Here is a 230686-nt window from a genome sequence, read left to right as displayed (position 1 = left end):
TGCCTGCCGTCAGCGCCCGCTGCGATGAGCTATTTGTCGCCCATTTGCGTCGGGCTGTCTTGACTGTGCCTGCCGTGAAACTTGACTGTGGCTGCCATGACGGCGATGTGTCACGGTCAGTCAAGTTTTCGACAGCCACGGACAAGAACTGGCCGGATTTTAGGCACAGATTAGCACTCTCCTCCCCGACGGCGGGTCGCGCTGGCGGGGATATAACAGCAAGAAAATGAGCGTGAGAGGGCATAACTATGAGTAGAGCGAGTGGGGCAGGCGTCGCTATCGACGCTGCCGGTACTCAGGGAGGTAGCCGTGTGACGGGTAACCGGCTGAGCTTTCTGACCATGATTTCCATCTGCATCGGCCTGGTGATCGTCCAGGGCTCGATGGTCTCGGCCACGCAGGGCATCGGTCTGGGCGGCAGTGGCTTTATTGCCGCCATGCTGTGTGCCTTTATGCTGGCGATTTTCAACGCCATGACCTTTGCCGAGCTGTCACTGATGTATCCACAGAGTGGCGGCTCGCTGGCGACCTACACGCAAAAGGCGATGGGGCACTTCCCGGCCATCGTGGCAGTGTTTGCCGGTTACGTGGTGGTGGCGATGTTCTCCATTCCGGTAGAGATGTTACTGGTCAACTCCATCGTCAATGAGCTGTTGCCGGGCATGTTCCCCGACATGCTGATACCCACACTGATTCTGGTACTGCTGGCCATCACCAATATTCTGGGTACTGACGTGTTTGCCCGTATCCAGAACCTGCTGGCGTTCGTCCTGATTCTCTGTCTGGTGGTGGTGGGGCTGGTGGCCTCAACCAGTGCAGCGCCGGTGCTGGCGGAAGGTTCGGCAGTGAACTGGTCGCTGGGGCCGGTCATGGATGGCAGCTTTGTCGGGCTGATCTCACTGGCCATGTGGATGATGGTCGGGGTGGAGTTCATCTGCCCGCTGATTGCTGACGTTAACGAGCCACGGCGCACTATCCCCCGGGCCATGATGCTGTCGCTGGTGCTGATGCTGGCGATCTATCTGCCGTTCGTGTTCGGCGCCTCGCGCTTTATGAGTGTAGAGAGCCTGACCACCTCGGCGATCCCTTATCTTGATTATGTCCATGCGGTCTTTGGCAAGGCCGGTCTGGTGGTGGCCACGGTAATGGGCATTGCCGCTACCTGCAGCACCGTCAACACCGTGCTGGCCAGCGTGCCCCGCATGCTGCAGGGCATGGCCGACAACCGTCAGGCGTTCCCGCAGATGGGCATCGTCAGCCAGCGTTTTGGCACGCCCTGGGTTGCCATCGTATTCATGGTGATCATCATCGCCATCCCCATGTACCTGATGGGCATTGACTCACTGATTACGCTGGTGATCGCCGCCTCCACCAGCTGGCTGCTGGCTTATATCATCGCTCATATCAATGTGCTGGTGCTGCGCCGTCGTCAGCCGGAACTGGCCCGCCCGTACAAGACGCCGTTCTACCCGCTGCCGCAGCTGCTGGGGATTGTCGGCATGGTCTATGTGGCGCTGCATAACTCGCCCTCACCGGAAATGACAGAGCAGGTCTACACCATGGCTGGCGGCGTACTGCTGCTGGTGTGCGTGATCGGCGCGGTCTGGGTGAAAGGTTTTATGAAGAAGGGTCTGTTTACCCCGGAATGAAGCCAGGTTGCCCCTCACCCTGTTGCTGTTCGGCGGGGGAGGGGCTGGCCTGCGTTGCTGCTGGCTAGATGATAAGGGGTAAACCTACCGCTGGTTCAGCAGATGGCTCTGTTGACGGTATTCCCGTGGTGACAGGCTGAACTGCTTCTTGAAGATACGGCTGAAATGCGCCGAGTCATTGAAGCCCCAGCCGTAAGCAATATCGGTGATGGGCTTTTTCATATTGGCCGGATTGGCCAGCTCTGCCGCACAGCGATTGAGGCGGCTTTTCTGAATCAGGCGGCAGATGGTGTCGCCGTGCTCCTCAAAAGCGCGATACAGATGGCGCACGGAAATATTCAGCTGGGTAGCGACCCGCTCCGGGCTCAGCGCCGGGTCTGCCAGCGACTGCATGATCACCTTTTCCGCCCAGCGATAAATATCCTGCACCGTATGTTCGATGCGGTGACCGGGCGCTTCCAGCTGCAGTGCCGGTTTGAGCAGGGCGACGATGGCCTGCTGCAGGGCATCGCTCTGGCTGTCAGCCAGCCCCAGATGACTGTGACTATCCAGCTCCGCCACCATGCCTGACAACAGCAGGCCCGAGGTGCCCGCCCGTGACAGTTTGCCAAAACGCTGACGCTGGTGGGCCAGTGCCCGGTCAACCCGGTGGCGGTCCAGACAGTGCGAGACATGATCAATCACTCCCACCGGCATGATGCTGCAGGAGACTGCGGGGTCGAGCAGCAGCAGGTCGCCCGGCAGCACCTGAAATGAGCAGTCATCCATGGCGACGGTGGAGTAGCCCGAACGCTGGTGAATCAGAAAGTAGTACTGATCATTATCGCGATCGGCACGAATCTTCTTGCAGGAGACGGTGGCGTTGGTCTGGATTTCGGCCATCGACAGACCATCGCAGTCCTTGTTGGCGATGCTGCCAACAAAATGATGTCGCTCAGGTGGCCGGGCAATAAAGCGGCCACAGGCTTCGGTCAGCTGGGATTGCCACTGGTCAAAGGCATCGGTTGTGTGACTTGCACTATTCATGGTTTTTCACCGCCCGATCGGCAGGGTCTCCGTTGCCCGCACGCCGTTTTAAGGTGGCGCAGTGGCTGGCCGGATAGCCCTTGCTCTGCATTGTTCTGGCGCATGGCAGCCTGCTGACAGGCGCTGCCGTTAGTGAGCAGATAAATATGCAGCATCCGTACCACGGCCAGAGAGATATTAGAGTTGTTTGTTTACTAGCCTACGTCGCTCCGGCCAAACCTCAATGGACATTTCAACAGGGCAGGGAAGGGGCTTTTGCGAGACGCGTGGGCGGCGAAAGCGCAAGAGAAAAAGGCACAAGAGAAAAAGAGCAGGAAAAGCGCGATGGCATCTGGCCGTCGCACTTGCTGATCGTGCCGGGCAGGCAGAGCAGGGTTAGCCGGCCCTGTGGCCACCCAGCTCGCGGGAAATGGCTTCGGCGGTCTGCGCCAGTTCCTGCTGGAAATGTTCCCGGCTGACCTCGCCGTCCATGACCGCCTCCGGCCCGGACAGATTGATGGCCGCCACCACTTCGCCCAGATGGTTGTAGATGCCACGGGCAATGGCGGTGGAGTAGTCGGAGCGGTGAATCACCCAGCCGCGTTCACGGTCATCACTGATCATCTGCCGCAGCGCGGGCAGCGTCTTCGGCGCAGGGGGCGGGTGATCATCCAGACGCACTGACTGATAGAGGGCATCCAGTGCGGCCGGGCTCAGGCCCGTCAGCAGCATGCGGCCCATGGCGGTGCAGTGGCAGGGAATGCGGGTGCCGATGGGAATGTTCACCGACAGCCGCTGAGCGGCGAAGGCGCGATAGATATACAGACTGTCGGTCTGCTCACGAATGCTCAGATGGCAGGACAGCGAGGTGCGGTCGCGCAGTGCGTTGAGATGGGGGGCCGCAATATCCACCAGATCACGGCTGGCCAGATAGCTGAAGCCATCGGACACCACCTGCGGCCCCAGCTCGTAGGTATTCTTCGCCAGCTTGCGCAGGTAACCCATCTCGGTGAGGGTGTGGACGATACGGTAGATGGCCGACACCGTGACACCGAGACCCTCGGCCAGCTCGTTCATGCTCAGGGTGCGGGTCTGGGCATTGAACATCTGCAGGATCAGCAGGCCACGGAACAGTGCCGGCACCCGATAGTCATTACGGCCATCGTCGTCCTGCAGGGGCAGTTCGTCTTCTGCGTACATGGTGATCCTCCTTGGCGGTGGGGTGTGAGTCAGCGCCGGCTCATGATCTGGCCGATCATGAGCGGGTTCCTAGCGCAGGGCGTCGATACCGACGGGCATGCCGCCAAACTCCTTCATGGCATCCAGCACGGCATCCCAGAAATAGTTCAGCGAGGCACGGTCACACAGCAGGTGGAAGCAGGGCAGCTGCTCGCTGCCAAGATTGGCGACGATAACATTGATGCGGGCCGCAGAGGTTTGCGCCACGCTGCCGGGTGGGAACGCCTCGGCGCGCAGGTCGACACCACAGAGCTTGGCCATCACCTCGGCCACATGGCTGCCGGTGAGCAGTAGCCAGGCGTGGCTGTCCTGACGGGGCAACAGGTACACCGACTCATCGGACAGGCTCCAGGCGGATTCTTCTTCGCGAATGCGCTGGCCCAGATCACCGAGACTGCCGAGCAGGAAATACTCGGTCTGCGACAGCCGCAGAATGGCGCTGCCATCGCTCTGCCCCAATGCCTGATTGGGTGCCTGTGGCAGCTGATACTGGCGTGCATTCAGATAATCCGCTGCCTGACGGCCGCGCAGGCCAACCCGGGCCAGCGGGGTCAGGTCCAGCAGGGCGCACTGGCCCAGCTGCTGGCGCTCCTGCTGCGGGTCGTCATAGCAGGTAATGATTTCGGTACTGGCAAAGGCCTGCCGTTGTGCCTGCGGGTAACGGTACGCCAGCGGGCTGACATCCATCACCGTGCTGGCGAAGGAGTACGAGGCGAGCGCCGCAGCGCTGGTCATCTGGCTCATGCTTATTGCTCCTGACGCAGGTTGCTGGGGTCGTAGAACGGCAGGCTGACCACCTCGGCATGCACGGTCTGACCGCCTTCGACACGAATGGGAATCTGGCTGCCGGGCTCGCTCTGTCGTACCGAGGCATAGGCCAGACCGATGATGGCATCCACCGTGGCGGAGTATTCACAGGAGGTGACATTGCCGCTGATGTCGCCGCCCTTCAGCACCAGATGGCCTTCCAGCGGTTTGGCGCTGCCACTGGGCAGGCGGAAGCCGACCAGTTTGCGTTTCAGCGGCTGGGCTTCGAGGATGTCGATGGAGCGCTTGCCGACAAAGAACGGTTTCTTGCGGCTGATGGCCCAGCCCATGTCGATCTCTGCCGGATGGGTCATGCCATCGGTATCCTGACTGATAATGACGTGGCCTTTTTCCAGACGCAGCAGACGCTGGGTTTCCACCCCGAACGGGCGGATGCCTTCATCGGCACCGGCGGCCATTAGCGCCTGCCACAGATGGGCGCCGTAACGGGCCGGAACGTGAATCTCATACCCCAGCTCGCCGACAAAGCCGACGCGCAGCAGGCGTGCGGGCACACCGGCCACCGTGCCATTGCGTACCGCCAGATAGGGGAAGCCTTCCGGGCTCAGGTCGATATCGTCACACAGTTTGCTCAGCACCCGGCGGGCATAGGGGCCGGCCAGATTGACCGCGGCCAGCGCAGCGGTGACGTTGGTGATATCCACATCCAGCCGCCACTGGGCATTCCATTTCAGCATCTGTTGATAAATACGGTCGACGCCGCTGGTGGTGGCGGTGACATAGAAGTGGTTGTCGGCAAAACGGGCGCATACCCCGTCATCAATGACGACGCCCTGCTCGTTGGTCATCAGCGCATAGCGCGAGCGTCCTACCGGCTGTTTGGCAAAGTTGAAGGTATACAGCCGCTCCAGCAGTTCTGCCGAGTCAGGGCCGCGCACGTCCAGTCCACCGAGGGTGGACACATCAATCAGGCCGACCTTTTCACGCACATGGCGGGCTTCCTCCTGCATCAGCTGATCGCGGGATGCGGTGGAGGAGGCCGGGGCATAATACGCCGGGCGTTGCCAGATCCCGGCGGGCATCATTTTGGCACCGGCCTGCTGATGCAGACGGTGCATGGCGGTTTGCCGGTACGGGTCAAAGGCACGCCCGGCGACGTGCGCCAGTTTCTCCGCCACAAAGGGCGGGCGGGCAGTGGTGACGCCGGTTTCGCTGACACTGCGCTGTGTTGCTGCGGCCACCAGACGGGCAGTAGGCAGTGCCGAGTGGCGGCCCTGCGACGGGCCCATGCCGACGGTAGAGAAGCGTTTGACCAGCTGCACGTCGCGGTAACCGTGGCGGGTGGCATTGACGATATCGCACACCTGCAGGTCTTCATCGAAGTCGACAAAATCCTTGCCGTCCGGGTGCGGGAAGATCGGCCAGGGGAAGTTATAACCGCTTTCGCTGGCGGGGGGCTGCTGTTCGGTCGGCGCGACCAGACGCAGGGCGGCACAGCTGGCATGGGCGACCTGCTGACTGTCCTCCAGTACCTTGTCGAGCTGCTGATAGCCTTTCACCGAGCCACTGATATACAGGTGAGCGGGCAAGCCACTGATGGTGAAAACGGCCTGATCATCGTCATAGCTGAGCTTGCCGCCGGCCTGACAGAGCAGCTGATAGACCGGCATATAACCGGCTGACATGCACAGCAGATCACAGGCAATGCGCTGGCCGCTACCTGCCACCTGACCCTTGCCACTGATGCGGCGAATATCGGCGGCGACAACACGGCCCTGATCCTTACCGGCAATGGCCTCATAGACGGTGCTGCCCTGATGCAGGGTAATCTGTCGCTGCTGCAGGGCGGCGGCGAGGGCGGCAAAGTCACTGTCGCGGGCGGTCTCGGCTTCGCTGCGCATATCGACCACGGCCATCACCCTGACGCCCTGCTGATGCAGATCGAGGGCGGCCAGATAACCATCGCTGTTGCCGGTCAGCACCACGGCCTGTTGTCCGGGCTTGACGCCATAGAGTTTCATCATGCGCTGGGCGGCACTGGTCAGCACCACGCCGGGCAGGTCGTTATTGCGGAAGATCACCGGCTGGTCGAAGGTGCCGGCGGCGACGATACATTCTCTGGCGCGCACCTTGTACAGGCGTTTGCCCTGAATCACCGGCAGGTAGTTGTCGGTGAACCAGGCGTTGCAGGTGGCGTCGGTCAGTACCTGAATATCCGGGTGCTGTTCCACCGCTTCCACCAGCGCACTGCGCAGGCTGGCTGCACGCTCACCGGCGATGTCAAAGCGGGCCCAGTTGAGGCTGCCCCCGAGCAGGCGCTCCTGTTCCACCAGAATGACGCGGGCGCCGTTGCTGGCGGCGGTCAGTGCCGCCTGCAAGCCGGCGGGTCCGGCACCGATCACGACCACATCAGCAAACAGGTAAGCCTTGTCGTAATAACCGGGCTTGAAGCCCAGATCGAGCACGCCGAGGCCGGCCTTCTTGCGGATCAGCGGTTCCCACAGCTTCCATGCGCCTTTGGGTTTGTAGAACGAGCGGTAGTAGAAGCCTACCGGCATAAACTTCGAGAACTTGCCGAGCAGCGCGTCGCGATCCTTATCGAGGGAACCAGCGTAGTTCTGACCGCTGACCTGCATGTTGGCCTGCAGCTCCTGCAGATCGGCCAGCACGTTGGGCTCATCAGGCAGCTGCACCAGGGTATTGGCGTCCTGCCCGGCCATGGTCAGCGCGGCGCGCGGGCGGTGATACTTGAACGAGCGCGAGATCAGCCAGCGGTCACTGGCCAGCAGGGCGCTGGCGATGCTGTCACCGGCAAAACCCTGATAGGTCTGGCCATCGAAGCTGAAGCTGAGCGGCTGGTTACGGTCAATCAGAATGCCCATGGGCGCTGGCAGGCGGGTACTGCTCATGCTGTGGTCTCCTTGCTGCCATCGGCGCCGAAGTCGATGCGCTGGGTAAAGATTTCCTTGGGATCAAAGGTGCGGATGATCTCGTCAGTGACGGTATGGCGCTCAGCCAGAAACCAGTAGCTGGAGGCATTGTGCATCCACCATTCAGTTACCAGCCCGGCGCGGTTGTCGCTGTTGAAGACATAGTCGGCCCATTCGCTGTCGCTGCAGCGTTGCGGGTCGGGCATGGGTTTGTATTCGCCGCCGTAGGTAAATTCGCTGATATTGCGTGGCCCGTTCAGAGGGCAGTGCATGATTTTCACGTTCGTTCCCCTTGGATCGTGAGCCGGTTGTCAGTGGCTGGCGGCTGTCGCGCCCATTTCATTGACCTGCTGGAAGGTGGAGAAGCGCGCCAGACTGAAGGGCGCAATCAGCTCCGGCACCTTGCCGCCACTGGCGATCAGCTCGGCCATGGTTTTGCCGCAGATGGGCGTGGCCTTGAAGCCCCAGGTGCCCCAGCCTGCGTCGAGGTAATAGTTGTCCAGTGGTGACAGGCCCATGATCGGGCTGTAGTCCGGGGTCATGTCGGTGATACCGGCCCATTGCCGCATCAGTTTGGCATTGGCCATGAAGGGGAACATTTCGATGGCATGGGCCAGCAGGCTTTCCTTGAGATCAAGGGTGGAGCGGGTGTTGTACAGCGGGTAGGGGTCAGAGCCGCCACCGATGACGATTTCACCGCGGCTGGTCTGCTGCACGTAGCAATGCAGGGCCGAGGAGCTGACCAGCGGATCAAGGAAGGGCTTGAATGGCTGGGTCACCATGGCCTGCAGCGGGTAGGTATGGATGGGCGCGCGAATGCCGAGTTTGTTCAGCAGCAGCGAGCTGGAGCCGGCCACCGCCTGCACTGCACAGCCACAGCGGACGGTGCCGCGGTTGGTCCTGATGGCGGTGACGCGGTTGTTCTCCACCACAAAGTCCTGCACTTCGGTCAGCTGATGGATCTCCACGCCGCGTTTGGCCGCCTGCTTGGCATAGCCCCAGGCCACGGCATCATGACGGGCGGTGGCACCGTCGATATGCCACAGCCCGGCCAGCACCGGCAGATGACCGGGGTCGAGATTGAGGGTCGGCACCAGCTCCCTGATCTGCTGACGGTCGATCATCTCGGTACGGCCACCGAAGTGCTTGTTGACCTCGGCCCGCTGGCGGAAGGCCCGCACCGTAGCATCGGTATGGGCCAGCGTGAGCTGACCTCGCTCGGAATACATGATGTTGAAGTCGAACTCGTTGGACAGATCACGGAACAGCTTTACCGACTCGGCGTAGAAGCGCACCCCTTCCGAGGTCAGATAGTTGGAGCGGATAACGGCGGTGTTGCGTGCGGTGTTGCCGCCCCCGAGATAGGCCTTTTCCAGCACCGCGATATTGGTCACCCCGTGGTACTTCGACAGGTAATAGGCGGTCGCCAGCGCATGGCCGCCCCCGCCGATGATGACCACATCGTAACTGGGCTTGAGTTCCTTCGGTGCCGGCAGATCCACTTCTGCCGGATACTCCGAGGACAGGCCGTATTTCAGGAGACTAAAAGGCATCTTGGCATCCTCACGCGCCGGTCTGTCCGGCTGTTGGTGCGGGTGAAAGCGAATGACGGGATAAATGATCAGGCGCCAGCCCCTGTTGCAGCAGGGTGGCGGTGACGGTATTGCGCATCAGCATGGCAATGGTCATCGGCCCGACGCCGCCGGGGACGGGGGTGATGGCAGCGGCAACCTGCACGGCGCTGTCGAAGTCGACATCACCGACCAGCCGTGAACGGCCATCTTCTTCAATGCGGTTGATACCGATATCAATCACCACCGCGCCGGGCTTGAGCCAGTCGGCACCGATCATGCGCGGGCGGCCGACGGCGGCGACGACAATATCAGCCTGACGGCACAGGGCGGCGGCATTGACGCTGCGGGAGTGCAGTACGGTGACGCTGCAGTGGGCCTGCAGCAGCAGAGCGGCCATGGGTTTGCCGACAATATTGGAGCGGCCGACCACCACCGCGTGCCTGCCGGACAGGTCGCCGCAGTGGTCGTGCAGCAGACGCATGCAGCCCGCTGGGGTGCAAGGCGTCAGTACCTCACGGCCCTGACTCAGGCCACCAACGTTTTCGCTGTGAAAACCATCGACATCCTTGCGCGGGTCGATGGCCTGCAGCACTTTGTTTTCGTCGATATGCGCAGGCAGGGGCAGCTGTACCAGAATGCCGTTGACCTGTGCTTCCTGATTGAGCTGCTGCACCAGATCCAGCACCTCCTGCTCACTGCTGTCCGCCAGCAGGCGGTACTCAAAGGAGTTGATGCCGACTTCGTTGGCGCGCAGCACCTTGTTGCGCACATAGACATGGCTGGCCGGATCTTCGCCGACCAGCACCACCGCCAGACCAGGCGTCAGCTGTTGTGCCTGCAGGGCGAGCACATCGGCACGTACTTCTGCCAGCACCTGCGCCGCCGCGGCCTTGCCGTCGATCAGCCGGGCGCCGGGCAGCGTTTGGCTGAGCCCGCTCATCGGAAGATCACCGTTTTGTCCTGATTGAGGAAGACGCGGTGCTCAAGGTGGTATTTGACCGCCTTCGACAGCGCCACGGTTTCGGTATCGCGGCCTACAGCGACCAGATCATCCGGCTGGTAGGAATGGTCAACGCGCTGTACTTCCTGCTCGATGATGGGGCCTTCGTCCAGATCGGAAGTGACATAGTGCGCTGTGGCACCGATCAGTTTTACGCCGCGCTCAAAGGCCTGATGGTAAGGCTTGGCTCCTTTGAAACCGGGCAGGAATGAGTGGTGAATGTTGATGGCGCGTCCTTCCAGCTGCTTGCACAGATCGTCGGACAGAATCTGCATATAGCGCGCCAGTACGATCAGCTCGGCGCCGGTTTCATCGATCAGGCGCAGCAGTTCTGCTTCCTGACGGGCCTTGCTGTCCTTGGTGACGGGCAGATAGATAAAGCGGATGCCTTCGCGCTCGGCCATCGGTCGCAGATCAAGATGGTTGGAGACCACGGCGACGATTTCCATGTCCATCTCGCCCTTGTGGAAGCGGTAGAGCAGATCAGACAAGCAGTGATCGTACTTGCTGACCATGATCAGTACTTTCATGGGTTTGGCGGTGCTGAACAGTTGCCATTCCATATCGAATTTTGCCGCAACATCCTCAAAGCCCTGCTCGACGCTGGCCAGATCGGCGCTGGCATCGCTGTTGAAGCGAAACACTGCCCGCATGAAGAAGCGACCGTTACCCTCGTCATCGTACTGCGCCATCTCACTGATATAGCAACCCTGGTCGGCCAGGTAAGACGCCACAGCGGCGACAATACCGGACGTAGCCGGGCAGCTGATTTTTATAACGTATTGATTCTGTGCGTGTTGCATAACGAGTCCTCGGGTCAGTGGGCAGCTGGCGCAGGGCGGGGTTATGGGGTGATGTTTAACACTGGTAAAAGCACTCTTCAGATATGAAGAATTTTTAACTTCAGGAATATTGTTTTCCTGGTGAGGGATTTTATAAGCGAAGAAGGCGCCAAGCGTCCAGTCTTTTGAGGAATTTATTTTTCCTGATAAGAATTTTTTGTGAGCCAGAGTTAGTGGGTAAAAAGAGTGATTGAGATATGAAAAACGGCTGCAGAGGCAGCGCCTGCAACCGAAACAGCCCGCGGCCGTCCCGGTAAAGTGGTGCTGGTAAGGAAGTCGGTGATGACGGGTGGTGTTCGGTAACGCGAGACGGGTGAACGGCGGCTTAAGGCCGCTCAGGCACTTTCTCTGGCGACCAGCTCAAAGCCGAGGTCAAAGGCGGTCTGCTCGGGTGTTTGCCCTTCGGCCAGCTGCAGGAACAGCTCGGCAGCACGTTTGCCGATGGCATAACGCGGGGTGGCGATGCTGGTCAGCGAGGGCACCGTCCAAGCAGAGGCAGCCAGATCGTTGAAGCCGACAATGGCCAGCTGCTCAGGCACCCGGATGCCGTGGCGCTGGCAGTAAAACAGGGCGCCCTGCGCCAGGTCATCGTTACAGCAGAATACGGCATCCAGATCGGGCGCCTGTTCCAGCATCTGTGCCAGCAGTTCGGCGCCGAGGCCAACACTGGAAGAATCCGGCACGTAATGCTCACGGCGGGGGTCGTAGCGACCAGCCTGCTTGAGACTGTCCTGATAGCCCTGCCAGCGTTTCAGTACGCGCGAGTCACCCTGCACTGCCATAAAACCAATGCGCTGATAGCCGCGCTGCAGCAGGTAGTTGGTCATGGCCAGCCCGCATTCGTACTGGGAGAAGCCGACGCAGGGGCGCTGACCCTGTTCATCCATTTCCATCATGTACACCACCGGGCAGCCAGCGTTGGCCAGCAGGCGCTCGACTTCAGCGGTATGTTCAAAGCCGGTGACCAGAATGCCGTCAGGGTTGTGGGTCAGATAGGCCGACAGCAGGCGTTCTTCCTCTTCCTTTGAGTAGCGCGAGTTGCCGATCAGCACCTGATAACCGCGTGGGTGCAGGGTCTCGTAGATGCCGGTGAGGGTGTCGACAAAGACCTCGTTGGACAGCGACGGCACCAGTACCACTACCGTGTGCGAGCGTGCTGAAGCCAGGGCGCGGGCCGCGTAGTTCGGGCGATAGCCCAGCTCCTGCACGGCTTCATCGATACGCTGACGGAGGACTTCCGAGACCTTTTCCGGTGTGCGCAGGGCGCGGGAGATGGTAATGGCACTGACGCCTACGCGTTCGGCCACATCATTGAGGGTGACTTTGCCAACCGCACTGCGTTTGGCTCTTGCCGGTGTTTTCATGGTTATTGTCCGGTCCTTGCTGGCTTACCCGGCGGCGGCTGCCGTACTGGCAGGTCTGATCAGGCAGGGTGATCAGACGGCAGGGTAGTCATGATTGGCGAGCTGCGCAGATGATAATTTTTCTTGTTGCAGTGCCGTTGCTGAAACACCCGGGGCGTTGTCCTCTGCCGGGCCTGAATATCACGAGCTGTGTCAGGCGACATCTTACCCCGGCGTGCAGCAACGTGCCGGGGAAATGCAAATCCTTCATTCGCTGGCCGTCGTAGCTGCATCATTATTGTGCGAAGAAGGCAGCCCTTGTTGGTATTGCACAAAAAGTAGGCTTGACAGCCGCCATGTTACCGCTAACATTGGCGCCTATCCAACCAAAAACAACTAAGGTGGAAACCCCGGGAAGCGCCCTTGATAAACGCTCCTCAGCGCAGGCTGAGCCGCGTGGTTCGTGGCTTTTATGACACTGGCTTCCCAGTCGCACGGCAATCTAAACCCTTGCCGATTTTTTAGCAAGAAGGATGTTAGCGCTAACATGAAGCACCCTGTGATTGTCGTGATGGGCGTGTCTGGCTGCGGCAAAAGCCTGATTGGGCAACGGCTGGCCGACCGCCTGGGTTTGTCTTTCGTCGAAGGGGATGCCTATCACCCCCAGTGCAACGTCGACAAGATGAGCCAGGGTATCCCCCTGACAGATGAAGACCGCCATGACTGGCTGGCACTGCTGGCTGACAAGCTGGCGGCGGCTGACCGTCAGGGAACGGGGCTGGTGCTGTCATGTTCGTCTCTGAAAGGTATTTATCGCGACCAGTTACGGTCGGGATGTGCATCCCTGCAGTTTGTCTATCTGCAGGGTAGCTACGACACTATCAAGCAACGGATGGCTGCGCGGCAGGGGCATTTCATGCCGACGTCTCTGCTCGACAGTCAGTTTGGCACACTGGAAGAGCCATTGGAGGAGCCGGGTGTGGCCGTCTGTGACGTGCGCCAGAGCCCGGATGACCTGGTGAGTGATGCCATGGCAAAGCTCAGTCTCTGAGTCACTTGTTGTCCTGACGCCCGCACCGGCAAGCGCCGCTGCGGCCGAATGAGTGAATGAATGAGGATAAAGATAAGATGACAGCCCTCATCAACCGTGTTGAAAAGCTGATCGAGTATCTGATGGCTGCCGCGCTGGCAGTGATGTTCGTCGCGGTTTTCGGCAACGTGATCCTGCGTTATGTGTTTGGTTCCGGCATTGCAGCGTCGGAAGAGCTTTCCCGTCTGCTGTTCGTCTGGCTGATTTTCCTCGGCGCGGTGCTGGCCACCGGGCGCCATATTCATATCGGTTTTGATCTGGCCCAGCGGGCACTTCCTGCACCACTGCGCAAGCTGTGCATGATCGTCAGCCACGGGCTGATGCTCTATGCCCTGTGGCTGTTCTGGCAGGGCAGCTGGCATCAGTACCAGATCGGCTGGCGTATCACCTCCACCGTGATGAAGTATCCGCTGGCACTGATGGCTGGTGCAGGTCTGGTCGCTGCGCTGGGCATGGCGCTGTATATCTTCGCCAATCTGGTGCGCGCCCTGACCGGCAGTAGCAAGGCCTATATTCCCGGTGAAAGCCACCCCTTCCATGCTGACGAGGAGACGCATTAATGACTCTGGGTCTGTTCCTTGTCGCCCTGATGGGCTTCATGGCTCTGGGGATGCCCATTGCCTTTGCCCTGATCATGACCGGCGTGGTGCTGATGTGGCATCTGGATTTCTTCGATGCCCAGCTGGTGGCGCAAAACCTGGTCAGTGGTGCTGACAGCTTCCCGCTGATGGCGGTGCCTTTCTTTGTACTGGCCGGTGAGGTGATGAATGCCGGTGGTATTTCCCGCCGCATTATCGATCTGGCGATCAGCTGTGTCGGCCATCGTCGTGGTGGGCTGGGGTTTGTCGCCATTATCGCCTCGGTGATTCTGGCCAGCCTGTCCGGTTCTGCCATTGCCGATACCGCGGCACTGGCCACCCTGCTGCTGCCGATGATGCGTGACAACGGTTATCCGGTAGGCCGCTCGGCCGGTCTGATCGCCTCGGGCGGTATCATCGCGCCGATTATTCCGCCCAGCATGCCCTTCATCATTTTTGGGGTGACCACCAACCAGTCGATCAGTGATCTGTTCATGGCCGGTATCGTGCCCGGCATCATCATGGGGCTGGGTCTGGTACTGGCATGGCGCTGGAGCATGAAGACCATCGACGTGCAGCCACAGCCACGGCAGAGCATGAAGCAGCGTATGGCCACGGCCAAAGACGGCATTCTGGCCCTGCTGATGCCGGTGATCATCATCGGTGGTCTGCGCGGTGGGATCTTTACCCCGACAGAAGCAGCGGTAGTGGCTGCGGCCTATGCCCTGTTTGTCAGCGTGGTGATCTACCGCGAACTGAGTATCAAGGATCTGGTACCGCTGTTTGTACGTGCTGCCAGCACCACCAGCGTGGTGATGTTCCTCTGTGCCGCGGCCATCGTGTCTTCTTATATGGTGACGCTGGCTGACCTGCCGTCCGAGCTGGTGGACCTGCTGGCACCGGTGATGGACAGCCCGCGCCTGCTGATGGCAACCATTGTGCTGGCCATGGTGCTGATCGGCATGGTGATGGACCTGACTCCGACCATCCTGATTCTGGGTCCGGTACTGATGCCGCTGGTGATCAAGGCCGGGATCGATCCGATTTACTTCGGCGTCATGTTTGTGATGGTAGGTTGCGTCGGTCTGATCACGCCGCCTATCGGTACGGTATTGAGCGTGGTTTCCGGTGTGGCCCGTCAGCCCATGGAAGTCATCGTGAAGGGTGTCATGCCTTTCCTGCTCGTCTATCTGGCCATCATTGTGCTGCTCGTAGTGTTCCCGGGCATCGTCACGGTGCCGGCCAGCTTTTTGTAAACGTCAAACCATAACACCGGGGTGGTTACGGCCACTCCCGACCGTCACACGCTGTCAGAACCTGCTTGCGGTTGCGTGATCAGGTTGTATGGATAACCACAACAAAGAGAACAAAAGCCATGAAAAAAACGATGCTGAAAACCCTCACCGCCGCCGCTCTGGGCCTTGCTCTGGGCGTATCTGCTGTCAGCGCCAGCGCGGCTGACATCAGCACCCGTCTGATCCGCTTCGGCTACGGTCTGAATCAGGACAGCAAGCAGGGTCGTGCGGCTGACTACTTCGTTCAGCGCATGAACGAGCTGTCTGGCGGCAAGTTCAAGGTCAAGGCCTTCGGTGGTGCCGCACTGGGTAGCGATATCCAGATGCAGAACGCCCTGATCGGTGGTGCGCAGGAAATGATGGTCGGTTCTACCTCCACGCTGGTGGGTATCGACAAGCGCATGGGCGTATGGGATCTGCCTTTCCTGTTTGACAGTGCTGAGCAGGCTGACAAGGTACTGGATGGCCCCTACGGCCAGAAACTGCTGGACAACCTGCAGGAACAGGGTCTGGTCGGCTTGGTGTACTGGGAGAACGGTTTCCGCAACATGACCAACTCCAAGCGCCCCATCGAGAAGATGAGCGATATGGATGGCGTGAAACTGCGTGTGATGCAGAACCCCATGTATCTGGATCTGTTCAAGAGCATGGGCGCCAACGCCGTTCCCATGTCCTTCTCTGAGCTGTTCACCGCGCTGGAAACCAAAGCGGTTGATGGTCAGGAAAACCCTGTGACTACCATCGAGTCGTCCAAGTTCTATGAAGTGCAGAAGTACCTGAGCCTGACCCAGCACGTTTACAGCCCTTGGATCGTGCTGATGTCGAAAAGCTTCTGGGACAAGCTGAACGATGACGAAAAAGCCATCGTGATGCAGGCAGCCAGGGACTCACGTGACTTCGAGCGTAAGGACAGCCGTGAGCAGTCCGTTAAAGCTATGGCGTTCCTGAAAGAGCACGGCATGGAAATCAACGAAGTGGCACCTGAAGAGCTGGCCAAGATGCGCGAGAAAGCCGCTGCTGTGATCCAGACTCAGGCCAGCGTGCTGGGTCAGGACACCCTGGATGGTCTGAATGCAGCGATTGCAGCGGCCAAGCAGTAAGGTTATCCACGATGTCTGTCTGCACAGGCTGACGCTCCGGCGCCATCCTGTGCGCAAGGCTAAAAATGCCACCTTCGGGTGGCATTTTGCTTTTCTGGGCACAGCAATTGCTGAGGATTGGGTGTGGTTACAGGCGTGGGAGGCACCTGTCGGTACCAGCGTCCCGTAAGGTACGTTCAGTGTGCAAAAAAGTATGCCGGACCGGGTGGTTCTGCGCTTGAAATCTTCGCTTGTTACAACTAATCCTTTCTAACGCGTTCTATTTTTGACTGATTTTCTTCGTTCGCGCCTCTGTAAGGTCAAAAACGCACTCAAATGTTCTTTTTACGACATTCAAATAATGAACGCTTCGTTAATGTGACAGCTTTGTGACATAACTGTATTGGTTGGCGGGTTGCTGTTATTCCGACGTTATTGAGCCAGATTCTGCCGAGGTCCCCTCATGAACGAACTTATCCACCTTGCTGGCGCCATTGCCCTGTTGCTGTGGGGAATTCGCATGGTGCGAACGGGCTTCGAGCGTGCCTATGGCCGGCGTCTGGAAACCGCCGTGCGAGTGCTGACGCGCCGCCGCCCGATGGCCGCCTTACTAGGCGTCGGGGCTGCCGGGGCGTTGCAGTCTTCGACGGCAGTGGTGCTGCTGGCCACGGGCTTTGTTGCGACCGGAGCGCTGGGGCTGATGCCGGCACTGGCGCTGTCTATCGGTGCGGAGATTGGCTCCAGTCTGGTGGCGTTGCTGCTCAGTCTGAATCTGTCGTTACTGTCGCCGCTGTTGTTGCTGGCGGGTTATCTGGCCTTCAACAATGCGACTTCCCGGCTGACCAAATACTGGGGCCGCATCGGCCTTGGCCTTGGCCTGCTGTTGCTGGCGCTAAAGCTGATTGCCCAGACCACGGCAGTCATGCGCAGCGGCGACGGCATGGAATATCTGACCGCCATCCTGGCTCATGACACGGCACTGACGCTGTTCCTGATGGCGCTGTTTACCTGGGTTGTGCATTCCAGTCTGGCGGTGATCCTGATTACCGCCCACCTGACCATGGACGGTGCCATTCCGCCGGAAATGGCCATGATCATGGTACTGGGCGCCAATCTCGGTGGCGCCTTGCCCGCGCTGTCCGCCGGCTGGGCCATGGGGCCACAGGGGCGGGTGGTGATCTGGGGTAATCTGGCCATCCGCCTGTGTGCGGTGCTGATCGGCTTCCTGCTCTACGGCGTCAACAGCCTGCCAAGCCACTGGCTGACCGGCTGGGGACTGACCTCTCCTGTGCTGTTTCACGTACTGATCAATATGCTCAGCGGTCTGCTGCTGCTTTGCCTGCTGCCCAGACTGGTGCCCTTGCTGGTGCGTCTGGTGCCTGCCCAGCAGCCGGTGGTGCTGGATGACGCACAGCCTATGTATCTGTCGCGGGAGGATATCCGTAATCCGGCGCGGGCGATGGCGAACGTGGCCAATGAGGCGCTGCGTATTGCCGATATCGCTTATCGCATGCTGGAAAGTACGCCCCGCGCCTTCGCCGACCAGACGGTGATTGCCCAGATCAAGAGCCTGGATGACGACATCGACCACATTCACCGCGAGGCGACCTATTATCTGGCCGCCATTGATGACAGCGAACGTTCAGACGAAGAGCAGCAGCGCTGGCAGGATACCTTCAACTTCGTCACCAATCTGGAGCATGTAGGCGACATCATTGATGCCAGCCTGATGGTGCTGGCGCGGCAGAAACACAAAGCCAACGTCGAGTTTTCGCCGACCGGGCAGGAAGAACTGGACAGCCTGTTTGAGGATCTGTTCGAGATTTTCCGCCTGTCGCAGGCAGTGTTCCTCAGCCAGAATCCGGTGCTGGCGAAGGAGCTGATCGATGCCAAGCGGCAATACCGCAGCCGCATCTTCAACTGCCGCGAACGCCATGCGGCACGCTTGCGCAGCCGGGTGCCTGCCAGTCTGGGCTCGTCTCGTATTCATATGGACATCCTGCGTGATCTGCAGCGCATCAGTTCACATCTGGTCGCGACGGCCTATCCCATCGTCGAGCGCGCCTGAGTACAGCCGCACAAAACGCAATATCTATGCAGACACCGGGGAAATAGCCCGGTGGGCTGGCGTCTGGGTAATGGCTGACTATGCTGGCTGCTGAACCGATCAATCGTGGAGGGATGGAGAGTGAGCTCAGTACATGATGCGGCACAGAGTGGTTACAGTCAGGCCTCGGCGACCTATCGCCGCGGTCGCCCGGAATATCCTGCAGAAGTTGACAGCTGGCTGACCGCTACCTTGGGGCTGGGGCCTTCCGCCACGGTGGTGGATCTTGGTGCAGGCACCGGCAAGTTTACCCGGCGGCTGGTCGCCACTGGGGCAGAGGTGATAGCGGTGGAGCCGGTGGCTGCCATGCGCGCCGAGCTGCAACAGGCCCTGCCGCAGGTAAAGGCGCTGGAAGGCAATGCCGCAGCTATCCCCTTGCCCGATGCCAGTGTCGATGTGCTGGTCTGTGCCCAGTCCTTTCACTGGTTTGCCACTGAGGCGACGCTTGCAGAAGTGGCCAGGGTTCTCAAACCCGGCGGTCGTTTTGCGCTGATCTGGAATGTCCGTGATGAGCGGGTGGACTGGGTAGCGGCCATCACCGAGATCATCACTCCGTACGAAGGCGATGCCCCCCGATTCTACAAAGGCGACTGGCGCCAGCCACTGCAGTCGGCCCTGTTTCAGCAGACGTTCACGCCGCTGCAGCAGCAACTGTGGCCCCATGCCCATATTGGCAGCAGTGAAGAGGTCATTATCGCCCGCAGCCTGTCGGTCAGCTTTATCGCCGCCCTCCCTCAGGCAGAGCAGGACAAGGTGGAAGCCGACCTGCGAGCGCTGATTGCCCGCTATCCCCAACTGCGTGACCAGCATGAGCTGGCCTTTCCCTATAACACCGAAGCGTACTGGTGCCAGAAGGTCGGCAATTAACTGAGATTATTTTCAGTAAGGCTGACAGCGGTGCGATTCGCGGCGCTTATCGCCCCCGGCCTGAGGTCTGGTGCAGGGGCTGTGAGGAACGAACCGCACCATAGCCAGGAACGTTGTTTTTTCGTTAGATTGCGGCCTTTTTAAACCTGCCAGAGTGTTTTCCATGGATGGACGTAATGCTGCAGTTATTGTGCTGTTGCCGTTGGTAATGACGCCCGTGATGGCATGGTCAGATTGCTCTTGCCTATGGCTTTCACCTGATCTGATGGGCGTCACAAGACCACCAGTACATTTCGCCTCAGGTATCACTGTGTCCAACTGTGAGCAGTATCTGCAGGCTAAACGCACATCGACGCTGGCTGAGGACGTCAATAATATCAGGCAGTCTGCTAACTACCTGACCTGCGACACCTTGGCCTTGCTGCAACACGCGAAGGTCAGCTTGCCTGTCGCGGGGCAGGATTATGGCAAGGCGCTGGCAGAACAGCTGGATCTGCGCAGTTTTCCCTCATCACTGGCGCAGTTGCCGGACGATGACCGTTATACCCTGAGTCGTCTGGATAGCGCCGCACTGCAGCTAAGCAATACCGCCGTACGTTATGGCACGGCTGAGCTGAATTTCAGTTTGCAGCTGATGGCACTGGCAGATGTGGATGGCGATGGCATCGATGACTGGGTTGTCTGGATGAGTGATGAAGCTAAAGAGGGGAACTATGCCGATTACGAGGTACTGCTGATCCACGACCCTCAGCCCGGAAAGGTGATGACGGCGGCGTTGCCGAGTCACTGATGGCAGCAACACAAACGGAGCCTCATTGGGCTCCGTTTGTGTTTGTGCGCGAATAGCAGGCGGCAGTTACTCCGGCACCAGCCAGTCGATGGTGCAATTGGCTTCTGCTCCGCCCAGATGGCGGGCGAGCCAGTCCCCGGCGGGCTGAATACGCTGTTCGATCTGCCACGGCGGGTTGATCATCACCAGACCCGAGCCGGTAAACTCGCCATCGGTGGGGCGCTTCATATTGAGTTCGGCGCGCAGGATGCGACGGATGCCGCTCAGCTCCAGACGGCGGTAGAACTGCTGTACTTCGACACGACTCTTGATCGGATACCAGAGGGTGTAGATGCCGGTAGGCCAGCGCTGATAGGCATTCTTCAGGCCATCCAGCAGCTGGCGGAACTCATCGACCTTCTCGAAAGGCGGGTCGATCAACACCAGCCCGCGCTTTTCCTTGGGCGGCAGGCAGGCAGTCAGGCTCTGGTAGGCATCCTCATTGCGGATGCTGACCTTACGTTGACGGTGGAACAGGTCGCGCAGGGTTTCGACATCAGCAGGGTGCAGTTCATTACAGATCAGTGAGTCATCTTCCCGTCGCAGCAGGTTGGCCAGCCAGGGTGAGCCGGGATAGTAGCGCAGGCTGTTGCCCTCGTTGTCGTCCGCAATCAGCTGGCGGTATTGCTGCAGCAGCTCGGGCAGATCCGTAGCCTGCCACAGGCTGGCGATACCCTTGTCGGCTTCGGCGGTTTTGCGGGCCTCTTCGGCCTGCAGATCGTAACGGCCAATACCGGCATGGGTGTCCAGATAGCAGAACGGTTTGGCTTTTTGCTTGAGGGCATCAAACAGGGCAACCAGCACCGCATGTTTCCATACGTCCGCAAAATTGCCTGCATGATAGATATGGCGGTAGTTCAACGGCGCATCTCAACTGACAGAACGGGAAAGCGGCCATTCTACCACAGCCGGATTCACCCGCATGGTTACGATCTGCCTGTCGGGACCGGGCGCTGGCGCAACAGGCGTATGAGGGTACGATAGGCCCGGCGCAGTCTGGCCGCAGGCACCTGCTGGCCGGGCTGGTAGAGCCGTTGTTGCAGCAGTGCGAAAAAGCCATCTATGGCGAGTTGCTGAGCGGGATAGGCCTCCATCAGCATCTGGGCCAGATGCTGTGGTGTCATACTCATGCTGGCTGTCAGCCCCCGCTGCGCCATGCGTGCACACAGTTGTTCCAGCAGCTGTACTTCCAGTGCTTTGGGCTGGCGCCGCCAGACACCGCTGATGGTGGCGAAGGCGGTAAACAGGCCGAGCAAACCGGCCAGCGGCCAGAGCCAGTGACGCCAGTCGCTGCTGAAGAAGCCCTGCAGTTGCTGCCACAGCTGGAATTGCTGGTTGCTGCCGTAGTTGACCACCGCCCGTTGCCAGGCGTACTGCCAGGCATCCATCTGCTGTCTGGCCAGCTGCAGCCAGGGCAGGGCATGCAGAGTACGGCGCAGCAGGGGCGCGCCTTCCATATCGGCCAGCTGATCGGTGCTGCGTTCGATACGATCCGGTGCCACCATGGCCGTCGGATCGAGCCGCTGCCAGCCTTTGTCACTCACCCAGGCTTCGGCCCAGGCATGAGCTTCTGCCTGACGGACGCTGAGAAAGTTGCCGCGACCATTCCATTCCCCGCCCTGATAGCCGACGACCAGCCGGGTCGGAATGCCAGCAGCGCGCAACAGATATACCAGACTGCCGGCGAAGTGAGCGCAGAAGCCTCGCTGTCCATCGAACATGAAGTCATCAATGCTATTGAGCCCGCTGTAGGTCGGCGGCGTCAGGGTGTAGGTGAACGGCTGCTGACGGTAGAGTGCCATGGCAGCCTGCAGTAACAGTGCGTCGTCGTTGTAACGGTGCCGCAGCTGCTCGGCCAGCGCGCGGGTGCGGGGGTTGCCCATGGCGGGCAGTTGCAGGCTTTGTCGTTTCAGCCAGTCAGGCAGCTGGCGGTCACGCGGGCTGTCAGGGTAGCTGCGCAGCCGCAGTCCGAGGGTGTCGTCCAGACGCTTGCTGGCCTGCAGGGTATCGTCATAGCTGACCGTGGCCTGGCCCTGCAGTATTTCTGCCGGCGCCAGGGCAAACAGCCAGCGCTGGCCACTGGGCTGCATGATGAGTGAATAGCTGACTGCCTGACCGGGGTCGGCATCGGCCAGCGTGCGCAGTTGTGTCTGTGCCAGCTGCTGTTGCTGACTCGGGCCGGGAAAGGGCGCGGGCACCCAGGCGCTGCCGTCGTAGCGGTTCAGTACCAGACCACGCCAGTACAACTGACGCTGGGCAGGGGGAGCTCCATCAAAACTGACCTGAAAGGCCAGTTCGTTGGACTGCGCCAGACTGGCCAGCTCACCGGGTGCCACGCGATCGCTGATGCCCGTCAGACCCTGACCACTTTGCAGGGGCATGGTCCACAGCGGCGGCAGGCGTGGAAATACCAGATACAGCACCACCATCAGTGGCAGACTCTGGGCCATCAGCACGGCTGCTTTGCTGAAGCAGGGCTGCCATGGGGACCGTCGCGCCAGTGGCGGCTGATGCAAATGCAGCAGAGTGGCCAGGAGAATCCACAGGCAGAAAATGACATAGCAGCTGGCCCACAGCGACTGGTCAAACAGAAAACTGCAGGCCAGCACAAAGCTGCCTGCGAAGATCACCACCAGACCATCACGGCGTGAGCCTACCTCCAGGGTTTTCAGGGCAAAGCCACTGGCCAGCAGGGCGACGACCCCTTCAATGGTTCGTAACGACAGATGGGTGAAATAGAACACGGCGATGCAGGCGCCGATCAGCAGCAGCTTGACCGGCAGTGGCGGCATCTGCCAGGCATGGCGCGGGCGTGACAGGCGCCAGCCGGCACAGCTCAGCAGAATTCCCAGCAGCCACAACGGCAGATGGGGAGCGAGGCTCAGCATCACCGCCAGTTGCATCAGGCTGAGGCTATACAGCTGCGGGCGTTGCAGCAGTCCACCGCTGTTCATCGGGGTTCCTCCAGTCCGTACAGGGCCAGCGCTTTTAAACAGGTTGCCTGATGGGCTGTGCCGTGCCGCGGCGCAAATTGCTGATTGGGCAGGCGCAGCCCGTAAGACTGGTGAAGCTGTTCCATCCGCAGGATTTCACTGCACAGTTGTGACAATCGGGCTTCGCTGCCGGGGCCGGGCATAGCCTGCCAGTCCAGCCAGTCATGCTGGCGCAGACTCTGGCTGAAGGTGCGGCTGTAGAGGCGGCCGCTGCGAGCGTAGGCTGGCCAGTGGATGCGGCGCAGACTGTCGCCAGCCTGATAGCTGCGCAAACCATGGAAATCCTGACCGCCGGCACTGAGTGGCTGGCTGTCGCTGTGTTCGCTTTCACTGTCACTGCTGAGGGCGGGCGGCACCGCCAGCGGAGCCGGGTAGACCAGTGCCTGCCAGTCGAAGATCAGGTAGGTCCAGGCTCGAATCAAGCCGCCGGGATAGGTGGTCTGCAGGGTGAGCCGTGGTGGACGCAGCCAGCCGCGTTGGGCTGCCGGGTAGGGCAGATCGACGCTCTGGCTGGCATGGTTGAGCAAATCGACACTGATCGCCGGTCCACCGGGCCAGGATAGCACCAGTACACAGCCACTCTGCTTCGCTTCCCGCTGCAGATGCAGACGGAACAGCGCCGTTTCCCCGGCAAAGCAGGGCTGGCCGGGCAAGGTATGTACCTGCAAACCATGCAGCCCACGGTAGGTGTGCAAGGTCAGGAGCAGCATGATGGTCGCCAGCCAGAAGCACAGACCATAGATCAGCGCATTCTGGAAGTTGATCGCCAGCAATAGCAGCAGCACCAGCAGCGCGATAAAACCCAGCCCGCTGCGGCTGGGCAGAATGAAGATGCGGCGCTGATCGAGCCGCACGCGGTCATGGCTGGCCAGCCGCTGACGGCTCCAGTCCTGCCAGTAGCGGCGCCAGCTGAGGAGCAGGGTCGGTGGATTCTGCAGCCAGGAGCGCATCAGGCGACCACCTGTACCTGTTGCAGGCATAGGTGGGCCAGATGGGCACCGGGCTGATCCCCCGTGCCGTGCAGACGATGTCCGGCCACCGCGATGAATACCGCCTGCACGTCATCGGGCAGTACATAGTCGCGTCCGCTCAGCAGTGCCCAGCTACGGCTGGCCCGCAACAGTGCCTGAGCCGCGCGGGGTGACAGGCCCAGTTCAATCTGTTCATGCTGGCGGGTGTGGCTGACCAGACGCAGGACGTAGTCCAGCAGTCCTTCACTGACAATCACGTGCTGGACATCCTGTTGCAGACGCTGCAAATGTTCGGCTGTCAGTGCGGCCTGCAGGCTGTGCAGCGCTTCGCGGCCAGAGTCTCCACGCAGCAGACGCCGTTCTGCCGCCGGATCGGGATAACCCAGTGACAGGCGCATCAGAAAGCGATCCAGCTGAGACTCGGGCAGGGGGTAGGTGCCGGCATGGTGCTGGGGGTTCTGGGTGGCGATAACGAAGAAGGGCTGTGGCAGTGGCCAGCTTTCGCCTTCGATGCTGACCTGATATTCCTCCATGGCCTCCAGCAGCGCACTCTGTGCCTTGGGCGTCGCCCGGTTGAGCTCATCGGCCAGGACCACCTGACTGAAGATGGGGCCGGGATGAAAGCGAAAATGCTGTTGCTCAGGGTGATAGACCGAGGCGCCCAATATGTCGGCAGGAAGCAGATCGCTGGTGAACTGGATACGGCGATAACTGAGCCCGAATACCTTGGCCAGGGCATGAGAGAGGGTGGTCTTGCCCATCCCCGGCAAGTCTTCCAGTAGCAGATGGCCATTCGCCAGCAGGCAGGTAGCGGCCAGCTTGAGTGTCATCTCCTTGCCAAGAATGATCTGATTCAACGCCGGCAGTATGGTGTCACGCAGGGTGGCGACGGGGACAGAAGAAGAGGCTACGGTCATGGTGCTCTCAGTAGTCGGCATATAAGAACGCTGTCACGATCAGCTTGTTTCGCCTTGTCTGACTCTGGCTTGGGCAATCGTGAACACGTTCAGGGACTGGTCTTGTTTCTTTTATAGAGGCGGACTCTGTGGCCGATCAACCCTCTTTGCGTATATCCGTTGTGCTGTGGCGTATTAGTCCTGCTAATTCGCGCCAATATGTTTCTTGTCATAGGGAAGCACCGGGCAAGGGTCTACAATTCGGCATCACTTTACGGCAATGATCTGGAACCGGCAGGCACGGCAAGCTGACTGCGCTATGTGAACAGTGGCGGTTAATGGGTGGCTTGGCGCTGTTGTGACCAGTCGCCAGCCGCAATGACGGTATTCACCCGGTTTCATGACCCGTGGCGAGGATGAACTATCCTTGCAACTGGCGGCCTCAGGCGTATTCTTGCCGGGCCATGTCATGCTGCTGTCATAATTTTGTCAAAGAATAGAGCCCGTGCGTGTAGGAGGCCTCAAGTGCGTTTTAATTCCAGCCAGCGTTTTTATCCGGAAACCCGTATGCGCCGTAATCGAGCGGATGATTTTTCCCGCCGACTGGTGCGCGAGAACGTGCTGACTACCAACGATCTGATCTACCCGGTATTTATCCTTGATGGTGACAACCAGCGTGAGCCGGTGGCCTCCATGCCCGGCGTTGAACGGATGAGTATCGATCTGCTGGTGCGTGAAGCCAAAGAACTGGTCAGTCTGGGTGTTCCGGCCATGGCACTGTTTCCGGTCACCCCTGCTCATCTGAAAAGCGAGCTGGCCGAAGAGTCCTACAACCCTGACGGGCTGGCTCAGCGTGCCACCCGCGCCATCAAGGACGCCTGCCCTGAGCTGGGCATCATTACTGATGTGGCGCTGGACCCGTTCACCACCCATGGTCTGGACGGCATCATCGACGCCAGCGGCTATGTTCTGAATGACCGTACCGTCGATACGCTGATTCGTCAGGCGCTGTCCCATGCCGAAGCAGGTGCTGACATCGTGGCACCTTCCGACATGATGGACGGACGTATCGGCGGTATCCGTGATGAGCTGGAAGAAAACGGCCACATCAACACCCGCATCATGGCCTATTCCGCCAAGTATGCCTCAGCCTACTACGGCCCCTTCCGCGATGCAGTGGGCTCGGCTGCCAACCTCGGCAAAGGCAACAAATTTACCTTCCAGATGGACCCTGCCAACTCCGACGAAGCGCTGCATGAAGTGGCACTGGATCTGGCGGAAGGCGCTGACATGGTGATGGTCAAACCCGGCATGCCCTATCTGGATATCGTGCGCCGCGTGAAGGATGAGTTTGGTGTGCCCACCTTTGTCTATCAGGTGTCCGGCGAGTACGCCATGCACATGGCCGCCGGTCAGAATGGCTGGATCGACGCTGATGCTTGCCTGATGGAAGCGCTGGTAGGGATGAAGCGAGCAGGCGCGGATGGCATCCTGACCTACTTTGCCAAGCGCGCGGCGCAGCTGATTAACAACTGACGCAGAAAGCCTGGCTACGGGAGGCCGGGCTGCTGTCAACGATAAGAGTTTAAGTGAGGAGCGCTATGAACACGGTCGCACAGGAAATGGTAGCGGAGCAGGTGCCCGCGGCAGTTGAAGAGCCTACTGCTGAACTGGAAACCCAGCCTGCAGTTGAGCCGGAAAACGACACCGTGGTGGAGGAAGTGGTTGAAGAGCCGGTGCCCAGCATTGATCTGTCTTCACCCGAGCTGTATATCAACCGCCACCTCAGCCATCTGCACTTCAACATTCGTGTGCTGGAGCAGGCTCTGGACGAGCGCTACCCGCTGCTTGAGCGTTTGCAGTTCCTGCTGATCTTCTCCAGCAACCTGGATGAGTTCTTTGAAATCAAGGTAGCTGAGCTGCAGCGTCAGGTACGCTTTGGCCGTGAAAAGGTCGGCCCCGACGGCCTGCAGCCACACGAAGTCCTGCGTCGCATTCGTGAAATGTGCCATGAGCAGACCAAGCGTCAGTATGAAATCCTCAATGACACGCTGATCCCGCAGTTGCAGACGGAAAATATTCGTTTTCTGCGCCGCCGTGAATGGACCAAGGCGCAGCGTGAATGGATCCGCGAATATTTCTTCAATACGCTGATGCCGGTCATGACGCCCATCGGGCTGGATCCGGCGCACCCCTTCCCACGTCTGGTCAACAAGAGCCTGAACTTTATCGTAGCACTGGAAGGGAAGGATGCTTTCGGTCGTGATTCAGGCATGGCCATTATTCCTGCTCCGCGCTCCATGCCGCGCCTGATTCGTCTGCCCGATGAACTCTGTCGTGGTGGTGACAATCTGGTGTTCCTGTCATCGGTGATTCACGCCTTTGCTGACGAGCTGTTCCCCGGCATGGAAGTGCTGGGTTGCTATCAGTTCCGTCTGACCCGTAACGCGGACCTCGATTTTGACTCGGAAGAAGTCGACGATCTGGCCCGTGCCCTGAAAGGGGAGTTGCAGCATCGCCAGTTTGGTCAGGCGGTACGTCTGGAAGTGGCGGATAATTGCCCTGAAGACATGATTGCTTTCCTGCTTAAAGAGTTTGGTCTGGGTGAAACCGAGCTGTACAAGGTCAATGGCCCGGTCAACCTGACCCGTATGGGTGCGGTACGTGAGCTGGTGAACCGTTCTGAGCTGAGCTACGCCTCATTCTCACCCGGTCTGCCCAAGCGTCTGCGTGATCGCAAATCCATGTTTGAGACCCTGCGCCAGCGTGACCTGCTGCTGCAGCATCCCTTTGAGTCCTTTACTCCTGTAGTTGATCTGCTGCGTGAAGCCGCCCGTGATCCCAAGGTGCTGGCAGTCAAGCAGACCCTGTACCGCACAGGGAATAATTCGGAAATCGTCGCGGCGCTGATTGAAGCAGCACGTAACGGTAAGGAAGTGACCGCTGTTATCGAGATCCGTGCCCGCTTCGATGAGGAGAACAACCTCAAGCTCGCCAGCCTGTTGCAGGAAGCCGGTGTGGTTGTGGTGTATGGCGTGGTGGGCTACAAGACGCACGCCAAGATCATGATGATTGTCCGTCAGGAAGATAACGAGCTGCGCCGTTATGTGCATCTTGGCACCGGTAACTATCACCAGGGCACCGCCCGTGTGTACACCGACTACAGTCTGCTGACGGCCGATCAGGAAGTCGGTGAAGATGTGCACAAAATCTTCCAGCAGCTGACCGGCATGGGCAAAATTCTGCGTCTGAGCAAGGTGCTGAACGCACCGTTCTCGCTGCATCCCAAGATGGTGGAGTTCATTCTGCGGGAAATGCGCCATGCACAAGCCGGCAAAGATGCGCATATCATCATCAAGGTCAACTCCATGACCGAGCCGCGTTTGATTCGTACCCTCTATCGTGCTTCGCAGGCCGGGGTGAAAATCGATCTGATCGTGCGTGGTATGTGCTCATTGCGCCCTGGTGTGCCTGGGGTGTCAGAGAATATCCGAGTGCGTTCTATCATCGGTCGCTTCCTCGAGCACAGCCGGGTGTGCTACTTCCTCAATGACGGCGCGTCGGAAATCTATGCTGCCAGTGCAGACTGGATGGAGCGCAATATGCTCTACCGTGTGGAAACCTGTTTCCCCATGGAGCCATTGCGTGTTGCTCCGCGTGTGAAGAAAGACCTGGACCTGTATCTGGAAGACAATACTCAGGCATGGGAGCTGCAACAGGATGGTTCCTATGTGAGAGTGCAGATGCAGGAAGGCGAAGAACCCATTTCCGCCCAGCAGATCCTGCTGGAACGTCTGGCTGCCGCTGCTAACTGATTATTGCTGCCAGTCTTTTACCTAAGTAAGCCGGTGCCTCAGGGCACCGGCTTTTTTATGCCTGTTGATGCCGGCGATGTGTGGCGTGTGTGATAAGGTCGGTGGCTGTTATGCCGTCTGTGCTGGCGTATCGTGCCGCATGCAGACGACCAGAAGGTCTTGGAAGGGAGAGTTCAGGTGAAATCATGGCAACTGTCGACGGTCATGCTGACAGCCGTAATGGCGCTGGGAGGCTGCTCGGATAAGAACGAGGTGGGCGATGTCAGCCTCGGGCTGTTCACGACCAAGGACATCAAGCTGGAAATGCTGTCTGATCCCAAAATCGAAGGTGTGACCTGCTATATCAGCCACATCAAGGCCGATCTGGATCTGGCTGATCCATCGGATATGTCCATCGCCTGTCGTCAGACCGGGCCGATCACGCTGCAGATGCTACAGGGCATCGATCGTTCAAAGAGTGGTGAGGTGATTTTCTCGACATCGAAAAGTGTGCTGTTCAAAAGTCTGAAGGTGCGGCGCATCTATGATGAGACTAACCGGACACTGCTCTATGTCAGCTATTCCACCAAGGAAAGCAATGGCAGCCCCAAGCACTCGCTGTCGGCCGTTCCCTTGTGGGGCAACCCGGTGTGGGAACAGCTTGAGCAACAGAAACGCGAAGCTCAGAGCAAAAACTGATTCAGTCTGACGGGCTGATAAAGGGAAGGTGGTGACGTTCGCACATGCGAGCATCACCATTCAGAGGAGCGAGGCGTCGCGCTTCAGGCGATCTCCAGCACCATACCTGCGTCACGCCAGTAGCTGGCTTCTTCGGTCAGTTCGTCACGGGTAAGCGGGCGGCTGTCTAACCAGCCTACCGGGAAGGACACGGTTACCTTGTTGCCATCGACACTGAGCGTGAACGCAGGCTGACGCTGTTTGTTGCGATTACGATGCAGCAGCACTGACAGCCGCAGCAGCAGACAGAGTTTGAAGCAGGCCTCACGGTAGTTGCCCGGTAGCGACTCGAATACGCTCTTGCTGATCTTGCGGCGATGGCAGCGCACCAGACTGGCCAGCGCCATTTGTTCCTGTTTGGTAAAGCCCGCCAGATCGGCATTTTCCAGAATATAGGCACCATGCTTGTGGAAGTTGGAGTGGGCAATGGCCAGTCCCATCTCGTGGACCCGGGCGGCCCAGCTCAGCAGACTGTGGAACTCTTCTTCGTCCAGCAGCTTCCAGTGTTGTTTCACCTGTGCCAGCGCGATCAGGGCTGAGTTTTCCACGCGTGCTGCCTGACGGCGGTCCACATGATAGCGGCGCATCTGCACATCAACGGTCTGCTCACGGATATCCTCATGGTGCATACGGCCGAGCATGTCATACAGCAGGCCTTCACGCAGGGCGCCATCAGACTTGCGCATCACTGTAATATCGAGGCTGAAGAAGGTGGCCCACAGTATGGCCAGACCTGCCGGCAGCAAATGCTGGCGGTCAGGTTTGAGACCTTCGAACTTCAGCTCGCTGATATGCTTGCAGGTCATCACCTTTTTGCGCAGCTTTTGCAGTGCCTCGGGGGTAATGCCCTCGGTGGTCCAGCCTTGCGCAACAGAGATGGCTTCAATGGATTTGATGGTGCCGGAGGAGCCAATCACGCTGTTCCAGCCAACCCGACGGAACTGGTTGCGGATGGTCATCAGCTCACGCTGAGCAGCTGACACGGCACGACGGAAGGCTTTGTCGGAAATGACGCCATCGGCGAAAAAGCGCTGGTTATAGGAAACACAGCCCATATGCAGGCTTTCAAGATGCATCGGTTCAAAATGTTCACCGATGATGAACTCGGTCGAGCCGCCACCAATGTCGATGACCAGACGACGGCCTTTGTCATCGGCCAGCGCATGGGCTGCGCCGAGATAAATCAGGCGTGCTTCCTCACGACCGGCAATGACTTCGATGGGGTGCTGCATGACTTCTTCAGCACGCAGGATGAATTCTTCACGGTTGCGGGCTGCACGCAGGGCATTGGTGCCAACAATCTTGACCGCCGTCTTGGGCATACCAGCAATGCGCTGGGCAAAGCGTGTCATGCACTCCAGACCACGTTGTATGGCCTCTTCTGACAGGTGGTCCTGATCATCCAGGCCAGCAGCAAGCTGCACCTTTTCACCCATCTTGTCGACGATCTGGATGTCATCCTGCACCAGGCGGGCCAATACCATGTGAAAACTGTTGGAGCCTAGATCGATTGCGGCGACGAGAGGTGAATCAGTGGTGTCTTGAGAAAAAAGCGTATCAACTACCATCGTTTCCCTTGAAATAGCTTGGGCAGGCCATATTTAAGGAGTCACTGATTGTAGAGGCATGAGAACTGCTGCCTTTCAGACAGGCTCCTGAATGAGTCGTAGAGTAGCAGAATAGCCTTTAAACCCAAGCAAAAATTATCTTCTGGTCGTCCCATATCATGCTTTTGACCTCTTTGTTGTCGATGCTAAGATGTTGACCAGTCGCCTTTGCTAAGTCCATCCATCTGGAGACAAGATTCATGAGCGAGATTGTTAACGTTTCTGATGCATCCTTCGAAGAAGAAGTGCTGAAGGCCGCTGGTCCTGTGCTGGTTGACTACTGGGCTGAGTGGTGCGGACCCTGCAAAATGATCGCTCCTGTACTGGCAGAAGTGGCCAAGGAGTACGGTGACCGCCTGAAAGTGTGCAAACTGAACATTGATGAAAACCCCGATACCGCGCCCAAGTTCGGTATTCGTGGCATTCCTACTCTGATGATTTTCAAGGATGGCAACGTCGAAGCTACCAAAGTTGGCGCACTGTCCAAGTCCCAGCTGAGCGCTTTCCTTGACGCTAACCTGTAATAGCTCAAGTGTTACAAGGGTTCTGTCTGCGCAGAACCCTTGTTCTTTGTGATGTAGCCCGGATTCCCTGCCATATATCAACATCGGGCAGAAATTAGCGCGGAAATAAGCGCTCATTGAATAGACAGCCTGTTATTTTTTACCTATTATCGCTCAACCAGTCTGGACATCAGTCGTCGATATGTTCCTTTACTCGGCACCAGTACTGATCTCCGTTACTAGCTACACATACTTATCGAGAAACTCGTTCTTTTAACCTCGCCTTGGTTTCTCCGGCGTCTTCTCAGTCATCTAAGACTTTGCTTTTCACCAGTCATTTGACCACGATCTCGTTTCCGGAAGGCCTAAGCTACTCGTTATTCGTAGGCTGCATGGCGATCCCGTCCGTTATTTAACTGCGACCATTCGCGTCTCTGACTGCAAGTTATGAATCTAACCGAGCTCAAACAAAAACCTGTTCAAGAACTGCTGGAAATCGCCAACCAGATGGGCTTGGAAAACATGGCCCGTTCCCGTAAGCAGGATGTGATTTTTGCCATCCTCAAGTCGCACGCCAAGAGTGGCGAAGACATCTACGGTGATGGCGTTCTGGAAATCCTCCAGGATGGCTTTGGTTTCCTCCGCTCTGCCGACAGTTCCTACCTGGCAGGCCCAGACGACATCTACGTCTCGCCCAGCCAGATCCGCAGATTCAACCTGCGCAAGGGTGACAGTATCTCTGGCAAGATTCGCCCACCCAAGGATGGCGAGCGCTATTTCGCCCTCCTCAAGGTCAGCGAAATCAACTATGACCGCCCTGAAGCCTCCAAGAACAAAGTCCTGTTTGAAAACCTTACTCCCCTGTTCCCCAATGAGCGTTTGCTGCTTGAGCAGGGTAACGGCAGCACAGAAGACCTGACCTCCCGTGTAATTGATCTGATCTGCCCCATCGGTAAAGGCCAGCGTGCTCTGATCGTGTCACCTCCCAAAGCGGGTAAGACACTGATGCTGCAGACCATCGCCAACTCCATCTCGCGCAATAACCCTGAATGTTACCTGATCGTTCTGCTGATCGATGAGCGTCCTGAAGAGGTGACCGAGATGCAGCGTACCGTGCGCGGTGAAGTGGTCGCGTCGACTTTCGACGAACCTCCTGCGCGTCACGTTCAGGTCGCAGAGATGGTTATCGAAAAAGCCAAACGTCTGGTTGAGCACAAGAAGGATGTTGTCATCCTGCTGGACTCCATCACGCGTCTGGCCCGTGCCTACAACACCGTTATTCCTTCCTCAGGTAAGGTACTGACTGGTGGTGTGGATGCCCATGCTCTGGAAAAACCCAAGCGCTTCTTTGGTGCTGCCCGTAACATCGAAGAGGGAGGTAGTCTGACCATCATCGCAACCGCGCTGGTGGATACTGGCTCTAAGATGGACGACGTTATCTTTGAAGAGTTCAAAGGTACGGGTAACGCGGAAATCCATCTGGATCGTCGTATTGCTGAGAAGCGTACCTTCCCGGCTATTAACATCCGTCGTTCCGGTACTCGCCGTGAAGACCTGCTGACCAGCGATGAAGAGCTGCAACGCATGTGGATTCTGCGCAAGCTGCTGGATCCGATGGAAGACGCTGCCGCTATCGAGTTTGTGCTCGACAAGCTGAAGGACTTCAAAACGAATGATGAGTTCTTCCTGTCCATGAAGCGGAACTGATCTGCCGGACAGCGAAAGCAACAGGTACCAATGCGTCGACAGGCGTATACAGAGAGGGTAAGCACTGCTTACCCTTTCGCTTATGTGAACCCATCACGTAGCAACCAGGACACTGTCACCCCATGAAATATCAGGACTTGCGCGATTTCATCCGTGAGCTGGAAGCACGCGGACAGCTCAAGCGCATCAAGGTCGAAGTTGACCCCTATCTGGAAATGACCGAAATCTGCGACCGCACATTACGTGCCGGTGGCCCGGCATTGCTGTTCGAGAATCCCAAGGGTTTTGACATCCCGGTACTGGCCAACCTGTTCGGTACGCCCGAGCGCGTGGCCTTGGGAATGGGGGCCGAGAATGTGGAAGCGCTGCGTGAGGTGGGCAAGCTGCTGGCCTTCCTTAAAGAGCCCGAGCCACCCAAAGGCTTCAGGGATGCCTGGGAAAAACTGCCAATATTCAAGCAGGTCCTCAATATGGGGCCCAAGGTTGTGCGCTCCGCCCCCTGTCAGGAGGTGGTGCTGGAAGGGGATGCCGTTGATTTGCACAAGCTGCCCATCCAGACCTGCTGGCCGGGGGATGCGGCGCCGCTGGTCACCTGGCCGCTGGTTATTACTCGTGGCCCGGCCAAGGAGCGACAGAACCTTGGTATCTACCGGCAGCAGCTGATCGGTCGTAACAAGCTGATCATGCGCTGGCTGGCTCACCGAGGTGGCGCACTGGATTTCCGCGAATGGTGTCAGGCTCATCCCGGCGAGCGATTCCCGGTAGCGGTGGCTCTGGGGGCTGATCCTGCCACTATTCTGGGAGCGGTGACACCGGTACCGGATACGCTGTCTGAATATGCCTTTGCTGGCTTGCTGCGCGGTAGCAAGACAGAGGTAGTGAAGTGTATCGGCAATGATCTGAGTGTGCCTGCCAGTGCGGAGTTTGTGCTGGAAGGCTATATCGAGCCCGGCGAAATGGCTGATGAGGGTCCGTTTGGCGACCATACCGGCTATTACAACGAGGTAGATCGCTTCCCGGTCTTTACTGTAGAACGCATCACCCATCGCAAGAAACCCATCTATCACAGTACCTACACTGGCCGTCCGCCAGATGAACCCGCTGTGTTGGGGGTGGCGCTGAATGAAGTATTTGTCCCCATCCTGCAGCGCCAGTTCCCTGAAATCGTCGACTTCTACTTGCCGCCAGAAGGCTGTTCCTACCGGCTGGCCGTGGTCAGCATGAAGAAGCAGTATCCCGGCCATGCCAAGCGGGTCATGCTGGGCGTGTGGTCGTTCCTGCGACAGTTCATGTATACCAAGTTTGTTATCGTGGTCGATGAAGACGTCAATACCCGTGACTGGAAGGACGTCATCTGGGCGATTACTACCCGTATGGACCCAGCCCGGGACACCGTGCTGATTGAAAATACCCCGATTGATTATCTCGACTTTGCCTCGCCGGTATCGGGGCTTGGGTCGAAGATGGGGATGGACGCGACCAACAAATGGCCGGGGGAAACTCAGCGTGAATGGGGCGAGCCGATCAGGATGGACGACGCCGTCAAGCAGCGGGTGGACGATATCTGGCAGGAACTGGGTATCGATTTAACATAGCCTGCACCATGTATTTGCTTGCATGATCTCTGCACAGGCTCGCTGGCTGTGTAGAATCATGCCACTTGTTAGCAGCGACATGCCGCCAGTCCAAGGGAAAAATGAGCGGATGCGACTGCACACCAGAAGCACACTACCCCGTTGGCCGTGACCGAGGGGCGAAAGAGTCAGAGGAATTGAGAGTGATAAAGCTGGAGTGCCAGATCGTCTGTGTAGACGCCATGAGCGATGATGTGTTTCGCGTGCGTTTGCAGGCACCCGATGTAGCGTGCCCCTATCAGGCCGGTCAGTATGTATTGCTGGAGCTGGAAAGCGGCGAAAAGCCTGCCTTTTCGCTGGCCAGCAGCCCCGTTAACTGGCCTCAGCTGGAGCTGCATGTGCGTGTGATGGCAGGCAATGGCCTGTCTGGGCGAGTTGTCGAGCGCATGCAGGAAGGTGGCAGCATAACCCTTCATGTGGCAGCGGGAGATGCTGTCTGGCAGGCACCGCTGGACGCCGATATTCCACTGATCATGCTCGCGGCCTCAACCGGCTTCTCACAAGCCAAGTCGCTGGTCGAGACAGCGCTGGCAGAAGCGGTACCCAACCCCATCTACATCTATTGGGGAGCACGTGAAGCGGCTGATCTGTACTGGAGCGGTCTGCCTGAACTGTGGGCCAGTCAGCATGCTAATGTGCACTTTATTCCCGTGGTCAGCGATGGTCTGGACAGCGATGACTGGCAGGGCCGGACAGGTCTGGTGCATGAAGCCGTACTGGCTGACAAGCATGACCTGTCGCGTGCACTGGTGTGGGCCTGTGGCTCACCGGGCATGGTCTATGCAGCCTTTGATGCATTTACTCTGGAAGGTTTGCACAAGGCACAGATATTTTCTGATGTCTTTGCCTACGCGCCACGTGACTGAGTAAACCGTATCCTGGCCGGGTTAACAAAGGGCATCCATCGGGTGCCCTTTGCTTTTCTGAAAATGTTGTTCTGAAGAGGCTTCTCCGAAGAAACCGGCAGCCGGCGATCTGAGCGGATTGCAGGAGCAAGGCGGTAAAAGCCTGTTCAAATCCACAGTGGTCACTATACAATGGCCCGGTTTGCAATGATTGGGCAGTGAAGGGGCTTATGACAGATAGCACGACTGATAACAGCTCGTTCGACAGCGGCGGGTTCGAGCGTTTACCCCTTAAGGCATATACCGAGAAGGCGTATCTGGACTACTCCATGTATGTCATTCTGGACCGTGCCTTGCCACATATCGGCGACGGCATGAAGCCGGTGCAACGTCGTATCATTTATGCGATGTCTGAACTGGGGCTGAAAAACAGCGCCAAGTACAAGAAGTCGGCCCGTACCATCGGGGACGTGCTGGGTAAGTTCCACCCTCACGGCGATAGCGCCTGCTATGAAGCCATGGTGCTGATGGCGCAGCCTTTCTCCTACCGCTATCCACTGGTCGATGGTCAGGGGAACTGGGGCTCAGCTGATGATCCCAAGTCCTTTGCCGCCATGCGTTATACCGAAGCCCGTCTGGCGGCCTTTGCCGAGCTGTACCTGAGTGAGCTGGGGCAGGGCACGGTCGATTGGGGCCCCAACTTCGATGGTACGCTGGATGAACCGCTGGTGCTGCCAGCCCGCTTGCCCGGTGTGCTGCTCAACGGTACGACCGGTATTGCTGTGGGTATGGCCACCGATATTCCTCCGCATAATGCCCGTGAAGTTGCCTCCGCCTGCATCCGCTTGCTGGATCAGCCGCAGGCGACTCTGGAAGACGTGCTCACTCATATCAAGGGGCCGGACTACCCTACGGAAGCCGAGATCATCACGCCTCGTCGGGACTTGCTGGACATGTACCGACAGGGACGCGGCAGCGTCAAACTGCGTGCCCGCTATATCATCGAAGACGGTGACGTCGTAATTACTGCGTTACCGCATCAGGTCTCCGGTGCCAAGGTACTGGAGCAGATCGCGGCGCAGATGCAGGCCAAGAAGCTGCCGATGGTCGCGGATCTGCGCGATGAGTCAGATCACGAGAACCCCACGCGACTGGTCGTTATTCCGCGCTCCAATCGGGTAGATACCGATGCGCTGATGAATCACCTGTTCGCGACCACCGATCTGGAAAAGAGCTACCGGGTCAACCTCAATATGATCGGTCTGGACGGCCGCCCACAGGTCAAGGATCTGCTTGGTCTGTTGAAAGAGTGGCTGGTGTTCCGTGAAGGCACCGTACGCCGCCGTCTGGAATTCCGTCTGAACAAGGTCAATGATCGCCTGCATATCCTTGCAGGCTTGCTGATTGCCTATCTCAACATCGACGAAGTGATTGCCATCATCCGCCATGAGGATGAGCCCAAGGCCGAGCTGATTCGTCGTTTCGAGCTGTCAGAGATTCAGGCCGAAGCCATTCTGAACCTGCGCCTGCGTCATCTGGCCAAGCTGGAAGAGTTCCAGATCCGTACCGAGCAGGATGAGCTGGAAGCGGAGCGCAAGCATCTGGAGCATCTGCTGTCTGATCAGGCCGCGCTGCGTGGTCTGATCAAGCAGGAGCTGACCGACGATGCCGAAAAATATGGCGATGCCCGCCGCTCACCGATCAAGGAGCGGGAAGAGGCCAAAGCCTTTAGCGAGACGGACCTGCTGAGTAATGAGCCGGTGACCGTGGTGCTGTCCAAGCAGGGCTGGATTCGCTCCGCCAAGGGCCACGACGTTGATGCCGAAGGCTTGAGTTACAAGAGCGGTGATGCCTTCATGCTGGCGGTCAAAGGCCGCAGCAATCAGCCTACGGTGCTGTTCGATAACCATGGTCGGGCTTACACCCTGGCGACCCATTCGCTGCCTTCCGCCAGAGGGCAGGGTGAGCCGCTGACCGGCCATATCAAGCTGGATAGTGGTGGCCAGATCGTGCATGCCTGTCTGGCTGACGATAAGCACAAGGTGTTGCTGGCCAGCGATGCAGGCTATGGATTCGTAACCGAAATGGCCGAGCTGACCGGTAAGAACCGGGCGGGCAAGGCGGTGCTCAGTTTGCCGAGCAACAGCCAGATGCTGGCACCGGCACTGATTCCGTCCGGGGAGGAGTTGCAGGTGGTGGCAGTCAGTAATGAAGGCCGCATGCTGGTGTTTCCGCTGGCTGAGCTGCCGGAACTGGCCAAAGGCAAAGGCAACAAGATGATCAATATTCCCTCGGCCCGTTCTGAGGCCCGTGAGGAGTTTGTTGTTGCCGTTATGGTCATGCCGAGGACGGCAGTACTGATCATCACTAGTGGCAAGCGTGATATGCGTATCAGGGCTGATGACCTTGATCATTATCGCGGAGAACGCGGACGGCGTGGCAGCATGCTGCCCCGTGGCTATCAGCGTGTGGATGCTCTGGGCTGGGAATAATCCCCCAAAGCGTTTGTATGGTTGATATATGCAGCAGAAAGGGCACCTCGGGTGCCCTTTCTGCTGTTCGGTGTCATCACTGGTAACGTCGGTGGATCAGTCCAGGTCACTGGCAATCTGATACTGCGGATCCTCGATCAGGTTGACCTCTACCAGCCCCTGCGCCTTGGCGTTGAGCAGCGCCCGGCACTTGGTGCTGAGGTGGCGCAGCAGCAGGGTTTTTCCTGCCTGACTGTAACGCTCCACCAGTTGCTCGATCGCTTCCAGACCGGAGTGGTCATATACCCGTGAGAAACGGAAATCGATCACCACCCGGTCCGGGTCAGAGACGGGCTGAAACAATCCCTGAAAAGACTGGGCTGAGCCAAAAAACAGCGGGCCATGCAGCACATAAACCCGGGTATCGCCCTCCAGATGGGCAAAAACCCTGACGTGTTTGGCATGTTCCCAGGCAAAGCCGAGTGCTGACAGGATGACGCCCACCAGCATACCCAGGCTCAGGTTGGTGGTCAGGGTGGTCACGGCGACCAGCAGGGTGACCACTTGTTCGCGGCGCGGCACCTTGCGGACGATCCGGATAAACGCCAGCTCGAAGGTGGAGAAGGCGATCATCAGCATGATGCCGACTACAACGCCGACCGGAATATCATCCATCCACTGGCGGCCGGAGGTACTGAAGTAAATGATCAGGGCCACGGCAACCAGTGTCGACAGGCGGCTGCGGCCACCGTTCTGCAGGTTGATCATGGACTGGCCGAAGTGACCACTGCCGGGCATGCCGCCCAGACAGCCGCTGGCCAGATTGGCAATGCCCTGTGCCAGACATTCCTGATTACTGCGGCCACGGGTGTTGGTGGCTTCATCAGTGACGTTGAGGGTAAACAGCGTTTCGCTGAGGCCGACGATGGCCATCAGCAGAGCGTAGGGCATGACGATGGCCAGCGTCGGCATATCCAGTGGCAGGCTGGGCCACTGCAGGTGCGGTGGGGCTCCCGACCAGGCGGTGACTTCTGCCAGCGTCTGCACATCGATATGGAAGCCGATGCAGATCCAGCTCAGCACCACGATGGCGATAAAACCGGGAGACAGATAAGGCACATAGCGTGGCAGGAAGCGGATCAGCAGCATGGTGACCAGACAGATTGACAGCATGCTGACCAGCGTAGTGCCAGTCATCCAGGTGCCGGATGCGGTCGTGGGGGTATGGAAATAGCCCATCTGCTGCCAGAAAATTTCCACTGTCAGGCCGCAGATGCAGCCCAGCACCACAGGTTGTGGCAGGATGCGGATGAACTTACCCAGCCGCAGTACCCAGGCTCCCAGTTGCAGCAGACCCATCATGATGACACTGGCGAACAGGTAGCGCAGGCCGTGGGTGACGGCCAGATCGGCCATGATCAGCACCAGTGCGGGTGTGCTCATTGCCGCCATGGCAGGGCGACCGCCGAGCAGGGAAATCACCAGTAGCATCAGTGCCGCGCTGTAGAGGCCGGTCAGGGGGGCCAGCCCGGCAGCAAAGGCCAGGGTCATGGCTTCGGGGATCATGGTCATGGCCAGGGTTGTGCCGGCCATCAGGTCCGCCCCCAGGCGCTGTACTCCCAGCCGAATCGGCTCAATCATCAGCATGCCTCTTTATGGTTCCAGACCATGGATTCTAGTGTACCCGGTTCATCTGTCTCAAGTTTGCAGCGGTTGCAATCGGCGACAGCGACCGTCAGCTCTGTGTTGTGACACTGATCTGGCGCAAGCAGGACCGCCACGGCAGTGGCCGGGGTTGTGCCCTTTTCAGTAGCATGAAGGCACGGTCGATCTGAAAGTACTTGGCGATCATTAATCGGTGCTGAGCAGGCTCGGCCTGTTCAGGCAGTATCCCGACTTTTTGCGGTAGAGCATAGATGAGTATTGCCGATGGTCTGATTTCGGGCACGGGCGTGTGGCTTGCCCATCTGCTCTACGGGCTGATGCTGCTGGTGGCCCTGTGGCGTGCGCCCTGGGCAATCCTGCACCGTAATAGCACCCTGCAGCATCTGGTACTTGGTGCCACGGTGCTGGTCATGATGATGTGGCTGCTGCGTGCCGGTATTTCCCCCGGCATGAGTGTGCACTTTCTCGGGGTGACGACGCTGACCCTGATGTTCGGCTGGGAGCTTGGCATCCTCTGCTCCTCACTGGCCCTGCTGGGGATGACACTGATCGGCAAGGAAGCGCTGGACGGCATCAGTATCAATGGCCTGTGCGCGTCGGTGATACCGGCCTGCTGGTCCTACTGGGCCTTGCGTCAGGTTGAGCGCTGGCTGCCGCAGAACTTCTTTGTCTATCTGATCATCGGGGTGTTTCTCAATGCCGCCTGTGCTGCGGCCTTGTCGGGTATCGCCATGATGGGCGTGCTGTGGGGTAGCGGTACCTACAGCTTCTACAAAATCTGGCAGGAGTACGTCATCCTGCTGCCGCTGATCATGCCGCCGGAAGGATTGCTTAATGGCATCCTGATGACGGCGATGATGGTCCATCATCCGGACTGGATCAGAACCTTCGATGCCCGCCGCTACATCGACGAGCAGTAGGCTGGGTTACTTCCCCACCACCAGCGAGTGTGTCGGGCACAGCCGCATGATGTCCTGCTTGAGCTGTTCGGCTACCTCCTGCAGATGCGGCGTAGCGGTATGCTGATGACCCTGCACGATAAACAGCGCCGCACTGGTGTTGATGTTCACTGCACTGAATGCCGCCTGCCGATAATCCATGCGACACAGCACCTGCTGGTGCGCATCCAGATAGGCATATTCTCCTGCCGGTAAGGTGGTGGCTCCGTGGCTGCCGATACCGGTGAAGGATTCGTCGCCGCGAGTCAGGCCCAGTCGTACAGGCAGATGCAGATGCAACAGATCGTGAGCGCCGATGGACAGGCCGGTCACCAGCGACCAGTGATTGTAGAGATCGACCAGCGGTGAGATCGGGCGCAGCTTACCGGTGCGCTGATACTGCTCATGCAGGGCGACCGGAGAAGGGGGGAAGCGTTTGGCGGAGCGGTTGATGCGCTGGCGCAGGCTGAGAAATCCCTGATGCTGCATCTGGCTCTGCTCAGGGTCATAGTGCTGGCAAAGCTGCTGGATATGCTGCTTCAGCTCAGCGGAATAATAGTCATTGGCCAGACCATGCAGGGTAAAGGCAACGGCCTTGAGGCCGAAGTGACTGGGTAGATCGAATACAAAGACAGGATTCATCCTTGGAAGCCTCACGTCAAACCGGTGTCACCCCGGTTACGGGCTTTGCCGCTGGTTCAGTACCAGCTGAGAACGTGTTTGTGATCCTGCGCGCAGCCAGAGCGGGCGGAAAGAGCGGAAGAGGCGCTGCTTACGTAACGCATTCCTAATATCCTTTCAGCACCGTTAGACGGCGTGCAGCGGATCGTGCACAGGTTCTGAGCCCTTCCGCATGTTTCCGCCTCTGTGGAAACGCCAGTCAGGGAGCCTGACTGGCGTTTCCTCAATAAGGCGACTGGAGGAGTCGTTGCACTCCTGGCCCCTGTCTGGCCCATCGAACCTGTTCTCGCAACAGCGAGAGCAGGTTGCTGATCGTACGTCAGGTCTTCCCGGACGCTACTTCTTGGCCTTAGGCATAGGGCTGCTATAGCTATGCTTTTCATGGCGCACGGTCGCCCAAATGGCAAATACCGTGACAGCCACTGCCACCAGCAGTATAAAGCCCATGATGGCGGGTTTGTCGGCGTAGGTGAAAACGGTGCTGGCACCGTCCCAGCTGGTAATCGGACTGCTCATCTTACGACTCCTATCTGTACCCGGTGCAGGATGCTTGCCATGTACCGGGTACTTTGATTTCAGTGCATTTCAGCGTTGGTCACGCAGCTTCCATGATTGCCCTGGCGAGCGGATCAGGCAGGCTTGGCATCATGCAGCTTGTCGTAGCTGCCGGTGTCGCTGCTGGTATTGGCCACCGTGGTGCTGGCACCGGTGATAGCCCACTCGGGATAAGCCTGAGCAGGTACTTCGACCAGATCCAGACCGCGCTCTTCTGCATGAGCAGGTACGCGCAGCACACCCATTTTCTTCATGGCCAGAGAGATGGCATAACCGGGAATGAAGCCCAGCAGCGCCAGTACGATGGCACCACCAACCTGACCGAGGAAGTTCACCGCAGGGGCGCCCTCCATCACGTTGGGATAACCGCCGATGAACAGACCGCTCAGCACCAGACCGGCGAAGCCACCGTAACCGTGCACCGCAAAGGCGCCAACGGCGTCATCCAGCCCTTTCTTGACCATGTATTTCTGTACCAGCGGCGCAGTGGCTGCCACACCCATACCGATGACATAGGCAAAGGGTGGGTAGTAAACGTCCAGGCCGGGAGCAACAGAAACGATACCGATCAGACCACCGGACATCATCCAGAAGGGTTCACGGGTGGTCAGATAGGCACCGATCAGACCACCGGCAAAGCCCATCAGGGTGTTGAAGGCAAAGGCCGACAGGGTAGTGTGCTGACCATAGATGTTGGTCCACTGCTCACCCGGAACATAGATGATGCAACCGCCGAGGAAGCCAAAGAAGCCGACGATAACCAGCATCAGACCGACCACGCTCATCGGCATGGAGTGACCGACGATATCGTTGGCACTGCCATCGGCATTGAAGCGGCCGATACGGGCGCCGACGTTGATGACCACACCCAGGGTAAAGAAGCCCGCCACCGTGTGCACACAACCGGCGGCGCCGACGTCATGGAAGCCCCATTCGGTAGTCAGCCAGCCGCTGGGATGCCAGCTCCACGCCGCTGCCAGAATCCACACCACCGAGCCGAGGATGATCGCCAGCACGATAAAGGCACTCATGCGGGTACGCTCGATGATGGCACCGGACATGATGGAAGCGGTGGTGGCCGCGAACATCACAAAGGCACCCCAGAAAATGCCGGTGGCGTTATCGGTGACATCCGGGCCCATGCTCTTGGCCCAGGGCAGGGCACCGGCCGCACCGGCCAGATCAGGCGTAATGCCGCCGTAGAAGGCGTTGTAGATCCACCAGCCGAAGAAGAAAAAGGTCGGCACGATAAAAGCGAAGGCAAGGATGTTTTTCACCCCGGCGGTCAGGGCGTTCTTCAGGCGTGACGCCCCAATCTCATAGGACAGAAAGCCCGCGTGGATCACTACCATCAGGGCGATACACCACCAATAGAAAATTTCCATATTGATGGTGTCGGACATCTGGAGGAGCTTATGCAACTCTTCCAGGGTGGGAGTAGCCTGGTCCATTACTGAATCCTCTTGCGTTTGTCAGAAATTTCACTGCAGAACGTCTCAGAAGCGTTTTGGTTGAACGTGCTTCCGGATGCGTCTGTTGCTCTCGGTGAATCTGGTATTGCTTAAGGGCGCACTCTTGTTGGAACCTGCTCACGATCTGCTGCGCGTCGGCCTCACAGGGTGGAAAAGAGGTCGGAATGCTGATTCAGGACAACGCCCCGTTGTCACCTTTACCAGGCACTTCCCCGGCCTTTTTCGCCTTGTCTGGCTCTCGCTCGTTATATCGTCAACACCTTCCCGCAAAGCGTGCCTTGGTTCAGTCGATTAGGGTGTCTGTTTTTATTGTGGGTTATAAAAAGTTCTTTATATGAAAAGCAAGTCGTGTGCCAGTTAGCTCATCTGCCGTTGTGCCGCGTGCTTTCACACCCGCACTGTCTTCGCGCTCTGCTGTGCGCGGGCCGCACCATGCTGCTCAGATGGCCTGAATGTTCCTTCAGGCCCTGAAGCGCATCTCATCAGATCGTGTCACCCGGTCTGGCGTGGGTGCGTGAGTACGATCCTTTCCGTACCTGAGCACCTGAATGTGCCCCTTTTCTGTTCAACATCATGGCGATGCGCCTGAAAATGGTTCGCCTGTGGTACACCCGCTCAGTCTCTTTTGTTGAGCATGGTCTGGATTTGCTGCACCGAGTCCTGTGTACGTCTGGCCAGATGACGCACCTCATCGGCCACCACCGCAAAACCGCGCCCCTGCTCACCGGCGCGGGCCGCTTCGATGGCGGCGTTGAGGGCCAGCAGATTGGTCTGCTCGGCAATGCCCTTGATGCCGCTGGCCACCTGCGCAATCTGAGCATAGGTCTGCTGAATGCTGGCCTGCTCCTGATGGCGCATGGCCTCGGCTGATTTCTCATCACTGATGTCGCGCACTGCACCGATCACCCGTACCAGCACGCCCTGCGCGTTCTGCAGGGCGCGGCCACGCTCACGGAACCAGATCTCGCGGCCATCCTTGTGGCGCATGCGGTACTCCACGACATAGGCGCTTTTGCTGCGGTTGGGGTCCGCCAGATACTGGTTGAAAACCTGCATGACCCTCTTCACATCCTCGCTGTTGGCCACGGCAAAAAAGCTGTCCCAGCCATCGGGAAAGTCTTTGGCGCTGTAGCCGATCAGCTGGCGGAACTGTTCTGACCAGCGGATCACATTCCTGGCATGGTCTGCGTCACCGTCAACGACAGTCAGATCCCAGCAGCCCTCGGTCAGCGTCTGTTTGGTCAGTTCCCATGCCTGCTGCTCCAGCTGCCAGTGCATCTGTTGCTGCCCGGCTTCAGCCAGGTGTTCCTTCTGGCGCTCAAGCTGATGCTGCAACTGTTGTTGCTGCAGCCTTGCCTGTTGCAGCTCCTGCTGCAGCTGCGCATATTGCTCCGCGCTGCAGGGGGCGGTGGCGGTCATCTGTGCGCTGCGTCGAAACTGCAGCTGTTCCTGCCAGCGTTGTCCCAGCTGCTCGACGAAGCGCTGCAATTCCGGATGGCGCTGCAGCAGGGTCGTGCTGGTCGCTGCCGGACTGTCATTGATCAGCGAGCGCAGTACACCGGTCATTTCACTGGCCAGCTCGGCAGAGGTGTCTTTGAACCACATCAACGGATACTCCCTGAGACTGCTTCGAGATAAAGGGGCCATGAACTGTCATGCTGCTTTGCAGCAACCAAGCAATTCTCTGGCCAGCTCGCCGTTATCCGTTTCCCGGCTGTATACCCATGTGGCCGATGCGCAGCAGATCGTTAACACGTCCTAACTGCGTACCCGGGACTTATCCGGGTCATAAAACACCGTGCCACAGACCTCGGCACTGATACGTTTCTGCTGACCGTCCAGCTTGCCGATCTGTAACCGGGTGCCTGGCCGGGCATAGCCAGCATCAACCCGGCACAGGGCAATATTGCGTTGCAGTACGGGGGAGCGGGTGGCACTGGTGATCACCCCAATCTGGGCGCGCTGATCTTCGGCGTGTACACAGTCACCGTGGGCAGCGGTCTCATTACCTTCCAGCAGCAGACCGATCAGTTTGCGCTGTGGGTGAGCCTGCCGCTGCTCCAGAGCACTGCGGCCGATAAAGTCATCCTGCTTGGATTTGAGCGGTACGCAGAAGCCGATACCGGCCTCGTAGGGATCGGTCTGATCGCAGAATTCATATCCGGCAAAGATCAGCCCGGCTTCGATGCGCAGCATGTCCAGTGCCTGCAATCCCAGCGGCACCAGCCCCAGTGGCGCACCTAGCTGCCACAGCCGCTGCCATACCGTCATGGCATCCTGCGGATGGCACCACAGCTCATAGCCCAGCTCGCCGGTGTAGCCGGTGCGGGTGACCATCAGCGGGCAGCCGTTATAGTCATCAAGGCGGCCCGTCAGCAGGCGGAACCAGCCCAGCTCAGTCAGCGCAGGCTGACTGCCGGGCGTCCACACCAGCTGGCTGAGCAGCTCACGGCTGAGCGGCCCCTGTACTGCGATATTGTGAATCTGCTCGCTGGCCGACTTGATCCATACCTTCATGCCCAGTTGCTGGGCCTGTTCGCGCAGCCAGATTCCGGCGTAGTCTTCACCGCAGACCCAGCGGAAATTGTCCGGGCCAAGGCGCAGCAGGGTGCCGTCATCCAGCATGCCGCCGTGGGGATAGCACATGGCGCTGTAGACCACCTGACCAACAGCCAGCTTGCGCACATCACGGGTCAGGCAGTAATTGAGCAGCGCCTCGGCATCAGGACCGATCACCTCAAACTTGCGCAGGGCGGAGAGGTCCATCACGGCAACTTTCTCGCGGCAGCCGTAGTATTCCTCGATGGCGCCAAAGCCGTTGAAGTGGCTGGGCAGCCACCAGCCGCGATAATCGGCAAAGTGACTGGTGAGGGTGGAGGTGCCGGGGTGGAAACCGCTTTCGCGGGTCAGCACCGGTTCGGCATCGGGGGTTTTGCGATGGGCCATGGCGATACTGAAGCGCTCCTTGGCTGAGTAGATGCGGATATGAATATCAGTGGGCTGCCAGCCGTTGGCCGGATCGATATCGTCGGGGCAGGAGCTGCTGGCGCAGACCAGATCGTTCATGGCCTTGAGCAGCACATAGTCGCCCGGACGTGACCAGGGCTCATCGAGCGTCAGCTGCTGCTCGGCGTTGATCCCGGTATTAAAGAAGAAGTTGATGGCGGGCCAGCCGGGTCGGCCTTCGACACCATGCCGGGCCAGTGTGCGGCTGAGGTTGTCGCTGCAGTTGGCGTGGCCAAAATAGCCCTGGCTTTCGTAGTAGCGTGCGGTGCAGGCGAGGGCAAAGGTGTCGTGGCGGCCAACGGTATCACGCACGACTTCCAGCATCGGCTGCATGCGCCGGTCGTAGAAGCGGCTGTAGAGACCGGGGCCGGGGTAGGCACTGCTGTTGAGGGTGCGGGTGACGGTCGGGTCAAGGTCGATTTCGCGGCCGCGGTCGAGACCGCGCTGATCAAAGGCAACAAAGTCGGAACACTGCCGCCCGGCCACATCCAGCACCTGAATGTACTGCCCGGCCTGCACCTGATAATCCCGTGCCGTGCCGGGGTGAATGGTGAATTCATCCACCACCTCGGCCAGCGGTTCAGGCAGGGAGGGCAGCCACAGTGCAGAGGGATGGGCGCGCTGGATGATCAGCTGCAGCTCGCTGGCGCGTTGCTGCTGGTTGACGTGTTCTGCACTGCCGGGCGCGGCCACCAGCACGGTGACGGGGTGTTCTGCCTGCAGGGTTTGCTGGCTGCCCGCGGTTTGTTCAGCGGGCCACAGTAAGGTGCCCTGTGGCAACTGTGCTGGCTGCAGCTGATGCCGGGCCAGTCGTCGCTGCCAGTCACGGTCGGCCTGCGCCCGCTGCTGCAGCGTTTGGGGGATGTAGGTGGCAGCGGCGTTCGGTGCCAGACCGAGACAGGCCAGCGCCTGCTGCCCCTGTTCATCCACCGCTATCAGCTCCGCTGCCTGCAAGCCTTCGACATCAATGACGGTCAGGCGGTCACCGGCGGCCAGCGCCACGATGGTGACGCCGGCAGGGGCCACCCGGTGGTATTCGACACCGGGAGCGCGGGCAAAGAGGGCAGGCTCCCGTGGCCGGGAGATAACAGGAGGCAGCATCATGGTTCAGCCTGCCTTCTTGATCTGCTGCGGGCCGGGGGCCAGATAGGCTTCGAGGGAATCATCCAGTGCCTCCAGCCACGGCGTGTGGTGAGCCACAGCCAGGGTGCCGGTCATCAGCGAACGATAGCTCTTGTTGCGGTAGCCCATGATGTCTTCGTATTTGTCGTGCTTCCATTCCAGAAAGGTCTGGTTCACGGCGGCGATGTCGAAGCTGGGGTAATCGGTGGCGTCGATCAGCTCCTGAATATAGGCGCCCTGGTATTCAAACATCTGCTGGGCGGTTTCCAGCTGCTCTTCCCGTGCCCGCCATTGCAGGTTTTCACTGTGCATGCTGGTCTGCCCGGGCAGCGCAATCCGCTGCAGAATCACATCGCGGGCATACCAGGCCTGCGCATCAAACATGTTGAATGAGTACCACTGATCCTGCATGCCGAGGTACATCAGCTGCGGATTGCTCTCCCAGAAGATGCCCTTGTACAGGTTCAGCGGCCACAGACGGTTATTGGTCTTAAGACACAGCTCATCAGGCAGGAAGGGGAAGTGATGCTGGTAGCCGGTGCAGAGAATCACCGCGTCAATATGCTTCTGGCTGCCATCAGCGAAGTAGGCGGTATTGCCATCGACCTTCTGCAGCAGCGGCTTTTCTTCCCAGTTGGCAGGCCACTGGTAGCCCATCGGCGCGCTGCGGTAGCAGCTGGTGATGGAGCGCGCGCCGTACTTGTAGCACTGCGAGCCAATGTCTTCGGCGGAATAGCTGCCGCCGACGATCAGCACATCCTTGCCCTTGAACTCCAGCGCATCGCGGAAGTCGTGGGCGTGCAGCACGCGGCCGCCAAAGGTTTCAAAGCCGGGGAAGAACGGTACGTTGGGCGTGGAGAAGTGGCCGCTGGCGACGACCACATAGTCGAAGGTCTCGCTGTACTGGGCGTCCTGGCTGTAGTCCTGCACGGTGACGCTGAACAGCTGGCTGGCGGCGTCATAGCTGATCTGCCGTACCGCGGTATTGAAGCGGATGTAGTCACGTACACCGGCCTTCTCTACCCGTCCCTTGATGTAATCCCACAACACGGCGCGGGGAGGATAAGAGCCGATGGGGCGGCCAAAGTGCTCATCGAAGGTGTAGTCGGCAAACTCCAGACACTCCTTCGGGCCGTTGGACCAGAGGTAGCGATACATGCTGCCGTGCACCGGTTCGCCGTTTTCATCCAGGCCGGTACGCCAGGTGTAGTTCCACATGCCACCCCAGTCTTTCTGCTTCTCGAAACAGACGATGTCGGGGATCTCAGCACCCTTGTCCTTGGCTGACTGGAAGGCTCGCAGCTGTGCCAGACCGGAAGGGCCGGCGCCGATAATGGCCACGCGTTTGCTCATCATCCTCTCCTCTCGTTGTTGTCAGAATCTGTGCTCAACAGGTGTGATATGCCTTTTAACCTATTACAGCCGCGCCGCTGGCGAACTCGGCTGGAGGAGATAGACCATTAGGGGGAGAGCAGGCCTTTGCCTGTTGCCGTCAACATGCACCAGAAGCAGGCCACATCAGCACTGGCGCGTCTGATTTCAGGGCATGGTCGGGAGAAGGAAGGGGATCGTTATTTTTCTTTTCAGGAAAGTTACTTTCTTATCAATAAGATAAAACGCAGTTGAAGCGATCAGCGGGAGCGGCATGGAAGTTGCTGAACAGCTCTATTCAGCCCGGACATAACGCTGCCGCGGAGGGACGATGACCGCTGCCCATTCCAGCCTTTACAGCAAGCCCGTCAGCCATGCCGTACCCACCCGGCAGGCGGAGGAGCATCTGACCGAACGTGAACGCCAGACCCTGTCGCTGATCGCCGAAGGCCTGAGCAACAAGCTGATTGCCCGACGGCTGGGGATCAGTGATGGCACGGTGAAAATCCATGTGCGTCACCTGCTCGGCAAACTCAATCTGGGCTCCCGTCAGGCGCTGGCTGCCTGGGCTTTGCAGGCCGGACTGTCTCGTGCTGCGCGGGTACCGCGTTATCTGGATGCGGTCAGTTTGACTGAGCGTGAAGCTCAGACGCTGTCACTGATTGCCGATGGTCACAGTAATCGCGTCATTGCTGACAGGCTGGGGATCAGTGATGCCACGGTGAAAACCTACGTCAGCCACCTGCTGTTGAAGCTGGAGGTGCATTCCCGCCTGGAACTGGTCAGTGCTGCTCATCAGCTGGGACTGGCAGGCCATCACCCGCGCGACGCGTTCAGCCCGCCACCGTTGGATACCCTGATGCAGGCGCTGCCGGTCATGCTCTATCGCTGTCACAACAACCGGTTGTGGAGCATGGAGTATGTCAGCCCCGGTTGCCTGAACCTGACCGGCTATCAGCCGGAACATCTGGTGGCAGATCAGCGGCTGGCCTATAACTCGCTGATTCATCCTGATGACCGCGAGCTGGTATGGCGAGCGGTGCAGAGTGGCCTGCGGCGGCATCTGCCGATCAGTGTCGCATACCGGGTACGCTGTCTGGACGGTCAGGAAAAAACCGTGCAGGAACATGCCTGCGGAGTCTATTCCGCTAGTGGTGAAGTGCTGGGCATTGAAGGGCTGATTGTGGAGAAACTGCTGCAACCCGTTGCGTCAGCTCAGGCCTTTCCGGCCTAGGCCGCCTGTTTCCGCTGCGCAAAGCCTGACTGACTACTTTAAAAAAACACCCCGGCAACCGCGCAAAGCCGCTGTCGGGGTGGGGTAAACACTTGATTGATGAGAGAGGGACACTGGCGAAAGGGGCGCCCAGTGGCACCTCAACGCTGGCGAAAATCCATCCGCCCCTGATAGACCGGTAGCTCCAGCACCGGATCGCCTTCCCGACGCTGATCCCAGACCCGATTCAGGCCGACGGTGCCGAAGGTGCGCACCCGGCTGACTTCATCGAGATTGAGTACATCGGTCAGAATGCCCTGTCCGGCTCCGGCCATGCTGGCGCGTACCCGACCTTCCGGGTCAACAATCAGGCTCTGGCCCATACCGTGGGGTTCAGCGGTATTGGCGCTGACCACATAGACCTGATTGAAGATGGCGTTGGCACGCACCAGCACCTGTTCCTGAGCTCGGTCGCAGGTGGTGGTCGCGGCCTGATTGATGATCACCTCAGCCCCCATCCATGCCAGCTGCCGCGCCACTTCAGGGAACCAGATGTCGTAGCACACGGCGAGGCCAAGCCGGCCAATCCCGGGAATGTCGAATACCGAGAACTCCTTACCCGGTTGGTAAGGCTCGAACGGCCGCCAGGGGAAACACTTGCGGTAGGCGGCCACCCGCTCGCCGGTCGGTGAATAGACCGGCGCGGTGTTGTACAGATGGCCATCTTCGCCCCGCTCACACAGAGTGCCGGGCAGCAGCCAGATGCCCAGTTTAGCGGCGATCTGTGCCAGCCGCTGGCCACGCGGGCCGTCAATCGGCTCGGCGGCACTTTCCAGCTGTGCTTTGCGTTGCTCGGGGGTACCACTGATAGCGCTGAGGTGGATCTCCGGATAAACCACCATGCGTGGCTGTGTGAACTCCGGCCCGAAATCACTCAGGTAGGTAGCCACTTCATGCTCGAAGGCATCCAGCGCATGGGCATCATCCGCAGCGCGGCAGGGCGACTGCACCAGCAGCAGGGGAAGGTATCTCGACATTCTGCTTCTCGCTTGTTATCAGGCTGTTTCTGCTGCCAGCGGCGCAGGCGCAGGGTGTTCGTCACCGAAGTCCACTTCGGGTGGCTGACGGCTAAACATCTTGGTCAGGAAGGCCAGCTGGACTGCGCCGATGGCCAGCCAGATCAGGCCCAGAATCACGGCATGCTCATCCAGTCGGGTCAGCAGCCACAGGTTGACGAGGGCGCCGGTCAGCGGCACCAGCACGCCTTTGGCAAAGCCACATTCAGTGCGGGTGGTGCTGTCTTTGTAATACATGAAGATCACCGACAGGTTGACCATCACGAAGGCGATAAAGGCACCAAAGTTGATAAAGGACGCGGCGGACAGCACATCGAGGAACAACGCGATGATGCCGATGGCGCCGGTCAGGACAATGCTGAACACCGGTGTCTGAAAGCGCTGGCTGAGGGTGCCGAACAGTTTGCGTGGCAGCACCGCATCACGTCCCATGGCATAGAGCAGACGCGAGGCGCTGGCCTGCGCCGCAATACCTGAGGTGAACTGTGCCAGTACCATACCGGCCAGAAAGAGGGCGCCAAACAGGTCAGAGCCAATGGCTTTGGCGATCTCAAAAGCGGCGGAGTCGGCATCACTGAAGCTGCCGCCCGGATGCACCAGCTGCGTGGTGTAGCCGACCAGTACGTAAATGGCGCCGCCAAGGATGGCTGTCAGCATCACCGCACGGGGGATGGTGCGTTTGGGCTCGATGGTTTCTTCCGTCAGGGTGGTGACCGCATCAAAGCCGAGGAAGGAATAGGCCGCGACGGCGGCACCGGCAGCAATGGTGGAGAAACTGGAGTCGGCATTGAAGAACGGCGCCATGCTGAACAGCGCGGTGGTGCCGCCTGTACCGACGATATGACGCAGCGACAGCAGCACGAAAAACACGATGACCAGCACCTGAAACACCATCAGCAGCGAGTTGATTCTGGCCGCCAGTTTGATGCCGTAGACGTTGAGTACCGTGGTGATCAGGATAAAACCAAGCAGGAAGACCCAGCTGGGGACGGTCGGGAAGCTGGCGCCAAGATAGGCCGCCCCGATCAGCCAGATCACCATGGGCAGGAAGAAGTAATCGAGCAGAATACCCCAGCCGACCATAAAGCCGATGCGTGCATCAATGCTCTTGCGTACGTAGGTGTAGGCCGAGCCTGAGACCTGATAGGTACGGGCCATGACGCCGTAGCTGTAGGCTGTGAACAGCATGGCAATGGTCGTGATGATATAGGCAGTGGGCACGGCACCCTGAGTCGTGCTGGCAACGACCCCGAAGGTACCGAGCACAATCAGTGGGGTCATGTAAGCAAGTCCGAACAGCACCACCGCTTTCAGGGTGAGCGTCCGCTGTAGCTGTATGTCAGGCATAACCTTTCTCCAAAACAATTTCTGATGCGTGGTAAACAGCACCGCGTGGCCGCGGTTTGACTCAGCAAAATTATTTGGAAGGATTTCAGCCCCGATCACAGGGAACGAAAATCATCCGTTTTTATTTGAGGGTCGACGTTTTTCGCTAGCGTTTTCGTTCATCGACTTCACAGGTAGACTGAAACAGTCATGAAACAGTCTTAAAAAACGGTAATTCCTGCGCGCCAAAGCGTATATAACCCCAGAGTGGTATGGAGTACATGCAGCATTCTCCCGTAGGCGGGCCTCATCATGACCAGGCGCTGGCCGCTGCCATCCGGGCACTGGGCCGCCCTGACTTTCCCGCAGCCTTCGCCTGCCTTGCCCGCCAGTTGCTGGCGTTCGATAACCTGATCCTGATCGTCTATCACGGTGAACAGCGCCCGGCGGTGCTCTATCGCGAGTTCACTGACCCGGTGGTGTATCTGCCCATGGACAGTGAATATCTGGGCAGTGCCTATCTGCTGGATCCGTTCTATCACGAGCATCTGCGGGGTGGTGTGGAAGGGGTGCGACGACTGGTCGATGTGGCGCCAGATCACTTCAGCCGCACCCAGTATTTCAAGACCTATTACGAGCAGACCACGCTGCTGGATGAAATTGCGGTATTTGCCGGGTTGGGGGAGGGGATGACTATCACCGCCTGTTTTGGCCGTGATCGTTCCAGCGGCGTGCCTTATAGCGAGGAGGATATTCACGCCATGACTGCCTGTGAGCAGATGCTGACGGCGCTGATCGCCCGGCACTGGCATGACTATCAGCCCGTCGTGGCCAGCCGCCCGTCAGGCTCGCCCCTGAGCGAGCGCCTGCGTGACGAGCTGGAGCTAAAGCACCAGATCAGGCTCAGCCCGCGACAGGCCGAGGTAGCGCTGTTTATCCTGCGTGGCCACTCGTCGGTGTCCATCGGGCTGCATCTGGATGTCAGCCCGCAGACGGTGAAGGTGTTCCGCCGTCAGCTGTATGCCCGCTGTGGTATTTCCACCCAGGCCGAGCTGTTCGCCATGATGATGCCGATTTTCTCGCGGCTGACGGCAGGCGACTGACCCGCTCAGCATCAGAGCGGGCCGATGATGCGTCCCCTGAACAGGCGATTAACCGTGCTGGCTGATAATCGGGTTGAGCCAGGGCCGCAGGCCGCCAAGGGTGTAGCCACCGTCAACGGTCAGACACTGGCCGGTGACAAAGCGGGCATCGTCAGACAACAGCCACAGCACCGCGTCGGCCACCTCTTCCGGCGTACCGATGCGGGCCAGCGGCGTATGGCGGATAAAGGGGCGCTGGCTGGCCTCTGAAGACAACACCCCCTCCGCCATCGGCGTGGCGATAATGCCGGGGCAGACATTGTTGACCCGGATCTGATGGGCTCCAGCCTCCACCGCCACGGTCCGCATCAGGCCATCCAGTGCGCTCTTGCTGGCGGCATAGGCGGCAATGCCGGGCATCGCCCCCTGCGCCGTCCACGATGAGGTATTGACGATAGCACCGGCGACTCCCTGTTTGCGCATGGCGTCGATCTGATACTTCAGACAGCAGAAGACGCCACGCAGATTGGTGGCGATGATGTGGTCAAAATCTTCCAGAGAGAAGGCCTCGATGGGGGCAAAGGTGCCGAGGGTGCCAGCATTGTTCCAGGCCAGATCAAGCTGGCCAAAATGCTGCACCGTCCGCCTGATCATCGTTTTGACCTGAGCTTCGTCACTGACATCAGTGGCAATCGCCAGCGCGCGGCCACCTTCAGCCGTAATGGCACTGACCACCTGTTCCAGCTCGGCAGTGCGTCGCCCGGCGACCACCACCTGAGCCCCTTCCCGCCCAAAGCGTAATGCCGCCGCCTTACCCATACCGCTGCCACCACCGGTGATCAGTACGGTCTTGCCACTGAAGCGTGAAGGAATGTGTGTGGAACTGGAAGTGGATTGCATGGTGTGACCTCGTTAGCTTGTTAGCGTTCGTTAAAGTGAACGTCGTTTCGGGGAGGTCTTATTATTGGCTGACAGTCAGAAGAGATAACGAGGAGGCTGGTTGGTTGATTCTTAACTGGTGGTTTGGAATCGAGTAATTATGGCTGCGTAAAGTAAGTCCGGTAATAAAAAGAGGGAAAAAGGAAAGGAGGTTGTTGAATTATGGATTTTGATTATTTTGCTAATCTTAGGGTATGAAGAGATCTTTCCTGAAAGATAGGTTTTGATGGGCTTTGCATTTCCGTAAGGTAAACATTGTTGCTTTTATTCGGCGTTGTATTCTCCATCAGGTTAGACATCATCGCATAAAGATATATGCGATTTTCTGCTGGGCTGCTTATAACCCCACAATTCGGATCAAAGAAATGCAAAGCATTCTGGCTGTCCCGAAAAAGCGCCGTTGCATGGTGATCCGTTAGAAGTAGTAGGCCTTGTTGTGGTCTTGGTTGCTGAATAGCCTGCTCCAGGCTCTCGGCAAAGTGCGCCATAGGGGTTATAGGAATAGTTTGACTGATCTGTGTTCTGGAAGCAGGAATCAATTGCAAGCCTAGTGCTGGTGCTACGGTTTCACTGATGGCATTAGGAGGTAACTCTGCTGGCACATTACCTTGTTCAACATGTTGTGCAGCGAGTACCTGCAGCAATGCGGCATCGTGCTCAGGGTTGAGAATTGCCTGATGGAATTCGTTATCATTTTTGCCTTGCAGCCGTTGCTTAAGCCAAACCATAGACAGCCCAAGGCATATGCCGGCATCGCGTTCCTCTGAAGGTACTGCGTTCAACACTTCCGGAAATTTCTGATAGATCAGTTTTTGAAAATTATCCTGATCGAATGGCATGCTGTAATTCAGGTTTAGCTCCTGTGCGGCACCTTGAATATGCTGATGTTTTGCTAATGTAGCCTGGGTGTATTGGTGCAATTGTTCCTGATCTATAGCGGAGCGGTGCTGAGGTATCTGAGGTTGCGTATTAGCAGATGAACGAGCTTGCCTTTGCGGATATTCGCCCTGTTGATATTCGTGCTGATGAGCGTGAGTATTGGTGCGGCGATATATATCCATACCGTTTTTTCTCAAACAATGAAGGCGTCTTATGTCATGAAAATATAGTGGCCATTGGAAATGGTAGGTTCCATGCGCCTTGATCGTGGCATGGCAGGACTTCCCGTTCGTTGTCCTGTAGTTGGGAGGTGGCTGGTAGATTCATGCCGTCATTCTGTCGCACGAGACACGCCATGATATGTGTAATCAAACAGATGGTCGCCTGTCGGGGCTACACCTTTCATAGTCCCCAGACTGACGAAATACAGTAAAGCCTGAGTCCGGGCTATCGGCTTGATAATCAAACCGATAGCCCTTTTTATGTCGTATTGTCCCGCTGAAATCAGCCCTGTAGCTCCCTGCGAACAATCTCAGCACCGGCACTCAGGGCATTCAGCTTGGCGTTGGCCACCCGGCGTGACAGTGGCGCCATACCACAGTTGGTGCAGGGGCAGAGTTTGTCGGCATCGACATACTGCAGCGCTTTGCGCAGGGTGTTGGCGACTTCCTCGGGTGTTTCGATGGTGTTGGAGGCCACGTCAATGGCGCCTACCATCACTTTCTTGCCGCGAATCAGCTCCAGCAGCTCCATGGGGACGCGGGAGTTCTGGCATTCCAGCGAGATTATGTCGATGTTGGATTTTTGTAGCTTGGGGAAGATCTCTTCGTATTGCCGCCACTCTGAACCCAGCGTCTTTTTCCAGTCGGTGTTGGCCTTGATGCCGTAGCCATAGCAGATATGGATGGCGGTCTCACACTTCAGCCCTTCAATGGCACGCTCCAGGGTGGCAATACCCCAGTCATTGACCTCATCAAAGAACACGTTAAAGGCGGGTTCATCAAACTGGATGATATCCACACCGGCCGCTTCCAGTTCTCTGGCTTCCTGATTGAGGATCCTGGCGAACTCCCATGCCAGCTTTTCGCGGCTCTTGTAGTGCGCATCATACAGCGTGTCGATCATGGTCATCGGGCCGGGCAGGGCCCATTTGATCGGCTGTTGGGTTTGCTGGCGCAAAAACCTGGCATCTTCAACAAAAACGGATTTCTGGCGACTGACCGGACCAAACACGGTAGGCACGCTGGCATCGTAGCGATTGCGAATTCTGACGGTTTCGCGCTTCTCGAAATCAACCCCGTCGAGGTGTTCGATAAAGGTGGTGACAAAGTGCTGGCGGGTCTGCTCGCCATCACTGACGATATCGATACCAGCCTGTTGCTGCTCCTGCAGCGACAAACGCAGTGCGTCCTGCTTGCCGTCAACCAGCTCCTCATCCTGCAGTTTCCAGGGAGACCACAGGGTTTCTGGCTGCGCCAGCCAGGAGGGTTTGGGCAGGCTGCCTGCGGTAGAGGTGGGTAATAATTTTTTCATTATGAATGACTCTGTGCTTTCAGGTGATCAAAGAACGTAATTGGCAGACCATTGCTCAAGCAGGGCGCGGTAAGGCTTGATGAAATACTCTTCAGTAAATTTGCCCTGCTCAACAGCCAGTTTGCTGCGTTCTTCCCGGTCATAAACAATCTGGGTTAATGAGTGATCCGAATTCTTCAGATTAGGCTGATAACGCTGCCCGGCAGAAGAGTTGGCATTGTAGATTTCAGGCCGGTAAATCTTCTGGAAAGTCTCCATCGTGCTGATGGTGCTGATCAGCTCTAGATTGGTGTAATCGTTCAGCAGATCACCAAAGAAATAGAAGGCCAGCGGTGCTGCACTGTTAGGCGGCATGAAATAACGCACCTGCAATCCCATTTTCCGGAAATACTGTTCGGTCAGTGAGGATTCATTGGGATGATATTCAAAGCCCAATACAGGATGCTGGTTTTCACTGCGATGATAGATCTTGTTATCTGACACACTGAGGCAAATCACCGGCGGCTTGTTAAAGTGCTGCTTATAAACAGCCGAGCTGACAAAACTCTTGAAGAGTTTGCCGTGCAGGTCGCCAAAGTTTTCAGGAATGCTGAATTTGGGCTGGTCCTTATTGTGATCCAGCAGCAGTACGCTGAAATCATAATCACGAACATAGGAAGAGAAGTTATTGCCCACAATACCTTCAATACGTTTGCTGGTGGTGTGATCAATAATATTGGTTTTCAGCACTTCAATAGTCGGGAACGTCTGATCCTGACCTTCCCTGTCGATATTCATATCAACCGACACTATTTCCAGTTCCACGGAATAGCGATCACCAGTGGGGTTATCCCAGTTCGCCAGCGCATTAAAGCGATTGTTGATCATCCTTAAAGCATTGCGCAGGTTCTCCTGGCGGCTGCTGCCTCTGGCCAGATTCGCGAAATTGGTCGTTATCCGTGTACTATCCGAGGGATGATAATTCTCATCGAAATTAATGCTTTTGATGCTGAAGCTAAAGTCCGTATTCATGATGATCTGCTACCCAAATTCCTAAAATAAATTCTGATCATTGTCCTTGCTCATGCCGGGAACATTATTTTTGTTCTGATCTTCCCGGTCAGAATTTTTCACAGTCGATGTGAGCGCTTCATTCACTGATGTAACTAAGCTGAACCGTGACGTTATCTGAAGTGGAGCGGTATAGCGTTAGTTATACTAGGAACCTAACATGAGCAAAACTGGTATTGTCTCATGCTCTTCGTGAGGTTTGTTCATGATGGCCGTGCGCAGAGGGCGACATACGGCGTTTCGGCACAGCAGGCAGGGCCAGACTTACCCTGCCGGTGTCATCACTGGGTCAGTTGTGCAGGGAGAACGATTCCCTCTCAAGGCTGTCCAGCAGGCAGCGCTGCAAGCACTGCACGGCCAGACTGGGCGTGGCCTCCAGCCGGTGCAGCACCAGTTCAAGCGAGGGCAAGTCCGGCAACCCCTGTGCTTTGCCCAGCAACTGCAGACCTGCCGGCATGCCTGCCCGGGTTCGTACCGTCACCCCCAGACCGGCCTGCACGGCCGCCCAGATGCCCGCCAGACTGTGACTGGTCATGACAATGCGCCAGGGAATGCCAGCCTGATCCAGTGCTGCCAGTGCCCGCTGCCGCAGCAGGCAGGGCGCCTCAAACAGAATCAGCGGCAAGGGCTGTAGCGAAGTGGTCAGGCTGTCATCGTTGCCAATCCACTGCATGGCGAAAGGCTGCAAGGTCTGGCTGTGGGGCAGTGGCTGGCCGTCGCCCCAGGCCAGCACCAGATCCAGCCGGCCGCTGCGCATGCCTGCCACCAGCCCGGCGTTACGCGCCACCTGCACTTCAATCTGTACGCCCGGATAAGCGCGGCTGAAGCGGCCCAGCGCCTGCGTCAGCAACTGCTCACCAAAGTCCTCCTGCAGACCCAGCCGCACCTGACCCTGCAGCTGCACCTGTTGCAGGGCCATCACCGCTTCGTCATTGGTGGCCAGTAGCTGGCGTGCATACGACAGCAGCACCTCGCCAGCAGGGAGTAACTCCAGGCCCCGGCCATTGCGGCGCAGCAGTGGCTGGCCCAGTTGCTCCTCCAGTTTTTTCAGCTGGGCACTGACGGCGGAGGTGGAGCGGTGCAGGGCATCGGCAGCACTGGCAAAGCTGCCCAGATCAATACCGGTGACCAGACTTCGCAGGGCGTCGAGATCCAGGGTGACTTTGCGCATGAGTGCTTACCTGATGATGGTCCTGAAAATCAGGATTATCTATTTTAAATATTCTGATTTTTTAAATTATCTTTCGGCGCTAGCCTGCTGTTGTCAACGCTGTCATCACCATTGAGAACAGGAGTGCCCCATGGAGCCGTTATCCACAGAGTCATCATCCGCCCGCAGTCAGGCAGGGCAGCAGGCCTTTGGTCAGATTGCCCCTTACTTTGCTGAACTGACTGACCGTGTGCTGTTCGATGACAACTGGCAGCGCCCGCAGCTCTGCCCGCGGGATCGCAGTCTGATTACTGTTGCGGCACTGGTGGCGATGAACCGCACGGCACAACTGCCATTTCATCTGCACCGGGCGCTGGATAACGGCGTGACCCGGCAGGAGCTGGCCGAGCTGGTCAGCCATCTGGCGTTCTATGCGGGCTGGCCCTGTGCTGCCTCTGCCGCCGTGCTGCTCGGTGAGCTGCCAGCCAGTGCCTGTCAGGGAGGGCAGTGATCATGCCGCTGAGTCGCATCACCCTGCAGGCCGGTAAGCCCGAAGCCTATCTGCAGCAGGTCTCCGACGCCCTGCATCTGGCTCTGGTGGAGTGTTTCGAGGTGCCTGCCACCGATCGCTTCCAGATCATTGAGGAGTTACCCACAGGCCGGCTGATCTTTGATCCGCACTATCTGGCCGGGGGTGAGCGTTCTGCGGATGTGCTGGTATTTCAGATCATCGCCGGTCGAGAACGCAGCGATGCCTGCCGTGAGGCGTTTTTCGCCCGTTTGTGTCGCGAGTTACAGCTGCGGCTGGGGCAACGTCCGGAGGATGTCATGGTCATCATCACCACTAACCGCGGCAGTGAATGGTCTTTCAGCCACGGGCTGTCGCTGCCTGCCATGCAGGCCCGTCAGAGCAGGGAGCATGCGTCATGATCGCCATGAACTACCGTTTCGTGCTGCCTGCCGACTACGACATGGCGGTGATCCGTCAGCGTATTGCCAGTAAAGGGCATCTGCTCGATGGTTTCCCCGAGCTGGTGTTCAAGGCCTGGCTGTATGCCGATATCCACAGTCAGACATGGCCTGCCACACAGAATGTTTATGCGCCCTTTTACCTGTGGCGGGGCAGTGGTGGCATGCGCCAGTTTCTCTGCAGCCCGGGCTTCGCTGCGTTGCAGGGCGACTTCGGGCGACCCGATGTACTGAGCTGGATTCCCCTGTATCAGCATGTCGGCACTTCAGTACAACAGGCACGCTTTGCCGTACGCGAGCTGTCGGCGATCCCGTCGTCACTGGCACTGGCCGGGCTTGAACAGCAACAGCAGCAGTGGCTCGATACGCAGCAGCAACGGGGAGCGCTGGCGAGCATCAGCGCGTTTGACCCGCAGCACTGGCAGCTGCTGCGCTTTACCCTGTGGGCTGCACCGGTGGAGCTGCAGCCGCAGCAGGAAGGGTACGAGCTGGGTTATCTGGCTCAGGGGCAGGCAGTCTCTGGGGCTGCCTGAGTGTGGGTTCCCTGTGTTCTGGCTGTTCTGATCAGCCCGGACTTTTCAGCCACAGTGAACCGCCGGCCAGTGTTTTCAGTAGCGCGGGACGATAGCTGAGCAGCAGGCCGATACAAAACACTGCCAGACTCATCCAGCCGCACCAGGCGACGGGGCCGATCACGTTGCCGTAGTGCAGGCAGCAGACGGGCAGACTGGCGGCGATCAGCAGTGCGCCAAGCCAGCGGTTGAGGGGCTGCTGGCGGGGTTGCAGGGGAGTCAGACCGATCAGTCTGGCGTTGCGGCTCATGCTGATGCACAGCAGGTTAAAGCCCAGCAGGCACAGGGCAAAGGCAAGCAGGGTAGTCATGGATTATTTCCTTTACTGCTGTGGATCAGCCGGCTGAATTCTGCGGCTGCTCTGCGTTCGTGATGCGGCTTGCCTGAGGTCTGGCAGTGGCGGGTCTGGGCTGATAGCCATGGGTTTTCTGTGCCGCATACAGATACATCCCGCCCAGCAGCAGGGCGCACAGGTCAAAGCTGGCCACCTGCCACTGCCCGGCGCTCAGGCTGTGCAGCAGCGACATGCCGCCGGTCATGCCATTCAGCACGGGCAGGGTCAGGGTCAGGGCACCGGCCAGGCTCAGCTGTTCAACCCAGGCCTGTTGGTGGGTGCGCAGCAGGGCATGCAGGTAGGTCAACCCCCAGCTGATCAGGAACAGGTTGATCTCCCAGCTTCGACGGTTTTCCAGCGTAACCGGCAGCAACCGATTGGCCCAGAAATACACCGCCAGCCCGATCAGGATGCCGGCGATGGAGCCAACGTTAAGGACTTCCAGCAGACGCAGGGCAAAAGGCTTACGCTGACCCGGGCGCAGTTTCTGGTGGTCGGTAGCCACCCACAGCACCAGCCCGCTGGCAATCACCACGCAGCCGAACAGGCCGGAAACAAACAGCAGCCAGCGCAGCACCGGCATGGCATAGACACCCAGATGCAGCCCTTCAAAGGAGAAAAACAGCTTGCTGACCCAGCTGCGGTCATCGGCTTCATCCTCGTTCAGCGGCTCACCGGTCACGCCGTTAAAGCGCAGGCGATTGGGCATGCCGCGGTTAGACAGACTGGTGCTGCCGCCCTGTGCGATTTCCACTTCTGCCTGCGCGGTATTGGGATTGCTGATACTGATGCTCTGCACACCGTTGACCGGCCACGCCGCCTGGGCTGCTGCCACCAGCTGATGCAGATCAGTCATGGGCACTACGTCGCTGCTGACGGGCTCCGGGCCGCCGCTTTCGCCACGATGACGGTGCATGGCGCCGTGCATACCGCGTTCACTGTCGCCGAACATGGCCTTCTCCACGGCGGGCAGCAGTTCGGTACCAAGCAGCAGCAGGCCGGAAAAGGTGATCATCAGGAAGAACGGCAGAATCAGCACGCCGGTGGCATTGTGGCCATCCTGCCAGGAGCGGGCGCCCTTGTTGGCGCGGAAAGTGAAGAAGTCCTTGAAGATCTGGCGGTGGATGATGATGCCGGTGATCAGTGCGACAAACATGAACAGAGTGGCGATACCGACGATCCAGTTACCGGCACGCGGCGAGAGGCCATACAACTCATAGTGGAAGCGCACAAAGAAGTTGCCACCTGCAGTCTGGCGCGGGAACAGCTCTTCGCCGGTGGCCGGGTTGAGCGCCACCCGCTGCATATCGTGGCGGCGTTCGCCATTGCCCCAGGTCAGCTGCAGGGTATCGCCCCGGCTGTCAGGCAGGTCGATGGACCAGCGCTTGGCAGCGGCAGCATGCTGTTGCAGATAGGCCAGCGCGGTGTCGATACCGTCGCTGCCCTGACTGTCGACCTGCAGTTCAGGCTGCATCCACAAGGTGATTTCACGCTGGAAGAACGACAGGGTGCCGGTGACAAACACCGCAAACAGCACCCAGCCGAGCAGCAGGCCGGTCCAGGAGTGCAGCCATGACATGGCGCGGCGGAAGTTTTGTGGCTGGTAGGCTCTCACTGTCCCGGCCCTCCCTGTACGGCCAGCAGCCACAGCGCCGAAGCGGCCGCCGCCAGCAGCATGCCGGTGGTGGCGCGGCGCAGGCGGGTGCAGCCGAAGACCCACAGCACGCAGAGTAAATGCAGCACAAAGGCCACCATGATGCCTGCCACAGCGGCGTCCAGTTGCGGCAGCGGCAGACTCAGGGCCAGTGCCGAGGCTGCCAGGGATGCCACGCCATAGCCACCCGGCAGGGCCAGTACAATGCGCAGAGCCAGGGACGGCGAGAACCGGTTTCTCAATGGGGGAGTCGCCGCTGGCGGCAGTGAGGCGGTGGTGTCAGACATAGAGCTACTCGTCACACGGTCAGGGAATACGTATCCGCCTGTGAGGTTCAGTCAGGTGGCGGACTCTTGAAAGTGAGAAGGATACGCATTTACTTGTGCGGAAGTTTGTCTAGAATTTGCGGAATTATTGCAGCCGACCCCAGACTTCCTTCCATGCATGACCCAACCCATATCCTGGTGGTGGATGACCACGCCGATATCCGTGATCCGCTGGCGGCCTACCTGCGTCGCTATGGCATGCAGGTCAGCACCGCTGCCAATGGCGAAGAGATGCGCACGCAGCTGGCCGCCCGGCGGGCTGATCTGATCATTCTCGATGTGATGATGCCTGGTGAAGATGGCCTGACCCTGTGCCGCCATGTCTATGAGCATCTGGGGATTCCGGTGATTCTACTGACGGCGGTGGCTGACAGTGCCGACCGCATTGTTGGGCTGGAGATGGGCGCCGATGACTATATCGTCAAACCCTTTGAGCCTCGTGAGCTGCTGGCCCGCATCCGGGTGATCCTGCGCCGGGTGCAGGAGCCGCGCAGCCGTCGCGGTCGGGAGCAGGCTTATACCTTCGAGCAGTGGTGCCTGAATGCCAGTCGCCACGAATTGCAGGCGCAGGATGGCGACCGGGTGGAGCTGAGCCCGGTGGAGTTCCGCCTGCTGCTGGCCTTTGTCGAACACCCCAACCGGGTGCTGAGCCGTGACCAGCTGCTGGCGCTGATCGACCGCGATAACGATCAGGTGTTTGACCGCAGCGTCGACAGCCATATCAGCCGCCTGCGCAAGAAACTGGGTGATGACAGCCGTCAGCTGCTGCGTACTGCCTGGGGCAACGGCTATTTGTTTACTGCCGCCGTGGAGCAGCGCTACCTGTGAAGCTGTTCCCGCTGCTGCGCCGCTGTCTGCCGCACACCCTGGCCAGCCAGCTGATTGCCATCCTGCTGCTGGGGGTACTGGCGGCCCATCTGCTGGCCCTGCAGCTCACGGGTAAGCAGAACGGCAGCATTCATCAGCTCGCCCTCGACACGCTGTTTGCCCGTTACACCACCACCTTTCAGGCGCTGCAGCAGTGCACTCAGGGCTGCGACCGTCAGGCGTTGCTGCAGGCTGTGAGCCGTGATGATGCCTCCTTCACCCTGCAAAGCCAGCCACCGCAGATCACCATGAGCAGTGATGAACAGGCGCTGGCGGCTGAGCTGGCAGAAGATCTGCCAGCACAAGCGGCGGTGATGGTACAGCTCGAACGGCAGCCGCGACGCACCGTGGCGACAGACCGGGAGCGTCAGCGGGTAGCGCTGGAGGTCTTTGTGGCACTGGCGGATGGTCAGTGGCTACAGGCGACGTTATGGCCTTTTGTGCGTAATTCCTGGCTGCATCACTTCCTGCCCACTCTGCTGGCCAGCGGCTTGCCGATTCTGATTCTGGTGACGCTGTTTGCCCGTCGGCTGCTGCGGCCACTGCGCGAGCTGAGCCGGGCTGCCGAGCAGCTCAGCCGGGGTGAGCCGATGGCGCTACTGGCGCAGAGCGGGCCACGCGAACTGCGCGAGCTGGCGCAGGCGTTCAACACCATGCAGGAGCGCCTGCGACGTTTTGTCTCCGACCGTACGCAGATGCTGGCGGCTATCAGCCATGACTTTCGCACGCCGATTACCTCGCTGCGGTTGCGTACCGAACTGATCGACGATGATGCGCTGCGCAGCAGTATGACGCGCACCCTCAGGGAAATGGGGCAGATGATGGATGAAACTCTGCGTTTTGCCCGTGACGACGGTGCCGGTGAAGCCACCTCGACCATCGACCTTGCGCAGCTGCTGCAGCAACTGGCAGAGGAGCGGCAGCTGCTCGGGCAGCCCATTCACTGCCTGATACCGGCTGGCCTCCGCTATCGCTGCCGGCCGCTGGTGCTGAAGCGGGCCCTGGGCAATCTGCTGGATAATGCCCGGCGCTACGGTCAGCACATCGAGCTGGCTGTGCAGCAGGAGGCTGACAGCCTGATGATCACGGTAGCCGATGATGGCCCCGGCATTGCCGCTGACTGGCTGGAGCGGGTGTTTGAGCCATTCGCCCGGCCCGATGCTGATCGTAATCGTGACAGCGGTGGCGTGGGCCTCGGGTTAGCCATAGCGCGCTCCAATATTGAAGCGCACGGCGGCACCCTGAGTCTGAGTAATCGTCCACAGGGCGGGTTGCTGGCGACGGTGATCCTGCCCGGCTGACAGCGCGTGCTCCTCTGATTAGCACGGCTGCAGGCCTCACCATTACTGGCTTTTGCGTTTTGCGCAAAGCTCATTTGTGCCGCTGGCGGATTCTGCCTGCGGCGCTGTCTCCGTACTTTATCCACAAGCCAGAGCAGCACGCTGTTCTGAACTGCATTCCTCTTGTGGAGTAAGACTATGAGCTCACTACTATTCAATCCCATCACCCTTGGCCATCTGTCGTTGCCACACCGTATCGCCATGGCACCGCTGACCCGTTCCCGTGCCGGTCAGCCCGGCAATGTGCCAACGGCCCTGAATGTGGAGTATTACCGCCAGCGTGCCAGTGCGGCGCTGATCATCAGCGAGGCCACACAGATTTCTCAGCAGGGGCAGGGCTATGCCTGGACGCCCGGCATTCACAGTGCTGAGCAGATTGCTGGCTGGCGGCAGGTGGCGGATGCCGTGCACCAGGAAGGGGGCCGCATGTTCCTGCAGCTGTGGCACACCGGCCGGGTGTCGCATCCGCAGTTCCAGCCGGAAGGGGCGCTGCCGGTAGCACCCAGTGCCCAGGCGGCGCCGGGCAAGACCTTCATTGTCGATGCGCAGGGCCGGGGGATATGGAGTGATGTGCCGGTGCCTCAGGCGCTGACCCTGGCGGGTATCGCGTCCATCATCAAGGATTATCGTCAGGCGGCGCGAAATGCGGTCGATGCCGGCATGGATGGGGTTGAGATTCACGCCGGTAATGGTTATTTGCTGGATCAGTTCATCAACTCCCGCTCCAACCTGCGTGATGACCGTTACGGCGGCAGCGTGGAGAACCGCAGCCGCCTGCTGCTGGAGGTGGTGGATGCCATTGCGGATGAGATCGGTGCCGCGCGGGTCGGCGTGCGTCTGACACCGATGGGGCGCTTTATGGGCATGGGTGACCGCTCGCCGCTGACCACCTTTGGCGTTATTGCCGATCAGCTGAGTGAGCGCGGGCTGGCCTATCTGCATCTGGTTGAGCCGGCCATGGTGGGGGTGGAGAAAGACCCGCAGCATGATCCGGCGTGGGACTACCTTATCCTCACGATGCGCACCCGCTATCGGGGCGTGCTGATACTGGCCGGTGGCTATGATCAGGCCAGTGCGGAGAAGGCGCTGGCTGAGGGGCGGGCGGATATCATCGCCTTTGGCCGGCCCTTTATCAGTAACCCGGATTTACCGCTGCGCTTTCGTCTCGGCGCAGCGCTCAACAGCAGTGATGCCAGTCTGTATTTCGGCGGCGGCGCGCAGGGCTATACCGATTACCCGCCCTTGCCGGTGGATGCCATCTGCTAAAGTCCGCTGACGTGTCTGACTGAACCTTTTATTGAATGAAGTATTTGCAGTGCTCGGGGTCTGTTGCTGCCGGTGTGGTCACGTCGACGCCAGCTGCTGCAGGTACCCCCAGCCAGGGAACGACCATGAGCAATACACCTTCCAGCCTGTCGCAGACTGCGCCAGTGACTCCCGCCCACGCGCCTCTTACTCAGGGGCTGGTGTGGCTGTTCGCCTTTTGTTGCGGCGCCATTGTCGCCAACCTTTATTATTCACAGCCCATCATCGCCCTGATTGCACCGTCGGTGGGGCTGTCTGCCGATGCCGCCAGTCTGATTGTCTCCCTGACCCAGATTGGCTATGCCCTTGGCCTGCTGTTGCTGGTGCCGCTGGGCGACCTGATCGAAAACCGCAAACTGATGATCGGCACTGCGGTGGTGTCCAGTATCAGCCTGCTGGCGGCGGCACTGACGTCACAGCCGCAGTGGTTTCTGGCCATTTCTCTGCTGGTAGGGATCAGCTCGGTCGCGGTGCAGATGCTGATCCCGATGGCCGCCCATATGGCCCCAGAGCAGAGTCGCGGGCGCATCGTCGGCAATATCATGAGTGGTCTGCTGCTGGGGATTCTGCTGGCCCGGCCGGTGTCCAGCCTGATTGCTGACCATTTTGGCTGGCGCACGGTGTATTTCACTGCGACGGCACTGATGCTGCTGATCATCGTGGTGATGGCCACGACGCTGCCACGCCATGAGCCAAGCCACCGCTCCAGCTATGGGCAGCTGCTGGGCTCACTGGGTGTGCTGCTGCGCAGTCAGCCGATTCTGCGTCAGCGCTCGCTGTATCAGGGGCTGATGTTTGCCACCTTCAGTCTGTTCTGGACCGCCGTACCGCTGGAGCTGGCGCAGAGCCACGGCCTGAGCCAGAGTGCCATCGCCGTGTTTGCCCTGATTGGTGCGGTAGGTGCTGCGTCAGCTCCCATTGCCGGACGGCTGGCCGATGCCGGGCATACCGGCAAGGCCACGACGGTGGCACTGGTGCTGGCGGTGCTGGCCATGGCGGTCGGTCTGTTGCCTCTGGGTGTATCGGTGGTAGCGCTGGCGATCACGGGCGTGCTGCTCGACTTCGCGGTGCAGATGAACATGGTGCTCGGTCAGCGTGCGATCTACGCACTGGACCCGAAAAGCCGTGCCCGTCTCAATGCTATCTACATGACCAGCATCTTTGTGGGCGGGGCGCTGGGCTCGGTATTTGCTGCTACCCTCTATCACAGTGGTGGCTGGCACACCGTAGCCATGGCAGGCACCGCGGTACCGGCACTGGCCCTGCTGGCGTTTTGCTGGCATGGTCGGCAGGCTCGTTCGTAACGCTACAGGTGGCCTGTGCATGGATAAGTTACTGGCATTGAAGATGTTTCTGGCGACGGTCGAGGCCGGGGGCTTTTCGGCCGCGGCACGCCGGCTGGATCTGGCTACCTCGTCGGTGACCCGCATGGTCAGCGCACTGGAGCAGGAGCTGGGCACGGTGCTGCTCAATCGCTCCACCCGTCAGGTGACCGTCACCGAAGCCGGTGAGGTGTATTACCAGCAGGCCCGGCGCATTCTTGATGAGCTGGCCGATGCGGATGAGCAGGTGCGAGACAGTGGCAGCGAGCCGTCCGGGCCGTTGCGGGTGTCACTGCCGACCACCCTTGGCCGCGATGTGATTGCTCCCCATCTGGGCGAGTTTATCCGGCGTTATCCGCGGCTGGAGCTGGATATCACCGTCTCCGACAGCATCAGCGATCTGCTCGGCGACAGTATTGATCTGGCCATCCGGCTGGGTGCCCCGGCGCCCATGGACGGCGTTGTCAGCCGCACCATCAGTGGCTATCAGCGCTGGGTGGTGGCCAGCCCCGCTTATCTGGCTGCCCACGGTGAGCCGCGACTGCCGGCAGATCTGCCGGATCACCGTTGCCTGCGTTTCAACTACGTGAATGCCAACAGCCGCGACCTGCGTCAGGTGTGGACCTTCCGCCGCCAGCAGGAAGAGCAGCGCATTGCCGTCAATGGCAGTTATCGCAGCAACAATGCCGAGATACTGCGGGCGGCAGTGCTGGCCGATGCCGGCATCGTACTGATATCAGACTGGCTGGTCAGTGCCGATGTGGCGGCAGGGCGCCTGCAGCGGCTGTTTGCCGACTATGAGGTCAATCCCAACAATGCCCGCTCGCAGGTGTCGGCGCTCTATCTGCCCAACCAGCGTGGCTCACTGCGTATCAACGCCTTTATCGATTTCTTTATTACGGCCCTGCAGCGCCTGCGTCAGCAGGTGGAGCCGTATCAGGCCGCTGACCCGTATCAGATAGCTGACCCGTATCAGGTAGCTGAAAAGTAGCGGCGAACACTGGCCCGCAGAGGTGTGGCCGAGGTCCAGCAGAGTGAGATGTACTCCCGATAATATGGCCCAGTGCGGAAGGCTGTTCTTGGTCCTTAAGCACTGAGCCATATCGCAGGATGATGGGCGCAACAGCAGGCGAGGCCATAAGCCGGACCTGAACGCTTCCCCCATCACTCAGAGCGAGTTACACCATGAGCCAGCGCATTGATTACATTCAGGCCACTCCCGCACTGTTCAAAACCTATCTGGACGCCAACAACGCCGTCAAACAGCATCCTGCCATTCAGCAGCTGGGCGACCTGATCACCATCCGTGCCTCACAGCTGAACGGCTGCGGATTCTGCCTCGACATGCACGTCAAGGAAGCCAGGATTCACGGCGAGCGTGAGTTGCGTGTGCACCATATCGCCATCTGGCGCGAGTCGGCACTGTTCAGTGCCCGTGAGCGTGCCGCCCTGCTGTGGACGGAGGTGCTGACCCGCCTGCCGGAGCACGGTGTCGATGATGCCACCTATGCCATTGTGCGTGAGCAGCTGTCGGAAGAAGAGCTGTCTGCCATTACCTTCCTGATCGCCATCATCAACGGCTGGAACCGCATCAGCATTGGCTTCAAGGCCGTGCCGGGGTCAGCGGATGCGGCCTATGGGCTGGATAAGGCAGGTCTGGTGTAACGATACAGGCGCGTTCTGTACCCGGTGCGATGGCTGTTGACCAGGGCTGCTATCGCACCACTAAGATCACCGCGTTGCATGCCTTTACTGGTCCGGCTTAACAGCCTGTTAAAGCAGCGCCAGCAGGTGCCTGCCATAGGTCTCCGCCTGCTGCGCCGAGCTGATATTGGTAAAGCTCAGCAGCAGGGTGTCACTGACCGGCCCCTCCACCCTGAAGGTCGACAGCGGCTGGGCGCTGAGACCCTGTTCACGCATACGCTGGGCCAGCTCACGGTCATTGCAGCCCGGAATGCGTGCCAGCAAATGCATTCCTCCCGGCTGCGGAATAAAGTTCACCCGCTCACCCAGTGCCTGTTGCAGGCCTTGCAGGGTATGGCTGCGGCGTTCGCTGTAGAGCCTGCGCATGCGCTGGATATGGCGGGCGAAGTGGCCTTCCTCCATAAAGCTGCTGACGATGCTTTGCGTCATCATCGGCGCGTGGCCGGCGAAAATCTGACAGTTGCGGCGGAAGGCATCGGTCAGCGCCTCCGGCACCACCACATAAGCCAGTCGCAATGCCGGGAACAGCACCTTGCTGAAGGTGCCGAGGTAGAGCACCCGGCCATCGCGATCCAGGCTTTTCAGGGCCGGTAATGGCCGGCTGACATAGCGGTATTCGCCATCGTAATCATCCTCGATGATCCAGCTTTGCCGGGTGCTGGCCCAGTCCAGCAACTGCAGACGCCGGGCCAGTGACAGCGACACGCTGAGCGGGCTGTGATGGGCTGGCGTGACGATGGCGGCGCGGGCGTGAGCGGCCTGTTGCAGACCCTGCACTACATTCAACCCTTCCTCGTCTACCGCCACCGGAGCGAGTTGCAGCCCGATGCTTTTCAGTACGCCCCGAGAAGGCGGATAACCGGGGTTTTCCACCCACACCTGATCGCCTGCGCTGAGCAGGGTTTGCAGCACCAGCTGCAGGCTGTTGATGTAGCCGCTGGTGATGAAGATATTGGCGGCGGTGCACTGGATGCCGCGTGCCACCTGCAGGTAGGCGGCCAGCGCGGTGCGCAGGCTTTGCAGCCCTTCGGCGGCAGGGTAGACCAGCTCCATGGGCTGAATGGAGCGCAGATAGCGTGCGCCCAGCCGTGCCCAGATTTTCCGCGGGAAGGCATCCAGCGCCGGTACGCCGAGCTGGAACGGCATGATCTCCGGTGGGCGCGACCAGTTGTCTTCACTGAATAGCTGGGTGGCCGGAGGCGTGGCGGGCGTGCTGACGGTGGCGGGTTTGAGTACCTGAGAAATAAAGGTGCCTGCCTGTCCGCGTGACTGGATATAACCCTCGGCATTGAGCAGGCCATAGGCTTCTTCGATGGTGCCGCGGGCCACACCCTGTTCTTTTGCCAGTGCGCGGGCCGACGGAATGCGGTCACCGGGTTTCAGGGTGCCGTCGCTGATGGCATCACGGATACGTTCGTAGACTTGCCGGTAAAGTGGCCGTGAGTCGTTGCCCGACAGACTGATCAGGGTCTCTGTAGGGGTGCCTGCGGGGGGATGGTTATTGTTCATGGCCCAGTCCAAAACAGGTTTTATGGTACTTCTGCTATGTCACCGGCGAACTAGCATAGTCCACATCAGCCACCGCACAAGGACGGTGGCGGGAACACTGCATCACCTGCGCCCGTTATGCCGTTCAGAGGAGAGCCGAGTATGAGCCTGCACCCCTATATCGCCCCCGATTCCGCTGTGCTGGCGGAGGAGCCCACCCCTGCTGACTATCTGCTGCGTCATCTCAATTCCGAGTCGGAATGGCGTGCCAGCTTTGCCGTCATGCAGGAGTTACGGCCAATGCTGCACAGTGAGGAAGACTATCTGGCGCGCCTGCAACGCCAGCGTCAGCAGCACTATCAGCTGCTGGCCGTCTGGCAGCATGGCGAGATCATCGCCCTGGCCGGTTACCGGCTGCAGGAAAATCTGATCTATGGCCGCTTCCTGTATGTCGATGATCTGGTGGTGACCGGACGCTGCCGCGGCGGTCAGTGGGGCGCCAGACTGCTGCAGGAGCTGGAGGACATTGCCCGCTTCGAGCGTTGCGAAAAACTGGTGCTGGATACCGGTCTCAGCAACGCGCTGGCTCAGCGTTTTTACTTTCGTCAGGGGTTGCTTACCGGGGCTATCCGTTTCAGCAAAGTGTTGGGAGATACATCAGTATGAATATTCTTCGTATCCATAGCAGTGCCCGTGGCACGGAAGCTGCGAGCTACCAGCTGTCACAGCTGATCGTTGATCACTGGCTCAGTCAGCAGGGCGATACCGCGGTGGCTATCGATGATGTGCACGCTGACAGCCTGCCCCATCCCGACGCCCCCTACTCGGCAGCCCTGCGCGGTGGTGAGGACCCGGCGGAGGCTGATGGCTCGCTGCCCCTGTCGGATCAGCTGATCAGTCAGCTGCGTGCTGCCGATGCACTGATACTGGCCGCGCCGATGCACAACTTCACGGTGCCGTCTGCGCTCAAGGCCTGGATTGATCACGTGGTGCGTATACGCCACACCTTTGTGGCGACGGCGGAAGGGAAGGTCGGCACGCTCAGCGACCGCCCGGTGTATGTGGCCATTTCCACCGGCGGGCGGCTGCGCGGTGGCCGTCAGCCGGATTTTATGACGCCTTATCTCAAGGCGGTGCTGGAAGTGATCGGCCTGCATCAGGTGCAGTTCTTCTATGTGGAAAGCACCGCCATGCCTGATCCGCAGCTGCGTCAGGCTGCCTGGCAACAGGCAGTGGAGGAGGTAAAAGCACACTTTGCCTGAGCGGTGATAATGGTGCCGGTGCATGGCGTTCTCGCAGGTTGTTGAAAATCTATCTGCGTTGCCGAATACCGCGTCAAAAACAGGCTCACCGCCAAAGGCTGAGCGTGCTTTAGCGCGGCCCCGAAGGGGCGAGCAATGCGAGTCAAATGCTCATTGAGTTCACTACACTCCGCTTTTTCGCCTGTTGTTTGTGCCCTCGGGGTATTTCCTTGTCTCGGCGGCCTCGATGACGTTTTTCAACAGCCTGCCAGGCGGGCAGCCGATGGCCGGATAAAGTTGGGGCTATGCTCAGTAAAGGCACGCAACCTGTGGGGAGGGCGCTATGCAGCAGCAAAAGGAGACAGTGCAGCGGCAATTTGTGATTGTCTCGGGAGCGCCGGGGGCGGGGAAAACCACTCTGGCCGTACTGCTGGCAGCACAGCTGGGCTTTCCGCTGTTCTGCAAGGATTTCATCAAGGAGACGCTGACTGACGTGCTGGGTGACGCCGGGGGTGACCTTGCGGCTTCCCGTCGCCTTGGCGCTGCCGCCATGGAACTCCTGTGGACACTGGCCCGCAATGCTCCCTGTGTCGTGCTTGAGGCCAACTTCCGCCCTTACAGCGACTATGAACGGCGTCAGTTGCTGAGCCTGGCGGCGACGGTGGTGGAGGTGCACTGCGAGTGTGGCCGGGAGGAAACCCAGCGGCGCTTCAGTCTGCGGGCGGCGAGCGGTCAGCAGCATGGCGCCCATCCTCTTGCCGAGCGGACCGACGCCATGCTGGCGGAATATGACCGGCCTGTGGCGCTGGGCAAGGTCATCCGTATCGATACCCGCCTGCCGCTGGCGCTGGAACCGCTGGTCGAGGACGTCAGGGCGGCGCTGATCTCCTTCTGACGTCACCGAAACCCCACTGGCTGACGGCGTACTGGCAGAAGCGACAGAGAAAATACGGGTGGTCGTTATCGTCCTGAGGGAAAGCAATGAGTATCCATTCGCAGATACCCATTTAGTCGTCAGATTCAGTCAAACGAGCAGGGTAGCTTGCACGACTTCTCGGCAATCACTTTGCCATTCTGATCAATCTGGATATGGGTGCGGAACGCAGTGCCGGGAGGGTAATAGCGTTGGCCTCCCCAGCCTATGTTCTTCTTGGAGCCATCAGGGGTTGGAAATATAAAAAGGCTCACTTCGTTCCCGGTTGAGTCTTCAGGGTAAACCGTTGTGGTTTGCGTCTCGCCCGGTTCAATGTCGGTGAGCACGCTTTTGCCAGGACCGGACATAACTTCAACAGTCCGCAGTGGCACAGTCCCTTTGGGAGCCACAAACTCCACTTCTACATAGCACACAGGTCCCGGCGGCAAGTAGTACCACCAAACTGAGGCAAGAAGAGCAGCGCCAATTCCAATCAGATATTTCATGTGCGGTACGTCAGTGAGCCACTGTGCAGTGCTGGTGGCGTTCGTTTGAGTAGTGAAGGAAAGCAATGGGTATCCATTCGCAGATACCCATTTAGTCGTCAGATTCAGTCAAACGAGCAGGGTAGCTTGCACGACTTCTCGGCAATCACCTTGCCGTTCTGATCAATCTGGATATGGGTGCGGAACGCAGTGCCGGGAGGGTAATAGCGTTGACCCATCCATCCTTCCCAATCGTTGGGAGTGATAGCAGATAAGTCATCTGTGTTGATGAGGGAGCGGACAATAATCAGGCCAACCTGATTGTCGGATCCTTCAGCCGGGTAAAGACGGGCCGTCTTGGTTTCACCTGGCTGAATATTGCCTAGGCGCGTTTTATCTACTCCAGAGGTAATCGACACTTCATTGAGAGGAGGACTTCCCACAGGAGCAACAAACTCCACTTCTACATAACTTACCGGCCTGGCAGGGAAGTGATACCACCACAGTGCGGCAAGCAGTGCTGCGCCAATTCCAATCAGATATTTCATCTTCGGTACGTCAGTGAGCCACTGTGCAGTGCTGGTGGCGTTCGTTTTAGTCCTGAGGAAAAGAAATGGGTATCCATTCGCAGATACCCATTTAGTCGTCAGATTCAGTCAAACGAGCAGGGTAGCTTGCACGACTTCTCGGCAATCACTTTACCGTTCTGATCAATCTGGATATGAGTGCGGAAAGCAGTGCCGGGAGGGTAATAGCGTTGACCCACCCAACCGACTTGCGTTGGCTGCTGGTCCGCCCGGAGGTTGGCCCAGACATGAAGCTCATTGTCGGTTGCATCTTTGGGGTAAATCCGGGTCGACTGGGTCTCACCTGGAGAGATGTTACCCAGTGCACTTTTATCTCCCCCTGACGTTATCGAAACACTATAAAGAGGTACGTGATCATCAGGGGCAACAAACTCAACTTCTACATAGCTAACAGGGCCATCAGGGCTATAAGTAAACCAGATGTAGCCCAGCACCCCTACGATAATTCCCAGCACATATTTCATAGTCCACTCCTCCTCAAGGCTTTGGAGGGCTGTACTGCACAGCACTGTTAATGATGCTATCAACTAGCTCTTTGGCGGTCGGTCCAGCAGGGAATCTTGAGTACAGACTGATTCCAAGCTGGACGCAAATGCGATCATTCTCTCCATCAAAGTCACGCAGCTTGCCTGTATAGGGGGCGGAGCGGCGAGGTAGCTGTCGAGCGATGACGGTACTACCAATCTGTTCAAGACCTGCCCCATCGGACAACTGAGAGCGGGTAAATCCAGCCGCTGCGCCAATAAACCCATAGTGAATATTGGACCAAATGTCGTAGAAGTAACGACGATCCTTCCATGCATGATAGTGCTGAGCCTGCGGATCTCGCGGATGAAAACAGCGGCCAATAATGGGCTTGTGATCCCAGCTGCTGTCCTGTGCCACCTTTATGGTCCAGATCATCATGGCGGCCTCTCGGGCTGTCAGTCCTTTGGCCTTGTCTTTACCCCAGTCCAGTAACTCCCCTAAACCCCAGTTTTTCATTTCACGGGCATGATTGAGAAAGTAGTCAGCGGAATGGTTCAGGTGTTTCATCGCCCGCACGTCAGGAGAACGCAGGTTAGTGCTGATCTCTCTGGCCATGTATTCGGCGATGGGGGTGAGTTCGTCAAGGTAGGGCTGACCGGCAGGATTGCTGGTGACCGCGAGGCCATTGGGAGTAGGGCAGGAATTGGGATTACTCATCGTACGTTCCTTGTAGCAGTAAAGTGGCGCTGATCCATCGGCACCTTGAGGTGGGGCATCCTACCATAGTGAACTGCTGAGACCACCTGCCTGATCGGGCAGGATAACGCACAGCGCCCGCAGAGGGCGGGCGCTGGCAGGTTGGCGTCAGGCGGTTGCTAACCGCTGCCGGTCATACCCGGCAGCCACAGCACCAGTGAAGGGAACAGAATGCACAGAATCAGCCCCAGCACCTGCAACAGCACGAAGGGAATGATCGAGCGGTAGATCATGCCGATGCTGATTTCACCGTGGGTAATGCCCTTGAGGTAGAACAGCGCATAACCAAACGGCGGGGTGAGGAAGCTGGTCTGCAGATTGACCGCCACCAGCACCGCGAACCACACCAGAATGGCCTGACTGGACAGCCCCAGCCCGAAGTCCAGCTTGGCAATCACCGGCACCAGCAGCGGCAGCACCACAAAGCTGATTTCGATCCATTCGAGGAAGAAACCGAGGAAGAAGATCAGCCCCATCACCAGCAGCAACAGGCCATAAGGGCCGAGGCCGGTACCGGTGATCATTTCTTCGATCATGATGTCGCCACCGAGGCGCTTGAACACCACGCTGAAGCAGGTAGCGCCGACCACCACAAACAGAATCATGGCGCTGGTGCGGGAGGTGTCGCGCATGACATCGCGCAGCGTGCCGAGGTTGAGCGTGCGGGCAAACAGCGCCAGCAGCATCGAGCCTGCGGCACCGATGGCCGCGGCCTCGGTCGGCGTGGCAATGCCGGCCATGATCGAACCCAGTACGGCGGCGATCAGGATCACCGGGCCAAGCAGGTCACGAGCCAGTGCCGCCGCCAGCGGGGTGGTATCGACATCTTCGGCGTTTTCATCCGGCAGGGGCGCCCAGTCAGGCCGCAGCTTGCCGATGATGGTCAGATACAGCACATAGAGGGCACCGAGCAGCAGGCCTGGGACCAGTGCGGCCTTGAACAGCGCACCGACCGAAATCTGCATGATCGACCCCATCAGCACCAGCATGATTGACGGTGGAATCAGAATGCCGAGGGTGCCCGAGGCGGCGATGATGCCGCAGGCCACTTCCGGCTTATAGTTCTGTTTGAGCATCACCGGCAGTGCCAGCAGGCCCAGCATCACCACCGACGCGCCGATGATGCCGGTGCTGGCGGCCATGACGATACCCAGCAGCGCCACCGAAATCGCCAGCCCGCCGTGCACCCGGCCAAACAGCCGTTGCAGGGTCAGCAGCAGATTGCGCGCGACGCCGGACTTTTCCAGCATCAGCCCCATGAACACAAACAGCGGGATGGCGATCATCAGCCAGTTCTCGATCACTCCGCCGAAGATGCGCGACGATACGGTGCCGAGAAAGGCCAGATTGATGCCCCCGATAAAGGCAAAGACGATGCCCAGCCCGCCGAGCAGGAAGGCCACCGGGTAGCCGGTGAACAGGGTGACCAGCAGGGCAACCACCATCAGGATGGGCAGACCATACTCATCCAGCATGAGCTTTCTCCAGACGATCCGGGAACTGCGTGGGATCGAGCAAAAAGGCGATATTTTCCAGCACCTGTCCCAGCGCGTTGACGGCGAGGAACAGCAAGCCCAGTGGCAGTGCTGCCTTGATGATCCAGCGGTCGGTCAGGCCGCCATAGTTGGACTGCTCGTGGGAGACAAACGACATCTCGACGAAATGCCGTGACAGCCAGGCAATCAGCACACAGAAAGGCAGCAGGAAGATCAGGTGACCGAGCACGTCGATGATGGCGCGGTTGCGCTGACTCAGACCGTGATAGACCAGATCGACCCGCACATGGGTGTCATGGTGCAGAGCATAGGTGCCGCCCAGCAGAGTCAGCAGACCGAACAGATGCCACTGCATTTCGGTCACGCTGTTGATGGTGATGGCATCGCCCAGCAGCAGGACTTTGTCCTGCCACCGGGCAACTTCGTTGATTCCCAGCGCATTGAGCAGCACCGTGGTCAGTACCAGCAGTGCCACTCCGATGACCAGCCAGCTGGAAACCTTGCCAACCCACTCTCCCGAAGCCATCAGCGGCCGCGCCAGGGCAGTTAATGCCCTGGCGCTACTGGAGCGCCAGGTTGGTTCAGTCACGTGGCAACTCCTGCAGCTTGTACCACTGGTCGTTGAGGTCGACGTACTTCATCAGCGACTCGTAGGCTTCCTTGAAGCGAGGATTGGTTTTCTCTTCCTCGGCGCGCACCTCATCCCAGGTGGAGCGCAGTGCCTTCAGCACCGGATCGGGGAAGCGGCGGACTTCCACACCCTTGGCTTTCAGCTCGTCGATGATCTGTACCTGTTTCTCGGCGGCACCGGCCATGGACCACTGCAGGGTAGAGCGGCAGGCCGTTTCCATCTGGGCTTTGCGCTCGTCGCTGTATTTGTCCCAGACATCCTTGTTGACGATAAAGGAGAACCAGCTGGCCGACTGGTGCCAGCCGGGGAAGTAGTAGTACTTGGCGATCTCGTTGAAGCCCATGGCCTGATCCACCTGCGGGATGGAGAACTCGGTGGCATCGATACGGCCACGTTCCAGCGCCAGATAGATTTCATTGCCGGGGATCAGCTGGGTGGAAGCCCCCAGCTTGCTCAGTACCTTGGCACCCAGCCCGGAAATCCGCATGCGCAGACCCTTGAAGTCTTCCACGCTGTTGATTTCCTTGTTGTACCAGCCGCCGGTTTCCTGCGGAGAAATGAAGCAGGGCAGCACATGAACGTTGTACTGGTCATAGGCGGACTGCAGCAGCTTGGTGCCGTCGCCTGCCCACATCCACGACATGAAGGCATCCGGAGTGGGGCCAAAAGGCAGTGCACCGTAGAGGTTGGTGACCGGCACCGTACCTGCCCAGTAACCGATCCAGTCCCAGCCGGCATCGACCGCACCGGAGGATACCGAGTTGAACACTTCAAACGGCGGCACCAGATCACCGGGTTCGTGCACGCGCAGCTTCACCGCACCGCCGGTGGTGATGTCGATCTGCTCGGCCAGATGCTTGGCACCGGCACCGAGGAAGTTGGTGGTGGCGAAGGTACTGGCGACATCCATGGACTTCGGTCCATCGGCCTGCACGACCGTAGCCGCTATGGCCAGACTCAGCCCTGCGGCGAGAGGAAAGCCGTAGCGGATCGCACTGTATTTCATGTTCGTACTCCTTCCGTATTTATTTTTATGGTTCAAGGTTGCACTGACTTACTGCGTCATACCGATGCAGGTATGAACTCATCACTGTGATTGAAGGGTGTGAACACCCGACGGTCGTGATACGCCTGACACCGGTCCGTTGGGCCGGTGTGTATCGAAGCACTGTGGGAGGGGGCGCCGGTGAACAGGCGTGGCTGCGCTGTGGCACATGAGGGTCGTGCCGTTGCTCTTCACACCTTGAAACTGCCTTGCCTCGGGTAACAGTGCGCATCCTGCCTTGTGAGCCGGATACGTTGTCCTTCGATATCTAACTTCTGGTTGTCGTGTCGTGTTTTGGCGTAGCGTCGGTTTTTTGCGAGTACCCGGCTGGCGAGACTCTGTTTCTGAGAGCACACAACGGGCCATCTTTGGGCTCTGGGTTGTGTGACAGGGAGTTCCTGTGTCGGTTGGCAGGCTCCCGGGTACGGTTGATTTTTATTCTTATCTGACCGCTGTTTGTTTGCTTGTAGCCCTTTGGATAGTAGACAGGGGGGAGCTGAACGGGCAACCTGCAAAAATTCAAACCAAATATGCAAATTTGCACACATGTCGCGCCAGACTATGTCACGTAGGGCCTGCAGCGTATCCGGTCATGCCTGCACGGTGGCAGAGCGAATGGTGCACAGAGGGCAGATTGTCAGCTGGGTCTGAGGAGGGGGTATGTCCGATTGGGATGATTTGCGCATCTTTCTGGAAACCGCGCGCTGCAGCCGTCTGGTCGATGCCGCCCGCCGTCTTGGTCTTGATCATTCCACCGTTTCACGGCGTATCCGCCGCTTCGAGGAGCGGCTGTCGACCCAGTTGTTTGAGCGTGATGCCCAGGGCTACACCCTGTCTGTGGCGGGGGCCCAGCTGCTGGAGCGTGCCGAGCAGATGGAGCAGTTCGTCAATCAGGCGCTGGAGGAGGCTGGCGGGCAAAACCGCCAGCTGTACGGTAACGTACGGCTGGGTACGACCGAAGGTTTTGGCCACTTTGTCATCGCCCCGCAGCTGGCCCATTTCTGCCTGCAGTACCCGGCCATCAATGTCGATCTGATGCCCCTGCCACGTATCGTCAATCTCAACCGCAATGAGGCCGATCTGGCGATCTCGGTGGAGCGCCCGGAGCACGCCAGTCTGGTGGTGTCGAAGCTGTGTGATTACCGTCTCAGGCTGTATGCCAGCCGTGATTACCTGCAGCAGCATCCGCCCATTCGCAAGCGCCGCGATCTGGCCCGTCATACCCTGATCAGCTATGTCGAGGATCTGCTGTTTACCGATGAGCTGAATTACATGCGCTCGATCATTCCTGACAGTCTGCCGAGTTTTCGCAGTACCAGTGTGATCTCTCAGTACACCGCCGCCTGCGAGGGGCTGGGGGTGGCCATCCTGCCGTGCTTTCTGGCTTCACGGAATGAGCAGCTGCTGCCACTGCTTGAGCAGGACATTGATCTGGTGCGCAGCTTCTGGCTGACCGCCCCGGCAGACCGGCGGCGACTGGCACGGATCACCGTGCTGTGGGATTACCTCAAGCAGAGCATGGACGATAACCGCGCCTTTCTGATGGGCGAGTCACGGCAGATGCAGATGCCGCTGCCGGTTGTCGCCGAAGCGGGGGAGGCTGGCGTAACAGGTTCACGCGGTGCGGCCTGAACACCGGCCGATGATCAACTGAGCGCAGGCCATGGGCTGCTCCTGCGTTCAGGCGCCGACCCGTTCACTGCGGGGCGCCGCGCCAAAATAGCGTTTGTATTCCCGGCTGAACTGCGACGGGCTTTCATAGCCCACTTCCATGGCGGCGGTACTGACGTTGTTCTCCCCCTGCATGATCAGCTGGCGGGCCTTGAGCAGGCGGATACGCTTCAGGTACTGCAGCGGTGAACTGCAGGTGACGTTCTTGAAGTGAAGATGGAAGGTCGACAGGCTCATATTGGCCTCCCGCGCCAGCTGCTCGATTTCCAGCGGCTGGTTGTAGTGCCGGTGCAGATAGCTAAGCACATGCACGATGCGGGAGAAGTTGCCCTGCTGGCGTAACAGCTGCAGCAACGCCCCACTGCAGGGGCCGCGCAGCACTTCATACAGCACTTCACGCACCCGGGCACTGCCCAGCACTCTGGCTTCCAGCGGATCATTGAGGGTCTGTAACAGGCGCAGCACCGCCTGATGCATGGAGGCATTCATCGGCACCGAGGCCATCGGCTCCACATCCGCCTGCTCGGGGTGATGGCTGTAGCCCATCTGCGCTACCAGCTCCGACAGCATCACCGGGTCAATCAGCACCGCCAGCCCCATCATCGGCATCTGCGGCGAGGCAAAGGTTTCACACTCGAACGGCAGTGGCAGGGTCTGCACCAGATAGTTACCGGGGTCATAGTGATAGCGGTTTTCGCCGAGGTAACCGATCTTGCGCCCCTGCGCGACGATGAAAATGCCCGGCTCGTAGATCATCGGATTGCGCTGACAACCGTAGATCGAACTGACCACATGCACGCCGTCGACGGCGGTGGACTGAAAACCTTCCTGCCGGATCAGCGGTTGCAGCAGTTGCACCAGATCTTCCCGGCAGGCGGGGATATTCGCGCTCTCTGCGGTCAGGGTTTCTATCGCGGCGGTGGTGCCATCGGTTGGCGTGTTGAAGGGGCAATTGTCCAGGGGCTGGCGTGCAGTCGTCATCGATGGCCTCGTCCGGTTGTGCAGGGTAGGCGGAGATTCTGACTACTAATGGTACAAAAAGCAGCGTCTTTCCAGACAGGTTAGGAGAAATAGGCAAGTATCCCCGAGGATCTGACATGCGCTGTCAGCACCGCCCGCGGCATAGTAGCGTCCTCGCCCGATCCCCTTCGGGCGGAGGTTATTGAGGTGACTGATACCCGTCAGGTCGCTTCGCTCTCCCTGAACCAGACTGTAAGGTGCTGATTATGTTGAAAGTACTGGGATACGCGGCCGAGTCCGCCACAAGCCCTCTGAAACCCTTTACATTCGAGCGTCGGGACGCGCGGCCTGACGATGTCACCATTGAAATTCTCTACAGCGGTGTCTGCCATTCCGACATCCATCAGGCCCGTAACGAATGGGGCAATTCGGTGTTCCCGATGGTGCCCGGCCATGAAATTATCGGCCGCGTCAGTGCCGTCGGCAGTGATGTGCAGAAATACAAGGTCGGTGATCTGGTGGGGGTTGGCTGTATGGTCGAGTCCTGCCGGGTGTGTTCTTCCTGCAAGGCCGATCTGGAGCAGTACTGCGCCAAAGGCATGGCGCCGACCTACAACGGCTTCCATCTGCACAGCGACAACCTGCCCACCTACGGCGGTTACTCCAAAACCATCGTGGTGACTGAGCACTTCGTGGTGAAAATCCCCGATGCGCTGGACATCAAATCTGCAGCACCCATTCTCTGCGCCGGTATCACTACCTATTCCCCGCTCAAGCATTACGGTGTCAAAGCCGGTGACAAGGTCGGCATTATCGGTATGGGTGGTCTGGGCCATATGGGCGTCAAATACGCCAGGGCACTGGGTGCCGAAGTAACCATCTTCACCCGTTCCGCCAGCAAAGTGGCCGAGGCCAAAAAACAGGGAGCGGATCACGTGATCGTTTCCACCGATCCGGCACAGATGGAAGCCGCGTACGAGAGCTTCGACTTCATGCTCGACACCGTGCCCACCAAGCACGATTACAACCCCTATCTGGCCTGCCTGAAAGTTGATGGTACCCACATCATCGTCGGTCAGGTGGAGCCGCTGGATGAGCCCGCCATTCACAGCTTCCACCTGATCGGCAAACGCCGCAAACTGGTCGGCTCGATGATCGGCGGTATGAAGGAAACGCAGGAAGTGCTGGATTTCTCCGCTGAGCACGGCATCACCTGTGACGTGGAGATGATCCGCATGGATCAGATCAACGAAGCCTATGAACGCATGATCAAGGGTGATGTGAAGTATCGCTTTGTGATCGACATGGCCTCGCTGTAATCAGCATCCTCTGAGCACTACCCGCGCTCTGCCCGATGCCAGCCTGATGCAAATCAGGCTGGCGTTGTCGTTTCTGCCGTCAGGGCTTGCGGTGCTGCCTGCCGTGTTATTGAGTTGGCGCGACCTTTGCTGATCAAACCCTGATCACTCTGGTGACACCGCTGTACGCCGGGGTGTCGCCGTTCTGCTATTGCAGTTTGATGATGCAAGCGACAGGTAAACCTATATGAACTTAGTGAGGGAAGGGCGATGAGAAGCTGTACGTCCATTCTCGCCAGGGAATACTGGCTGGATGGCAGACGCCAGAACAACTGCAGCTGTCTGTTTCTGAGCTTCGATGACGGTTGCAGCTACAAGGTGTTCTTTGATGATGGCGATGACCGCTGGCGGCTGGTCGAGACCGTCACGCCGCAGGAACGCACCTTACAGGGGGAACAGGGGGTGCACTTTCCGCATCGGCAGTACTTGCCTGCCTATATGGAGGCGGGCTATCTGCAGCGCTACACAAGCGTTGATCACGGCCTGCTGCTGGGGTTCTCCAGCGGGCTGGAAATCAGCCTGAGTCACGATGCCGGGCGCGATGTGGAGACCATGCTGGTGATCCTGCCCGGTGGCAGAAACCGGCCAGCCCTGCAGGAGTGCTGTCTGTAATGATGCTGCACCTTGTGCATCTCTGTCAGACGGGCGGCATGTCCAGCGGCATGCAGATCGCCGTGGCATGGGCATACAGCCTGCCGCTTTCATCTTCCACACGGGCCTCGGCAGTGAGCAGGCGGCGGCCATCATGGATGACGCGGGCGCTGGCGCGTAACGGGCCCGTCCGGTATGACGCCGGGCGGACAATATGGGTGCTCAGCTCCACCGTGGTATAGCTTCGCGCGGGAGCCAGTGTACTTTGTACGGCGCAGCCCAGAGCCGAATCCAGCAGGGTGGCAAACCAGCCACCGTGAACCGTGCCGGCCGGGTTGTAATGCTGGGGCAGCGGAATGCCCTGAAACAGGGCGTAGCCGTCACCAGTCTCCAGCAGGGTCATGTTCATGGTGTCATTCATGGGCGGGTAGGGCAGCGTGCCCGCCATCATCCCTTCGAGAATCTCTCTTCCGCTTTTTCCCGCCAGCTGCTCCAGCGTGGCGATACCGGCTTTCCCGCCGCCGGCAAGTGCGCGCTGACAGGCCGCTTCGTGCTGCGCTATCCAGTCAGAATGGGGTGGGGTACTCATGGCATAGACTCCGTCATCAGCAGGTCAGGGTGGTCGCGCACTCAATAAACAGCGACAAAGGTCAGCTTATGGGTCTGGCTGCATCCGGCGGCGTTGTACTGGCGTTGCGGATAGTCGCTGGCGCGGTGCTGACCGGCAGGCAGAGCACTGCGGTGAGCAGCGCCAGTCCCATATGGCAAAGATAAATGGCGTCAAAGCTGGCGCGTTGCAGGCTGGCACTGCCCAGTATCAGCACCGTCAGCGCGACGCCAATGACGGAGCCGATCTGGCGGACTGCCTGATTGACGGCACCGCCGACGGCATAGTGCTCTGCGGGTAAGTGGCTGACTGCCGCCCCTGACAGCGAAGGCATAACCATGCCGATGCCGATACCGCTGAGCAGCATGCCCGGCAGCCATTGAGTCAGGTAGGCAGGTTCCACGCCGGGCACCAGATAGAACCAGAGCGCACTGCCAGCATAGATCAGGCAGCCCGCGAGCAGCAGCGGGCGATGACCATGACGGCTGGCTGCCCGGCCGGACAGCGCGGCGGCCGGAATGACCATCAGCGGGCCCGGTGCCATGGCAATGCCAGCCAGCGGTAAGGGATAGTTCCAGATTGCATTCATGTAGAAAAAGAACGCAAAGAACATCATCGCGAACGCAATGCCAAAGCTGAAGGTGGCCAGATTTACGTAGCGATAGGTGGGGTGACGGAACAGATTCAGATCCACCAGCGGCGCAGGAGCGACTCGCGCCCAGGCAATAAAACCCGCCAGTCCAAGCACGCCGGTAGCGGCAGAGGCCAGCAGCGCCTGACGCGACCATTGAGGGGAATCGGCCTGCACGACCGCCAGCGCCAGTGCCCCCACCCCGATAATCAGCAGGCCCATGCCTGCCACATCCAGCGGGCGTCGGCTGCTGAACTGCCGTGACTCCTGCAGCAGCGTCATGCCACGCCAGACAGAGAACAGACCCAGCGGGACGTTGAGATAGAACGCCCACTGCCAGCCCAGCGCGGCAATGGCGAATGAGCCCAGACTGGGGCCGACGGCGGCGGCCAGACCGCCAACGGCGCCCCACAGGCTGACGGCAATGGCGCGCCGCTCAGCCGGAAAGGCGCCCAGCACCAGTGACAGCGACGCCGGTGTCAGCAACGCCGCGCCCATAGCCTGCAGCACCCTTGCTGCCACCAGCCAGTGCACGGTGCCTGCCAGCCCGCAGGCCACGGAAGCGAGCAGAAACAGCACGACACCCGCGATAAAGACCTTCTTGCGTCCATGCCGGTCGGCCAGCCCGCCCGCCGGGACCAGCAGTGCGGCATAGACCACGGTGTAGGCATTCAGGACCCATGACAGGTCGGCAGCTGTCGCCTGCGGAAAACCGGCACGCAGGGCGCTGAAGGCGGCAAACAGCATGGTGCCGTCCATCGACACCAGAAATACCGCCACGCTGGCCACCCAGAACACCGGCCAGGGGGAGGCTATAGCGGGGGAGGCTTCGGTATGGTGCGCATGAGTCATAAATGCATTCCCGTTGATGGTGATTTACAGCGGTGGCTGACACGCTCAGGCCAGACCAAAGGTCTTTCTCAGTCCCTTGCTGACCGGGCCTGCTGGCATAAAACGGCGCAACTTAGCGAGTAAAGAGGCTTCGCCTTTGGGGGTATGGCGCATTTTCCAGGCACCCAGGCCCGCCTCGACGATGGTGGTGGCGACGCCCTCGGGTTTAGGGGCTTTCTGCACATTCTCCTGAATGGCCGTCGTGACCACGCTGCGCTCCTGCTGGTAGTCACTGATGGTGGCGGCCGTGACCGGTGCATTGAGGTCCATATTGGTCTTAGTGAAGGAAGGCTCAACCAGCGCAACGCGAATGCCGAACGTGCGCACCTCGTGATCAAGGGTTTCGGACAGCCCCTCAACCGCATGCTTGGAGGCTGAATAAAGCGCCATGTAAGGTGCCGGCAGAAAGCCCAGCACTGAGCTGACGTTGACGATGCGCCCGCTGCGCTGCTCACGCATCTGCGGCAGCACTGCCCTGATTACCCGCAGGATGCCGAACAGGTTGGTATCAAACAGCGTTTGAGCCTCCGCCACCGAGGTCTCTTCTGTGGCCCCGAGCAGGGTCACACCGGCACTGTTAATCAGCACATCAATGCGTCTGGCCTGCGCGATGATGCTCTGGACAGCGCGTTCGACCGAGGCTTCGTCACGGACATCCATCTCGATCAGGGTGACGCCCTGAAGCTCATGAGTGCGTGCAATGCTGCGCACGGTGCCAAATACCCGGCAGCCCTTTTCGACAAACTTCTGCGCAGTGGCACGGCCAATCCCTGAGGACACACCGGTCACGACAACAACTTTGGAAGATGACATGGCTATTCCTTTGAATGAGTCAGTTTTTGCATGAGTTAAAGTGCATAGCGATGATCAGGGCTGCCGGGCGGCAGGCCTGATCCTGAACCAGATGGAGTACATGGCCGGGAGGAAGACCAGGGTCAGTACCGTTCCGGCCAGCGTGCCGCCAATCAGGGTGTAAGCCAGCGTTCCCCAGAACACCGAATGAGTCAGCGGAATAAAGGCCAGGATGGCCGCCAGCGCCGTCAGGATGACGGGTCTGGCCCGTTGTACCGTGGCTTCGACCACCGCCTGAAACGAGTCGAGCCCGGCCTGTTCGTTTTCACGAATCTGCCCGATCAGGATCAGCGTGTTGCGCATCAGAATGCCCGACAGCGCAATCAGGCCCACCAGCGCATTGATGCCAAAGGGCTGGTTGAACAGCAGTAGCGTCGGCACCACGCCAATCAGGCCGAGCGGGCTGGTGAGAAACACCATGACCATCCCCGCCAGCGAGCGTACCTGCAGCACAATGATCAGCAGGGTGATGGCAATCATGATGGGGAACAGCGGCAGCATGGCGGTCTGCGCCTTGCCGGACTCTTCGATGGAACCGGCCTCGATGATCTGATAGCCACGCGGCAGCTTGGCGACGATGGGTTTAAGCAGGGCGGTAATCTGTGTCGATACATCGGGCGGCTGTAAACCTTCGGCGATGTCACCGCGCACGGTAATGGTCGGCATGCGGTCACGCCGGCGGATCACCGGCTCTTCCATACGTACCTCAACGCGGCCGATCTGCGACAGCGGGATGCGCTGGCCCTCGGCTCCGGCCACGGTGAAGTCACCGATGCTGGCCGGATCAAGCCGGGCGCCGCCGGCGGACCGTGCCAGCACCTGCACGGTACGGATGTCTTCACGCACGGTAGTGATGGGGATGCCGCTGAGCAAAAACTGCAGTTGCTGTGCTACCGCCTCGGAGTTCAGGCCCAGTGCCTGCAGGCGGTCCTGCTGCAGGGTGAAATGCAGCGTTGGCACGCGTACGCCCCAGTCGGTGTTGACGGTGCGCATCTGCGGGCTGGCGCGCATGACCTGCTCAACCTCATCCGCAATCTGACGCAACACCTGCGGATCAGGCCCGGACACCCGGTAGGCCACCGGGAAGGGGGAATAGGGACCGAACACCAGCTGGGTGGCACGCAGCCGGGCCTCGGGGACGAGGCCGTCTGCGATGGCCTGGCGCAGGCGGAATTTCAGTGCTTCGCGCTGTTCCTGACTGTCGGTACGCACCACGATTTTGGCGAATGACGGGTCAGGCAGCTCGGGGCCCATGGCGAAGAAAAACCGGGGGGCGCCCTGACCGATGTAAGTGGTCACAATCCGCGCCTCCTGCTGCTTACTCAGCCAGGCTTCCACTTTGGCGGCAGCATCGCTGGTCTGGGTAATCGAGGTGCCGTAGGGCATCTGCACCTCGACCATTACCTCAGGGCGGTCAGAGATGGGGAAGAACTGCTTCTTGACCACCGACATTCCCACGATTGCCAGCGTAAACAGGCACACCACCGCACCCGCTACCAGCCACTTTCGCGCAATCACCTGCGTCAGTATGCGGCGGAACTGGTTATAACGGCGGGTATCGTAAATCGCACTATGACCACCTTCGATGGTCTTGAAGTCGGGCAGCAGTTTCACCCCGAGATAGGGGGTGAAGACAACGGCCACTACCCAAGAAGCAATGAGGGCAATACCGACGATCCAGAACATGTTGCTGGTGTATTCACCGGCGGTGGAACGGGCAAAACCGTTAGGCATAAAGCCCACCGCGGTGACCAGCGTCCCCGACAGCATGGGGGCGGCCGTATGGCTCCAGGCATAGGCGGAGGCTGCCACGCGGCTGAAGCCTTCCTCCATTTTCACCACCATCATTTCGATGGCGATGATGGCATCATCCACCAGCAGGCCGAGCGCGAGGATCAGCGAGCCGAGGGTAATGCGGTCAAAGTTTTTGCCGGTGGCCAGCATCACCACAAACACGGCGGCCAGCGTGAGTGGCACGGCCGCCGCTACCACGACGCCCACCCGCCAGCCCATGCTGATAAAGCACACCAGCATGACCACCAGCAGGGCGACGAAGAACTTGATCATGAATTCGTCGACCGAGGCGCTGATATTGACCGCCTGATCCGTCACCTTGGTCAGGCTCATACCGACCGGCAATTCTGCGTTGATCGCGCTGATTTCGCTGTCCAGTGCTTTGCCCAGATCCAGCCCGTTCCAGCCGTCGCGCATAACGATGCCCAGCAGCAGGGCGGGTTCACCGCCACTGCGGACAAGGAAGGTGGCGGGGTCTTCATAGCCGCGGCTGACGCTGGCGATGTCAGATAGCTTCAGCGTGCGGCCTTGTGCCACCACAGGGGTGTCCCTGATCTTCTGCAGATCATCGAACTGGCCATCCAGACGGACAAACACCTGCGGGCCGCGGGTTTCGATGGCGCCGGCCGGGGTCAGGGCATTCTGACTGGCCAGTGCCGAAAACAGGGTCTGCGGGCTGATGCCGAGGGTGGCTAACCGCTGGTGGGAAAACTCGACATAGATACGTTCGGGCTGCTCACCGATGATATTGACCTTCTTCACACCCGCCACATGCAGCAGCTGCTGGCGCAGTCCCTCGGCATCACGCACCAGATGGCGCTGATCTTCGCCTTTGGCTTTCAGCGCAAACAGGGCGAACGTCACATCGGCGTATTCATCGTTAACGAAAGGCCCGAGTACGCCCGGCGGCAGGTCAGGGACTTCATCCCCCACTTTTTTACGCGCCTGATAGAACTGCTCCTGTACCTCTGACGGCGGTGTGCTGTCGAGCAGCGTCAGGGTAGTGAACGCCAGCCCCGGGCGGGTATAGGTTTCCGTGCGTTCATACCAGCGCAGCTCCTGCAGGCGTTTCTCAATCTTCTCTGCCACCTGATCCTGCATCTCCTGCGCGGTGGCGCCCGGCCAGGCGGTGACGATAGTCATCACCTTGATGGTGAATGCCGGATCTTCAGCACGGCCGAGCTTTAGAAACGCCAGCACGCCCGCGACGGAAATCAGCAGGATCAGAAACAGGGTTACCGCGCGCTCGCGTACCGCAAGGGCGGAGAGGTTGAAGCGCCCGCTGCTCATGGACGACCTCCGGCGACAGAGTGGCTTCCTTCGCTCAGCATTCTGACCTGCTCGCCCTCCCTGAGGAGATGGGCGCCAAGCGCGACGATCTGCGCACCGAGGGGCAGATTGCTCTCGACCTGCGCCGTCTCGTCGGACAGGCTGAGAATCGTGACCGGATGCCATTGTGTGGTCGCCGGGTCACCCGCGACCGCCCAGACGCCTGGCCCGGAGCCAGCGTCAAACAGCGCGCCAATCGGCACCTGGACGGCGGAGGCAGAGGTATTGCCGGCAGGAATGGCGACGGTGACAGTGGCACCCAGCGGCGCCTGTGCCTGCACGCCTTCAAGGATGTATCGGGCTTCATAGGTGCGCGTCAGCGGGTCTGCCGCATCAGACAGCAGGCGCAGCCGGGCGGGCAGGGCGTTGTGCGGATCACCGTACAGTGTGGCCTGCGCAGAAGAGCCGACCGCAGGTCTCAGGGTCTCGGGCAGATACACCACGGCTTCACGCTGCCCGGCCCGTGCCAGACGGATGACAGGCTGCCCGGCCGTGACGACCTGACCGGGTTCCGCGTGTGTGGCCACCACCACTCCATCCGCATCGGCCAGCAGCACGGCATAGCTGGAGGCATTGCCGGCGACACTGGCCTGCGCTTCCGCTGCTTTCAGCTGGGCACGGGCCGCGTCGGCTGCCGCCTTGATCTGGCCATAGGCCGAGGCGGACACCGCCCCGGCGGCGACCAGATCGCGATAGCGGGCTTCGTCGTCAGCGGTTTGCCGGGCATGCACCTGTGCTGCCGCGACGGCTTCTTTCTGTGCTTTCGCCTGCAATCCCAGATCGACAGGGTCTATACGCATCAGAGGCTGGCCTCGTTGCACTGACTGGCCGGTATCGACAAGGCGCTCCAGCACCTTGCCGGAAACGCGAAAACCAAGGTCACTCTGCACCCGGGCAGCAACGACACCGGTGAATGAGCGTGAGGCTGTGGCGGCGTTTTGTACCGAAGTGACGCGGACGAGTGGCGGCTCAGTGCGAGGGTCGGCGTTATCACCGAATGCCGCTGGCGTCAGCGGCAACAGGCAGAAAAGGCAGGAGGCAAGATGGCGTTGAAGCATGGGAACCCTTCTTCACGAAGAAACAGTGTCCCCATTCTTTTTCATGTGACCAAATTAGTCAATGGTCACTATGTGAGATAGTGGTCGTATGACGTCATTACGGTGCCAGACTGCGCAGGATGAGACTGGACAGGTGGCCGGTAGCCTCGGTGGCATGGTCGAGATTGTGCTGCAGCAGCAGTGGGTTGACGTAGGGGCGCATGACCAGATAGATGGCGTTGACGGCCTCATCGAGCGGGGTTTTGCGTTCAAAGTCGCCGGCTTCACGGCCCTCGCGGATAATCTGTAACACCAGTGCCTTGAGGTAGTTTTCATAGGCCTGCACCGATGGCCATGCCTCGCTGGCTGAGGTGGCCGCGATGTCGTAGAGCTTGCGGTCGTGAAAGAACAGGTAGCTGCCGGCTTCCACCAGGGCACGGAACATGCGGCGTAGCTGCTCTGGTGCGGTGGGCACACTGCGTATGGCGTCATCCACTGTGGTCATGATCATCTGCAGGCGATTACTGCAGATCACCTCCCCAATGGCCTGTTTGGAGTCGAAAAACTTGTAGATGTAGGCCTTGGAGAAACCGATGGCTTTGGCCAGATCGGACACGGTGGTTTTTTCATAGCCGTAACGGCCAAAGTATTCGGTCGCGGCCTGCACGATCTGATCCCGGACATCGTGGTCCGAGGGGCCTCGTTGAGGAGGCGTAGGGGTAGGTGAAGTAGTCATTGGGTCAGCTTACCTTCAGCTTTATGGATTGACAATGAGTGACCGATTCATATTATGGTCACTGTCTGGCCCGAGTCCAAGGATCATTATGTTCCCTCGTCGCTCTATTATGTTTTTGCTCTGCACCGGCGTGCTCGCTGGCTGCGCGGTTGGCCCGGAGTATCACCGTCCCGCGGCGCCGCTTCTGACTCATTACGCTGCACAGGAAGCGCAGCGGCGAGAGGGAAGCCCGTCTGCGGCTGAGCTGGCCAGCTGGTGGCAGACGTTCAACGATCCCATGCTGACGCGCTTTGTATCGCTCGCTCTGGAGCAGAATCTGGATCTGGCGCAGGCGCAGGCACGCGTCGCTCAGGCCCGTGCCGGACTTGGGGCCGCCCACGCTGCCCTGTTACCTGCGGCAGATCTGAGTGGCTCTGCCGCCCGAGCCTACCAGTCAGCAGAGACCCCGCTTGGGCAGGTGCTTAATGCTACGCCAGGATACGACCGATGGGGAAATGCCTATCAGACGGATCTGACCGCCAGCTGGGAGGTGGATGTGTTTGGTGGGCTGCGCCGTGGCAGGGAAGCGGCGCTGGCGGATTACCAGGCTTCCCGTGCCGGTGCTGCGGCAACGCGGCTGGCCGTCGCTGCTCAGACGGCAGACATCTACATTACCGTTCGTGGTCTGCAGGCACGGCTGGATATTGCCCGAAAGCAGGTGGCTACCGAGCAGGATCTGCTGGCGAAAGTGGGTTTGCTGTACGCCAGAGGGCTGGCTGCCGAGTACCAGCTGCGGCAGACGGAGGGGGCGCTGGCGCAGGTCCAGGCCAGTATTCCGGTGCTGCAGACTAACCTTGATGTGGCGATGAATGCCATGGACGTCATCGTCGGTGCGCCACCGGGCACTTACCGGTCGGAACTGGCCGTGCCGGCACCGATTCCTGCCACGCCATCACTGACAGCGCTGGGCTCTCCGGCTGAGCTGCTGCAGCGACGCCCTGACCTGATGGTGGCCGAGCGCCGGCTCGCCGCTGCCAATGCCCGCATTGGCGAAGCGATGGCCGGCTATTATCCGCACTTTTCCCTGAGTGGCATGCTGGGCAGTGCCACCGTCATCGCCAGCGGCAATCTGTTCACCAGTGGGGCGGGTGAGGCCTCGGGTGTGCTGGGTCTGCGCTGGCGTCTGTTTGATTTCGGTCGCATCAATGCACAGATTGAGCAGGCTAAAGGGCGGGATGCGGAGGCGCTGGCGGCTTATCGTGAAGCGGTGCTGCATGCCACGGAAGAGGTGGAGAACGCATTTTCAGCGCTGCTCAATCGCGGGGTGCAAAGCACTACGCTGGTTGCCGGTGAGGCGTCCCTTAGCCGAGCCAGAGCATCTGCCTTTGTGGCATATCAGCGCGGCGTGGCCAGTCTGATTGATGTGCTGCATGCCGATGAGACCCTGTTACAGGTCGCCGATGCCAGAGCCACGGCACAGACGGAAACCGCCCGCGCCGCTATCGCTACCTTCAAAGCACTGGGCGGTGGCTGGCAGCCTGTGTCAGCCGGCACACTGGCGGTTCAGTAAGGTGTGGCTGGTGACATCAGCACACTCTGCCGGCATCTCGACCGGCGCAGGCAGAGACAAATGAAGATGGCGAGTACTGCGGATCAGTCTTCCATCTCGGCGCGTTTCTGCACCTGATGCTCGTCTTCCACCAGACCGATTTTCCAGTAGGGGCTGATATAGACGTTGTCGCGGGCAACGCCGCGCTCCTTCAGCACATACTGGCGAATCTTGCGTACCGCATTACCTTCACCGGCCACAAAAATGCTCGGTGTTCCGGCGGGCCACTGTAAGTCCTGCATCTGCTCCAGCAGCTGGCTGCTCTCCTTTTCAGGATGGGCATGCACCAGCCACTTCACTTTGATACCGGCGGGGATGCGCAGTTGTTGTGCATCAGCGCTGCTGGTTACCTCAAAGAAGGCATAACCGACGGCGTCGTCCGCCAGCGATTCCAGAATGGCGCTGGCGGCGGGCAGGGCGGTCATATCGGCGGCAAACAGAAACCAGTCGGCCTGCAGGCTGTTGAGCTTGCGCGGGCCGGGGCCGGCGACGCCGATCATATCGCCGGGCTGGGCATTGATGGCCCATTCACAGGCGGGGCCACCGCGACCTTCAGCATCGGTATGGATAGCAAAATCGATGTCCAGTTCATTGTCTTCCGGGCGGTGCTGGCGAACGGTGTAGGTCCGAACGATAGGGCGGTCTTCCGCCTGAGTGCGGAAAGCCGCCAGATTGGGGGCTTGCTGGCCGGGCTGTGGGATCAGCAGCTTGACGTTGGCGCCTTCCTGACCGACGGGGAAGTCCAGCAGCTGCTCACCCGTCAGCACCACGCGCTGCATGTGGGGAGTCAGGGCATAGCTGCGTTTGACGCTGAGCAGACGGGGAGGAGAACGTTTGATCATAAGAGAATTCCTCTGCCGCTCCCGCTGCCAGATCAGCAGGGGGAACCGGCCATCAGTAATGGCTGAAAGTAGATGACGTAATGCTATTTACCGTCGGCTGCCAGACTCGCCAGTTGCGCCTCCAGCGCGGCCACCCGTGACTCAAGGGTCTCGAAACGCTTGTGACGTTCCAGATGGGCGCTGTTGGTGTGTTTGGAGATGTAGCGCGACAGAATGCGACGAACCACCGTGGCCATGGAGATTTCGGTTTCCATGTCCTCTTCCATTTCGCTTTTCAGCTGGTTAAGGAACTCCAGCTGGTCAGCACTTAAACGGACCGAGACTACCTGGGATTTCTGTTCGTCTTTCATCATCAAAGCTCTGCGGTTTGGCGACTCAGTCTGTTCAGTGACGATCCTGAGCCTGTTGTAATCAGTGGTGACAATGTAAACATGAGGTTTTGTGTATTCAAGGTAAAATTTGTATACGGGTGTGTCGAAGATCTTGTGCGCATGAGCATGGGCGATTGTTCAGGTGCAGCACTGAATCCCGAGCAAAGGTACGCAGCGCTACGCCGTGGAGCATCCGCTGACGCGCTGGGTGTCACCATGGGTGGTTGACTAACCGGGCGGTGATGTTTGTATATTGCATGCCATTATTCCCAGGTATCCTACTGCCCGATTCAAGGAGTTCCCCATGTCGCGTTGTATCCTTGCCGGCCACGCTGCAGGCCCTGTCCTCGCCTGTGATGAAGGGCTGAGTTTCTGGGGTGGGGTGGATGGTGCCAGTGGCCGGGTGATTGATGCCCATCATCCGCTGCATGGCCAGAGTCTGGCAGGCAAGGTGCTGGTGCTGCCGACCAGTCGTGGCTCCTGCACCGGCAGTGGCGTGCTGCTGGAGCTGATCCAGAACGGTAATGCCCCGGCTGCCCTGATCTTTCGTGAGCAGGAAGGGGTGCTGACCCTCGGTGCACTGGTGGCCCACCATGTTTTTGCTGCCACCCTGCCGGTGGTGCAGCTCGACAGCGAGGCTTTCGCCTGGGTCTCGGCACAGGCACAGGTGGCCCTGTCGCCCGGTGAAGTGGTTAGTGGCGGGCGGCATATGGCGCTGCAGCCGGTGGCTGGCGGGCAGCTGCAGCTGTCTGACGCTGATCAGGCCATGCTTGATGGCGAACAGGGCGAAGCCGCACAGCTGGCTATGCGCATCCTGTGCAGTGTGGCTGCTATTGATGGCGCTCAGCAGTTTATTGATATCTCTCAGGTGCACATTGATGGCTGCATCTATGCCAGCCCGGCGCTGCTGCGCTTTGCCCGGCACTTTGACCAGCTGGGAGCCAGAGTGCGGGTGCCCACCACCATGAATGCTATTTCTGTTGATTACGCCAACTGGCGCCAGCAGGGCGTTGATCCGGCCTTTGGCCAGCCTGCCAGTCAGCTGGCCGATGCCTATGTGCATATGGGTGCCCGCGCCAGTTTCACCTGTGCGCCCTATCTGCTGGAGAGCAAGCCTGCTGCCGGTGACCGTGTGGCCTGGGCTGAGTCCAATGCGGTGATCTATGCCAACAGCGTGCTGGGCGCGCGTACTGCCAAACACCCTGACTTTCTTGATCTGTGTATCGCCGTCACCGGACGGGCACCGCTGAGCGGTGTTTATCTGCAGCCACAGCGTGCTGCACGCCGGGTGATTACGGTCGAAGCGATGAGTGACTGGGATGATGCCTTCTGGCCGCTGCTGGGTTATCTGGCCGGGGAGCTGGCGCCGGACCGCATTCCTGTGATCTGCGGAGTCAGTCAGATGGCGCCCGATGAGGATGATCTGAAGGCACTGTGTGGCGCCTTTGGCACCACCTCTGCCGCACCGATGCTGCATGTGCAGGGCGTGACGCCGGAGGCCGACCTTGTCAGCAGTGAGGCCGATCAGCAGCATGTGAGCCGGGCTGATTTCCTGCGGGCCTGGCAGCAGTTCAACAGCGGTGATCACAAGGTGGAGCTGGTGGCCTTTGGCAGCCCGCATTTCTCCCACAATGAGTGCAGGGCACTGGCGCAGCGGATGGCCGGACAGCAGTGTGCCGAAGGTGTCAGCGGTATTGTCACCGTGGGGCGGGCGACGCTGGCGGCAGCCGAACAGGATGGCACGCTGGCCGCCCTGCAGCAGGCCGGGCTGAAGGTGCACCCGGATATTTGCTGGTGCTCCATTTCCGAGCCGGTATTCCCGCCTGACGCTCGTACCCTGATGACCAACTCCGGCAAATACGCCCACTATGCGCCGGGGCTGAGTGGGCGGGCGGTGCGCTTTGGCAGCCTGAGCGACTGCTGTGAGGCACTGGTGAGCGGGCTGGCGCCACAACTGCCACCCTTATGGTTACGCTGAGCAGCACAGCTTCTGAGCGTCAGGGGGGCTGAGTATCAGCAGGTGGTGTGAGCGTACCTGCGTACTGTACTGCGCAGGTATCGCTGGCTGTTCAGCTGAACAGCCAGCGATAGATCACACTGCCGCCAAAGACGCCGACTGCGCCGACGATACCGCTTAAGGTTGGTGGTGCAGGCAGCGGCAGCTTCAGCCAGCTGAAAAACAGCCCTGCGGCCAGTCCGGCCAGCGCGGCATAGAATACGTCCATCATTTTCTCCCGTGAAACCGGTACAGGTACGTCAGGCTCAGAACGCGCTACTGGCGCACAGGCCTGCCGTGGCTGGTGACTATTCGTAGTGAGGCTGCAGGCGGGCGCCGCGCAGGAAATCCTGCAGTGAGCGCTGCAGCGACTCCAATGTGCGGCTGTCGGTCAGCTGGCCATCCGTCAGTTTGTCTGCCACCGCAGAGATGGCGACTTCCTTCACGGGGGGCAGCAGGCAGAGCATCGAAGCAAAGGTCTCGCGCAGCTGAGACTGGGTGCGAACCCCCCCCAGCGGGCCGGGAGCATGGGTGACAAAAAACACTGGTTTACCGGCAAAGCTGCTCTTGAAGGCCGGGCGTGACAGCCAGTCCAGGGTGTTTTTCAGCACACCGGGGATGCCGTGATTGAACTCAGGGGTCACTACAATCACCGCGTCGCTGTCGGCGATCTGCTGGCGGCCAGCGCGCACCACATCGGGTAAACCGGCGTCTTCCATATCCTGGTCGTAATGGGGATAAGCACCGATGTCGAGGCTGCTGATTCTGCTGTCTGCGGGTAGCAGGGTGGCGATGCTGTCGAGAATGATCTGCGAGTAGGAGCCCTTGCGCAGGCTGCCGCAGATAAACGTTACGTGGAAGGCGTTATCGGCCATGTCAGAGTCCTTGATTGCCAGTTGCTTTTGACCTGAGCCAGTTTAATCAGCACTCTGTTGGCTGGCCTTTGCAGGTCAGTCAAAAAGCTTCGGGAATCTGCCATGTTTGCTCCGCCTTCCATTTCTTCAGATGTCCATGCTGCAGGCATCCGCTCTTCAGACTCCGCTGCCCTCCCGCGAACTGTGATCGATGCCATGCGCATCGAGCATGAGGCTGGCAAGGTGGTGGCCGAGCATGATCATGCTCAGGGCCAGCTGGCCTTTGTGCTCAAGGGAGCACTGACCATCATCAGTGCCGAGGGCTGGTGGGTGGCGCCACCGGGACAGGCGGTGTGGGTGCCGCCGCATCTGCTGCACGAGGCGCGCTACAGCAAGAATTCGGTACTGATCAAGGTGCTGCTGGATCTGCAGCGTGGTGCCGGGCTGCCGCAGACCTGCCGGGTGCTGTCGGTATCGCCGCTGATGCGTGAGCTGGCGCTGGCGGCGGTGGATTGCCTGACCGTGCAGACACAGAGTGCCGTGCCTGCGTCTGAGGGCTTGCTGCCGCTGATTATGCCGCTGCTGGTTGAGACAATCCGTACGGCTGATGACTGGGCCTTTCTGCATGTACCTCAGGCACAGGACAGCCGTCTGCGGCTGGCCATCGATTACATCTGGCAGCATCTTCAGGGCAGGCTGGAAATGGCCGAGCTGGCCCGGGTGGCACATTGCAGTGAGCGCACACTGGCGCGGCTGTTCAGTACCGAGACCGGGCTCAGCCCCGGCCAGCTGCGGGAACGGCTGCGGCTGATCCGGGCGCTGGAGTTATTGGCGCAGGGCTATTCGGTCACCCAGACCGCACTGGAGGTGGGTTACAGCAGCCCGACCAGTTTCAGCAGTATGTTTAGCCGGGTCATGGGGCTGTCACCGCGTAGTTATTTGCAGCGCATGGCGGGTTACAGCGGATAACAGGCTGAACATCTGTTCAGGATCAGCGGTCGACCAGCCATCTGGCCAGTGGCTGCAGCTGACTGCGATGACGCGCCGGATAGACCAGATAGTAGCTGAACCCTGTCTCCATCCAGCTGTCAGGGAACGGCGTGATCAGGGTGCCGCGCTGCAGTTCTTCTTCCACCAGGGTGCGATCCCCCATGGTGACTCCCATACCCTGCAGGGCGGCGTTGATGGCCAGATCGAGGGTGTCGAACTGATAGCTGCGTGCCGGGCTGAGGGCCGGGCCGTTGAACTGCAGCAGCCATTGGCGCCAGTCATGCTGATCCCGCGAGGGGTGCAGCAGCGGATAGTGCAGCAGGTCAGTGGCCTGCTGCAGCGGTTGGGCCGGGCGAATCAGTGACGGAATACACACCGGCGTCATGTGTTCGCGAAACAGCTGCACTGCCTCCACGCCCTTGGGCGGCTGACGGCAATAGAGTACGGCTGCGGCGAAATTCTCCTGATCAAACTGCACACCGTGGTCAATGGTGGTGGCCACGGCAAATTGCTGCTCGGGGTACTGTTCCTGAAAGCGCTGCAGCCGCGGCATGAACCAGCGCATGGCGCAGGTCGGCAGCTTGATGTTGAGCAGCGCATCACTGGCACTGGCCCGGGGTTGCAGCGTGGTGCTGATCAGCTCGAAGGCCTGCTGCAGACCTGGCAGGATGGCCTCGCCCTCACGGGTCATGGCCAGCCCGCGGGCCTGACGGCTGAACAGGGTGTAGCCAAGATAGTCTTCCAGATTGCTGATCTGCCGGCTGACCGCACCCTGCGTCAGGTGCAGCTGCTCAGCAGCGCGGGTGAAGTTGAGGTGCTCAGTCGTGACCAGAAAGGTATGCAGGGTTTTCAGCGGGGGCAGACGTTTGCTCATGGCAGCTTCCGGCGGACAACTCAGGGACGGAACGAACGGGATGACGAGGCACTTCAGCCATGCGTTCAGTGCATGGCTGCTATTACATCATTTCGATTGTGAGGAGGCCAGCCTGGGCCGACACTCAAACGCATCCAATACGACACCCTGCTGCGAGAGTGCAGAGCGGTGTAGCAGCAGATTGAACAGGGGATGCCATGTTGCGTTCAGGAATCACATCTACCTCCAAGTTGCCGGATGTAGGCGCCACCATCTTCTCCGTCATCGGTCAGCTGGCCGAGCAGTATCAGGCCATCAACCTGTCACAGGGGGCGCCCAGCTTTCCCTGTGACCCGGCACTGCGGGCGCTGGTCAGTCAGGCGATGGAAGCCGGTCATAATCAGTATTCGGCGATGCCGGGCTATCTGCCGCTGCGCGAGGCACTGGCACTCAAGGTCGAGCAGCTGTACGGCTGCCGCTACGATGCGCGCAGCAATATCACCGTAGTCGGCAGTGCCAGTGAAGGTCTGTACAGTGCCATCAGTGCTCTGGTGCATGCCGGTGATGAGGTGATCTTCTTCGAGCCTGCGTTTGACAGCTACGCGCCCATCGTTCGTCTGCAGGGCGCCACGCCCGTTGGCATCAAGCTTCGGGCGCCGGATTTCCGCGTCGACTGGCAGGAAGTGCGCGCCCGTATCAGCCCGCGCACCCGCATGATCATCGTCAACACGCCGCACAACCCGACCGCCACGGTGTTCGCCGATGAGGACATTGCCGAGCTGGTGGCGGTGACCCGTGGCACCGATATCGTCGTGCTGTCGGATGAAGTCTATGAGCACATCGTTTTTGATGGTCAGCCCCATCGCAGCATGGCCCGTTATCCTGAGCTGGCCGAGCGGGCAGTGGTAGTTGGCTCTTTTGGCAAAACCTTTCATGTGACCGGCTGGCGGGTGGGCTTCTGTCTGGCGCCGGCGGAGCTGACCGAAGAGCTGCGCAAGATTCACCAGTTCATGATGTATTCCGCTGACACACCGATGCAGGTGGCGTTCACGGAGTATCTGGCCGATGCCAGTCGCTATCTGGCGCTGGCCGGGTTCTATCAGGCCAAGCGCGATCTGCTGCGAGATGAACTGGCCGGTTCACGGCTGCAGTTGCTGCCTTCGGCAGGGAGCTTCTTTATGCTGGCCGATTACCGTGCCATCAGCGATGAGCCGGATTCCCAGTTCGTGCAGCGGCTGATTCGTGAAGTGGGGGTGTCCACCATTCCCATGTCAGCGTTCTACTCCGATGGCACCGATCAGGGTGTGATCCGCCTGTCGTTTGCCAAGGATGACGATACCCTGCGCGCCGGGGCACGAGCGCTGTGCCGGATCTGACCGGCGGCGTTATGAAGTTACCCGCATCGGCGCTGAAGGCCGCAGGCCCGGACTGTTGCCACAAGAGCGACAGCCATCCGGCGCTGATGCGTACATTGTTGTGAGTCGACTGAACTACCGGGGGCACCGGGGTGCCCTCTACCTGAGGTAATGAGAGGAGAATTCACCATGCAGCAAGGGTTGAGCCATACCGCTGTATCTGCCGTAGCGACACTGAACAAGGCATCGAAAAAACTGGCCACCGGCCTGCTGGCGCTGACTGCCGCCATGGCCATGTCGGCCAGTCACGCCAAGGAGTGGAAGGAAATCCGCATCGCTACCGATGCTACCTACCCGCCCTTCGAGTCGGTGGCGCCCGATGGCTCGCTGGTCGGTTTTGAAATGGACTATGCCCGTGCCCTGTGTGAAGAAATGAAGGTTACCTGCGTGATCAGCAACCCCGGCTGGGATGCGCTGATTCCCGGCCTCAACGCCCGCAAGTTTGATGCGGTGATGGCCTCCATGAACATTACTGATGATCGCCTCAAGGCGGTGGACTTCAGCGACGTTTACTACCGCATGAAGAACCAGTTTGTCGCCGCCAGTGGCAGCAATATCGAGATCAGCAAGGAGGGGCTGAAAGGCAAGAACATCGTGGTGCAGACCGGCACGCCACAGGAAAACTTTGTGCGTGAGCAGTTTGGCGATGTGGCCCATATCAGCGGCTACGTCAAAGCCGATGAGCCTTTCCTTGATTTGCAGTCGGGCCGCGCCGATCTGACCTTCGGTAACAAGGTACAGATTGACGAAGGCTTCCTGAAAAAGCCCGGTGGTGAAAAGTTCGGCTTTGTTGGCCCGGTCTATGACGGCCGTGACTACCCGGTACTGGGTCGCGGTGTCGCGGTGGCTATGCGCAAGAACGAAGCGGAGTTGAAAGCGATGTTCAACACCGCCATCCAGTCACTGAAAGAGAAGGGCATCACCAAACAATTGCAGGCCAAGTATTTCGACTATGACCTGAGTGAGTGAGGTCACGCGGACGCACGTTCGAGGCGGGCAGCCGGTCTGGCTGTCCGTGGTTTCGTATTGCTGTTATTGATTCGGTCCTCTGAAATTTGAATATTTCCGGACCATGATTGTCTTTAGAGCATGGATAAAGAAGATGCTCGTAAACAAATGCTGGAACAACTGCATGAGCGTCGCAAGCAAGTGGTTCGCCTGTATAAGCGCGACCATCAGGTTATGCAGATCGTCGGCATTTCGGGCCTGAGCTACTCAACGGTGCGCAACACCATTGACCTGTTCGGGAAAGGCGGAATCATGCGGACGCAAAATAGTTGAAGGGCGACCTTTGAGCGGCGAACAGGAGCAAGCCCTTCAGACCACAATGTGTGATAAGCGACCTGAGCAGCTGGAAATGGATTTTTACCTATGGAGTCGTGCTGCCGTAAGTGATTTGATTCGGCGTGAATATGGCATTGAGCTGGGTGTACGGGCCGCTGGCAAGTTACTCAGGCGCAGGGGTTTCACGCCGCAAAAGCCGATCAGGAAAGCCTATGAACCGCGTCCGTCCGTCAGTGGCTGGAACACTACCCGGCGATTGAGGCTCAAGCCAAATCCGAAGGGGGGAGTCCACTGGGGCGGCGAAACAGCGCTGGTCAACACCGAGGTGCGTGGCCGCAGCTATGCACTGGCGGGCAAGACGCCGGTGGGCGGTTCACGTCTGAAGCTGTCGATGATGGCGACCGTGACTAATCAGGGCAAGACACGCTAGATGATCATCGACGAGGCGTTTAATGCGGATCGGCTGATGGAGTTACTGGAAGCCTTGATCAAGGACACCAGGCGTAAGGTATTCCTGATCCTCGGCAATGTGCGTGTGCATCACAGCAAGCCGGTGAAGGTGTGGCTGGCCGGGCGCGAGGTTCACATAGAAGTGTTTTATCTGCCAGGTACAGACCGGAGCTGAGCCCGGAGGAGTGGCTTAACGCCGACCTGAAGCAGGCGTGAGTATGCGCGCACCGGTACGCACCAAAGCCAGATTACGTGTGCCGCCAACGACCACTTGAGCAAGCTGGGAAAATCGCCTGAGCGGGTGTGTGCTTTTTTCCAGGACCCTGTCGTCAAGTATGCGGCAGGTTAAAACATCAAGGGGCCAGATCAATAATCAGAGCCCGGCTATTGGATACCTGTTCACGTATCCATTTCGCCAGCCAGCCAGTCTGGCTCAGCTCAACGCACTTGACACCACGGTCATGCAGCCATTCACGAAGAATATCTGCACCGATTTTTTTATTGTTGTCCGATCCTGCCAGTTGCCAAGGTAGCAGTAGTCCGGCGCGGCCTGGAAAAATGTAACTAGGCGGTTTTGTGTCGCTCGTTCAGGCTGGCCTGCGGTGCTTATGGTTATTGCCCGGAATACGTAATGTGCGTGGGTGCAGAGGTGTCAGTTAGCGTCAGGCAAAGTGCTGCAGGCGTTGCAGTGCATAACCAATATGCGCATCAGTAAAAAGCGCGAGTTTTCTGCTTGCCCATGGTTCCCCTGCGGGCCATTGTGCCATCCCGATTCTGATGGACGGCACATCAGGCTGACAGCCTTGCTGGCTAAGCAGCCAGTCCACTGTGGAGAGCAGCTCCATTCCAAACGGTGACTCAAAGCCATCAATCAACTGGCTGAGCTCTTCAAGGACAGGCAGATAGTCCCTGGCATCGCTGTGCAAATAAGCGCTGACCCTGGCTTGCTCAGCATTATTGAACCAGATCACATCCAGTGGATTGCAGTCAGGGATACGTTTGTCGGCTTGCAGATAGCTGCCATCCAGCACGTTGAGCAGGTGGGTCAGATTGTGGGCATACGGGCCGTAATAGTTGGCCTCAAACTGCAGCTTTAGCACGCTTTGCTGGCCATGCCGGGTCAAGGCGCGCTCAAGGAACCACGCCAGCTTCTGAATCTCCAGCAGGCTGCATTCCATCCCCAGAATCCAATAGCACCGCACCAGCTCAGCTACCATGGCGCGGGCGGGAGTCAGCTTTTTTACGCCAGTGGTTTTCGCCACGTTCTGATAGCGGTGGGTTGGCTCAAAGAGGATGACTTCGACATTATCCAGATCACCCAGCGCCTGCTCGATCTGTGGCTTGACGTCATGCCAGTTCAGGCCACCGTTGCCTGTGCCGAGGGGGGGGGGATGGTAATGGAGCGCACCTGATGGGTGACAATAAAGTGGCGCAGGTCAGTCAGCCCGGCTTCAATCCAGGCTAGTTGTGACTTGCCACACCAATGCTGCTTGGTCGGGAAGTTGATAATCCAGCGTGGCCCCATCAGTTCGCCGGTTTCGGTAACAAACATCTTGCCGGTGACGACTTCTCCGGCTTTGCAAGCCTTGCTATAAGCGTCCATGTTCTGGGGGAAGCGCTCCTTGAACATCAGCGCAATTCCTTTGCCCATAACGCCCACTGTGTTGACCGTGTTGACCGTGTTGACCAGTGCCTCGGCGGGGGCTTCCAGCAGGTTGCCTTGTGTGTAGCGAATCATGAGAAATACCAATCGGGTCTTGCATGAACAGGAAGGTTGAGCTGGCGTTGCCCAAGCCACTGCTTCAACTGCTGCAGAGTGTTGTCATCGTAGCAAATCATACCCGCACTGCTTCCACCGGGCAGTGGCGATGTATTAGTGCCTCGGCCTGATACCGCTCAAACTTGGCAGGGTCATTGACGTCCCTGCTGAAGTTGCGGGCTTGCAGAATAGGCCAGTCAATACGCTGCAAGTCGGCCAGGTCGTGGTAAAACGATGCCCACTGGTAGTAGGCATGCATGTCGGTGAAAAGATAGTTCAGGCCCAGCTCGCGAACACGATGCAGTGACGATACCAGCAGCACAATCTGGTCGCTTGTGCGTTGAGGCACACCACGCCCTGACGTGATATTAAGCAGCATGGGCGAAAATGGTGTGAAGTAAAACGGTACATAGTCAATTCAGATAGCCACCGGGCGTGAAGGGTACAGGGTGGGTAGCACGCTTGCTGATCAGCTCTGGGTTGCCAATTGGAGTCCATGTGGGGCAAGTCACGGTGCTGTTGCCACAATGCAAACCGTTATCCAGCAGCCAGGGGATATTGTCACGGTGCACAATACGCCAGATCAGGGCTTTCTCCGGGTTAAGGGTGGCACTGTAGTTATAGCTCATCCGCTTCTTTACTCATCCAAATTTTTGTCGGGTCAGAGTGTTATTAGGTTATGTAATGGAGCGAGTTTGTGGTGCACATGGTGGCTGCTTCTCTGGTCACAAAGTTAAATGCGGCTCTAAATACGCCACATATACCCGCTTATTTGCGGCGTCAGCATAAAAATGCAGGCGGTAGCCGCCAGGCAGTTTTACATGATTCTCGCAATAGACCTGCCGCCCATCATCTAACCAAAACATGCGTTCTTTTTTTGGGTCGTTAAGTCTTCATGCTGGACGGAGGTCCGCTGTATTTCGCGGTTACCGGGGGGGGCGGGGCTGTGCGCTTCAAAGGCGCGCGGTATCGAGCCCGGCGGCTTTCAGACGTTGAGTCAGGTTGCGCATTTTGCTGAATCTGTGTCAAAACTCTGGCTCAGCTCTACGCCCTCACAAAACTCCTTGGCAGTGATGCGCTGCAGCTCGTCAGCATACTTGATCATCAGCAGATGCAGTTCGGCGGTGTACTGATTACATGGGGCATCCGCCAGGACCTGCCTGATGCACTGGTATATGTCGCTCTCGTTCATCGTCCGTCTGTACCATCTGCATCGTCATAAAATACAGCTGAATTATATAACTGAACTGTTGAGCACAAGAGACGAATTGGGAAAGGCAATAGCATCACAACAGCTCCTCACTCGCCATTCAGGGTGACGACAATGCGGCGGCTACCGCCCTGATCGCGGTGTTCACACAGATAGATGCCCTGCCAGGTGCCCAGATTGAGCCGCCCCGCACTGATGGGCACGGTCAGGCTGGAGCCGATCAGCACATTCTTGATGTGCGCCGGCATATCATCGTCACCCTCATAATCGTGCTGGTAATAGGGCGCACGCTCAGGCACGTAGCGATTGAAGTGTTCTTCCATGTCCAGCCGCACCGTCGGGTCGGCGTTCTCGTTCAGTGCCAGACTGGCGCTGGTGTGCTGGATAAACAGATGGCAGAGGCCGATGTTGAGGCTGCGCAGGGCGGGCAGCTGCGCCACGATGTCGTCGGTCACCAGATGAAAGCCGCGTGCTCTGGCCTTCAGGCGCAGGGTGTACTGATACCACATGGGAAATCCTTGGGTCGGTATAACGATCAGAGTGCTGCGATGCCTTCCCAGGCACCGCGCCCCTTATTTATGCAGGCCGCTGATAAAGTCCTTGTAGCTGTCCCAGTCTGGCTCCTGCTCCGCCTGTATCTCCAGCGGCAGCCTGGGAAGGCCGGCCAGTGCCTGATTCATACGGCTGAAGAAGCCTTCTTCTGATTTGGCATAGTAGATCCACTGTTTATCACCCTGCCCGGTGGAAACCAGTGCCAGGGTGGCAAAGCCCCAGCTGTTCACACGGGGTTCCAGCAGCTTTTCCATTTCACTCATACGGGTGCTGGTGGCCGTGTCGGGCATGCCGTTTGCGCTCTGGTACTTCCAGTCGATAGTGATTTTGACCGGCTGTGTCGCGGTAGCAAAGTTAGGTGGCAGGCTTTTCAGGTAGCGGAAGGTCAGGGTGGTCTGCTGCTGTTCATTTTTGGCGCTGGCCATCGCCCACTGCGGCTTGTTCTGCTGCAACAGGCAGCCGCCCAGCAGGGTTGAAGACACCAGCAGAGCGAGCAGGGCAGCGGGGCGGGCGTAGGGCAACGGAACAGGCATTATCTCTCTCCGATAAACAACAGCTTCGATAGTTCAGAATGCAGGACAAGGGTGACAGCTGTCTGTTCTCTTCAGGCGTCGTTGTGACGCCGAGGGCCGATACAGTGCTGATTAATACCCGATTCCACGCAAGAAAAGCGCCAGGTTGCCCGGGGGGTCGTCAGCCGTTCTTGTCAGCGATGCCGGTGGCAATGCCATCGATACTCTGCTGATTGCGCTCATGCCAGTACTTGCGGATGCCGTCCGGGCCTTTCTTTTCCGCCCACTGATTCAGCTGCTCACGTTCCCCGACGTAATCGTAGAAAGGCACCGACATACCGCAGGAACTCTGCACCATATCGATCTCCATATCGAAGATCTGCCGGGCACCGGGCAGGGCCGGAAACAGCGGCTCCAGCAGTGGCCACTGCGGGTCCTGCAGGTGAATGGCGCGAGCCTGACCGTACAGGCGCAGAATCATCGGTGGGCCTTCAAAGGCACAGAACATCAGGGTCATGCGTGGGTGGCTTTGCAGGTGGGCGGCAGTTTCGTTGCCGCTGCCGGTGACGTTGAGCCAGGCGACCCGGTTGGCACCCAGCACCCGCAGGGAGTCCATACCCTTGGGGGAAATATTGACGCGGCTGGCATCGGTGGCGGTGCCGACGAAGAACAGTTTCTGCTGCTCGATAAACCTGATATGGCGTTCAGCCAGACCTTTGAATTGTTGTCCCATAGGGCGTTCCTGATGATGGTGCGGGCTGCAGCCGGCGGCTGATGGCTGCGGCTGCAGCATTAGGCAAACAATGGCAGCATCACCGCCAAAAACAAGAGGGATGTAATGTCACCAAAATATAAGAGGGACGCAATGTCCCTCTGTGGTGAATGATGATGGCGGCCTGTGCCAGACGGATCAGACGTCTGAGCCTGCCACGTCCTGCCCCGGCTTGGGTTTGTTGATCTCCGCCACCGGGTCGGGGTGCGCCTCCTGCACGGTGTGCTCGTCCGCTTTCGCACTCACTTCCTTCTCACGTCGTGTCAGCAGGGTGTTTTGCATGCGGATATTGGCTGCCGGTGCCTTGCCCTGCTTGTCTTCGCCGAAGTAGATGGTCATGTGCGGGAAGGGGATCTCGATACCGGCAGCATCCAGATGCAGCTTGACCAGACGGTTGTACTGGCGACCGATACCCCACTGTTCGCCGGGCAGGGTCTTGATACGCACCCGCACATTCACCGAGCTGTCAGCCAGAGCGGTGACACCGTGGATTTCCAGCGGGGCGACGATCTTGCGGCTGATCTCGGGATTAGTGATCAGTTCGTCAAAGGCCGCCTGCAGATGCTCCAGCACTTCGTCGGTATTTTCCCGGTAGGCCACGCCGTATTCGCCAACGTGATAGCCAAAGCCACGCATATAGTTGGACACCGTGTCCACCGATGAGAAGGGAATCAGATGATAGGTGCCGTTCAGGTCGCGGATGCCCACCGAACGGATGGTCAGCTTTTCGGCGGTGCCGGTGACACCGCCAACGGTAACCACATCACCGGTATTCATGGCGTTTTCCAGCTGGATGAAGACCCCGGTAATAATGTCCTGTACCAGCTTCTGCGCGCCAAAACCGATGGCCAGACCGAGTACCCCGGCACCGGCGATCAGCGGGCCGATGTCGATACCGATTTCTGACAGTACGATCATCACGGTCATGGCGGTGATGGCGATGGCCAGAGCATTGCGGAACAATCCCAACAGGGTCTTGGCGCGGGCCGTCGGCTCGCCGCTGCCGGTTTCCGGATTCAGGCGATGCTCGATCAGACTGGCCGCTACCAGCCACACCAGCGCGGAGATCACCAAAATGACTGCTACATGGACGATGGTGCTGACCAGACGGATACCTTCCTCGGAGTTGAGCCAGCTCAGGGTGTCGAACAGGCTCCAGGCATTCATCACCAGCATGATGACGGTCGCCAGCAGCAACAGACGAATGACTTTCAGTGCCGCCGGTACATAGCTGTTGATGCGGTCTTCCAGCAGCGGCAGGGTGCGGCGCAGCTCGCTGGAAATACAGATGCGGGTGCCAATCAGTTTGCCCAGCAGGGCTGACAGCAGCAGGCCGACGGTAATGTAGATCACCGTGCGCAGGGTAGCGATGGCCATAAACGGCAGAGCGTCATCCGGGCGCAACTGGGTAATCAAGAACAGCGCTACGAAGTAGCAGATGGCGACGATATGCCAGACCCGGCCAAGAATCTGCAGGGCCGCGCGGGTGATGCTCATCTGTTCGCTGCTGCTGTGCTCCATGATGGCATCGGTCACTTCCTTGCGGTTACGCATGATCATGCCGATGGCGTTGATCAGGGCAATCAGCATCACCACCAGTTCCAGCGCACTACCAAGGCCCGGCTGTTTGTAAAAGTTGAACAGTGGCACCGCCACCAGCAGGGTGTACCCGATAAAACTGCTGATCAGCGCCAGCCAGCGGTACCACTTCTGTGCGGTGTCGCTGCCCATGGGCAGGATGCGCAGGGCCGGATAGCGGTCGGAGAACAGCAGGCGCAGCAGCACCTTGAACAGTTCGATCAGTACAAAACCATTGAGGAACAACGAGGCCTGAGTATCCATGACTCCGGCGTCACCAATCAGCGCCAGGGTCAGGGCATTGCTGCAGGCATAGGTCAGCAGCACGCTGAGGGCATCGACCAGCCCGCCGCCACCGATGGCCAGTACCCGGCGCAGCAGGTGGCGGCTTTGTCCCTGTTCATGCTGCAGGCTCCAGTGGTCCATCTTGCGGAACAGATGAGCGGTGAGCAGGCGCAGTACCAGAAAGATCAGCAGGGTGCTGACGATGGTCAGGCCAAGGTGCATGGCATCGGTGGTCAGCCCCTGCCAGTCGATGCGGTGTTGCCGTTCATCCAGATCACCCAGCTCGGCCACGGCATCCACCGACTCTTTGATCTGCTGGCCGATATCGTCCATGAAGGCCTTGCTGCTTTCGGCCAGCTGGCGTGGCAGCGACAGGTCATCGGACGGTGCGGCGGTCGCCGTGCTCTGTGCGGGCTGCGCCATCTGCCGCAGTGTGCTGATCAGCTGTTCGCGGCTGTTGGGGTTGTCCAGCAGATCGGCCAGCTGGGTATAGGTGGCGGTATCAGCCGGTGGCTGATGGTTGCCGGAGGCGGCGTGCGCCTGACTGCTTAGCAGGGCTGACAGGGTCAGGGAGAAAAGTAACATCAGGGGTAGCCACAGACGGGCGACATTTCTTGGGGGCAGCATGCATGCTCCTACTGCTGGTCGATCCATGGGTTAAAACAGGGGCTCGATGGGTGAACTGCTGTTTTTGGGGGCGAATCGGCGGCATGGTAACGCATTAAGTTTGCAATTGTTGCGGTGTGTTTGTGCTGTGTCAGGAGCAGGGCAGGCCTGCAGCAGGCTTGTTGTACCTGCGCTGATTTCGCACAATGCACCTCCACGGAAGACTGAGCCCGCGCATATCTGCAGGCTGGCCGGTGATTTACACACAGAACAATGAGACAGCTATGGACAATCCTTCGCGCTCCGAGCGCTCCCGCACGGCGATTCTTCAGGCAGCACTGGCGATCATTTCCCGCGAGGGGCCGGGGCGTCTGACGCTGGATGCCATCGCCAGAGAGAGCGGTATGAGCAAGGGCGGGCTGATGCATCAGTTCCCCACCAAGACGGCGGTACTCAAGGCGCTGATTGAATATCAGGTCGAGCACTTCGAAGAGTTCTACAACCGCAATCTGGCTGCAGCACGTCAGTCCAGCAGCAGTCCGGTGCTGGCCTCACGTATCGCCACGGCCCGCGAGGCCACGCATGAGTCCAACTCCATCGCTCTGGCACTGCTCGGTGCTGCGGCGCAGGAGCCGGGACTACTGTCAATCTCCCGCGATATCGATAGTAACAGCGTGGAGCAGATCAAGGCTGAAGCGACGGACCCTGATCTGGCGCTGCTGCGCTGGTCAGCGGCGCGTGGCCTGTCACTGTCGGTGATTCTGGGAATTTGCCCGCTGAGTGACGAGGATCGTAACCGGCTGTTTGAGCGGCTGCTGGACGACAGCGCCTGGCAGGCCACATCTGCCGGCTGAAGCTCTGTTTTGCCGCACGCTGAGGACATTGCGAGCGTTATCGCTGTCCGCTTTCCCTCCGGGTAGTCGCCCAGACTACCCGCTCTTCATGACTCAGTTCGCCCCTTCAGGATGCTTCTCTTTGCGGTTGTTGTGTCGATGCTTTTGCGGCAGCCAGCGGAGGACTAAAAATTTTTCACTTCATAAAAACCGACTAGACGGTTTTTTTTATAAAAAGGCCAGTGCTATAGTGCCTCCACTTGACGTGCCAGGAGGGGCTGCAAGATGAATCAGGTCAACCGAATCTACATGCTGCTGCCGGCAGTTTTCTTAGTGGCCATCTTTATGTCCCTGTCCGGCTGCACGACGCCGGATCCCATTCGTTATCAGCAGCTGTCTTCCTCGTCCTATCTGCAGGGCAACCGTGATGACAGTGATCGCCATGTTGCCTTCGACTATACCCAGGCTCAGCCCCAGGCCATCGACTGGCAACAGTATCACCAGCTCATTCTTGAGCCGGTCAGCATCTACCGTGCCCCCGACAATCAGTTTGTCGATCTGGAAGAAAGCGACAAGGTGGCCCTTGCCCATTACATGCAACAGCAGTTTGGCGACAGGCTGCGCAGCCGCTTTCAGCTGGTGGATCACGAAGGACCGGCCACCCTGCGCCTGAAGCTGACCCTGACCGGCGCAGAAAAGACCACGCCGGTCATCAGCACGGTGTCGCGTTTTGATATCGGTGGCGGGATCTACAACGGTGTGGCGGCCATGCGCGGACGGGAAGGGTTGTTTACTGGCTCGGTGATCTATGCGGTGGAGATCTATGACGCCAGCTCCAACCAGCTGCTGAACGCCGCTGTTATCAAGCAGTACCCGAGCCCGATGCAGCTGTCTGCCACCATTGGGGCACTGGATGCATCCAAAGCGGGTATCGACAGAGGCGCTGAGGCGTTGCTGGCGTACCTGCGCTGATGACTGGTCAGAGCGGCACAAGGGGATGGCAGCCATGAGAAGCAGCAGACAGAACGATGTGAGTGAACGCTCATCCGCCTACTGGCAGATCGAGCAGGTGGCAAGCCACTGTCTGGTGCTTTTCAGGGGTGACTGGCAGCGTCATAGCGACCTGCCGGGCGGGCAGTGTCTGATCCGCCAGCTGCCAGCCCTGACCGAGAGCATCACGCTGGATGGCAGTCAGATCCAGAGCTGGAGCAGTGTCCTGCCGGCGTTGCTGTTCACACTGCAACAGCATTGTCAGCAGCAGGGTATCGCGCTGCTGCTGAAGCAGTTTCCTGCCGGTATCGAGCCGGTATTGCGGCTGGCCAGCCAGCGTACTCAGGGTCTGGAGCACACTCTGCCGCCACTGTCGGTGCTGGCACAGCTGGGCAACTGGGGGCTGGATCTGGGCAGCCGTACTGGGCGCTTTATGCACATGACGCTGGAGTGCAGCGTGCTGGCCTGGCGGGTGATGTGTTCGCCACGGCGCAGCATGGTGCGGGCGGTGGATGTGCTGACGCAGCTGTGTGAGGTCGGTGCCAGTGCGCTGATGATCGTGCTCATCATCAATCTGCTGGTCGGGGGCATTCTGGGTTTTGTCGGGCTGATCCAGCTGCAGCAGTTCGGTGCGCATGTCTTTCTGGCCGACATGGTCGGCATCGCCATGGTGCGGGAGATGGCCGCCATCATGACCGCCATTGCTGTTGCCGGTCGTTCGGGAGCGGCCTTTGCCGCCAACCTGGCCACCATGCAGGCCAATGAAGAAATCGATGCCCTGCAGACCTTCGGTGTGCGGCCACTGGAGCATCTGCTGCTGCCGCGACTGGCGGCCATGGTGGCAGTGATGCCGCTGCTTTATGTCTACGGCTGTGCCGCGGGCATTGTCGGTGGCTTGCTGGTGGCGGTGAGCAGTTCCGATCTGACCGTACTGGGGTATCTGACCCGCACCGGCCACGCGGTCGGTGTGCAGCATTTCATTATCGGTGCGATCAAGAGCCTGTGTTTTGGTGGCTTTATCGGTCTGGTCAGCTGCCAGATCGGCCTGCAGGCCGGGCGCAGTGCCGAAGCCGTCGGTCGCGCTGCCACGGCTGCGGTAGTGACGGCCTGTATTGGCGTCATCACGCTGGATGCCGCCTTTGCGCTGCTGACCTATTACCTGGGAGTGTGACGGGCATGATGACCCTGTCTGAACGGGAAGCGGCGGCTGACGCAGCCCTCAGCGCTGCACTGGATTCAACCGCTGCCGCCATGATTGAGGTGCAGCAGCTGACCATGATGACGGATGATCGGGTGATCCAGCGCGATCTCAACTTCCGCGTCGAGCAGGGCTCGGTGTTCGTCATCATGGGGGAAAGCGGCTGCGGCAAAAGCACTCTGTTGCGTCATCTGGTGGGTTTGAATACGCCTGCGGCAGGGCGTGTCTTGCTCGGTGGGCGAGAGGCGTGCCGCGCAGCCGCGCAGCACAGTCATCCGTTCGGTGTGCTGTTTCAGGGCGGCGCGCTGTGGAGTTCCATGACCGTGGCCGACAACGTGGCGTTGCCGCTGCAACTGCGCGGTGGCGTGCCGCAGGCGGTGATTGATGAACTGGTGGCCTTCAGGCTGGCACTGGTGGGGCTGCATGGCTTTGGCCATCTCTATCCGGCGCAGCTGTCCGGTGGCATGCGCAAGCGTGCCGGACTGGCACGGGCGCTGGTGCTGGATCCACCGCTGCTGTTGCTGGATGAACCTTCTGCGGGGCTGGACCCGCTGTCGTCACGGCGGCTGGACCCGCTGTCGTCACGGCGGCTGGATGAGCTGATCCTGGCGCTGCGTGAGCATCTGGGTATCACCATTGTGATAGTCACGCACGAACTGGACAGCATTTTTGCCATCGCCGATGACGGCATCTTTCTGGATGTACGCAGCAAGACCGCCATTGCCGATGGTAACCCCCGCTTGCTGCGCACCGCCTCACCCCATCCTGCGGTACGGGCTTTTCTCAACCGTCAGGAAGCAGGCGCTTTCTCTTATTCGATGGATGACTCCCCATGCAACGCCAGCGTTCCGTTCTGATCGGCCTGTTTATCGCCGGTACTTTCCTGTTGCTCGGCGCCGGTATGCTGCTGATGGGCGCCGGTGCCCTGTTTGAGCACAAGCAGCGGGCACTGATCTATTTCGAGCGCTCGGTCAGCGGTCTGCAGGTGGGGGCACCGGTGAGCTTTCGCGGGGTGACGGTGGGGCAGGTGGAACGCATTGCCCTGCAGCTGCAGGGGGCATCACTGACCGCCCGTATCGCCGTCGTCATCGCGTTGTCTGATCAGCATCTGCAGGTGGCCGGAGCCACTGCTTCGCCCTATCTGCGCGGGCTGATTGCTCAGGGGCTGAGCGCCACCCTGCAGTCACAGAGTCTGGTGACCGGTCAGTCAATGATTGAACTGGATGTGGCCAGCCCCGGCGTGACCACGGCCCCCGTCAGGGAAGCGGAGGGCTTGCTGCTGATCCCCACTGTGCCGTCGGATATGGAAGTGCTGAAAGATCAGCTGTCATCTCTGCCGCTGGCGCAGACGCTGCAGGCTGCACAACAGGCCTTGCAGGCGATGACGCAGCTGAGCGGCGAGATCAGCCAGACCGCCGGGCACACCAATGAGCTGATTCAGTCGGCCCATACCCTGCTCACCTCGGCAGATCAGCAGCTGGGCATCACCGCGGTGCAGCTGCGCCAGCTGATGGCCGGTGTGCAACAGCAGCTGACCGGACGAGGTCAGGAGCTGTCCACCACCCTGCAGCATATCGATCAGGCCGCCACGGCCCTGGATACCCTGACCGGTAACCTCAATGCGGCCATGGCGACCCGTTCATCAACCCGCCACGATCTTGATAGCGGTCTGCGTGATCTGGCCGCTGCCGCCGCTTCGCTGCGCAGTTTTGCCAGCCAGCTGGAGCGCAATCCCAATACCCTGCTGATGGGAGCAAAACGATGAAGACGACGCCAAAGCAGGGGGCTTGCGGCGGCCTGCTACTGTTGCTGCTGTGCTGCCTGAACGGCTGCAGCAGTCAGCCACCGGCACGGCTGCTGGTCCTCAGCAGTCTCCCTGCAACGAGTCTCCCGGCAATTAGTCTCCCGGCAATGGCGCCGGTCACGACAGCGGTGAGGCAAGCGACTATCCGGGTGGAGGAGGTCGCGCTACCGGAATATCTGGACAGCTATGCGCTGCTGACGCGGGTGGGGAGCCATGAAGTAAGCGCGGTGCCTGACTACAAGTGGGCAGAAAAACTGTCCACGGCACTGACCCGTCTGCTGCGACAGCGCGCCGCTGCACTGGGCTATCAGAATGTCGACAGCGGGGAGCAGGCCGACCTGCACCTGCTGGTCGATATTGAACATTTTGAGCCGCAGACCACTACACCGGCTGAGGTATTGCTGGCGGCACGCTGGCGTTTGCAGCATCAGGATCAGCCTGAGCAGTCGGGGCAGACGCTTTTGCATCAGGCTGTGGCCGGTAATACGGCGACACAGCAGGTCGCCGCCATGGAGCAGGCCGCCGGGCGGCTGGCCACCTTGCTGCTGCCCGCCGCCGGTGCCGCCGTCGCCGATCAGGAACCGCCGAGCGGCAGGTCGGTGGGAATGAACTCGTTGGTGAAGTAGCTGTTGATATCGCCCCGATGGCGAATGATGCCTTCGCTCAGATAGAAGCTTTGCGCCTTGCTGACCCGCTCGGGATAGATCTCGCCCAGATGCGCCTGCTGGCCATACACATGGCTGATGTAGAGCGCGAAGATGTCTTCCACTTTTTGCTCCTTACCTTCGTAGCCGGGCACGGCGGCGGCAAAGACTTTAGCCGCGGCGCTGGGGTCCTGAATGATGTCGCGCAGGCCCATCAGGGTACCGCGCACCATCGCCCGCACCTGATCCGGGTGGTGGGCAATAGCATCATCGGACGCAAGAATCGACTGTGCCATGGAGGCAAACAACTGGTCATCGGGCAGCAGCTGCAGCTGTTTGCCTGATTCGGCGGCGTTCACCACCCAGTCAGGGGCGCCGGCCATGGCATCGGCCTTGCCGCTGGCGAACAACTGCCAGACTCCGGCGGGCCCTGCTGCCTGAATGCTGACATCCGACTTGCTCATGCCTGCCTGACGCAGGGAGGCCAGCAGGGTGTAATACAGCGAGTCAGAGTAGGACATGACCGAAATGGTCTTGCCCTTTAGCTGCTGCAGGCGGGTGATACCCGCAGCCGCATCGGTCGCGAGCATGGTGTAGCCGTGCTGGCCCAGTACGGCCACGGCTTTGACCGGTACGCCGTTGTCCCGCACGATCAGTGGTGTATCGCCGTTGGCGGCGCCAAACATGGCGTTGCCCGCACCGACCTGTTTGGCCACATCGGCACCGCCCTTGGCGGCCAGCAGGGTGACCTTCAGGCCCTGTTCGGCGTAGTAACCCTTTTGCTGAGCGATGATCCAGGGGGCAAAGCCCGGCAGGTTAGGAGGGGCTGGCATCAGAAAGGTGACTTCCTGCGGCGAGGCAAAGGTGATGCAGGGGGCAAGTACGACACAACAAAGCCCCAGCAGTCGGGCAATGGCTGATTTCATATGGGTGTCCTTATCGTTGGTGTAACGGCTGTTTACGGATGGCCTGCGAGAGCCCTGTCGGTGGTGCGCATCAGAGGGGTGAGGTTGTCTGCCCGGAGGCAGACAACCCATGCCTTCATGACCTGATCAGCAGGTATTCCCCTTCTTACTTGCGACCGCTGCCATGCACGGCGAACAGTTTGGCGCCCTGCATTTTCTGGCCAACGGCCTCTTCGTAAGCTTCACGGACGTCATCCGGCTGACCGGCCTGACCAAAGAAGTCTTTCAGGTAGGGGCCGAGCAACGGGTGGGCAGCCAGCTCCTCACGCGGTAAACCGTTGATCAGCTCATCGCGGCAGGCCGAAGGCAGGAAGACGTTGTGGTTCAGGGCGGGGTCGGTGATCAGCCCCTTGGGCTGATGTGCCGGGTTGTCACGCAGGGCATCCAGCTCTTCGAAGAAACGGCGGCGCATCATCACGATGCCTCGGTCACTTTGCCCCAGACGCTCGCGGCTGCGATCAGTGATCTGACCCTGACCCACCCAGACAACGAAGTCCTGATTGGCGACATGGCTGGTGATCCAGCGACCGCTGATCGGATCCTTAATCGGGCCATACCAGGAAGGAATCCTGCGCTGCTGGTAAGGCTCCTGCTCTGTGGGTACCCGGCTGAATACCCACAGCACGCTCAGGGTGTGGTAGTCATCAATGGGTACCCGCCACTCAAAATGGTGACCGAGGTAGAAACCATTGGGCCACAGAGTGACCCGCCCGACCTGCCACATGATGTCATCTTCGGTTTCGATGCCGCGCAGGCGCTTATAGGTGAAGCCGTAGTCGAACTCCTCAAAATCCAGCTTCTTGTGAGTCGGGACATAACCCTCGGTGTCGTCACTCTGCTGGCGCAGGGTCCAGTTGTTGTGGGTCCACTCAAAATGCACCGGGTCAATGGAGTTCTCCTGGCACTGGAACCAGTTGCAGGGAATCTCGGCAAACACGCCCTGTGCAAAACCGTTCTTGTAATTGAACAATTCCCAGTCAGGCAGCTGCGGTGCCGGCGCCGGGCCCATGTAAGCCCACAGCAGGCCCGCCTTGGCCTGTACCGGATAGGCGTTGGTGCGGGTGTTGCAGCGCATTCTGGCGGACGGATCACAGACCTCCTCGAAGGGCTGATGCACGCACTGACCGCTATTGTCGAACTGCCAGCCGTGATAGCTGCAGCGAATGCCGTTGTTTTCTACATAGCCATAAGACATGTCGGCGCTGCGGTGGGGGCAGCGCCGGTCAACCAGACCGTAGTTGCCGCAGAGGTCCTTATACAGCACCAGATCTTCGCCGAGGATACGGATGGGCTTGATGGCTTTGTCGTCAAATTCACTCTCACCGGCAATAGGGTGCCAGTAGCGGCGGAGGTATTCGCCCATTTCGGTGCCTGGGCCGACACGAGTCAGCCGGTTATTTTTTTCTTCGCTTAGCATGGTCGATTTCTCATTGTTATCACGAATAATAAAAGGCCAGGACAAATCCACGGCATGATCGCCGCGGGAAGATAAAGGGAGTTATGCAACGCTGTCTGGAAACGACGCATATCCATATCGGGATGGCCTGAAGTCTGACCTCGCTGTTTAATTTTTGTGCTGACTGCGGCTATTTCTCCTGGTTATCCTGAAACGCAGAAATAGAAAAATAGAACGACAACGCCTGCGGCAGCAGACAGACAGCTCTTCTGTTCCAGATGTGAAGTGTTGATTCATGTTTGTATAAAGCAGATTCAGTGCCAAACCGGGGTCTGGTGTATAGATTTACAGAAAAGTGTTAAAAATCAGATTATTAGGTGTTTCTTCCAGGAAACGCCCAGGCCTGTTTCGCCGATAAACCGCATAAAAGCAGGGTTGGGAAGTATATGCACAAACAGGTAACACTATTAGGCAATACGTGGCTCTATTTGGTGCGCGATGGACGAGATAATAAAGTCGCTATTCGTAGGATGTATGGAAATCTATTTTCGTTATTTGCTGATTGTTATTTCATTTTAATTATTGATCTGTTTTTAAAATTATTTGGCGATTTATATTTTTAATTGAGGTGATCGTTATATTGCTAATTCATCCTCTGAATTTATAGCGCCCGGATAGGGGCGGCTTTCGCTCAGGGGCGGGTCCGGCTGGCTCTGCTTGGTACCTTGGTTTGTGGATAGGGCGGTGGCGGTGGATAAACAGGCACCACTACCTGATACAGGAAAAAGCGGGAGAGCCTGCCACAGGATGGTTGGTAGTGAGCGGGTTAGCAGCGATAATTTGCCGCACTTTCCCGGCAGGCCGATGCGAATTGACCAGCGTTGCCTGAAAACCCGTCTTGCCGGCCTCGATCAGGTCGGGGGACGGGCTGTTTGCTTTCTACTTTTTGACACGGAGCGTTTATGAAATCCCTGTTTAAACTCAGTGCGCTGGCACTGTGCCTTCCTGGTCTGGCGCTGGCCTGCGGGCCGGATGGCTGCGAAGGCGATACTGATATTAATCTCAGCGCGTCAGTAATGAGTTGTGGCATTGGCCAGCTGCCGTTTCTGTCGCCTGCCAACGATACCCGCATCAATCTGGCGCTGCTGCTGGGCGATCAGCAGCAGATGCAGCTGCTCCGTCGTGCTGATCCGGATGACGAGGCCCCGCCTGCAGAGGCGCCCAAACCTCCGGCGCCATTGAATATCCCTTTCTCCACCACCGATCTGCTGGGGTACAGCTGGCACTATGCACGCACCGAGCAGTCGGCAGTCTATGCGCAGCTGGCGAAGCAGCTGACTCCGCTCGGCATTGATGAGGAGGTGCTCAAACAGGCGGCACAACGCAGCGATGCCTGGCTGGAGGGGCGCTGTGTATCCAACAGCCTGCAGAATGCCAATGATTTTATGCAGACGGTGCTCAGTGATAGTGCGCTGGCCGACGCAGACCGGCGCGAGCTGATCAGCCAGCGTCTGCTGCTGGTGGGGAACTGCAAGGCGGACTCCGCTGCCCCGGAAGACATCCAGACCGCACAAAGCCCGGTGGTGTCCGCTAAAGAAGCCTATCAGCAGTACCTGAATGTGGCGGCCGCTTTCTATCGTGGCAATACCCCGGACGACGACCTTGGCAGCGCGCTGGAGACGCTGGCGCAGTCAGCGGTGCCCTGGGTTGCTGAAGCGGCGACCTATATGAGTGGCCGTGTGTCACTGGTGGCGGCGCAAGTACAGGCGGAGGGGGAGTACGGGGACTTTGATATCAGTAAGGTCAGTCAGCCCGAACTGAATGCTGCCAGGCAGGCCTTTGAGCGTTACCTGCAGCGTTACCCCGATGGACGTTACGCCAGTTCGGCCACCGGGCTGTTCCGTCGTATCGCCTGGATGACCGGCAGTGACGATGCGCTGGCCGCACAGACCCAGTCGGCATGGTCTGCGCTGACACCCGCGGACGATGCCATTCCGCTGCTCAATGAAATTGACGGCAAGCTGCTGCGGGATGAACTGAAAACCTACCGTGCCATGCCTGTCCTTGGCCTGATTCAGGATCTGCGCTGGCTGCGTGCGGTTGACTACAGCGGTGATCCGGTGCTGCTGGAGGCGGCTGATATTAGCCAGCAGCTCAGCCAGCAACAACTGACCGCCGATGATGCTGATTTCCTGAACGTGGCACAGGCCTATTTTGTTGCTAAAGACTATGCCGGGGTGGTTGCCAGCGTGCCGCCCCTGCCAGCCGCCGGACCGCTACCACTGCGCAGCTTCAGTGCGCAGATGCTCAAGGGCATGGCGTTGATGGCGCAGCAGCAGTGGTCTGCGGCGCGTGCACACTGGCAGCAGATGAAGTTGCTGAACTCCGATGCGCTGCGTGATCAGTTGTTGCAGATTGCACAGGCCATGACGCTGGAGCGCAGTCAGGCAGTGGCAGAGGTATTCCAGCCGGGCTCCTGGATTGTGCAGCCACAGGCACGCGATCTGCTGATCCGCTTTGTTGCCGCTGACGAGACCCTGCTGGCGCTGGCTAAGGGGCAGGGGCTGTCTGAGAGTGAGCAGCGCACAGCACTGTTTACCCTGCTCTACAAAGATCTGACCCGCGGTCGCTATGCCGACTTTGTCGAAGACGCCAGGCTGGTCGACCTTAGTGCCAGCCTGCAGCAATGGCAGCGTTATCAGCAGTGGCAGGCAAACTATGATCCCAGTGTTGATACCTCAGACTTTGCACTGGGCAGCACCAGCCAGTATCCCGGCATTTTTGCCTGGCAGGGGCAGGCGGTAGAGGGTGCCTATCCGTGTGACAGTCTGCAGCAGACGGCCGAGCGGCTGGCGGCAGACAGCAACGATCCACACAGCCTGAACTGTCTGGGTGAGTTCTATCTGCGCAATGGCTTTGATCAGCCCCCCCTCGGCAGCCGTCCGGAGCCATCCTCGCTGGCAGGCAGTGAGGATCTGTTTGGCGGTAAGGCGACCTCGCGCCTGGCGCTCTATCAGCGGGTCATCGCTTATCCGCGTGCCTCCGCCCGTGATCGCAGCTATGCGTTATACCGCGCGGTTCGTTGTTTTGCCCCCAGCGGCTATAACAGCTGCAGTGCTGACGACATCCCGCTGAAGCAGCGCAAACAGTGGTTCAACACCCTCAAGCGTGACTACGGCAACACGCCCTGGGCACAATCCCTCAAGTATTACTGGTAAGGACGGTGAGGGTGTCCGGGAAATCCTTCTGGCGGGCGGCTGCAATGTGCTGGCTGCTGATCTGTAATGTGGTGTGGGCTGAGGTGCAGGCACCGCAATACCGGCAGTTCTGGCTGTGGGCCGGGGTCAAACCACAGCCCGTTCTGCAGCAGGCGGAGCAGCTCTATGTATTGCAGGGGCAGATCAACGGCAATGCGTCGGGGCAGGTCAGTTTTTCCCGTCAGGGCCCGGCGGTTGTCCGTGCCGTCGGGCAGGCGCGGGTCTGGCTGGCTTATCGCGTACGTACCCTGCAATGGGATGACAGTATTGTGCTCAGTATCCGCAATCAGCTGCAGTATTGGCAGCAGGCAGGCCGTACGCCGGTAGGTATTCAGCTGGATTTTGACGCGGGCTCCTATCAGCTGGGGCGCTACGCCGATTTTCTGCGGCAGCTGCGGGAGCAGTTGCCCGCGCAGTATCGCCTCAGCATTACCGGGCTGCTGGACTGGACCCGTACCGGCGATGTGGCCACTCTCAACAGCCTGACAGGGACAGTGGATGAACTGGTAGTGCAAACCTATCAGGGCAGGCACAGCGTGGCTGGTTACGAGCGTTATCTGGCCAGCCTGAGCCAGCTGCGGATTCCGTTCAAGGTGGGGCTGGTGCAGGGCGGTGAGTGGGATGTGGACTGGCAGCGACAGCTGCAGCAGTCGCCCTATTATCGCGGTGAGGTGGTGTTTCTGCTTAATCCCTGAGAGGGCCGCCTGATGAGGCCCGTGCCTGCCGCGCAAGGTGGCAGGCACGGGCGTCTGTAGTTACAGCCTGCTGAGGACGATCACCACACAGGGGCTGAGCTCGGGATGTGCCGGGTCGACAGCCAGCAGTACTTCGATCATCCGCGGTTCCCAGAACTTCTTGATGTGACCTGCCACCTTGTCGGCACGGCGGTCGTGATCCTGCTCATAGGCCAGATTGAGGGCTATCTGGTTAGCCATCTTGATCAGATATTCAGCTTTCATAGTGCGTATCCCCATCGGTGGGCATGTGCCTCTCAGATCAGCGCGACAAGGACACCGTGCTGACACGGTGTCCTGGTGCCAGCTGTCTTAAACCTCGGCCTGTGACTCGTTCAGCAGCTGCCGCTGATGGTTGTCATGATGACGGAAGCGTTCCTGCCACTTCGATATCTCCGTGACCTTTTCAGCCTGCACCGCCGTCACCTTATATTCCGGGCAGTTGGTGGCCCAGTCGGAGTTATCCGTGGTGATGACGTTGGCACCGGAGAACGGGTGGTGGAAGGTGGTGTACACCACACCCGGCTGCATCCGTGACGATACACAGGCGCGCAGTACCGTATGACCGGCACGGCTGCTGATACCGACCCAGTCACCATCGCTGATGCCGCGCTCTTCGGCATCGTGCGGGTGCAGCTCCAGCACGTCTTCAGCATGCCAGGCTACGTTGGCGGTGCGGCGCGTCTGCGCCCCGACGTTGTACTGGCTGAGGATGCGCCCGGTGGTCAGCAGCAGCGGATAGCGACCATTGACCCGTTCTTCGGTCGGGACAAACTCGGTGGGGATGAAGTGCCCCTGACCGATGGTGAAGCTCTCCTCGTGCATGACTGGCGTACCCTGCGGATGCTCGTCATTGCAGGGCCACTGGATACTGCCCAGTTCCTCCAGACGGGCATAACTGACGCCGTGGAAGGAGGGAGTTAGCCGGGCGATTTCATCCATGATTTCGCTGGGGTGCTGATAGGGCATGGTGTAGCCCAGTGCAGCAGCCAGCCCCTGAGTAACCTGCCAGTCTTCCTTGCCTGCCAGGGGGGGCATGGCTTTGCGTACCCGGGCAATACGTCGCTCGGCATTGGTAAAGGTACCGTTCTTCTCCAGAAAGGTGGCGCCGGGCAGCAGCACATGGGCGTACTTAGCCGTCTCGTTGAGGAAGATGTCCTGCACGATCAGACATTCGAGTGAACCCAGCGCTGCTTCCACGTGTTGAGTATTGGGGTCGGACTGGGCAATGTCCTCACCCTGACAGTACAGCGCCTTGAAGCTGCCGGCGATGGCGGCCTCGAACATGTTGGGAATGCGCAGACCGGGCTGGTCGGCCAGCGATACCTGCCATTCCTGCTCGAACAACTGACGGACACTGCTGTCACTGACGTGACGGTAGCCGGGCAGTTCGTGGGGGAAGGAGCCCATATCGCAGGAGCCCTGTACGTTGTTCTGACCGCGCAGAGGGTTAACGCCCACACCGGGGCGACCAAAGTTACCGGTCAGCATGGCCAGGTTGGCGATGCCGGTCACCATGGTGGAGCCCTGACTGTGCTCCGTCACCCCCAGACCGTAATAGATGGCGCTGTTGCCTTCACTGGCGTAGAGGCGGGCTGCTGCGCGCAGTTCGGCTGCCGGAATACCGGTGATGGCTTCGGTGGCCTCGGGGCTGTGACGGCTGTCACTGATAAAACTCAGCCACTGCTGGTAGGCCGCCTGATCACAGCGTGCGGTGATGAAGTCTTTATGCTCCAGCCCTTCGCTGATAATGGTGTGAGCCATGGCATTGATAAAAGCGACGTTGGTGCCGGGGCGCAGCTGCAGGTGGTGATCGGCCTGATAGTGCGGGCCCTTGAGCAGGTCAATCTGGCGCGGATCAACAACGATCAGCCTTGCGCCCTGACGCAGGCGTTTTTTCAGTCGCGAGCCAAATACCGGGTGGGCATCCGTGGGGTTGGCTCCGATCACCATCACCACATCGGTGTGTTCCACCGAATCAAAGTCCTGAGTCCCCGCGGACTCCCCCAGTGTCATCTTCAGGCCGTAACCGGTGGGCGAGTGGCAGACGCGGGCACAGGTATCGACGTTGTTATTGCCAAAGGCGGCACGTACCAGTTTCTGCACCAGATAGGTTTCTTCGTTGGTGCAGCGAGAGGAGGTGATGGCGCCGACGGAATTGGTGCCGTACTGATCCTGAATCTGCCGGATACGGCTGGCCGCAAACTGGAAGGCTTCGTCCCAGCTGACGGTGCGCCAGGGCTGGTCGATGCGGTCACGGATCATCGGCTGGGTGATACGGTCCTGATGGGTGGCGTAACCAAAGGCAAAGCGCCCCTTGACGCAGGCATGGCCACGATTGGCCTTGCCATCCTTGTAAGGCACCATATTGACCACCCGGTTGCCCTTCATCTCGGCTTTGAAACTGCAACCAACACCGCAGTAAGCACAGGTGGTGATGACGCTGTGGTCGGCCTGACCAAACTCGATCACCGTGTTTTCACTCAGGGTGGCAGTCGGGCAGGCCTGCACGCAGGCTCCGCAGGACACGCATTCGGAGTCCATGAAGGCTTCATTGGCCCCGGCAGTGATCTTGGAGTCAAAGCCACGGCTGTTGATGGTGAGGGCGAAGGTGCCCTGGGTTTCTTCACAGGCACGGACGCAGCGGGAGCACAGGATGCACTTGCTCGGATCAAAGGTGAAATAGGGGTTGGAGGTATCCTTGGGCAAATGCAGGTGGTTGCTGACGCTGAGGCCATAGCGTACCTCGCGCAGGCCAACCACGCCGACCATGTCCTGCAGCTCACAGTTACCATTGCTGGGGCAGGTCAGACAGTCGAGCGGATGGTCGGAGATATACAGCTCCATCACGTTTTTGCGCAGCTTGTTGATACGCGGGGTCTCGGTGCGTACCACCATGCCTTCGCTGACCGGGGTGGTGCAGGAGGCGGGATAGCCGCGGCGGCCTTCAATCTCCACCAGACAGACACGACAGGAACCGAAGGACTTGAGGCTGTCTGTGGCGCAGAGTTTGGGGATGTTGATACCAGCCAGCGCAGCGGCGCGCATCACCGAGGTGCCTTCCGGCACCTGCACCTGCTCACCGTCGATTTCCAGCGTGATTAGCGTCGTGGAGAGGCTGGCAGGGGTACCGAGGTCGCGGTCGGTTTTGGGGTCAAAGTAACCAATCATCAGTGTTGCCCTCCTGCAGACGGAGTCTGGCTGACGCTGTGCAGCTCTTCCCCGAAATATTTGACGATGCTTTTTACCGGGTACGGCGCCATGCCGCCCAGTGCACAGAGTGAGGCCTGTTCCATGGTGTCGCAGAGGTCAGTGAGCAGCGCCAGATTGTCCTCAGCGTCTTCACCCTGACGGATCCGTGCCAGCACTTCCTGCGCCCGGGTTGAGCCGATACGGCAGGGCGTGCATTTACCACAGGATTCAAGCGCACAGAACTCCATGGCAAAGGCCGCCATCTGGCCGAGATCCGCCTGATCATCAAACACCACGATGCCGCCATGGCCCACCATGCCGCCAATAGCGGCCAGCGCTTCATAGTCCAGCGGGGTATCAAAATGTGCCGGAGGAATGTAAGCCCCGAGCGGTCCGCCAATCTGCACCGCTTTGATGGGGCGGCCAGAGGCACTGCCACCGCCGAAGTCATAGAGAATTTCACGCAGGGTAACGCCAAAGGCCACTTCAACCAGACCACCCTGCCTGATGTTTCCCGCCAGCTGCAGGGGCATGGTGCCGCGTGAACGACCCTGACCGAAGTCGCGGTAGTAGGCGCCGCCCTTGTTCAGAATCAGAGGCACGGAGGCGAGGCTGATGACGTTGTTGACCACGGTGGGCTGGCCGAACAGGCCTTCCAGCGCCGGCAGTGGCGGCTTGGCGCGGACCATGCCGCGTTTGCCCTCAAGGCTTTCCAGCAGGGCGGTCTCTTCACCACAGATATAGGCACCTGCTGCCAGACGCACCTGCAAATGAAAACGGTGGTGGCTGCCCAGAATTGCCTCACCCAGATAACCCTGCTGCTCGGCCAGTGTGATGGCCTGTTGCAGCACGCGATGGGCATGGGGGTATTCAGCCCGCAGATAGATGTAGCCTCGCGTGGCGCCGGTGGCCAGCGCCGCGATCAGCATGCCTTCGATCAGCTGGAAGGGGTTATCTTCCATGACCAGCCGGTCGGAGAAGGTACCGGAGTCACCTTCGTCCGCATTGCAGACGATGAACTTGACGGCTTCATCGAAACCACGGTGATAGGGCGCTTGGGCATCCAGTACGGTCTGCCATTTGATCCCGGTAGGGAAGGCGGCACCGCCCCGGCCACGCAGGCCGGATTCCTTCACTTCATCGACAATCTGCTGGGCACTCAGGGTCAGTGCGCGCTGGAGTCCGCTCCAGCCTCCCTGAGCTGCATAGTCCTCCATCACCAGTGGCCGGTTGTGGCCAAGACTGGCGAAGGTCAGGCGCTGCTGGCGGGCAAGATAGGGGTGCTGCTCCACCAGGCCGATGCACAGGGGGTGGTCGCCACCGTTCAGCAGGTCGGCTGCCAGTAATGAGGGCAGATCCTCTGTGGTCAGCGGCCCATAACCCACACGCCCTTGCGGAGTCTCGACTTCCAGCAGCGGCTCAAGCCAGAACATGCCGCGCGTGGAGGTGCGCTGCAGGTCAATCTGTTCGCCAAGCTGCGCGGTCAGTGCCTGGGCCAGTTCATCGGCGCCGACAGAAAGGGCGCAGGAGTCGCAGGAAAGATAAAGCCGGGTCATGCTTGGCCCTCCTTCAGCTGTTGCAGCAGGCGTTCGGTTCTGGCCAGAGTCATGCGACCGTGAATGGCGTCATCCAGACGGATATTGGGTGAGCAGGCGCAGTTGCCGAGGCAATAAACCGGCTCCAGGGTCACGCTGCCATCCGCGGTGGTCTGGTGATAATCGATATTCAGCAGCTGCTTGATATCACGCTCCAGCGCGGCGCTGCCCATGGACTGGCAGGCTTCAGCGCGGCAGATATGCAGCACATGGGCCCCGGCCGGGCGGGTGCGGAAATGATGGTAGAAGCTGATGACGCCATGGACTTCAGCACGCGACAGTGCCAGCTCTGTCGCCAGTACCGCAGCAGTGCACTCGGGCACATAGCCGAAGGTGTCCTGAACGGCATGCAGAATGGGCAGTAATGCACCCGGCTGCTGCTTTAAATCACTGGCAAGGGTACGAATTCGGGCCTCGGTCGATGACTCAACCGGAGCAAGGGGGATATGGGCGGCCATGCTGATGTTCTCTTTATGTTAGCTAGTCCGGTGTTGCTGACCGGCACAGGGCCGGGGTGTTTTTGTAGTTATCGTTATTTGTGCAGTTATGCAGCTCAAACCCAAGCAAGGGTCCGGGCTGATCGTGCTGGGCTGATCATAGTGCCCGTGGTTGACCGCCGCCAAGATAGCTGGCGTTCACAGGTCGATGGGGGTCGCAATTGACGGTGGCAGTGTGTAACAGCGTGCAATAGCAGTTTAGTCAGGCCCGGGCAGGTCTGGCTGGAAAGGCATTGTTGAGTGAAGAGACTGGTCGGCTGCCGGAGGTTGTCCGGCAGCGGCTCAGTAGGTCATTGAGAAGGCAATGGAGCCGTAGCTGTGGGGTTCTTTCTGGGTTTCAAACTCGCGGCTACGGTTCACTCTGGAGATGGTCAGCTTCATGTTGCTGTAGGTAAAGCTGACACCGGTGCTGAGGTCACCTACCCAGGTTTTCTTGTCGACGCTGGGGCTGTCTACGAAGGTGTTGCCGTCGAGGAAGATGTTATGCAGCACCATACGGCCTTCCACCGAGGCGAACACATGCCAGCCAAAGCCGCCGTCCAGTACCCGGCTGTCCCAGCGTGCGCCGGGAGCACTGTTATCCCCTGCAGGGCGAATGGATGAGGAGCCGAAGTCCGAGGGCAGACGATAACCGATTCGATATTCCAGACCGGCACCGGCGCCGGTCAGCACGTTACCGGCGGAGACACTGTAGTGACCAATCAGGTCGTTGCTGTAAAGCTTGCCCAGTGCCCGGCGGAACAGGCGATCCTTGGTGGAAACGGTGACCACGAGGCCAGGTTCATTTTTCAGCTGGTTGTCCCAGCCTTCAAAACGGTCGATGCCACGCAGGTCATGAATGAAATCCTGTGCCTGATGGGCCAGTGATGCCGGGCCGACCACCCCCAGCTGAATCTCTGCTACTTCCAACCGGGTATTGCTGTAACGGCGCTGGTAGGCCAAACCGGCAAACAGCCAGCCGGCATAGGGTCGATCATCCTTGATCAGCTGAGTGGCGTATTTGTCCGCCGGGGTATACATGGTCTGGCCGACGGAAAAGACAATATTGCGCTGTTCCGCCGGGTTTTTACCGCTCAGCCAGATCATGTGGCTGTTGAGGTTACGCAGCCAGGCGGGCAGTGACTCATCATCGCCGTAGGCTTCCAGATCGGGGGAAATCCACGAGGCTTTGACGCCATTGGTATACTGCTGATCGGTGTGGGTAAAGAGGTCGTTATCGAGATAAAGATTGAGCGTCCAGGTCTGTTTCGGATCCTTGGCGCCTGCGGGGAGATTGACCTCATCCGGTTGACGTTCAGCCGCCCAACCCTGTCCGGCCAGACTCAGCAAGCAGATGATTCCAAAGAGTGGCGACCGGGTATGGCGCATGCGTAAACATTCCCTGAGTTGGCAATTGCCAGAGCTGGCCGCAACTTGCACGGAAGTGGCAGATGGCTCCAGATAAAATGAGCTGCTGATACCAGATGACAGACTAGGATCGCGGTATGGCGAACCGATGACAGTGAGCCTGCAACAGCGCTGAATATTTTAGACAGCTCGTGTAAAAGCGCCTATCGACCATTTGTTTCACAGTTCCGCCTATCAGTGCGGTTGGATTGGCCGTAATCAAGGTGTCAGGGTGCCGTGCTGGCGGGGGAAAAGTGCTGTGCCACCAGATAGCCGGTGGCACGTTCAGAACAGACGCTGCGGCGGCTCAGATGGCAAACATCGCATCCAGATCGTGGCGGGAATAGGCTTTGAACGCCAGCATGGTCTGGGTTTTGGTAATGCCTTCGATGGGCAGTAAGTCTTCGGTAACCAGATTGGCCAGTTCATCATTGGAACGGACCCGGGCGATGGCGACCAGATCGAAATTGCCACTGACGGAATAGACTTCAGAAATCCCTTCGATGTCGACCAGTTGCTCGGCGACGGTATTGATCAGGCGTTTTTCGATATTGAACAGGATGATAAAGGTGACCATGGTTTGCCTCCTGCGAAAATACACAAATCGGCGCATCGTCCAAGCCTTGCCCAGCGCAAGCTGCAGCGATGCAATTGGCAGGGAATGGTAGCATAGTTCCCCGTGCTGCACCTGATTCCAGACAGGTGACTCTCATAGTGTCAGCTCATGCTGAGGCTCAATACCGATGGTCGAACCTATGTTGCCGCTGAGTAGCTACCTGATAGACAGCCACTGTCATTTTGATTTCCCCCAGCTGGACACGATCCGTGACGACAGCGTGGCCAGGGCACACCAGCTGGGTATTCGTCAGTGGGTGGTGCCCGGTGTAACGGCAGCCAGCTGGGCCAGAATCGAAAGCAGCATGGCGATGTATGAGGGCGTCTTTCCCGCGTGGGGCCTGCACCCTTACTTTATTGACCAGCATCAGCCGGAGCACCTTGAACTACTGGCCACGCAGTTACGGCGTCACCCGGCTGTTGCGGTAGGGGAGTTTGGTCTTGACCGGATGCTGAGTGGTGAACTGCACTGGCAGCAGCAACTGTTCTACTGTGAGCATCAGTTGCAGCTGGCCCAGCAGCTGCAGCTACCCGTCATTCTGCATGTGCGTAAAGCGCACAGTGACATGCTGGCGCTACTCAGGCGTTACCCCTTGCCTCGTGCCGGTGTGCTGCATGCCTTCAGTGGCAGTCATGAAGAGGCCAAACGCTATCTTGCACTGGGTTTCAGTTTCGGGGTGGGCGGTAGCATCAGTTATGAGCGTGCGACGCGGACCCGTGAGGTGTTTCGGCAGCTGCCGCTGCAGTCGCTGTTGCTGGAAACCGATGCGCCGGACATGCCTCTGAGCGGTTATCAGGGGCAACCCAACCGGCTGGAGCGCTTGCATCAGGTACTGATGTTGCTGGCAGAGCTACGTCAGCTGCCACCCGAGGCGGTGGCACGGCAAGTGACGGCCAATACCCGAGCCTTGTTTGCGCTGCCACCGCCCTTTGCCCGCCCTGAGGCGGGTAAAGATACTGACTGAAATTAGTAGCCAACGCGTGGATAATGCCTGCACTACCGCCGCCAGCTGAGGCTGGCATCAACATGGAGAACATAAGGTGACTGTAAGTCTGTCGGACATCCTGGTTTATCCCGTCAAATCCTGCCGCGGACTGTCCATGTCTCATGCCTGGGTGGAGCCGGAAGGGCTGGCCTGGGACCGACGCTGGGTGGTGGTAGAGCCCAGCGGGCGTTTTATCACCGCCCGTACCCATCCCAAACTGGCGCTGCTGCGCTGCCATATCCTGCAGCAGGGTCTACTGCTGCGGGCGCCGGACATGGAAGATCTGCACCTGCATATTCCCGACTTCATCAATGAATATCAGCCCATATCCATCTGGAAAAGTGAGCTGCAGGGGCAGCTGACCCTGAATGTTGCTGATGAATGGTTAAGCCGCTGGCTGGGCCAGCCAGTCGCCCTGCGTTATCAGGGAGTGGACAGCTTTCGTGAAATCAAACAGACCGGATTGCCTGTCAGCTTTGCTGATGGATACCCGCTGCTGCTGACCTCGGAAGCTTCGCTGGCCTATTTGCAGGAGCGCTGCCCTGAAGTGATTCCCATGCAGCGCTTCCGCTCCAATCTGGTGGTGGAAGGCAGCCTGCCCTTTATCGAGGACAGCTGGACCGAAATCCGGATTGGCGAAGTGCGCTTTGCCGTGGTCAAGCCTTGCAGCCGTTGTGTGTTTACTACTCTGGATGTTGACAGCCAGCAGTTCAGTGCGATGGTTGAGCCGCTGAGTACGCTGCAGACCTTCCGTCAGGATGATGAGGGTGAGGTGTATTTCGGTATGAATCTGATCCCGCTCAACAGCGGTAGTGTGCTCAAGGGCGATCAGGTGGAGGTGTTGTCATCTACGCGGGTCAAGGCCTACCCGCTGCGTCCCCGGCAAACCGGTGTGGATGTGCAGCCAGCTGCCAGCAAACAGGTCAAAGTGCGACTGCATGATCATCGGCTCGACAGCGTTCAGCAGTTTGAGGCGTCCTCTTCGCGCACGCTGCTGGAGCAGGCCGAAGACAATGGCGTCAGCCTGCCCTATAGCTGCCGTGCCGGGTTGTGTGGCAGCTGCAGGGTCAGGGTACGCAAAGGGCAGGTGGTCAGCCGTTCACAGGCACCGCTGAGTGCGGAGGAAATTGCCGAGGGGGTGGTATTGGCCTGCTGCAGCTACGCACTGGATGACGTTGAGCTGACGCTGGACAACTGATGTTGTGCCGTGAATACCCCATAAACCATCAGCCCGGCATGTGCCGGGCTGATGGTTTATGGGGAGCGTGACCTAGTGCCTGTTACACCATGTCTCCGAACGGATTTTCCAGCTCCAGGCTGACCGGGTTTTCAAAACCGGGCAGGGTAATAGCGTTTTCGCTGATCGCCAGATCTTCGCCTTCCAGCACGTTGTGGCCGAACAGGTACAACGGACGTGCGGTACCCTTGGTGGCTTCCTGATCATAAGCGCTGGCTTTTTCGATGGCTTGCTCCTGACGGCTGCGCATGGTGTCGATCACCTTACCGCCGTGCTTCTTGCTCAGCATCTGCATGGTGACCTCCGGCGACAGCACAGCGGTGCTGGCGTTGTTGCCACCAAAGCCTTTGGAGTTGAGGAAGATCGCATCCATGCCGTCAGTGCCCACGTGATGATGCTCGGCACGAATCATCAGATTGGAGCTGTGCACATCGTCGGCGACGTGATCAATGGTGCCAATGCCGGGGATCAGACCATAGGCCCAGACACCCAGTGCGTTGGTCAGCTGATCACCCGCGGCGGTGCCCTGTGAGTGGCCGAGGTAGCACTTGATGGCGGCTACCTTCCATGACGGAATCTTGAAGGCCTTGGCGATTTCGTTGAGCACATGCGACTCGGTCACCCGGTTCTGCGGGGTGCTGGTGCCATGGGCGTGGACGAAGGTGCGATTACGCAGGGCTTTTTCACCCAGGATGGCTTTGACCAGACCGGCAGCCTTACCCAGAGTCAGATAGTTGCCGATGCCGGGTGCCGAAATGGACTTCTTGTGGCCGTCAGCATTGACGAATACATCAGGTACGGAACCAAACACCTGAGCACCCAGCTCAACAGCCAGATCATCCGCCATCAGCATGATGAACTGGGCAGACTCGCCCACGGTGAAACCGCAGTTGGTAGAGAAGGGGCGGCAGGCACGGCGATACTGCTCTTCGGTCAGCTCAGCGATGCCGTCCAGGTCGCGCAGGTTTTTGTCTTCTGCCAGAGCACCCATGGCACGGAAGCCTTCGATGATTTCCGGGGTAATGGGTGTATCGCTGCCACCGACCATGACGACTTTTTTGACGCCGGAGCGGATGTCGCGTACGGCCATCTGCAGGTTGTACAGGAACGAGGCACAGGCGCCGAGTGAGGTGCCGGTTGAGCCGACGCTGCCCAGTACATAGGCATTGATGAAGTCAGCAGGCATCTGGCCGTAGCCCAGTGGCATCTGCTTGGAGGTCACGCGTTTGCCCATGTAATGGGATTTGAGCATGCCGCCAAAGCCGTGGTCATCGAGCTGACCAATAGAGTTGCCAGCGTAGACTGCGATCTGATCGGGGGCGACGCGACCGCGGATCAGGCTCCAGTCGATACCCATCGAGCCCAGACAGTCAGAAGCGCCGAAGACGGTCATCTGCAGAGCACGGGGATGGTTACGTGACTGATACAGCTCGCCGGGCAGGAAACCTGTCGGTAACTGGCCACCACTCTGCACCGGCGCACTGCGGTAGTCATACAGCATCACGTCCAGCGGCTCAGCGGTGGTGATTTGCAGATAACCGTTGCCCAGGTCTTGTAACTGCCAGCTTGAGGGTACATGTTCAGGCATGTGGCGCTGGCGGATGATGAACTGATGGGGAGAGTTTTCCGTAGGAGCCAGTTTACTGGCAACATGATGCGGGACGTTGTTGACGTCAAAGGCTTCATGGTTGATGCGACGAATCTGGGTGTTATTACGGATATAGTCGCCGAACAGGCTGACCACTTCGCGAGCGGACAGAGGCTGATTCTGAGCGTCGAAAAATTGACCGTTTTCGGATTTGGCCAAGCCCATCATGGTGGCCAGACTTAGCCAGGTTTGCTGCGATGTGTCTTCAGAAAGCTGATCGATGACCTGGCGGCGATAACTATGGTGAAAAGAAGCACGCCCAGAAGCGTTGACTCCGCCAAAACCGACGATGACAGGCAAATGAGACAAGGAAACGTCCTCTCGAGGGCTGGTGGCTTGGAATTTGGAAAATAACGAGCATTGTATAGAGCCGGGGGCTTTGTGACCAGAGCATGACGTGGCGCAAAAAAGTAAGGAAAGTGCATATGCAACATAAGCAATTTTTGACATTGGGATTCGTCGCAGTCTTCCTTGGAGGGTGCATGACGACTGATCCTTACACTGGTCAGCAGAAGGTGGGTAACACCACCAAAGGAGCAGGAATTGGTGCGGTTGCTGGCGCCGTTTTGGGGGCTGCGGTGTCGAGCAAAAGCGACCGTGGCAAGGGCGCTTTGATTGGTGCCGCCGTGGGGGCGGGCATTGGTGGCGGGGTTGGTAATTACTTCGACCGTCAGGAGGCTGCTCTACGTGAGGAACTGCAGGGGTCTGGCGTTCAGGTGAACCGTAATGGCGATGCCATTGATCTGGTGATGCCGGGCAATATCACCTTTGCAACCGACAGCGAGCAAATTGCGCCGTCGTTCTACAACACCCTCAACAGTGTGGTGAAAGTGCTGGCCAAATACGACCAGACGCATCTGGACGTGGTGGGTTATACCGACTCAACCGGCTCATTCGAGCACAACCAGCTGCTGTCTGAGCGCCGTGCCAATTCGGTGGCCAGCTATCTGTTGCAGAATGGCATTCCATCGAGCCGGGTAACGGCTCGTGGTCTGGGTGAACGTGATCCTATCGCCAGCAATGATACAGCGGACGGGCGGGCACAGAACCGCCGTGTGACCCTGCAGATTCGCCCGATGCAGTAACTCGCGGGGGACTGCCCTAACAGGCTGTTGAAAATCTATCTGCGTTGCCGAATACCGCGTCAAAAACAGGCTCAAAATGCTCATTTAGTCCACTAAACTCCGCTTTTTCGCCTGTTTTTTCCTTGTCTCGGCTGCCTCGATAACGTTTTTCAACAGCCTGCTAAAGCAAAAAGCCCCTGACCATCGCGATGGCCAGGGGCTTTTTGTTGATCTCGGCTTGAGTTCTTGGCTCAGGCTTCAGTGACCTGCTCAAACTTGCTCAGCATGGATTTTACAGCGTCTTCCCACTGACCGCGCTGCTGTTCCAGATCGGCTTTGCTCTGGCGCAGTTCGCTGACTTCAAGGCGCAGCAGTTCTACTTCCTCGATCAGACTCTGAATCTTGTTGTCCAGACTGTTGAGTAATTCATTTGGCATCATTGATTTCCTGATTGTACTGACTGATGACGCACGGCCGGAGCGGCGGTCATGCTGCCGTGAAAGGTTACCACGCCATCACCCGGTCGTCCTGCTGGATATTGATCTGACTGGCATCGAAAGGCAACTCAAGCCAGGCAGAGTCTCCCTGTATACTGCTGACCCGCGCACTGGTCTGGGTGTCATCCAGCTGTGGGTAGACCTCTCCCTGCGGACCATAGTCATAGCGCTGACGATATACCTGCAAGGTGTCACCTACCCGCAGGCCAGCCTGACGACCAGCGTTGACCAGCAGACGCTGCCCTTCGGCGCGGATAATGCGGGCGCTGAAGGGCTGGCACTGTAGCAGGCCGGTCAATTTATGGGCAAGGCCGTCGAGGCTACGGTTCACTGCCTGTCCATACAGACTTTTCCAGAATGTTTCGGTACCGAAACCAATCTGTCTGTAGCGATCCGGAATCCAGGCGCCGGAGGTGTGTATGCTGTCCTGAAAAATCAACTGACCGTCATCAGCATCGTGTACATAAATGTCCATGGCGAACTGACGATGTTCGGTGACCAGACCAGGGACATAGTCCTTGAGGTTGGAGGGCGACAGCCATGAGCCAGAGGTGGCGTTGTCGATAGGGGCCATCGACAGGTCACGAATGCGACCAGACACTACATACTGCACGTTATTGAGATGCCTTAACTGTGGCAGGGCCAGACTGATATTGGGCAGGTCGCCGGTGGTAGGCGCCTGCTGAGCACCTAATACCTGCATCTTGCCCATCGGCAGCAGGGCCAGCCCGGGAGAGCTGCCAAGACGATGGGCCAGATCAATACTGAGATCATTAACGATATTGCCAATGCCGCCGAGGGTGGCGTCATCAGGGCGCAGCATCGGGAATGCAGCGATCAGAATATTCTTGCGGTAGTTGCGGGTAACGCCGGGCTGAGCACAACTTTGTTCAGGCTCAATCTCGGCGCGAATCCATACGATCAGTACGCCGTTGTCAGTTTTCTCCTTGAGCACCTTGATGTCAGTAATACGCCCTTCACTGCTCATGCGGGTGGTGTCGCGCTGCATGACACCGTTCTCCATTTCCTGACTGCTGCTGAATGAACTGCCTGCCTGCAAAAGTGCCAGTTGGGAGGCTTCACGGATCGCCTGTTCACGGGCCTGATCTTTACCCCCCATGCCTATCAGTGCCTGACCCTGGGAGTCCACGGTGACGGCTTGAGCTGCCAGAGGCAGCAGTACACATAGCAACAGGAAAGGAAGAAGGGAGCGATGCAGCATGCGGAATCCTGATGATTTGTTGAACTTGATGACTATACTTTGACATTGTGACTGCAGCAGGCAGATCACGAGGATAACCGGGGGGCGCAGCCGGAGCTACGGATAAACACGCCATTCACTCACCCGATTCGACCTGATATCTGTTGAACATTGAAACGTTGAACATTGAAACGCTGGATATTGAAACATTGCGTAAAGTTTTAACCTGAGTCGTCGATACGCTCAAGACAAGCGGATTTTTCATGCCTTGTCTGGCAGGGAGTGACTCCTGGCCGGGCATGCTCACGTTATATCACCTGCGTTGTGACGCAAGGTGCAAGGACAGGAAACAGAAAGATGATGGCGCACATCCTTGTTAAGGTGGCAATGCCTGTGCGAATGCTGCTCAAGCTGCTGGCCGGGCTGATGATTGTGATGGGCTGCATGGTCTCGACCATGACCAGTGCCCAGGCCAATGAACCGAGCTGCAGTGGCGGCACCTGCCAGCTACCCCAGCAGACAGCTTCTTCCCAGCCTTGCCCCGAATGTTCACAGCGGGTCATGGTGGTACCCACTCCCAGTTCGCAGTGTGCCAAGGAAGTTGCCAGAATCCGCTACCATGCACCCTGCGATGTTTGCGGTGGCTTTAATGTGACGGTACGCGAAGATGATCGCTATCTTGGCCCACCCTGCAACAAGCTGAAGAATTGAGGAGGTAGAAAATGAAGTCTTGCCGCCTTTCCTCCACTACCAGCCTATCGCCAGTTTCAGAGGCTTCCGTGTCTTCACCAAAGTTTTCTTTTCGTCTGTCCCGCCAGTACTCGAAGGTCGCGCTGGCTCTGGGTTTTCTCGTCTCTCTGGCAGGCTGCAACGAGCAGAACACCCAGCCTCAGCAGCAGATGGCCAGCAGTCAGTTCATGCAGGGTAAACATTATGACCGCATGGGCACGCCGGGTTCGGCGCCGACGGTGTTATCTGATGTGGTGAGCTTTATGGCTGATCAGTTATCGGCCAACAAGGATTTTGCCAATGTGCAGGACACGCCGATTGCTGTCACCTCGTTCGTGAACGTGGAAAACCTCAGCGAAACCAACAAGCTGGGGATTCAGTTGCAGGAGAACATGATCCACGAGATGCAGGTGCGCGGTTATAGAATCGTCGACTTCAAGACCATGGGCTCTATCCGCGTCAACCAGCAGGGGGATTTTGCTTTCAGTCGCAAACTGGAAGAGCTGACCCGTCAGTACCGTATCAACTATGTGCTGACCGGCACCTATACCGGCTTTCCTGATGGGGTCATGATCAACGCGCGTATGATTGATCTGCAATCCAAGGTGGTGATGTCATCGGCGCAGGGCTTCCTGCCGACCGATGATGTGGAAGGCATCATGGGTGGCTACGATGCGACTCGTAATTTCAAGGGCAAGATCATCGAGCAGCACGTTGCGCCCAGCGTCTATCTCTACAACACCAAGCTGGTCAAATAACATGCTGATCGACAGCGCAACCGTTAACACTCCGCTGTGGCGTTGGGTTGCTATGACCGCGCTGGTATTGCTGAGTGGTTGCCAGAATGTGCAGTCGCAGTCTGCTGCAGAACCCGCGGCAATGTGCTGTGGTACCACGACGCGCATTCCTGAAATCATCACGGTGGTGGGCTATGCCCCGATCAGCCTGCAACCCGGTCAAAACCAGCAGCACAAGATTCTGATGGCGATGCGTGCATCGAAATTACAGGCTTATCAGGAAATGGCATCCGTCATTCATGGTCGTCTGATCAGATCACAGTCGAGCATGAATGATATGGTGCTGCAGGGGGATCGGGTTCAGAGTGCGGTATCAGGTATTGTGCGTGGTGCTCGGGTGGTGAAGACCTACCCTGTGCAGGACGATGTCTACGCTACGGTACTGGAGCTGCAGCTGACCGATGATATTCAGCGGACTTATTTGCGGATGTAGTGTTGTGTATTGAATGGCTGCGTCACGACACGCATTGAAAACAGCCCTGATCTCAGTGAGATCAGGGCTGTTTTGTTTCTGACGAAAAGAGCTGCCTTGTGACTGCCAGCGGGGTACACAGCCGGCATGCACACTCTGTCAGCTGACCTGTACTTCGCGTTTGGGGGTGAGAGGGGAGTCAGCAAACTGAATACCCTGCCAGCCGTACTTCATAAACAGGCGAATATTGCGGTGGTCGCTGCCATCAGGGTGCTGCAGGACGTCCTGATGATAGTAGCGACCAAAGCAGGCCAGCGTACGGGCTTCATTCAGCTCATGCAGCTTGGCGAAGGCGAAGATCTTGCAAGAGCCTTCATTGGTACCGGCATCGTTGACGATCTGGTCATTTTCGCAGCCATTGGTGAAGCTGGTTGGCTGATAGTCGTAGTGTTCATGGATTAGGTTGATGGTGTCTTCAAAGTCGAGGCTGGCATCTTGTCCAACATGATCGAGAAAGAAGGTTAGGGTCATCTGGTTCATTCACACTGTCCTGTTAGGCGGTAGCCGGTCGCGCAGGCGCAGGCGCCATGGTCTGGCACTGATCGCAAGCCAGCGCTGCTTTGCCGGAGCCCCGCCAGAATAGCTGCAGAAGCTGGTGATGTGCCTCACGCTGGTGATGCGGAAAGCACGTCAGTAACCCCTGCAATCTGGCTGAGCTGACTACTACTTTGGTTGTAACTGATGGGCTAAGTTAAGTCATATGCCGCTGTCAGGCAAGCAAGCGCTGCCTGTGCGGGCTGGCAGGATCGTTCAGTTAAGGGCCTTGTTACGTAGTTTTGTCAGGCTCGCCTGCTGACTTCAGGTAAGATGAGCCACCGCAGTCTGCCAATGTTCCGGCAGGGGTTGTAGAGGGAGTGGTCTGAGCAATGAGTACACCGGCACTTTGGCCGCAGGATCGACTGGCGCTGACGGATGTGGCCCGGGCACAGGCCGTCAAGGCAACTGAGCAGGCGTTTGCCCGTACCCTGACCAGCCTGCAGATTGATATCGGTCTGGTGCGTGTGCTGGAAGCCATCTATGTGCCATTGGCTGCCTGGGTGGTAGCGGGTCAGGAGCGTCTGCAACGGCCGATGGTACTGGGGATCAATGGTGCTCAGGGGGCCGGTAAATCCACTCTGAGTAACCTGCTGGAAATCATCCTCAGCGCGGGTTTCGGCAAACGTGTGGTGGTGTTCTCCATCGACGATCTGTACAAGACCCGTGAAGAGCGTGAGCGCCTGGCCAGTGAAGTACATCCATTACTGATGACCCGGGGTGTGCCCGGTACTCATGATATTGATCTGGGGCTGCAGCTGATTGAGTCGGTGAAGCAGGCAGAGCGCCATCAGGCCACCAAGATTCCGGTATTCGATAAATCCATTGATGATCGCTGTGACCCCATGTTCTGGCAGGAGTGGGAAGGCAGTGCCGATGTAATTATCTTCGAGGGCTGGTGTGTGGGGGCCAAGCCGCAGGCTGACGAAGAACTGATTGCACCCGTCAACCCCCTTGAAGAAGTCGAAGACGATCAGCAAACCTGGCGGCGCTATGTCAACGAGCAGCTGAAGGGGCTATACGCCGAACTGTTTGAGCAGCTGGATGCACTGGTAATGCTGAAAGTGCCTTCTATGGAGGCGGTCTATGCCTGGCGTACGCAGCAGGAGCAGAAACTGGCAGAGCGAGTGAGGATGATGGGAACCCATCACGCCACTGACGGGCTGCGCATCATGGATGCCGAGCAGATTCGCCGTTTCATCATGCACTACGAGCGCATCACCCGGCACACGCTGGCAGAAATGCCTGCCCGCGCGGATGTCACACTGCACCTTAACCAGCATCACCAGATTGCCAGTGTGCAGCTGAGATAACAGGCACTAGATACCGAGGGGGAAAAGGGCCGCTGACGCGATACCCTGCACCACCCGGTTAATGTTGCGTTGTTCGCCACCGTTGCTGATGGTGGCCATCATATCCTGCAGGGCAATCATCTTGCCGAACAGGCGCTCAAAGCTGAGATTGGGCTGTTCGGGGTCGAGAGAGTTGGTCAGTAGCCACGGAGAATCGGTGCTGGGGCCGCGATGCTTGAGACGCCACAGCACTATTTCCAGATTGCGGGCGCTTTTTGTCAGCCGGTCCGCCGACAGGCTGTCGAGCATGAAATACTCTGTCCGCCCGCCGTAGGAAGCATCCAGCATACTGGTAATGCCTGTCATCAGGGCGAACACACGGTCGCCATGAAAGTCATCATTCAGGGCCAGCTCGATGGCGTTGGTTCCCGTTTCGCTATTCAGCTCGGTAAAGCGCAAAGCCCGTGGCCGCTGGAACAGCTGCTGCAGGCGGCGGTTGATGGTCATACCGGGCTGACGCTGCAGCTCAAGTGGATTGCGCTTGTAGAGCTTGATGGTCAGCTCGCGACAGAGAGCTTCCTGCTCGTCGATATAGGCATCCGTGACCAGATCAATATCGGTCTTGGCCAGTCGACGCAGCCCCGGGTCGGAAGTCACTGCGCAGCCTGTCAGGCCAAATATGATCATCAGTATCGCGATTATTCTGAATGTCATCTTTTGTAAATCATGTAAAAGGTCTGCCATGCTAAACCAGCCTGTGCGCGCTGCCAAGGAGAGCACAAGGGGGAGGGATCATCCCATGGAAAGTACGTGGCAACTGCAACAGGATGTCACTGAAAGCTGTCAGATTGTTGTCGGTGCTCATCTGCATCTTCCCTGCTGAGAGGAACGCTCAGGGGTGAGGTGTCGCACTTGTGGTGCAGAGGAGGGGGACGGTCGTGCTCTTTCTGCTCCGCCCTGTCTTGATAAACATCAACCTGAATGCTATCTAGGCCAGCTAAGATAGCGTCCCTTGTTTAAACACCGGCTGACTGCTGTATCGGGTTGGCCTGCACTATGAGTAGATGTCATGAGCGAGCAGAATTATCGGGATCTTCGTCGCGAGTATGAGGCAGGCGAATTACGCCGGGCCATGCTGCAGGCCACGCCGCTGGCACAGTTTCAGCAATGGCTGGCAGAGGCCCGTGAACATCATCCCGATGATGCCACTTCCATGACCCTGTCAACGGTGGATGCCGAAGGCTGGCCTGAGGCGCGTATCGTACTGCTCAAGCACTGCAACGAAGACGGCTTCTCCTGGTATACCGACAGCCGCAGCCGCAAAGGTCAGGCACTGGCGGCGCATCCACGGGCTGAGTTGCTGTTCTATTGGCGTGGCATGGAGCGCCAGGTACGCATTCAGGGTGAGGTGGTGCAGTTGCCTGCTGAACATGCTGAAAACTACTTCAATTCCCGCCCGCTGGGCAGCCGTCTGAGTGCAGCGGCATCCGTACAAAGCGCGGCTGTGGCCGATCGTGCGGTACTGGAGCAACGTATCGAGGAGCTGAAACAGGCCCATCCGCAGGAGGATATTCCCCGTCCTGACGCCTGGATTGGCTATCTGCTGCAGCCTCGTCGCTTCGAGTTCTGGCAGGGTCGTGCTTCGCGTTTACATGATCGTTTTGAATATCGCCTGCTGAACGGCGAATGGCAGATTGACCGGCTGTCGCCCTGATCTGCCATTGCGCTGTCGCGCAGGGTACAAAACAATGACGGGCCGCAGGATGATGATCCTGCGGCCCGTTTTTCTTTCGACGAAGATTGCACGGCAGAAATAACCCGACAGGAATCATTAACCTGTCTGTGGTGGCACGCTTAAACAGGACAAGAGGAAAGCTGAATGTTGAATTACGAAGTGGTTGAGCCACGTGGAGAGCATCGTGCCAGTGTGATCTGGCTGCATGGGCTGGGTGCCGACGGGCATGACTTTGTGCCTGTCATTCCGTTGCTGGGGCTGAGTGAACATGTGCGTTTCATCCTTCCCCACGCACCAGTGCAACCGGTCACCATCAATGGTGGCTACCTGATGCCCTCCTGGTACGACATTCTGGAAACACTGCCTGAACGGAAGGTGGATGAGCAGGGGCTGGATGCTGCCGCAGGCTGGATCGGCGCCCTGATCGAGGCCGAGTATCAGCGTGGTATTGCCTATGATCGCATTGCACTGGTGGGGTTTTCGCAGGGCGGTGCCGTTGCCTACCACACCGGGCTGGGCTATGCACAGGTGCTGGCGGGGATTGTGGCGTTATCAACCTATATTGCATCGCCCGACCGGTTAGCGCTGACTCAGGCCGCGTTACCACGGACACTGCCCGTGGCCATCATGCACGGTGAGGCGGATGACGTGGTGCCCTTTATGCTGGGACAGCAGGCGCTATCAACGCTACAGAGCTGGGGGCTGGCCCCACAATGGCGGGCGTTTCGTCATATGGGGCATGAAGTGGCCGTTGACGAAATCCAGCAGATTGCAACTTTTCTGCGCGAAATATTGATCTGAGACAGGCGCTGAGGCAGGGCGATTTTCCCCTTTTTCAGGGTTGATACGGATCAATTTTTATCCGCTCGGGCAGGGGTAGAGTACGTACATACAGCAAGGCAACCCTACAGGAGACCGAGCTATGTACATGGATACTGTTGTCATCGCGGGCCTGGCCGTCATCGTCATGGCTCTGGGTTTTTTCGGTGGTCTGGCGTATTTCATCAAGAAAGACAACGACCACCATCAGCGTCCCAAGTGAGGGGCTGAATAGTATCAATGACTGAGATTTTGTGTGCCCTGTGATGTGTCACAGCTGGCGCCCTCACTTAGGTGATTCAGCCACATCGTGGGAAGGCTGAGTTGCCCAAGGCGGCAGACTGCCAAGTCTGTCTGACAGAGGGAGGATCACGGCCCTTCGCTCTGTTTTCTCTATGATTCACCTCTTGACTCTGTGCTTAAGCGGGACCTTGTTGTCCCGCTTTTTTTATTGCCCGATGAGCCTGCCTGTTCTGCACTCTCTGCCGTGCCCCTTGTCTGTCACCCTGCTGGCTTATACTGTCAGGAAAAGGATCATCGCTGGTAACGGACGATAAGGAGTGGCCACCATGGATTCCACGCTGGGATTTGCCTGTAAATTCAGCAAGCGACGGGCGCTGCAAAAGCCGGATTATGGCCGCCATCTGGTCGCGGATTGTGGTGAAGAGGTGTTGCTGGCCCAGCTGGAAAGTGACCGTGGGCGCATCATCAGTTCGGCGGCAGTGCGGCGTCTGCAACAGAAAACCCAGGTGTTCCCGCTGGAACGCAATGCTGCGGTACGCAGCCGGCTGACCCATTCGCTGGAGGTGCAGCAGAATGGCCGCTTTATCGTACGCACCATTTTCAAACTGGCCAGACCCCATTGGGCGGAGCATGTCGGCCTGCATTCACTGGAGCGGGCGCTGGAGACGCTGGTGGAAATGGCCTGCCTGCTGCACGATGTCGGCAATCCTCCTTTTGGGCATTTTGGCGAAAGTGCCATCACCGACTGGTTCGATGCCAGCCTGCAGACGCTGACGCCCTTTGACCCTGCTGAGCCCAGTACTCATCCCGCCCTGCGTGACAAGCTCAGTCAGGACTTGCAGAGCTTTGAAGGTAATGCTCAGGCCATTCGCCTGACTCATCGCCTGCTCAAGCTCAATCTCACCTACGTGCAGACGGCCGGCCTTCTCAAGTACGTCCGGCCTGCTTATGAACCCAAACCTGACAAGCAGGCGCCCTTATCCTATCTGCACAAAAAGCCCGGGTATTACCTGTCGGAAGAAGCCTTCGTCACCGACCTGTGGGAAAACCTCAACATGCAGCCGGGGACGCGCCACCCGGTGGCCTACATCATGGAGGCCGCTGACGACATCTCCTACTGTCTGGCCGACATCGAGGATGCGGTGGAGAAGGGCATCTTCAATATCAGTCAGCTCTGTGGCTATCTGCGTGAAGCCTTTGAGGAGCAGGGATTTCAGTTGCAGGACCGGCAGATAGAGAGCTTCGGCAAGCAGCGCAGTCTCGACGAGATCCTTGGTTACGTGCAGAAATGCGCTGAACAGGAAGAGGTCAACAAGGTCAGTGAGTTCTTTATCAGCTTGCGGGTGCAGCTGGTGCATCCTCTGGTCAATCATGCGGCGCGACAGTTCATTGATAACAGCGGGGCGATCTGCAAAGGCACCCTGAACCGGGCCTTGCTGGAGGACGGCAGTATCTACAGCGCTATCATCCAGATGCTGAAAAGTGTGGCGGTGCGCCATGTCTTCAACCATGCCGAAGTGGAGACGCTGGAGCTGCAGGGCTACCGCATCATCTATGGCTTGTTTGATCTGTATGCGCCATTGCTCAGCGTTCCGGCCAGTACCTTCATGGCGCTGCTGGATGAGCAGCGCGGTGTGCCGGTGTATCTGCTACGACTGAAGCGGCGGCTGCCAGCCATGCATGTGGCTGCTTATCGTCAGGCGCTGAAAGAGTGCCAGAGCGAGGCCGATTTTGTGCTGTGGGAGCGTTACCATCGCTGTCGGATGCTGCAGGATTTTATCAGTGGCATGACCGATCAGTTTGCTCACGATGAGTTCAAGACACTGATGGTCAGTGACTGATCATCCGTCATTCCTTCTGGTCACAGGTAGTTCCCTATGTCCTGGCTCCACTGGCTGTCGCACTGGCGGGTGCGGCGTGTGCTCAAGCGTCACCCTATTGACCACCGGCTGTGGCTGGAGGTGGTCCATCAACTGCCCTTGTTGCAGCAACTGGATGCCGTGGAGCGGGCCTATCTGCGCGAGCTGACGACCTTGTTTCTGCAACAGAAAAGCTTCAGCGCGGCCCATGACTTGCTGATCACTGAACGCATGAAAGTGGTAGTGGCAGCGCAGGCCTGTCTGCTGGTGCTGCACCTTGGTCTGGATTACTACCGTGGCTGGGTGGAGATCGTGTTGTACCCCGGTGCTTTTCGCGTACACCGGGATCAACAGGACAGCGATGGTGTCAGTCATGATCAGGCCAGCGCCCTGAGTGGCGAGGCCTGGCTGCGCGGGCCGGTGATTCTGTCCTGGCAGGATGTGGAGCGTGACAGCCAGCACTGCCACGCCGGGCACCATGTGGTGCTGCATGAGTTTGCCCATAAACTCGATGGCCTCAATGGGGCCGCCAACGGTATGCCACCTTTACGGCGACACATGTCGCACACCCGCTGGACGCAGGTACTGAGCGAGGCATACCAGCATCTGTGCCGCAGTGTTGAGCTTGGGCAGGCGAGTGACATTCCCGCCTACGGTGCTACTAACCCGGCAGAGTTCTTTGCGGTGGTGACCGAATGCTTCTATACCGCCCCCCACCGGTTGCAGCAGAGCCACCCTGCGCTGTATGAGCAGTTTTGCTTGTTTTATCAACAGCGAGCTTTATAAAAGTGGCAAATGCATCCTGCAAACAAGAATCAGTTCAGAACAACGAGGGACAGTGTGCGGCGCTTGATTGAAAAACAGGTTCTGGGATTGACCGGGTTGTCGCTGCAAGGCGTCAACTACCATGAGCCACGCGGTGATATTGGCTTGTACGGGCCTGACTCCATGGTCTGGCGGGTACATGCCGACTTTACCTCCATGCTGTGTGGTGGTGTTTCCGCATTGCTGCTGCAAATGCTTGAGCCGATGACATTGGCCGGGGTGTGGGATCACTCTAACTTCCGCGAGGACATGCTGGGGCGCTTGCGTCGTACCGCTCAGTTTATTTCCGGCACCTCCTTCGGGCCGCGCTCTGATGCGCTGGCGCTGGTGGAGAAGGTGCGCAGAATCCATGGCCATATCGTCGGTCACTGTGCCGATGGGCGGCCATACTACGCCAATGATCCACAGCTGCTGACCTGGGTGCACGTCACCGAAGTCAGCAGTTTTCTCAAGGGGTATATGCAGTATAAAGGGGCATTGAGTGACGAAGAGCAGGATCGCTACCTGACGGAGTCGGCACTGACCGCACGCCTGCTGGGGGCAGAAGATATTCCGACCACCCGGGTACAGGTGGAAGACTACCTGCAGGCCATGCGCCCACGACTGCTCTGTGATGAACGTACCGAGGAGGTGCGTGACGTACTGCTGCGTGGTTTTGCTGGCGCACCGCAGCTGGTGCCCATGTTCAAGCTGTTTATGGCGGCGGGTGTTGACCTGTTGCCTGTGTGGGCTGCCGACTTGCTGGGCTTGCCCATGAGCGGGCTCAAGCGCCGTATGGTGCATCAGAGTGTCAGCTCGACGGCCGCTGTATTGCGCTGGGCCGTGCGTGACAGTGCCAGTATTCGTGCCCGTCAGCGGGTGGCGAGTATGCCTCTGTCAGGCAACGGGCTGTCGGTTTAACCTGTTTCTTCCGCTTGTACTGGCTATACCAAAGATCCTGCCCACCGCAGTTAGTCACCGCGGAGGGCAGGGCATTGCCTCATATGGTTGCGCTTACCGAGCGGTCTCAGGCACCAAAGCCGCCGTCGATAGTGTGCTGCGCACCGGTAATGTAGCCTGCTTCAGGGCCTGCCAGATAGGCGACAAAACCGGCGATTTCATCGGCACGGCCATGACGTTTGATGGCCATGAAACTATGCATGAACTCACTGAACGGGCCTTCGGCTGGATTCATTTCGGTATCGACCGGTCCGGGCTGAACGTTGTTGACGGTGATGTTGCGTGAACCCAGGTCGCGGGCCAGACCGCGAACCAGACCCTGAACTGCGGATTTACTCAGTGCATAGGCAGCGGCACCGGCCATGGGCATACGGTCACCATTGACCGAGCCGATAACGATGATGCGGCCACCGTCTGGCATCTGGCGGGCGGCTTCCACCGCGGCGTGATAGGGGGCGCGGACGTTGACGTCGATCAGGTGATCGATGGCGTCAGCATCCAGTTCCAGTGGGTCGCCCATTACCAGCGTGCCGGCGCTGACCACCAGAATGTCGATGCTGCCCTGAGACTGAATAAATTGGGTAAGTGCGTGGCGGTCGGAACTGTCAACCTGCACGGTGGTGGTTCCGGTCTCGCTGGCCAGCGCCTGAGCGGCGGCAGCGGAGCCTGCATAGGTAAAGGTGGTGTTGGCGCCATCTGCGCTCAGGCGTCGAACGATGGCTGCGCCGATACCGCGGCTGCCGCCAAGAACGAGTGCTTTTTTGCCGTTTAATGTGGCCATGATGTGTGCTCCTGAAATGTGATCCGGTGTTTTTGACCGGGTGATCTTGGTTGGTGAGAGACACAATAGGTGATTCTTGAAATGGGAAAAATAAGCTAAATTTCAAATTACCTTTGCTGTATTTAGAAAAATAAAATAGTCCCAGCGGCTATGGAGAACCCACCTTGAGTCAGCTTGAGCAGATCCGAATTTTTGTTGAACTGGTTCAGGCCGGCAGCGCCACGGAAGCCGCACGGCGGATGTCCATTGCGACCTCCGCAGTCAGTCGCCGGCTGAAGGAACTGGAGCAGCGTCTGGGGACCGAGCTGTTGCATCGCACAACCCGCAGCATGGCCCTGACCGAAGACGGTCGTGCCTACTACAGTCGCTGTGTACAGATTCTGGAGGACTTGCGGGAAGCTGATCGCGAGGTATCCAGCCGCTCGCAGGAGTTGCAGGGGACGTTGCGGATCGCCACGCCCTGGAGCTTCGGTGTGTCGTATCTGGTGCCTGCGGTGACCGAGTTCATGCAATTGCACCCGGAGATCCGGGTTGATCTCGACATGGATGACCGCCGGGTGGATCTGGTGGCGGAGGGCATTGATATCGCCATTCGCATCGGCGAGCTGCAGGACTCCAGCCTGATGGCGCGTCGTCTGGCACCGGTCTCCCATATTGTGGCTGCCTCACCGTCCTATCTGCAGCAGCATGGCTATCCGCAAAGCCCGGATGACCTGAGTCAGCATGCGGGGTTGTGTTACGCCAACCTCAAGTCGCCGGGGCAGTGGGTCTACTTTGATGCAGCGGGCAATAAACGCACGGTGCGCGTGCCCATCCGGCTGCGATCCAGCAACGGCGAAGCGCTGTGCCATGCGGCCATGGCGGGTCTGGGCATTCTCTGCGAGCCGAGCTTTATCACCTCCAGAGCGATCACTCAAGGGCTGCTGCAGCCGCTGCTTCTCGACTACCGCTGGTATCAGATGGCGGTGTATGCCGTCTATCCTCCCACTCGCCACCTGTCACCACGGGTACGGCGTTTTATTGATTTTCTCAGTCAGCGTTTTGGTGAGCAGCCTGAGTGGGAGGCCTGCCTGCAGGATTGCACCGGACCACGCTGAGAAAGACCAGACGGACGCTGACTGTGGCGGTTATGGCGATTGCATCTATGCTTTAGGGAACCTGCCATTCCTGTAGCGCGCTCACGTTCTGTTGCGCGTCGGTGGCCGGAAGCTGGTCGAAAAGCAGGTGCTTATCATGCCTCAGGTTGATGATCTTCTGTTCCAGGCTGCACTGGCCGGGCAGCCCCAGGCAATCAACGAATTACTGCATCAGGTGCAGCCGGATGTAGTGCGTTATGCACGGCTGCAGTGTCTTGTCAGCGATCTCGATGATGCCATGCAGGATGCGCTACTGATGCTGTCCCGTCGAGCGAATGGGGTACGTGCCATGGCGGCGTTTGCTGGCAGGTTGTGGCGTTCGGTCCGACTGGCGTACCGACGTCTGAGGCCTCAACTCCCTTCCGGCTATGACACTTCTGATGCCGCCGTGCTGGAGGGCTGGCTGGCGCAACGGGAGTGCGGCCAGCTGCAACTGGAAATGGTGCATATGCTGGAGTCGCTCCCCGTCAGTTATCGTCAGATTATTTTACTGCGCGATATTGAGGAGCTGGGCATGGCTGAAATTGCCTCTGTACTGGATATCACCAAAGCTTCGGCCAAAAATCGGCTGCATCGTGCCCGGGCGATGGCACGTGAGTATTTGCTGGCAGAGGGGTAATACTGCGTTTTATTGGTTAACTTATTGATAGTGAATAACGGAATGCGTCTGTTAAAGGGCTGTGTAGCGATACACAGCTCTTTTTGTTTTTTACTCCAGTAATTTATTTGTGCATCACAATAGTGCAAATAGGGGTGTTGCCATCGAGGTTATAAGACTTTTTATTTATGTCAATTGCGGGTATTGCCAGTATTTGGAAAGAAATAACGACCAGTCGGATAGAAATAAAGGGGGGAAGGGAAAATACAATAACGTGTAGTTATTGATTGTCGCCATAAAACGTTGCTTGTGGATGGCTTTTTAAGCTCGTTAATATTTTTGCAATCAATGTGATTTTTCACGCGGGCAAATCCACCATTTGGCCTCAGTTTTAAGGTGATTCAGATGCATTTCGAAGGGATATACACCCCGGTAATTACGCCTTTCCGCGAGAACGGCGAAATTGATTTCGACGCCTACGCCGCTCATGTCCAATATCTGATTGATTCAGGTGTGCATGGTCTGATGATTGGTGGCACCACCGGTGAATACTATGTTGAAAGCCACGAAGAGCGGGTCGAGCTGCTGAAGGTGGCCCGTCAGCTGTGCAGTGACAAACAGACCATCATTTTTGGCACGGGTTCGCTGGATCCGCGCGCCTCGATTCGTCTGGCCGAGGATGCAGCCAAATACGAAGCGGACTGCCTGCTGGTCGCGACCCCTCCCTATTCTTTACCGACCCAGCGTGAGCTGGCGCTGCATGCTCTGAGTCTCGACCGTGCCGCCAATCTGCCGGTCATGCTTTACAACTACCCGGCACGTATGGGTATCGATATGGAAGCGGAGTTCCTCGACCGTGTGGGCAGCTCCAGCAATTTCTGTGGCATCAAGGAAAGCTCGGGCGACATCAACCGCCTGCATATGCTGGCCCGCGACTATCCCCATATCCAGCTGGCTTGCGGCATGGATGATCAGGCACTGGAGTTCTTTGCCTGGGGCGCGAAGAGCTGGGTGTGTGCCGGTTCCAACTTCCTGCCACAGGAACATCTGGCGCTGTACCGCGCCTGTGTGCTGGAGAACGATTTCCGCAAGGCGCGTCGCATCATGTCCGCCATGCTGCCACTGATGAGAGTGCTGGAGCAGGGCGGCAAATTTATTCAGAGCGTCAAGTACGGTGTGACGCTGGATGGTCGTTTTGCCGGTGAGGTAAGACGCCCGCTGTGTGGGCTGAATGAAGCCGACAAGCGTGCGCTGGAACAGGTCATCAAAACACTGCGCATTACTATCGCTGCCATCGAAGCAGAAGGCAGTCAGCCCGTTTCCGCAAAGAGCAAAGCTACCAAGGTGGAGGGATAAGCCATGTCTGAGTTATTGACGCTGGAAGAGTACCAGTCTATTGCTGCCAGTCTGACGCTGCCGACCATGAGTTTTATTGACGGCACCTTCCGTCCGGCCAGCAACGGCGCCACCTTTGACTCCATCAACCCGGCTACGGGTCAGGTGCTGGCGAAGATTGCTTCCTGCAACGCTGATGATGTGAACTTTGCGGTAGAAAAGGCACGCGAAGCCTTTGAGGACGGACGCTGGAGCAAGCTGCACCCGAGCCAGCGCAAGGACGTACTGATCCGGCTGTGCAAGCTGGTGGAGCGTCATCATCACGAACTGGCTGTCATGGAAAGTCTGGACTCAGGTAAGCCCATCGCTGACTGTGAAAGCCTGGATGTCCCTGAATTTATTCACACCCTGTCCTGGCATGCTGAAGCCATCGACAAGGCCTATGATCAGACCGCACCGGTGGGCAGCGATGCCATGGCGATGATCGTCCGTGAGCCGGTTGGTGTTGTGGGGGCGGTGCTGCCCTGGAACTTTCCGCTGCTGATGCTGGCCTGGAAAATTGCCCCGGCACTGGCGGTAGGCTGCTCGATGGTTATCAAACCTGCGCAGCAGACATCGCTGACAGCACTGCGTATCGCTGAGCTGGCGGTGGAAGCCGGGTTGCCACGTGGTGTGCTGAATATTGTGACCGGTAGCGGTGCACAGGTTGGCGAACCACTGGGCCTGCATATGGATGTCGATATGGTGACCTTTACCGGCTCCACCGCCACGGGCCGTCGCTTCCTGCGTTATGCCGCCGACTCTAACCTGAAGAAAGTCGTGCTGGAGCTGGGCGGCAAGAATCCCTGTATCGTGCTTAACGACGTGGAAAATCTGGATAAAGTGGCTGAGCAGGTCTGCGCCGCTGCCTTCTGGAACATGGGCGAGAACTGCTCTGCCGGTTCGCGACTGATTGTGCAGTCTGGCGTCAAGGATGCGCTGCTGGAGCGGGTCAAGGTACATGCCCGTTCATGGAAGCTGGGCAATCCTCTGGATCCGCAGAATCGTCTGGGGGCCATGATCGACAAGGGACACTTCGCCAAGGTGGCCAGTTATCTGGAGCTGGGTAAGCAGGCAGGCTACGAGCTGGTGCTGGGCGGGGAGCAGATTGATGGCGCCTACATCACACCGACCATTTTTGCCGGTGTGAAGAATACCGATCCGATGGCCCGTGAAGAGATCTTCGGGCCCATTCTGTCGGTGATTGTGGTGGAGAGCTACGAAGAGGCGATCGCCATTGCCAACGACACCGAGTACGGTCTGGCAGCATCGGTCTTCACTGCCAATGGCAAAAAAGCGCTGCGTGCGGCACAGGCGCTGCGCGCAGGTACTGTAACGGTGAACTGCTTTGGCGAAGGTGATGTCAGCACGCCCTTTGGTGGCTACAAACAGTCTGGATTCGGTGGCCGTGACAAATCTATCCATGCTCATGACCAGTACACCGAGCTGAAGACGATCTGGCTTGATCTCAGCGACGACGGCGTCGACAGCAGTATTGATTGAGTCCGGGACGGCAGGCAGCACGGGCGTCGACGGGTTTGAGGTAACAGGTGGTGCCGCATCGCACCGCCTGTTGCCGTGCCGTCCGTGCGCGTCCTTATGAGAGCGCACCATGAATAACAAAGATATCATCGTAAAGCGTTTACCCAAGGACCCAGGCCCGGCAGCCTGGCATCAGATTCTTCCCCCTGCTCCTGAATATCCCATGCTCGTCGACGACAAGACGGTTGACTGGGCGATCGTCGGCGGTGGTTTTGCCGGTATGGCGGCAGCACGCAGACTGGCGCAGCTGTGCCCGGGCGAGAGCATTGCCCTGCTTGAAGCCCGCCGGCTGGCTGAAGGTCCGGGCGGCCGCAACAGCGGGTTCATGATCGATTTACCCCATGAGCTGACGTCTGATAACTACGCTGGCGCCAGGGACCATGATCTGCAGCAGATTCGTCTGAATCGGGCTGCCATCGACTATGCCAGAGAGATCGCACGGGAGTTGGGTATGGGCAGGGAGGTGTTTGATCCCTGCGGCAAGATGACGGCCTCTGCGTCAGCGAAAGGCAATGCCCATATCGAGTCGTACCGGCAGCATCTTGAATCGCTGGGAGAGCCTTACAAGATCTGGAATGCCCGGGAATTGCAGCAATGGACGGGGACGGACTTCTACCAGCAGGGCATCTTTACTCCGGGTGCGGTGATGATCCAGCCCGCTGCGTTCTTGCGTCTGACAGCGCAGGGTATCAGTGATCGTGTGCAGATATACGAAAACTCGCCGGTGCTGCGTATTGAGCAGGGTGCGGAGCACACTCTGCATAGCCGCCACGGCCGCATACGGGCAAAGCGAGTCATTCTGGCGGTCAACGGACATATTCAGTCTTTCGGGTTTTTCCCCCGGCAGGTGCTGCATGTCTTTACCTACGCCTCCATGACCCGACGTCTGACGGAGGCGGAAGTGGTCGCACTGGGTGGGGTTCCTGACTGGGGCATCCTGCCAGCCGATCCGGTGGGCACCACCGTGCGACGGGTTTCTGACTGCATGGGCAGTGGGGATCGTATCGTGATACGCAACCATGTCTCGCTCAATCAGGATCTCGAGGCGAGGGAAAGCAATATGCAGCGTGCAGCACGCTTGCAGGATGTTTCCTTTGCCCGCCGCTTCCCCATGCTCAAAGGGGTGGCGATGGAACACCGCTGGGGAGGGCGCTTGTGCCTGACGATGAATTCGGTGCCTGCGTTTGGTGAGGTGGAAGAGCGCATCTGGTCTGCCTGCGCCCAGAACGGGCTGGGGACAGTCAAAGGGACGCTGTCAGGCATGATGGCCGCAGAGATCGCTACCGGCCAGCAATCACCGTTGCTGAACGATTTCCTTGCTCACCATAAACCGCAGAAACTGGTCCCCGAGCCGTTCCTGTCGCTGGGCGGTAACCTGACCATGCGATTCAAGGAGTGGCAGGCGGGTGCCGACCTTTAATTAGCTGCTCGCTGCGTTTTTTGACTGGCGATATGAGTGTTAGAGAATCTGAGTTTTACTTCCTGATAAGCCGCATGACACATATTGTTATGCGGCTTTTTTTATTGTCTATTTCCTCGGTTTTAATCGGTTTTCTATATCCTCATATTGACCATTTTTACCACTGTAAAAATGCGGTGCCAGCAGTGTGCTGCCGTACGTAAAAATACCCTTCCGGGCGATTTTTCTGCTATAAGACGCCTCATAATCGCCATTGATCTTCAATAAATTTCTTATTTTTCAATGCTTTGAGTGTGTTTTTGTTGGATAACCTGAGGTTATCAATTGCTTGAAAAATTTATCATTGGAAGTGTTTTTAAAGGTGTATTTATACTCGAGGCAAGAAGAATAAAACTCTTCGGCAATTCACTTCATGGATAATCTTTTTCTTCCTTCCGGATATTGAAATCAATATCCGGGGTAAAAATAAAAAAGCGACCATGATTGCAGAAGTTAAACAGCCCTAACAATGCATAACAATCAATAGCTGCTAACCCTCAGATCGTGAAGGCAGGAGGAAAGCATGAAACTTTCCACTGGCACATTCGCTAAAGCTATTCAGTACACCGTCATCTGCTCTGCCGTAACCTGGGCGATGACCTCCCACGTCATGGCGAGCGACCAGAAGTACAAGTTCAATCTGGCACTGGAGTCTGGGGACCGTGAGTCTGCCTCGGGTAAATCCATGCAGATGTGGGCAGATCTGATCGAGAAGAACTCCAAGGGGCGGATGAAGGTCAATATCTTCTACCAGGGTGAGCTGGGTGGTCAGCAGGAAATCTTCGATCAGCTGGTCAAAGGCAACATCCAGATGATGCTGACCTGGCCGCAAACGTCTTATGACGAGCGCCTTGCCGTCAACTACATTCCCTATCTGACCCTCGGCTGGGACGATGCTCTGAAAGCCTACGGCAAGGACGGCTGGCTGAAGAACCTGATGGGCCCGATCTATGCTGATATCGGCCTGAAATATTTCGGCCCCTATCCCGAAGGCTTTGGTGGTGTGGCCACCAAGGGGCGCTATGCCACCAACTATGACAGCGCCAAAGGGATGAAAGTACGCTCACAGCCCATCTTCCCGCTGCCGCAAACCATGAAAGCCATGGGCTTTGAGCCTATCCCAATTGACTGGAACGAAGTCTATACCGCTATCCAGACTGGAGTGGTTGATGGTGATTCCAGCAACGTTATCTACTGGGACTATCAGTATTTCCGCGATCAGCTGAACTACTTCGTGCATACCAAGCACAACTTTTCTTCCTATGCGCTGCTGATGAACAACGACATGTGGAAATCACTGGATGCTGAGGATCAGGGCATTATTGATGACGCCGCACAGGTGGTTATCGACAAGCAGTTCCAGGATGCCAAAGCTGAAGATGACAAGTGGATTGCCGCTGCCCAGCAGGCTGGCATGAAGTATATCGAACCCTCCAATGCAGAACTGAAGGACTGGGTAAAACGCGTGCGTGCCGAAGTATGGCCACTGGCTGAAGAAAAAATCGGCAAAGATATCATGGATAAAATCCGCGCCAACGCATCGTCCCCTGAATAAGAGCAGCACGCTCTTATCTGACTTCGTATCGCTTTAGAGCTTGTTTACCACCATTTGCGCAACAACCGTTGACGCTTTCAGGCTACAGACACTTCGAGTCGGGTGCTGTCTGTGGTCGGGCTGTCGAGTCATATTCGTCGGTTGTTGTGCTTTTTTGGTAACCGGGCTTGATGAGTTTAACCGTCATCATTTTGGTACTTAGGAGTTAATGATGAATGGGATATCTGCATTGTTCGACGGGCTGGATTTCATAATAGCCAATATCATAAAACCGGTAGTTGTCGTACTCAGCTGTATTATCGCTTTCCTGATGGTCTACGGAATATTTGCCCGCTCCATAATTGGCCATCCGGTATTTGGCCTCGAAGAAATTATTATGATGGCAGCGGTCTGGCTTTATATGCTGGGCGCCGTACTGGCATCCAGAGATCGCTCACACTTAGCGGCTGACTTTGTTCAGGTTGTTTGCAAAAACCAGAAGGTCGTGAAATTCATGACGCTGGTTGCAACGGCGATTTCGCTATTTATGGCTGTCATGTTTTCAATATGGGGTTATGACCTTTTTATCTGGGGATATGAAAAGGGCCAGACCACCATCGTATTCCACATTCCTCAGTATCTTGCCCAGGGCAGTTTGTTTGTTGCCAGTCTATTGCTGATTTTTTATCTGCTGCGTGATTGTGTGAACGATTTCGCCAGTTTTAAAAACGCTTTGAAAGACTGATTGGTAACAGACGCAGTAAGCATTTGAAGGTGTATATATGGGAGCTTTAATAGCGATACTCACGGTGATACTGCTGATGATGATCGGCGTACCTGTGGTGTTTTCCTTTGCGGCGATGACACTGGTGTTGTCGCTGGTCTATGACGTTGATATTTCCTCGCTGATGACCACCGGTTTCTGGTCCATCAACTCGCTGATCCTGCTGGCGCTGCCACTCTTCGTCATGACGGGCTATCTGATGCAGTCCGGTGGCATTGCTGCCCGCCTGGTGGGTTTCGTTGAAGCGCTGGTAGGCAAGTCACGCAGTGGCATGGGCTCCTCCATGGTGGTGGCCTGCGGTATTTTTGGTGCGATTTCCGGAACGGCTTCTGCCGCGGTCGCCTCGATTGGTACTATCATGATCGGCCCGATGGAGAAACACGGTTACAAACGTGAGTACACCAGCGCCCTGCTGGGTATTTCTTCGTTGCTGGGCCTGCTGATACCACCCAGCATCACCATGATTCTGTTTGCTGTGGTTACCCGGCAATCCGTGGCTGCCTGCTTCCTGTCGACCATTGGCCCCGGCATTCTGCTCATCATCGTGCTGTGCTTCATGAATTGGCTAAAAATGCGCCATCATGAAGATCCCGCTGCAGAACAGCTGACCTTTCAAACCCGTATGAAGGGTATCAGTACGGCCGGCTGGAAAGCTCTGCCTGCTCTGGTACTGCCGGTGATTATCCTGGGCGGGATTTACGGTGGTGTCTTTACCCCGACTGAGGCAGCGGCCATTGCGGCGGTGTATTCCATCTTTGCCGGACTGTTTATCTACAAGGAACTGAATCTGAGAAAGATCGGTGCCTGTCTGATCGAAGCGGCCACCACCACTGGTGTCATCATGGTCATCCTGGTGTTCTCGTTTGTTGCCAGCCGTATCTTTATCTTTGACCGCGTTCCGCAGCAGCTGACGGATCTGCTGATGGATGTATTCAAGGACAAGCTGGTGATCCTGCTGGTGGTTAACATCTTCCTGATCCTGCTCGGCATGATCATGGATGACGTCAGTGTTGTGGCTATCGTCAGCCCCTTGCTGCTGCCGGTGATGGTGAGTATTGGTGTCGACCCCGTGCAGTTCGCTGCCATCGTCGGGACCAGCGTGGTGATCGGCTGTAACAGCCCGCCCATGGCACCAATCCTGTTCATGACCTGCCGCGTCGGTAATGTGGGGATCTCCAAGGTCATGCGTCCGGCCATGGGCTTTATGCTGTTCGCCGCGCTGCCAGTGATGCTGATTACTACTTACTGGCCACCGCTTTCACTCTATCTGCCCAAGTTGTTTGGCTATATCAACTGATCGCCAATAACCAGCCACGAAGGTGTATGGGCACGCTCATACACCTTTATTTGCAATCCACTCGCTGCAAGGTGAGTTCAACACGCACTTTATCAACGTTTTGGTATAAGTCAGGTGATGAAGATGGGTGAGAAGCTAGGAAAATTCAGGGCAGGCTTTACCAGCCCGTTAATGCACACCAACCGCATTGTGACCAAGGACATTGCCATCAATGGCGTGGCGCCAAGAGGTATTGAGGAGCAGGTTGAAGCGAAGAAAACGCTGTTTGTGCTGCTGGAGAACTTTTCTCTGGCGTCATTTACCGGGGCGCTGGATGTACTGGTAACCGCTAATCTGCTGACCCCGTCACCGGTCTTTGCAATACAGACCGCCAGTATGGACGGGCACAATATCGTCAGCGATCTGGGTATCGAGATTACCGTCAACACGGCGGTAGAGAGTGTTCTGTCCAGGGATGTGGACATGTTGATTATCTGTGGTGGCTTCAGGACCCCCCTGATCAGTTTGCCCAGCCTCAATCGCCTCATTTCTGCCTGTAATAAAAAGGATGCCTGGATTGGCGGGCTATGGAATGGGGCCTATTTTATGGCCGCAGCCGGATTGCTGGGGCTACATCAGGGGGCTATTCATCCCGAATGCCGGGAGATCCTCAAAGAGCATTTTCCGCTGACCAGACTCAGTAAGGCGTCTCATGTGGTGGATGAAAGCTATTTCTCCTGTGCGGGATCCCATGGCGCAATCAGCGTCATGCTGGAGGTGCTGAAAAAGTTGCTCGGTAGCAACATGAAGAAAGGGGTCAGCAGTATTCTGCTGACAGAGTCGCATCGCCCCATCAATTCTGTCATTACCAACAGTGTGGCGATGTTTTCCGACAAGCTGATGTCGATTATCGATCTGATGGAGAACAATCTGGAGGAGCCGCTGGAGATTGCCGAAATCAGTCAGTACACGGCCTTGTCCAAGCGGCAGGTCGAGCGTCTGTTCCTGCGCTATTTCTTTACCACGCCGTCGAGATTCTATCTGGAATTGCGACTGAACCGGGCCCGTCAGCTGCTGATGCAGACCAACTATAAAGTCTGTGAAGTGGCCATGGCCTGTGGCTTCAAATGCAGTGCACATGTCAGTCGCAGCTTCAAGCTGGTCTACGGTTCTTCGCCAGCGGTATTCCGGGTCAGATCCTGATCCAGTGCGAATAGTAGTTGCGGCTGGCGGATGGACTTTGCCCAGAGGGCGGGGCTACTCTTGTTTGGCCTTCTTATGAGTCAAGTATGTTAAGAAATATGGTTAAGCATGCTGAGCCTGACAAGGTTCTGGTCAAGATGCCCTCTCTGCGGGCGGTGAAGTCCTTTGTGGCGGCAGCCAAATATCAGAGCTTTACCCGTGCGGCGGAAGCGCTGTGTGTCAGTCAGGCAGCTATCAGCCGGCAGATACGTGAGCTTGAGTCCTATCTGGGCGTAGCATTGTTTGATCGTGTTGATCGTGTTGATCGTGTTGGTCGTGCCGTGGAGCTGACGGAGGCGGGCACCATTTTCAATGACGCTGCCTATCTGTCGTTTGTGAATATCGCTCAGGCTGCAGAACGTATTCAGGACGTCGGTAGCAACAAGAAAACCATGACGTTGTGCTGTACGCCTGCCTTTTCGGCACTGTGGCTGTCACGACGCCTGCCGGAGTTCCTGTTTCAGAATCAGGATATTCATATCAGTGTCGTCACGACGGAAAACTTTTTACAGATGGAGCCAGGGGTTGCCCCGGATATCTTTATCAACAAGATCTCCTACCCGCGCGATGGCTATCTGTCGATTCCGCTATTCTACGACCTCATCTATCCGGTCTGCTCACCAGCCTTTTTGCAGCAACACCCCGAGGTGGCCACGTTACAGGGGCTGAAGAGCGCTCCGTTGCTGAACCTGAGCCCCTATGGCCGGGCGCAGATTGCTGAGCACATCGACTGGTACGTCTGGTTCTCCTTTTTGACATGGCGCCAGTCAAGAAAGTGACGGAGGGTGCCAATACCTTCAATGCCAACGACTACAACATGCTGATACAGATGGCACTGGCCGGGCACGGTGTGTCGCTTGGCTGGAGCCATCTGATTGCTCCGCTTATCAGTGAGGGGCGGCTGGTCAGGCCGGTATCGCAAAGCGTCGAGCTGAAGGAAAAGCAGCATTATCTGAACTTTATGAAAGACAAGCTGAACAGCGAACCTTTTATTCGTTTCCGGGACTGGTTCCTTGCCGAGGTGGGCTCTGAGGTAACCTGTATTGATGCCGATGCAGGTATCGCCGTTCGCTGAGAACCTTTTCTCACGCTGAGTGGCGAGCGCTCCTTAGGGCATGTATCCCCGTTCACTGGCGGGTTATTCAGATATCACTTCAATCGGTTAATAGCTTTTCCTGCAGGGAAAGCTGCGACCAATACAAAAGCAGAATTGAGGCGTACCTATGCAACGTACGGCGGCAAAGGCGGCATTTTTTGATGGGGTAAGGACGTTGTTGCCATTGACGCCGGGGGTCTTGCCCTTTGGTCTGGTGACCGGACTGGCTGCGGTGGATATGGGCTATTCACCCGGCACCACACTGGGAATGACGCTGCTGTTTTTTGCCGGGTCCGCACAGATGGCTGCATTTCAGCTGCTGAAAAATGATGCCTATGCACTGGTGATTCTGTTGACCACCATTGTGATTAACCTGCGCTTTGTCATGTACAGCGCCTCGCTGGCCCCTCATCTGCATCACCTTCCGAGAAGCTTGCGCTGGTCGCTGAGTTATCTGCTGTCTGATCAGGCCTATGCCCTGAGTATTGTCAGGCTGTCTTCGGCAGAGCAGGATGGCAGCGGGCACTGGTTTCTGGCTGGAACGGCATTGAGTATGTGGTTGTGCTGGGTACTGTCGGTCATGGTGGGCGTGTTTGTGGGGGCAGGGATTCCCCAGACCTGGTCGCTGGAGTTTGCTATTCCTTTGTCATTCCTGGCGCTGCTGGTTCCTGCTATTCGTAACTCTGCCAGTCTGTCAGCAGCCACGGTCGCCGGGATCATTGCTATTCTGGCGGCAGGCATGCCCTATAACCTTGGACTGCTGCTGGCATCGTGTTGTGGAATCATCACCGGGCTGACCGTTGAGTCACTGCAACGGAGGGCCGCATAAATGTCTGACGGATCGTTGTGGCTGCTGTTTGTGGCGATCGGGTTGTGTACCTTTGCCCTGCGGCTGTCTTTTATCGAACTCTATGGCCGTTTGCGTGTGCCGCCACTGCTTAGCCGGGCGCTGGTCTATGTCCCTGCCAGTGTGCTGGCTGCACTGGTAACTCCGGCGGTGGTAATGCCCTCGACAGAGCTGGGCGGGCAGCTGGACTGGCCGAAGATCATCTCCGCCATCGTTGCTGCCGCGGTTGCCTGGAAATGCCGCAACACCCTGTACACCGTGATAGCGGGAATGAGTTGCTTATGGCTGTTGCAGGCGTGGTTCTAGAGTCTGTGCATGATCCGCTGCGCGATGGCCTGCGGAGCTGAAAGGCCATAGGAGCGCCATTTACATCTCCGCACTCCGGTTCCTTCTCTGTATCTCTCGCCCGGTCGCGATATGGTGAACGGGTTCTGAATTACACCACGCTACCGGCACTGAAGCCGGACGCCCAGGCCCACTGAAAGTTGTAGCCGCCCAGCTGGCCGGTGACATCCATCACCTCGCCAATGAAATAGAGGTTGGGGATGTCATTGACGGCCATGGTTTTGGACGACAGATGGCGAGTGTCTACGCCGCCTAATGTCACCTCGGCGGTGCGATAGCCTTCCGTGCCGCTGGGCTTGATCTGCCATTGCTGCAGCAGCTCAACCACTTCTCGTAGCCGGGTGTCGCTGTAGGTTTGCATAGGCCCCTGCCAGTCATGCAGGGTGCAGAGCGTAGTTGCCAGACGTTTGGGCAGCTGCTGCGCCAGCCAGGTTTCCAGGCTTTGCTTGGGATGTTGCTGACGATGCTGGCGCAGGTCGTCCAATAGCCCCTTCGTGGTGGGGAACAGGTTGAGCTGAATGACATCGCCCGGCTGCCAGTAAGTAGAAATCTGCAGGATGGAGGGGCCGCTCAGGCCTCGATGGGTAAACAGCATTGGCTCGCGGAAACGGTACTTGCCACAGCTGACCTCGACCTCGCAGCTCAAACCGGACAGCGGCGACAGATGCTCCAGCTGCTGGGGTTGCAGGGTGAAAGGGACCAGCGCGGCGCGGGTGGGCAATATATCCATACCGAACTGGCGGGCGATATCGTAGCCGAAGCCGGTCGCGCCCATGGTGGGGATCGACAGGCCACCGCAGGCAATCACCAGTGACTCACACTGTATTGCGCCCATGCTGGTCTGTAGCTGGAAGCCATCGCGGATAGGGGTGATCTTGTCTACCGACGTTTTCAGCCGGATATCCACACCAGCCCATTCGCATTCGGTCAGCAGAATGGACAATACGTCCTTGCTGCTGTGGTCACAGAACAGTTGTCCCGGTGCCTTCTCGTGATATTCCAGGCCGTGACGGTCCACCAGTTCAACAAAGTCTCGCGGGGTGTAGCGCTTGAGGGCCGAGATGCAGAAGTGGGGGTTATCAGACAGATAATTGGCAGGCGTTGCATTCATATTGGTGAAGTTGCAGCGTCCTCCGCCCGACATGAGGATTTTCTTGCCGGCTTTGTTGGCATGGTCGAGTACCAGTACCGAGCGGCCACGATAGCCCGCAGTCAGGGCACACATCAGACCGGCGGCACCGGCACCGATAATCACTACATCAGAGGTCAGCATAATCAGAGGTCAGACTGGTCATTCATCAAACGATGGGTCAGAGAGACAGAGGGTCAGTCTGACAGGTATCAAAAAAAGAAGTGCCCGAGGGCAGAGCCGTCGGGCACCTGGTCACTACCGCACTGGCGTTACAGTGACTTCATGCGTTCCAGCTGTTCTTCCAGCTTGGCGCGGCTGATGTCCAGTTCCGCAACGCGGGCACGGTCTTTCTCGACCACGGCCACGGGGGCTTTCTCGACATAGCTGGCGTTATCCAGCTTGGATTTCAGCTTGGTGTATTCCTGAGTCTGCTTGTCCAGTTCCTTGCTGATACGGGCGATTTCCGCTTCGGCATCGATCAGACCAGCCATCGGAACCAATACTTCCATCTCACCGACCAGTGCGGTGGCTGACAGCGGCGCTTCCTTGTCAGCCTCAAGCCAAGTCAGGCTTTCCAGCTTGGCCAGCTTCATCAGGAAGGTGCGGTTTTGCTCCAGACGACGCTGGTCTTCGCTGTCGCCATGACGGCAGAACACGTTGATGGCTTTGGCCGGGGAAATGTTCATCTCGCCACGGATGTTACGCACGCCGAGAATAACCCCTTTCACCCATTCCAGATCCACCAGTGCCTGCTGGTCGATACGCTCGTTTTTGGCTACTGGCCAGGGCTGCTGCATCAGGGTATCACCCTGTTTGCCGGCGAGGTCACGTACCTTCTGCCAGATTTCTTCAGTGATGAAGGGCATGAAGGGATGAGCCAGGCGCAGGATCACTTCCAGTACACGAACCAGGGTCTGACGGGTGCCGCGCAGTTGCTCAGCGCTGGCGGTCTTGTCCCACAGTACGGGTTTGGACAGCTCCAGATACCAGTCACAGTATTCGTTCCAGACAAACTCATATAACGCCTGAGAGGCGAGGTCGAAGCGATAGGTATCCAGCGCTTCGGTAACGCGCTGTTCAGCTTCCTGCAGACGGCTGATAATCCAGCGATCCGCCAGAGACAGCGCCACATCTCCGCCGTTCTGGCCACAATCCTGGCCTTCGGCGTTCATCAGCACGTACTTGCCTGCGTTCCAGATCTTGTTACAGAAGTTACGGAAGCCTTCCAGACGCTGTACGTCGAACTTGATATCGCGACCGGTGGAGGCCAGCGAGTAGTAGGTAAAGCGCAGGGCATCAGTACCGTAGGCAGCAATACCTTCGGGGAATTCCTTGCGCGTTGCCTTGTCGATCTTGGCGGCCAGCTGCGGCTGCATCATGTTGGCAGTACGCTTGGCCAGCAGATCGTCGAGGCTGATACCGTCGATGAGGTCAATCGGGTCCAGTACGTTGCCCTTGGTCTTGGACATCTTCTGACCCTGAGAGTCGCGAATCAGGCCGGTCACGTAGACCGTCTTGAAGGGGACCTGTGCCTTGCCGTTTTCATCCTTCATAAAGTGCATGGTCATCATGATCATGCGCGCCACCCAGAAGAAGATGATGTCAAAGCCAGTAACCAGTACGGAGGTGGGGTGGAAGGCTTTCAGCTCGGCCGTGTTCTCCGGCCAGCCCATGGTGCCGAAGGTCCACAGTGCAGAAGAGAACCAGGTATCCAGTACGTCGTTGTCCTGTGACAGTACGAGTTCGGCACTCAGGTTGTACTTACTGCGTGCTTCTTCCTCGGTACGTGCGACATAGACGTTACCTTCGGCGTCGTACCAGGCCGGAATACGATGCCCCCACCACAACTGACGGGAAATACACCAGTCCTGCAGGTTACGCATCCAGGAGAAGTACATGTTTTCGTATTGCTTGGGTACGAACTGAATATCGCCGTTCTCGACAGCCTCGATGGCAGGCTTGGCCAGCGCTTCTACAGCGACGAACCATTGATCGGTTAGCATCGGCTCGACCACCACCCCTGAGCGGTCACCGCGTGGGGCTTTGAGTACGTGATCAGCGATTTTATCGAGCAGTCCCAGTGCCTCGAAGTCTGCGACGATCTGCTTGCGGCCCTCGTAGCGGTCCAGCCCGGCATACTTGGCGGGCAGGGTGCTGGCATAGGCATCACCGGTCTTGCCTTCGCACGTCAGTACTTCGGCTTCCGCGCGGATGGCGGCATCCAGGGTCAGTACGTTGATCATAGGCAGCTGATGGCGCTTGCCGACTTCGTAGTCATTGAAGTCGTGGGCCGGGGTGATTTTCACGCAGCCGGTACCAAACTCACGATCTACGTAGTCATCAGCAATGATGGGGATCAGGCGGTCGACCAGTGGCAGTTGTACGAACTTGCCGATCAGGTGCTGATAACGCTCATCTTCAGGGTGTACGGCGACTGCGGTGTCACCGAGCATGGTCTCTGGGCGTGTGGTCGCTACGACGATGTAGTCCAGGCCATCGGCCGTTTTGGCGCCGTCGGCCAGCGGATAACGGAAATGCCAGAGGAAGCCTTTTTCTTCTTCGTCGGAAAGTACTTCCAGATCGGAAATGGCGGTGTGCAGCTTGGGATCCCAGTTGACCAGGCGCTTGCCACGGTAGATCAGTTTATCGTCATAGAGGCGGACAAAAACTTCCTGAACGGCTTTATAAAAACCTTCATCCATAGTGAAGCGCTCGGAACTCCAGTCAACGGAGTTGCCCAGTCGGCGCATCTGGCGGGTGATGTTACCGCCGGACTCTGCTTTCCATTCCCAGATCTTGTCGATGAAGGTTTCACGGCCCAGATCATGACGGGTCTTGCCTTCTTCATGCGCCAGCTTACGCTCGACCACCATCTGGGTCGCGATACCGGCATGGTCGGTGCCTACTTTCCACAGCGTGTTGCAGCCTTTCATGCGCTGATAGCGAATCAGAGCATCCATCAGGGTGTGCTGGAAGCCGTGGCCCATGTGCAGGCTACCGGTGACGTTGGGTGGTGGGATGACGATGGAGTAGGGCTGGCCTTCGCCGGACGGGGCGAAATAGCCTTTCTCTTCCCAGGTTTGATACCACTGACGCTCGATAGCTTGAGGATTAAAAGTCTTATCCATGGGGAAATCTGTAATCTGCCTAGCCGGATGGGGCTCCATAAACGTCTGCTGTGCAGGCACAGCGGCTGGAGCACTGGGGTCAATTCGACGATAACGGGCGATTATACCCCGGCATCCAGCTGGCGGTGAACCCTGTTTGCCGCAGGATGTGAATACTTTGCGGCGATCAGATTGCTGAAAAAAGGAATGTCTGTCACTAATGTCATGAGTATCTGCCGCATTTACAACAATCAGAAACATAGCTGGTGCTAGGCACTCTCAGGGTGATCGATTACTATTCAGCCGTTGGCAATTCTTGTTACACGGATGTACACAGATGCAGTCATGCTTCGCTGCAATTTTCTGGGTAGGTCTGCAGTCTGTGGTCTACTACTCCAGTTGATGTATGAGTGTGGGATTTCTGGCCCGCCTCTCTGTGTATCCATCATTGTTTTGTGATGTCTCACATGGGAAGTGTTTGCACCTGAACACTTTTGACTTTATTCGTAAATCTGGATTCACCCACTATTGCCCTGTCAGGATTTATATCCGTTGCTGTGGAATAGGTTTCAATATCTCTGTGACCGTTGTCATTCGGATGTCCTGAATTGGCTGCACCGAATGTGGAGTGCTTGAAAAAATGCGCGTATGGCGTAATTTTGCTTTTCTGCTTATGTTATTGAATGTTTTATTGGCGGGGTGTGCTGCACCTTTGCTACTGGGAGCCCAGGGGCAACTACTCGGTGCGCTTTTGCGCCCGCTGGTAGGCGCCAACCCTGCTGATACCAAGTTGTTTGAGCAGCCTGTTATTAAAACTCGCATGGTTGCCTTGCTGGGTGAGGAGCGCTACTCGACCACCGTCAGTTTGCTGAATACGGCCACTGCAATTCAGCAGGAGGGGCCGTTGATATATGTAGTGTCACGTTATTCTCCCTTGCCTGATCTGGCACAGAAAGCCGGATTTGTTTGGAACTCTGACAGCAACCGCATGGCTCTGATGCTGGTAGATAACCAGGGAGCGGCTTCGGTGTTTGCTGAGCCTCAGGCTGAGTCAGTGGATCCAGCGTTACCTCTGGCGTGGCCGCAGGAGCTGGCTGTGATTTTGAATAAGGATAATTCGTCCAGTCCAGCATTACCCATATCTAATGTGCCGGTAATGCAATAAGCACGCATTGATGGTCTGATATTGGAAAAAAGCAAAAAGGACACTATTGGCTAGCAATGAGGGAATTGTTAATAAACTGGCCAAACGGAATAGATTTAAAACATATCTTTCACATCCATCTTTTTCCTTATTTAGGTTAGCTGAATGACAGAAGAAAAAATAACCAGCTTATTACAAGGCTACAGCCTGGATGATTTATATCAGCTCAAGGCGATATTGGAGCGCAAGGTTGAAGAGCAGCGTGCAAAGCAAACTCAGGTACGTAAGTTTGGCTTTCGTGCATCATTGAAAGAGTTGGCTGACAGCAGCGGTCTGGATATCGCTTCTCTGATGAAAGATGCCGCTCAGTGGCAGAAGCGCTGAATTACCTTTGGGTGTCATCGCTCTCGCTTCACCAGGCTGACTCGCGACGTGACTTCTATAGGGCATAGCTTCTAAAGCATAGTGGCTGTCAGAGCCTGTGTGTAAGAGCTGTCTTTGCGCGTATCGCTTTGGGCAATAGTGCTTCTTCTATTTGTTTCTCACGGCAGACTGGCTAACCCAGACCTTCAGGATCATGAGTATGAAGCTGTTAGCAGTGTATGGTCTCTGCCATTTCAGCCCAGCTTGTGAATCTGTGGCGTAAGTCCCATTTTCTTGAACTGGCGATAGTGATCGCGCTGTGCATCCAGCCATACTGGATCCTGAACGACTATTTCCAGGACTCTCTCAAAACTATGCATCGCTTCAGGCAGGTGCAGATCGAAGTTCACCAGAATGTCCCTTTTTTCTGGCCATGATTGTGGGTGGCCAAGCGTGATAGGGCTATCTCCTGCAAATTCTTTGTCCAGTCGATGGTGAGGCAGAAAGTCGGTAATGTCACTCTGCCAGAGAAAACTGTCGAGCTCCTCGCACTCATTCTGATCACGGCAGTGGATATGGAATCGATGGCCCTTGAGCCACTGACGTCCGAGCAGGGTGCCGAGGATACGCCAGCGGTCCTGATCCTGATGAGAGTTAAGAATGTAGAAGTCTACCCGTTGCAGCATAGTGAGGTTTCTGACCAATAACGGCGAGGCGAGGGATTATGGCAGTAAAGTCAGGGAGAGGGCAAAGGCTGTAAGATGCAGGCCACACCACACGAGGTGATGTGGCCTGCAAGCATATGTTTATGCAGAGGCCGGATTACAAGCGATCCAGCAGATACTGGGTCAGCAGGGGAACGCAGCGACCGGTTGAGCCCTTGGCTTTGCCGCTGGTCCAGGCAGTACCTGCGATGTCCAGATGCGCCCAGCGGTAGCTTTTGGTGAAGCGTGACAGGAAGCAGGCCGCAGTAATGCTGCCGCCGGGGCGTCCGCCAATGTTGGGGATATCTGCAAAGTTGGAGTCCAGCTGTTCCTGATACTCTTCGTACAGCGGCAGACGCCAGCAACGGTCATAAGACGTTTGGCCTGCGCTGTACAGGGCATCTGCCAGCGCATCATCATTGGCCATCAGCCCTGATGTATGGTGGCCCAGGGCAATCACGCAGGCGCCGGTCAGGGTAGCAATGTCGATAACGGTTTCAGGGTTGAAGCGCTCAACATAGGTAAGAGCATCACACAGAACCAAGCGGCCTTCCGCATCGGTATTGAGGATCTCTACGGTCTGGCCAGACATGGTGGTAACCACATCACCCGGCTTGGTCGCACGTCCACTGGGCATGTTTTCTGCCGCGGCCACTACGCTAACCACGTTCAAGGGCAGCTTCAGTTCGCACAGTGCTTTCATCAGACCAAACACGCTGGCCGCACCGCCCATGTCGAATTTCATCTCATCCATACCTTCGCCGGGCTTCAGGCTGATGCCACCGGTATCGAAGGTAATACCTTTGCCAACGAATACGTAAGGCTTGCTGCCATCAGCCAGCCCCTTGTAGTTCATGACGATCAGCTTTGACGGCTGATCACTGCCAGCGCCCACTGAGAGCAGGCAGTTCATGCCCAGTGCACGCATCTGATCTTCATCCAGCACTTCGGTACTGAGTATGCTGCTGTTGTCGGCTGCCAGAGCGATAGCCTGCTCTGCCAGATAGGTAGGTGTGCAGATGTTACCGGGCAGGTTGGCCAGGCTCTTGGCCAGTTCAACGCCCGCGGCAATACCTTGACCATGGCGCAGGGCCTCGTTGCCAGACTGGGCTTCAGTAGCGTTGATGGCTACTGCCAGCTCATTCAGCTTAGGTGCCTCTGCTTTCTTGCTCTTGGTCGCATCATAGACGTACAGGCTGGACTCACCCTGTTCGACCAGCTGACGGGCTTTCCAGGCAGTAGAGCGGCCGGGTACCTCAATCTCACTCAGATAGGTCTCGGCAGTGGCGACGGAGCGGTCATTCAGCTCTTTGGTTGCAGCTTGTACCAGTTTGATATATTTGCCGGTACTCAATTCGTTCGGTTTACCCGCGCCCACCAGTAACACTGCACTGTTGCAGCCGTTCAGATAGGGCAGTAGCAGGGTTGCAGCGGGCTTGCCTTTGGCGCGGCCTGACTGCAGTAGTGCGCTGATCTGGCCTTGGCTGGCCTGATCCAAAGCGGTTGCGGAAGGCGTCATCGAGCCGTCTTCATAAACCCCTACTACAACACATTCACGGCTGGACGTGAGTACATTGTCGGTACTCAGATGGATGCTCAGTGACATGAGTTATTCCTTAGAAATGCAAGCTTTCATGTGAAACGGATACCCTCGGCATCCTACTCCGTCACCTGGGGGGACGCAATGTTGCCCCCGGAGCGAAGCTGACGCCGTGGTTACAGCTGGTTAGAATAGGCCGCCTCTGGTGAAGTGGCTTTACCGGACGCTATTCATTCTTGCGCTGATGATAATGCGGTTGATGATAAAAGTAGACTACTCAGATGGTTGTCAGCGCAACGCGGTCATAGATACCGCTGGTTGTTGTGATCAGTATGCAATGGGGTGGCGGATAATTGCCGAATGGCTGTCGGGCGGTAGCCATTATGATCCTGGTAAAAAATAACGGGTGATGCAGTGATAAAAAGCGGGTCTATCGTAACGCGGTATCTGGGCAGAGAGCTGGGTTTCAGTATGTTAGCTGTCAGCCTGGTGCTGCTGGTCATCATCATGGGGGGGCGGCTGATCAAGTACCTGGCCCAGGCAGCCGCAGGTAGTATCGATCCCGGTGTGCTTGCCAGCGTCATGGCATATCGCTTGCCTGCATTTCTGGAGCTGATTCTGCCGCTCGGGTTCTTCCTTGGTATTTTGCTTGGCTACGGTCGTCTCTATGTCGAGAGTGAAATGACGGTGTTAAATGCCTGCGGTATCAGCCAGTCTCAGGTGCTTCGTTCTACCTTTATATATGCATCCATACTGGCGGTTTGCATTGCCGCACTGAGTTTATGGGTCAGCCCCTGGGGGTTGACCAAGACCGCCATGCTGCTTCAGCAGCAGTCATCCGCATCTGCTGTAGAGCGCCTGGCGCCTGGTCGTTTTCAGAAGTCCAGCGATGGCCGTCGGGTAACCTATGTTGAGGCCAATGGCGATGCCAAGTGGCAGATGAAGGGCATCTTTATGGCGGTGGCAGATCAGAATGGCCAGCGTCAGCAGATTCTGGTGGCTGACGAGGGACGCCAGCAAGCGGACGACAATAATGAAGGGCGGTACTGGATTCTTAATGAAGGTAGCCGTTATACCCTGACGCCGGGACAGGCTGACGTGGTGCGCAGCCATTTTGCTGAGTATGGTGCCAAGATTGCGGAATCTGAGGCTGCACGAGAGATTGATCAGGCCGAAACGCTTAGCACGGCACGACTGCTCAGGTTGGAGCAGCCTGCTCGCGACCTGGCTCATTTGCAGTGGCGCCTTTCCCTGCCGGTCATGATCTTTGTGGTTACCCTGCTGGCATTGCCACTGGCTCAGGTAAATCCGCGGCAGGGGCGTTTTGCCAAATTAATTCCCGCTATTCTGGTCTATCTGGCTTATCTGTTTTTACTGTCCTGGGCGCGTACCCAGGTAGTAAAGGGGCACATTTCTCCCTACATCGGATTGTGGTGGGTGCATCTGCTGTTTCTGGCCGTCGGCGTTGCTCTGATGTGGGGGCCTGACTGGTGGCGACAGCAGCGTTATCGACAGGGTCTGGCAGCAGGTAAAGGAGTGGCCTCGTGATGTCTATGTTGGATCGTTACATTGCCCGCCACGTATTGATGGCAACGGGCCTGTCTTTATTTGTACTGGAAGGGCTGGATATGCTGTTTGCCTTTCTTGATGAGCTGGATGACCTTGGCGAGGGTTATACCCTGGGCAAGATTGTCCAGTATTTGCTTTATAGCCTGCCAGATCGCTTGTATGACATGTTGCCAATCAGTGCCCTGATGGGGGCATTGATTGGTCTGGGGATGCTGGCAGCCAGCAGTGAATTGACCGTTATGCGTGCTGCAGGTACCAGTATGTGGCAGCTGGCTCGCAGTCTGTTTTATCCCACCTTTCTGATCATGTTGCTGGTGACCTTTATCGGCGAAGTGCTGGTGCCACACTATGCCCCTGAAGCGGAAAGCGTGCGTGCAGTGGCGCTTGGCAAGCAGGACAAATATGCCAGCCGTTACAGCGTGTGGCATCGTGAAGGCGACACCTTTATGCACTTCAATGCAGTGGATAGTCGCGGGGTCATTTATGGTGTCACTGAATATCAGTTCAGCCCCAGCCGAGAGTTGGTCAGTACCCGCACGGCTGAGCAGGCGCAGTATCAGGATGGTCACTGGACGCTGGAGCATGTGCAGGATATGCAGCTTAGCCAGCATGAGGTGAAAACCACGCAGCAGAATCAGGTTGCCTGGAACACTCAACTGACTCCTGAGCTGCTGCGTCTGGTGGTGCTGGATCCGTTGTATCTGTCGATGGAAGGATTGTGGCATTACGGCAGTTATCTGCGGGATCAGGGCTTGGAGTCGGATGCGTACTGGCTGGCATTCTGGCAGAAGTTGTTGCAGCCCATTGCCACACTGGCGCTGGTACTGGTGGGGATGTCCTTTGTTTTTGGGCCGTTGCGCTCAGTAAGCATGGGGCAGCGTGTAGTGAGTGGGCTGATTGTCGGGGTCGCATTCCGTCTCAGTCAGCAGCTATTGGGGCCGGTGGTCACCTTGTCAGGGGTATCACCTCTGCTGGCGGTGATGGTGCCAATAGTGCTCTGCGTCATTGCGGGCATGTATTTGTTACGCAGAGTGCGCTGACGCTTTATCAGCCTCGATACTCTGGTGTCGACTTGCCACTACCTGCTTATTGCTTCCTGGTGGTTTTGGGCAGTACGACCAGACGGCTTTCCGAATAGCGGTCATGCCACGTCAGGCGTTCCTTGTCCCACAGTGACCAGAGAAAACCCAGTCCACAGCACGCTAGGGACACGCAGGCCATCAGAAAGCGAACCAGTGCTTGCATATAGGATATGGGCTGACCGTCTGTGCGCTGTACTCTGACACGCCAGCATTGCATGCCCAGGGTCTGGCCGGGCCAGGTCCAGAACTTGGCAAAAAAAGCAAAAACACTGATAAACAGAAGGCTGCGAAACAGTGGCCCCTTTGCCGCAACCACCGGGCCAGTGTTGCCAATGTTGCTCACGGCCATGGCGATGGCTGTCAGCACCATCAGCAGTGCTATACACAGTAATGAGTCATAAAACATGGCTGCCAGACGTCGTATCAGTGAGGCGGCAGGATAGCTCTGGGCAAGTGCGCTGCCTTCATCAAAAGGGCGTGGCATAACGGCTCCTGAGGTAAGAACGTGTTCGCGATCTGCTGGGTGTCGGCCACAAGGTGTTGAAAAGACCCTTTGCAGGCTCGCTGGCTTATTGATCCCTTTACACGGCGCTTTTCTCAGTGCTTTTCGCCTTGCCGGGCCTTGGAGCACGAGAATCTGAGCGGGTTTTGGGCCGTTGGTATAGGGGAGTGCTAACTTGCTTTGCTGTTAAGCTCGGCCTTTATCGACTCTGCCAAATTGCGCGCGCGTTGCAGTTGTTCTGATGTCAGCTTGAGCTCCAGGCGCGATATCATTTTCAGGGCTATAGCATGGCCCTTATCGGCGGCATTCTTCAGCCAGGCATAGCCGATGACATCGGCATCATCGCTTTTATCTTCGCCATGGTTATTGAAATACATAGCGCCCAGCCAAAACATCGCTTCATCCAGTCCGAGCTGGGCAGCGGCCCGGTAATCATTTTCGGCCTGATGGAAGTTCTGATTGATCCCTATCGCCAGGTTATAGCATCGGCCGCGGTTAAGAATGCCCTCGGGCAGATTTTGAGTGGCAGCCATGCTGTACCAGTGGAAAGCCTGCTCTGGGCTGCGCTCGGTACCCTGACCGAACTCGTACATCTTGCCTAATCGGTTCTGTGCTTCGGCATCTCCCGCCTTAGCCCTAGGCAAAAGGGCATCCAGCTCCTTGCGGTAATCTTCATTTTTCAGGCTGCGAAGCGCATTGAGTGCATCCATGTTGCCCTGGCTGGCGGCTCCCTGGTAGTAAACCTTGGCTTTCTCCTTGTCGAGCGGTACGCCCGTACCTTTCTCGTACATTTGTGCCAGCAGATAAAGCGCATCGGCATTGCCTTGCTCAGCGAGGGGTTGCAGGTGTTGCAAGGCCTTGCTGTAGTCCTGCTGCTGAAAGGCTTCGGAGCCCACTTCGAGGCTTGCGGCGTAACTGGCAGAGGTACCGAGGCTAAGCCATACTGCAGCGAGCGCGGGCAGCAAAAAATTTTTCATGATCGAACTCTCGTTGGGATTCGACGGCTGAGCGCATCGCTGTCTGGTGCCGGAAGTGGCGTTGTTCTCGATGCTTTAGTGTTGGCGTATAAGCCTCGGCATTGTAGACAAACTTCACCCCTGAGGAAAATTGAGGAGTATCAACAGAAAGGCGCTATGACGCTTCTTTGTCTGTGCTGCTCTGGGGTAAGGTAGCAGGTATCGCCCGGTCAGCGACAAGTCGGGTCTGTGCTGAAGAGTGTGAGCACAGGCGCACATCGGCTGGTGTGAATGTAATGTCAGGTGGTGACCGTCACAATTCACAGGTATATAGGGAATGGGCGTGCAGCCATTTTTTACAAGCAAAGTAATGCGAAAACAGAGCGTTAGCTCACATGATGAAAAGGAGTTAGACCATGATTGATTCCATGAATAAGCAGATGAAGGATGCGATGGGTCCTCTGCAGGAGATGATGCGGATCCAGACTAATATGCTGGAGTTGCTGGCAAAGCAGCAGATGGAGTGCACTCAAAGCTGTGTTGAGGCGACGATGGCACAAACCAAGGAATTGCCCAATTGCAGCAAGCCTGAAGATGTAGTGAAGCTGCAGCAGGCTTATGCCAAAGAAATCGAAGAAACGCTGCGTCAGGCCGGTCAGCGCAATATGGATATTCTGAATGAGGCGCGTGTGGCTCTTACTGAGCTGGCACAGAAAAGTATGAAGGCCTGAAAAGGCTGAGAGATGAGCGCGGCACGGCTCATGGTTGTCTTAGGACAAGTCGGTGTTAGTGCCGGGTAAAATAAAAGAGGCGCTTCAGTGTTTGCTGAGCGCCTCTTTAAATTTGGTGCCGAAGGTGGGACTCGAACCCACACGTTGTCGCCAACGCCGGATTTTGAATCCGGTGCGTCTACCGATTCCGCCACTTCGGCAATGGAGCTGCATTATAGGGATCGGCTTTCATGAGTCAAATGCTTTTTAACTCATGGCTGAAATAACCCTCTGATTTTACAACAGCTCTTCATCTGCCACTGACGTGCTCACGTCTTCTTAACTCCCTGCATAAACTGCTTGCTGAATGAAAAGGATACAGTGAGCTGCTTTTTGATGGTTCTGGTAAAGGCCTTCATGCAGTACAATGCTTCCCCTTTTTAGCTGGTGCCTATCCCTGTGAACTGGCTTGGTCAGTTGGTGGTTGCTAACGCCCAAGGCCCTTTGTGGATGAGTGGTACAGCCTATTTTTTGTCTGGACGAACCAAATCACTGATATGCAGGTCAAAGACTTTCACTTCGAGCTTCCTGATGAGCTGATCGCCCGCTACCCCATGGCCGAACGCTCTGCCAGCCGTCTGTTATGCCTTGATGGGCAAAGTGGCTATATCAATTTCAAGGTGTTTCGCGATATCGCCGGGATGATCAGCGATAAGGACTTGTTGGTATTCAATAATACGCGAGTCATTCCGGCACGGCTGTTCGGGCAAAAGGACTCTGGCGGCAAGGTTGAGGTGCTGGTGGAGCGTATTATTGATGACAAGCGCGTGCTGGCTCACATTCGCTCCAGTAAATCACCCAAACCAGGTACACGGCTGTTGCTCGAAGGACAGGTAGAAGCAGAGATGCTGGCCCGTCATGATGCGCTTTTTGAACTGGCTTTTTTGGGTGATGAATCCGTGCTGAGCGTGCTGGAGCGTGTCGGGCATATGCCTCTTCCGCCCTACATGAGCCGGGAGGATGAGCTGGAAGATCGCGAGCGTTATCAAACGGTTTATAACGAAAAACCGGGGGCAGTGGCGGCGCCTACTGCCGGTTTGCATTTTGATGAGCCGTTGTTGAAGGTGCTACAGGACAAGGGGGTCGAGTTCGCCTTTGTCACCTTGCATGTCGGGGCGGGGACATTTCAGCCGGTACGTGTGGACCGTATTGAAGATCACCACATGCACAGTGAGTATCTGGAGGTGTCTGCTGAAGTCTGCGAAGCCGTACGTCGTACCCGGGCGCGTGGTGGCAGAGTCATTGCGGTAGGGACGACCAGTGTTCGCTCGCTGGAGAGCGCATCACGCAGCGGGCATATCGAGCCCTATGTAGGGGAGACAGATATTTTTATTTACCCCGGCTATGTCTTTCGCAGTGTTGATGCCTTGATTACTAATTTCCACCTGCCGGAATCTACGCTGTTGATGTTGGTGTCAGCACTGGCAGGTTATGAACACATCATGAGTGCTTATCAGCGAGCGATTGCTGAACGGATGCGTTTTTTCAGTTATGGCGATGCCATGTTTATCAGCTGCCCCCAGTCAGGGGCCAAAGGTGAGTAACTCCATGACTCGTTCATGTTATATGCAGTTTGAGCTGCTGGCTGAAGAAGGTCAGGCACGTCGTGGACGATTGACCTTTCCCCGTGGTGTGGTGGAAACCCCTGCCTTCATGCCGGTCGGTACGTATGGCACGGTCAAGGGTATGCTGCCACGTGACATTGAGGAGATCGGTGCGCAAATCATTCTGGGCAATACCTTTCACCTGATGCTGCGTCCAGGCACTGAAGTGGTGAAAAAGCATGGTGGGCTGCATGAGTTCAATCAATGGCCAAAGCCCATACTGACAGACTCTGGCGGTTTTCAGGTATTCAGCCTCGGTAAAATGCGCAAAATTACCGAGCATGGCGTGACCTTCCGCTCACCGGTGGATGGTGCCAAGGTCGAACTGACTCCTGAGCGTTCAATGGAAGTTCAGCGCGATCTAGGCTCTGACGTTGTAATGATCTTTGATGAGTGCACTCCTTACCCTGCTACCGAGCGACAGGCAGCGGATTCGATGCGGTTATCTCTGCGCTGGGCCAAGCGCTCGAAGGCGGCTCATGGTGAGAGTCCGGCGGCCTTGTTTGGTATCGTGCAGGGCGGGATGTATGAATATCTGCGCGAGGAATCCCTGGCCGGGCTGACCGAGATTGGCTTTGATGGGTATGCCATCGGTGGATTGTCGGTCGGTGAGCCTAAAGATGACATGATGCGCATTCTGTCACATACCGCTCCCAAACTGCCCAAGGACCGTCCGCGCTATCTGATGGGAGTAGGCCGTCCAGAAGATCTGGTGGAAGGGGTGCGTCGTGGTGTCGATATGTTTGATTGCGTCATGCCTACCCGCAATGCCCGTAATGGTCATCTGTTCACTTCCGAAGGCGTGATCAAAATCCGCAACGCCAGGCATCGTGAGGATACCGGCACGCTTGGCCCTGAGTGTAACTGCTACACCTGTCAGAACTTCTCCCGTGCTTATCTCCATCACCTTGATAAATGTGGAGAAATGCTGGCAGCTCAACTCAATACCATTCATAACCTGCGCTATTACCAGACCCTGATGGCTGGATTGCGTGGGGCAATTGAAGCGGGTACATTGGGCGACTTCGTTGATGATTTCTATCAGCGACGTGGTATGACCACGCCGCCGTTATAACAAGTTTCAACTACCTTAGGAGACCTCTAATGAGCTGGTTTATTGCTCCTGCCTATGCAGCTGATGCACCTGCTGCGGCACCCGGTGGCGAATTCTTCAACCTGATCTTCCTGGTTGGCTTTGCTGTCATTTTCTATTTCTTCCTGTGGCGTCCTCAATCAAAACGCCAGAAGGAGCACAAGAATCTGATTACCGGACTGAACAAGGGAGACGAAGTGGTGACCAGCGGTGGCATCCTTGGTCGTGTCAGCAAAGTGACTGATGACTACATAGTGCTGGCGGTGTCCGATACCGTCGAGCTGAAAGTGCAGAAAGTGTACATTTCAGCGGCGCTGCCCAAAGGCACTATCAAGAATATCTGAGTCTATACCTGCAGTTAGGCGCCTTAGGGCGCCTTTCCTGCATTCTATAAATGTAGAAAAGGCAACTTCATGCTCAACCGTTATCCGTTGTGGAAGTATTTGCTGATTCTGGTAGTGCTGGCGGTCGCAAGCATTTATGCGGCGCCCAACCTCTATCCAGATGACTATGCTGTGCAGATCAGTGCCAGCCGTTCCGGAGAAGTGGTCGACGAGGCAACACTCAAGCGTGCAGAGGCGGCTATTGCTGCGAAAAACATCGGCATCAAAGGTGCCGAGCGTGCTGAGAATGACCAAAGCGCCCTGATCCGCATGAACAGCGGTGAAGATCAGCTGATTGCACGGGATATCGTGGCCCAGGCTCTTGGCCAGGACTACGTGGTAGCACTCAACCTGGCGCCGACTACTCCGGCCTGGTTGACGTCTTTGGGCGCAGGACCGATGAAACTCGGCCTCGACTTGCGTGGCGGTGTGCACTTCCTGATGGAAGTGGATATGGCCGAGGCGGTCACCCAGCGTCTGGACGTCTATCAGTCAGAGATCAAGACCAAGTTGCGTGAAGCCAAGTTGCGCTACAGCAAGGTCGATCATGACCAGCAAAGTGGCAAGCTGCAAATTGACTTCCGTGATGCCGATGCTCGTGATCAGGCCGTGACGCTGTTGCGTAAGGACTATCCTGAGTTTGTGCTGGAGACGGCTGAGGCTGACGGTCAGCCTGCCATCATGATCAATCTCAGCGAGAAAACCACGCGCGAGATCGAAGATTATGCCATTACCCAGAACCTGACCACGCTGCGTAATCGTGTCAATGAGCTGGGGGTGGCCGAGCCGCTGGTGCAACGTCAGGGACGCAATCGTATTGTCGTGGAGTTGCCTGGGGTGCAGGATACCGCCGCGGCCAAACGTGTGCTGGGGGCAACTGCCAATCTGGAGTTCCGTCTGGAGTCACGTTCTGATGCGGCTGCCGGTACTACGGAGACGTTCAACTTCCGCTCAGCCCCTAATCGTCAGGCGACACTGGAGCGCGACATTATTATCACCGGTAATAACGTCTCCAGCGCTTCTTCTTCCTTCGATGAGACTGGCCGGCCACAGGTAAACGTCAATCTTGACTCGGCCGGTGGCAAGATGATGAACCGCATCACCCGCAATGCTGTGGGACGCAAGATGGCGGTACTGTTCATCGAGCACAAAACACGCAATGTGGTGTCCAGCGAGAATGGTCAGAACGTGGAAAAACGCGTTCCTTATGTTGAAAAGTCCATCATCTCTCTGGCGACGATCCAGTCTGCGCTGGGTAACTCCTTCCGTATCACCGGTCTGGATAGCAACGGCGAGGCTTCAGAGCTAGCGTTGCTGTTGCGCGCAGGCTCATTGGCTGCACCTGTCTACATCGTTGAAGAGCGTACGGTTGGTCCTAGCCTTGGTCAGCAGAACATCGAGCGCGGTGTGTTCTCTGCAGAGGTGGGCCTGGCACTGGTGGTGGTATTCATGCTGCTCTATTACCGCACCTTCGGTCTGATTGCCAACATTGCACTTGGTCTCAACATCGCTCTGCTGATCGCGGTGATGTCGATCATTTCGTCAACGCTGACGCTGCCAGGTATTGCCGGTATCGTGTTGACAATGGGGATGGCGGTCGATGCCAACGTATTGATTTTCTCCAGGATAAAGGAGGAGCTGGCGAATAAGGCGCCCGTGCAGATGGCCATTCATGCTGGCTATGAACGTGCCTTTACTACCATTCTCGACTCCAACCTGACGACCCTGCTGGTGGGGCTGATTCTGTTCTTTATGGGAACCGGGCCGGTCAAAGGCTTCGCTGTCACTCTGTCGATCGGCATTATCACCTCTATGTTTACCGCCATCATGGTTACCCGTGCGCTGGTTAACCTGTTGTACGGTGGTCGTAAGCTGAATCAATTGCCGATTTGGCCTCTGTTCTTCAAGGGAGGTGCCTGAGATGGCTGCTGTAAAGCGCGTCATTGATTTTATGAAGCTGCGGCATATGTTCGCCGCTATCTCCCTGGTAGCAACCCTGATCTCGTTGGGATCACTGGCTGTGCAGGGTTTGCAGTTTGGTCTGGATTTTACTGGCGGTACGCTGGTAGAGGTGCAGTTTGCACAGGACCAGAATCTGGACAAAGTGCGTGGTCAGCTGGAAAAGGCCGGCCTTGAGAGTGCTGTAGTGCAGAGCTACGGAACCCTGCGCGACATCGTGGTACGAGTGGCTTCTACAGAGCAGGCCAAGGTGGGTGATCAAGTCATGGCTGCACTGCAGTCTGACGGTGCCGATGTGACGCTGAAACGTACCGAGTTTGTCGGCTCCCAGGTGGGGGGCGAGCTGCGTGATCAGGGCGGTCTGGGCATGTTGCTGGCTCTGGCTGGGGTCATGCTGTACGTGGCGGCACGTTTCCAGTTCAAGTTCTCGTTTGCGGCGGTGTTATCACTGGTGCACGACGTGATCATTGTGCTGGGCGTATTCTCCCTGTTCCGGATTGAGTTTGATCTGACCGTGCTGGCCGCAGTGCTGGCTGTCATTGGTTACTCTCTCAATGACTCGATTGTGGTCGCTGACCGTATCCGTGAAAACTTCCGCAAAATGCGTAAAGCAGTGCCTGTCGAGGTGGTTAATACCGCTATGACTGACACTCTGGGGCGGACCACCATCACTTCATTGACCACCTGGTTGGTGGTGTGGGCGTTGTTCCTGTTCGGCGGCGACATGATTCATGGCTTCGCGTTGGCACTGTTGATTGGTATCGGCGTGGGAACCTACTCATCGGTATATGTCTGTGCCAGTCTCTTGATCTATCTGAAAGTATCGCGTGAAGATCTGTTGCCTCCTGCCAAGGAAGAGCTGGTTGACGATCGTCCCTGATCAGACTGGATGATGAATGGCAATGAAGGGCGCCTTAGTGCGCCCTTCATTGTTTTTGAGGTAGTGAAAATATGTCGGTGATGATCATCTGTTCATAAGGTGATGAGCTCATCGGACCATTGTCCGTACTCTCCGTTATCAGGAGAGTAACTCGCTAACGGAGTAGTGGAGTGGCTATCGCGCGCGGATGGTTGTCAGATGCTGGAGTGCTGGAGTGCTGGAGTGCTGGAGTGCTGGAGTGCTGGAGTCGGGTTGGACTGTTCGTGAACTGCTACCGGGGGGGGGGCTGTTCTGAGGTGCTAAAAGCAACAAGGGAGCCATTGGCTCCCTTCTTATGTACATGGACTGCGGTGCGATCTTACTCTTCGACGCTGTAGGCACGTACAGATTTTATGAGATTGTCCTTGATTTGCAGTGTCTCAAAACGGTAATCACCAATTTGCACACAGGTATTGGCCTGCGGAATGGCCTCCAGCGTTTCGACGATCAGGCCATTGATTGTTTTCGGCCCTTCGGTAGGCAGCTCCCAATGCAGTGCCTTGTTGATATCACGGATGTTGGATGTGCCGTCAATGATGATGCTGCCATCATCCTGATGAACGATATCCTGATCCTCTACATCCTCTTTGGTGGATAGCTCGCCTACGATCTCTTCCAGAATGTCTTCCAGTGTGATGGCGCCAATAATATCGCCGTATTCATCCACTACCAGACCCAGCCGCTTGTTCTCTTTCTGGAAGTTGAGCAGCTGGGTATGCAACGGGGTGTTTTCAGGTATGAAGTAGGGCTCAAAAGCCTGCTCGGCAATCAGTTCTTTGGTAACTGGTTCGTCCGATTTGATCAGCTTGGCTACGCTACGCATGTGTAACACACCGACGACATTGTTTATTTCACCCTGATAAAGCGGAAGGCGTGTGTAGCGACTTCTGGCGATTTGCTCAAGGATGGTCTCAAGATCATCATCCAGATCTATGCCTTCAATATCGTTCGCTGGAATCATTACGTCATTCACTGACACTCGCTCAAGGTCAAGAATGCTGAGCAGCATGTTCTGATTGCGACGAGGCATCAGCGCGCCTGCTTCGTGCACGATGGTGCGCAGTTCTTCTGTGCTCAGGTGATGGCCCGCACCAGTGTTCGCCTGCAGTCTGAACAGGCGCATAATCCCGCTGGTAATCTGATTGACTGTCCATACAAAGGGATACAGCAGAGTGAGTAAAGGGGTAAGGATGACCGCTGCCGGGAAGGCGATACGCTCTGGGTGCAGGGCCGCGTAGGTTTTGGGGGTCACTTCGCCAAAAATAATAATAACAACTGTGAGAATGGCGGTGGCTATGGCGATACCTGCATCGCCCCAGATTTGCGTCGCAATAACGGCCGACAGTGATGCCAGTAGGGTGTTTACAAAGTTATTACCGATCAGGATGACACCAATCAGGCGTTCTGGACGCTCAAGTAACTTGGATGCGCGTGTGGCGCCTCTGTGCTTGCTTTTTACGAGGTGACGTAGGCGATAACGGTTCAGAGACATCATCCCGGTCTCGGAACTAGAGAAAAATGCAGAGAGGAAAATAAGAATGACCAAGATAATGACTAAGGCCACTATGGGTATGTCGTTCAAGACAGGGTTAACCTCGTAACGCGAATCGGAAACAGAGTTGTATTCGCTCGGCCGGGGCAGTGTCAAGCATCAGTGCTACCGACCTATTGTGTTTGGTCGATGATAGCGTGTTTTGCTCATCAGGCACGGTGAAGAATGTATTCCAGTACCAGCTTGGTACCGAAAAAACTCAGCATAAGTACTACAAAACCTCCAATAGTCCAGCGTACTGCGGTACGACTGCGCCAGCCGAAACGGTAATGGCCAACCAGCAGGGTGGCGAAGATAAACCAGGCCAGTATCGACAGAATGGTTTTGTGGATCAGGTGCTGTACAAACAGATTCTCCACAAAGAAGAAGCCACTGCCCAAGCCTATGGTCAGGAAAATCAGCCCCACCCAGATTAACTCGAATAACAGTTTTTCCATGGTCATCAGTGGTGGGAGTGCTTTGGTCAATGCACTGGGCTTGTGATGTTTTAACTGCCAGTTCTGCCGCGACAATAGCAGTGCCTGCACCAAGGCCAGTGTGAAGAAAGCATAGGCAATCATGGAGGAGGCAATATGCAGGTCTAGGCCGGGGTCATATTCATGAGACAGCCCTTCCGCAGGCACCAGGGCGCTGAGAATGACAGTCAGCGCAGCCATCGGATAAATCACTACCAGCAGGTTTTCCAGTGGGCGGGTAAGGATACTGGCTAGGGCTAACAGAACAATGATGCAGGCGATTAGGGATGCTGTAATAAAGAAATCAAAACGCAGGCCATTGTCGGTGATCAGGGTGTGGGAAAGTGAAAATGCCTGTGCAATAGCGCCAGCCAGGCCGAGCATCAGGATCAGGTTGCGACTGCAGACGGGCTTGTTCATCAAGGCACGGCACTGTAGCGCACCTCCAGTCAGGTAGGCCAAAACGGCAAGAGCATAGGCACTGAAGAGAATCATTGATCAGCTATCCATTGTCCCGCTTGGCATTGGCTGGCCGCACGGTATTGGGTTAAATCCGTATGTTATTGAAAGTGGCATTCGTGCCTGGGCAAGGCGTCGGATATAATAGCCGAAATTTGATTTTTACAGGTACGTCTGGCAGTGATCATCGGCGGGCGTCAATTAAGGGCACATCATGTTTGACAATCTAACGGAACGTTTATCCCAGACCTTAAAGCATATTACCGGCCAGGCCAAGCTTACTGAGGACAATGTCAAAGACGCGTTGCGTGATGTGCGCATGGCCCTGCTTGAAGCGGACGTCGCCCTGCCTGTGGTCAAAGAGTTTATAGGTAAGGTCAAGGAGCGTGCCATTGGTCAGGAAGTGACGCGCAGCCTCAGCCCTGGGCAGGTGTTTATCAAGATTGTCCAGCAGGAGCTGGTCAGCATCATGGGTGATGCCAACGAGGCGCTCAATCTGTCTGCTCAGCCTCCCGCAGTGGTGATGATGGCGGGTCTGCAAGGCGCGGGTAAAACCACTTCTGTCGGTAAGCTGGCCCGCTTCTTAAAGGAGCGGCACAAGAAGTCAGTCATGGTGGTGTCAGTGGACGTTTATCGTCCTGCGGCTATCAAACAGCTGGAAACCCTGGCGAATGAAGTCGGGGTCAATTTCTTCCCCAGCCAAAGTAATCAAAAACCGCTCGATATCGCTCAGGCAGCTATTCAGCACGCCAAAATTCAGCACTACGATGTGGTGTTGCTGGATACTGCCGGCCGTCTGCATGTTGATGAAGCCATGATGGAGGAGGTGAAGCAGCTTCACGCTGCCGTCAAGCCCATCGAGACCCTGTTTGTGGTTGATGCCATGACGGGTCAGGACGCCGCCAATACTGCCAAGGCATTCAATGATGTGTTGCCATTGACGGGGGTCATTCTGACCAAGACCGACGGCGATGCTCGTGGCGGTGCGGCCTTGTCTGTTCGTTACATTACAGGTAAGCCCATCAAGTTTCTGGGGGTTGGTGAGAAAACCGAAGCCCTGTCGCCTTTCCATCCTGATCGTGTTGCCTCTCGTATTCTTGGTATGGGCGATGTGCTGTCGCTGATCGAAGAAGCTGAGCAGAAGATGGACCGCAGCAAGGCTGAGAAGCTGGCGTCCAAACTGAAGAAAGGCAAAGGTTTCGATCTGGAAGATTTCCGTGATCAGCTGCAACAGATGAGCAACATGGGAGGCATGGCTGGTCTGATGACCAAACTGCCGGGAATGGGGCAGCTGACCCAGAATGCTGATATGGGCGCAGCCGAAAAGAACATGAAGCAGATGGAGGCGATCATCAACTCCATGACTCCCAAAGAGCGACGTAATCCTGATCTGATTAACGGCCCACGCAAGCGTCGTATTGCCATGGGGTCCGGCACTCAGGTGCAGGACGTCAACAGACTGCTGAAACAGCACAAGCAGATGCAAAAAATGATGAAGCAGATCTCCGGCAAAGGTGGTCTGGCGAAGATGATGCGTGGCATGAAGAGTATGTTGCCACCAGGAATGGGCGGTGGCATGCCGCGTCTTTGATTTTTCTGTTAACTGTTTTTTTGCGCCATTGCAGGTGCTGGTAAGTGGTTGTGTCTCTGCTGAAAAAGTAAACAAAACCTTTGCCTGAGTTCGGTACTGCAAGTAGAATACTGCGCCTTATGACTCGGCAGACTTCCCTGAGAGGGCTGCCGGTTCCTAAAACGGTGGGCGATATCAAAACCCATCCAACACTCAATAGAGGATCGATCGCACATGGTAACTATCCGTTTGGCTCGTGGCGGCTCCAAAAAGCGTCCTTTCTACCACATCACTATTGCTGACCAGCGTAATGCACGCGACGGTCGCTTTATTGAGCGTGTAGGTTTCTTCAACCCCATCGCCCGTGGTGGTGAGCAGCGTCTGAACCTGGACATGGCTCGCGTTGCCTACTGGACCGAGAAAGGCGCACAACCTACTGATCGTGTTGCCCAACTGATCAAAGAAGCTGCCAAAGCCCAGGCTGCGGCGTAACTGATAGGGTAATGAGCTGAGATTTCCGGATCGCCTGATGCAAAGCAAAGAAAACCTGCTCGTCATGGGGCGCATTACCTCGGTGTACGGCATAAAAGGCTGGGTAAAGGTTTATTCCTTTACTGATCCGATGGAGAACATCTTTGCCTACACTCCCTGGAAGTTACAGCTTAACGGTCAGTGGCGAGAAATCGTTATTGATCAATGGCGTATTCATGGCCAGGGCTTGGTAGCCCATATTAAAGGTTGTGATGATCGTGAGGTGGCCCGGCAGTATTGCGAGGCTGACATCAACATTGATCAAGGCCAGTTACCTTCTCTTGAGGAAGGTGAGTATTACTGGCATCAGTTGGAAGGTTTGCAGGTGACGACCACTGAGGGCGTACTCCTTGGTGAGGTTGATCATCTGATGGCAACAGGCGCAAATGATGTGCTTGTGGTCCGACCCTGCGCAGGTAGTGTTGATGATCAGGAACGTCTGATCCCCTATCTGTTGGGTCATCATGTTAAGGAAGTGAGCCTGGAGCAGCAGCGTCTGGTTGTCGACTGGGATCCCAGTTTCTGAGGCCAATGACGTGTGGATAGGTGTTGTATCCCTGTTTCCAGAGATGTTCCGGGCTGTAGGCCTCTACGGCGTCACTGGTCGGGCAGTTAAAGAAGGCAAGCTTAGTCTGCAGTGCTGGAATCCACGGGATTTTACCCATGACCGGCATCGTACTGTAGACGACCGTCCCTACGGGGGAGGGCCTGGCATGCTGATGAAGGTGCAGCCGTTAACGGATGCAATTCATGCAGCTAAACAGGCTTCCAAGGTTAAGCCTCATGTGATCTATCTGTCGCCGCAAGGCCGCAAGCTGGATCAGCAGGGGGTAAGAGAGCTGGCTGGATACGACGCCCTGATTCTGGTGGCCGGGCGTTACGAAGGTATTGATGAACGGGTCATTCAAACCGAGATTGATACCGAGTGGTCGGTTGGTGACTTTGTGCTGAGTGGCGGTGAGCTGCCAGCCATGGTGATGATCGATGCTGTAGCGAGGATGCTTCCGGGGGTGCTGGGTCATGAAGGGTCTGCTGAGCAGGACTCCTTCAGTGCAGGATTGCTTGACTGTCCGCACTATACCCGCCCTGAAGACATGAGTGGGCTGGCGGTTCCGCCGGTGTTGTTGAGTGGCAATCATGCAGCGATTGAGCGCTGGAGAATGCAGCAGCAACTGGGCAGAACCTGGCAGCGCAGACCTGAATTACTGGAACGACTGGCTCTGACCAAACAACAGCAAAAGCTTTTGGCAGAATTTATCCGTATCGAGGCAGATAAGGCCGATGCGGACAAGAAATTAGGAGCGAGCGATGAGCAGCAAGAACCTGATCATTCAGCAGATCGAAGCTGAACAAATGAACAAAGAAGTCCCTGCTTTTGGCGCAGGTGACACTCTGGTTGTACAAGTACGTGTTGTGGAAGGTGATCGCACCCGTCTGCAGGCCTTTGAAGGCGTTGTAATCGGTAAGCGTAACCGTGGTCTGAACTCTGCTTTCACCCTGCGTAAGATTTCTCACGGTGTGGGCGTAGAGCGTACTTTCCAGACTTTCAGTGCTAGCATCGAATCCATCGCGGTTAAGCGCCGTGGTGACGTTCGTCAGGCTAAACTGTACTACCTGCGCGACCTGTCTGGTAAAGCAGCACGTATCAAAGAAAAAATCGTTGCCAAGAACAACGGCTAATAAGCTGTCTGTTTACGGAAACGTTCAAAAAGGTGGCCTAGGCCACCTTTTTGCATTTTGGGCAATGACTGCCTAGGGACTGTCGGGGAGGTGTTGTGGCGCGATGATCGATGCTCAGCGTATTGACCATTATCTGGATGCCTTGTGGCTGGAGAAGGGACTGAGTCAGCACAGTCTTGATGCCTATCGTCGTGATCTGACTGTCTATCTGCACTGGCTGGTAGAGGAGCGTGGGTTATCCCTGCTCGGTGTGTATGCCGATACCCTGCAGGACTATCTGTACTGGCAGTTCGAACGGCAGGCGAAAAGCTCGTCGGTGTCTCGCTACCTGTCTTGTTTGCGTGGTTTTTACCAGTATGCGGTACGGGAAAAGTGGCTGAGCGTTGATCCGTCAGCCTTGCTGACTCATCCCAAGCACGTTCGCCCTTTACCAAAAAGTCTGAGTGAGGATGATGTTGAAGCGTTGCTGCAGGCGCCGGATGTTGAAACGGCGCTGGGGTTACGTGATCGTGCCATGCTTGAAGTGCTTTACGCATCAGGCTTGCGTGTCAGTGAACTGGTGGGACTGGAGTTGAGTCAGCTTAGCTTGAGTCAGGGGCTGGCGCGAATCTGGGGTAAGGGCAGTAAGGAACGTCTGGTGCCACTGGGGGAAGAGGCGCTGTTCTGGCTGGAGCGCTATTGTCGTGATGGGCGTCCTGCGTTGTTGAAGGGGGAAAGTCCGGTGCTGTTTCCGTCTAACCGAGGTGTCGCCATGACGCGCCAGACCTTCTGGCACGCGATCAAGCGTCATGCGCTGACGGCCGGGATTAGTAGCGAGATTTCTCCTCATACCTTGCGCCATGCTTTTGCTACTCATCTGCTCAATCACGGCGCAGACTTGCGGGTGGTGCAGATGTTGTTGGGGCACAGTGATCTATCGACGACGCAAATCTATACCCATGTAGCTCGTGTGCGTTTGCAGCAGCTGCATGCAGAGCATCATCCGCGTGGATGATACTGACAACGGTAGTGCGTTGCCGTTAAAGATGAATTGGGGTAGCGTAGCCCACTTCGCAGACCTGAGTGACCGCCGTGAGGTGCGGTGCAGGGAGAGGGAACTTAGCCATGCCATTTCAGTCTCATCGGTATGTGCGAGCGAATTTTGAAATAGCCGAGGTGATGTCATGATATTCAAGCGCCTTGCCCTAGTGGCGGCTCTGCTCTGCAGTCATTCTGTGCTGGCCGCTACGCCGGAAGAGGTTATTCGTGCGGAACTGGATAAAGCCTATCCCGGTCTGCCCATTACCGAGATCGCACCGGCTGCCATCGATGGGATGTATGAAGTGGCGCTGGGCACGGGCGATATGCTCTATGCCAGCAAGGACGGTAAGCATTTTGTTGCTGGTAATCTGTTCGAAGTCAGTGACAAGGGCTTCATCAATTTGACCGAAGCCAAGCAGAATAAGGCGCGGGCACAGCTGATGGCGAGTGTGCCCAAAGATGCTGCGATTGTTTTCCCTGCAGAAGGGCAGCGTAAAGCCAGGCTCTTTGTATTTACCGATGTTGATTGTGGCTATTGCCGCATGCTGCATAAAGAAATTGGTGCACTGAATGCGAAGGGAATAGAAGTGAACTATCTGGCCTTCCCTCGTACCGGTATTAATAGCCCCACTTACGACAAGATGGTGTCGGTGTGGTGTTCAGATGATCCTCAGCAGGCACTGACCGAAGCGAAAACAGGCGCCGTTCCTGCAAGCAAGAGTTGTGATAATGCCGTTGCCAGCGACTATCGCTTAGGGCAGCGAATCGGTGTAACAGGAACACCTACGCTGGTCATGGAAGACGGTCGCGTCATTCCCGGCTATATGCCTGCAGACGAGCTGGCAAAAGCCATGGGGTTGTGATTATTCCCTTCTCTATCTGAGGCTTTCTTGTGCTTGCATGACACCGTATCGCATACCGATACGGTGTTTTGCTTATGCGCAGGTAAAAGCATCAAAGGCCCGCCGTTCCTGCGTTGACAGCAGCAATCCGGCCACTTAATGTGTACAGTCCTTTATCAGGCAGCCTGTGGTTGAGGTTGATATATGGCCAGAGGGTGTGGGGTGAAAGATGACCTCTGTTCTCAATATCTGGCCTGTCGTCCTGACTGATTGCCGCAGAATTTTCCGCCGTCTGAACTTCGTCGCATTCTTGCGCGACGATACTGAACCACCCACCGTCCAGATGGACACATGAAGGTGGTGCAGAGCAACCTGTGAAATGGGGTAAAAACTTGAAACCTGTCAAAGTTGGCCTGTGTGGCTTGGGTACCGTTGGTGCGGGTACTCTCAACGTCCTCAAACGCAACGCTGAAGAAATCTCCCGTCGTGCTGGTCGCCAGATTGTTATTGATCTGGTCAGTATTCGTCGCCCTCGTCCTGAACTGGATTTGGCTGGCATTCGCACGACCACGGATATTATGGACGTGGCCAACGACCCTGACATTGATATTCTTGTTGAGCTGATCGGCGGCTATGACAACGCCCATGAGCTGGTCATGACGGCCATCAGGAACGGAAAACATGTGGTCACTGCCAACAAGGCGCTGATTGCTGTGCATGGTAACGAGATTTTTGCAGCTGCCCGTGAAAACAAAGTCATGGTCGCTTTTGAGGCTTCTGTGGCAGGCGGTATCCCGATTATCAAGGCGATCCGCGAAGGTCTTTCCGCCAATACCATCCAATGGGTGGCAGGTATCATCAATGGCACTGGCAACTTCATCCTTACCGAAATGCGGGAGAAGGGGCGTGATTTTGCTGATGTGCTGAAAGAGGCGCAGGCGCTGGGTTACGCTGAGGCGGATCCTACCTTCGATGTAGAAGGTATCGACGCTGCGCACAAGCTGACGATCCTGGGTTCGCTGGCCTTTGGTATCCCATTGCAGTTTGAACGTACCTTTACTGAAGGGATCAGCCGGATTGCACCTGAAGATGTCACCTATGCGGAGGCGCTGGGGTACACCATCAAGCATCTGGGGATCGCCCGTCGTACCGTAAATGGTGTTGAACTTCGTGTACATCCGACGCTTATTCCGACCAAGTGTCTGCTGGCAGCGGTTAATGGTGTGAAAAATGCTGTCATGGTGCAGGGTGATGCTGTCGGTCCTACTCTTTATTACGGCGCCGGTGCGGGAGCTGAGCCAACTGCTTCTGCGGTAGTCGCTGACATCATTGATGTCACCCGTACCCTGACTGCTGATCCGAACAACCGTGTTCCGCACCTGGCATTCCAGCCAGATCATCTGTCTGACCTGCCGGTTGTGCAGGTTGATGAGATCGAAACCGCTTACTATCTGCGCATGCAGGTTAAAGAAAAGCCCGGTGTGCTGGCACAGATTACCCGTATCCTGAGTGATGCCGGGATCAGCATTGAAGCCCTGCTGCAGAAAGAGCATGGCACAGCCAATGCTCCGGTGATCATCCTCACCAAGCAGGTGCGTGAAGGTAATATGAATCAGGCCATTACGGCCATTGAACAACTGGACGACGTACAGGGGCAGGTAACCCGGATGCGTGTGGAACATCTGGATCTGGCCTGAGGAAGCAGCAATGAAATATATCAGTACTCGTGGCCAAGCGCCGGTGCTGGGCTTTGAGGAAGTGTTGCTGGCCGGTCTGGCCAGCGATGGTGGGCTCTATGTACCCGAGCAACTGCCTGGCTTCAGCAAGGAAGAAATCACCAGCTGGCGTGGGCTTTCTTACGCTGATCTGGCCTTCAAGGTGATTCAACCTTTCGTCGCTGGCGCTATTGCTGACGCTGACCTGAAAACCATGATTGACGATACCTACAAGGTGTTCCGTCATCGTGCCGTCGCACCGTTACAGCAGCTCGACAGCAATGAGTGGGTGCTGGAGCTATTCCATGGCCCGACACTGGCGTTCAAGGATTTTGCCCTGCAGCTGTTGGGTCGTCTGATGGATCATGTGCTGGCCAAGCGTGGTGAGCGTCTGGTGATCATGGGAGCGACATCGGGGGACACCGGTTCCGCCGCGATCGAAGGCTGCCGTCACTGTGAGCATGTGGATATTTTTATTCTGCATCCTTATCAGCGCGTATCCGAAGTTCAGCGCCGACAGATGACGACGGTGTTGGCCGATAATGTCCATAACATCGCTCTGGAAGGCAATTTCGATGACTGCCAGCAGATGGTCAAGGACAGCTTCGCCAATCAGGCCTTCCTTAAAGGTGCTCGACTCGGAGCGGTCAACTCGATCAACTGGGCACGCATCATGTCCCAGATCGTTTATTACTTTGCCGCAGGTCTGGCGCTGGGGGCACCGGATCGTGAAGTGTCGTTCTCGGTACCGACCGGTAACTTCGGCGATATCTTCGCCGGTTATCTGGCCAAACAGATGGGCCTGCCGATTCAGCAGCTGGTGGTAGCTACTAACCGCAATGATATTCTTCATCGTGCGATCAGCAGTAACGACATGAGCCGTCAGGGTCTGGTGCATACCCTGTCACCGTCCATGGACATCATGGTATCCAGCAACTTTGAACGCATGCTGTTTGAGATCTATGGCCGTGATGGCGCGGCTATCAATGACCTGATGCAGCGCTTCCGCAACGAATCGGTCAGTCTTGATCCTGCCCGCTGGGAGTCCGTACGTGAGCTGTTTGACAGCTTCTGCGTCAATGATGATGACACTGTAGCGACAATTGCCGAGGTGCATGCTGAGACGGGCTACCTGCTTGATCCGCATACGGCCATTGGTGTTCGTGCTGCACGTGCCTGTCGCCGGGATAACAATGTACCTATGGTGACACTGGCCACGGCACATCCCGTCAAATTCCCTGATGCCATTATCAAGGCGGAACTACAGACTCCGGCCCTGCCTGAGGCCATGGCCGATCTGTTCGAGCGTGATGAGCGCTACCAGGTGCTGGCTAATGATTTGCAGCAGGTGCAGGGTTACATGGCTGCTACCCTGAAAATCTGAGAGCCCAATCACATACTGCTGCAAGTCGGTTCACAGGCCTCCGCCAGGACGGCTCTGTACTGACTTGCTCAGTCGTGAGTAGGCCTTTGGTGGAGTTGCCTGTGACTGCTGTTGGAATGTGAATGGAATCACTGCTGTATTATGCTGCCAAGCTGTTCTGGTTTCTGATGAGGCCGGAGCAGCTGTGTCTGGTGCTGCTTATTCTTGCCTGGTGGCTGATTCGTGCTGGCCGTCGGCTGGGTCAGCATCTGCTGGCGGGCGTCATCCTGTTTTTTGCCCTGTTGAGCGTGTGGCCCGTAGGCGACTATCTTCTGCAACCTCTGGAGGATCGTTTTCAGCGGGCGTCACTGACGACAGACATCGCCGGGATTATCGTCCTGGGGGGCGGGGAAGAGGCGGAGTTATCCAAAGCCCGCGGTACCGAAGAGTTCAACTGGGCCGCAGAGCGGTACATGGCATTGCTTCCGTTGTTGCAGAGTTATCCGCAAGCCAAAGTTCTGGTGAGTGGTGCCAGCGGTAATCCACTGGCACAGCATATCAGTGGGGCCATTGTGGCTGAGCGCTGGTTGCGCGATGCGGGGGTCAAAGCTGATATCGTGTTTGAGCACAAGGCACGCAATACCTGGGAAAATGCCAGTAATCTGCAGCCCTGGCACTATCAGGATTCGCGGCCCTGGCTGCTGGTGACATCTGCTTTCCATATGCCCCGGGCTGTAGGTGTCTTTCGTAAGCAAGGCTGGAATGTAGTCGCCTATCCGGTGGACTATCGCAGTTTTCCGCCCGGGCAGTCGCATATCAATACCAATCTTTCCGAAAACCTGTTCACCTTGTCAGTTGGCTTGCGTGAGTGGGTTGGCTTGCTCGCGTATCATCTGACCGGGCGAACCTCATCCTGGCTGCCGGCTCCCTGAGCTGGTAGTGCTATTTCTCCAGCCAGTGGCATTGCAAAACATGGCAACCCAAAAACTGATCCGTACACGCCCACTTCCGACAGAGCTGCCAGCTGCGCTGCAATCCCTTCCACCTCTTCTGGCCCGTATCTATGCGGCTCGTGGTATACAGCACGATAGTCAGCTGGCTCGTAATGTGGAGTATTTGCTAGCTGCAGAACAGTTAAAAGGAATGGCTGAGGCAACCCAGCTGATTGCCGATCATATCCAGCGTGGTTCAACCATTTGTGTTGTCGGCGACTTCGACTGTGACGGGGCGACCAGTACGGCTTTGGGTGTACTGGGTTTGAGAGATCTGGGGGCTGCACAGGTCGGTTTTCAGGTGCCCAATCGTTTCGAGTATGGCTATGGCTTGTCACCTGAGCTGGTGGCAGACCTGCCTGCCGATATTGACTTGCTGATTACGGTGGACAATGGCATTGCCAGTATCGCCGGTGTTGAAGCTGCCAAAGCGCGCGGTTGGCAAGTGGTGGTAACTGATCATCACCTGGCCGGTGATGAGTTGCCACAAGCCCACGCTATCGTTAACCCCAATCAGCCTGGCTGTAGCTTCCCCAGCAAGGCGTTATGTGGCGTGGGGGTCATGTTCTACGTCCTGGTGGCGTTACGCCGAGAGCTGGAGCAGCGTGGCTGGTTTGCTGAGCGTGCCAAGCCTAATCTGGCGTGCTATCTGGATATTGTTGCTCTGGGGACCGTCGCTGACGTGGTGTCGCTGGATACCAATAATCGCATTCTGGTGCATCAGGGGCTGCAGCGCATTCGGGCTGGCAAGGCACGCCCCGGTATTCTGGCGCTGCTGAGGGTGGCCGGGCGTGATCATAGTCGTATCACGGCTGCGGACCTGGGTTTTGCCGTGGCGCCAAGACTGAATGCGGCCGGGCGTCTGGATGACATGTCGGTCGGTATCGAGTGTCTGCTGACAGATACTGCTCCTCTGGCTGATTTTTATGCCAGCCAGCTCAATGAAATGAATCTGGCGCGGCGTGAAATCGAGCAGGACATGCAGCATCAGGCGCTGCATCATCTGGATCGGCTGGAGCTGGATAAGGATGGACTGCCCTGGGGGCTCTGTCTTTACCATCCTGACTGGCATCAGGGTGTAATCGGTATTCTTGCGTCACGCATCAAGGAGCGGGTGCACCGTCCGGTCATTGCCTTCGCACAGGGAGAGCAGGGAGAGATCAAGGGATCGGCCCGGTCTGTTGCAGGCCTGCATATTCGTGATGCGCTGGCGGCGGTGGATGTACGCTATCCCGAGCTGATCGCCAAGTTTGGTGGTCACGCCATGGCGGCTGGCCTGACACTGCGTGACGGCGCCTTTGATGACTTCAAGCTGGCCTTTGACCAGCAGGTTCGCACGATGATGAGCGAGGATGATCTGCAGGCGGTGATTGAAGTGGATGGTGAGTTGCACGAACAGGAGCTGAGCCTCGACAATGCCTGGCTTTTGCGCAAGTCCGGGCCCTGGGGGCAGCACTTCCCTGAGCCATTGTTTGCCGGTGAGTTTGAGCTGCTGCAACAACGGGTGGTCGGTGAGCGCCATCTTAAACTACAATTGCGCACCCTGTCGGGGCGGATGCAACTGGACGCGATTCATTTTAATGCTGATCTGTCCGTCTGGCCGAGTGCCTGCAAGCGCGCGTATGTAGTTTACAAACTGGATGTGAATGAGTTTCGGGGTGAGGTCAGTCTGCAGTTGATGGTGGATTACCTGGAGCCTCGTTAGGTTGTATGTGATGTCGGCAAGCAGCGAATCCATCGGATTGACTGCTTGAGGTTGTGCAATTTTTATAATCGCGACCTGAACTGTTGAAAATGGGCTCCACCGGGGTCCATTTCCCTCGTCTTATGGTAGTAATGAGACCCGCTAATAATAAAAACAATGGGATGCAAAATGACTACCCCACACATGCCCTCAATAGATGCAACGGAGATTGCACGACGACTGGTCGCCACAACTGGCACTGCCCTTGCAGACTGGTTGCCGGCTGTCAGTTAACTCCGGGTTGCAGCCCTGTACAGACGATCTAGTCTTAACGGATCACGATCTCACTACAGCTCGATATTTATAAAGCGATTTATATAAAAGGTAGTTTCGATGTCACAAGCGACCCTAGAAGTCACCGACCTGAGCAAATCCTTCGGTAATCACCGGGTACTGGACAAGGTATCCCTGACTGCTAACAAAGGAGATGTGATTTCCATTCTGGGCTCCTCCGGCTCAGGGAAAAGCACCTTCCTGCGTTGTCTGAACCTGCTGGAAATGCCCAATGATGGCGATGTACGGGTTAAGGGTGAGCTGATTGAAATGACCAGGCCCGATGTCCGTGGAGAACGGACCCCGAAAAACATGCGGCAGGTAGAGCGTATTCGCTCCAAGCTGTCGATGGTGTTCCAGGGGTTCAACCTGTGGGGACATATGACCGTGCTGCAGAATATCATCGAAGCACCCGTGCACGTCCTTGGCCAATCACGCGCCGAGGCGACCGAGCGTGCTCATGCCCTACTGCAGCGTGTCGGGCTGTACGAGCGTCGTGATTATTACCCGGCACACCTGTCGGGTGGACAGCAGCAGCGTGCGGCCATTGCGCGAGCTCTGGCGATGGACCCTGAGGTCATTCTGTTTGATGAACCGACCTCTGCACTGGATCCTGAGCTGGTGGGCGAAGTGCTCAAGGTGATGCGTGAGCTGGCAGAGGAAGGGCGAACCATGATTGTGGTGACCCACGAAATGTCCTTTGCCCGCGATGTGTCGTCACAGGTGATGTTCCTGCATCAGGGACAGATCGAAGAGCTGGCACCTCCCAGCGAATTCTTTACCCAACCGCGTTCAGAGCGGGTGCGGCAGTTCCTGTCTACCCAGTATTAATGGCATGCCTGTCTTCGGCTGATCAAGCCACAGTCTGATGCTGTGAGCGAGATGCAGTGGAAGTCGGCAGGCTTTTGAACAGGCGTGTTCTGCAAGCGCTTTCTATACTCAAACTCCGTTTGTCCGTTGTGGGTGCCGGGCGGTAGGCGTCAGGTATTCCATAGCCGGATGATGATCAGAAAAACTATCTAGGAGCAGTACAGATGAAGAAACTCCTGACCGTCACAGCCCTGGTTGCAGGTCTGAGCATGGCTCAAGTGCAGGCGAAGGATTGGAACAACATCCGTATCGGTGTTGAGGGTGCCTACCCTCCGTTCAGTTCAGTCACTCCTGAAGGTGAGCTGGTCGGTTTCGACATCGATATCGCCAAGACCCTGTGCGAACAGATGCAAGCCAAATGCGAATTCGTCAAGCAGGACTGGGACGGTATCATCCCTGCGCTGCTGGCACGTAAATACGATGCCATCATCGCCTCCATGTCCATCACCGAAGAGCGCAAGAAGAAGGTCGCCTTCTCTGATAAGTACTACAACAGCCCGGCTGAGTTCATCGCGCCCAAGGGCAGCAGCCTGGTGATCAATGCCGACGGCCTGAAAGGCAAGAAAATCGGCGTGCAGCGTGAAACCATTCACGACAAGTATGCAACCGAGCATTATCCCGATGCAGAAATCGTGCGTTACGGCACCCAGGACGAGGCTTACCTTGACCTGCAGGCCGGTCGTGTCGACGCCCTGCTGCTGGATGCGGTGGCAGGCGAAGACGGCTTCCTGAAAAAGCCTGAAGGTGCCAACTATGCCTTCATCGGTGAACCTATCCAGTTGAGCGAGGAAGGTGCTGGTATTGCTATTCGCAAACAGGACACCGACCTGGTTGAGAAGTTCAATAAGGCTATCGCTGATATCCGCGCCAACGGTAAATATGACGAAGTGGCGAAGAAATACTTTTCCTTCGACATCTACGGCAAGTAATCGCTGTTAGTGGAGTGCCGGCAGGCTCTGTGGAGTCTGCCGGTGATGCTGCCGGGCCCTACCGGACCGGCAGACTGATGACAAACGAACGGGCGAGCTCCGTTTGACGAAGGTATCTCCATGTTAGATTTGCGTGGCTACGGGCCGATGCTCCTTGAGGGCGCCTCGCTCACTATTGAAGTGGGTCTGTGTTCATTAGTGGTGGCGTTGGTGCTGGGCACTCTCACTGCGCTAGCCAAGCTTTCCACCTCGCGGTTTTTACGCAGTGTTGCTGCGGTATACACCACGGTTATTCGTGGCATTCCTGATCTGGTATTGATGCTGCTGATCTTCTTCGGTGGTCAAGTGGCGGTTAACAATGCTGCGCTGGCACTGGGTTATGAAGATTACATCGACATCGACCCCTTTATCGCAGGGGTATTGTCCATCGGATTTATTTTTGGTGCCTACATGGCTGAAACCCTGCGCGGTGCCTATCTGGCCGTGGATAAAGGTCAGCGTGAAGCGGCGATGGCCTACGGCATGCGAGCCGGGCAGATTTTCTGGCGGGTTATGGTGCCGCAGTTGATGCGTCATGCATTACCCGGACTGGGCAACAACTGGCTGGTACTGCTCAAGACGACGGCACTGGTATCGGTCATCGGTCTTGATGATATGGTGCGCAAGGCAGGCCTTGCGGCGGGAGCGACCAAGCTACCATTCACTTTTTATATGGTCGTGGCTGCCATTTTCCTGCTGTTTACTACCGTCTCAGTGTTGTTGTTGCACTGGGCTGAGCGTCATTACGGCAAAGCCTACCGGAGAGCCTGAGTATGGATTTTTCAATTATTGCGGATAACTGGCCGCTGTATATGCAGGGGCTGGGGCTGACCCTGCAGCTGGTCGCACTGTCTCTGGTGATCGGTTTCTGTATTGCACTGCCTTTGGCCCTGATGCGTCAGTCGAGCATCAAGGCGGTCAGCTGGTTCGCCTGGGGGTATATCTATTTCTTCCGTGGCACGCCTCTGCTGGTACAGCTGTTCATCATCTATTTCGGTCTGGGGCAGTGGGAGTGGCTGAAAACCACCTGGGCCTGGGATCTGTTCAAGGAAGCCTACTTCTGCGCGTTGTTGTCTTTCACTCTCAATACCGCAGCCTACAGTGCCGAAATTATTCGCGGCGCTATTGCGGCTACACCGCATGGTGAAGTAGAGGCAGCCGTCGCCTACGGCATGAGTCCGTTCAAGCGCATGTTCCGCATTATTCTGCCCAGTGCTGCACGGCGAGCGCTGCACGCCTACAGCAATGAAATTATTTTCATGCTGCATGGCAGTTCAGTGGCTGGCATCATTACCCTCAACGATTTGACCGGTGTTGCACGTTTGGTGAACTCCCGTTATTACAGCCCGTTTGAGGCCTTTCTGACGTCGGGGCTGATCTACCTGTGTGTTACGTTTGCTATTGTTGCGGCGGTCAAGGCGCTGGAAAATCGCTGGCACGCACACCTGCGTCCACGTACGGCCTGACAGGAGAATCCCCATGCTGACGCTGATCCGTAACGCTGATATCTATGCTCCGGCGCCGTTGGGTGTCCGCGATGTACTGATCTGTGATGGGCGAATTGCCGCGGTAGAGGACAGGATCAGTCTGCAGGTATCGACGCCTCTGCTGGAGGTGGATGCCGGCGGGCGGCGTCTGGTGCCTGGCTTGGTGGACTCTCTGGTGCATATCACCGGCGGTGGTGGCGAGGGTGGCCCTCATACCCGAACGCCTGAGCTGCAGTTGTCCCAGGCCATCAGGGCAGGGGTGACCACTGTCATTGGTGCATTAGGGACCGATGCCGTGAGCCGTTCACTGGAAGATCTGGTCGCCAAGGCTCGGGCACTCAATCATGAGGGCATCAGTGCTTACTGTCACACGGGTTCTTATCAGATACCGGTGACCACCCTGACGGGCAGCGTTGAGCGTGACCTGATGCTGGTGGACGTGATGCTGGGGGTGGGTGAGGTGGCGCTGGCGGATCACCGCTCATCGCAGCCGACCCTGAATGAGTTCAAGAAAGTCGTCGCGGCGGCACGTGTCGGTGGCATGCTGGCGGGTAAAGCAGGAACGGTGCTGGTACATATGGGGGATGCCCCTGAGCAACTGGCGCTGATCGAGCAGCTGTTTGCCAGCACTGATATTCCCAGGCGGCAGCTGCAAGTGACTCATATCAACCGCAACCGCTCGCTATTTGAGCAAGGCATCGCCTTTGCCAGTGAGGGGGGCTTCATTGACCTGACAACCAGCACCTCCGAGCAGTTCCTCAAATGGGGGGAAGTACCTTGTGGACAGGGGCTGGCGCGCCTGCTGGAAGCGGGGGTGCCCTTGTCGCAGATCAGCTTCAGCTCGGATGGTCAGGCCAGCCTGCCGGTCTTTGATGAGCAAGCCAATCTGATCGGGCTGGATGTGGGGCAGCTGGGTAGTCTGTGGGTGGCTGTCCTGGACGCGATCAGGGCTGGTGTGCCCTTCGCTGATGCCATTCAGGTGGCTTCTTTCAATCCGGCACGCCTGCTGGGCTTACAGCGCAAAGGACGTATTGCGGTCGGCGCTGATGCTGACTTGTTGCTATTGGATGACAACCTGCACATCCATACCGTGATGGCCAGGGGCCATTTACTGATGGCAGATCAGCAGCTATACAGCTGTGGAACCTTTGAAAAAGTGTAGGTATTTGTCGCTGCACACTTTGCTTGTTTGATAAGTAGGTCAACAAGAAGCAGCGATTGGCTGCTTCTTTCTCCCCCTGTATCCCGCCATCCTGATGACAAGCAGTTTCTGCTCAGTCATTTATCCATGGGCCATCTTCGGCTAAAATGCCCGGTTTGTTCGATCACTCATCTGATCATACCGTCACAGCTGAACAGACAAGGCCACGCTGATGGAAATCAACCCGATTGTTTTACGCATTAAAGACCTTCAGGAGCGCTCTGATGCGCTGAGGGGGTATCTTTGACTTCGATACCAAGAAAGAACGCTTGGTCGAAGTAACCCGCGAACTTGAAGACCCCACTATCTGGAACAATCCGGAAGTGGCGCAGAATCTGGGTAAGGAGCGTGTGGCTCTGGACCAGATCGTGACGACGCTGGAGAGTATGGAGCAGGGTCTGCAGGACGCCCGCGAACTGCTGGAAATGGCAGCCGCCGAGGAAGATGAAGACGCTGTGGCCGATGTCGAAACCGAACTAGACAGCCTGGCGACCGAGCTTGAGAAGCTTGAGTTCCGCCGTATGTTCTCCGGTGAGGCCGATCCCAACCACGCTTTCCTGGATATTCAGGCAGGCTCCGGCGGTACCGAAGCTCAGGACTGGGCCAGCATGCTGCTGCGTATGTACCTGCGCTGGGGTGAGGCCAAGGGCTTCAAGACCGAAATTATCGAAGTGTCTGATGGCGAAGTGGCGGGTATCAAAAGCGCCACCATCCGCTTCGAAGGCGAGTATGCCTATGGCTGGCTGCGTACCGAAACCGGTGTTCACCGTCTGGTGCGTAAATCACCGTTCGACTCCGGCAATCGTCGCCATACCTCGTTCTCTTCCGTTTTCGTGTCGCCTGAGATCGATGACAACGTCAGCATCGAGATCAATCCGGCCGACCTGCGTGTCGACGTCTACCGTGCCTCCGGTGCCGGTGGTCAGCACGTTAACCGAACTGAGTCTGCGGTGCGTATCACCCACGTTCCTACCAACACGGTCGTCGCGTGTCAGAGCCAGCGCTCACAGCACCAGAACCGTGATTTCGCCATGAAGCAGCTGAAGGCGAAACTGTACGAGCTGGAGATGCAGAAGCGTCGCGAAGCCGCTCAGGAACTGGAAGACTCCAAGGCCGACATCGGTTGGGGCAGCCAGATTCGCTCCTACGTACTGGATGATGCGCGGATCAAGGATCTGCGTACCAGCGTCGAGACCCGCAATACCCAGTCGGTGCTGGATGGCGACCTGGACAAGTTTATTGTCGCCAGTCTCAAGGCCGGTCTGTAAGCGATAGCGAAACGAAACAGGGCTATGGCCAACACAGCCCCTTTCCACGTAACAGGATCTATACCTGCAACAGGATTTACCCCTGATGAGCAATGAAAGCAAAACTGTCTCTGTTGAGCAGGACGAAAACAAACTGGTCGCCTTGCGCCGCGAGCGCCTGCAGCAGCTGCGTTCCAAGGGCGTAGCCTTCCCCAATGATTTCCGCCGTGATCACTTCCTTGGCGATCTGCTCTCGCAGTATGGCGACAAGAGTAAGGAAGAGCTGGAAGCGCTGGGCCTGAAGGTGAAGGTGAGCGGTCGTCTGATGCTGAACCGTGGTGCTTTCATGGTGATTCAGGACGTCAGCGGCCGTTTGCAGCTGTACGTCAATCGCAAAGGTCTGGAAGCCGATGTGCTGGAAGACATCAAGACCTGGGATCTGGGTGATATCGTTGCCGCCGAGGGTGTGCTGCACAAGTCAGGCAAGGGCGACCTGTACGTCGACATGACTTCGCCACGCCTGCTGACCAAGGCGCTGCGTCCGTTGCCGGACAAACACAAAGGTCTGCAGGATACCGAAATGCGTTATCGCCAGCGCTATGTGGACCTGATCAGCAATGAAGAGTCGCGCAATGTATTCCGTGTGCGCTCGCAGATCGTTGCCGGTATCCGCCGCTTTATGGGTGACCGTCAGTTCCTTGAGGTGGAAACACCCATGCTGCAGGTGATTCCCGGTGGTGCTTCGGCACGTCCGTTCATTACTCACCACAATGCGCTGGATCGTGACATGTACCTGCGTATTGCCCCTGAGCTGTATCTGAAGCGTCTGGTGGTGGGTGGTTTTGAGCGCGTATTCGAAATTAACCGCAACTTCCGTAACGAAGGCCTGTCTACGCGTCACAATCCTGAGTTCACCATGATGGAGTTCTATCAGGCCTATGCAGATTACAAGGATCTGATGGACCTGACCGAGGAGCTGCTGCGCACCCTGGCGCAGGACATTCTGGGGACCACGACACTGAAATATCAGGGTGCCGAGTACGATCTGGGTAAACCTTTCGTACGCATGAGCATGCTGGAGTCTATCGTGCACTTCAATCCGGAGATTCGTCTGGAGCAGCTGACTGACTTTGATCAGGCCAAGGCGCTGGCCAAGTCACTGCGGGTGGACGTCAAGCCGACCTGGGGCCTGGGTAAACTGCAGACGGAAATCTTTGAAGCCACTGCCGAGCACCGTCTGGATCAGCCCACCTTCATTACCGAGTATCCTGCTGAGGTGTCTCCGCTGGCGCGCCGTAATGATGACAATCCCCACGTTACGGATCGCTTCGAGTTCTTCATCGGTGGCCGTGAAATTGCCAACGGCTTCTCTGAGCTGAACGACCCTGAAGATCAGGCTGAACGTTTCATGCAGCAGGTAGCAGAGAAGGATGCGGGCGACGATGAGGCCATGTTCTATGATGCCGATTATGTCAATGCGCTGGAGTACGGCTTGCCCCCGACCGCTGGTGAAGGCATTGGTATCGACCGTCTGGTTATGTACTTCACTGATTCCGCATCCATCCGTGATGTGATTCTGTTCCCGGCCATGCGCCCGGAAGTGTGATGTACACCTGAGGCATCTTTTCGCCTGACGCAAAAAACCGCAGCCATTGAGCTGCGGTTTTTTTATGTCTGTTCATATGCTCCGGGTGTTGCTGAATCTTTAGGTTGCTGAATCTTCAGGGCATGGCTGGCGTGCCGGGCGCGGTCGTCGTAGCAGGAGGTGCAGGCGACGGCATGGTGCTGCCGGGATGGGGGGCAGTGGGACTGGATTTGATTTGCTTCAACAGGTTCTGCAAGCGCTCAAGGCGGGCCTTGCTGGCTTCGTTGGCGACATTCATGCGGCGGTTGTATTCATCAAACCAGGTGCGGGAGCCTCGCACCATATCACTCATTTCCTGCATGCCGGTCTTCAGATTGGTCAGAAACTCCTGATAGTTGCCTTCTTGTTCAATCATCAGCGCCAGCATCTGTGCAGAGCTGGAGGCAGCTACTCCCTGCTCGAGGGTGTCCAGCATGCTGGCCATTTGTTCTGCTTGCTGTTGTTGCTGACTCAGCAGTGTTTTCCAGTCCCGGTAGTCGGTCTCGATACGCTGGGTGTCCTGTTGCCACTGGGTGGTCATGGCATCGACCCTAGCTGACAGAGAGCGGACCGACGGTGTGGGTACCCAGAGCCACAGATTGACCGAGATAAGCAGGGATGCAGCAGCGAGCATCAGGGCCACCATGGGGATGCTCAGGGTTATCTTGAGATTGAGTCTGGTTTTTTTCTGGTCTTGCTCTGTGGGAGCCTGGGGTTCCTGCTTCATATGTGCTTCCTGTTGCTGTCGACCGCCGTTCATCATTGTACAAAGGGGAGGGCAACGAAATAAGGTGTTTTCTTAGAACGTATTCATGATCTGCTGCTGTGTCGGCTAAACGGCCTTGCTGCAGCTGACTGCACATTGGTTGTCAGTCCAGGCTGTGCTGTTACTATAGCCTGCTCCCGAGGGGAGTGTTTTACCGGTGGCAAGGAGATATGAATGACACTTCGTGTTGATCCCAGTTGGCAACCCTGGTTGGAAGCCGAACTGGCTCAGCCCTACATGTTGCAGCTCAAGCAGTTTCTGCGGGAGCAGAAGGATGCCCGCAAGGTGATCTATCCGCGCTCTCAGGACTGGTTTAATGCCTTCCTCTATGTCCCCTTTGAGCAGATCAGGGTGGTCATTCTGGGGCAGGACCCCTATCACGGCCCAGGGCAGGCTCATGGGCTGTGCTTCTCGGTATTGCCGGGCGTGCGGATTCCCCCTTCACTGCAGAACATCTATAAAGAGTTGCAGCGGGATCTGTCAGTGCAGCCTGTCGGGCATGGCTGTCTGATTCCCTGGGCTGAACAGGGGGTGATGCTGCTCAATGCGGTGCTGACCGTGGAGCAGGCACAGGCAGGGGCGCATCAGGGCCGCGGCTGGGAGACATTCACTGATCATGTGGTGGAGCGTTTGAACCGCGAGCGGGACGGGCTGGTCTTTATGCTGTGGGGCAGTTATGCACAGAAGAAAGGGCGTGTGATTGATCGCAGTCGCCACTGTGTGCTGGAGTCCGTGCACCCTTCACCCTTGTCAGCGCACCGAGGATTTATCGGTAACGGACACTTCTCGGCTGCCAACCAGTGGCTGCAGCAGCATGGCCAGTCGCCTGTGGACTGGCAGTTGCCAGCGCAGTATCAGCTACCAGAATAGTCTCAGTGTCCAGCAAAATAGTTTCAGTGTCAGATACAGCAAGCCCATCTTATCGATGGGCTTGCTGTATTGTGCCGTCAGTTTTTGTGGGTATTCAGAGTTTTGGCCGATTACGTTCAAACACTTCGGGGTCGATGATATAGGGCAGAGGCTGGATGTCCAGCACCGCGCTTTCATCCCCGTCCAGCCAGCAGGGTTCGCTTTCTGCTTCCTGCTTGTACAGTACTGCCAGTAGCGCATAGCGCCCGTCGCTGAGCTGGGCGACTCGTACCACCTGTCCCAGGTCTTCCTTGCTCTGGCAATGAATGGTTTGGCCAGTGTAAGGGCGTGAGGATGTGCTTACTCCGGCGCGGAACAAATGGCGTTTCAGCTTGCCCAGATACTGCATACGCGCCACGATTTCCTGTCCGGTATAGCAGCCTTTCTTGAAGCTGACACCGCCGATGGCTTGCAGATTCATCATCTGTGGAATGTGCTGCTCACGTGTGGCCAGCGTCAGATCAGGCAGCGCCGCTGCAATTTCCAGCGCCTCCCAGTGTTCGCTGCTGGCCAGATTGGCGTGCTCCGTCAGCGGTACCCAGAGCTTCTTCGCGGTTTCAGGCTGCAGCCAGAGTTCAAAGCGTGGCTGTTCTCCGGCAACACGAATGATCCAGCCGCCGTCAATGGTCAGTACGTCATCGACATTTTCAGGAGCCGCGTCGAACAGGGCGTACAGAATATTGTCAGACCCTTTGCCAGCCAGGCCCATGCGGATGATGTCATCACTGCGATCCTGAAGCTGCGCTTTGAAGAAGACAATGTATTTACTCAATACCGCTCTGGTAGGTTCTACCAGCTCCCGGCGCATACCGAACAGATAGCCGCTATCGGACTTCACCAGACGAAACAGGCTGAGCAGTGAGCCTTTGGGGCTACAAAGCCCGCCAGGGCTGGACTTGCTGGCGTTCAGCGCTGCGACGTTGCAGGTCAGCTGGCCTTGCAGAAATTTTTCTGCGGCTTCACCGTCGCAGCCAAGAATGCCCAGATAGGACAGATCCATCAGCCATGGGCGATCAGCCGGTGGTGTAGCGAAGTTGGTTTGGAAACCGTCGTGGTTCCAGGCGGCACCTTGTTGTTCGAGAAAGGCTTGCCAGAAGCTGTTCATAGTTAGCCGTCGCTTGGGTACTGGGGGCGATAAATACAGGATTCTTTAGGTTTGTTCACTGCCGCTATGCCGTTGAGCATGGCACCTGCACTACATCAGGCTGCCTTCGATCGCTTTAGCGAGGCAGGGCGTGAACACACCTCATGAATGTCAGAATGGCCGCTACTATAGCAGATTTGTATACCGGGCCTGGAGCGTGTTCAGCATCTACTGCGTGTTGATCTCTTGGTACCGAGAAGCGCTTCGGCGTGCTTGTTTATAACAAATAAACGCCATGCTGAAGCCGGGATACGGGCTGCTATTGGATTAGTTACCTTCGACATTCTGCTCGTTGCTGAAAATGGGGATGGAACGATCAGGATCAAGAGGGCGGCTAAAGTACCGGTCGCCAGCACGGCGGCACTTGCCTATAATCGGCGACTCTTTCGGGGGCAGTCGTCAGTGGCTGCGGCCCCTGCTGCAGAGGTGCTGTAAGTTATGTCTCAAGCCTATTCTGATCTGGATATCCGCCGTCTGCGCTGGCAGAGCCGTCGTGGCATGCTGGAGCTGGATGTTCTGCTGACCCCCTTTGTCGAAGAAGCTTTTGCTGATCTGGCCAAAGAAGATCAGGACCGTTATGTACGGCTTCTGGAGCAGGAGGACACTGATCTATTCGCCTGGTTCATGCAGCATGACACGCCGGCTGATCCTGATCTGCAACGTATTGTACGGATCATCCTTGAGCGGGTTCAGCCAGCATAGTTTGCCTCTGGTGGCCTCCCGTCAGCGTGTGGTCTTCCTGATCATCACGCTGGTCATGGCCGTCTATGGCATCTGGCAGTCGGGCCTTGAAGTCTGGCAGCAGGCTCTGCTCAGTCTGGCCGTGTTTGCCATGGCTGGCTGGGAATGGCGCTTTGCCGCCCGGCTGCCAGTGGCGATGCGCTGGCGCGAACAATTCTGGTGGCTGGGACAGGGGCAGGGGCGCTGGCAGGTGATTACACCTGTGCGGGTATGGATGATGCCCTGGGTGATCGTGCTGGATTATCGTGATGAGCTTTTGCGCCAACGATCACTGCTGCTGTTCCGTGACAGCCTGCAGGGCGACGACTGGCGCCGCCTGCAGGTGAGATTACGCTATCAGAAGCTATGAAGGGCGTTTGCCTGCCTGAGCCTGATGTCGCAGACCTGACACTGGCCAGGGATAGTTTATGGGAGCCAGAATGGTGTCCTTGGCTTCAGCCGCCTGCTGAGGATAGTCGAGAGTGTAATGCAGCCCGCGACTTTCCTTGCGCTGCATCGCTGAGCGGATGATCAGGTCGGCTACCAGCGCCAGATTGCGCAATTCAATCAGATCGCGAGATACCTTGTAGTTGCTGTAGAACTCGGCGATTTCCTGCTTCAGCAAGTCAATACGGTGCTTGGCGCGCTGCAATCGTTTGTTGGTACGCACGATGCCAACGTAGTCCCACATAAATCGTCTTAACTCGTCCCAATTGTGGGAAATGATCACGTCCTCATCCGAGTCTGTTACCTGGCTTTCATCCCACGCCGGGGCATACGGCGCCTCGGCGGTGTGTGGATGCCTGGCGAGAATATCCGTAGCACAGGCCCGTGCATAAACAATGCATTCCAGCAGTGAGTTGCTGGCCAGGCGGTTGGCGCCGTGCAGTCCGGTAAAGGCGGTTTCACCAATAGCATAGAGGCGACCAATGTCGGTCTGGCCACTAGTGTCTGTCATCACCCCGCCACAGGTGTAATGGGCAGCAGGAACTACCGGAATCGGCTCTCGCGTAATGTCGATGCCGTACTCCAGACAGCGTTCATAGACCGTAGGGAAGTGCTCGCGCACGAACTCAGCCGGTTTGTGTGAAATGTCCAGATAAACGTGGTCGAGACCCAGACGCTTCATTTCATGGTCAATGGCACGGGCAACGATATCCCGCGGTGCCAGCTCACCACGCTCGTCGAAGCGGAACATGAAACGCTCACCGTTGGGCAGGGTAAGGTGGCCCCCTTCGCCACGTACCGCTTCGGTAATCAGGAAGGACTTGGCCTGCGGATGATAGAGACAGGTCGGGTGGAACTGGTTGAACTCCAGATTGGCCACGCGGCAACCGGCACGCCAGGCCATGGCGATGCCGTCGCCAGACGCACCATCGGGATTGCTGGTATACAGATAGACCTTGCTGGCGCCGCCGGTAGCGAGAATGACAAAGCGGGCGCGAAAGACTTCTACATGGCCGGTATCGAGATTGAGTACGTAGGCACCGGCACAGCCATTCCCTGCTTTTCCCAGCTTCTGATGAGTAATGACATCAACCGCCAGTCGATGATGCAGCAGTTCAATACCGGGGTGAGCCAGAGCCTGATTGATCAGTGTCTGTTCTATGGCTCTGCCGGTGGCGTCGGCCGCATGAATGATGCGGCGATGACTGTGTCCCCCTTCCTTGGTCAGGTGAAAGGGCAGGTTATCGGCTTCCGCCTGATGGTCGGGAGTAAAAGGCACCCCCAGCTGGATCAGCCATTCGATGGCTGAACGGCCGTTCTCGACGGTAAAGCGAACGGCTTCCGGGCGAGGCAGCCAGGCACCGGCGTCCATGGTGTCGCTGATATGGCTGTCGACGGAGTCGCCTTTGTCGAGTACCGCGGCGACACCGCCCTGGGCCCAGAACGTTGAGCCACTGTGAAGTTCTGCTTTGCTCAGCACGGCTACCTTGAGGGTGTCAGCCAGATGCAGTGCCGCAGTTAATCCGGCAGCTCCGCTACCGATTACCAGCACGTCAAAGTCGTAATGTGCAGCCATGGCGTTAACGATTTCCTGTTGTTATTGCTCTTTGCCCTGCGTCAGTACCCGTTCATTGCAAGTCGGGTGACGTCAGTCTGGTGGCCTGGGGAATACCGCAAAGAGTGATCAAGGCATTGAACTCAATATGATTCTCAGCGTCTCAAGCTGCCTGACCGGAGCAGGCTACAGCTACCGTGCGCGGAACCCTGCAGCAGTAATGGTCATCAATAGTGGGCTTGCCGTGCCTGGGGAGCGGATGATGACAATGCCATGACGATTCTGGGGCAGGCCGGTGAATATAAGATATGCACCTGTCTTTGACTATTGTCCGTTGTGGTTAGCTGTGCTGGCGCACTGTACCCAAGCAGGCTGCGTTTCAGCTGGCCTTCACCCTGTCGGCGCAGCGGGAGTCGTAACAGATCGTGTTGAGAGCGGCCTGGCTGTTGGGTATCGGCTCAGGTTCAGGTAATAATTGGCGCCTCCAGAAGAAAGGGGATTACGGTGACGCTGGAAAACGAAGATTCAGATCTGGTGTTGGTCACACAGGCACAGAAAGGCAACAAGCGCGCCTACGATCTGTTGGTGGTCAAGTATCAGCATCGCATCCTGTTGCTGGTGCAGCGTTTTCTGAAAGATCCGGTGGAATCCATGGATGTGGCTCAGGAGGCTTTCATCAAGGCTTATCGCTCGCTGCATAATTTTCGTGGAGAGAGTGCTTTCTACACCTGGCTCTATCGGATTGCAGTCAATACTGCGAAAAACTACCTTGCCGCGCGTGGCCGCCGTCCACCAGATGTTGATGTCATGGCAGAAGATGCGGTGTACGTGGAAGGGGGGGAGGCACTGCGTGACCGGGGGTCGCCGGAGCACGAGCTCAATCGCGACCGACTGCGGGAAACGATCAACGCCGCTCTCAATCGCTTGCCGGAGGATCTGCGCGTGGCGCTGATGCTGCGGGAATACGATGGTCTGAGCTATGAAGACATCGCGACCATCATGCAGTGTCCGGTAGGCACGGTGCGCTCCCGTATCTTCAGAGCGCGAGAGGCTATTGAGCAGGAAATTGCTCCCTTGCTGTGAGAGTTCCCCGAGGGCGGCCCTGGTTGAAGTTTACGTAACAATTGGCCGGATAAGCGGGCGCCTGGATACAAAGTGCAAATCAAGCGGGGAAAGGCGGACAAAAGCGCCATGGCCTTAACAGAATGTATCTGGCCGGAACTTAATCAACGCATGACCCTCTAAACGCTCAGAGATACCCGCAGTGGTATCAGGACTTCCCTTCGGAACGTCGCCTTGTGCGGCAGATCTGGAAGAGAGGCCCGAGAGCATAAAACGGGTTGAGGTAAAACTATGAACGAGCAGAGCCGGGAACACTTGTCTGCTCTCCTTGATGGAGAGGCGGATGAGCTGAATCTGAGGCGACTGCTGCTGCAGGCAGATGATGCGTCCAAGCTTCGGCAAAGCTGGCAACGCTATCATTTGATCAGTGATATGTTGCATGAACGGCCGTCAGGCAGTGGCATGCAGCTGGCTGATCGGGTGAGAGCGCAGCTGGACGATGAAGATGCAGTGCAGCAGCCTGAGCGGGTCAGTCAGTGGTGGAAGCCATTCAGTCATCTGGCGGTGGCCGCTTCCGTGGCAGCCGTAGTGTTTGTCGGTGTTGGGCAGTTTATGCCCCGCTCGGCCAGCCTGCCGGTCGCTACGGAGTCAGTGTCGTCACAGGTGGCCAGCGTAGCCAGCACCCCCGCACTGGATCCGTCAGCAGGTAGTGAACCTGTATTGCCGGTGAGTTACAGCAGCCAGTCGCTGGCGCAGCCCCAGCCGGGATTGCAGCCCAGCCACTACATCCGTCTGGATACCGGGCTGGATGACTACCTGCAGCGTCATAACCAGCGTATCAGCGACACCATGACTCCCTGGCAACTGGGGTGGGCGCCAGACGGCTACCAGCTCAAGTCACAGGATCTTAGTGGTGATCAGCAGGTCATGACCTATGCCAATGACACTCATTCGTTCAGCGTGTTTATCGAGCCTCTCGGCTTGAAACCGCGTATCGAAGGGGCCATTGAGCGTCAGGGAAAAGTGGTTCTGGCGCGACAACTGCTGAGTAACAGTGGTGACTGTTATGTCACCGTGGCCGGTGATATTCCGCAGCAGGTCGCTCTCGCCATCATTCAGAATCTGAAACATGCCAGCAAGCAATAATCAATCAATGCAGCCACTGCTTGAAGAGCAGGGCTGGGTAGTGCAACTGCTGCCTGAACAGGTCGTAGTGGAAACCACCCGCCGCTCAACCTGCAGTAGCTGCCAGCTCAAATCAGGCTGTGGCCAGGGGCTTATGAACAGTGTGGGAGAGGGTAAGCAGCAGCGCATGACCCTGACGCTTCCCGAAGGCATGCTACTTCAGGTAGGCGACGCCGTGACGCTGGGCATTTTGCCTCAGGCCTTGCTGCAAGTGTCTTTGCTGATGTACATCCTGCCCCTGATGGGACTGTTTGCCGGTGTACTGCTGGGGGCTGAGCTGGGCTGGGGAGAAGGCTGGATATTGCTTGCCGGTATGTTGGGTTTGTTGGTCGGTTTTCTGCTGACACGCAGGGTAAGCAGACAATGTCAGCAAGGACAGTGGCAACCCGTTATTTTGGATAAGGTTCGATCTGAAAATGGGTTTACCGAGGTTGTTGAGCAAGTGCCAATTCGCATTATGGAAGGAAAAGGCAGGTAATTTATGTTGAAAAAACTCTATCAGACCCTGGCGGGGGCGGCCTGTATTGCAATGGTCGCCGTCAGTAGCGTCAGGGCAGCAGAACTTCCCGATTTCACCGACCTGGTAGCGAAATCTGCGCCGGCGGTGGTAAACATCAGTACCCTGAAAAACGTTCAGTACTCTTCCGATGGCAGCATGCCGTTTGATCCCAACGATCCCGATCTGCAGCAGATGCCGGAAATTTTCCGTCACTTCTTCGGCATGCAGCGCGGTGCACCTGCACCCAGTAATCCAGGCAAGACGCTCAAGCGTGTCGAGCCACGCTCTCTCGGTTCAGGCTTCATTATTTCCGATGATGGATACATTCTGACCAATAACCATGTAGTCAACGGTGCTGACGAGATTGTTGTGCGTCTGAATGACCGCCGTGAGCTGAATGCCAAGCTGGTGGGGGCGGATCCCCGTTCCGATCTGGCGCTGCTGAAGATCAATGCTGATCATCTGCCTACCGTCAAGATCGGCCACTCCAGCGATCTGAAAGCCGGGCAGTGGGTGGTGGCCATCGGTTCACCCTTCGGTTTCGACTATTCAGTGACCAAGGGTATTGTCTCAGCCGTAGGCCGCAGTCTGTCGGGTGATAACTATGTGCCCTTTATCCAGACTGATGTACCTATCAACCCCGGTAACTCCGGTGGTCCGCTGTTCAACATGGATGGTGAGGTTGTCGGTATCAACTCGCAGATCTATACCCGCTCGGGTGGTTTCATGGGGCTGTCGTTTGCCATCCCTATTGATGTGGCAATGGATGTGGCCGACCAGCTGAAAAACGGTGGTCATGTGAAACGCGGCTGGCTGGGTGTGGTCATCCAGGAGGTTAACCGTGATCTGGCTGAGTCCTTCGGGCTGAAAAAGGCTGCAGGTGCGCTGGTAGCCAAGGTGTTGCCTGATAGCCCTGCCGAGAAAGCGGGCTTGAAAGAAGGGGATGTGATCCTCGGTTTCAATGGACAGGACATCATCATGTCTTCCGATCTGCCTCACTTCGTCGGGCGAGTGAAGCCCAACAGCAAGGCAACCCTGCATGTTATCCGTGATGGTAAGGAGCAGGATCTGGACGTGACCATTGGCCTGCTGCCTGATGACGAGACTAATATTCTGGTTGATAACCGTGGTAACAGCACTGACGGTAGTGCTATCGCCAATGTCCTGCATATTGGTGCGGCCAATCTGACTGAAGATGATAAATCACGTCTGGAACTGGACAACGGTGTTGTCGTCAAACAGATCGAGCAGGGCCCAGCCTTCTCGGCCGGTGTGCAGCCGGGTGATGTCATCACTCTGCTGAATGGCAAGGCGGTCAGTTCTGTGAAGGATCTGGAAGCTATCGTCAAGGCGCTGCCGAAAGGCCGCTCTGTGCCGATGCAGATTGTCCGTGATGGCTCGCCAATTTTCCTGGCACTGCGAATTGAGTAACATAAACACCTTTGGTACGAGTGACACTCGATGAGTGGCAGGGGAGCAGCTTCGGCTGCTCCCTTTTTGCTGCCTGATAGCAGCGCTGCGTCGTCATCACTCCACCCGTATGAAGGGGTGGAATTGGCTGGCGGAAGCCGTTGTGTACATGGTGCGATGTGTCACTAAATCGGCTAGAATGCCGCCTTTGCCTCAGGCCCTCCGGCCTGCATTAGCTACTGGTGTTTGGTTCCGTGAGCAGTCTTAAGCATATTCGTAACTTTTCTATCATTGCCCATATCGACCACGGTAAATCTACCCTGGCCGACCGTTTTATTCAGATCTGTGGTGGTCTGTCCGAGCGCGAAATGGAAGCTCAGGTACTGGACTCCATGGATATCGAGCGCGAACGCGGCATCACCATCAAAGCGCAGAGTGTGACTCTGGACTATACCGCCCGTGATGGGCAGGTGTATCAGCTGAACTTTATCGATACTCCTGGTCACGTTGACTTCTCCTACGAAGTATCTCGCTCCCTGTCTGCCTGTGAGGGCGCGCTGCTGGTAGTGGATGCTGCTCAGGGTGTGGAAGCCCAGTCGGTTGCCAACTGCTACACCGCCATCGAACAGGGACTGGAAGTTGTACCTGTACTGAACAAGATGGATTTGCCTCAGGCTGAGCCTGAGCGGGTCAAGACCGAGATTGAAGACATCATCGGTATCGATGCGACGGATGCAGTAGCCTGTAGTGCCAAGAGTGGAATGGGGATCGATGATCTGCTGGAACAGCTGGTTGAACGTATTCCTGCTCCGGAAGGCGACCCTGCTGCGCCGCTGCAGGCGCTGATCATTGACTCCTGGTTTGACAACTATCTGGGCGTAGTGTCGCTGGTCCGTATCAAGAACGGCACACTGCGCAAGAAAGACAAGATTCTGGTCAAGTCAACCGGTCAGGTGCATCTGATTGATGATGTGGGCGTGTTCACACCCAAGCGTAAATCCGAAGAGTACCTCAGTGCCGGTGAAGTAGGCTATGTAGTGGCGGGTATCAAGGACATTCATGGTGCTCCCGTAGGTGACACCCTGACCCTGTCCAGCAGCCCGGATACGCCCAGCCTTCCCGGATTCCAGAAGGTCAAGCCGCAGGTTTACGCGGGCCTGTTCCCTGTCAGTTCCGATGACTACGAAGATTTCCGTGAAGCGCTGGACAAGCTCTCGCTCAACGATGCCTCACTGTTCTTCGAGCCTGAAAGCTCCGATGCACTGGGCTTCGGTTTCCGCTGTGGCTTCCTTGGCATGCTGCACATGGAGATCATTCAGGAGCGTCTGGAGCGTGAGTACGATCTGGATCTGATCACTACAGCACCGACGGTAGTCTATGAGATTGAGCTCAGCACCGGTGAAGTCGTCTATGTTGACAACCCCTCGCGTCTGCCTGAACCCGGCAAGGTCAGGGATATGCGTGAGCCGATTTGCGAGGCCCACATTCTGGTGCCACAAGAGTTTCTGGGCAACGTCATCAGCCTGTGTGTAGAGAAGCGCGGAGTGCAGAAAAACATGCACTTCATGGCAACTCAGGTGCAGGTGGTCTATGAATTGCCTATGAGTGAAGTGGTAATGGACTTCTTTGATCGCCTGAAGTCCTGCAGCCGTGGCTTTGCTTCGCTGGATTACAGCTTCCAGCGTTATCAGTCCGCCAACATGGTACGTCTGGACATTATGATCAACGGCGACCGGGTTGATGCACTGGCGGTCATCATGCACCGTGACAATGCCCAGTATCGTGGCCGTATGCTTTGCGAAAAAATGAAGGAGCTGATTCCCCGACAGATGTTCGATGTCGCCATTCAGGCTGCCATCGGCGGGCATATCATCGCTCGTACTACCGTGAAGGCACTGCGCAAGAACGTTTTGGCCAAGTGCTATGGCGGTGACGTCAGCCGTAAGAAGAAGCTGTTGCAGAAACAGAAAGAGGGTAAGAAGCGCATGAAACAGCTGGGTAGCGTCGAGGTGCCCCAGGAAGCCTTCTTGGCCGTACTCAAGGTGGATAGTTAATGGATCTGGATTTTCCCCTCTATCTGACCATCGCCGTGGCCCTGTGTGGGGCCATCTGGCTGGCGGATATCGTGCTTTTCAGCAGACGTCGCCAGGCTGCCCGCAGCCTGGCTGAACAGCAGGGCGTAACCGATGAAGAAGTGCTCGGCGGGCTGACCCGTGAGTCATGGCCTATCGAGTACGCCAAGTCATTCTTCCCCGTGCTGTTCATCGTGTTCTTCCTGCGCTCTTTTATCGTCGAGCCCTTCCAGATTCCTTCTGGCTCCATGCTCCCTACACTGGAGATTGGCGATTTCATCCTGGTAAATAAATTCTCCTACGGTATTCGTCTGCCGGTGCTGAATACCAAGGTGATTGAAGTGGGTGAGCCCAAGCGCGGTGACGTCATGGTGTTCCGTTATCCTGGCGACCCCAAAATCAATTACATCAAGCGTGTAATTGGCGTGCCGGGTGACAAGATCGCCTACTATCACAAGCGTCTGTACGTTAACGGTCAGGAAGTGCCTGAGCAGTTCCTGTCCAATATTCCGCCGACTGAGCCCAGCCTGCAGCTGTTCCAGGAACAGCTGGGGAATGTCAGCCACAAGATTTACAAGGTACCCGGCCAGCCATCAGTTGAAGCCGAGTGGGAAGTCCCCCCCGGCCATTACTTCATGATGGGTGATAACCGTGACAACAGTAACGACAGCCGTTACTGGGGGTTTGTGCCTGAAGAGAATATTGTCGGCAAAGCGTTCTTCGTCTGGTTCCATTGGGAAGGGTTGTTCTCCATTCTCAACAGTTTCAGTAACAACGGACGGATCAACTAACAGGAGCAGTGGCGATGTATTCCAGACAACGCGGTGCCACCATGATGACCATGGTCAATGTACTGTTTCTGGTCGTGCTGGTGATTCTGGCCGTCAAGATTGGTCCTGCGTATCTGGATGACCGTACCGTCAATGCCATCATCACTGAGGCAGTAGCTACCCCGGACATTGTGGCTGAGGGTAGCCGCGGTTTGCAGACCAGCATCGGCAAGCGTCTTGATATCAATGATATTGACCTGCCAAAGGATGCGCTGGCCTACAGTCGCGATGGCAATATCTGGTATGTGGACGTCAATTACGAACGACGTATTCCCCTCGTCAGTAATCTCTCCGTCGTTTTAACTTTTAGTCATCATTACGAAGCAGTGAAGCCTTGAGTATTCAATTAGACCGCCTGTTTTCCAAGCTGGGTTACCAGTTCAAGGATCCCTCCCTGGCGGAGTTGGCCTTAACCCATCGCAGTTGCGGTAACCGTAATAACGAACGTCTTGAGTTCCTCGGTGACTCCATCCTTAACTGTGTGATTGCCGAAGCGCTTTACCAGAACTTTCAGGAAGCCAAGGAAGGGCAGCTCAGCCGTCTGCGCGCTCGTCTGGTCAAAGGGGTCACTCTGGCGGAAATCGCCCGCGAGTTTGAACTGGGTGATTACCTGCATCTGGGGATCGGTGAGCTGAAAAGTGGCGGATTCCGCCGCGAGTCCATTCTGGCCGATGCCATGGAGGCGCTTATCGGTGCGATCTTCATCGACAGCAACATGGATACCGTCAAGGAGCGTGTGCTGGCCTGGTATCACAGCCGCTTGCAGAAGCTGGACCTGAAAGATACTCAGAAGGATCCGAAGACCCGTCTGCAGGAGCTGCTGCAGGCTAAAGGGGCGGCCTTGCCCTGTTATGAAACCACCCATATAGAAGGTGAAGCTCACGCTCAGGTATTTACTGTGAGCTGCACCATTGATCTGCTTGACGACCCCACTCTGGGGACCGGCAGCAGTCGTCGTCTGGCTGAACAGGCCGCGGCGTCAGAGGCATTGGAGTTATTAGGTAATCTGTCATGAGTGAAGTGGAAAATCGTCCGGAACGCTGTGGTTTCGTTGCCATAGTAGGGCGCCCCAATGTCGGTAAGTCTACCCTGCTGAACCACATTCTCGGGCAGAAGATCAGTATCACCTCGCGTAAGCCGCAAACTACCCGTCATCAGATTCTCGGTATCAAGACCGAAGAAGAAGTACAGATCATCTATGTCGATACGCCCGGAATACACAAAGCGGGTGAGCGTGCGCTGAACCGTTTCATGAACAAGACAGCCAGCGCTGCCCTCAAAGATGTGGATGTGGTGATCTTCGTCATTGATCGTACCCGCTGGACTGAAGAAGACCAGATGGTGCTGGAGCAGTTGCAGAATCTGGACTGCCCGGTGATTCTGGCGGTCAACAAGGTCGATCGTCTGGATAATAAGGAAGCACTGCTGCCGATGCTGCAGGAGATGTCCAGCAAGATGAGTTTTGCCGACATCGTGCCGATTTCTGCTCAGAATGGGCATAACGTTGCCCGCCTCGAGCAGCTGGTCGGTGAGCGTATGCCAGAGGGGATGCATCATTTTCCCGAAGATCAGGTGACTGATCGCAGTTCACGCTTTGTAGCCGCCGAGCTGGTACGTGAGAAACTTATGCGTCAGCTGGGGGACGAAGTGCCCTACGGCGTGACCGTGGAAATTGAGCAGTTCCGTCAGGATGAAGTCAGTGGCACCATCCACATTCACGCGCTGATTCTGGTTGAGCGTGATGGCCAGAAAAAGATCGTCATCGGTGATGGCGGCAGCCGTATCAAGACCATTGGTCGCGATGCGCGTCTGGACATGGAGAAAATGTTCGAGGCCAAGGTCATGCTGAATCTGTGGGTCAAGGTCAAGCAGGGCTGGGCAGATGATGAGCGTGCACTGCAGAGTCTGGGTTACACCGACTTCAATGGCTAAGCGTGTCAGCGCTGATTTCTGAGCCGGCTTATCTGCTGCATGGTCGCCCCTATCGGGAGACCAGCATTCTCGCCGAGTTTTTCACCTCCACTCAGGGCCGGGTCGCGATCCTGGCTCGTGGCGCCCGTCGGCCGAAGTCACGCCAGAAGGCAGCATTACAACCTTTTTACCCGGTGGTGCTGTCGGCTACGGGCCGTTCCAGTTTGAAAACCCTTCAGCAGATTGATCTGTGTGGTATGGCGCCACCGCTGGCCGGTGCTTGTCTGATCAGTGGACTCTACCTGAATGAGTTGTTGCAGCGGTTGCTGCCTGAAGGTGAGCCTCATCCGAGGATGTACACGGTATATGAGTGGGCATTGACCCATCTGTCTGAGCCAGGTGAGCTTGAGCCGGTATTACGTCGCTTTGAGAAAGAGCTGCTCAGCGAGCTGGGTTTTGCTGTCGTGCTTGATTACTGTGTCGCTTCTAGCGAACCGGTGCTGGCTGAGGCGTGGTACGCTTACCATCCCGAGCACGGCTTGCGCCCTGTTGTTGCCGATGGCCGCGGAAGTCAGCGCAGTTATCCTGGTGCCGCCTTGCTGGCGATGGCTCAGGATGATTACAGCGCCTCTCTGACTCGCAAGGTTGCCAAGGTTTTGTTGCGTGAGGCGTTTGCGCCTCTGCTGGGGGATCGCCCGTTGCACAGTCGTTCCCTGTTTCTTCCGCCTCCGGTTTTTTCGAGCTAAGGAGCCAAGTAGATGCACCCCAAGCGTATTCTTCTGGGAGTGAATATTGACCACGTTGCCACCCTGCGTCAGGCCCGAGGTACCCGTTACCCTGATCCGGTCTACGCAGCCCAGCTGGCAGAAGAGGCGGGTGCTGATGGCATCACCGTGCATATGCGTGAAGATCGTCGCCATATTCAGGAGCGTGACGTCAGGTTGCTCAGGCAAACCTTGCAGACCCGTATGAATCTTGAGCTGGCTGTGACCGATGACATGCTGGACTTCGCCTGCGAAATCCATCCCGAGCATGCCTGTCTGGTACCTGAGCGTCGTGAAGAGCTGACCACCGAAGGTGGTCTCGACGTAGTCGGTCAGGAGGCGCGCGTCAAAGCCGCCTGTGAGCGCCTCGCCGCGCTGGGTATTGAGGTGTCTCTGTTTATCGATGCTGACAAAGCCCAGATAGATGCCACTGTGCGCTGTGGTGCGCCAGTGATAGAACTGCACACCGGGGCTTACGCTGATGCTGAGGATGGTGCCAGTCAACAGGCTGAGTTTGAGCGGATTGCTGAGGCGGCCCGCTATGCTCATTCTCTGGGGCTGGTAGTGAATGCAGGCCACGGACTGAATTATCAGAACGTTGAGCCGATTGCTGCTATTGCCGAGATCAATGAACTCAATATTGGTCATGGCATTGTGGCTCGCGCGGTATTTACCGGCCTGCGTGAAGCTGTGGCGGAAATGAAAAAACTGATGCTGCTGGCCCGGGGTTAAGGTGATCTGCGGTATTGGTACAGATATGGTGGCCATTGGCCGGATAGCCGAAGTCATGGAGCGGACGCGTGAGCGCTTCGCCCGCAAGATTCTCGGCGAACAGGAGTGGCACATCTATCAGCAGGTCAGTCAGCCTCATGCCTGGCTAGCCAAACGCTGGGCAGCGAAAGAGGCCTGTGCCAAAGCACTGGGAACCGGTGTGGCGCAGGGTTTGTCACTGACCCATATACAGGTGTTGAATAACGCACTGGGGGCACCGCAGCTGCAGTTGAGCGGGCGTGCTCTTGAGCTGGCTGAGGCGTGCGGGGCCAGTCGCTGGCATGTCAGCCTCAGTGATGAAAAAGACTATGCGCTGGCATTTGTGGTATTGAGCCGGGACTGATCCCGCTGCTCTGGCAAGTATGCCTGCATTGCGCTGTTGAGTTGGGTATTAGGACTGGATATGCACTTTCCAACAATTGAAGACTATGTTGGCCACACTCCGCTGGTCAGACTGCAACGCCTGCCTGGCAATACCACCAATACCATTCTGTGCAAGCTGGAGGGGAACAATCCGGCGGGCTCAGTAAAGGACCGTCCCGCGCTGTCGATGATTCAGGAAGCCGAGCGGCGCGGTATGATCAAGCCGGGTGATACCCTGATCGAAGCCACGTCGGGAAATACCGGCATTGCTCTGGCCATGGCTGCGGCGATCAAGGGCTACCGCATGGTATTGATCATGCCTGACAACATGAGTCAGGAGCGTCGTGACGCCATGACTGCCTACGGTGCAGAAATTATTTCTGTCAGCAGAGAACAGGGCATGGAGTATGCCCGCGACCTGGCCTCGCAGATGCAGCAGCAGGGGCAGGGGATCGTGCTGGATCAGTTCGCCAATTTTGATAATCCACTGGCTCACTACAAGGGCACCGGCCCTGAGATCTGGCAGCAGACAGAAGGGCGTATTACGCACTTTGTCAGCTCAATGGGGACCACCGGAACGATCATGGGCACGTCCCGTTTTCTCAAGGAGCAGAATGCGGCCATCCAGATTGTTGGCCTGCAACCTCAGGAAGGCTCCAGCATCCCCGGTATTCGTCGCTGGCCGGAGGCCTATCTGCCGAAAATATTTGAGCCTCAGCGTGTGGATCAGATTGTCGATGTGACCCAGGCCGAGGCAGAACAGACCATGCGGCGTCTGGCTCGCGAGGAAGGGATTTTCTGCGGCGTATCGTCGGGTGGCGCCGTGGCCGGAGCATTGCGACTCAGCCAGCAGCTGGAGCATGCAGTGATTGTCTGCATCATCTGTGACCGGGGTGATCGCTATCTTTCCACCGGTGTGTTCAACTCTCAGTCTTAATATCAGTACGCATTGCACGAACGGGGAGAGGAAGGCCCAGGCAGTTCTCTCCCCGTTTTGTTTTTGGCCGGTATTGACCCCGCTCTGATGAGCGGGTCAATAGTGCCCGCTCAGACAATAGAATCAACGACCGTGAATATGGCCAAACTACATAAGAAAAGAACTCCATTTACCAAACCTGCGCCGCTCAGTACCCGGGCTGCCATTGTGCTGGATATTGAGCGGATGACCCCGGAAGGCCGCGGCCTTAGCCACTATCAGGACAAGCCTGTCTTTGTTGAGGGGGCTCTGGCAGGGGAACAGGTGCAGGTGCGTCTGTCGGCTGAGCACAGCCGCTTTGCCGAGGCGGTGACCGAGAAGGTGTTGCAGCCGGTTGAGCTGCGCCGCCAGCCCCCCTGTGAATACTATGGCCGCTGTGGTGGCTGCTCGATACAGCACATGCAGTACGGCTTGCAGCTGGAAATAAAGCAGCAGGCGGTTGTTGAGCAGTTGAGCAAGCTGGCGGGGCTCAAGCCGCAGGAGTGGTTACCTACCCTGACCGCAGGTGAATGGCGGTATCGCACCCGTACGCATCTGGCGATGCTGTGGGACAAACAGAGTAAGGTTCTGCGCCTGGGTTTTCGTGCACGCAAGGATCATGAGGTGGTGGAAGTCGGTCACTGCCAGGTACTTGATCCCCGGCTGAGTGAGCTGTTGCCGGCACTCAAGGCGCTGATGCTGCAATATCCGCACAAGGAGCGACTGGGGCACATTGAGCTGGTGGCGGGTGACGAACACCGGGCACTGATGCTACGGCTGACGGCAAAGGCAGATGCTGCCTGGTTGAGCGAACTGACGGCCTGGTGTGAAGCGCAGCAGCTACAACTTTGGTTGCAAGAAGGGGAACAAACCCAGCCATCGTGCCATTGGCCCGCACCAGAACAGGGCGGCTTGTATTATACTCTGCCAGCCTTTGCCAGCCGCTTTGACTTTACACCGGCAGATTTCATTCAGGTCAATCCTGCCCTGAACCGTCTGATGGTGGAGCAGGCGATGGCGTTGCTGGCGGTGAAGCCGGGTGAGCGGGTACTGGATCTGTTTGCCGGTCTGGGCAACTTCAGTCTGGCCGCCGCACGTGCCGGTGCAGAGGTGATCGCGGTGGAAGGGACCAAGGCGATGGTTGAGCGTGGCAATGCCAATGCTCAGCGCAATGGTCTGTCTGCAGTGCAGTTTCACTGTGCGGACCTTATGGCAGATTTTTCGCATCAGTCATGGGCAGGCCGTTCAGTGGACAAGGTCATACTTGATCCGCCGCGGGCAGGCGCTTTGCATGCGGTACGCCATGTGGCTGGTCTGAAGCCCAGCAAGATCGTCTATATCTCCTGTAATCCGGCGACGCTGGCGCGTGATGCGGCGGAACTGGATCAGCTGGGATACCGTTTGATCAAGGCGGGCGCTATGGACATGTTCCCGCAAACCTCCCATGTGGAGGCGATTGCTCTGTTTGAACCCTATAAACGGGGAGGGCAGGGCAAGAAAGCCGCAGCAGGCTCAGCATTGGCAAGACGCTATAGTGGCCGCGGATGAGAGACTGCCCAGCCCTGTCAGAGGGCTGATGACTCACATCGGGAGGATGGCGGGTGGCAGTGGCTCAACATACTGAGTCAGAAATGCACATTTAAAATAAATACAGTGTTGGTGGGTGCGTTGTCAGAGTCATTGCTTTGTGGAAGCGCACCCCTGGATGTGAGGTATGCCAGGGGATAGTTATTGCCCCTTTTGTCTCGGCATAGCCTGCTTGTCGGGTTTTCCGAAGTTATAACGAGTCTCCTAATGAGGCTGGACAGGGAGTATCAGTAAGATGGTCAAAGTACGCGAGGACCACTATTTACTGGAAGATGGCAGTGTCGATCTGGGCAATTGGTTGGCCAAGATTGGCGAGCACGTCCCGGTAACCGAGTCAGAGCGTCTGCTACAAGCCTGTCGTTTGGTAGAAAGTGTTGCCCCCCGCCCCGAGTCGGTGGAGGACGATGAATGGATCAACAGCCCGATGAACTGTTTTCATACCGGTCTGGAAATGGCGTTGATCCTGGCAGAACTGAAGCTCGACAGTGATTCGCTGGTGGCGGCTGTGTTGTATCGCTCCGTGCGTCAGCGCAAGTTACCGCTGGAACGGGTGCAGAGTGATTTTGGTAAGGATGTTGCCCGTCTGATTGACGGCGTCATGCAGATGGCGGCCATCACCGCCCTGATGCGTCCGATCAAGGAGCAGGTGCTCGGGCAGCAGGAAAGCCAGCTCGACAACGTGCGCAAGATGCTGGTGTCGATCATTGATGATGTGCGGGTTGCACTGATCAAACTGGCGGAGCGCACCTGTGCTATCCGGGTGGTCAAGAATGCCAATCGCAAGAAACGGTATCTGGTGGCACGCGAGGTGTTCGACATCTATGCGCCGCTGGCTCATCGCCTGGGTATCGGCCATATCAAGTGGGAGCTGGAAGATCTTTCCTTCCGCTACCTGCAACCCAATGCCTACAAACACATTGCGCAGTTGCTGGATGAGAAGCGACTCGACCGTCAGCAATATATCCACAGTGTCCTGAGCATGCTGAAAGAGCGGCTGTCTGATGCGGGCATCGATGCGGAGCTGATGGGGCGGGCCAAGCATATCTACTCCATCTGGCGCAAAATGCAGCGCAAGAATATTCCCTTCAGTCAGGTCTATGACATTCGTGCGGTGCGTATTCTGGTACCGGAAGTGCGTGACTGTTATGCCGCACTGGGTATCGTTCATGCGCTCTGGCGCCATGTTCCCAACGAGTTCGATGACTATATCGCCGCTCCGAAAGAAAACGGCTATCGCTCCCTGCACACTGCGGTTATTGGCCCGGATGGCAAAGGGCTGGAAGTGCAGATTCGCACCCATACCATGCATGAGGAAGCCGAGCTTGGGGTCTGTGCCCATTGGCGCTATAAGGGCACCGATGTACACAACAAGTCCAACAGTTACGAGGACAAGATCTCCTGGCTACGACAGGTACTAGAGTGGCAGGAGGAAATGGGCGATGCCACCGGACTGGTGGAGCAGTTCCGCAACTCTATTACGCAGGACCGTATCTACGTTTTTACCCCCGAAGGGCATGTTGTCGATCTGCCTTCAGGTTCCACGCCGCTGGACTTTGCTTATCGGGTGCATACCGAGATCGGTCACAATTGCCGTGGTGCCAAGATCAGTGGGCGTATTGTACCGCTGACCTACAAGCTGAAAACCGGTGATCAGGTCGAGATTCTGCGGCAGAAGGGGGGGACCCCCAGTCGTGACTGGCTCAACCCGAACTTCGGCTATCTGCAGACTTCCCGTGGCCGTGCCAAGGTGCAGGCCTGGTTCAAGTTGCAGGCGAAAGAAGAGAATGCCGACGAAGGACGCCACATCGTTGAGCGCGAGCTGAAGCGTCTGGCGCTGGACAGCCACCTCGACTATCAGCCGATTGCTCTGCAGCTCAGCTACAAAACTGCCGAGGATATGTTTGCGGCACTCGGTGCCGGGGACCTGCGCCTGTCGCAGATCATCCACGAAGTGCAGCGTACGCTGGAGCCAGAGCGCAATCAGGCACCTGACCAGCTGGTGGTGCGCGAACGTAAGCACAAGCACCAGAGTGATGACAGTGGTGTCTACATTCTTGGCGTGGGTAACCTGCTGACTAACATGGCGTCATGCTGCACGCCGTTGCCGGGTGATCCGATTATCGGTTTCATTACCCTGAACCGTGGCGTGTCGATTCACCGTCAGGACTGCCAGAATATTCTGTCGCTGCAGGATAAAGAGCCACAGCGTATCGTGCAGGTCAGCTGGGGCGAGGAGCCTGAACAGACCTATCCGGTTGATATCGTGGTGGAAGCCTTTGATCGTTCGGGGCTGCTGCGTGATCTGACCACGATTCTGTCTAACGAAAAGGTTAATATCCTCGCCTTCCACACTCAGACCGATAAGGTTTACTGCACCGCACGTATTGCCATGACGCTGGAAATTGCCCGTCTGGAGCATTTGGGAAGATTGATGGACAAGATCAATCAGCTGCCTAATGTGATCGATGTGCATCGTCAACGTGGAGTCATGCAGACGGCCAAGAAATAGTCTGTAGCGCATATCTCTTCCGCTGCCTGATTGACGCTGCTTCCGCTGGAGGTGGCGTTCCTCCCTGTTCTAAGTGATGGACCTGTATTAAGTGAGTGACGTCATGACCACTTCTGCCCAATCTGCACGCCATAACCTTGATGACCTGCGCCAGCTTATGCAGCGCCTGCGTGCTCCCGAAGGCGGCTGTCCGTGGGATCGTCAGCAAACCTATGCCAGCATTTTGCCGCATACACTGGAAGAGGCTTATGAAGTGGCTGATGCCATTGAGCGGCAGGACTTTATGCAACTAAAGGATGAGCTGGGCGATCTGCTGTTTCAGGTAATCTTCTATGCACAGCTGGCATCAGAAGAGCAACGGTTCGATCTGGACGATATCATCGATAATCTGGTCGCCAAGTTGTTGCGCCGTCATCCTCATGTTTTTCCTGATGGCACACTGGCCAGTGATGCGGTAACTGATCCGCTGCCAGAGGCTGAGATCAAACAGCGCTGGGAAGAGATAAAAGCCGAAGAGCGAGCAGAAAAAGGCGATACTTCTTCCGTGCTGGATGACGTTCCCCACGCATTACCAGCGCTGAACAGGGCACATAAACTGCAGAAGCGTGCCGCCTCAGTCGGCTTTGACTGGTTTGAGTGGATGCCGGTCAGGCAGAAGCTGCTGGAAGAGCTGGATGAGATTGATGAAGCGCGGGCACTCGGCGATCAGGACGCCATGGAGGATGAACTGGGTGATGTCCTGTTCAGTTGCGTCAATCTGGCACGTCATTTAAAAATTGATCCCGACAAAGCATTACGCCGCGCTAACAATAAATTTGAGCGACGCTTTCGCCGGGTGGAGCAGCTGGCAGAAGCCGGACAGATAAATATGCAGGGCAGTTCACTGGAGGTGTTGGATCAACTCTGGGATCAGGCCAAGCAGGAAGGGCTGTAGCAGCCCTTCGGAATAGAACATAACAACAATGATCAGGGCGTGCTGACGATCAGTGAACACGCCCGAACAACCAGCGCACATACGCCACATCAACGCAGGGACAGACCGTGAGTCCATTTCAGTGGACTTGACGCAATGCAGCGCCACTTTTTAGTGAAGTGGAGAAAGATGAAAACATCAGGCCGAACACCGGTTTTCATTTTCACCAATGCATGAACGCATGGAGATAGTCTATGGTCGATGTGCACCAACCATTACGGGATAACGTCCGTCTGCTCGGCGACAGCCTGGGTAAGACCATTGAGGACCACCTCGGTACCTCCATTCTTGATACCATCGAAACCATTCGTCGTCTGGCCAAACAGGGACGGGCGGGAGATAGCGAAAGTCGTGCCCGTCTGGAAGAGCTGCTGACCACCCTCAGTGACGAGCAAATTCTGCCCGTTACCCGCTCGTTCAATCAGTTTTTGAACCTGGCCAATATCGCTGAAGAAGTTCATCGGGTCCGGCGGCGTAAGCATGATAGCAACCAGCTGATGGACGATGACACATTGCCCCAACAGCTGGTCAGGTTGCATAACCATGGCATCAGCAAAGACGATATCGTCAAACAGATTCTGGGTCTGGATATTGAGCTGGTACTGACTGCACATCCCACTGAGGCGGTACGCCGTACCCTGATTCAGAAATACGACGGCATCGCAGAATGCCTGCGGGCGCTGGATAACGTGGGTGATGATACCGCGGATGGTCAGCGGCTGGTCGACCGGCTTAAGGAACTGATCAGTCAGGCCTGGCACACCAATGAAATTCGTACCCGCCGTCCAACCCCCGTGGATGAAGCCAAGTGGGGTTTTGCCATCATTGAGAACTCACTGTGGAAGGCCATGCCGCGCTTTCTGCGTCAGCTGGATGAATCGGTGGAAATTGCGACCGGTCATCGTCTGCCATTGTCAGCAGCGCCTATCCGTTTTGCTTCCTGGATGGGCGGCGACAGAGACGGTAATCCCTTTGTCACCTCGGCGGTAACTCGTGAAGTGCTGCTACTGGCACGCTGGCAGGCAGCAGACCTGTTCAGTAAGGATATCTCTGACCTGCGGGCAGAGTTGTCCATGGGGGATTGTAATGCAACGCTGCGACAAGCCGTCGGGGACGATGAGCAGGAGCCGTATCGTGCCTATCTGCGGCAACTCAGCCGTCGCATAGAAGCGACGCAGCGCTGGGCACGGGATGAACTTGCCGGTCGTCCGGCAGATGACAGTGACATCCTCAAACACAACGATGAGCTGCTGCAGCCGTTGCTGGAGTGTGACCGCAGCCTGCGCGAATGCGGTATGGAGATCATTGCCGAGGGCATGCTGCGCGACATCATTCATCGGGCCTATGTCTTCGGTATTCATCTTCTGCGTCTGGATATCCGCCAGAACTCGGAGCGCCATGCACAGGTGTTCGAGGAGCTGGTGGCTTACTACGGCTGGGGTAACTATGCGGAATGGTCAGAGCCGCAGAAGCAGGCCTTTCTGCTGCGCGAGCTGAAAGATCGACGTCCGCTCTTCCCCCGTGACTGGACCCCCTCCGAGGAGGTGCAGGAGGTTCTGGCAACCTGTCGTACAGCTGCGCAGACTCCCGCATCGGCGCTGTCCGCTTATGTTATCTCCATGGCCAGTGTGCCGTCTGATGTACTGGCGGTCATTCTGTTGCTGAAAGAGGCGGGCATGGGCTGGAACATTCCAGTGGCGCCGCTGTTTGAAACGCTGGATGACCTTGATAACGCCCAGTCATGCATGCAGCAGCTGCTCGATATGCCCTGGTATAAGGCTTATACCCAGGGGCAGCAGATGGTGATGATCGGCTACTCGGACTCCGCCAAGGATGCTGGCCATCTGGCGGCGACCTGGGGGCAGTTCAAGGCGCAGGAAGCGCTGACCGCACTGTGCAGTGAGCGTGGTGTTCATCTGACACTGTTCCATGGTCGTGGCGGTACCGTAGGCCGGGGCGGTGGCCCCAGCCATACAGCCATCCTGTCACAGCCGCCCGGGTCGGTTAACGGCAGTATTCGGGTGACCGAGCAGGGGGAGATGATTCGCTTCAAGTTCGGCATTCCTGAAATCGCTGTGCGCAACCTTGAGCTGTACACCGGTGCAGTACTGGAGGCCACCCTGACGCCAGCCCCAGCGCCCAAAATGGCATGGCGCAAGCTCATGGATGATATGACGGCGGTGTCCTGCCGTGAGTACCGCACCATGGTGCGGGATAACCCACAGTTTGTGCCTTATTTCCGTGCAGCCACGCCCGAGCAGGAGCTGGCCAAGCTGCCATTGGGCAGCCGTCCGGCGAAGCGTAAAGTCGATGGTGGTGTGGAAAGTTTACGAGCGATTCCGTGGATCTTTGCCTGGACGCAGATGCGCCTGATGTTGCCGACCTGGTTGGGAAGTGATCAGGCCCTGGCACGGATTGAAGCGCAGCAGCGTCTGGATGAGCTGCGTGATATGGCAACGGAATGGCGTTTCTTCTCTGCCTATCTGGACATGCTGGAGATGGTCATGGCCAAAACCGATACCAATACGGCGGCCTGGTACGATCAGCGCTTGGTCGGTGCAGACCTGCAGCCTCTGGGAGCGGAGCTGCGCACCCGACTGCGCGACATGATTGCTCTGTACAAACGCATCCGTGGCCGTGATGAGTTATTGGTTCAGAACCCGGTGATCAAGCATTCTATCGGTGTGCGCAACCCCTATATCGACCCATTGCATTTATTGCAGGCGGAGCTGATGCGTCGGGTACGTCTGTATGGTGAAAAAGGGGTGCCCAATCAGATCGACCAGGCGCTGATGGTTACCATGACGGGGATCGCTGCAGGCATGCGCAATACGGGTTGATTGGCGTTGCCTGTGAATGCCTGCCCGGTGTTGCTTCCGGCTGCTAGCTAGTTGAAAAGACAGGCCTTTTCGACGAAAAACGACCACAATTTAGCCATTTTTACAGTGCTTGTTGTGGTTTCAGTGCTAAAGCCCTTTGTCGTATTGCACAAATGGGTCTGACCCGTTAAGGTCTGGCCCATTCACGTCCGCGAACGATGTGTTGTACACACATTGACCGGGACTCGCCTGGTTGCATGGTGACGTGCAGTGGGTTGTACGGATTACAAAACAACTTGGAGAGATGCTACATGCGTATCATTCTTTTGGGAGCACCCGGTGCTGGCAAGGGCACTCAGGCTCGTTACATTACTGAGCGTTATGATATCCCCCAGATCTCCACTGGTGACATGCTGCGCGCTGCAGTCAAAGCCGGTACTCCCCTGGGGCTGCAGGCCAAGGAAGTGATGGCCAGCGGCGGCTTGGTTTCTGATGATCTGATCATCGCACTGGTCAAAGAGCGTATTGCTCAGGCTGATTGTGCCAAGGGGTTCCTGTTTGATGGTTTCCCCCGCACAATCCCTCAGGCGGAAGCACTGAAAGAAGCCGGTGTGAAACTGGATCATATTGTCCAGATCGACGTGGATGACGAAGAGATCGTTAAACGCATGAGCGGTCGCCGCATTCACGAAGCCTCTGGCCGTGTTTATCACACCCTCTACAATCCTCCCAAGGCTGAGGGTAAAGATGATCTGACGGGTGATGAACTGATCCAGCGTGAAGATGACAAGGAAGAAACCGTACGCAAGCGTTTGCAGGTGTACCACACCCAGACCGCTCCACTGGTGGACTTCTACAAGGCGCTGGCGGAGAGTGATCCTGCTACTGCTCCCAAGTACAACTATATTGCCGGTGTTGGCAGTGTTGATGATATCCGTGACAAGGTATTTGCAGCACTGGGCTGATACCCGCACTTTTACCGCTATGACGGTAACAGCAAGACTATGACAAAAGGAGCTTCGGCTCCTTTTGTGCTTTATAAGGCTATCTTACGTTACGAGACAGACAGGAGGTGTTACACATCAGCGGGTGAGCTTGGGTGTGTACAAGTTTTGTTCATTTTGTGTGTATGCATTCTGTAAAAATTTCGTCTGAATTGTGAAAAAGTTTGGCCATTCTGTGCCGATAGGTCTCTGGTGATCTCTCCTAAATGTTGATCCCGGAGGTAGCCATGCAAATACAGCAGTCACTTGTTGGTATGGGCGCCATTCACGATGCCAACGAACAGCAGACACTGTTGCGCGCCAGCAGCGCGCTCTCTGCTTCGGTGGTGTCAGAAGAGGCAAATCAGACCAATGGTTCGAATACGGCGGCCATGTCCACCGCCACTCAGGTACAGCTTTCCCCTAACGCCCTGGAGAATGATGCGGAAGACCCCAGTGCTGATGAGCAGGAGGCGTTTGCCACCGAGCTGATCAGTGGTGTGTTTGGCCAGTCAATGCAGACCAAGGTTGTCAAGGCATCGACCTGGAACAGCAGTGAAGCCAGTAAGGTCACCGCGACGCCGTCTGCTGACACGGCGCAATCAGGTGCGGTTGCAGCAGTCAAGGAATACACCTACCTGCATCAGGAAGAGTCTATGTCCTTTGCGGCCGCAGGTTCTGTTACCACGGCAGCCGGTGCTTCCATTTCCTTTAATCTGCAGCTGGAGATGAGCCGCAGTTTCACCTATGAAGGTGCCAGAGTGCAGCAGGGAACGTTTCAGCTGACAGACCCGCTGATGATCAGCCTCAATGGCGTCCCCCCATCACTCAGTGAAATGCGTTTCAAGTTCGATCTGGATGCCGATGGTCAGCGTGATCAGCTGGCCTTACCCAACGCTGGCGTTGGCTTTCTGGCGCTGGATCGTAATGGTGATGGTCGGATAAATGATGGCACAGAGCTGTTTGGTAGCCGTTCCGGGAATGGTTTTGCCGATCTTGCCAGGTACGATGCCGATCATAATGGCTGGATTGATGAGTCTGATCCGATCTTCGACCAGTTACTCGTCTGGCAGAAGGACAGCTCCGGCAAGGATCAGCTGCTCAGTCTCAAGAAGGCGGGCATTGGTGCCATGTATCTGGGGAGTGTCGATACGCCTTTTGCTCTTCGTGACAAAGACAACAATCCACTGGGGCAGCTCAGTCGCAGTGGTCTCTACCTCAAGGAGAATGGTGAAGTAGGTGGATTGTTTCAGGTCGATCTGGCCATTCAGCAGGCGCAGCAGCAGGATGAAGAGCTGGCTTCTGTTGACCAGACGACGCCAGCCAATCAGGGGAATTTCAGCCCTGAGGTTCATTCCTGGCTCAAGTCCATGGCTGAGCTGTACAACCAGGCAATGGCTTCGCTGAACAAGTTGCATCAACCGAAAAAGACGGATGAGGATAGCAATGATCCGGTCAGTCGCTTTACCAAACTGATCAAGGAAATGCTGGATGCGATGCGTGAACGACGCGAAAAAGCCCGCGAAGAGAAGGACTATCAGCAAGGTGACCCTTCTGCAGCCGAGCAGTTGCAGCATCGGCGCTCGATGGCAGAGAGCCAGTACAGCAGTATGAGTTTTCAGCTGAAGATTGAAGGAAGCTACCAGCAGGTGAATATTTTGACCTGAGCTCGTGGTTGGTTTCGGGAGTCGATGCGTTAAAATGCGGCTTCCGGAATTGAGAGTGAAGTCATGTCATATATTCTTGCCCTGGATGCAACCACTGAGGCCTGCTCTGTCGCACTGTTGACTGGGGAGCAGGTCATCGAGGACTTCCAGGTCATCCCACGTCTTCATGCGCAGCGCCTGTTACCGATGATTGAGGCTCTGCTGGCGCAGGCGGGGGTATCGCTGGTGCAGCTGGATGCGCTGGCATACGGTCGCGGCCCGGGGGCGTTTACGGGGATCCGCATTGCTGCCGGAGTCGCGCAGGGTCTTGCTTATGCGGTGGATCGTCCGCTGTACCCTGTTTCCACTCTGGCTGCGATGGCGCAGGGTGCGTGGCGGGAAACGGGCCAGCAGGCCATTCTGGCCAGTCTGGATGCCCGCATGGATGAAGTCTACTGGTCGGCGTATCGCATAGAGCAAGGGCTGGCCGTTTTACAGGGCGACGAGCAGGTCTTGCCACCTGAGAAAGTCGTGTCTCCGTCCGGTGAATGGTTGGGATGGGGAAGTGGCTGGCGCTATGCATTACGCTTCTCGGGAGCTGCTCAAACACATTCCCATCATGTTGAGGTATTTCCTCATGCGCAGGACATAGCCCGGCTGGCAATGCCGTTGCTGGCGGCGGGTGTTGTTATCAGGGCGGAAGAGGCGTTGCCGGTCTATATCCGGGATCAGGTTACTCATAAGGCCGCAGGATAAGCCATGTCCGTGAGTTCTGTGCCCCCTTCTGCAAAGGTGATTGTGCTGTCATGTTGATGAGTCTCTGGCAGCAATTGCTGGTGGCCCTGGTGCAGGGGGCCACAGCCATCCTGCCTGTCGCCTCCAGCTCTCATGGCATGTTGCCACTGCAGTTGCTGGGATGGCCTTTGCCATCGCTGGTGACTGATATAGCTATCCAGAGTGGCATAGTACTGGCCATACTATGCTATGGCTGGCGAGACTTCCTGCATCTGACCAGCGGTTGGTGGCAGTCCGTGAAAGGGCAGCATAGCCCGCAAGGCTGGCTGAGCTGGGGATTATTGCTGTCGGCTATACCTGCTCTGCTGGGTTACTGGCAGCTGCGTGAATGGTTGATGTCGATTGGTCATCCGTTGCTGATTGTGACTGCGACCCTGATCTTTGCCATGCTACTGCAGTGGGCTGACTCTTCGCGTCACTATTGTCGTCTGGCTATTTCGCTAAGCTGGGCAGAGTTGCTGCTCCTGATGGCTGCACAGGTTCTGGGACTCCTGCCGGGAGCCTCTTTTACCGGTGTCGTTATAACCGCGCTGCTGGTAATAGGTTATGAGCGCGTAGCTGCTGCCAGACTGGCAATTCTGCTGTCGCTGCCGATACATCTCGCGATGGTTGCTGCTGCCTCTCAGGCGATGCTGGGAGAGGCTGTACCCATCTACTGGACAGAAACACTGTTACTGTTTGGTAGTAGCTTCATCGCTGCATTGCTGGCCTTCCATCTGTTGCTGACGTTGTTAAAGCAGTTCAGCTTCTGGCCTCTTACCTGTTATCGCCTGTTACTTGGAACGGTGTTGTTGCTGGTATTGGTTACTGCCTGATGTAATCTGGGGAAAGCCGCTTTTTTCGTTAAAAAATGCGGCAAAACATCCTAATACCTACTTGAGTGCGGCGACTGAACAGTTAAACTTGTAGCACTTTGAAATAGGAAGTGCTGATGCGGGTTCAGGGATATTCAGGCTACGACTGGCGCGTAGGGAGTAAGCGCAGAGCTGACCGTCAGGAAGGTTCTGTAACGGGCTCAGGTTCAACTTCCTCGGGTAATATCACACATCGGGTTGCCAGCGACAGTAGCCAGCGGCAGGCTTTGGGCAAGTTATGGGCGATGGCCTCCGAGATAGGTCTGCGCCAGTTCAAAGCCCTGTCTTCCTATTTGACCACTTCAAGTTACAAGCAGCTCGACGAAGCTAATAGCGTTGAGTTGGTAGGTATTGATACCTATGCCTGATGTTTGCCTGCCAGTCCCTAATACTATGTTCGCTATTCTTCCCTTTTCAGACGCTGAAATCAGCATTGCTCTACAGTTAGCCGATCAATTGTGTTGTGTCTGCCTGCATGTCATGTCACCACGAGACGTCTCTGAATATGAGCAGGTCCTGTGGGTACATCCGGAAGGGTTAGCTATTCAACAAACCGGGCAAAAAGCACCAGGCCCTGTGCGTGTGGATTTCCTTCAGGGGGCGCAGGCACACCGGCGGCTTTTTGGTGGCGGGACGGGGCAGAGTGTAGCCAAGGCCATTGGTATCAAAGGGAAGCGCCGACCTACCGTTCTGGATGCCACGGCAGGGTTGGGTCGAGACAGTTTTGTCCTGGCTTCTCTGGGCTGTAAGGTTCAGATGTGTGAACGTAACCCATGGGTAGCCGCTTTGCTTGCAGATGGAATGAAACGTGCAGTGGAAGACCCCGAGGTGGGGCCGATCATCGAGCGTATGGAGCTGTTTCAGCAGGATGGGAAGGATTATCTGACCAGCCTGGCGGCTCAACCTCAGGCGTTGAATGCTGATGTTATTTATCTTGACCCGATGTTTCCCCATAGCGACAAGTCGGCAGAGGTCAAGAAGGATATGAAGGCATTTCGCACCTTGGTAGGCGCGGATGAAGACAGCGCAGATTTGCTGGCAGCTGCAGTGGCAGCCAACCCTTGTCGGATAGTGGTGAAAAGGGCGCGGAAAGCGCCTGCGATTGAGGGGCCAGTGCCGTCAATGGTGCTGGAAGGAAAGTCTGGCCGTTTTGATATCTATACTTTCCGCGCACTTCCTGATTGAAGAAATGTCGATTGTGTGGCGGATGGGATATCACTCCCATCCGCTTTTGTCTGGTAATACATTTTTAAATTTCATCATCCCCGGTGGATGATGATTAACCTTCCTGTGAGTTAGTAGTGGGGAGGTGGTGGCTCGTCCTGATTAGATTGTTCGGGATTGGTCATCTGCTTCATCTGCTGATGCATGAGGTGGAGCATACGATGTAAGGTTTCCAGCTCTTTCTGCTGGTGAATCAGTTCATCGTTCAGCTGGTTGATGGTGTCGTC

212 protein-coding genes, 1 tRNA gene and 2 pseudogenes (1 of these 215 running past the window's edge) are annotated in these 230686 nt (G+C 57.4%); 129 read left to right on the top strand and 86 right to left on the bottom strand.

Annotation, left to right across the window (positions count from 1 at the left end; all coding sequences use genetic code 11):
- Positions 1-248: 248 nt before the first annotated feature.
- The gene (locus QCD60_RS06120) at positions 249-1649 is read left to right on the top strand and encodes an APC family permease (protein WP_279783367.1); all 1401 of its coding nucleotides are present in this window, start codon (positions 249-251) and stop codon (positions 1647-1649) included.
- An 84-nt stretch (positions 1650-1733) separates the two neighbouring features.
- On the opposite strand, the gene feaR is transcribed toward QCD60_RS06120, so the two are convergent.
- From feaR to QCD60_RS06075, 9 genes are all read right to left on the bottom strand, one after another.
- Positions 1734-2675 carry a transcriptional regulator FeaR gene (gene feaR / locus QCD60_RS06115; RefSeq protein ID WP_279783364.1) on the bottom strand — a complete coding sequence of 314 codons (942 nt, stop codon included), beginning with the start codon at positions 2673-2675 and terminating at the stop codon, positions 1734-1736.
- A 375-nt stretch (positions 2676-3050) separates the two neighbouring features.
- Positions 3051-3854: an IclR family transcriptional regulator gene (locus tag QCD60_RS06110; protein ID WP_279783361.1), complete on the bottom strand. Its 804-nt coding sequence runs from the start codon at positions 3852-3854 to the stop codon at positions 3051-3053.
- A gap of 69 nt (positions 3855-3923) precedes the next feature.
- On the bottom strand, positions 3924-4637 hold the full coding sequence (locus tag QCD60_RS06105; protein WP_279783360.1) for a hypothetical protein: 714 nt from the start codon (positions 4635-4637) through the stop codon (positions 3924-3926).
- Between the two features lie 2 nt (positions 4638-4639).
- Positions 4640-7570, bottom strand: coding sequence for a 2Fe-2S iron-sulfur cluster-binding protein (locus QCD60_RS06100; RefSeq protein WP_279783357.1), 2931 nt, complete (start codon positions 7568-7570; stop codon positions 4640-4642).
- Positions 7567-7863, bottom strand: a complete 297-nt coding sequence (locus tag QCD60_RS06095) for a sarcosine oxidase subunit delta (RefSeq protein WP_279787893.1) — start codon at positions 7861-7863, stop codon at positions 7567-7569. Before QCD60_RS06095 ends, QCD60_RS06100 begins: the two co-directional genes overlap by 4 nt.
- A 39-nt stretch (positions 7864-7902) precedes the next feature.
- Positions 7903-9144, bottom strand: a complete 1242-nt coding sequence (locus QCD60_RS06090) for an FAD-dependent oxidoreductase (protein WP_104156763.1) — start codon at positions 9142-9144, stop codon at positions 7903-7905.
- A 10-nt stretch (positions 9145-9154) separates the two neighbouring features.
- A complete protein-coding gene (folD, locus tag QCD60_RS06085) occupies positions 9155-10105 on the bottom strand; it encodes a bifunctional methylenetetrahydrofolate dehydrogenase/methenyltetrahydrofolate cyclohydrolase FolD (RefSeq protein WP_279783354.1) in 951 nt (316 codons plus the stop codon).
- Positions 10102-10968 (bottom strand): formyltetrahydrofolate deformylase, encoded by an 867-nt coding sequence (gene purU, locus QCD60_RS06080; RefSeq protein ID WP_279783351.1) that lies wholly within the window; start codon positions 10966-10968, stop codon positions 10102-10104. The genes folD and purU overlap by 4 nt, the downstream gene beginning before the upstream one ends.
- A gap of 374 nt (positions 10969-11342) precedes the next feature.
- Positions 11343-12371 carry a LacI family DNA-binding transcriptional regulator gene (locus QCD60_RS06075; RefSeq protein ID WP_279783349.1) on the bottom strand — a complete coding sequence of 343 codons (1029 nt, stop codon included), beginning with the start codon at positions 12369-12371 and terminating at the stop codon, positions 11343-11345.
- 526 nt (positions 12372-12897) lie between these two features.
- Between QCD60_RS06075 and QCD60_RS06070 the strand changes: the two genes are divergently transcribed.
- The 7 genes from QCD60_RS06070 (at position 12898) to QCD60_RS06040 (ending at position 20156) form a co-directional block, all read left to right on the top strand.
- Positions 12898-13401, top strand: a complete 504-nt coding sequence (locus QCD60_RS06070; protein ID WP_104156759.1) for a gluconokinase — start codon at positions 12898-12900, stop codon at positions 13399-13401.
- A 77-nt stretch (positions 13402-13478) separates the two neighbouring features.
- On the top strand, positions 13479-14000 hold the full coding sequence (locus tag QCD60_RS06065; RefSeq protein ID WP_104156758.1) for a TRAP transporter small permease: 522 nt from the start codon (positions 13479-13481) through the stop codon (positions 13998-14000).
- On the top strand, positions 14000-15274 hold the full coding sequence (locus QCD60_RS06060; RefSeq protein WP_279783347.1) for a TRAP transporter large permease subunit: 1275 nt from the start codon (positions 14000-14002) through the stop codon (positions 15272-15274). The genes QCD60_RS06065 and QCD60_RS06060 overlap by 1 nt, the downstream gene beginning before the upstream one ends.
- A gap of 119 nt (positions 15275-15393) precedes the next feature.
- Positions 15394-16413, top strand: coding sequence for a TRAP transporter substrate-binding protein (locus tag QCD60_RS06055; protein WP_279783346.1), 1020 nt, complete (start codon positions 15394-15396; stop codon positions 16411-16413).
- Between the two features lie 442 nt (positions 16414-16855).
- The gene (locus tag QCD60_RS06050) at positions 16856-18460 is read left to right on the top strand and encodes a Na/Pi cotransporter family protein (protein WP_279783345.1); all 1605 of its coding nucleotides are present in this window, start codon (positions 16856-16858) and stop codon (positions 18458-18460) included.
- Positions 18461-18580: 120 nt separating this feature from the next.
- The gene (locus QCD60_RS06045; RefSeq protein WP_279783343.1) at positions 18581-19366 is read left to right on the top strand and encodes a class I SAM-dependent methyltransferase; all 786 of its coding nucleotides are present in this window, start codon (positions 18581-18583) and stop codon (positions 19364-19366) included.
- 310 nt (positions 19367-19676) lie between these two features.
- The gene (locus QCD60_RS06040; RefSeq protein ID WP_279783341.1) at positions 19677-20156 is read left to right on the top strand and encodes a hypothetical protein; all 480 of its coding nucleotides are present in this window, start codon (positions 19677-19679) and stop codon (positions 20154-20156) included.
- A 66-nt stretch (positions 20157-20222) separates the two neighbouring features.
- Here QCD60_RS06040 and rlmJ read toward each other — a convergent pair whose 3' ends face one another.
- From rlmJ to QCD60_RS06020, 4 genes are all read right to left on the bottom strand, one after another.
- Positions 20223-21056: a 23S rRNA (adenine(2030)-N(6))-methyltransferase RlmJ gene (rlmJ, locus tag QCD60_RS06035; protein WP_279783339.1), complete on the bottom strand. Its 834-nt coding sequence runs from the start codon at positions 21054-21056 to the stop codon at positions 20223-20225.
- A 65-nt stretch (positions 21057-21121) separates the two neighbouring features.
- Positions 21122-23149 (bottom strand): transglutaminaseTgpA domain-containing protein, encoded by a 2028-nt coding sequence (locus tag QCD60_RS06030; RefSeq protein WP_279783337.1) that lies wholly within the window; start codon positions 23147-23149, stop codon positions 21122-21124.
- The gene (locus QCD60_RS06025) at positions 23146-24138 is read right to left on the bottom strand and encodes a DUF58 domain-containing protein (protein WP_279783334.1); all 993 of its coding nucleotides are present in this window, start codon (positions 24136-24138) and stop codon (positions 23146-23148) included. The genes QCD60_RS06030 and QCD60_RS06025 overlap by 4 nt, the downstream gene beginning before the upstream one ends.
- Entirely contained in the window at positions 24138-25076 is a 939-nt protein-coding gene (locus QCD60_RS06020; RefSeq protein ID WP_279783332.1) for a MoxR family ATPase, read from the bottom strand. Before QCD60_RS06020 ends, QCD60_RS06025 begins: the two co-directional genes overlap by 1 nt.
- Positions 25077-25580: 504 nt before the next feature.
- Between QCD60_RS06020 and hemB the strand changes: the two genes are divergently transcribed.
- The 3 genes from hemB (at position 25581) to QCD60_RS06005 (ending at position 29548) form a co-directional block, all read left to right on the top strand.
- The gene (gene hemB, locus QCD60_RS06015; RefSeq protein WP_279783330.1) at positions 25581-26591 is read left to right on the top strand and encodes a porphobilinogen synthase; all 1011 of its coding nucleotides are present in this window, start codon (positions 25581-25583) and stop codon (positions 26589-26591) included.
- 65 nt (positions 26592-26656) lie between these two features.
- Positions 26657-28870, top strand: coding sequence for a polyphosphate kinase 1 (gene ppk1 / locus QCD60_RS06010; protein ID WP_279783327.1), 2214 nt, complete (start codon positions 26657-26659; stop codon positions 28868-28870).
- 177 nt (positions 28871-29047) lie between these two features.
- Positions 29048-29548, top strand: coding sequence for a CreA family protein (locus QCD60_RS06005; protein ID WP_347950099.1), 501 nt, complete (start codon positions 29048-29050; stop codon positions 29546-29548).
- An 83-nt stretch (positions 29549-29631) separates the two neighbouring features.
- On the opposite strand, the gene ppx is transcribed toward QCD60_RS06005, so the two are convergent.
- A complete protein-coding gene (gene ppx, locus QCD60_RS06000; RefSeq protein WP_279783324.1) occupies positions 29632-31155 on the bottom strand; it encodes an exopolyphosphatase in 1524 nt (507 codons plus the stop codon).
- Positions 31156-31394: 239 nt separating this feature from the next.
- On the opposite strand from ppx, the gene trxA reads away from it, so the two are divergent.
- From trxA to parC, 5 genes are all read left to right on the top strand, one after another.
- Positions 31395-31718: a thioredoxin TrxA gene (gene trxA / locus QCD60_RS05995; protein WP_104152171.1), complete on the top strand. Its 324-nt coding sequence runs from the start codon at positions 31395-31397 to the stop codon at positions 31716-31718.
- Positions 31719-32144: 426 nt separating this feature from the next.
- Positions 32145-33404, top strand: coding sequence for a transcription termination factor Rho (gene rho / locus QCD60_RS05990; protein WP_104152170.1), 1260 nt, complete (start codon positions 32145-32147; stop codon positions 33402-33404).
- A gap of 122 nt (positions 33405-33526) precedes the next feature.
- Positions 33527-34999, top strand: a complete 1473-nt coding sequence (ubiD, locus tag QCD60_RS05985; RefSeq protein WP_110185904.1) for a 4-hydroxy-3-polyprenylbenzoate decarboxylase — start codon at positions 33527-33529, stop codon at positions 34997-34999.
- 182 nt (positions 35000-35181) lie between these two features.
- The gene (locus tag QCD60_RS05980; RefSeq protein WP_279783319.1) at positions 35182-35904 is read left to right on the top strand and encodes an NAD(P)H-flavin reductase; all 723 of its coding nucleotides are present in this window, start codon (positions 35182-35184) and stop codon (positions 35902-35904) included.
- Between the two features lie 209 nt (positions 35905-36113).
- Positions 36114-38375, top strand: a complete 2262-nt coding sequence (parC, locus tag QCD60_RS05975) for a DNA topoisomerase IV subunit A (protein WP_279783317.1) — start codon at positions 36114-36116, stop codon at positions 38373-38375.
- 96 nt (positions 38376-38471) lie between these two features.
- Here the strand turns inward: parC and QCD60_RS05970 are convergent, their stop codons facing one another.
- Positions 38472-39995 carry a SulP family inorganic anion transporter gene (locus QCD60_RS05970; protein ID WP_279783315.1) on the bottom strand — a complete coding sequence of 508 codons (1524 nt, stop codon included), beginning with the start codon at positions 39993-39995 and terminating at the stop codon, positions 38472-38474.
- Between the two features lie 275 nt (positions 39996-40270).
- Here QCD60_RS05970 and QCD60_RS05965 point away from each other — a divergent pair, with 275 nt between their 5' ends.
- Positions 40271-40939, top strand: a complete 669-nt coding sequence (locus QCD60_RS05965) for an energy-coupling factor ABC transporter permease (protein ID WP_279783313.1) — start codon at positions 40271-40273, stop codon at positions 40937-40939.
- A gap of 6 nt (positions 40940-40945) precedes the next feature.
- Here the strand turns inward: QCD60_RS05965 and QCD60_RS05960 are convergent, their stop codons facing one another.
- From QCD60_RS05960 to QCD60_RS05935, 6 genes are all read right to left on the bottom strand, one after another.
- The gene (locus QCD60_RS05960) at positions 40946-41599 is read right to left on the bottom strand and encodes a phenylalanine--tRNA ligase beta subunit-related protein (protein ID WP_279783311.1); all 654 of its coding nucleotides are present in this window, start codon (positions 41597-41599) and stop codon (positions 40946-40948) included.
- 375 nt (positions 41600-41974) lie between these two features.
- Positions 41975-42154 carry a hypothetical protein gene (locus QCD60_RS05955; RefSeq protein WP_104154580.1) on the bottom strand — a complete coding sequence of 60 codons (180 nt, stop codon included), beginning with the start codon at positions 42152-42154 and terminating at the stop codon, positions 41975-41977.
- Between the two features lie 113 nt (positions 42155-42267).
- Complete coding sequence (locus QCD60_RS05950; protein ID WP_279783307.1) at positions 42268-43644, bottom strand: ammonium transporter; 1377 nt, start codon at positions 43642-43644, stop codon at positions 42268-42270.
- A gap of 636 nt (positions 43645-44280) precedes the next feature.
- Positions 44281-44943, bottom strand: coding sequence for a methyl-accepting chemotaxis protein (locus tag QCD60_RS05945; protein WP_279787891.1), 663 nt, complete (start codon positions 44941-44943; stop codon positions 44281-44283).
- A gap of 480 nt (positions 44944-45423) precedes the next feature.
- Positions 45424-47775 carry an aminomethyltransferase family protein gene (locus tag QCD60_RS05940; RefSeq protein WP_279783305.1) on the bottom strand — a complete coding sequence of 784 codons (2352 nt, stop codon included), beginning with the start codon at positions 47773-47775 and terminating at the stop codon, positions 45424-45426.
- Between the two features lie 3 nt (positions 47776-47778).
- The gene (locus QCD60_RS05935; RefSeq protein WP_279783303.1) at positions 47779-49149 is read right to left on the bottom strand and encodes an NAD(P)/FAD-dependent oxidoreductase; all 1371 of its coding nucleotides are present in this window, start codon (positions 49147-49149) and stop codon (positions 47779-47781) included.
- Between the two features lie 421 nt (positions 49150-49570).
- On the opposite strand from QCD60_RS05935, the pseudogene QCD60_RS05930 reads away from it, so the two are divergent.
- A pseudogene (locus QCD60_RS05930) lies at positions 49571-49750 on the top strand (LuxR C-terminal-related transcriptional regulator); the annotation flags it as partial.
- The gene (locus QCD60_RS05925) at positions 49736-50398 is read left to right on the top strand and encodes a LuxR C-terminal-related transcriptional regulator (RefSeq protein ID WP_279787890.1); all 663 of its coding nucleotides are present in this window, start codon (positions 49736-49738) and stop codon (positions 50396-50398) included. The pseudogene QCD60_RS05930 and the gene QCD60_RS05925, both read left to right, overlap by 15 nt.
- Positions 50399-50538: 140 nt before the next feature.
- On the opposite strand, the gene QCD60_RS05920 is transcribed toward QCD60_RS05925, so the two are convergent.
- Positions 50539-51414, bottom strand: coding sequence for a carbon-nitrogen hydrolase family protein (locus QCD60_RS05920; RefSeq protein WP_279783301.1), 876 nt, complete (start codon positions 51412-51414; stop codon positions 50539-50541).
- A gap of 18 nt (positions 51415-51432) precedes the next feature.
- Positions 51433-52800, bottom strand: a complete 1368-nt coding sequence (locus tag QCD60_RS05915) for an APC family permease (protein WP_279783299.1) — start codon at positions 52798-52800, stop codon at positions 51433-51435.
- A gap of 260 nt (positions 52801-53060) precedes the next feature.
- Between QCD60_RS05915 and QCD60_RS05910 the strand changes: the two genes are divergently transcribed.
- The gene (locus QCD60_RS05910) at positions 53061-53882 is read left to right on the top strand and encodes a helix-turn-helix transcriptional regulator (protein ID WP_279783297.1); all 822 of its coding nucleotides are present in this window, start codon (positions 53061-53063) and stop codon (positions 53880-53882) included.
- Positions 53883-53930: 48 nt separating this feature from the next.
- Here QCD60_RS05910 and QCD60_RS05905 read toward each other — a convergent pair whose 3' ends face one another.
- From QCD60_RS05905 to QCD60_RS05885, 5 genes are all read right to left on the bottom strand, one after another.
- Complete coding sequence (locus tag QCD60_RS05905) at positions 53931-54761, bottom strand: glucose 1-dehydrogenase (RefSeq protein WP_279783295.1); 831 nt, start codon at positions 54759-54761, stop codon at positions 53931-53933.
- A 212-nt stretch (positions 54762-54973) separates the two neighbouring features.
- Positions 54974-55861 (bottom strand): YopT-type cysteine protease domain-containing protein, encoded by an 888-nt coding sequence (locus QCD60_RS05900; RefSeq protein WP_279783293.1) that lies wholly within the window; start codon positions 55859-55861, stop codon positions 54974-54976.
- A 322-nt stretch (positions 55862-56183) separates the two neighbouring features.
- Positions 56184-57212: a methionine synthase gene (locus QCD60_RS05895; protein ID WP_279783291.1), complete on the bottom strand. Its 1029-nt coding sequence runs from the start codon at positions 57210-57212 to the stop codon at positions 56184-56186.
- 27 nt (positions 57213-57239) lie between these two features.
- Positions 57240-58223, bottom strand: coding sequence for a DUF1852 domain-containing protein (locus tag QCD60_RS05890; RefSeq protein WP_279783289.1), 984 nt, complete (start codon positions 58221-58223; stop codon positions 57240-57242).
- Between the two features lie 328 nt (positions 58224-58551).
- Positions 58552-59433 (bottom strand): LysR substrate-binding domain-containing protein, encoded by an 882-nt coding sequence (locus QCD60_RS05885; RefSeq protein ID WP_279783287.1) that lies wholly within the window; start codon positions 59431-59433, stop codon positions 58552-58554.
- A gap of 130 nt (positions 59434-59563) precedes the next feature.
- On the opposite strand from QCD60_RS05885, the gene QCD60_RS05880 reads away from it, so the two are divergent.
- Genes QCD60_RS05880 through QCD60_RS05870 form a run of 3 tightly spaced genes read left to right on the top strand, consistent with a single transcriptional unit; the run spans position 59564 to position 60914 of the window.
- Positions 59564-59923 carry a carboxymuconolactone decarboxylase family protein gene (locus QCD60_RS05880; protein WP_279783285.1) on the top strand — a complete coding sequence of 120 codons (360 nt, stop codon included), beginning with the start codon at positions 59564-59566 and terminating at the stop codon, positions 59921-59923.
- Positions 59924-59925: 2 nt separating this feature from the next.
- Positions 59926-60342: a tautomerase family protein gene (locus tag QCD60_RS05875; protein WP_279783283.1), complete on the top strand. Its 417-nt coding sequence runs from the start codon at positions 59926-59928 to the stop codon at positions 60340-60342.
- Positions 60339-60914: a DUF4865 family protein gene (locus tag QCD60_RS05870; protein WP_279783281.1), complete on the top strand. Its 576-nt coding sequence runs from the start codon at positions 60339-60341 to the stop codon at positions 60912-60914. The genes QCD60_RS05875 and QCD60_RS05870 overlap by 4 nt, the downstream gene beginning before the upstream one ends.
- A 31-nt stretch (positions 60915-60945) precedes the next feature.
- On the opposite strand, the gene QCD60_RS05865 is transcribed toward QCD60_RS05870, so the two are convergent.
- From QCD60_RS05865 to QCD60_RS05855, 3 genes are read right to left on the bottom strand one after another with little or no spacing between them, the layout of a single operon-like run.
- The gene (locus QCD60_RS05865) at positions 60946-61263 is read right to left on the bottom strand and encodes a DUF3325 domain-containing protein (protein WP_279783279.1); all 318 of its coding nucleotides are present in this window, start codon (positions 61261-61263) and stop codon (positions 60946-60948) included.
- A gap of 25 nt (positions 61264-61288) precedes the next feature.
- Positions 61289-62902 carry a PepSY-associated TM helix domain-containing protein gene (locus QCD60_RS05860; RefSeq protein WP_279783277.1) on the bottom strand — a complete coding sequence of 538 codons (1614 nt, stop codon included), beginning with the start codon at positions 62900-62902 and terminating at the stop codon, positions 61289-61291.
- Positions 62899-63228, bottom strand: coding sequence for a DUF3649 domain-containing protein (locus tag QCD60_RS05855; RefSeq protein WP_279783275.1), 330 nt, complete (start codon positions 63226-63228; stop codon positions 62899-62901). Before QCD60_RS05855 ends, QCD60_RS05860 begins: the two co-directional genes overlap by 4 nt.
- Before the next feature lie 153 nt (positions 63229-63381).
- Between QCD60_RS05855 and QCD60_RS05850 the strand changes: the two genes are divergently transcribed.
- From QCD60_RS05850 to QCD60_RS05825, 6 genes are all read left to right on the top strand, one after another.
- Complete coding sequence (locus QCD60_RS05850) at positions 63382-64095, top strand: response regulator transcription factor (RefSeq protein ID WP_279783273.1); 714 nt, start codon at positions 63382-63384, stop codon at positions 64093-64095.
- A complete protein-coding gene (locus tag QCD60_RS05845; RefSeq protein ID WP_279783270.1) occupies positions 64092-65435 on the top strand; it encodes an ATP-binding protein in 1344 nt (447 codons plus the stop codon). The genes QCD60_RS05850 and QCD60_RS05845 overlap by 4 nt, the downstream gene beginning before the upstream one ends.
- Before the next feature lie 177 nt (positions 65436-65612).
- Positions 65613-66740, top strand: coding sequence for an alkene reductase (locus tag QCD60_RS05840; protein ID WP_279783268.1), 1128 nt, complete (start codon positions 65613-65615; stop codon positions 66738-66740).
- 125 nt (positions 66741-66865) lie between these two features.
- A complete protein-coding gene (locus QCD60_RS05835; protein ID WP_279783265.1) occupies positions 66866-68083 on the top strand; it encodes an MFS transporter in 1218 nt (405 codons plus the stop codon).
- 19 nt (positions 68084-68102) lie between these two features.
- A complete protein-coding gene (locus QCD60_RS05830; RefSeq protein WP_279783263.1) occupies positions 68103-69092 on the top strand; it encodes a LysR family transcriptional regulator in 990 nt (329 codons plus the stop codon).
- A gap of 194 nt (positions 69093-69286) precedes the next feature.
- Positions 69287-69766 carry a carboxymuconolactone decarboxylase family protein gene (locus QCD60_RS05825; protein WP_279783261.1) on the top strand — a complete coding sequence of 160 codons (480 nt, stop codon included), beginning with the start codon at positions 69287-69289 and terminating at the stop codon, positions 69764-69766.
- A gap of 108 nt (positions 69767-69874) precedes the next feature.
- Here QCD60_RS05825 and QCD60_RS05820 read toward each other — a convergent pair whose 3' ends face one another.
- On the bottom strand, positions 69875-71314 hold the full coding sequence (locus tag QCD60_RS05820; protein ID WP_279783259.1) for a PLP-dependent aminotransferase family protein: 1440 nt from the start codon (positions 71312-71314) through the stop codon (positions 69875-69877).
- A gap of 141 nt (positions 71315-71455) precedes the next feature.
- Here QCD60_RS05820 and QCD60_RS05815 point away from each other — a divergent pair, with 141 nt between their 5' ends.
- The 3 genes from QCD60_RS05815 (at position 71456) to QCD60_RS05805 (ending at position 73429) form a co-directional block, all read left to right on the top strand.
- Complete coding sequence (locus QCD60_RS05815) at positions 71456-71959, top strand: GNAT family N-acetyltransferase (RefSeq protein WP_279783257.1); 504 nt, start codon at positions 71456-71458, stop codon at positions 71957-71959.
- Positions 71956-72555: an NAD(P)H-dependent oxidoreductase gene (locus QCD60_RS05810; protein ID WP_279783255.1), complete on the top strand. Its 600-nt coding sequence runs from the start codon at positions 71956-71958 to the stop codon at positions 72553-72555. Before QCD60_RS05815 ends, QCD60_RS05810 begins: the two co-directional genes overlap by 4 nt.
- A gap of 322 nt (positions 72556-72877) precedes the next feature.
- Complete coding sequence (locus QCD60_RS05805; protein ID WP_279783254.1) at positions 72878-73429, top strand: AAA family ATPase; 552 nt, start codon at positions 72878-72880, stop codon at positions 73427-73429.
- Between the two features lie 125 nt (positions 73430-73554).
- Here QCD60_RS05805 and QCD60_RS05800 read toward each other — a convergent pair whose 3' ends face one another.
- From QCD60_RS05800 to QCD60_RS05770, 7 genes are all read right to left on the bottom strand, one after another.
- Positions 73555-73953: a hypothetical protein gene (locus QCD60_RS05800; RefSeq protein WP_279783252.1), complete on the bottom strand. Its 399-nt coding sequence runs from the start codon at positions 73951-73953 to the stop codon at positions 73555-73557.
- A 104-nt stretch (positions 73954-74057) separates the two neighbouring features.
- A complete protein-coding gene (locus tag QCD60_RS05795; RefSeq protein ID WP_279783250.1) occupies positions 74058-74480 on the bottom strand; it encodes a hypothetical protein in 423 nt (140 codons plus the stop codon).
- 104 nt (positions 74481-74584) lie between these two features.
- On the bottom strand, positions 74585-74983 hold the full coding sequence (locus tag QCD60_RS05790; protein ID WP_279783248.1) for a hypothetical protein: 399 nt from the start codon (positions 74981-74983) through the stop codon (positions 74585-74587).
- Positions 74984-74996: 13 nt separating this feature from the next.
- Positions 74997-75704 carry a polymorphic toxin type 44 domain-containing protein gene (locus tag QCD60_RS05785; protein WP_279783246.1) on the bottom strand — a complete coding sequence of 236 codons (708 nt, stop codon included), beginning with the start codon at positions 75702-75704 and terminating at the stop codon, positions 74997-74999.
- Positions 75705-75862: 158 nt separating this feature from the next.
- A complete protein-coding gene (locus tag QCD60_RS05780; RefSeq protein ID WP_110189096.1) occupies positions 75863-77218 on the bottom strand; it encodes a TRAP transporter large permease subunit in 1356 nt (451 codons plus the stop codon).
- Positions 77208-77828, bottom strand: coding sequence for a TRAP transporter small permease subunit (locus QCD60_RS05775; RefSeq protein ID WP_243410192.1), 621 nt, complete (start codon positions 77826-77828; stop codon positions 77208-77210). Before QCD60_RS05775 ends, QCD60_RS05780 begins: the two co-directional genes overlap by 11 nt.
- Positions 77821-78876 carry a TRAP transporter substrate-binding protein gene (locus tag QCD60_RS05770; RefSeq protein ID WP_279783242.1) on the bottom strand — a complete coding sequence of 352 codons (1056 nt, stop codon included), beginning with the start codon at positions 78874-78876 and terminating at the stop codon, positions 77821-77823. The genes QCD60_RS05775 and QCD60_RS05770 overlap by 8 nt, the downstream gene beginning before the upstream one ends.
- A gap of 699 nt (positions 78877-79575) precedes the next feature.
- Here QCD60_RS05770 and QCD60_RS05765 point away from each other — a divergent pair.
- Positions 79576-80547, top strand: a complete 972-nt coding sequence (locus QCD60_RS05765; protein WP_279783240.1) for a LysR family transcriptional regulator — start codon at positions 79576-79578, stop codon at positions 80545-80547.
- 48 nt (positions 80548-80595) lie between these two features.
- Here QCD60_RS05765 and QCD60_RS05760 read toward each other — a convergent pair whose 3' ends face one another.
- Complete coding sequence (locus QCD60_RS05760; protein WP_279783238.1) at positions 80596-81567, bottom strand: AraC family transcriptional regulator; 972 nt, start codon at positions 81565-81567, stop codon at positions 80596-80598.
- Between the two features lie 245 nt (positions 81568-81812).
- On the opposite strand from QCD60_RS05760, the gene QCD60_RS05755 reads away from it, so the two are divergent.
- Both QCD60_RS05755 and QCD60_RS05750 read left to right on the top strand, forming a co-directional pair.
- Entirely contained in the window at positions 81813-82865 is a 1053-nt protein-coding gene (locus QCD60_RS05755) for an NAD(P)-dependent alcohol dehydrogenase (protein ID WP_279783236.1), read from the top strand.
- 249 nt (positions 82866-83114) lie between these two features.
- Positions 83115-83516 carry a hypothetical protein gene (locus tag QCD60_RS05750; RefSeq protein ID WP_279783234.1) on the top strand — a complete coding sequence of 134 codons (402 nt, stop codon included), beginning with the start codon at positions 83115-83117 and terminating at the stop codon, positions 83514-83516.
- Between the two features lie 25 nt (positions 83517-83541).
- Here the strand turns inward: QCD60_RS05750 and QCD60_RS05745 are convergent, their stop codons facing one another.
- From QCD60_RS05745 to QCD60_RS05720, 6 genes are all read right to left on the bottom strand, one after another.
- Positions 83542-84084, bottom strand: coding sequence for a PaaI family thioesterase (locus QCD60_RS05745; protein WP_279783231.1), 543 nt, complete (start codon positions 84082-84084; stop codon positions 83542-83544).
- A 61-nt stretch (positions 84085-84145) separates the two neighbouring features.
- On the bottom strand, positions 84146-85585 hold the full coding sequence (locus QCD60_RS05740) for an MFS transporter (RefSeq protein ID WP_279783229.1): 1440 nt from the start codon (positions 85583-85585) through the stop codon (positions 84146-84148).
- Positions 85586-85630: 45 nt separating this feature from the next.
- Positions 85631-86437 carry an oxidoreductase gene (locus QCD60_RS05735; RefSeq protein WP_279783227.1) on the bottom strand — a complete coding sequence of 269 codons (807 nt, stop codon included), beginning with the start codon at positions 86435-86437 and terminating at the stop codon, positions 85631-85633.
- A 54-nt stretch (positions 86438-86491) separates the two neighbouring features.
- Entirely contained in the window at positions 86492-89560 is a 3069-nt protein-coding gene (locus tag QCD60_RS05730) for an efflux RND transporter permease subunit (RefSeq protein WP_279783225.1), read from the bottom strand.
- On the bottom strand, positions 89557-90657 hold the full coding sequence (locus QCD60_RS05725; RefSeq protein WP_279783222.1) for an efflux RND transporter periplasmic adaptor subunit: 1101 nt from the start codon (positions 90655-90657) through the stop codon (positions 89557-89559). Before QCD60_RS05725 ends, QCD60_RS05730 begins: the two co-directional genes overlap by 4 nt.
- Positions 90658-90754: 97 nt before the next feature.
- Positions 90755-91372: a TetR/AcrR family transcriptional regulator gene (locus QCD60_RS05720; protein WP_279783220.1), complete on the bottom strand. Its 618-nt coding sequence runs from the start codon at positions 91370-91372 to the stop codon at positions 90755-90757.
- An 88-nt stretch (positions 91373-91460) separates the two neighbouring features.
- Between QCD60_RS05720 and QCD60_RS05715 the strand changes: the two genes are divergently transcribed.
- Entirely contained in the window at positions 91461-92921 is a 1461-nt protein-coding gene (locus QCD60_RS05715) for an efflux transporter outer membrane subunit (protein WP_279783218.1), read from the top strand.
- Between the two features lie 83 nt (positions 92922-93004).
- Here the strand turns inward: QCD60_RS05715 and QCD60_RS05710 are convergent, their stop codons facing one another.
- Together QCD60_RS05710 and QCD60_RS05705 are read right to left on the bottom strand one after the other, a co-directional pair.
- Positions 93005-93802, bottom strand: coding sequence for a siderophore-interacting protein (locus QCD60_RS05710; RefSeq protein WP_279783216.1), 798 nt, complete (start codon positions 93800-93802; stop codon positions 93005-93007).
- 83 nt (positions 93803-93885) lie between these two features.
- Positions 93886-94155 (bottom strand): hypothetical protein, encoded by a 270-nt coding sequence (locus tag QCD60_RS05705; protein WP_279783214.1) that lies wholly within the window; start codon positions 94153-94155, stop codon positions 93886-93888.
- 322 nt (positions 94156-94477) lie between these two features.
- On the opposite strand from QCD60_RS05705, the gene QCD60_RS05700 reads away from it, so the two are divergent.
- A complete protein-coding gene (locus QCD60_RS05700) occupies positions 94478-96151 on the top strand; it encodes an aconitase family protein (RefSeq protein WP_279783213.1) in 1674 nt (557 codons plus the stop codon).
- A gap of 91 nt (positions 96152-96242) precedes the next feature.
- Here the strand turns inward: QCD60_RS05700 and QCD60_RS05695 are convergent, their stop codons facing one another.
- Together QCD60_RS05695 and QCD60_RS05690 are read right to left on the bottom strand one after the other, a co-directional pair.
- Entirely contained in the window at positions 96243-96401 is a 159-nt protein-coding gene (locus QCD60_RS05695) for a DUF1427 family protein (RefSeq protein ID WP_165838438.1), read from the bottom strand.
- Positions 96402-96477: 76 nt separating this feature from the next.
- Complete coding sequence (locus QCD60_RS05690; RefSeq protein WP_279783209.1) at positions 96478-97044, bottom strand: NAD(P)H-dependent oxidoreductase; 567 nt, start codon at positions 97042-97044, stop codon at positions 96478-96480.
- Between the two features lie 102 nt (positions 97045-97146).
- Here QCD60_RS05690 and QCD60_RS05685 point away from each other — a divergent pair, with 102 nt between their 5' ends.
- Positions 97147-97992 (top strand): helix-turn-helix transcriptional regulator, encoded by an 846-nt coding sequence (locus tag QCD60_RS05685; protein WP_279783206.1) that lies wholly within the window; start codon positions 97147-97149, stop codon positions 97990-97992.
- A gap of 22 nt (positions 97993-98014) precedes the next feature.
- On the opposite strand, the gene QCD60_RS05680 is transcribed toward QCD60_RS05685, so the two are convergent.
- On the bottom strand, positions 98015-98887 hold the full coding sequence (locus QCD60_RS05680) for a LysR substrate-binding domain-containing protein (RefSeq protein WP_279783204.1): 873 nt from the start codon (positions 98885-98887) through the stop codon (positions 98015-98017).
- A 197-nt stretch (positions 98888-99084) separates the two neighbouring features.
- Between QCD60_RS05680 and QCD60_RS05675 the strand changes: the two genes are divergently transcribed.
- From QCD60_RS05675 to QCD60_RS05665, 3 genes and pseudogenes are all read left to right on the top strand, one after another.
- On the top strand, positions 99085-100242 hold the full coding sequence (locus QCD60_RS05675) for a methionine aminotransferase (protein ID WP_279783202.1): 1158 nt from the start codon (positions 99085-99087) through the stop codon (positions 100240-100242).
- A 168-nt stretch (positions 100243-100410) separates the two neighbouring features.
- Entirely contained in the window at positions 100411-101250 is an 840-nt protein-coding gene (locus QCD60_RS05670; RefSeq protein WP_279783199.1) for a transporter substrate-binding domain-containing protein, read from the top strand.
- Positions 101251-101370: 120 nt separating this feature from the next.
- Positions 101371-102364: pseudogene (locus tag QCD60_RS05665) on the top strand (IS630 family transposase).
- A gap of 313 nt (positions 102365-102677) precedes the next feature.
- Here the strand turns inward: QCD60_RS05665 and QCD60_RS05660 are convergent.
- From QCD60_RS05660 to ybiO, 8 genes are all read right to left on the bottom strand, one after another.
- The gene (locus QCD60_RS05660; RefSeq protein WP_279783197.1) at positions 102678-103277 is read right to left on the bottom strand and encodes a hypothetical protein; all 600 of its coding nucleotides are present in this window, start codon (positions 103275-103277) and stop codon (positions 102678-102680) included.
- 95 nt (positions 103278-103372) lie between these two features.
- A complete protein-coding gene (locus QCD60_RS05655) occupies positions 103373-103753 on the bottom strand; it encodes a macro domain-containing protein (protein WP_279783195.1) in 381 nt (126 codons plus the stop codon).
- Positions 103754-103850: 97 nt separating this feature from the next.
- The gene (locus QCD60_RS05650; protein ID WP_279787889.1) at positions 103851-104192 is read right to left on the bottom strand and encodes a DUF4433 domain-containing protein; all 342 of its coding nucleotides are present in this window, start codon (positions 104190-104192) and stop codon (positions 103851-103853) included.
- Entirely contained in the window at positions 104188-104403 is a 216-nt protein-coding gene (locus QCD60_RS05645; protein WP_279783193.1) for a DarT ssDNA thymidine ADP-ribosyltransferase family protein, read from the bottom strand. Before QCD60_RS05645 ends, QCD60_RS05650 begins: the two co-directional genes overlap by 5 nt.
- Positions 104404-105073: 670 nt before the next feature.
- Positions 105074-105493 (bottom strand): secondary thiamine-phosphate synthase enzyme YjbQ, encoded by a 420-nt coding sequence (locus tag QCD60_RS05640; RefSeq protein WP_279783191.1) that lies wholly within the window; start codon positions 105491-105493, stop codon positions 105074-105076.
- 63 nt (positions 105494-105556) lie between these two features.
- On the bottom strand, positions 105557-106069 hold the full coding sequence (locus QCD60_RS05635) for a DUF695 domain-containing protein (RefSeq protein ID WP_279783189.1): 513 nt from the start codon (positions 106067-106069) through the stop codon (positions 105557-105559).
- Positions 106070-106229: 160 nt separating this feature from the next.
- Positions 106230-106781 carry a pyridoxamine 5'-phosphate oxidase family protein gene (locus QCD60_RS05630; RefSeq protein WP_279783187.1) on the bottom strand — a complete coding sequence of 184 codons (552 nt, stop codon included), beginning with the start codon at positions 106779-106781 and terminating at the stop codon, positions 106230-106232.
- Positions 106782-106958: 177 nt separating this feature from the next.
- Positions 106959-109310, bottom strand: a complete 2352-nt coding sequence (gene ybiO / locus QCD60_RS05625) for a mechanosensitive channel protein (RefSeq protein WP_279783185.1) — start codon at positions 109308-109310, stop codon at positions 106959-106961.
- A gap of 263 nt (positions 109311-109573) precedes the next feature.
- Between ybiO and QCD60_RS05620 the strand changes: the two genes are divergently transcribed.
- From QCD60_RS05620 to QCD60_RS05595, 6 genes are all read left to right on the top strand, one after another.
- A complete protein-coding gene (locus QCD60_RS05620) occupies positions 109574-110143 on the top strand; it encodes a TetR/AcrR family transcriptional regulator (protein WP_279783183.1) in 570 nt (189 codons plus the stop codon).
- A gap of 264 nt (positions 110144-110407) precedes the next feature.
- On the top strand, positions 110408-111094 hold the full coding sequence (locus QCD60_RS05615; protein WP_279783181.1) for a DUF3313 domain-containing protein: 687 nt from the start codon (positions 110408-110410) through the stop codon (positions 111092-111094).
- Positions 111095-111128: 34 nt separating this feature from the next.
- Positions 111129-112283, top strand: a complete 1155-nt coding sequence (locus QCD60_RS05610; RefSeq protein ID WP_279783178.1) for an ABC transporter permease — start codon at positions 111129-111131, stop codon at positions 112281-112283.
- A gap of 5 nt (positions 112284-112288) precedes the next feature.
- On the top strand, positions 112289-113167 hold the full coding sequence (locus tag QCD60_RS05605) for an ATP-binding cassette domain-containing protein (protein WP_279783176.1): 879 nt from the start codon (positions 112289-112291) through the stop codon (positions 113165-113167).
- Positions 113143-114075 carry an MlaD family protein gene (locus tag QCD60_RS05600; protein ID WP_279783174.1) on the top strand — a complete coding sequence of 311 codons (933 nt, stop codon included), beginning with the start codon at positions 113143-113145 and terminating at the stop codon, positions 114073-114075. Before QCD60_RS05605 ends, QCD60_RS05600 begins: the two co-directional genes overlap by 25 nt.
- The gene (locus QCD60_RS05595) at positions 114072-114740 is read left to right on the top strand and encodes an ABC-type transport auxiliary lipoprotein family protein (RefSeq protein WP_279783172.1); all 669 of its coding nucleotides are present in this window, start codon (positions 114072-114074) and stop codon (positions 114738-114740) included. The genes QCD60_RS05600 and QCD60_RS05595 overlap by 4 nt, the downstream gene beginning before the upstream one ends.
- Here the strand turns inward: QCD60_RS05595 and QCD60_RS05590 are convergent.
- Together QCD60_RS05590 and QCD60_RS05585 are read right to left on the bottom strand one after the other, a co-directional pair.
- Positions 114689-115684, bottom strand: coding sequence for an ABC transporter substrate-binding protein (locus QCD60_RS05590; protein WP_279783170.1), 996 nt, complete (start codon positions 115682-115684; stop codon positions 114689-114691). The two genes, QCD60_RS05595 and QCD60_RS05590, sit on opposite strands and share 52 nt — an antisense overlap.
- 145 nt (positions 115685-115829) lie before the next feature.
- A complete protein-coding gene (locus tag QCD60_RS05585) occupies positions 115830-117140 on the bottom strand; it encodes an aromatic ring-hydroxylating dioxygenase subunit alpha (RefSeq protein WP_279783168.1) in 1311 nt (436 codons plus the stop codon).
- Positions 117141-118081: 941 nt separating this feature from the next.
- Between QCD60_RS05585 and QCD60_RS05580 the strand changes: the two genes are divergently transcribed.
- The gene (locus tag QCD60_RS05580; protein ID WP_279783167.1) at positions 118082-120337 is read left to right on the top strand and encodes a hypothetical protein; all 2256 of its coding nucleotides are present in this window, start codon (positions 118082-118084) and stop codon (positions 120335-120337) included.
- An 11-nt stretch (positions 120338-120348) separates the two neighbouring features.
- Complete coding sequence (locus QCD60_RS05575) at positions 120349-121071, top strand: DUF3142 domain-containing protein (RefSeq protein WP_279783165.1); 723 nt, start codon at positions 120349-120351, stop codon at positions 121069-121071.
- A gap of 60 nt (positions 121072-121131) precedes the next feature.
- Here the strand turns inward: QCD60_RS05575 and QCD60_RS05570 are convergent, their stop codons facing one another.
- From QCD60_RS05570 to QCD60_RS05545, 6 genes are all read right to left on the bottom strand, one after another.
- A complete protein-coding gene (locus QCD60_RS05570; RefSeq protein WP_279783163.1) occupies positions 121132-121335 on the bottom strand; it encodes a formate dehydrogenase subunit delta in 204 nt (67 codons plus the stop codon).
- A gap of 87 nt (positions 121336-121422) precedes the next feature.
- Positions 121423-124281: a formate dehydrogenase subunit alpha gene (gene fdhF, locus QCD60_RS05565; RefSeq protein ID WP_279783161.1), complete on the bottom strand. Its 2859-nt coding sequence runs from the start codon at positions 124279-124281 to the stop codon at positions 121423-121425.
- Complete coding sequence (locus tag QCD60_RS05560; protein ID WP_279783159.1) at positions 124281-125858, bottom strand: formate dehydrogenase beta subunit; 1578 nt, start codon at positions 125856-125858, stop codon at positions 124281-124283. The genes fdhF and QCD60_RS05560 overlap by 1 nt, the downstream gene beginning before the upstream one ends.
- Positions 125855-126355 carry a formate dehydrogenase subunit gamma gene (locus QCD60_RS05555; RefSeq protein ID WP_279783158.1) on the bottom strand — a complete coding sequence of 167 codons (501 nt, stop codon included), beginning with the start codon at positions 126353-126355 and terminating at the stop codon, positions 125855-125857. Before QCD60_RS05555 ends, QCD60_RS05560 begins: the two co-directional genes overlap by 4 nt.
- Before the next feature lie 321 nt (positions 126356-126676).
- Positions 126677-127762: a lipid A deacylase LpxR family protein gene (locus QCD60_RS05550; protein ID WP_279783156.1), complete on the bottom strand. Its 1086-nt coding sequence runs from the start codon at positions 127760-127762 to the stop codon at positions 126677-126679.
- Positions 127763-128087: 325 nt separating this feature from the next.
- Positions 128088-128357, bottom strand: coding sequence for an Lrp/AsnC ligand binding domain-containing protein (locus QCD60_RS05545; protein ID WP_104152099.1), 270 nt, complete (start codon positions 128355-128357; stop codon positions 128088-128090).
- Between the two features lie 166 nt (positions 128358-128523).
- Here QCD60_RS05545 and QCD60_RS05540 point away from each other — a divergent pair, with 166 nt between their 5' ends.
- Positions 128524-129360: a TatD family hydrolase gene (locus QCD60_RS05540; RefSeq protein ID WP_279783153.1), complete on the top strand. Its 837-nt coding sequence runs from the start codon at positions 128524-128526 to the stop codon at positions 129358-129360.
- Between the two features lie 76 nt (positions 129361-129436).
- On the top strand, positions 129437-130579 hold the full coding sequence (locus QCD60_RS05535) for a YcbX family protein (protein WP_279783150.1): 1143 nt from the start codon (positions 129437-129439) through the stop codon (positions 130577-130579).
- Positions 130580-130661: 82 nt separating this feature from the next.
- On the opposite strand, the gene QCD60_RS05530 is transcribed toward QCD60_RS05535, so the two are convergent.
- Positions 130662-132575, bottom strand: a complete 1914-nt coding sequence (locus tag QCD60_RS05530; protein ID WP_279783148.1) for a beta-ketoacyl synthase — start codon at positions 132573-132575, stop codon at positions 130662-130664.
- Between the two features lie 173 nt (positions 132576-132748).
- On the opposite strand from QCD60_RS05530, the gene QCD60_RS05525 reads away from it, so the two are divergent.
- Entirely contained in the window at positions 132749-133351 is a 603-nt protein-coding gene (locus tag QCD60_RS05525; RefSeq protein WP_279783146.1) for an OmpA family protein, read from the top strand.
- Positions 133352-133581: 230 nt separating this feature from the next.
- Here the strand turns inward: QCD60_RS05525 and zapB are convergent, their stop codons facing one another.
- Both zapB and QCD60_RS05515 read right to left on the bottom strand, forming a co-directional pair.
- Positions 133582-133770 carry a cell division protein ZapB gene (zapB, locus tag QCD60_RS05520; RefSeq protein ID WP_279783144.1) on the bottom strand — a complete coding sequence of 63 codons (189 nt, stop codon included), beginning with the start codon at positions 133768-133770 and terminating at the stop codon, positions 133582-133584.
- Positions 133771-133834: 64 nt separating this feature from the next.
- A complete protein-coding gene (locus QCD60_RS05515) occupies positions 133835-135049 on the bottom strand; it encodes a flagellar assembly protein T N-terminal domain-containing protein (RefSeq protein WP_279783142.1) in 1215 nt (404 codons plus the stop codon).
- Between the two features lie 336 nt (positions 135050-135385).
- Here QCD60_RS05515 and QCD60_RS05510 point away from each other — a divergent pair, with 336 nt between their 5' ends.
- From QCD60_RS05510 to QCD60_RS05500, 3 genes are all read left to right on the top strand, one after another.
- Positions 135386-135739 (top strand): hypothetical protein, encoded by a 354-nt coding sequence (locus QCD60_RS05510; RefSeq protein ID WP_279783140.1) that lies wholly within the window; start codon positions 135386-135388, stop codon positions 135737-135739.
- Between the two features lie 68 nt (positions 135740-135807).
- The gene (locus tag QCD60_RS05505) at positions 135808-136515 is read left to right on the top strand and encodes a FlgO family outer membrane protein (RefSeq protein WP_279783138.1); all 708 of its coding nucleotides are present in this window, start codon (positions 135808-135810) and stop codon (positions 136513-136515) included.
- Position 136516: 1 nt separating this feature from the next.
- Entirely contained in the window at positions 136517-136987 is a 471-nt protein-coding gene (locus tag QCD60_RS05500) for an LPP20 family lipoprotein (RefSeq protein WP_279783136.1), read from the top strand.
- Positions 136988-137125: 138 nt separating this feature from the next.
- On the opposite strand, the gene QCD60_RS05495 is transcribed toward QCD60_RS05500, so the two are convergent.
- Positions 137126-137506 carry a HopJ type III effector protein gene (locus QCD60_RS05495; protein WP_347950074.1) on the bottom strand — a complete coding sequence of 127 codons (381 nt, stop codon included), beginning with the start codon at positions 137504-137506 and terminating at the stop codon, positions 137126-137128.
- A 386-nt stretch (positions 137507-137892) separates the two neighbouring features.
- On the opposite strand from QCD60_RS05495, the gene QCD60_RS05490 reads away from it, so the two are divergent.
- Positions 137893-138873, top strand: a complete 981-nt coding sequence (locus QCD60_RS05490; RefSeq protein WP_279783135.1) for a hypothetical protein — start codon at positions 137893-137895, stop codon at positions 138871-138873.
- A gap of 6 nt (positions 138874-138879) precedes the next feature.
- On the opposite strand, the gene QCD60_RS05485 is transcribed toward QCD60_RS05490, so the two are convergent.
- A complete protein-coding gene (locus QCD60_RS05485) occupies positions 138880-139566 on the bottom strand; it encodes a hypothetical protein (protein ID WP_279783133.1) in 687 nt (228 codons plus the stop codon).
- A gap of 355 nt (positions 139567-139921) precedes the next feature.
- Here QCD60_RS05485 and pdxH point away from each other — a divergent pair, with 355 nt between their 5' ends.
- The 6 genes from pdxH (at position 139922) to QCD60_RS05455 (ending at position 145233) form a co-directional block, all read left to right on the top strand.
- Positions 139922-140566, top strand: coding sequence for a pyridoxamine 5'-phosphate oxidase (gene pdxH / locus QCD60_RS05480; RefSeq protein WP_279783131.1), 645 nt, complete (start codon positions 139922-139924; stop codon positions 140564-140566).
- A 165-nt stretch (positions 140567-140731) separates the two neighbouring features.
- Entirely contained in the window at positions 140732-141388 is a 657-nt protein-coding gene (locus QCD60_RS05475; protein WP_279783129.1) for a carboxylesterase, read from the top strand.
- A gap of 121 nt (positions 141389-141509) precedes the next feature.
- A complete protein-coding gene (ccoM, locus tag QCD60_RS05470; protein ID WP_279305964.1) occupies positions 141510-141629 on the top strand; it encodes a cytochrome c oxidase subunit CcoM in 120 nt (39 codons plus the stop codon).
- Positions 141630-141975: 346 nt separating this feature from the next.
- Positions 141976-143490 carry a dGTPase gene (gene dgt / locus QCD60_RS05465; RefSeq protein ID WP_279783123.1) on the top strand — a complete coding sequence of 505 codons (1515 nt, stop codon included), beginning with the start codon at positions 141976-141978 and terminating at the stop codon, positions 143488-143490.
- 36 nt (positions 143491-143526) lie between these two features.
- Entirely contained in the window at positions 143527-144294 is a 768-nt protein-coding gene (locus tag QCD60_RS05460; protein ID WP_279783121.1) for a zinc-dependent peptidase, read from the top strand.
- 54 nt (positions 144295-144348) lie between these two features.
- Positions 144349-145233 (top strand): oxygenase MpaB family protein, encoded by an 885-nt coding sequence (locus tag QCD60_RS05455; protein ID WP_279783119.1) that lies wholly within the window; start codon positions 144349-144351, stop codon positions 145231-145233.
- A 106-nt stretch (positions 145234-145339) separates the two neighbouring features.
- On the opposite strand, the gene bdcA is transcribed toward QCD60_RS05455, so the two are convergent.
- Positions 145340-146053: an SDR family oxidoreductase gene (gene bdcA / locus QCD60_RS05450; protein WP_279783117.1), complete on the bottom strand. Its 714-nt coding sequence runs from the start codon at positions 146051-146053 to the stop codon at positions 145340-145342.
- Between the two features lie 164 nt (positions 146054-146217).
- Between bdcA and QCD60_RS05445 the strand changes: the two genes are divergently transcribed.
- The 13 genes from QCD60_RS05445 to QCD60_RS05385 all read left to right on the top strand — a co-directional run bounded on the left by QCD60_RS05445 (position 146218) and on the right by QCD60_RS05385 (position 159247).
- Positions 146218-147150: a LysR family transcriptional regulator gene (locus QCD60_RS05445; protein ID WP_279783114.1), complete on the top strand. Its 933-nt coding sequence runs from the start codon at positions 146218-146220 to the stop codon at positions 147148-147150.
- 136 nt (positions 147151-147286) lie between these two features.
- Entirely contained in the window at positions 147287-147808 is a 522-nt protein-coding gene (locus QCD60_RS05440) for a sigma-70 family RNA polymerase sigma factor (RefSeq protein WP_279783112.1), read from the top strand.
- Between the two features lie 384 nt (positions 147809-148192).
- Positions 148193-149143, top strand: a complete 951-nt coding sequence (locus QCD60_RS05435; RefSeq protein ID WP_279783110.1) for a dihydrodipicolinate synthase family protein — start codon at positions 148193-148195, stop codon at positions 149141-149143.
- Between the two features lie 3 nt (positions 149144-149146).
- Complete coding sequence (locus tag QCD60_RS05430) at positions 149147-150664, top strand: aldehyde dehydrogenase (protein ID WP_279783108.1); 1518 nt, start codon at positions 149147-149149, stop codon at positions 150662-150664.
- A 109-nt stretch (positions 150665-150773) separates the two neighbouring features.
- On the top strand, positions 150774-152123 hold the full coding sequence (locus QCD60_RS05425; protein WP_279783106.1) for an FAD-binding oxidoreductase: 1350 nt from the start codon (positions 150774-150776) through the stop codon (positions 152121-152123).
- 562 nt (positions 152124-152685) lie between these two features.
- Complete coding sequence (dctP, locus tag QCD60_RS05420; protein ID WP_279783103.1) at positions 152686-153717, top strand: TRAP transporter substrate-binding protein DctP; 1032 nt, start codon at positions 152686-152688, stop codon at positions 153715-153717.
- Between the two features lie 208 nt (positions 153718-153925).
- A complete protein-coding gene (locus QCD60_RS05415; RefSeq protein ID WP_279783101.1) occupies positions 153926-154441 on the top strand; it encodes a TRAP transporter small permease in 516 nt (171 codons plus the stop codon).
- Positions 154442-154478: 37 nt separating this feature from the next.
- The gene (locus QCD60_RS05410; protein ID WP_279783099.1) at positions 154479-155777 is read left to right on the top strand and encodes a TRAP transporter large permease; all 1299 of its coding nucleotides are present in this window, start codon (positions 154479-154481) and stop codon (positions 155775-155777) included.
- A gap of 123 nt (positions 155778-155900) precedes the next feature.
- Entirely contained in the window at positions 155901-156959 is a 1059-nt protein-coding gene (locus QCD60_RS05405) for a helix-turn-helix domain-containing protein (RefSeq protein WP_279783098.1), read from the top strand.
- 86 nt (positions 156960-157045) lie between these two features.
- A complete protein-coding gene (locus tag QCD60_RS05400) occupies positions 157046-157777 on the top strand; it encodes a LysR family transcriptional regulator (RefSeq protein WP_279783097.1) in 732 nt (243 codons plus the stop codon).
- A complete protein-coding gene (locus tag QCD60_RS05395; RefSeq protein WP_279783096.1) occupies positions 157756-158073 on the top strand; it encodes a LysR substrate-binding domain-containing protein in 318 nt (105 codons plus the stop codon). Before QCD60_RS05400 ends, QCD60_RS05395 begins: the two co-directional genes overlap by 22 nt.
- Before the next feature lie 148 nt (positions 158074-158221).
- Entirely contained in the window at positions 158222-158923 is a 702-nt protein-coding gene (locus QCD60_RS05390; protein ID WP_279783095.1) for an AzlC family ABC transporter permease, read from the top strand.
- Positions 158924-159247, top strand: coding sequence for an AzlD domain-containing protein (locus QCD60_RS05385; protein ID WP_279783094.1), 324 nt, complete (start codon positions 158924-158926; stop codon positions 159245-159247).
- A 130-nt stretch (positions 159248-159377) separates the two neighbouring features.
- Here the strand turns inward: QCD60_RS05385 and QCD60_RS05380 are convergent, their stop codons facing one another.
- Both QCD60_RS05380 and QCD60_RS05375 read right to left on the bottom strand, forming a co-directional pair.
- Entirely contained in the window at positions 159378-160559 is a 1182-nt protein-coding gene (locus tag QCD60_RS05380) for an NAD(P)/FAD-dependent oxidoreductase (protein WP_279783093.1), read from the bottom strand.
- A gap of 128 nt (positions 160560-160687) precedes the next feature.
- Complete coding sequence (locus tag QCD60_RS05375) at positions 160688-163546, bottom strand: valine--tRNA ligase (RefSeq protein WP_279783092.1); 2859 nt, start codon at positions 163544-163546, stop codon at positions 160688-160690.
- A gap of 691 nt (positions 163547-164237) precedes the next feature.
- On the opposite strand from QCD60_RS05375, the gene QCD60_RS05370 reads away from it, so the two are divergent.
- Positions 164238-164690, top strand: coding sequence for a hypothetical protein (locus QCD60_RS05370; RefSeq protein WP_279783091.1), 453 nt, complete (start codon positions 164238-164240; stop codon positions 164688-164690).
- Between the two features lie 144 nt (positions 164691-164834).
- Positions 164835-165053, top strand: coding sequence for a hypothetical protein (locus QCD60_RS05365; protein ID WP_104155414.1), 219 nt, complete (start codon positions 164835-164837; stop codon positions 165051-165053).
- 233 nt (positions 165054-165286) lie between these two features.
- Here the strand turns inward: QCD60_RS05365 and QCD60_RS05360 are convergent, their stop codons facing one another.
- Both QCD60_RS05360 and QCD60_RS05355 read right to left on the bottom strand, forming a co-directional pair.
- Complete coding sequence (locus QCD60_RS05360; RefSeq protein ID WP_279783090.1) at positions 165287-165718, bottom strand: DNA polymerase III subunit chi; 432 nt, start codon at positions 165716-165718, stop codon at positions 165287-165289.
- Positions 165719-165854: 136 nt separating this feature from the next.
- Complete coding sequence (locus QCD60_RS05355; RefSeq protein ID WP_279783088.1) at positions 165855-167342, bottom strand: leucyl aminopeptidase; 1488 nt, start codon at positions 167340-167342, stop codon at positions 165855-165857.
- 348 nt (positions 167343-167690) lie between these two features.
- On the opposite strand from QCD60_RS05355, the gene lptF reads away from it, so the two are divergent.
- Both lptF and lptG read left to right on the top strand, forming a co-directional pair.
- On the top strand, positions 167691-168824 hold the full coding sequence (gene lptF, locus QCD60_RS05350) for an LPS export ABC transporter permease LptF (RefSeq protein WP_279783087.1): 1134 nt from the start codon (positions 167691-167693) through the stop codon (positions 168822-168824).
- Positions 168824-169885, top strand: coding sequence for an LPS export ABC transporter permease LptG (lptG, locus tag QCD60_RS05345; RefSeq protein ID WP_104155418.1), 1062 nt, complete (start codon positions 168824-168826; stop codon positions 169883-169885). The genes lptF and lptG overlap by 1 nt, the downstream gene beginning before the upstream one ends.
- 46 nt (positions 169886-169931) lie before the next feature.
- On the opposite strand, the gene QCD60_RS05340 is transcribed toward lptG, so the two are convergent.
- Together QCD60_RS05340 and QCD60_RS05335 are read right to left on the bottom strand one after the other, a co-directional pair.
- Entirely contained in the window at positions 169932-170411 is a 480-nt protein-coding gene (locus QCD60_RS05340; RefSeq protein ID WP_279783086.1) for an RDD family protein, read from the bottom strand.
- A gap of 188 nt (positions 170412-170599) precedes the next feature.
- Positions 170600-171406: a tetratricopeptide repeat protein gene (locus QCD60_RS05335; protein ID WP_279783085.1), complete on the bottom strand. Its 807-nt coding sequence runs from the start codon at positions 171404-171406 to the stop codon at positions 170600-170602.
- Positions 171407-171801: 395 nt separating this feature from the next.
- Between QCD60_RS05335 and QCD60_RS05330 the strand changes: the two genes are divergently transcribed.
- Positions 171802-172116, top strand: coding sequence for a phasin family protein (locus QCD60_RS05330; protein WP_279783084.1), 315 nt, complete (start codon positions 171802-171804; stop codon positions 172114-172116).
- Between the two features lie 113 nt (positions 172117-172229).
- Here the strand turns inward: QCD60_RS05330 and QCD60_RS05325 are convergent.
- Positions 172230-172316, bottom strand: a tRNA-Leu gene (locus QCD60_RS05325).
- A 336-nt stretch (positions 172317-172652) separates the two neighbouring features.
- Here QCD60_RS05325 and queA point away from each other — a divergent pair.
- From queA to secF, 5 genes are all read left to right on the top strand, one after another.
- Positions 172653-173699, top strand: coding sequence for a tRNA preQ1(34) S-adenosylmethionine ribosyltransferase-isomerase QueA (gene queA, locus QCD60_RS05320; RefSeq protein ID WP_279783083.1), 1047 nt, complete (start codon positions 172653-172655; stop codon positions 173697-173699).
- A gap of 22 nt (positions 173700-173721) precedes the next feature.
- Positions 173722-174834, top strand: coding sequence for a tRNA guanosine(34) transglycosylase Tgt (tgt, locus tag QCD60_RS05315; RefSeq protein ID WP_279787887.1), 1113 nt, complete (start codon positions 173722-173724; stop codon positions 174832-174834).
- A gap of 29 nt (positions 174835-174863) precedes the next feature.
- Positions 174864-175196 carry a preprotein translocase subunit YajC gene (yajC, locus tag QCD60_RS05310; RefSeq protein WP_104155424.1) on the top strand — a complete coding sequence of 111 codons (333 nt, stop codon included), beginning with the start codon at positions 174864-174866 and terminating at the stop codon, positions 175194-175196.
- Between the two features lie 69 nt (positions 175197-175265).
- On the top strand, positions 175266-177155 hold the full coding sequence (gene secD, locus QCD60_RS05305) for a protein translocase subunit SecD (protein WP_104155425.1): 1890 nt from the start codon (positions 175266-175268) through the stop codon (positions 177153-177155).
- A gap of 1 nt (position 177156) precedes the next feature.
- Positions 177157-178074, top strand: coding sequence for a protein translocase subunit SecF (gene secF, locus QCD60_RS05300; protein ID WP_279783082.1), 918 nt, complete (start codon positions 177157-177159; stop codon positions 178072-178074).
- A gap of 358 nt (positions 178075-178432) precedes the next feature.
- Here secF and QCD60_RS05295 read toward each other — a convergent pair whose 3' ends face one another.
- Together QCD60_RS05295 and ccsA are read right to left on the bottom strand one after the other, a co-directional pair.
- A complete protein-coding gene (locus QCD60_RS05295; protein ID WP_279787886.1) occupies positions 178433-179755 on the bottom strand; it encodes an HlyC/CorC family transporter in 1323 nt (440 codons plus the stop codon).
- Positions 179756-179814: 59 nt separating this feature from the next.
- Entirely contained in the window at positions 179815-180540 is a 726-nt protein-coding gene (gene ccsA / locus QCD60_RS05290; RefSeq protein ID WP_279783081.1) for a cytochrome c biogenesis protein CcsA, read from the bottom strand.
- A 253-nt stretch (positions 180541-180793) separates the two neighbouring features.
- Here ccsA and ffh point away from each other — a divergent pair, with 253 nt between their 5' ends.
- The 18 genes from ffh to lysS all read left to right on the top strand — a co-directional run bounded on the left by ffh (position 180794) and on the right by lysS (position 199688).
- Complete coding sequence (gene ffh, locus QCD60_RS05285) at positions 180794-182170, top strand: signal recognition particle protein (protein ID WP_279783080.1); 1377 nt, start codon at positions 180794-180796, stop codon at positions 182168-182170.
- Between the two features lie 213 nt (positions 182171-182383).
- The gene (rpsP, locus tag QCD60_RS05280) at positions 182384-182641 is read left to right on the top strand and encodes a 30S ribosomal protein S16 (protein ID WP_104155430.1); all 258 of its coding nucleotides are present in this window, start codon (positions 182384-182386) and stop codon (positions 182639-182641) included.
- Positions 182642-182678: 37 nt separating this feature from the next.
- Entirely contained in the window at positions 182679-183206 is a 528-nt protein-coding gene (gene rimM / locus QCD60_RS05275) for a ribosome maturation factor RimM (protein ID WP_279783079.1), read from the top strand.
- Between the two features lie 10 nt (positions 183207-183216).
- Entirely contained in the window at positions 183217-184029 is an 813-nt protein-coding gene (gene trmD, locus QCD60_RS05270; protein ID WP_279783078.1) for a tRNA (guanosine(37)-N1)-methyltransferase TrmD, read from the top strand.
- Complete coding sequence (gene rplS / locus QCD60_RS05265; RefSeq protein ID WP_104155433.1) at positions 183989-184360, top strand: 50S ribosomal protein L19; 372 nt, start codon at positions 183989-183991, stop codon at positions 184358-184360. Before trmD ends, rplS begins: the two co-directional genes overlap by 41 nt.
- 103 nt (positions 184361-184463) lie before the next feature.
- On the top strand, positions 184464-185354 hold the full coding sequence (gene xerD / locus QCD60_RS05260) for a site-specific tyrosine recombinase XerD (protein ID WP_279783074.1): 891 nt from the start codon (positions 184464-184466) through the stop codon (positions 185352-185354).
- Positions 185355-185523: 169 nt separating this feature from the next.
- On the top strand, positions 185524-186243 hold the full coding sequence (locus QCD60_RS05255) for a DsbC family protein (RefSeq protein WP_279783072.1): 720 nt from the start codon (positions 185524-185526) through the stop codon (positions 186241-186243).
- 371 nt (positions 186244-186614) lie between these two features.
- The gene (locus tag QCD60_RS05250) at positions 186615-187919 is read left to right on the top strand and encodes a homoserine dehydrogenase (protein WP_279783070.1); all 1305 of its coding nucleotides are present in this window, start codon (positions 186615-186617) and stop codon (positions 187917-187919) included.
- A gap of 10 nt (positions 187920-187929) precedes the next feature.
- Positions 187930-189321, top strand: coding sequence for a threonine synthase (gene thrC / locus QCD60_RS05245; RefSeq protein ID WP_279783068.1), 1392 nt, complete (start codon positions 187930-187932; stop codon positions 189319-189321).
- A gap of 122 nt (positions 189322-189443) precedes the next feature.
- Positions 189444-190232, top strand: a complete 789-nt coding sequence (locus tag QCD60_RS05240; RefSeq protein ID WP_279783066.1) for a YdcF family protein — start codon at positions 189444-189446, stop codon at positions 190230-190232.
- Between the two features lie 40 nt (positions 190233-190272).
- A complete protein-coding gene (gene recJ, locus QCD60_RS05235) occupies positions 190273-191997 on the top strand; it encodes a single-stranded-DNA-specific exonuclease RecJ (RefSeq protein ID WP_279783063.1) in 1725 nt (574 codons plus the stop codon).
- A 372-nt stretch (positions 191998-192369) separates the two neighbouring features.
- Entirely contained in the window at positions 192370-193140 is a 771-nt protein-coding gene (locus QCD60_RS05230; protein ID WP_104155439.1) for an ATP-binding cassette domain-containing protein, read from the top strand.
- Between the two features lie 203 nt (positions 193141-193343).
- Positions 193344-194108: an ABC transporter substrate-binding protein gene (locus QCD60_RS05225; protein WP_279783060.1), complete on the top strand. Its 765-nt coding sequence runs from the start codon at positions 193344-193346 to the stop codon at positions 194106-194108.
- A 120-nt stretch (positions 194109-194228) separates the two neighbouring features.
- Positions 194229-194918 carry an ABC transporter permease gene (locus QCD60_RS05220; protein ID WP_104155441.1) on the top strand — a complete coding sequence of 230 codons (690 nt, stop codon included), beginning with the start codon at positions 194229-194231 and terminating at the stop codon, positions 194916-194918.
- A 2-nt stretch (positions 194919-194920) separates the two neighbouring features.
- The gene (locus QCD60_RS05215; RefSeq protein ID WP_104155442.1) at positions 194921-195613 is read left to right on the top strand and encodes an ABC transporter permease; all 693 of its coding nucleotides are present in this window, start codon (positions 194921-194923) and stop codon (positions 195611-195613) included.
- A 13-nt stretch (positions 195614-195626) separates the two neighbouring features.
- Complete coding sequence (iadA, locus tag QCD60_RS05210; RefSeq protein WP_279783056.1) at positions 195627-196796, top strand: beta-aspartyl-peptidase; 1170 nt, start codon at positions 195627-195629, stop codon at positions 196794-196796.
- Between the two features lie 211 nt (positions 196797-197007).
- A protein-coding gene (gene prfB, locus QCD60_RS05205; RefSeq protein WP_104155444.1) for a peptide chain release factor 2 occupies positions 197008-198103 on the top strand; the annotation gives its coding sequence in 2 pieces (ribosomal slippage) (positions 197008-197079 and positions 197081-198103; 1095 coding nt in all).
- Positions 198104-198188: 85 nt separating this feature from the next.
- Positions 198189-199688, top strand: a complete 1500-nt coding sequence (lysS, locus tag QCD60_RS05200) for a lysine--tRNA ligase (protein WP_104155445.1) — start codon at positions 198189-198191, stop codon at positions 199686-199688.
- A 115-nt stretch (positions 199689-199803) separates the two neighbouring features.
- Here lysS and QCD60_RS05195 read toward each other — a convergent pair whose 3' ends face one another.
- A complete protein-coding gene (locus QCD60_RS05195) occupies positions 199804-200433 on the bottom strand; it encodes a hypothetical protein (protein ID WP_279783053.1) in 630 nt (209 codons plus the stop codon).
- 213 nt (positions 200434-200646) lie between these two features.
- Between QCD60_RS05195 and ung the strand changes: the two genes are divergently transcribed.
- Positions 200647-201342 (top strand): uracil-DNA glycosylase, encoded by a 696-nt coding sequence (gene ung, locus QCD60_RS05190; RefSeq protein ID WP_104155447.1) that lies wholly within the window; start codon positions 200647-200649, stop codon positions 201340-201342.
- A gap of 94 nt (positions 201343-201436) precedes the next feature.
- Here ung and QCD60_RS05185 read toward each other — a convergent pair whose 3' ends face one another.
- The gene (locus QCD60_RS05185) at positions 201437-202486 is read right to left on the bottom strand and encodes a hypothetical protein (protein ID WP_279783050.1); all 1050 of its coding nucleotides are present in this window, start codon (positions 202484-202486) and stop codon (positions 201437-201439) included.
- Positions 202487-202963: 477 nt separating this feature from the next.
- Between QCD60_RS05185 and QCD60_RS05180 the strand changes: the two genes are divergently transcribed.
- Both QCD60_RS05180 and QCD60_RS05175 read left to right on the top strand, forming a co-directional pair.
- Positions 202964-203227 (top strand): succinate dehydrogenase assembly factor 2, encoded by a 264-nt coding sequence (locus QCD60_RS05180; protein ID WP_104155449.1) that lies wholly within the window; start codon positions 202964-202966, stop codon positions 203225-203227.
- Positions 203205-203615: a protein YgfX gene (locus QCD60_RS05175; protein ID WP_279783046.1), complete on the top strand. Its 411-nt coding sequence runs from the start codon at positions 203205-203207 to the stop codon at positions 203613-203615. The genes QCD60_RS05180 and QCD60_RS05175 overlap by 23 nt, the downstream gene beginning before the upstream one ends.
- On the opposite strand, the gene nadB is transcribed toward QCD60_RS05175, so the two are convergent.
- Entirely contained in the window at positions 203610-205268 is a 1659-nt protein-coding gene (gene nadB / locus QCD60_RS05170; protein WP_279783043.1) for an L-aspartate oxidase, read from the bottom strand. The genes QCD60_RS05175 and nadB overlap by 6 nt on opposite strands.
- Before the next feature lie 489 nt (positions 205269-205757).
- Between nadB and rpoE the strand changes: the two genes are divergently transcribed.
- The 23 genes from rpoE to QCD60_RS05055 all read left to right on the top strand — a co-directional run bounded on the left by rpoE (position 205758) and on the right by QCD60_RS05055 (position 230420).
- Positions 205758-206330 (top strand): RNA polymerase sigma factor RpoE, encoded by a 573-nt coding sequence (gene rpoE, locus QCD60_RS05165; protein ID WP_279787885.1) that lies wholly within the window; start codon positions 205758-205760, stop codon positions 206328-206330.
- A 270-nt stretch (positions 206331-206600) separates the two neighbouring features.
- On the top strand, positions 206601-207455 hold the full coding sequence (locus QCD60_RS05160; RefSeq protein WP_279783041.1) for a MucB/RseB C-terminal domain-containing protein: 855 nt from the start codon (positions 206601-206603) through the stop codon (positions 207453-207455).
- Positions 207439-207972 carry a SoxR reducing system RseC family protein gene (locus QCD60_RS05155; protein ID WP_104151995.1) on the top strand — a complete coding sequence of 178 codons (534 nt, stop codon included), beginning with the start codon at positions 207439-207441 and terminating at the stop codon, positions 207970-207972. Before QCD60_RS05160 ends, QCD60_RS05155 begins: the two co-directional genes overlap by 17 nt.
- Before the next feature lie 3 nt (positions 207973-207975).
- Positions 207976-209424: a DegQ family serine endoprotease gene (locus tag QCD60_RS05150; RefSeq protein WP_279783038.1), complete on the top strand. Its 1449-nt coding sequence runs from the start codon at positions 207976-207978 to the stop codon at positions 209422-209424.
- 233 nt (positions 209425-209657) lie between these two features.
- Positions 209658-211457 carry a translation elongation factor 4 gene (gene lepA / locus QCD60_RS05145; protein WP_110189001.1) on the top strand — a complete coding sequence of 600 codons (1800 nt, stop codon included), beginning with the start codon at positions 209658-209660 and terminating at the stop codon, positions 211455-211457.
- Between the two features lie 5 nt (positions 211458-211462).
- Complete coding sequence (lepB, locus tag QCD60_RS05140) at positions 211463-212266, top strand: signal peptidase I (protein ID WP_207780403.1); 804 nt, start codon at positions 211463-211465, stop codon at positions 212264-212266.
- 14 nt (positions 212267-212280) lie between these two features.
- Complete coding sequence (locus tag QCD60_RS05135; RefSeq protein ID WP_279783034.1) at positions 212281-212643, top strand: DUF4845 domain-containing protein; 363 nt, start codon at positions 212281-212283, stop codon at positions 212641-212643.
- The gene (gene rnc, locus QCD60_RS05130; RefSeq protein WP_110188995.1) at positions 212640-213320 is read left to right on the top strand and encodes a ribonuclease III; all 681 of its coding nucleotides are present in this window, start codon (positions 212640-212642) and stop codon (positions 213318-213320) included. The genes QCD60_RS05135 and rnc overlap by 4 nt, the downstream gene beginning before the upstream one ends.
- The gene (gene era, locus QCD60_RS05125) at positions 213317-214237 is read left to right on the top strand and encodes a GTPase Era (protein WP_104151990.1); all 921 of its coding nucleotides are present in this window, start codon (positions 213317-213319) and stop codon (positions 214235-214237) included. The genes rnc and era overlap by 4 nt, the downstream gene beginning before the upstream one ends.
- Before the next feature lie 2 nt (positions 214238-214239).
- Complete coding sequence (recO, locus tag QCD60_RS05120) at positions 214240-214962, top strand: DNA repair protein RecO (protein ID WP_279783030.1); 723 nt, start codon at positions 214240-214242, stop codon at positions 214960-214962.
- Between the two features lie 12 nt (positions 214963-214974).
- Entirely contained in the window at positions 214975-215712 is a 738-nt protein-coding gene (gene pdxJ / locus QCD60_RS05115; RefSeq protein WP_279783028.1) for a pyridoxine 5'-phosphate synthase, read from the top strand.
- A gap of 1 nt (position 215713) precedes the next feature.
- Complete coding sequence (gene acpS / locus QCD60_RS05110) at positions 215714-216094, top strand: holo-ACP synthase (RefSeq protein WP_104151987.1); 381 nt, start codon at positions 215714-215716, stop codon at positions 216092-216094.
- Between the two features lie 60 nt (positions 216095-216154).
- Positions 216155-217051 carry a cysteine synthase CysM gene (cysM, locus tag QCD60_RS05105; protein WP_110188992.1) on the top strand — a complete coding sequence of 299 codons (897 nt, stop codon included), beginning with the start codon at positions 216155-216157 and terminating at the stop codon, positions 217049-217051.
- Between the two features lie 138 nt (positions 217052-217189).
- On the top strand, positions 217190-218617 hold the full coding sequence (rlmD, locus tag QCD60_RS05100; protein WP_279783021.1) for a 23S rRNA (uracil(1939)-C(5))-methyltransferase RlmD: 1428 nt from the start codon (positions 217190-217192) through the stop codon (positions 218615-218617).
- A 274-nt stretch (positions 218618-218891) separates the two neighbouring features.
- Positions 218892-221165 (top strand): GTP diphosphokinase, encoded by a 2274-nt coding sequence (relA, locus tag QCD60_RS05095; RefSeq protein ID WP_279783019.1) that lies wholly within the window; start codon positions 218892-218894, stop codon positions 221163-221165.
- A 103-nt stretch (positions 221166-221268) separates the two neighbouring features.
- Entirely contained in the window at positions 221269-222099 is an 831-nt protein-coding gene (gene mazG, locus QCD60_RS05090) for a nucleoside triphosphate pyrophosphohydrolase (protein WP_279783017.1), read from the top strand.
- Between the two features lie 233 nt (positions 222100-222332).
- On the top strand, positions 222333-224978 hold the full coding sequence (gene ppc, locus QCD60_RS05085) for a phosphoenolpyruvate carboxylase (protein WP_279783015.1): 2646 nt from the start codon (positions 222333-222335) through the stop codon (positions 224976-224978).
- A gap of 290 nt (positions 224979-225268) precedes the next feature.
- Entirely contained in the window at positions 225269-225922 is a 654-nt protein-coding gene (gene adk, locus QCD60_RS05080) for an adenylate kinase (RefSeq protein WP_279783013.1), read from the top strand.
- 266 nt (positions 225923-226188) lie between these two features.
- Positions 226189-227607, top strand: coding sequence for a hypothetical protein (locus QCD60_RS05075; protein ID WP_279783011.1), 1419 nt, complete (start codon positions 226189-226191; stop codon positions 227605-227607).
- A gap of 63 nt (positions 227608-227670) precedes the next feature.
- Positions 227671-228342, top strand: coding sequence for a tRNA (adenosine(37)-N6)-threonylcarbamoyltransferase complex dimerization subunit type 1 TsaB (gene tsaB, locus QCD60_RS05070; protein ID WP_279783008.1), 672 nt, complete (start codon positions 227671-227673; stop codon positions 228340-228342).
- Between the two features lie 50 nt (positions 228343-228392).
- On the top strand, positions 228393-229196 hold the full coding sequence (locus QCD60_RS05065) for an undecaprenyl-diphosphate phosphatase (protein ID WP_279783006.1): 804 nt from the start codon (positions 228393-228395) through the stop codon (positions 229194-229196).
- 116 nt (positions 229197-229312) lie between these two features.
- Positions 229313-229603 carry a hypothetical protein gene (locus tag QCD60_RS05060; protein WP_279783004.1) on the top strand — a complete coding sequence of 97 codons (291 nt, stop codon included), beginning with the start codon at positions 229313-229315 and terminating at the stop codon, positions 229601-229603.
- A 25-nt stretch (positions 229604-229628) separates the two neighbouring features.
- On the top strand, positions 229629-230420 hold the full coding sequence (locus tag QCD60_RS05055; protein WP_279783002.1) for a class I SAM-dependent methyltransferase: 792 nt from the start codon (positions 229629-229631) through the stop codon (positions 230418-230420).
- A gap of 110 nt (positions 230421-230530) precedes the next feature.
- On the opposite strand, the gene QCD60_RS05050 is transcribed toward QCD60_RS05055, so the two are convergent.
- Positions 230531-230686 carry the 3' portion of a SlyX family protein gene (locus tag QCD60_RS05050; protein ID WP_104151977.1) on the bottom strand. It continues 45 nt past the right edge of the window, so only the last 156 of its 201 coding nucleotides appear in the window; its start codon lies off the right edge, out of view — the gene reads right to left on this strand; it ends in the stop codon at positions 230531-230533.

Source organism: Pokkaliibacter sp. MBI-7 (genome assembly GCF_029846635.1).
Taxonomy (GTDB): Bacteria; Pseudomonadota; Gammaproteobacteria; order Pseudomonadales; family Balneatricaceae; genus Pokkaliibacter.
The sequence above is the reverse complement of the archived record's forward strand: the minus strand, read 5'-3'. Positions and strand labels throughout refer to the sequence as shown.

Bases quoted from the DNA above. Each gene is read 5' to 3' on its own strand.
- QCD60_RS06120 (WP_279783367.1), top strand. From the start codon at position 249: ATGAGTAGAGCGAGTGGGGCAGGCGTCGCTATCGACGCTGCCGGTACT.
- feaR (WP_279783364.1), bottom strand. From the start codon at position 2,675: ATGAATAGTGCAAGTCACACAACCGATGCCTTTGACCAGTGGCAATCC.
- QCD60_RS06110 (WP_279783361.1), bottom strand. From the start codon at position 3,854: ATGTACGCAGAAGACGAACTGCCCCTGCAGGACGACGATGGCCGTAAT.
- QCD60_RS06105 (WP_279783360.1), bottom strand. From the start codon at position 4,637: ATGAGCCAGATGACCAGCGCTGCGGCGCTCGCCTCGTACTCCTTCGCC.
- QCD60_RS06100 (WP_279783357.1), bottom strand. From the start codon at position 7,570: ATGAGCAGTACCCGCCTGCCAGCGCCCATGGGCATTCTGATTGACCGT.
- QCD60_RS06095 (WP_279787893.1), bottom strand. From the start codon at position 7,863: ATGCACTGCCCTCTGAACGGGCCACGCAATATCAGCGAATTTACCTAC.
- QCD60_RS06090 (WP_104156763.1), bottom strand. From the start codon at position 9,144: ATGCCTTTTAGTCTCCTGAAATACGGCCTGTCCTCGGAGTATCCGGCA.
- folD (WP_279783354.1), bottom strand. From the start codon at position 10,105: ATGAGCGGGCTCAGCCAAACGCTGCCCGGCGCCCGGCTGATCGACGGC.
- purU (WP_279783351.1), bottom strand. From the start codon at position 10,968: ATGCAACACGCACAGAATCAATACGTTATAAAAATCAGCTGCCCGGCT.
- QCD60_RS06075 (WP_279783349.1), bottom strand. From the start codon at position 12,371: ATGAAAACACCGGCAAGAGCCAAACGCAGTGCGGTTGGCAAAGTCACC.
- QCD60_RS06070 (WP_104156759.1), top strand. From the start codon at position 12,898: ATGAAGCACCCTGTGATTGTCGTGATGGGCGTGTCTGGCTGCGGCAAA.
- QCD60_RS06065 (WP_104156758.1), top strand. From the start codon at position 13,479: ATGACAGCCCTCATCAACCGTGTTGAAAAGCTGATCGAGTATCTGATG.
- QCD60_RS06060 (WP_279783347.1), top strand. From the start codon at position 14,000: ATGACTCTGGGTCTGTTCCTTGTCGCCCTGATGGGCTTCATGGCTCTG.
- QCD60_RS06055 (WP_279783346.1), top strand. From the start codon at position 15,394: ATGAAAAAAACGATGCTGAAAACCCTCACCGCCGCCGCTCTGGGCCTT.
- QCD60_RS06050 (WP_279783345.1), top strand. From the start codon at position 16,856: ATGAACGAACTTATCCACCTTGCTGGCGCCATTGCCCTGTTGCTGTGG.
- QCD60_RS06030 (WP_279783337.1), bottom strand. From the start codon at position 23,149: ATGAACAGCGGTGGACTGCTGCAACGCCCGCAGCTGTATAGCCTCAGC.
- QCD60_RS06025 (WP_279783334.1), bottom strand. From the start codon at position 24,138: ATGCGCTCCTGGCTGCAGAATCCACCGACCCTGCTCCTCAGCTGGCGC.
- QCD60_RS06020 (WP_279783332.1), bottom strand. From the start codon at position 25,076: ATGACCGTAGCCTCTTCTTCTGTCCCCGTCGCCACCCTGCGTGACACC.
- ppk1 (WP_279783327.1), top strand. From the start codon at position 26,657: ATGAACACGGTCGCACAGGAAATGGTAGCGGAGCAGGTGCCCGCGGCA.
- ppx (WP_279783324.1), bottom strand. From the start codon at position 31,155: ATGGTAGTTGATACGCTTTTTTCTCAAGACACCACTGATTCACCTCTC.
- trxA (WP_104152171.1), top strand. From the start codon at position 31,395: ATGAGCGAGATTGTTAACGTTTCTGATGCATCCTTCGAAGAAGAAGTG.
- rho (WP_104152170.1), top strand. From the start codon at position 32,145: ATGAATCTAACCGAGCTCAAACAAAAACCTGTTCAAGAACTGCTGGAA.
- ubiD (WP_110185904.1), top strand. From the start codon at position 33,527: ATGAAATATCAGGACTTGCGCGATTTCATCCGTGAGCTGGAAGCACGC.
- parC (WP_279783317.1), top strand. From the start codon at position 36,114: ATGACAGATAGCACGACTGATAACAGCTCGTTCGACAGCGGCGGGTTC.
- QCD60_RS05970 (WP_279783315.1), bottom strand. From the start codon at position 39,995: ATGATTGAGCCGATTCGGCTGGGAGTACAGCGCCTGGGGGCGGACCTG.
- QCD60_RS05965 (WP_279783313.1), top strand. From the start codon at position 40,271: ATGAGTATTGCCGATGGTCTGATTTCGGGCACGGGCGTGTGGCTTGCC.
- QCD60_RS05960 (WP_279783311.1), bottom strand. From the start codon at position 41,599: ATGAATCCTGTCTTTGTATTCGATCTACCCAGTCACTTCGGCCTCAAG.
- QCD60_RS05955 (WP_104154580.1), bottom strand. From the start codon at position 42,154: ATGAGCAGTCCGATTACCAGCTGGGACGGTGCCAGCACCGTTTTCACC.
- QCD60_RS05950 (WP_279783307.1), bottom strand. From the start codon at position 43,644: ATGGACCAGGCTACTCCCACCCTGGAAGAGTTGCATAAGCTCCTCCAG.
- QCD60_RS05945 (WP_279787891.1), bottom strand. From the start codon at position 44,943: ATGCACTGGCAGCTGGAGCAGCAGGCATGGGAACTGACCAAACAGACG.
- QCD60_RS05940 (WP_279783305.1), bottom strand. From the start codon at position 47,775: ATGATGCTGCCTCCTGTTATCTCCCGGCCACGGGAGCCTGCCCTCTTT.
- QCD60_RS05935 (WP_279783303.1), bottom strand. From the start codon at position 49,149: ATGATGAGCAAACGCGTGGCCATTATCGGCGCCGGCCCTTCCGGTCTG.
- QCD60_RS05920 (WP_279783301.1), bottom strand. From the start codon at position 51,414: ATGTCGAGATACCTTCCCCTGCTGCTGGTGCAGTCGCCCTGCCGCGCT.
- QCD60_RS05915 (WP_279783299.1), bottom strand. From the start codon at position 52,800: ATGCCTGACATACAGCTACAGCGGACGCTCACCCTGAAAGCGGTGGTG.
- QCD60_RS05910 (WP_279783297.1), top strand. From the start codon at position 53,061: ATGCAGCATTCTCCCGTAGGCGGGCCTCATCATGACCAGGCGCTGGCC.
- QCD60_RS05905 (WP_279783295.1), bottom strand. From the start codon at position 54,761: ATGCAATCCACTTCCAGTTCCACACACATTCCTTCACGCTTCAGTGGC.
- QCD60_RS05900 (WP_279783293.1), bottom strand. From the start codon at position 55,861: ATGGATATATATCGCCGCACCAATACTCACGCTCATCAGCACGAATAT.
- QCD60_RS05895 (WP_279783291.1), bottom strand. From the start codon at position 57,212: ATGAAAAAATTATTACCCACCTCTACCGCAGGCAGCCTGCCCAAACCC.
- QCD60_RS05890 (WP_279783289.1), bottom strand. From the start codon at position 58,223: ATGAATACGGACTTTAGCTTCAGCATCAAAAGCATTAATTTCGATGAG.
- QCD60_RS05885 (WP_279783287.1), bottom strand. From the start codon at position 59,433: ATGCGCAAAGTCACCCTGGATCTCGACGCCCTGCGAAGTCTGGTCACC.
- QCD60_RS05880 (WP_279783285.1), top strand. From the start codon at position 59,564: ATGGAGCCGTTATCCACAGAGTCATCATCCGCCCGCAGTCAGGCAGGG.
- QCD60_RS05875 (WP_279783283.1), top strand. From the start codon at position 59,926: ATGCCGCTGAGTCGCATCACCCTGCAGGCCGGTAAGCCCGAAGCCTAT.
- QCD60_RS05870 (WP_279783281.1), top strand. From the start codon at position 60,339: ATGATCGCCATGAACTACCGTTTCGTGCTGCCTGCCGACTACGACATG.
- QCD60_RS05865 (WP_279783279.1), bottom strand. From the start codon at position 61,263: ATGACTACCCTGCTTGCCTTTGCCCTGTGCCTGCTGGGCTTTAACCTG.
- QCD60_RS05855 (WP_279783275.1), bottom strand. From the start codon at position 63,228: ATGTCTGACACCACCGCCTCACTGCCGCCAGCGGCGACTCCCCCATTG.
- QCD60_RS05850 (WP_279783273.1), top strand. From the start codon at position 63,382: ATGCATGACCCAACCCATATCCTGGTGGTGGATGACCACGCCGATATC.
- QCD60_RS05840 (WP_279783268.1), top strand. From the start codon at position 65,613: ATGAGCTCACTACTATTCAATCCCATCACCCTTGGCCATCTGTCGTTG.
- QCD60_RS05835 (WP_279783265.1), top strand. From the start codon at position 66,866: ATGAGCAATACACCTTCCAGCCTGTCGCAGACTGCGCCAGTGACTCCC.
- QCD60_RS05830 (WP_279783263.1), top strand. From the start codon at position 68,103: ATGGATAAGTTACTGGCATTGAAGATGTTTCTGGCGACGGTCGAGGCC.
- QCD60_RS05825 (WP_279783261.1), top strand. From the start codon at position 69,287: ATGAGCCAGCGCATTGATTACATTCAGGCCACTCCCGCACTGTTCAAA.
- QCD60_RS05820 (WP_279783259.1), bottom strand. From the start codon at position 71,314: ATGAACAATAACCATCCCCCCGCAGGCACCCCTACAGAGACCCTGATC.
- QCD60_RS05815 (WP_279783257.1), top strand. From the start codon at position 71,456: ATGAGCCTGCACCCCTATATCGCCCCCGATTCCGCTGTGCTGGCGGAG.
- QCD60_RS05810 (WP_279783255.1), top strand. From the start codon at position 71,956: ATGAATATTCTTCGTATCCATAGCAGTGCCCGTGGCACGGAAGCTGCG.
- QCD60_RS05805 (WP_279783254.1), top strand. From the start codon at position 72,878: ATGCAGCAGCAAAAGGAGACAGTGCAGCGGCAATTTGTGATTGTCTCG.
- QCD60_RS05800 (WP_279783252.1), bottom strand. From the start codon at position 73,953: ATGAAATATCTGATTGGAATTGGCGCTGCTCTTCTTGCCTCAGTTTGG.
- QCD60_RS05795 (WP_279783250.1), bottom strand. From the start codon at position 74,480: ATGAAATATCTGATTGGAATTGGCGCAGCACTGCTTGCCGCACTGTGG.
- QCD60_RS05790 (WP_279783248.1), bottom strand. From the start codon at position 74,983: ATGAAATATGTGCTGGGAATTATCGTAGGGGTGCTGGGCTACATCTGG.
- QCD60_RS05785 (WP_279783246.1), bottom strand. From the start codon at position 75,704: ATGAGTAATCCCAATTCCTGCCCTACTCCCAATGGCCTCGCGGTCACC.
- QCD60_RS05780 (WP_110189096.1), bottom strand. From the start codon at position 77,218: ATGCTGGATGAGTATGGTCTGCCCATCCTGATGGTGGTTGCCCTGCTG.
- QCD60_RS05770 (WP_279783242.1), bottom strand. From the start codon at position 78,876: ATGAAATACAGTGCGATCCGCTACGGCTTTCCTCTCGCCGCAGGGCTG.
- QCD60_RS05765 (WP_279783240.1), top strand. From the start codon at position 79,576: ATGTCCGATTGGGATGATTTGCGCATCTTTCTGGAAACCGCGCGCTGC.
- QCD60_RS05760 (WP_279783238.1), bottom strand. From the start codon at position 81,567: ATGACGACTGCACGCCAGCCCCTGGACAATTGCCCCTTCAACACGCCA.
- QCD60_RS05755 (WP_279783236.1), top strand. From the start codon at position 81,813: ATGTTGAAAGTACTGGGATACGCGGCCGAGTCCGCCACAAGCCCTCTG.
- QCD60_RS05750 (WP_279783234.1), top strand. From the start codon at position 83,115: ATGAGAAGCTGTACGTCCATTCTCGCCAGGGAATACTGGCTGGATGGC.
- QCD60_RS05745 (WP_279783231.1), bottom strand. From the start codon at position 84,084: ATGAGTACCCCACCCCATTCTGACTGGATAGCGCAGCACGAAGCGGCC.
- QCD60_RS05740 (WP_279783229.1), bottom strand. From the start codon at position 85,585: ATGACTCATGCGCACCATACCGAAGCCTCCCCCGCTATAGCCTCCCCC.
- QCD60_RS05735 (WP_279783227.1), bottom strand. From the start codon at position 86,437: ATGTCATCTTCCAAAGTTGTTGTCGTGACCGGTGTGTCCTCAGGGATT.
- QCD60_RS05730 (WP_279783225.1), bottom strand. From the start codon at position 89,560: ATGAGCAGCGGGCGCTTCAACCTCTCCGCCCTTGCGGTACGCGAGCGC.
- QCD60_RS05725 (WP_279783222.1), bottom strand. From the start codon at position 90,657: ATGCTTCAACGCCATCTTGCCTCCTGCCTTTTCTGCCTGTTGCCGCTG.
- QCD60_RS05720 (WP_279783220.1), bottom strand. From the start codon at position 91,372: ATGACTACTTCACCTACCCCTACGCCTCCTCAACGAGGCCCCTCGGAC.
- QCD60_RS05715 (WP_279783218.1), top strand. From the start codon at position 91,461: ATGTTCCCTCGTCGCTCTATTATGTTTTTGCTCTGCACCGGCGTGCTC.
- QCD60_RS05710 (WP_279783216.1), bottom strand. From the start codon at position 93,802: ATGATCAAACGTTCTCCTCCCCGTCTGCTCAGCGTCAAACGCAGCTAT.
- QCD60_RS05705 (WP_279783214.1), bottom strand. From the start codon at position 94,155: ATGATGAAAGACGAACAGAAATCCCAGGTAGTCTCGGTCCGTTTAAGT.
- QCD60_RS05700 (WP_279783213.1), top strand. From the start codon at position 94,478: ATGTCGCGTTGTATCCTTGCCGGCCACGCTGCAGGCCCTGTCCTCGCC.
- QCD60_RS05695 (WP_165838438.1), bottom strand. From the start codon at position 96,401: ATGATGGACGTATTCTATGCCGCGCTGGCCGGACTGGCCGCAGGGCTG.
- QCD60_RS05690 (WP_279783209.1), bottom strand. From the start codon at position 97,044: ATGGCCGATAACGCCTTCCACGTAACGTTTATCTGCGGCAGCCTGCGC.
- QCD60_RS05685 (WP_279783206.1), top strand. From the start codon at position 97,147: ATGTTTGCTCCGCCTTCCATTTCTTCAGATGTCCATGCTGCAGGCATC.
- QCD60_RS05680 (WP_279783204.1), bottom strand. From the start codon at position 98,887: ATGAGCAAACGTCTGCCCCCGCTGAAAACCCTGCATACCTTTCTGGTC.
- QCD60_RS05675 (WP_279783202.1), top strand. From the start codon at position 99,085: ATGTTGCGTTCAGGAATCACATCTACCTCCAAGTTGCCGGATGTAGGC.
- QCD60_RS05670 (WP_279783199.1), top strand. From the start codon at position 100,411: ATGCAGCAAGGGTTGAGCCATACCGCTGTATCTGCCGTAGCGACACTG.
- QCD60_RS05655 (WP_279783195.1), bottom strand. From the start codon at position 103,753: ATGATTCGCTACACACAAGGCAACCTGCTGGAAGCCCCCGCCGAGGCA.
- QCD60_RS05645 (WP_279783193.1), bottom strand. From the start codon at position 104,403: ATGAGCTATAACTACAGTGCCACCCTTAACCCGGAGAAAGCCCTGATC.
- QCD60_RS05640 (WP_279783191.1), bottom strand. From the start codon at position 105,493: ATGTGGTATCAGTACACCCTGCGCCTGAAGGCCAGAGCACGCGGCTTT.
- QCD60_RS05635 (WP_279783189.1), bottom strand. From the start codon at position 106,069: ATGCCTGTTCCGTTGCCCTACGCCCGCCCCGCTGCCCTGCTCGCTCTG.
- QCD60_RS05630 (WP_279783187.1), bottom strand. From the start codon at position 106,781: ATGGGACAACAATTCAAAGGTCTGGCTGAACGCCATATCAGGTTTATC.
- ybiO (WP_279783185.1), bottom strand. From the start codon at position 109,310: ATGCTGCCCCCAAGAAATGTCGCCCGTCTGTGGCTACCCCTGATGTTA.
- QCD60_RS05620 (WP_279783183.1), top strand. From the start codon at position 109,574: ATGGACAATCCTTCGCGCTCCGAGCGCTCCCGCACGGCGATTCTTCAG.
- QCD60_RS05615 (WP_279783181.1), top strand. From the start codon at position 110,408: ATGAATCAGGTCAACCGAATCTACATGCTGCTGCCGGCAGTTTTCTTA.
- QCD60_RS05610 (WP_279783178.1), top strand. From the start codon at position 111,129: ATGAGAAGCAGCAGACAGAACGATGTGAGTGAACGCTCATCCGCCTAC.
- QCD60_RS05605 (WP_279783176.1), top strand. From the start codon at position 112,289: ATGATGACCCTGTCTGAACGGGAAGCGGCGGCTGACGCAGCCCTCAGC.
- QCD60_RS05600 (WP_279783174.1), top strand. From the start codon at position 113,143: ATGCAACGCCAGCGTTCCGTTCTGATCGGCCTGTTTATCGCCGGTACT.
- QCD60_RS05595 (WP_279783172.1), top strand. From the start codon at position 114,072: ATGAAGACGACGCCAAAGCAGGGGGCTTGCGGCGGCCTGCTACTGTTG.
- QCD60_RS05590 (WP_279783170.1), bottom strand. From the start codon at position 115,684: ATGAAATCAGCCATTGCCCGACTGCTGGGGCTTTGTTGTGTCGTACTT.
- QCD60_RS05585 (WP_279783168.1), bottom strand. From the start codon at position 117,140: ATGCTAAGCGAAGAAAAAAATAACCGGCTGACTCGTGTCGGCCCAGGC.
- QCD60_RS05580 (WP_279783167.1), top strand. From the start codon at position 118,082: ATGAAATCCCTGTTTAAACTCAGTGCGCTGGCACTGTGCCTTCCTGGT.
- QCD60_RS05570 (WP_279783163.1), bottom strand. From the start codon at position 121,335: ATGAAAGCTGAATATCTGATCAAGATGGCTAACCAGATAGCCCTCAAT.
- fdhF (WP_279783161.1), bottom strand. From the start codon at position 124,281: ATGATTGGTTACTTTGACCCCAAAACCGACCGCGACCTCGGTACCCCT.
- QCD60_RS05560 (WP_279783159.1), bottom strand. From the start codon at position 125,858: ATGACCCGGCTTTATCTTTCCTGCGACTCCTGCGCCCTTTCTGTCGGC.
- QCD60_RS05555 (WP_279783158.1), bottom strand. From the start codon at position 126,355: ATGGCCGCCCATATCCCCCTTGCTCCGGTTGAGTCATCGACCGAGGCC.
- QCD60_RS05550 (WP_279783156.1), bottom strand. From the start codon at position 127,762: ATGCGCCATACCCGGTCGCCACTCTTTGGAATCATCTGCTTGCTGAGT.
- QCD60_RS05545 (WP_104152099.1), bottom strand. From the start codon at position 128,357: ATGGTCACCTTTATCATCCTGTTCAATATCGAAAAACGCCTGATCAAT.
- QCD60_RS05540 (WP_279783153.1), top strand. From the start codon at position 128,524: ATGGTCGAACCTATGTTGCCGCTGAGTAGCTACCTGATAGACAGCCAC.
- QCD60_RS05525 (WP_279783146.1), top strand. From the start codon at position 132,749: ATGACGACTGATCCTTACACTGGTCAGCAGAAGGTGGGTAACACCACC.
- zapB (WP_279783144.1), bottom strand. From the start codon at position 133,770: ATGATGCCAAATGAATTACTCAACAGTCTGGACAACAAGATTCAGAGT.
- QCD60_RS05515 (WP_279783142.1), bottom strand. From the start codon at position 135,049: ATGCTGCATCGCTCCCTTCTTCCTTTCCTGTTGCTATGTGTACTGCTG.
- QCD60_RS05510 (WP_279783140.1), top strand. From the start codon at position 135,386: ATGATGGCGCACATCCTTGTTAAGGTGGCAATGCCTGTGCGAATGCTG.
- QCD60_RS05500 (WP_279783136.1), top strand. From the start codon at position 136,517: ATGCTGATCGACAGCGCAACCGTTAACACTCCGCTGTGGCGTTGGGTT.
- QCD60_RS05495 (WP_347950074.1), bottom strand. From the start codon at position 137,506: ATGAACCAGATGACCCTAACCTTCTTTCTCGATCATGTTGGACAAGAT.
- QCD60_RS05490 (WP_279783135.1), top strand. From the start codon at position 137,893: ATGAGTACACCGGCACTTTGGCCGCAGGATCGACTGGCGCTGACGGAT.
- QCD60_RS05485 (WP_279783133.1), bottom strand. From the start codon at position 139,566: ATGACATTCAGAATAATCGCGATACTGATGATCATATTTGGCCTGACA.
- pdxH (WP_279783131.1), top strand. From the start codon at position 139,922: ATGAGCGAGCAGAATTATCGGGATCTTCGTCGCGAGTATGAGGCAGGC.
- QCD60_RS05475 (WP_279783129.1), top strand. From the start codon at position 140,732: ATGTTGAATTACGAAGTGGTTGAGCCACGTGGAGAGCATCGTGCCAGT.
- ccoM (WP_279305964.1), top strand. From the start codon at position 141,510: ATGTACATGGATACTGTTGTCATCGCGGGCCTGGCCGTCATCGTCATG.
- dgt (WP_279783123.1), top strand. From the start codon at position 141,976: ATGGATTCCACGCTGGGATTTGCCTGTAAATTCAGCAAGCGACGGGCG.
- QCD60_RS05460 (WP_279783121.1), top strand. From the start codon at position 143,527: ATGTCCTGGCTCCACTGGCTGTCGCACTGGCGGGTGCGGCGTGTGCTC.
- bdcA (WP_279783117.1), bottom strand. From the start codon at position 146,053: ATGGCCACATTAAACGGCAAAAAAGCACTCGTTCTTGGCGGCAGCCGC.
- QCD60_RS05440 (WP_279783112.1), top strand. From the start codon at position 147,287: ATGCCTCAGGTTGATGATCTTCTGTTCCAGGCTGCACTGGCCGGGCAG.
- QCD60_RS05435 (WP_279783110.1), top strand. From the start codon at position 148,193: ATGCATTTCGAAGGGATATACACCCCGGTAATTACGCCTTTCCGCGAG.
- QCD60_RS05430 (WP_279783108.1), top strand. From the start codon at position 149,147: ATGTCTGAGTTATTGACGCTGGAAGAGTACCAGTCTATTGCTGCCAGT.
- QCD60_RS05425 (WP_279783106.1), top strand. From the start codon at position 150,774: ATGAATAACAAAGATATCATCGTAAAGCGTTTACCCAAGGACCCAGGC.
- dctP (WP_279783103.1), top strand. From the start codon at position 152,686: ATGAAACTTTCCACTGGCACATTCGCTAAAGCTATTCAGTACACCGTC.
- QCD60_RS05415 (WP_279783101.1), top strand. From the start codon at position 153,926: ATGATGAATGGGATATCTGCATTGTTCGACGGGCTGGATTTCATAATA.
- QCD60_RS05410 (WP_279783099.1), top strand. From the start codon at position 154,479: ATGGGAGCTTTAATAGCGATACTCACGGTGATACTGCTGATGATGATC.
- QCD60_RS05405 (WP_279783098.1), top strand. From the start codon at position 155,901: ATGGGTGAGAAGCTAGGAAAATTCAGGGCAGGCTTTACCAGCCCGTTA.
- QCD60_RS05400 (WP_279783097.1), top strand. From the start codon at position 157,046: ATGTTAAGAAATATGGTTAAGCATGCTGAGCCTGACAAGGTTCTGGTC.
- QCD60_RS05395 (WP_279783096.1), top strand. From the start codon at position 157,756: ATGGCGCCAGTCAAGAAAGTGACGGAGGGTGCCAATACCTTCAATGCC.
- QCD60_RS05390 (WP_279783095.1), top strand. From the start codon at position 158,222: ATGCAACGTACGGCGGCAAAGGCGGCATTTTTTGATGGGGTAAGGACG.
- QCD60_RS05385 (WP_279783094.1), top strand. From the start codon at position 158,924: ATGTCTGACGGATCGTTGTGGCTGCTGTTTGTGGCGATCGGGTTGTGT.
- QCD60_RS05380 (WP_279783093.1), bottom strand. From the start codon at position 160,559: ATGCTGACCTCTGATGTAGTGATTATCGGTGCCGGTGCCGCCGGTCTG.
- QCD60_RS05375 (WP_279783092.1), bottom strand. From the start codon at position 163,546: ATGGATAAGACTTTTAATCCTCAAGCTATCGAGCGTCAGTGGTATCAA.
- QCD60_RS05365 (WP_104155414.1), top strand. From the start codon at position 164,835: ATGACAGAAGAAAAAATAACCAGCTTATTACAAGGCTACAGCCTGGAT.
- QCD60_RS05360 (WP_279783090.1), bottom strand. From the start codon at position 165,718: ATGCTGCAACGGGTAGACTTCTACATTCTTAACTCTCATCAGGATCAG.
- QCD60_RS05355 (WP_279783088.1), bottom strand. From the start codon at position 167,342: ATGTCACTGAGCATCCATCTGAGTACCGACAATGTACTCACGTCCAGC.
- lptG (WP_104155418.1), top strand. From the start codon at position 168,824: ATGTCTATGTTGGATCGTTACATTGCCCGCCACGTATTGATGGCAACG.
- QCD60_RS05340 (WP_279783086.1), bottom strand. From the start codon at position 170,411: ATGCCACGCCCTTTTGATGAAGGCAGCGCACTTGCCCAGAGCTATCCT.
- QCD60_RS05335 (WP_279783085.1), bottom strand. From the start codon at position 171,406: ATGAAAAATTTTTTGCTGCCCGCGCTCGCTGCAGTATGGCTTAGCCTC.
- QCD60_RS05330 (WP_279783084.1), top strand. From the start codon at position 171,802: ATGATTGATTCCATGAATAAGCAGATGAAGGATGCGATGGGTCCTCTG.
- queA (WP_279783083.1), top strand. From the start codon at position 172,653: ATGCAGGTCAAAGACTTTCACTTCGAGCTTCCTGATGAGCTGATCGCC.
- tgt (WP_279787887.1), top strand. From the start codon at position 173,722: ATGCAGTTTGAGCTGCTGGCTGAAGAAGGTCAGGCACGTCGTGGACGA.
- yajC (WP_104155424.1), top strand. From the start codon at position 174,864: ATGAGCTGGTTTATTGCTCCTGCCTATGCAGCTGATGCACCTGCTGCG.
- secD (WP_104155425.1), top strand. From the start codon at position 175,266: ATGCTCAACCGTTATCCGTTGTGGAAGTATTTGCTGATTCTGGTAGTG.
- secF (WP_279783082.1), top strand. From the start codon at position 177,157: ATGGCTGCTGTAAAGCGCGTCATTGATTTTATGAAGCTGCGGCATATG.
- ccsA (WP_279783081.1), bottom strand. From the start codon at position 180,540: ATGAACAAGCCCGTCTGCAGTCGCAACCTGATCCTGATGCTCGGCCTG.
- ffh (WP_279783080.1), top strand. From the start codon at position 180,794: ATGTTTGACAATCTAACGGAACGTTTATCCCAGACCTTAAAGCATATT.
- rpsP (WP_104155430.1), top strand. From the start codon at position 182,384: ATGGTAACTATCCGTTTGGCTCGTGGCGGCTCCAAAAAGCGTCCTTTC.
- rimM (WP_279783079.1), top strand. From the start codon at position 182,679: ATGCAAAGCAAAGAAAACCTGCTCGTCATGGGGCGCATTACCTCGGTG.
- rplS (WP_104155433.1), top strand. From the start codon at position 183,989: ATGAGCAGCAAGAACCTGATCATTCAGCAGATCGAAGCTGAACAAATG.
- xerD (WP_279783074.1), top strand. From the start codon at position 184,464: ATGATCGATGCTCAGCGTATTGACCATTATCTGGATGCCTTGTGGCTG.
- QCD60_RS05255 (WP_279783072.1), top strand. From the start codon at position 185,524: ATGATATTCAAGCGCCTTGCCCTAGTGGCGGCTCTGCTCTGCAGTCAT.
- thrC (WP_279783068.1), top strand. From the start codon at position 187,930: ATGAAATATATCAGTACTCGTGGCCAAGCGCCGGTGCTGGGCTTTGAG.
- QCD60_RS05240 (WP_279783066.1), top strand. From the start codon at position 189,444: ATGGAATCACTGCTGTATTATGCTGCCAAGCTGTTCTGGTTTCTGATG.
- recJ (WP_279783063.1), top strand. From the start codon at position 190,273: ATGGCAACCCAAAAACTGATCCGTACACGCCCACTTCCGACAGAGCTG.
- QCD60_RS05230 (WP_104155439.1), top strand. From the start codon at position 192,370: ATGTCACAAGCGACCCTAGAAGTCACCGACCTGAGCAAATCCTTCGGT.
- QCD60_RS05225 (WP_279783060.1), top strand. From the start codon at position 193,344: ATGAAGAAACTCCTGACCGTCACAGCCCTGGTTGCAGGTCTGAGCATG.
- QCD60_RS05220 (WP_104155441.1), top strand. From the start codon at position 194,229: ATGTTAGATTTGCGTGGCTACGGGCCGATGCTCCTTGAGGGCGCCTCG.
- QCD60_RS05215 (WP_104155442.1), top strand. From the start codon at position 194,921: ATGGATTTTTCAATTATTGCGGATAACTGGCCGCTGTATATGCAGGGG.
- iadA (WP_279783056.1), top strand. From the start codon at position 195,627: ATGCTGACGCTGATCCGTAACGCTGATATCTATGCTCCGGCGCCGTTG.
- lysS (WP_104155445.1), top strand. From the start codon at position 198,189: ATGAGCAATGAAAGCAAAACTGTCTCTGTTGAGCAGGACGAAAACAAA.
- QCD60_RS05195 (WP_279783053.1), bottom strand. From the start codon at position 200,433: ATGAAGCAGGAACCCCAGGCTCCCACAGAGCAAGACCAGAAAAAAACC.
- ung (WP_104155447.1), top strand. From the start codon at position 200,647: ATGACACTTCGTGTTGATCCCAGTTGGCAACCCTGGTTGGAAGCCGAA.
- QCD60_RS05185 (WP_279783050.1), bottom strand. From the start codon at position 202,486: ATGAACAGCTTCTGGCAAGCCTTTCTCGAACAACAAGGTGCCGCCTGG.
- QCD60_RS05180 (WP_104155449.1), top strand. From the start codon at position 202,964: ATGTCTCAAGCCTATTCTGATCTGGATATCCGCCGTCTGCGCTGGCAG.
- nadB (WP_279783043.1), bottom strand. From the start codon at position 205,268: ATGGCTGCACATTACGACTTTGACGTGCTGGTAATCGGTAGCGGAGCT.
- QCD60_RS05160 (WP_279783041.1), top strand. From the start codon at position 206,601: ATGAACGAGCAGAGCCGGGAACACTTGTCTGCTCTCCTTGATGGAGAG.
- QCD60_RS05155 (WP_104151995.1), top strand. From the start codon at position 207,439: ATGCCAGCAAGCAATAATCAATCAATGCAGCCACTGCTTGAAGAGCAG.
- QCD60_RS05150 (WP_279783038.1), top strand. From the start codon at position 207,976: ATGTTGAAAAAACTCTATCAGACCCTGGCGGGGGCGGCCTGTATTGCA.
- QCD60_RS05135 (WP_279783034.1), top strand. From the start codon at position 212,281: ATGTATTCCAGACAACGCGGTGCCACCATGATGACCATGGTCAATGTA.
- era (WP_104151990.1), top strand. From the start codon at position 213,317: ATGAGTGAAGTGGAAAATCGTCCGGAACGCTGTGGTTTCGTTGCCATA.
- pdxJ (WP_279783028.1), top strand. From the start codon at position 214,975: ATGCACCCCAAGCGTATTCTTCTGGGAGTGAATATTGACCACGTTGCC.
- cysM (WP_110188992.1), top strand. From the start codon at position 216,155: ATGCACTTTCCAACAATTGAAGACTATGTTGGCCACACTCCGCTGGTC.
- rlmD (WP_279783021.1), top strand. From the start codon at position 217,190: ATGGCCAAACTACATAAGAAAAGAACTCCATTTACCAAACCTGCGCCG.
- relA (WP_279783019.1), top strand. From the start codon at position 218,892: ATGGTCAAAGTACGCGAGGACCACTATTTACTGGAAGATGGCAGTGTC.
- mazG (WP_279783017.1), top strand. From the start codon at position 221,269: ATGACCACTTCTGCCCAATCTGCACGCCATAACCTTGATGACCTGCGC.
- ppc (WP_279783015.1), top strand. From the start codon at position 222,333: ATGGTCGATGTGCACCAACCATTACGGGATAACGTCCGTCTGCTCGGC.
- adk (WP_279783013.1), top strand. From the start codon at position 225,269: ATGCGTATCATTCTTTTGGGAGCACCCGGTGCTGGCAAGGGCACTCAG.
- QCD60_RS05075 (WP_279783011.1), top strand. From the start codon at position 226,189: ATGCAAATACAGCAGTCACTTGTTGGTATGGGCGCCATTCACGATGCC.
- tsaB (WP_279783008.1), top strand. From the start codon at position 227,671: ATGTCATATATTCTTGCCCTGGATGCAACCACTGAGGCCTGCTCTGTC.
- QCD60_RS05065 (WP_279783006.1), top strand. From the start codon at position 228,393: ATGTTGATGAGTCTCTGGCAGCAATTGCTGGTGGCCCTGGTGCAGGGG.
- QCD60_RS05060 (WP_279783004.1), top strand. From the start codon at position 229,313: ATGCGGGTTCAGGGATATTCAGGCTACGACTGGCGCGTAGGGAGTAAG.
- QCD60_RS05055 (WP_279783002.1), top strand. From the start codon at position 229,629: ATGTTCGCTATTCTTCCCTTTTCAGACGCTGAAATCAGCATTGCTCTA.